Annotated in this window: 202 protein-coding genes, 2 tRNA genes and 1 pseudogene (1 of these 205 cut by a window edge); 91 read left to right on the top strand and 114 right to left on the bottom strand. The window is 69.0% G+C overall.

Annotated features, from left to right (window positions below):
• Together NNI01S_RS09955 and NNI01S_RS09950 are read left to right on the top strand one after the other, a co-directional pair.
• On the top strand, nt 1-378 hold the 3' portion of the coding sequence (locus tag NNI01S_RS09955) for a pyridoxamine 5'-phosphate oxidase family protein (protein ID WP_063019738.1). The gene continues 123 nt to the left of window position 1, outside the view; only the last 378 of its 501 coding nucleotides appear in the window; the start codon falls outside the window, past its left edge; it ends in the stop codon at nt 376-378.
• A 148-nt stretch (nt 379-526) separates the two neighbouring features.
• Complete coding sequence (locus tag NNI01S_RS09950) at nt 527-706, top strand: DUF5302 domain-containing protein (RefSeq protein WP_063019737.1); 180 nt, start codon at nt 527-529, stop codon at nt 704-706.
• 534 nt (nt 707-1,240) lie between these two features.
• On the opposite strand, the gene NNI01S_RS09945 is transcribed toward NNI01S_RS09950, so the two are convergent.
• The 4 genes from NNI01S_RS09945 to NNI01S_RS09930 all read right to left on the bottom strand — a co-directional run bounded on the left by NNI01S_RS09945 (nt 1,241) and on the right by NNI01S_RS09930 (nt 3,923).
• Nucleotides 1,241-1,313: transfer RNA gene (locus tag NNI01S_RS09945), tRNA-Glu, on the bottom strand.
• A gap of 145 nt (nt 1,314-1,458) precedes the next feature.
• A tRNA-Gln gene (locus tag NNI01S_RS09940) sits at nt 1,459-1,530 on the bottom strand.
• A 115-nt stretch (nt 1,531-1,645) separates the two neighbouring features.
• Nucleotides 1,646-3,136 carry a glutamate--tRNA ligase gene (gene gltX, locus NNI01S_RS09935; protein ID WP_063019736.1) on the bottom strand — a complete coding sequence of 497 codons (1,491 nt, stop codon included), beginning with the start codon at nt 3,134-3,136 and terminating at the stop codon, nt 1,646-1,648.
• 13 nt (nt 3,137-3,149) lie between these two features.
• Complete coding sequence (locus NNI01S_RS09930) at nt 3,150-3,923, bottom strand: fumarylacetoacetate hydrolase family protein (RefSeq protein WP_063019735.1); 774 nt, start codon at nt 3,921-3,923, stop codon at nt 3,150-3,152.
• Nucleotides 3,924-4,126: 203 nt separating this feature from the next.
• Between NNI01S_RS09930 and NNI01S_RS09925 the strand changes: the two genes are divergently transcribed.
• Complete coding sequence (locus tag NNI01S_RS09925; RefSeq protein ID WP_063019734.1) at nt 4,127-5,308, top strand: MFS transporter; 1,182 nt, start codon at nt 4,127-4,129, stop codon at nt 5,306-5,308.
• A 349-nt stretch (nt 5,309-5,657) separates the two neighbouring features.
• On the opposite strand, the gene NNI01S_RS09920 is transcribed toward NNI01S_RS09925, so the two are convergent.
• Together NNI01S_RS09920 and serA are read right to left on the bottom strand one after the other, a co-directional pair.
• Nucleotides 5,658-6,665 (bottom strand): 3-isopropylmalate dehydrogenase, encoded by a 1,008-nt coding sequence (locus tag NNI01S_RS09920; protein ID WP_063019733.1) that lies wholly within the window; start codon nt 6,663-6,665, stop codon nt 5,658-5,660.
• 275 nt (nt 6,666-6,940) lie between these two features.
• Nucleotides 6,941-8,539: a phosphoglycerate dehydrogenase gene (gene serA, locus NNI01S_RS09915; protein ID WP_063019732.1), complete on the bottom strand. Its 1,599-nt coding sequence runs from the start codon at nt 8,537-8,539 to the stop codon at nt 6,941-6,943.
• Between the two features lie 142 nt (nt 8,540-8,681).
• On the opposite strand from serA, the gene NNI01S_RS09910 reads away from it, so the two are divergent.
• On the top strand, nt 8,682-9,236 hold the full coding sequence (locus tag NNI01S_RS09910) for a TetR/AcrR family transcriptional regulator (protein WP_063019731.1): 555 nt from the start codon (nt 8,682-8,684) through the stop codon (nt 9,234-9,236).
• A 67-nt stretch (nt 9,237-9,303) separates the two neighbouring features.
• A complete protein-coding gene (locus NNI01S_RS09905; protein WP_063019730.1) occupies nt 9,304-11,013 on the top strand; it encodes an alpha/beta fold hydrolase in 1,710 nt (569 codons plus the stop codon).
• Nucleotides 11,014-11,730: 717 nt separating this feature from the next.
• Here the strand turns inward: NNI01S_RS09905 and NNI01S_RS09900 are convergent.
• Complete coding sequence (locus NNI01S_RS09900; protein WP_245676056.1) at nt 11,731-12,672, bottom strand: LysR family transcriptional regulator; 942 nt, start codon at nt 12,670-12,672, stop codon at nt 11,731-11,733.
• A 77-nt stretch (nt 12,673-12,749) separates the two neighbouring features.
• Between NNI01S_RS09900 and NNI01S_RS09895 the strand changes: the two genes are divergently transcribed.
• Together NNI01S_RS09895 and NNI01S_RS09890 are read left to right on the top strand one after the other, a co-directional pair.
• On the top strand, nt 12,750-13,940 hold the full coding sequence (locus NNI01S_RS09895; RefSeq protein ID WP_063019728.1) for an MFS transporter: 1,191 nt from the start codon (nt 12,750-12,752) through the stop codon (nt 13,938-13,940).
• A gap of 52 nt (nt 13,941-13,992) precedes the next feature.
• On the top strand, nt 13,993-14,799 hold the full coding sequence (locus NNI01S_RS09890; protein ID WP_063019727.1) for a nucleotidyltransferase domain-containing protein: 807 nt from the start codon (nt 13,993-13,995) through the stop codon (nt 14,797-14,799).
• 3 nt (nt 14,800-14,802) lie between these two features.
• Here the strand turns inward: NNI01S_RS09890 and NNI01S_RS09885 are convergent, their stop codons facing one another.
• Nucleotides 14,803-15,330: a winged helix-turn-helix transcriptional regulator gene (locus NNI01S_RS09885; RefSeq protein WP_063019726.1), complete on the bottom strand. Its 528-nt coding sequence runs from the start codon at nt 15,328-15,330 to the stop codon at nt 14,803-14,805.
• A 97-nt stretch (nt 15,331-15,427) separates the two neighbouring features.
• On the opposite strand from NNI01S_RS09885, the gene NNI01S_RS09880 reads away from it, so the two are divergent.
• Nucleotides 15,428-16,078: a dihydrofolate reductase family protein gene (locus NNI01S_RS09880; protein ID WP_218019174.1), complete on the top strand. Its 651-nt coding sequence runs from the start codon at nt 15,428-15,430 to the stop codon at nt 16,076-16,078.
• A gap of 66 nt (nt 16,079-16,144) precedes the next feature.
• Here the strand turns inward: NNI01S_RS09880 and NNI01S_RS09875 are convergent, their stop codons facing one another.
• From NNI01S_RS09875 to NNI01S_RS09835, 9 genes are all read right to left on the bottom strand, one after another.
• The gene (locus NNI01S_RS09875; RefSeq protein ID WP_014987157.1) at nt 16,145-16,348 is read right to left on the bottom strand and encodes a cold-shock protein; all 204 of its coding nucleotides are present in this window, start codon (nt 16,346-16,348) and stop codon (nt 16,145-16,147) included.
• Between the two features lie 478 nt (nt 16,349-16,826).
• Complete coding sequence (gene iolD, locus NNI01S_RS09870) at nt 16,827-18,668, bottom strand: 3D-(3,5/4)-trihydroxycyclohexane-1,2-dione acylhydrolase (decyclizing) (protein ID WP_174554384.1); 1,842 nt, start codon at nt 18,666-18,668, stop codon at nt 16,827-16,829.
• A complete protein-coding gene (gene iolB / locus NNI01S_RS09865) occupies nt 18,665-19,555 on the bottom strand; it encodes a 5-deoxy-glucuronate isomerase (RefSeq protein ID WP_063019725.1) in 891 nt (296 codons plus the stop codon). Before iolB ends, iolD begins: the two co-directional genes overlap by 4 nt.
• Before the next feature lie 118 nt (nt 19,556-19,673).
• A complete protein-coding gene (locus NNI01S_RS09860) occupies nt 19,674-20,567 on the bottom strand; it encodes a Cgl0159 family (beta/alpha)8-fold protein (RefSeq protein WP_063019724.1) in 894 nt (297 codons plus the stop codon).
• Between the two features lie 490 nt (nt 20,568-21,057).
• Nucleotides 21,058-22,002, bottom strand: a complete 945-nt coding sequence (gene iolC / locus NNI01S_RS09855; protein WP_218019173.1) for a 5-dehydro-2-deoxygluconokinase — start codon at nt 22,000-22,002, stop codon at nt 21,058-21,060.
• The gene (locus NNI01S_RS09850; RefSeq protein ID WP_063019723.1) at nt 21,999-22,781 is read right to left on the bottom strand and encodes an ATP-binding cassette domain-containing protein; all 783 of its coding nucleotides are present in this window, start codon (nt 22,779-22,781) and stop codon (nt 21,999-22,001) included. Before NNI01S_RS09850 ends, iolC begins: the two co-directional genes overlap by 4 nt.
• Entirely contained in the window at nt 22,778-23,812 is a 1,035-nt protein-coding gene (locus NNI01S_RS09845) for an ABC transporter permease (RefSeq protein ID WP_063019722.1), read from the bottom strand. Before NNI01S_RS09845 ends, NNI01S_RS09850 begins: the two co-directional genes overlap by 4 nt.
• A gap of 29 nt (nt 23,813-23,841) precedes the next feature.
• Nucleotides 23,842-24,843 (bottom strand): sugar ABC transporter substrate-binding protein, encoded by a 1,002-nt coding sequence (locus NNI01S_RS09840; protein WP_063019875.1) that lies wholly within the window; start codon nt 24,841-24,843, stop codon nt 23,842-23,844.
• A 6-nt stretch (nt 24,844-24,849) separates the two neighbouring features.
• Nucleotides 24,850-25,749: a TIM barrel protein gene (locus NNI01S_RS09835; RefSeq protein WP_063019721.1), complete on the bottom strand. Its 900-nt coding sequence runs from the start codon at nt 25,747-25,749 to the stop codon at nt 24,850-24,852.
• A gap of 248 nt (nt 25,750-25,997) precedes the next feature.
• Here NNI01S_RS09835 and NNI01S_RS09830 point away from each other — a divergent pair, with 248 nt between their 5' ends.
• Together NNI01S_RS09830 and NNI01S_RS09825 are read left to right on the top strand one after the other, a co-directional pair.
• Nucleotides 25,998-26,999 (top strand): LacI family DNA-binding transcriptional regulator, encoded by a 1,002-nt coding sequence (locus NNI01S_RS09830; protein WP_063019720.1) that lies wholly within the window; start codon nt 25,998-26,000, stop codon nt 26,997-26,999.
• A gap of 50 nt (nt 27,000-27,049) precedes the next feature.
• Nucleotides 27,050-28,069 carry a Gfo/Idh/MocA family protein gene (locus NNI01S_RS09825; RefSeq protein ID WP_063019719.1) on the top strand — a complete coding sequence of 340 codons (1,020 nt, stop codon included), beginning with the start codon at nt 27,050-27,052 and terminating at the stop codon, nt 28,067-28,069.
• A 45-nt stretch (nt 28,070-28,114) separates the two neighbouring features.
• On the opposite strand, the gene NNI01S_RS33350 is transcribed toward NNI01S_RS09825, so the two are convergent.
• From NNI01S_RS33350 to NNI01S_RS09815, 3 genes are all read right to left on the bottom strand, one after another.
• Nucleotides 28,115-28,912: an HNH endonuclease gene (locus tag NNI01S_RS33350; RefSeq protein ID WP_084488672.1), complete on the bottom strand. Its 798-nt coding sequence runs from the start codon at nt 28,910-28,912 to the stop codon at nt 28,115-28,117.
• Nucleotides 28,913-29,280: 368 nt separating this feature from the next.
• Nucleotides 29,281-30,072, bottom strand: a complete 792-nt coding sequence (locus NNI01S_RS09820; RefSeq protein ID WP_063019718.1) for a hypothetical protein — start codon at nt 30,070-30,072, stop codon at nt 29,281-29,283.
• A 365-nt stretch (nt 30,073-30,437) separates the two neighbouring features.
• Complete coding sequence (locus NNI01S_RS09815) at nt 30,438-31,745, bottom strand: DNA cytosine methyltransferase (RefSeq protein ID WP_063019717.1); 1,308 nt, start codon at nt 31,743-31,745, stop codon at nt 30,438-30,440.
• A gap of 95 nt (nt 31,746-31,840) precedes the next feature.
• Here NNI01S_RS09815 and NNI01S_RS33345 point away from each other — a divergent pair, with 95 nt between their 5' ends.
• Nucleotides 31,841-32,338 carry a very short patch repair endonuclease gene (locus NNI01S_RS33345; protein WP_084488693.1) on the top strand — a complete coding sequence of 166 codons (498 nt, stop codon included), beginning with the start codon at nt 31,841-31,843 and terminating at the stop codon, nt 32,336-32,338.
• A gap of 194 nt (nt 32,339-32,532) precedes the next feature.
• On the opposite strand, the gene NNI01S_RS09810 is transcribed toward NNI01S_RS33345, so the two are convergent.
• Complete coding sequence (locus NNI01S_RS09810; RefSeq protein ID WP_063019716.1) at nt 32,533-32,835, bottom strand: hypothetical protein; 303 nt, start codon at nt 32,833-32,835, stop codon at nt 32,533-32,535.
• A gap of 991 nt (nt 32,836-33,826) precedes the next feature.
• Here NNI01S_RS09810 and NNI01S_RS34415 point away from each other — a divergent pair.
• The 4 genes from NNI01S_RS34415 (at nt 33,827) to NNI01S_RS09790 (ending at nt 36,766) form a co-directional block, all read left to right on the top strand.
• On the top strand, nt 33,827-35,161 hold the full coding sequence (locus tag NNI01S_RS34415; RefSeq protein ID WP_169812950.1) for an NsdA family TPR-like regulatory protein: 1,335 nt from the start codon (nt 33,827-33,829) through the stop codon (nt 35,159-35,161).
• Complete coding sequence (locus NNI01S_RS09800; RefSeq protein WP_063019714.1) at nt 35,158-35,751, top strand: GNAT family N-acetyltransferase; 594 nt, start codon at nt 35,158-35,160, stop codon at nt 35,749-35,751. Before NNI01S_RS34415 ends, NNI01S_RS09800 begins: the two co-directional genes overlap by 4 nt.
• A gap of 33 nt (nt 35,752-35,784) precedes the next feature.
• Nucleotides 35,785-36,072: a hypothetical protein gene (locus tag NNI01S_RS09795; RefSeq protein ID WP_063019713.1), complete on the top strand. Its 288-nt coding sequence runs from the start codon at nt 35,785-35,787 to the stop codon at nt 36,070-36,072.
• A gap of 145 nt (nt 36,073-36,217) precedes the next feature.
• A complete protein-coding gene (locus tag NNI01S_RS09790; RefSeq protein ID WP_063019712.1) occupies nt 36,218-36,766 on the top strand; it encodes a hypothetical protein in 549 nt (182 codons plus the stop codon).
• 100 nt (nt 36,767-36,866) lie between these two features.
• Here the strand turns inward: NNI01S_RS09790 and NNI01S_RS09785 are convergent, their stop codons facing one another.
• The gene (locus NNI01S_RS09785) at nt 36,867-37,217 is read right to left on the bottom strand and encodes a DUF6463 family protein (protein ID WP_063019711.1); all 351 of its coding nucleotides are present in this window, start codon (nt 37,215-37,217) and stop codon (nt 36,867-36,869) included.
• Between the two features lie 30 nt (nt 37,218-37,247).
• Between NNI01S_RS09785 and NNI01S_RS09780 the strand changes: the two genes are divergently transcribed.
• Complete coding sequence (locus tag NNI01S_RS09780) at nt 37,248-37,871, top strand: TetR/AcrR family transcriptional regulator (protein ID WP_063019710.1); 624 nt, start codon at nt 37,248-37,250, stop codon at nt 37,869-37,871.
• Nucleotides 37,872-38,034: 163 nt separating this feature from the next.
• Here NNI01S_RS09780 and NNI01S_RS09775 read toward each other — a convergent pair whose 3' ends face one another.
• The 3 genes from NNI01S_RS09775 to NNI01S_RS09765 form a co-directional block, all read right to left on the bottom strand.
• Nucleotides 38,035-39,459, bottom strand: a complete 1,425-nt coding sequence (locus NNI01S_RS09775; protein WP_063019709.1) for a vWA domain-containing protein — start codon at nt 39,457-39,459, stop codon at nt 38,035-38,037.
• A 374-nt stretch (nt 39,460-39,833) separates the two neighbouring features.
• Nucleotides 39,834-40,718 carry an AAA family ATPase gene (locus NNI01S_RS09770; protein ID WP_063019708.1) on the bottom strand — a complete coding sequence of 295 codons (885 nt, stop codon included), beginning with the start codon at nt 40,716-40,718 and terminating at the stop codon, nt 39,834-39,836.
• Between the two features lie 31 nt (nt 40,719-40,749).
• Complete coding sequence (locus NNI01S_RS09765; RefSeq protein ID WP_063917386.1) at nt 40,750-41,793, bottom strand: acyl-CoA thioesterase; 1,044 nt, start codon at nt 41,791-41,793, stop codon at nt 40,750-40,752.
• A 422-nt stretch (nt 41,794-42,215) separates the two neighbouring features.
• On the opposite strand from NNI01S_RS09765, the gene NNI01S_RS34410 reads away from it, so the two are divergent.
• A complete protein-coding gene (locus NNI01S_RS34410) occupies nt 42,216-42,482 on the top strand; it encodes a hypothetical protein (RefSeq protein WP_157114677.1) in 267 nt (88 codons plus the stop codon).
• Nucleotides 42,483-42,551: 69 nt separating this feature from the next.
• On the opposite strand, the gene ilvC is transcribed toward NNI01S_RS34410, so the two are convergent.
• From ilvC to NNI01S_RS09750, 3 genes are all read right to left on the bottom strand, one after another.
• Complete coding sequence (ilvC, locus tag NNI01S_RS09760) at nt 42,552-43,553, bottom strand: ketol-acid reductoisomerase (RefSeq protein WP_174554388.1); 1,002 nt, start codon at nt 43,551-43,553, stop codon at nt 42,552-42,554.
• A 228-nt stretch (nt 43,554-43,781) separates the two neighbouring features.
• Nucleotides 43,782-44,285: an acetolactate synthase small subunit gene (gene ilvN, locus NNI01S_RS09755; protein WP_039799659.1), complete on the bottom strand. Its 504-nt coding sequence runs from the start codon at nt 44,283-44,285 to the stop codon at nt 43,782-43,784.
• Nucleotides 44,282-46,216, bottom strand: a complete 1,935-nt coding sequence (locus NNI01S_RS09750; RefSeq protein ID WP_063019707.1) for an acetolactate synthase large subunit — start codon at nt 46,214-46,216, stop codon at nt 44,282-44,284. The genes ilvN and NNI01S_RS09750 overlap by 4 nt, the downstream gene beginning before the upstream one ends.
• Nucleotides 46,217-46,642: 426 nt before the next feature.
• Here NNI01S_RS09750 and NNI01S_RS09745 point away from each other — a divergent pair, with 426 nt between their 5' ends.
• Nucleotides 46,643-47,137: a PH domain-containing protein gene (locus NNI01S_RS09745; RefSeq protein ID WP_245676055.1), complete on the top strand. Its 495-nt coding sequence runs from the start codon at nt 46,643-46,645 to the stop codon at nt 47,135-47,137.
• A 455-nt stretch (nt 47,138-47,592) separates the two neighbouring features.
• On the top strand, nt 47,593-49,434 hold the full coding sequence (gene ilvD / locus NNI01S_RS09735; RefSeq protein ID WP_063019704.1) for a dihydroxy-acid dehydratase: 1,842 nt from the start codon (nt 47,593-47,595) through the stop codon (nt 49,432-49,434).
• Between the two features lie 138 nt (nt 49,435-49,572).
• Here the strand turns inward: ilvD and NNI01S_RS09730 are convergent, their stop codons facing one another.
• The gene (locus NNI01S_RS09730) at nt 49,573-50,451 is read right to left on the bottom strand and encodes a DoxX family protein (protein ID WP_063019873.1); all 879 of its coding nucleotides are present in this window, start codon (nt 50,449-50,451) and stop codon (nt 49,573-49,575) included.
• A gap of 117 nt (nt 50,452-50,568) precedes the next feature.
• On the opposite strand from NNI01S_RS09730, the gene NNI01S_RS09725 reads away from it, so the two are divergent.
• Nucleotides 50,569-51,675 (top strand): PQQ-dependent sugar dehydrogenase, encoded by a 1,107-nt coding sequence (locus tag NNI01S_RS09725; RefSeq protein ID WP_063019703.1) that lies wholly within the window; start codon nt 50,569-50,571, stop codon nt 51,673-51,675.
• Nucleotides 51,676-51,866: 191 nt separating this feature from the next.
• Here the strand turns inward: NNI01S_RS09725 and NNI01S_RS09720 are convergent, their stop codons facing one another.
• Nucleotides 51,867-52,754 (bottom strand): LysR family transcriptional regulator, encoded by an 888-nt coding sequence (locus tag NNI01S_RS09720; protein ID WP_063019702.1) that lies wholly within the window; start codon nt 52,752-52,754, stop codon nt 51,867-51,869.
• Nucleotides 52,755-52,833: 79 nt separating this feature from the next.
• Here NNI01S_RS09720 and NNI01S_RS09715 point away from each other — a divergent pair, with 79 nt between their 5' ends.
• From NNI01S_RS09715 to NNI01S_RS09705, 3 genes are all read left to right on the top strand, one after another.
• On the top strand, nt 52,834-53,775 hold the full coding sequence (locus NNI01S_RS09715) for an EamA family transporter (RefSeq protein WP_245676054.1): 942 nt from the start codon (nt 52,834-52,836) through the stop codon (nt 53,773-53,775).
• Complete coding sequence (locus tag NNI01S_RS09710; protein ID WP_063019701.1) at nt 53,772-54,404, top strand: NAD(P)-dependent oxidoreductase; 633 nt, start codon at nt 53,772-53,774, stop codon at nt 54,402-54,404. The genes NNI01S_RS09715 and NNI01S_RS09710 overlap by 4 nt, the downstream gene beginning before the upstream one ends.
• Nucleotides 54,405-54,494: 90 nt before the next feature.
• Nucleotides 54,495-55,511, top strand: a complete 1,017-nt coding sequence (locus NNI01S_RS09705) for an SMP-30/gluconolactonase/LRE family protein (RefSeq protein ID WP_063917384.1) — start codon at nt 54,495-54,497, stop codon at nt 55,509-55,511.
• On the opposite strand, the gene gatB is transcribed toward NNI01S_RS09705, so the two are convergent.
• From gatB to NNI01S_RS09685, 4 genes are all read right to left on the bottom strand, one after another.
• The gene (gatB, locus tag NNI01S_RS09700; protein WP_084488691.1) at nt 55,441-56,946 is read right to left on the bottom strand and encodes an Asp-tRNA(Asn)/Glu-tRNA(Gln) amidotransferase subunit GatB; all 1,506 of its coding nucleotides are present in this window, start codon (nt 56,944-56,946) and stop codon (nt 55,441-55,443) included. The genes NNI01S_RS09705 and gatB overlap by 71 nt on opposite strands.
• Before the next feature lie 63 nt (nt 56,947-57,009).
• The gene (locus NNI01S_RS09695; RefSeq protein ID WP_063019699.1) at nt 57,010-58,386 is read right to left on the bottom strand and encodes an alpha/beta hydrolase family protein; all 1,377 of its coding nucleotides are present in this window, start codon (nt 58,384-58,386) and stop codon (nt 57,010-57,012) included.
• An 82-nt stretch (nt 58,387-58,468) separates the two neighbouring features.
• Nucleotides 58,469-59,503 carry an ATP-dependent 6-phosphofructokinase gene (locus NNI01S_RS09690; RefSeq protein ID WP_063019871.1) on the bottom strand — a complete coding sequence of 345 codons (1,035 nt, stop codon included), beginning with the start codon at nt 59,501-59,503 and terminating at the stop codon, nt 58,469-58,471.
• Between the two features lie 82 nt (nt 59,504-59,585).
• Nucleotides 59,586-60,410, bottom strand: a complete 825-nt coding sequence (locus tag NNI01S_RS09685; protein WP_245676053.1) for a serine hydrolase — start codon at nt 60,408-60,410, stop codon at nt 59,586-59,588.
• 901 nt (nt 60,411-61,311) lie between these two features.
• Here NNI01S_RS09685 and NNI01S_RS35580 point away from each other — a divergent pair.
• The 4 genes from NNI01S_RS35580 to NNI01S_RS09670 all read left to right on the top strand — a co-directional run bounded on the left by NNI01S_RS35580 (nt 61,312) and on the right by NNI01S_RS09670 (nt 64,294).
• On the top strand, nt 61,312-61,887 hold the full coding sequence (locus NNI01S_RS35580; protein WP_174554383.1) for a hypothetical protein: 576 nt from the start codon (nt 61,312-61,314) through the stop codon (nt 61,885-61,887).
• Between the two features lie 65 nt (nt 61,888-61,952).
• Nucleotides 61,953-63,224 carry a cytochrome P450 gene (locus NNI01S_RS09680; protein ID WP_245676052.1) on the top strand — a complete coding sequence of 424 codons (1,272 nt, stop codon included), beginning with the start codon at nt 61,953-61,955 and terminating at the stop codon, nt 63,222-63,224.
• A gap of 126 nt (nt 63,225-63,350) precedes the next feature.
• Nucleotides 63,351-63,899 (top strand): cysteine dioxygenase, encoded by a 549-nt coding sequence (locus NNI01S_RS09675; RefSeq protein ID WP_063019698.1) that lies wholly within the window; start codon nt 63,351-63,353, stop codon nt 63,897-63,899.
• Nucleotides 63,896-64,294: a rhodanese-like domain-containing protein gene (locus tag NNI01S_RS09670; protein WP_063019697.1), complete on the top strand. Its 399-nt coding sequence runs from the start codon at nt 63,896-63,898 to the stop codon at nt 64,292-64,294. Before NNI01S_RS09675 ends, NNI01S_RS09670 begins: the two co-directional genes overlap by 4 nt.
• Before the next feature lie 37 nt (nt 64,295-64,331).
• Here the strand turns inward: NNI01S_RS09670 and NNI01S_RS36665 are convergent, their stop codons facing one another.
• The 3 genes from NNI01S_RS36665 to NNI01S_RS09655 all read right to left on the bottom strand — a co-directional run bounded on the left by NNI01S_RS36665 (nt 64,332) and on the right by NNI01S_RS09655 (nt 68,574).
• On the bottom strand, nt 64,332-66,497 hold the full coding sequence (locus NNI01S_RS36665) for a serine/threonine-protein kinase (protein ID WP_439956121.1): 2,166 nt from the start codon (nt 66,495-66,497) through the stop codon (nt 64,332-64,334).
• Between the two features lie 70 nt (nt 66,498-66,567).
• Nucleotides 66,568-67,221 (bottom strand): response regulator, encoded by a 654-nt coding sequence (locus tag NNI01S_RS09660; RefSeq protein ID WP_063019868.1) that lies wholly within the window; start codon nt 67,219-67,221, stop codon nt 66,568-66,570.
• A 42-nt stretch (nt 67,222-67,263) separates the two neighbouring features.
• Nucleotides 67,264-68,574 carry a sensor histidine kinase gene (locus NNI01S_RS09655; RefSeq protein ID WP_063019695.1) on the bottom strand — a complete coding sequence of 437 codons (1,311 nt, stop codon included), beginning with the start codon at nt 68,572-68,574 and terminating at the stop codon, nt 67,264-67,266.
• 158 nt (nt 68,575-68,732) lie between these two features.
• On the opposite strand from NNI01S_RS09655, the gene NNI01S_RS09650 reads away from it, so the two are divergent.
• From NNI01S_RS09650 to NNI01S_RS09640, 3 genes are all read left to right on the top strand, one after another.
• The gene (locus NNI01S_RS09650; protein ID WP_063019694.1) at nt 68,733-69,041 is read left to right on the top strand and encodes a hypothetical protein; all 309 of its coding nucleotides are present in this window, start codon (nt 68,733-68,735) and stop codon (nt 69,039-69,041) included.
• 53 nt (nt 69,042-69,094) lie between these two features.
• Nucleotides 69,095-69,802 (top strand): ABC transporter ATP-binding protein, encoded by a 708-nt coding sequence (locus NNI01S_RS09645; protein WP_063019693.1) that lies wholly within the window; start codon nt 69,095-69,097, stop codon nt 69,800-69,802.
• Nucleotides 69,803-69,981: 179 nt separating this feature from the next.
• On the top strand, nt 69,982-72,495 hold the full coding sequence (locus NNI01S_RS09640; RefSeq protein ID WP_245676051.1) for an FtsX-like permease family protein: 2,514 nt from the start codon (nt 69,982-69,984) through the stop codon (nt 72,493-72,495).
• A 4-nt stretch (nt 72,496-72,499) separates the two neighbouring features.
• On the opposite strand, the gene NNI01S_RS09635 is transcribed toward NNI01S_RS09640, so the two are convergent.
• Nucleotides 72,500-74,287, bottom strand: a complete 1,788-nt coding sequence (locus NNI01S_RS09635) for a serine/threonine-protein kinase (RefSeq protein WP_084488689.1) — start codon at nt 74,285-74,287, stop codon at nt 72,500-72,502.
• Nucleotides 74,288-74,549: 262 nt separating this feature from the next.
• Between NNI01S_RS09635 and NNI01S_RS09630 the strand changes: the two genes are divergently transcribed.
• Nucleotides 74,550-75,455 (top strand): serine hydrolase, encoded by a 906-nt coding sequence (locus NNI01S_RS09630; protein WP_084488669.1) that lies wholly within the window; start codon nt 74,550-74,552, stop codon nt 75,453-75,455.
• A gap of 7 nt (nt 75,456-75,462) precedes the next feature.
• Here the strand turns inward: NNI01S_RS09630 and NNI01S_RS09625 are convergent, their stop codons facing one another.
• Both NNI01S_RS09625 and NNI01S_RS09620 read right to left on the bottom strand, forming a co-directional pair.
• Entirely contained in the window at nt 75,463-76,128 is a 666-nt protein-coding gene (locus NNI01S_RS09625) for a response regulator (protein ID WP_063019690.1), read from the bottom strand.
• A gap of 320 nt (nt 76,129-76,448) precedes the next feature.
• Nucleotides 76,449-77,672 (bottom strand): sensor histidine kinase, encoded by a 1,224-nt coding sequence (locus NNI01S_RS09620; RefSeq protein ID WP_063019689.1) that lies wholly within the window; start codon nt 77,670-77,672, stop codon nt 76,449-76,451.
• A 168-nt stretch (nt 77,673-77,840) separates the two neighbouring features.
• On the opposite strand from NNI01S_RS09620, the gene NNI01S_RS09615 reads away from it, so the two are divergent.
• Genes NNI01S_RS09615 through NNI01S_RS09605 form a run of 3 tightly spaced genes read left to right on the top strand, consistent with a single transcriptional unit; the run spans nt 77,841 to nt 80,521 of the window.
• Nucleotides 77,841-78,632 carry a hypothetical protein gene (locus NNI01S_RS09615; protein WP_084488668.1) on the top strand — a complete coding sequence of 264 codons (792 nt, stop codon included), beginning with the start codon at nt 77,841-77,843 and terminating at the stop codon, nt 78,630-78,632.
• Nucleotides 78,629-80,020, top strand: coding sequence for an alpha/beta-hydrolase family protein (locus tag NNI01S_RS09610; RefSeq protein WP_084488667.1), 1,392 nt, complete (start codon nt 78,629-78,631; stop codon nt 80,018-80,020). Before NNI01S_RS09615 ends, NNI01S_RS09610 begins: the two co-directional genes overlap by 4 nt.
• 54 nt (nt 80,021-80,074) lie before the next feature.
• On the top strand, nt 80,075-80,521 hold the full coding sequence (locus NNI01S_RS09605) for an SRPBCC domain-containing protein (protein ID WP_063019688.1): 447 nt from the start codon (nt 80,075-80,077) through the stop codon (nt 80,519-80,521).
• Nucleotides 80,522-80,560: 39 nt separating this feature from the next.
• Here NNI01S_RS09605 and NNI01S_RS09600 read toward each other — a convergent pair whose 3' ends face one another.
• Nucleotides 80,561-81,148: a TetR/AcrR family transcriptional regulator gene (locus tag NNI01S_RS09600; RefSeq protein WP_063019687.1), complete on the bottom strand. Its 588-nt coding sequence runs from the start codon at nt 81,146-81,148 to the stop codon at nt 80,561-80,563.
• A 108-nt stretch (nt 81,149-81,256) separates the two neighbouring features.
• Here NNI01S_RS09600 and NNI01S_RS09595 point away from each other — a divergent pair, with 108 nt between their 5' ends.
• On the top strand, nt 81,257-82,180 hold the full coding sequence (locus NNI01S_RS09595) for an SDR family NAD(P)-dependent oxidoreductase (RefSeq protein ID WP_063019686.1): 924 nt from the start codon (nt 81,257-81,259) through the stop codon (nt 82,178-82,180).
• Between the two features lie 62 nt (nt 82,181-82,242).
• Here NNI01S_RS09595 and gatA read toward each other — a convergent pair whose 3' ends face one another.
• Together gatA and gatC are read right to left on the bottom strand one after the other, a co-directional pair.
• The gene (gene gatA / locus NNI01S_RS09590) at nt 82,243-83,769 is read right to left on the bottom strand and encodes an Asp-tRNA(Asn)/Glu-tRNA(Gln) amidotransferase subunit GatA (RefSeq protein WP_063019685.1); all 1,527 of its coding nucleotides are present in this window, start codon (nt 83,767-83,769) and stop codon (nt 82,243-82,245) included.
• Nucleotides 83,766-84,065 (bottom strand): Asp-tRNA(Asn)/Glu-tRNA(Gln) amidotransferase subunit GatC, encoded by a 300-nt coding sequence (gene gatC, locus NNI01S_RS09585; protein ID WP_063019684.1) that lies wholly within the window; start codon nt 84,063-84,065, stop codon nt 83,766-83,768. Before gatC ends, gatA begins: the two co-directional genes overlap by 4 nt.
• Before the next feature lie 316 nt (nt 84,066-84,381).
• On the opposite strand from gatC, the gene NNI01S_RS09580 reads away from it, so the two are divergent.
• Nucleotides 84,382-85,032, top strand: coding sequence for an ACT domain-containing protein (locus tag NNI01S_RS09580; RefSeq protein ID WP_063019683.1), 651 nt, complete (start codon nt 84,382-84,384; stop codon nt 85,030-85,032).
• Between the two features lie 211 nt (nt 85,033-85,243).
• Here NNI01S_RS09580 and NNI01S_RS09575 read toward each other — a convergent pair whose 3' ends face one another.
• The 3 genes from NNI01S_RS09575 to NNI01S_RS09565 all read right to left on the bottom strand — a co-directional run bounded on the left by NNI01S_RS09575 (nt 85,244) and on the right by NNI01S_RS09565 (nt 87,490).
• On the bottom strand, nt 85,244-85,774 hold the full coding sequence (locus NNI01S_RS09575; protein ID WP_084488688.1) for a GNAT family N-acetyltransferase: 531 nt from the start codon (nt 85,772-85,774) through the stop codon (nt 85,244-85,246).
• A 127-nt stretch (nt 85,775-85,901) separates the two neighbouring features.
• A complete protein-coding gene (locus tag NNI01S_RS09570) occupies nt 85,902-86,225 on the bottom strand; it encodes a hypothetical protein (protein WP_063019682.1) in 324 nt (107 codons plus the stop codon).
• A 20-nt stretch (nt 86,226-86,245) separates the two neighbouring features.
• Complete coding sequence (locus tag NNI01S_RS09565) at nt 86,246-87,490, bottom strand: AAA family ATPase (RefSeq protein ID WP_063019681.1); 1,245 nt, start codon at nt 87,488-87,490, stop codon at nt 86,246-86,248.
• Nucleotides 87,491-87,793: 303 nt separating this feature from the next.
• On the opposite strand from NNI01S_RS09565, the gene NNI01S_RS09560 reads away from it, so the two are divergent.
• A complete protein-coding gene (locus tag NNI01S_RS09560; RefSeq protein ID WP_157114676.1) occupies nt 87,794-88,126 on the top strand; it encodes a hypothetical protein in 333 nt (110 codons plus the stop codon).
• Here NNI01S_RS09560 and NNI01S_RS09555 read toward each other — a convergent pair.
• From NNI01S_RS09555 to NNI01S_RS09530, 6 genes are all read right to left on the bottom strand, one after another.
• On the bottom strand, nt 88,119-89,159 hold the full coding sequence (locus NNI01S_RS09555) for an S-adenosylmethionine:tRNA ribosyltransferase-isomerase (RefSeq protein WP_063019677.1): 1,041 nt from the start codon (nt 89,157-89,159) through the stop codon (nt 88,119-88,121). The two genes, NNI01S_RS09560 and NNI01S_RS09555, sit on opposite strands and share 8 nt — an antisense overlap.
• Entirely contained in the window at nt 89,156-89,851 is a 696-nt protein-coding gene (locus NNI01S_RS09550) for an SDR family NAD(P)-dependent oxidoreductase (protein ID WP_063019675.1), read from the bottom strand. The genes NNI01S_RS09555 and NNI01S_RS09550 overlap by 4 nt, the downstream gene beginning before the upstream one ends.
• 40 nt (nt 89,852-89,891) lie before the next feature.
• Nucleotides 89,892-92,027 (bottom strand): NAD-dependent DNA ligase LigA, encoded by a 2,136-nt coding sequence (gene ligA, locus NNI01S_RS09545; RefSeq protein WP_063019863.1) that lies wholly within the window; start codon nt 92,025-92,027, stop codon nt 89,892-89,894.
• 542 nt (nt 92,028-92,569) lie between these two features.
• Nucleotides 92,570-93,604: a methionine synthase gene (locus tag NNI01S_RS09540; RefSeq protein ID WP_063019862.1), complete on the bottom strand. Its 1,035-nt coding sequence runs from the start codon at nt 93,602-93,604 to the stop codon at nt 92,570-92,572.
• A gap of 189 nt (nt 93,605-93,793) precedes the next feature.
• Nucleotides 93,794-94,909 (bottom strand): tRNA 2-thiouridine(34) synthase MnmA, encoded by a 1,116-nt coding sequence (gene mnmA / locus NNI01S_RS09535; protein WP_063019673.1) that lies wholly within the window; start codon nt 94,907-94,909, stop codon nt 93,794-93,796.
• On the bottom strand, nt 94,909-96,138 hold the full coding sequence (locus NNI01S_RS09530) for a cysteine desulfurase family protein (RefSeq protein ID WP_063019671.1): 1,230 nt from the start codon (nt 96,136-96,138) through the stop codon (nt 94,909-94,911). Before NNI01S_RS09530 ends, mnmA begins: the two co-directional genes overlap by 1 nt.
• 261 nt (nt 96,139-96,399) lie before the next feature.
• Between NNI01S_RS09530 and NNI01S_RS09525 the strand changes: the two genes are divergently transcribed.
• Complete coding sequence (locus NNI01S_RS09525) at nt 96,400-96,735, top strand: hypothetical protein (protein ID WP_063019669.1); 336 nt, start codon at nt 96,400-96,402, stop codon at nt 96,733-96,735.
• Nucleotides 96,736-97,100: 365 nt separating this feature from the next.
• Nucleotides 97,101-97,451: a hypothetical protein gene (locus tag NNI01S_RS09520; protein WP_157114674.1), complete on the top strand. Its 351-nt coding sequence runs from the start codon at nt 97,101-97,103 to the stop codon at nt 97,449-97,451.
• Nucleotides 97,452-97,642: 191 nt separating this feature from the next.
• Here the strand turns inward: NNI01S_RS09520 and NNI01S_RS34395 are convergent, their stop codons facing one another.
• From NNI01S_RS34395 to NNI01S_RS09505, 4 genes are all read right to left on the bottom strand, one after another.
• Nucleotides 97,643-97,786, bottom strand: coding sequence for a hypothetical protein (locus tag NNI01S_RS34395; protein ID WP_157114673.1), 144 nt, complete (start codon nt 97,784-97,786; stop codon nt 97,643-97,645).
• Between the two features lie 8 nt (nt 97,787-97,794).
• Nucleotides 97,795-98,865: a lysophospholipid acyltransferase family protein gene (locus NNI01S_RS09515; RefSeq protein WP_245676050.1), complete on the bottom strand. Its 1,071-nt coding sequence runs from the start codon at nt 98,863-98,865 to the stop codon at nt 97,795-97,797.
• Nucleotides 98,862-99,695 (bottom strand): GNAT family N-acetyltransferase, encoded by an 834-nt coding sequence (locus NNI01S_RS09510; RefSeq protein ID WP_063019665.1) that lies wholly within the window; start codon nt 99,693-99,695, stop codon nt 98,862-98,864. Before NNI01S_RS09510 ends, NNI01S_RS09515 begins: the two co-directional genes overlap by 4 nt.
• Nucleotides 99,696-99,968: 273 nt before the next feature.
• Nucleotides 99,969-101,261 (bottom strand): NAD(P)/FAD-dependent oxidoreductase, encoded by a 1,293-nt coding sequence (locus NNI01S_RS09505; protein WP_063019664.1) that lies wholly within the window; start codon nt 101,259-101,261, stop codon nt 99,969-99,971.
• A gap of 112 nt (nt 101,262-101,373) precedes the next feature.
• Here NNI01S_RS09505 and NNI01S_RS09500 point away from each other — a divergent pair, with 112 nt between their 5' ends.
• Complete coding sequence (locus NNI01S_RS09500) at nt 101,374-102,231, top strand: LysR family transcriptional regulator (protein WP_063019662.1); 858 nt, start codon at nt 101,374-101,376, stop codon at nt 102,229-102,231.
• 183 nt (nt 102,232-102,414) lie between these two features.
• Here the strand turns inward: NNI01S_RS09500 and NNI01S_RS09495 are convergent, their stop codons facing one another.
• The 7 genes and pseudogenes from NNI01S_RS09495 to NNI01S_RS09470 all read right to left on the bottom strand — a co-directional run bounded on the left by NNI01S_RS09495 (nt 102,415) and on the right by NNI01S_RS09470 (nt 108,047).
• A complete protein-coding gene (locus NNI01S_RS09495; RefSeq protein ID WP_063019660.1) occupies nt 102,415-103,470 on the bottom strand; it encodes a uroporphyrinogen decarboxylase/cobalamine-independent methonine synthase family protein in 1,056 nt (351 codons plus the stop codon).
• Nucleotides 103,471-103,729: 259 nt separating this feature from the next.
• Complete coding sequence (locus tag NNI01S_RS09490) at nt 103,730-103,951, bottom strand: hypothetical protein (protein ID WP_063019658.1); 222 nt, start codon at nt 103,949-103,951, stop codon at nt 103,730-103,732.
• 317 nt (nt 103,952-104,268) lie between these two features.
• Nucleotides 104,269-104,388 (bottom strand): annotated as a pseudogene (locus tag NNI01S_RS34390) (electron transfer flavoprotein subunit alpha/FixB family protein); the annotation flags it as partial.
• Nucleotides 104,389-104,417: 29 nt separating this feature from the next.
• The gene (locus NNI01S_RS09485; RefSeq protein ID WP_218019171.1) at nt 104,418-105,575 is read right to left on the bottom strand and encodes a hypothetical protein; all 1,158 of its coding nucleotides are present in this window, start codon (nt 105,573-105,575) and stop codon (nt 104,418-104,420) included.
• Nucleotides 105,569-106,129: a DUF4365 domain-containing protein gene (locus tag NNI01S_RS09480; RefSeq protein WP_063019657.1), complete on the bottom strand. Its 561-nt coding sequence runs from the start codon at nt 106,127-106,129 to the stop codon at nt 105,569-105,571. Before NNI01S_RS09480 ends, NNI01S_RS09485 begins: the two co-directional genes overlap by 7 nt.
• A gap of 138 nt (nt 106,130-106,267) precedes the next feature.
• Nucleotides 106,268-107,224 carry an electron transfer flavoprotein subunit alpha/FixB family protein gene (locus tag NNI01S_RS09475; RefSeq protein ID WP_063019655.1) on the bottom strand — a complete coding sequence of 319 codons (957 nt, stop codon included), beginning with the start codon at nt 107,222-107,224 and terminating at the stop codon, nt 106,268-106,270.
• A gap of 37 nt (nt 107,225-107,261) precedes the next feature.
• Nucleotides 107,262-108,047 carry an electron transfer flavoprotein subunit beta/FixA family protein gene (locus tag NNI01S_RS09470; protein WP_063019653.1) on the bottom strand — a complete coding sequence of 262 codons (786 nt, stop codon included), beginning with the start codon at nt 108,045-108,047 and terminating at the stop codon, nt 107,262-107,264.
• A 262-nt stretch (nt 108,048-108,309) separates the two neighbouring features.
• Here NNI01S_RS09470 and NNI01S_RS09465 point away from each other — a divergent pair, with 262 nt between their 5' ends.
• The 3 genes from NNI01S_RS09465 to NNI01S_RS09455 are packed head-to-tail and all read left to right on the top strand — an operon-like array spanning nt 108,310 to nt 112,033.
• The gene (locus NNI01S_RS09465) at nt 108,310-109,119 is read left to right on the top strand and encodes a class I SAM-dependent methyltransferase (protein WP_063019652.1); all 810 of its coding nucleotides are present in this window, start codon (nt 108,310-108,312) and stop codon (nt 109,117-109,119) included.
• On the top strand, nt 109,116-110,783 hold the full coding sequence (locus tag NNI01S_RS09460; protein ID WP_245676049.1) for a 1,4-alpha-glucan branching protein domain-containing protein: 1,668 nt from the start codon (nt 109,116-109,118) through the stop codon (nt 110,781-110,783). Before NNI01S_RS09465 ends, NNI01S_RS09460 begins: the two co-directional genes overlap by 4 nt.
• Nucleotides 110,780-112,033 (top strand): glycosyltransferase family 4 protein, encoded by a 1,254-nt coding sequence (locus NNI01S_RS09455; protein WP_063019647.1) that lies wholly within the window; start codon nt 110,780-110,782, stop codon nt 112,031-112,033. Before NNI01S_RS09460 ends, NNI01S_RS09455 begins: the two co-directional genes overlap by 4 nt.
• Before the next feature lie 13 nt (nt 112,034-112,046).
• Here NNI01S_RS09455 and NNI01S_RS09450 read toward each other — a convergent pair whose 3' ends face one another.
• Both NNI01S_RS09450 and NNI01S_RS09445 read right to left on the bottom strand, forming a co-directional pair.
• Nucleotides 112,047-112,592 carry a DUF1697 domain-containing protein gene (locus NNI01S_RS09450; protein WP_063019645.1) on the bottom strand — a complete coding sequence of 182 codons (546 nt, stop codon included), beginning with the start codon at nt 112,590-112,592 and terminating at the stop codon, nt 112,047-112,049.
• 207 nt (nt 112,593-112,799) lie between these two features.
• Nucleotides 112,800-113,549 carry an acyltransferase gene (locus tag NNI01S_RS09445; protein ID WP_063019643.1) on the bottom strand — a complete coding sequence of 250 codons (750 nt, stop codon included), beginning with the start codon at nt 113,547-113,549 and terminating at the stop codon, nt 112,800-112,802.
• 232 nt (nt 113,550-113,781) lie between these two features.
• Here NNI01S_RS09445 and NNI01S_RS09440 point away from each other — a divergent pair, with 232 nt between their 5' ends.
• Entirely contained in the window at nt 113,782-115,080 is a 1,299-nt protein-coding gene (locus tag NNI01S_RS09440; RefSeq protein ID WP_063019641.1) for an outer membrane protein assembly factor BamB family protein, read from the top strand.
• Between the two features lie 48 nt (nt 115,081-115,128).
• On the opposite strand, the gene NNI01S_RS09435 is transcribed toward NNI01S_RS09440, so the two are convergent.
• The 11 genes from NNI01S_RS09435 to ctaD all read right to left on the bottom strand — a co-directional run bounded on the left by NNI01S_RS09435 (nt 115,129) and on the right by ctaD (nt 125,827).
• Nucleotides 115,129-116,328 (bottom strand): THUMP-like domain-containing protein, encoded by a 1,200-nt coding sequence (locus tag NNI01S_RS09435; RefSeq protein ID WP_063019639.1) that lies wholly within the window; start codon nt 116,326-116,328, stop codon nt 115,129-115,131.
• 220 nt (nt 116,329-116,548) lie between these two features.
• Entirely contained in the window at nt 116,549-117,526 is a 978-nt protein-coding gene (locus NNI01S_RS09425; protein ID WP_063019859.1) for a class I SAM-dependent methyltransferase, read from the bottom strand.
• Nucleotides 117,527-117,563: 37 nt separating this feature from the next.
• Nucleotides 117,564-118,340: an enoyl-CoA hydratase-related protein gene (locus NNI01S_RS09420; protein WP_063019635.1), complete on the bottom strand. Its 777-nt coding sequence runs from the start codon at nt 118,338-118,340 to the stop codon at nt 117,564-117,566.
• Nucleotides 118,303-118,689 carry a hypothetical protein gene (locus tag NNI01S_RS35940; protein ID WP_245676048.1) on the bottom strand — a complete coding sequence of 129 codons (387 nt, stop codon included), beginning with the start codon at nt 118,687-118,689 and terminating at the stop codon, nt 118,303-118,305. The genes NNI01S_RS09420 and NNI01S_RS35940 overlap by 38 nt, the downstream gene beginning before the upstream one ends.
• A 153-nt stretch (nt 118,690-118,842) precedes the next feature.
• Nucleotides 118,843-119,421: a dihydrofolate reductase family protein gene (locus NNI01S_RS09410; protein ID WP_063019633.1), complete on the bottom strand. Its 579-nt coding sequence runs from the start codon at nt 119,419-119,421 to the stop codon at nt 118,843-118,845.
• Nucleotides 119,422-119,532: 111 nt separating this feature from the next.
• Complete coding sequence (locus tag NNI01S_RS09405; RefSeq protein ID WP_169812948.1) at nt 119,533-120,303, bottom strand: NUDIX hydrolase; 771 nt, start codon at nt 120,301-120,303, stop codon at nt 119,533-119,535.
• A gap of 116 nt (nt 120,304-120,419) precedes the next feature.
• On the bottom strand, nt 120,420-121,253 hold the full coding sequence (locus tag NNI01S_RS09400; protein ID WP_063019629.1) for an ABC transporter ATP-binding protein: 834 nt from the start codon (nt 121,251-121,253) through the stop codon (nt 120,420-120,422).
• Nucleotides 121,254-121,379: 126 nt separating this feature from the next.
• Nucleotides 121,380-122,183, bottom strand: a complete 804-nt coding sequence (locus tag NNI01S_RS09395) for an aminoacyl-tRNA hydrolase (protein WP_084488666.1) — start codon at nt 122,181-122,183, stop codon at nt 121,380-121,382.
• The gene (locus NNI01S_RS09390) at nt 122,180-122,602 is read right to left on the bottom strand and encodes a protease inhibitor I42 family protein (protein ID WP_169812947.1); all 423 of its coding nucleotides are present in this window, start codon (nt 122,600-122,602) and stop codon (nt 122,180-122,182) included. The genes NNI01S_RS09395 and NNI01S_RS09390 overlap by 4 nt, the downstream gene beginning before the upstream one ends.
• Before the next feature lie 69 nt (nt 122,603-122,671).
• The gene (gene serB / locus NNI01S_RS09385) at nt 122,672-123,889 is read right to left on the bottom strand and encodes a phosphoserine phosphatase SerB (protein ID WP_063019626.1); all 1,218 of its coding nucleotides are present in this window, start codon (nt 123,887-123,889) and stop codon (nt 122,672-122,674) included.
• 195 nt (nt 123,890-124,084) lie between these two features.
• Nucleotides 124,085-125,827 (bottom strand): aa3-type cytochrome oxidase subunit I, encoded by a 1,743-nt coding sequence (gene ctaD / locus NNI01S_RS09380; RefSeq protein WP_084488664.1) that lies wholly within the window; start codon nt 125,825-125,827, stop codon nt 124,085-124,087.
• Between the two features lie 422 nt (nt 125,828-126,249).
• Between ctaD and NNI01S_RS09375 the strand changes: the two genes are divergently transcribed.
• Nucleotides 126,250-127,056: a VOC family protein gene (locus NNI01S_RS09375; RefSeq protein ID WP_063019623.1), complete on the top strand. Its 807-nt coding sequence runs from the start codon at nt 126,250-126,252 to the stop codon at nt 127,054-127,056.
• 78 nt (nt 127,057-127,134) lie between these two features.
• Here NNI01S_RS09375 and NNI01S_RS09370 read toward each other — a convergent pair whose 3' ends face one another.
• A complete protein-coding gene (locus NNI01S_RS09370; RefSeq protein ID WP_157114672.1) occupies nt 127,135-127,647 on the bottom strand; it encodes a hypothetical protein in 513 nt (170 codons plus the stop codon).
• A 124-nt stretch (nt 127,648-127,771) separates the two neighbouring features.
• Nucleotides 127,772-128,254: a hypothetical protein gene (locus NNI01S_RS09365; RefSeq protein WP_157114671.1), complete on the bottom strand. Its 483-nt coding sequence runs from the start codon at nt 128,252-128,254 to the stop codon at nt 127,772-127,774.
• Nucleotides 128,255-128,440: 186 nt separating this feature from the next.
• Here NNI01S_RS09365 and NNI01S_RS09360 point away from each other — a divergent pair, with 186 nt between their 5' ends.
• The 9 genes from NNI01S_RS09360 (at nt 128,441) to NNI01S_RS09320 (ending at nt 149,838) form a co-directional block, all read left to right on the top strand.
• Nucleotides 128,441-129,532, top strand: coding sequence for an ABC transporter substrate-binding protein (locus NNI01S_RS09360; RefSeq protein WP_084488663.1), 1,092 nt, complete (start codon nt 128,441-128,443; stop codon nt 129,530-129,532).
• 139 nt (nt 129,533-129,671) lie between these two features.
• Nucleotides 129,672-130,133 carry an AMP-binding protein gene (locus NNI01S_RS09355; RefSeq protein ID WP_063019619.1) on the top strand — a complete coding sequence of 154 codons (462 nt, stop codon included), beginning with the start codon at nt 129,672-129,674 and terminating at the stop codon, nt 130,131-130,133.
• A 198-nt stretch (nt 130,134-130,331) separates the two neighbouring features.
• Nucleotides 130,332-143,633, top strand: a complete 13,302-nt coding sequence (locus NNI01S_RS09350; RefSeq protein ID WP_063019617.1) for a non-ribosomal peptide synthetase — start codon at nt 130,332-130,334, stop codon at nt 143,631-143,633.
• A complete protein-coding gene (locus tag NNI01S_RS09345) occupies nt 143,630-144,616 on the top strand; it encodes a daunorubicin/doxorubicin resistance ABC transporter ATP-binding protein DrrA (protein WP_063019615.1) in 987 nt (328 codons plus the stop codon). The genes NNI01S_RS09350 and NNI01S_RS09345 overlap by 4 nt, the downstream gene beginning before the upstream one ends.
• A complete protein-coding gene (locus NNI01S_RS09340; RefSeq protein ID WP_063019613.1) occupies nt 144,613-145,431 on the top strand; it encodes an ABC-2 transporter permease in 819 nt (272 codons plus the stop codon). The genes NNI01S_RS09345 and NNI01S_RS09340 overlap by 4 nt, the downstream gene beginning before the upstream one ends.
• A complete protein-coding gene (locus NNI01S_RS09335) occupies nt 145,431-146,249 on the top strand; it encodes an ABC transporter permease (protein ID WP_063019611.1) in 819 nt (272 codons plus the stop codon). Before NNI01S_RS09340 ends, NNI01S_RS09335 begins: the two co-directional genes overlap by 1 nt.
• Before the next feature lie 158 nt (nt 146,250-146,407).
• The gene (locus NNI01S_RS09330) at nt 146,408-147,280 is read left to right on the top strand and encodes a dioxygenase family protein (RefSeq protein ID WP_063019856.1); all 873 of its coding nucleotides are present in this window, start codon (nt 146,408-146,410) and stop codon (nt 147,278-147,280) included.
• Between the two features lie 505 nt (nt 147,281-147,785).
• Nucleotides 147,786-148,748, top strand: a complete 963-nt coding sequence (gene nrdF / locus NNI01S_RS09325; RefSeq protein ID WP_063019609.1) for a class 1b ribonucleoside-diphosphate reductase subunit beta — start codon at nt 147,786-147,788, stop codon at nt 148,746-148,748.
• A 130-nt stretch (nt 148,749-148,878) separates the two neighbouring features.
• The gene (locus NNI01S_RS09320) at nt 148,879-149,838 is read left to right on the top strand and encodes a hypothetical protein (RefSeq protein WP_063019607.1); all 960 of its coding nucleotides are present in this window, start codon (nt 148,879-148,881) and stop codon (nt 149,836-149,838) included.
• A gap of 54 nt (nt 149,839-149,892) precedes the next feature.
• Here NNI01S_RS09320 and mgtE read toward each other — a convergent pair whose 3' ends face one another.
• Nucleotides 149,893-151,257, bottom strand: coding sequence for a magnesium transporter (gene mgtE, locus NNI01S_RS09315; protein ID WP_063019605.1), 1,365 nt, complete (start codon nt 151,255-151,257; stop codon nt 149,893-149,895).
• Nucleotides 151,258-152,017: 760 nt separating this feature from the next.
• Between mgtE and NNI01S_RS09310 the strand changes: the two genes are divergently transcribed.
• From NNI01S_RS09310 to NNI01S_RS09295, 4 genes are all read left to right on the top strand, one after another.
• Nucleotides 152,018-153,100 (top strand): ABC transporter substrate-binding protein, encoded by a 1,083-nt coding sequence (locus tag NNI01S_RS09310; RefSeq protein WP_063019603.1) that lies wholly within the window; start codon nt 152,018-152,020, stop codon nt 153,098-153,100.
• A complete protein-coding gene (locus NNI01S_RS09305) occupies nt 153,097-153,954 on the top strand; it encodes an ABC transporter ATP-binding protein (RefSeq protein ID WP_063019601.1) in 858 nt (285 codons plus the stop codon). The genes NNI01S_RS09310 and NNI01S_RS09305 overlap by 4 nt, the downstream gene beginning before the upstream one ends.
• The gene (locus NNI01S_RS09300) at nt 153,947-154,837 is read left to right on the top strand and encodes an ABC transporter permease (RefSeq protein ID WP_063019599.1); all 891 of its coding nucleotides are present in this window, start codon (nt 153,947-153,949) and stop codon (nt 154,835-154,837) included. Before NNI01S_RS09305 ends, NNI01S_RS09300 begins: the two co-directional genes overlap by 8 nt.
• A 159-nt stretch (nt 154,838-154,996) precedes the next feature.
• Nucleotides 154,997-155,944: a TauD/TfdA dioxygenase family protein gene (locus tag NNI01S_RS09295; RefSeq protein WP_063019597.1), complete on the top strand. Its 948-nt coding sequence runs from the start codon at nt 154,997-154,999 to the stop codon at nt 155,942-155,944.
• Between the two features lie 290 nt (nt 155,945-156,234).
• Here NNI01S_RS09295 and NNI01S_RS09290 read toward each other — a convergent pair whose 3' ends face one another.
• Nucleotides 156,235-156,699 (bottom strand): hypothetical protein, encoded by a 465-nt coding sequence (locus NNI01S_RS09290; protein WP_084488662.1) that lies wholly within the window; start codon nt 156,697-156,699, stop codon nt 156,235-156,237.
• A gap of 145 nt (nt 156,700-156,844) precedes the next feature.
• Entirely contained in the window at nt 156,845-157,321 is a 477-nt protein-coding gene (locus tag NNI01S_RS35935; protein WP_245676047.1) for a winged helix-turn-helix transcriptional regulator, read from the bottom strand.
• Between the two features lie 15 nt (nt 157,322-157,336).
• Between NNI01S_RS35935 and NNI01S_RS09280 the strand changes: the two genes are divergently transcribed.
• The gene (locus NNI01S_RS09280; RefSeq protein WP_063019855.1) at nt 157,337-158,329 is read left to right on the top strand and encodes an LLM class F420-dependent oxidoreductase; all 993 of its coding nucleotides are present in this window, start codon (nt 157,337-157,339) and stop codon (nt 158,327-158,329) included.
• A gap of 257 nt (nt 158,330-158,586) precedes the next feature.
• Here NNI01S_RS09280 and NNI01S_RS09275 read toward each other — a convergent pair whose 3' ends face one another.
• The 5 genes from NNI01S_RS09275 to NNI01S_RS09255 form a co-directional block, all read right to left on the bottom strand.
• Complete coding sequence (locus tag NNI01S_RS09275; protein WP_063019591.1) at nt 158,587-159,408, bottom strand: SAM-dependent methyltransferase; 822 nt, start codon at nt 159,406-159,408, stop codon at nt 158,587-158,589.
• A gap of 154 nt (nt 159,409-159,562) precedes the next feature.
• Complete coding sequence (gene nrdE / locus NNI01S_RS09270) at nt 159,563-161,644, bottom strand: class 1b ribonucleoside-diphosphate reductase subunit alpha (RefSeq protein ID WP_245676060.1); 2,082 nt, start codon at nt 161,642-161,644, stop codon at nt 159,563-159,565.
• A 62-nt stretch (nt 161,645-161,706) separates the two neighbouring features.
• Nucleotides 161,707-162,168, bottom strand: a complete 462-nt coding sequence (gene nrdI, locus NNI01S_RS09265; RefSeq protein ID WP_063019587.1) for a class Ib ribonucleoside-diphosphate reductase assembly flavoprotein NrdI — start codon at nt 162,166-162,168, stop codon at nt 161,707-161,709.
• A gap of 79 nt (nt 162,169-162,247) precedes the next feature.
• Complete coding sequence (gene nrdH / locus NNI01S_RS09260; protein WP_043729459.1) at nt 162,248-162,481, bottom strand: glutaredoxin-like protein NrdH; 234 nt, start codon at nt 162,479-162,481, stop codon at nt 162,248-162,250.
• A gap of 427 nt (nt 162,482-162,908) precedes the next feature.
• A complete protein-coding gene (locus NNI01S_RS09255; RefSeq protein WP_063019585.1) occupies nt 162,909-163,478 on the bottom strand; it encodes an NAD(P)H-dependent oxidoreductase in 570 nt (189 codons plus the stop codon).
• 143 nt (nt 163,479-163,621) lie between these two features.
• On the opposite strand from NNI01S_RS09255, the gene NNI01S_RS09250 reads away from it, so the two are divergent.
• Together NNI01S_RS09250 and nadE are read left to right on the top strand one after the other, a co-directional pair.
• A complete protein-coding gene (locus tag NNI01S_RS09250) occupies nt 163,622-164,227 on the top strand; it encodes a TetR/AcrR family transcriptional regulator (RefSeq protein ID WP_063019854.1) in 606 nt (201 codons plus the stop codon).
• Nucleotides 164,228-164,249: 22 nt separating this feature from the next.
• On the top strand, nt 164,250-165,074 hold the full coding sequence (nadE, locus tag NNI01S_RS09245) for an NAD(+) synthase (protein WP_063019583.1): 825 nt from the start codon (nt 164,250-164,252) through the stop codon (nt 165,072-165,074).
• A 31-nt stretch (nt 165,075-165,105) separates the two neighbouring features.
• Here nadE and NNI01S_RS09240 read toward each other — a convergent pair whose 3' ends face one another.
• Entirely contained in the window at nt 165,106-165,348 is a 243-nt protein-coding gene (locus NNI01S_RS09240; RefSeq protein ID WP_063019581.1) for a MoaD/ThiS family protein, read from the bottom strand.
• On the bottom strand, nt 165,341-166,399 hold the full coding sequence (moaA, locus tag NNI01S_RS09235; protein WP_063019579.1) for a GTP 3',8-cyclase MoaA: 1,059 nt from the start codon (nt 166,397-166,399) through the stop codon (nt 165,341-165,343). Before moaA ends, NNI01S_RS09240 begins: the two co-directional genes overlap by 8 nt.
• Nucleotides 166,400-166,574: 175 nt before the next feature.
• On the opposite strand from moaA, the gene NNI01S_RS09230 reads away from it, so the two are divergent.
• The 4 genes from NNI01S_RS09230 (at nt 166,575) to NNI01S_RS09215 (ending at nt 170,469) form a co-directional block, all read left to right on the top strand.
• Entirely contained in the window at nt 166,575-167,816 is a 1,242-nt protein-coding gene (locus NNI01S_RS09230) for a molybdopterin molybdotransferase MoeA (RefSeq protein WP_063019577.1), read from the top strand.
• Entirely contained in the window at nt 167,813-168,874 is a 1,062-nt protein-coding gene (gene moaCB, locus NNI01S_RS09225; RefSeq protein WP_063019575.1) for a bifunctional molybdenum cofactor biosynthesis protein MoaC/MoaB, read from the top strand. Before NNI01S_RS09230 ends, moaCB begins: the two co-directional genes overlap by 4 nt.
• Complete coding sequence (locus tag NNI01S_RS09220; protein WP_063019566.1) at nt 168,861-169,295, top strand: molybdenum cofactor biosynthesis protein MoaE; 435 nt, start codon at nt 168,861-168,863, stop codon at nt 169,293-169,295. The genes moaCB and NNI01S_RS09220 overlap by 14 nt, the downstream gene beginning before the upstream one ends.
• Before the next feature lie 160 nt (nt 169,296-169,455).
• On the top strand, nt 169,456-170,469 hold the full coding sequence (locus NNI01S_RS09215; protein WP_063019564.1) for an AraC family transcriptional regulator ligand-binding domain-containing protein: 1,014 nt from the start codon (nt 169,456-169,458) through the stop codon (nt 170,467-170,469).
• On the opposite strand, the gene NNI01S_RS09210 is transcribed toward NNI01S_RS09215, so the two are convergent.
• The 3 genes from NNI01S_RS09210 to NNI01S_RS09200 all read right to left on the bottom strand — a co-directional run bounded on the left by NNI01S_RS09210 (nt 170,459) and on the right by NNI01S_RS09200 (nt 173,322).
• Nucleotides 170,459-170,650, bottom strand: coding sequence for a hypothetical protein (locus NNI01S_RS09210; RefSeq protein ID WP_063019562.1), 192 nt, complete (start codon nt 170,648-170,650; stop codon nt 170,459-170,461). The two genes, NNI01S_RS09215 and NNI01S_RS09210, sit on opposite strands and share 11 nt — an antisense overlap.
• Before the next feature lie 186 nt (nt 170,651-170,836).
• Nucleotides 170,837-171,871 (bottom strand): CobW family GTP-binding protein, encoded by a 1,035-nt coding sequence (locus NNI01S_RS09205; protein WP_063019560.1) that lies wholly within the window; start codon nt 171,869-171,871, stop codon nt 170,837-170,839.
• A 92-nt stretch (nt 171,872-171,963) separates the two neighbouring features.
• Entirely contained in the window at nt 171,964-173,322 is a 1,359-nt protein-coding gene (locus NNI01S_RS09200; protein WP_063019559.1) for an N-acetylmuramoyl-L-alanine amidase, read from the bottom strand.
• 547 nt (nt 173,323-173,869) lie between these two features.
• Between NNI01S_RS09200 and NNI01S_RS09190 the strand changes: the two genes are divergently transcribed.
• Together NNI01S_RS09190 and NNI01S_RS09185 are read left to right on the top strand one after the other, a co-directional pair.
• Nucleotides 173,870-174,241, top strand: coding sequence for an Rv1352/Rv1906c domain-containing protein (locus NNI01S_RS09190; protein ID WP_063019555.1), 372 nt, complete (start codon nt 173,870-173,872; stop codon nt 174,239-174,241).
• A gap of 62 nt (nt 174,242-174,303) precedes the next feature.
• Nucleotides 174,304-175,053: an SDR family oxidoreductase gene (locus tag NNI01S_RS09185; RefSeq protein WP_063019553.1), complete on the top strand. Its 750-nt coding sequence runs from the start codon at nt 174,304-174,306 to the stop codon at nt 175,051-175,053.
• 12 nt (nt 175,054-175,065) lie between these two features.
• On the opposite strand, the gene NNI01S_RS09180 is transcribed toward NNI01S_RS09185, so the two are convergent.
• Nucleotides 175,066-175,923, bottom strand: a complete 858-nt coding sequence (locus NNI01S_RS09180; RefSeq protein WP_063019551.1) for a cyclopropane mycolic acid synthase family methyltransferase — start codon at nt 175,921-175,923, stop codon at nt 175,066-175,068.
• Nucleotides 175,924-176,088: 165 nt separating this feature from the next.
• Here NNI01S_RS09180 and NNI01S_RS09175 point away from each other — a divergent pair, with 165 nt between their 5' ends.
• On the top strand, nt 176,089-176,490 hold the full coding sequence (locus tag NNI01S_RS09175) for a PaaI family thioesterase (RefSeq protein ID WP_063019549.1): 402 nt from the start codon (nt 176,089-176,091) through the stop codon (nt 176,488-176,490).
• A 22-nt stretch (nt 176,491-176,512) separates the two neighbouring features.
• On the opposite strand, the gene NNI01S_RS09170 is transcribed toward NNI01S_RS09175, so the two are convergent.
• Complete coding sequence (locus NNI01S_RS09170; RefSeq protein WP_157114670.1) at nt 176,513-177,607, bottom strand: MAB_1171c family putative transporter; 1,095 nt, start codon at nt 177,605-177,607, stop codon at nt 176,513-176,515.
• A 676-nt stretch (nt 177,608-178,283) separates the two neighbouring features.
• Between NNI01S_RS09170 and NNI01S_RS09165 the strand changes: the two genes are divergently transcribed.
• Nucleotides 178,284-179,012, top strand: coding sequence for a TetR/AcrR family transcriptional regulator (locus tag NNI01S_RS09165; protein WP_169812946.1), 729 nt, complete (start codon nt 178,284-178,286; stop codon nt 179,010-179,012).
• A gap of 13 nt (nt 179,013-179,025) precedes the next feature.
• Here NNI01S_RS09165 and NNI01S_RS09160 read toward each other — a convergent pair whose 3' ends face one another.
• Nucleotides 179,026-179,580, bottom strand: coding sequence for an ester cyclase (locus NNI01S_RS09160; protein ID WP_063019542.1), 555 nt, complete (start codon nt 179,578-179,580; stop codon nt 179,026-179,028).
• Nucleotides 179,581-180,033: 453 nt separating this feature from the next.
• On the opposite strand from NNI01S_RS09160, the gene NNI01S_RS09155 reads away from it, so the two are divergent.
• Genes NNI01S_RS09155 through NNI01S_RS09125 form a run of 7 tightly spaced genes read left to right on the top strand, consistent with a single transcriptional unit; the run spans nt 180,034 to nt 193,314 of the window.
• Nucleotides 180,034-186,360 (top strand): type I polyketide synthase, encoded by a 6,327-nt coding sequence (locus tag NNI01S_RS09155; RefSeq protein ID WP_063019853.1) that lies wholly within the window; start codon nt 180,034-180,036, stop codon nt 186,358-186,360.
• Nucleotides 186,357-187,778: an aminotransferase class I/II-fold pyridoxal phosphate-dependent enzyme gene (locus NNI01S_RS09150; RefSeq protein WP_063019540.1), complete on the top strand. Its 1,422-nt coding sequence runs from the start codon at nt 186,357-186,359 to the stop codon at nt 187,776-187,778. The genes NNI01S_RS09155 and NNI01S_RS09150 overlap by 4 nt, the downstream gene beginning before the upstream one ends.
• Nucleotides 187,775-189,787 carry a CRTAC1 family protein gene (locus NNI01S_RS09145; RefSeq protein ID WP_218019170.1) on the top strand — a complete coding sequence of 671 codons (2,013 nt, stop codon included), beginning with the start codon at nt 187,775-187,777 and terminating at the stop codon, nt 189,785-189,787. The genes NNI01S_RS09150 and NNI01S_RS09145 overlap by 4 nt, the downstream gene beginning before the upstream one ends.
• Complete coding sequence (locus tag NNI01S_RS09140; protein WP_174554382.1) at nt 189,784-191,007, top strand: RnfABCDGE type electron transport complex subunit D; 1,224 nt, start codon at nt 189,784-189,786, stop codon at nt 191,005-191,007. Before NNI01S_RS09145 ends, NNI01S_RS09140 begins: the two co-directional genes overlap by 4 nt.
• Complete coding sequence (locus NNI01S_RS09135; protein ID WP_063019536.1) at nt 191,004-191,498, top strand: flavin reductase family protein; 495 nt, start codon at nt 191,004-191,006, stop codon at nt 191,496-191,498. Before NNI01S_RS09140 ends, NNI01S_RS09135 begins: the two co-directional genes overlap by 4 nt.
• A 40-nt stretch (nt 191,499-191,538) precedes the next feature.
• Nucleotides 191,539-192,501 carry a DUF1702 family protein gene (locus tag NNI01S_RS09130; RefSeq protein ID WP_063019535.1) on the top strand — a complete coding sequence of 321 codons (963 nt, stop codon included), beginning with the start codon at nt 191,539-191,541 and terminating at the stop codon, nt 192,499-192,501.
• A 9-nt stretch (nt 192,502-192,510) separates the two neighbouring features.
• Nucleotides 192,511-193,314 carry an SDR family oxidoreductase gene (locus NNI01S_RS09125; RefSeq protein WP_063019534.1) on the top strand — a complete coding sequence of 268 codons (804 nt, stop codon included), beginning with the start codon at nt 192,511-192,513 and terminating at the stop codon, nt 193,312-193,314.
• A gap of 62 nt (nt 193,315-193,376) precedes the next feature.
• On the opposite strand, the gene NNI01S_RS09120 is transcribed toward NNI01S_RS09125, so the two are convergent.
• Entirely contained in the window at nt 193,377-193,814 is a 438-nt protein-coding gene (locus NNI01S_RS09120) for a DoxX-related protein (RefSeq protein WP_063019533.1), read from the bottom strand.
• 96 nt (nt 193,815-193,910) lie between these two features.
• On the opposite strand from NNI01S_RS09120, the gene NNI01S_RS09115 reads away from it, so the two are divergent.
• The 3 genes from NNI01S_RS09115 (at nt 193,911) to NNI01S_RS09105 (ending at nt 195,782) form a co-directional block, all read left to right on the top strand.
• On the top strand, nt 193,911-194,480 hold the full coding sequence (locus NNI01S_RS09115) for a TetR/AcrR family transcriptional regulator (RefSeq protein WP_063019532.1): 570 nt from the start codon (nt 193,911-193,913) through the stop codon (nt 194,478-194,480).
• 86 nt (nt 194,481-194,566) lie between these two features.
• Nucleotides 194,567-194,935, top strand: coding sequence for an SUKH-4 family immunity protein (locus NNI01S_RS09110; RefSeq protein WP_063019530.1), 369 nt, complete (start codon nt 194,567-194,569; stop codon nt 194,933-194,935).
• Nucleotides 194,936-195,239: 304 nt separating this feature from the next.
• Nucleotides 195,240-195,782 (top strand): hypothetical protein, encoded by a 543-nt coding sequence (locus NNI01S_RS09105; RefSeq protein WP_157114669.1) that lies wholly within the window; start codon nt 195,240-195,242, stop codon nt 195,780-195,782.
• A gap of 59 nt (nt 195,783-195,841) precedes the next feature.
• On the opposite strand, the gene NNI01S_RS09100 is transcribed toward NNI01S_RS09105, so the two are convergent.
• Complete coding sequence (locus NNI01S_RS09100) at nt 195,842-197,134, bottom strand: MFS transporter (protein ID WP_063019852.1); 1,293 nt, start codon at nt 197,132-197,134, stop codon at nt 195,842-195,844.
• Nucleotides 197,135-197,420: 286 nt separating this feature from the next.
• A complete protein-coding gene (locus NNI01S_RS09095; RefSeq protein ID WP_281180613.1) occupies nt 197,421-197,693 on the bottom strand; it encodes a TetR-like C-terminal domain-containing protein in 273 nt (90 codons plus the stop codon).
• A gap of 14 nt (nt 197,694-197,707) precedes the next feature.
• On the opposite strand from NNI01S_RS09095, the gene NNI01S_RS09090 reads away from it, so the two are divergent.
• Complete coding sequence (locus tag NNI01S_RS09090) at nt 197,708-198,427, top strand: SDR family oxidoreductase (protein WP_063019526.1); 720 nt, start codon at nt 197,708-197,710, stop codon at nt 198,425-198,427.
• A gap of 9 nt (nt 198,428-198,436) precedes the next feature.
• Here NNI01S_RS09090 and NNI01S_RS09085 read toward each other — a convergent pair whose 3' ends face one another.
• From NNI01S_RS09085 to NNI01S_RS09060, 6 genes are all read right to left on the bottom strand, one after another.
• The gene (locus NNI01S_RS09085) at nt 198,437-199,231 is read right to left on the bottom strand and encodes a 3-oxoacyl-ACP reductase (RefSeq protein WP_435825022.1); all 795 of its coding nucleotides are present in this window, start codon (nt 199,229-199,231) and stop codon (nt 198,437-198,439) included.
• Nucleotides 199,228-200,586, bottom strand: coding sequence for an aldehyde dehydrogenase family protein (locus NNI01S_RS09080; RefSeq protein WP_063019522.1), 1,359 nt, complete (start codon nt 200,584-200,586; stop codon nt 199,228-199,230). Before NNI01S_RS09080 ends, NNI01S_RS09085 begins: the two co-directional genes overlap by 4 nt.
• On the bottom strand, nt 200,583-201,329 hold the full coding sequence (locus NNI01S_RS09075; protein WP_063019521.1) for a gamma-glutamyl-gamma-aminobutyrate hydrolase family protein: 747 nt from the start codon (nt 201,327-201,329) through the stop codon (nt 200,583-200,585). The genes NNI01S_RS09080 and NNI01S_RS09075 overlap by 4 nt, the downstream gene beginning before the upstream one ends.
• The gene (locus NNI01S_RS09070) at nt 201,310-202,674 is read right to left on the bottom strand and encodes a glutamine synthetase family protein (RefSeq protein WP_084488659.1); all 1,365 of its coding nucleotides are present in this window, start codon (nt 202,672-202,674) and stop codon (nt 201,310-201,312) included. Before NNI01S_RS09070 ends, NNI01S_RS09075 begins: the two co-directional genes overlap by 20 nt.
• A gap of 111 nt (nt 202,675-202,785) precedes the next feature.
• Complete coding sequence (locus NNI01S_RS09065) at nt 202,786-204,207, bottom strand: lipase family protein (protein WP_084488658.1); 1,422 nt, start codon at nt 204,205-204,207, stop codon at nt 202,786-202,788.
• A 161-nt stretch (nt 204,208-204,368) separates the two neighbouring features.
• Nucleotides 204,369-205,502 (bottom strand): esterase/lipase family protein, encoded by a 1,134-nt coding sequence (locus NNI01S_RS09060; protein ID WP_063019851.1) that lies wholly within the window; start codon nt 205,500-205,502, stop codon nt 204,369-204,371.
• Between the two features lie 272 nt (nt 205,503-205,774).
• Between NNI01S_RS09060 and NNI01S_RS09055 the strand changes: the two genes are divergently transcribed.
• From NNI01S_RS09055 to NNI01S_RS09045, 3 genes are all read left to right on the top strand, one after another.
• Nucleotides 205,775-207,022, top strand: coding sequence for a PucR family transcriptional regulator (locus NNI01S_RS09055; RefSeq protein WP_063019517.1), 1,248 nt, complete (start codon nt 205,775-205,777; stop codon nt 207,020-207,022).
• Nucleotides 207,023-207,071: 49 nt separating this feature from the next.
• Nucleotides 207,072-207,770 carry a hypothetical protein gene (locus NNI01S_RS09050; protein ID WP_063019515.1) on the top strand — a complete coding sequence of 233 codons (699 nt, stop codon included), beginning with the start codon at nt 207,072-207,074 and terminating at the stop codon, nt 207,768-207,770.
• Between the two features lie 284 nt (nt 207,771-208,054).
• Complete coding sequence (locus NNI01S_RS09045) at nt 208,055-209,224, top strand: thiolase family protein (protein ID WP_063019514.1); 1,170 nt, start codon at nt 208,055-208,057, stop codon at nt 209,222-209,224.
• A 360-nt stretch (nt 209,225-209,584) separates the two neighbouring features.
• On the opposite strand, the gene NNI01S_RS09040 is transcribed toward NNI01S_RS09045, so the two are convergent.
• The 3 genes from NNI01S_RS09040 to NNI01S_RS09030 all read right to left on the bottom strand — a co-directional run bounded on the left by NNI01S_RS09040 (nt 209,585) and on the right by NNI01S_RS09030 (nt 212,271).
• Nucleotides 209,585-209,914 (bottom strand): transglycosylase family protein, encoded by a 330-nt coding sequence (locus NNI01S_RS09040; RefSeq protein ID WP_063019512.1) that lies wholly within the window; start codon nt 209,912-209,914, stop codon nt 209,585-209,587.
• Between the two features lie 601 nt (nt 209,915-210,515).
• Nucleotides 210,516-210,980 (bottom strand): PaaI family thioesterase, encoded by a 465-nt coding sequence (locus NNI01S_RS09035; RefSeq protein ID WP_063019510.1) that lies wholly within the window; start codon nt 210,978-210,980, stop codon nt 210,516-210,518.
• A 145-nt stretch (nt 210,981-211,125) separates the two neighbouring features.
• Nucleotides 211,126-212,271, bottom strand: a complete 1,146-nt coding sequence (locus NNI01S_RS09030) for an acyl-CoA dehydrogenase family protein (protein WP_063019508.1) — start codon at nt 212,269-212,271, stop codon at nt 211,126-211,128.
• Between the two features lie 113 nt (nt 212,272-212,384).
• Between NNI01S_RS09030 and NNI01S_RS09025 the strand changes: the two genes are divergently transcribed.
• A complete protein-coding gene (locus NNI01S_RS09025) occupies nt 212,385-213,056 on the top strand; it encodes a TetR/AcrR family transcriptional regulator (protein WP_063019850.1) in 672 nt (223 codons plus the stop codon).
• Between the two features lie 27 nt (nt 213,057-213,083).
• Here NNI01S_RS09025 and NNI01S_RS09020 read toward each other — a convergent pair whose 3' ends face one another.
• Nucleotides 213,084-213,650 (bottom strand): type 1 glutamine amidotransferase domain-containing protein, encoded by a 567-nt coding sequence (locus NNI01S_RS09020; protein ID WP_063019506.1) that lies wholly within the window; start codon nt 213,648-213,650, stop codon nt 213,084-213,086.
• Nucleotides 213,651-213,709: 59 nt separating this feature from the next.
• Nucleotides 213,710-214,369 carry a MerR family transcriptional regulator gene (locus NNI01S_RS09015; RefSeq protein ID WP_063019504.1) on the bottom strand — a complete coding sequence of 220 codons (660 nt, stop codon included), beginning with the start codon at nt 214,367-214,369 and terminating at the stop codon, nt 213,710-213,712.
• Nucleotides 214,370-214,479: 110 nt separating this feature from the next.
• Between NNI01S_RS09015 and NNI01S_RS09010 the strand changes: the two genes are divergently transcribed.
• The 4 genes from NNI01S_RS09010 (at nt 214,480) to NNI01S_RS08995 (ending at nt 217,465) form a co-directional block, all read left to right on the top strand.
• Nucleotides 214,480-215,442 carry a hypothetical protein gene (locus NNI01S_RS09010; protein WP_245676046.1) on the top strand — a complete coding sequence of 321 codons (963 nt, stop codon included), beginning with the start codon at nt 214,480-214,482 and terminating at the stop codon, nt 215,440-215,442.
• A complete protein-coding gene (locus NNI01S_RS09005) occupies nt 215,439-215,885 on the top strand; it encodes an ABA4-like family protein (RefSeq protein WP_063019502.1) in 447 nt (148 codons plus the stop codon). Before NNI01S_RS09010 ends, NNI01S_RS09005 begins: the two co-directional genes overlap by 4 nt.
• The gene (locus NNI01S_RS09000; RefSeq protein ID WP_063019500.1) at nt 215,882-216,412 is read left to right on the top strand and encodes a DoxX family protein; all 531 of its coding nucleotides are present in this window, start codon (nt 215,882-215,884) and stop codon (nt 216,410-216,412) included. Before NNI01S_RS09005 ends, NNI01S_RS09000 begins: the two co-directional genes overlap by 4 nt.
• A gap of 102 nt (nt 216,413-216,514) precedes the next feature.
• Nucleotides 216,515-217,465: an alpha/beta hydrolase gene (locus tag NNI01S_RS08995; RefSeq protein ID WP_245676045.1), complete on the top strand. Its 951-nt coding sequence runs from the start codon at nt 216,515-216,517 to the stop codon at nt 217,463-217,465.
• Nucleotides 217,466-217,800: 335 nt separating this feature from the next.
• Here NNI01S_RS08995 and NNI01S_RS08990 read toward each other — a convergent pair whose 3' ends face one another.
• On the bottom strand, nt 217,801-218,877 hold the full coding sequence (locus NNI01S_RS08990) for an ADP-ribosylglycohydrolase family protein (protein WP_245676044.1): 1,077 nt from the start codon (nt 218,875-218,877) through the stop codon (nt 217,801-217,803).
• A gap of 250 nt (nt 218,878-219,127) precedes the next feature.
• Entirely contained in the window at nt 219,128-220,270 is a 1,143-nt protein-coding gene (locus NNI01S_RS08985; RefSeq protein ID WP_063019494.1) for an esterase/lipase family protein, read from the bottom strand.
• Between the two features lie 401 nt (nt 220,271-220,671).
• On the opposite strand from NNI01S_RS08985, the gene NNI01S_RS08980 reads away from it, so the two are divergent.
• Entirely contained in the window at nt 220,672-221,322 is a 651-nt protein-coding gene (locus NNI01S_RS08980; protein WP_063019492.1) for a TetR/AcrR family transcriptional regulator, read from the top strand.
• Between the two features lie 11 nt (nt 221,323-221,333).
• On the opposite strand, the gene NNI01S_RS08975 is transcribed toward NNI01S_RS08980, so the two are convergent.
• From NNI01S_RS08975 to NNI01S_RS08960, 4 genes are all read right to left on the bottom strand, one after another.
• Nucleotides 221,334-222,209, bottom strand: a complete 876-nt coding sequence (locus NNI01S_RS08975; protein ID WP_063019848.1) for a metal ABC transporter permease — start codon at nt 222,207-222,209, stop codon at nt 221,334-221,336.
• Between the two features lie 25 nt (nt 222,210-222,234).
• A complete protein-coding gene (locus NNI01S_RS08970) occupies nt 222,235-222,969 on the bottom strand; it encodes a metal ABC transporter ATP-binding protein (RefSeq protein WP_063019490.1) in 735 nt (244 codons plus the stop codon).
• Nucleotides 222,966-223,910 (bottom strand): metal ABC transporter substrate-binding protein, encoded by a 945-nt coding sequence (locus NNI01S_RS08965; protein ID WP_084488657.1) that lies wholly within the window; start codon nt 223,908-223,910, stop codon nt 222,966-222,968. Before NNI01S_RS08965 ends, NNI01S_RS08970 begins: the two co-directional genes overlap by 4 nt.
• A 90-nt stretch (nt 223,911-224,000) precedes the next feature.
• Nucleotides 224,001-225,248 carry a cytochrome P450 gene (locus NNI01S_RS08960; RefSeq protein ID WP_063019488.1) on the bottom strand — a complete coding sequence of 416 codons (1,248 nt, stop codon included), beginning with the start codon at nt 225,246-225,248 and terminating at the stop codon, nt 224,001-224,003.
• Between the two features lie 234 nt (nt 225,249-225,482).
• On the opposite strand from NNI01S_RS08960, the gene NNI01S_RS08955 reads away from it, so the two are divergent.
• Both NNI01S_RS08955 and NNI01S_RS08950 read left to right on the top strand, forming a co-directional pair.
• Nucleotides 225,483-226,847: a flavin monoamine oxidase family protein gene (locus NNI01S_RS08955; RefSeq protein WP_063019486.1), complete on the top strand. Its 1,365-nt coding sequence runs from the start codon at nt 225,483-225,485 to the stop codon at nt 226,845-226,847.
• 15 nt (nt 226,848-226,862) lie between these two features.
• The gene (locus NNI01S_RS08950; RefSeq protein WP_063019484.1) at nt 226,863-227,753 is read left to right on the top strand and encodes a class I SAM-dependent methyltransferase; all 891 of its coding nucleotides are present in this window, start codon (nt 226,863-226,865) and stop codon (nt 227,751-227,753) included.
• Nucleotides 227,754-227,755: the final 2 nt, after the last annotated feature.

Raw genomic sequence — 227,755 nt, 5'->3', positions numbered from 1 at the left:
ATGTGGTACGCGCTCATCGACGGCGAGATCTGGTTCGAGACCAAGGCCAAATCGCAGAAGGCGGTCAACCTGCGCCGTGACCCCCGGGTCACCTGCATGGTCGAGGCGGGCGACACCTACGACCAGCTCAGGGGCGTCTCGATCGAGGGCCGCGCCGAGATCGTCGAGGACCCCGAGAAACTCTTCGCCGTCGGCGTGAGCGTCTGGGAACGCTATACCGGCCCCTACAGCGAGGAGGTGCGGCCGATGGTGGAGGCCATGCTGCACAAGCGGGTCGCCGTGCGCGTCGTTCCCGAGCGCACGCGCAGCTGGGATCATCGCAAGCTCGGCCTTCCGGAGATGCCCCTCGGCGGCAGCACCGCACCGGCCCTGGACTGACCCCGGCGCGATCGGGCCGCGCGACGCGCCCGAAATCCAACTGACACAACCGCCCCGCACGGGCTAGCGTCGGGGTGTTCGACAGAAATCGGCCGGGCAGCGGCGCCCGCGAGGACGCGCCGCGCGGCCGCGACGACGAGGAGCAGCGATGGCGGATTCGGGTAAGTCCACTGGCGCCGACGAGGTGAAGCGCAAATTCCGGGAAGCACTGGAGCGCAAGAACCAGCAGAACGCCCGCGCGGCCGACCACCTCGACGGACGGTCGAAGGCGTCCGGGGCGCATGCCGCGGTCGGCAACAAGCGGGAATTCCGGCGCAAGAGCGGCTAGTCCGAGCAGTCGGCGAAGGTCCTCCAGCAAGATCGCTGGAGGACCTTCTTTTTGCGCCGGTACGCGCCGGACGCGCTGAAGGGGCACCCGGACTCGCCGTGTCCGGCGGGTCCGGTCTTGTGGCAGGTCGATATCCGCGACCGGCGTCTCGTGCCGGCGGCGCAGCCGCACCGGCCCCTACTCGGGTGGCTCGGTAGAACCAGGCGCCCGCAATCCGGTGACGCCGCAACCGTCGCCTCGGGCGATGTCACAGGACGCCCTGACGGCCGTCCGGATCGCCGCCTCGGTGCGCCTCACGTTTTGCACCGGCCGCTCCCCGAGGTCGGTCGCGGTGCCCATCCCGCTCTCGCCAGGCGCGGCGCCGCAAGCTGCGCGGCCACCGCTGATGCGCGAGTCACCGGAGGAGCCCCCCACAGAACCACCACGTTCCAGGCGGGGCGAAGCCCTCCGGGCGGGGTGTCGGGGTCGCACCCCCACAAGACATAGCGAAACGAGAAAGGCCCATGCTCCATGAGCATGGGCCTTTCACTCGTGTAGCCCCGACGGGATTCGAACCCGCGCTACCGCCTTGAGAGGGCGGCGTCCTAGGCCGCTAGACGACGGGGCCAGGACTGCTTCTCGCTGTCGCGAGGAGCGCCGTGGTGATCTTTCGATCAGGAGGCTCGGCTAGCTTAACTGGCCGAGGCCCGGCGACCAAATCGCCAGGTGCTGAGGGATTCCGGCCGCGAACCGAAGTCTTCCAACACTCTCCGCTGGGGTACCAGGACTCGAACCTAGAATGGCTGAACCAGAATCAGCTGTGTTGCCAATTACACCATACCCCAATGACCAGGTCGTTCAGCCTCGCGTCTGGGTGACTCGAGACCGTGTTCCGGGCCGAGAAGAAGAGTACCAAACGGCTACGGGTTAACTACAAATCGCCTGGTCAAAGCCCTATTTTCAGCCTTTTGACGCGCCCTGGCCCGCCTCCTCCCAGTCCAGCGCGGAGCGCAGCCGGTCCAGGGTGACGCTGCGGCCGAGCAGTTCCAGCGATTCGTACAGCGGCGGGCTGATATGCGATCCGGTGACCGCGACCCGCACCGGAGCGAAGGCTTTGCGCGGTTTCAGCCCGAGATCATCGATCAGCGCCTTTTTCAGCGCTTCCTCGATCGCCTCGGTGGTCCACTCGGTCAACGGCTCGACCGCGGCAATAGCGGCCTGCAATACCTCGGTCGCGTCGGAACCGAGATTCTTGGCTCCCGCCGCGGGGTCGATCGCGAACTCCTCCGCCGGCGCGAACAAGAAACGCAACAGCTCCCAGGCGTCGGACAACACGACAATCCTGGTCTGTACGAGTTCCGCCGCCGCGGCGAAGACCTTCTCATCGATTTCGGCGCCGATACGGCCGTGCTCGGTGAGATACTCCCGCAGTCGGTGGGCGAAATCACCCGGCGCCAGCAATCTAATGTGCTCGGCGTTCAGGGCGTCCGCCTTCTTCTGGTCGAAACGGGCCGGATTCGAATTCACTTTCGAAATGTCGAAGGCTTCGACCATCTCCGCCATGGAGAACACGTCGCGGTCCTCGGACAGTCCCCAGCCGAGCAGCGCGAGATAATTCAGCAAACCCTCAGGAATGAAGCCGCGGTCGCGGTGGGCGAACAGATTCGACTCCGGATCACGCTTGGACAACTTCTTGTTGCCCTGGCCCATGACGAACGGCAGGTGACCGAACTCCGGCGTGAAATCGGTGACCCCGATCCGGCGCAATGCGGCGTACAGCGCGAGCTGCCGCGGCGTCGAGGAGAGCAGGTCCTCCCCGCGCAGCACGTGCGTGATCCGCATCAGCGCGTCGTCGACCGGGTTGACCAGCGTGTACAGCGGCTCACCGTTGCCACGGGTGAGCGCGAAGTCCGGCACGCTGCCCACCTTGAAGGCGGTCTCGCCGCGCACCAGATCGTTCCAGGACAGGTCTTCGTCGGGCATTCGCAGCCGGATCACGGCGGGACGGCCCTCGGCCCGGTACGCCTCGATCTGCTCGGCCGTCAGGCCGCGGTCGTAGTTGTCGTAGCCGAGCTTCGGATCGCGTCCCGCGGCGCGATGGCGGGCCTCTACTTCCTCCGGCGTGGAGAACGATTCATACGCTTCACCGGCTTCCAGCAAACGCCGAACCACGTCCCGGTGCAGATCTTTTCGCTGCGACTGACGATATGGTTCGTAAGGGCCGCCGACCTCCGGCCCCTCGTCCCAGGTGAGCCCGAGCCAGCGCAGCGCATCGATAATCGCCCGGTAGGATTCCTCGGAATCCCGTGCGGCATCGGTGTCTTCGATACGAAAGACGAATGTGCCACCGTGGTGGCGGGCGTAGGCCCAGTTGAACAGCGCCGTGCGGATCAGGCCGACGTGCGGCGTTCCGGTCGGTGACGGGCAGAATCGGACCCGTACTTCAGTCATGGCTCTCTTTCGATCAGCGTTTGGCGGCAACGGGATTGGTGAGGGTGCCGATGCCCTCGACGGTCACCGAGACCTGCTGGCCCTCGCGCATCGGGCCGACGCCCTCGGGGGTGCCGGTGAGGATGACGTCACCGGGCAGCAGCGTCATCACGGTGGTGATCCACTCGATGAGCTTCGGGATGTCGTGCAGGAGAAGCGAAGTGCGGCTGCGCTGGCGGACTTCACCGTCGAGCTCGGTGACGATCTCCAGATCCGAAGGGTCCAAGGAGGTTTCGATCCACGGACCCAGCGGGCAGAAGGTGTCATAACCCTTCCCCCTGGTCCACTGGCCGTCGTGGCGCTGCTGGTCGCGAGCGGTCACGTCGTTGGCGGCGGTGTAACCCAGCACCACGTCCAGCGCGCGGGCGGCGGGCACGTCCTTACAGGGGCGGCCGATGACGATCGCCAGCTCCCCTTCGTATTCGACCTGAGATGAACTGGGCGGCAAGATGATCGGGGCGTTCGGCCCCACGATCGCGGTATTCGGCTTGAGGAAGATCACCGGGTCGGCGGGGGCGGGCCCACCCATCTCGGCGGCGTGGGCGGCGTAGTTCTTGCCGATGCAGACCACCTTGCTGGCCAGGATCGGCGCGAGCAGCCGCACGTCGGCCAGCGGCCAGCTCCGGCCGGTGAACGTCGGTGTGCCGAACGGATGTTCCGCGATCTCCTTGGCCACGCTGTCGCTTCCGTCGCCTTCGATGCTGACGAAGGCGACTCCATCGGGACTGGCAACTCGACCTAGACGCATGCCCGGAGTCTATCGACCCGCCGTCACCTGCTCGAACGCGCCCGACCGAGTGGTCGGAACCGGCGCGCCGGAGCTGCGGCCGCGCTGTGAGGAGTTCGACAGCCGGAGCCGTCGAACAGCGGGGCCGCACGGGTGTACCGTAAGCAGGCTAGTTCACAAAGTGGGAACAGAATCCCAAATAATGAGACTTAGAGGTGAGGCCGATGGCGACCGTGACGCAGATCGACGAGGTTCGGCGCTGGTCCATGCTCGGTCTCGGGGTGTTCGCCCAGGCCTCCAGCGCGGTCTTCATTCACGGCGTCCCGTTCCTGCTACCCGCGCTGACCGATCACGGCATGTCGCTGGCGACGGCCGGTCTGCTGGTGGCCATGCCCACCGTCGGACTGGTGTGCACCCTGATCGCGTGGGGTTATCTGGTCGACCGGATCGGCGAACGCAAGGTGCTGGTCGGCGGTCCACTGCTGATGTCGGCGGCGGGCTGCGCCGCGGCGGCCACGACGAACGACATCGCCCTGGGCGCGCTGCTGTTCCTCGGCGGCGTCGGGGCGGCCAGCACCAACGGCGCGAGCGGCCGGGTGATCGTCGGCTGGTTCCCGCCGCACCGGCGCGGGCTGGCGATGGGCATCCGGCAGACAGCGCAGCCGCTTGGAGTTGGCGTCGGCGCGCTGGCGATTCCGGCCGTCGCCGCCGCGCACGGCGTGCCGGCGGCGATTCTCGTTCCCGCGCTCATGGCGGGCGCGGCGGCCGTGGGCTGCCTGGCCGGCATCGTCGACCCGCCGCGCCCGGCCCGCTCCGACGCCGATCCGGCGTTGCGCGCCAATCCCTATCGTGACGACGCCACGCTGTGGCGCATCCATCTGGTCTCGGTGCTGCTGGTCGTCCCGCAGGGCACGGTGTGGACCTTCGCGCTGCTGTGGCTGCACCGCGACATCGGCTGGTCGCTGGCGGCGGCGGGCGCGCTGGTGACCGTCACGCAGATCCTCGGCGCGCTGGGCCGCATCGGCGCGGGCGCGTGGTCGGATCGGGTCGGCAGCCGGATGGGACCGCTGCGCACGGTCGCTGTCGCCGCCGTGCTCTCGATGGCCGGGCTGGCGCTGACCGCGTGGACCCACTGGTGGTGGGCCGCCATCCCCCTGCTGATCGCCGCGTCCGTGATCACCGTCTCCGACAACGGTTTGGCCTTCACCGCGGTCGCCGAGATCGCCGGTCCGTACTGGAGCGGCCGGGGCCTCGGCGTTCAGAACACCGGCCAGAACCTGGCCATGGCCGCCGTCCCGCCGGTGTTCGGCGCGCTGATCACCGCGAGCGGCTTCCCCGCCGCCTTCTTCCTGGCCGCCGTCACGGCCGTCGCGGCGGTCCCCCTCGTCCCCCGCGACGCCGACTAGGCCCGCGCCCCGAACGTCGCCCGGGCCGAAGTCCGCCCCGAGGGCCCAAGACGGTCTTGTCTCTGGGCACCACCGAAACTCGACGGCACAGCCTCGGACGGACCGCAAAGGCAGCCGCCCCGGACGTCCGAGTAGTCCGGTCGTGTTCGAGTCTGCGTCGCGCGACCGAAATCGGGCCGCAGACGAGGCCGAGCCGCGCCGGAGTGGCGTAGCAGGCGGACACGCGCGGGGTATCGGCCCGCCGGGGACTGCTTCGCGCGGCCGATGGTTCTGTACAGACGACGCCGATGTGCGAGACAGCGGTCGAGGCGCGGGATCCGTACAGAGGCCGAAGGCAGGAAGGGAACGGTCAGAGAGTGGCGGCGATGCGGTCGCCGATCTCCACGGTCGACGCGGCGCCGGAGCGCGACTCGAGGTCCTTCGCGACCGCCGACTCGATGCGCGCGGCCGCCTCGGTGTTGCCCAGGTGATTGAGCAGCAGGGAGACCGAGAGGATCGCCGCGGTGGGGTCGGCCTTGGACTGGCCGGCGATGTCGGGGGCGCTGCCGTGCACGGGCTCGAACATGCTGGGGTTCGTCCCGGACGCGTCGATGTTGCCGCTGGCGGCCAGGCCGATGCCGCCGCTCACGGCGGCGGCGAGGTCGGTGATGATGTCGCCGAAGAGGTTGTCGGTGACGATCACGTCGAACCGGCCCGGGTCGTTGACCATGTGGATGGTCGCGGCGTCGATGTGCTGGTAAGCCGTGGTGACCTCGGAGAACTCGGCCGCGACCTCGTCCACCGTGCGCTGCCAGAGCGAACCGGCGAAGGTGAGCACGTTGTTCTTGTGCACCAGGGTCAGGTGCTTGCGCCTGGCCTGGGCCTTGGCGAAGGCGTAGCGCACCACGCGCTCGATGCCGAAGCGGGTGTTGGTGCTGACCTCGGTGGCCACCTCGTGCGGGGTGCCGACGCGGATCGCGCCGCCGGTGCCGGTGTACGGGCCCTCGGTGCCCTCGCGCACGACGACGAAGTCGATGTCGGGGTCGCCCGCCAGCGGGCTGGTCACCCCGGGGAACAGCTTGGACGGCCGCAGGTTCACGTGGTGGTCCAGCGCGAACCGGGTACGCAGCAGCAGGCCGCGTTCGAGCACGCCACTGGGCACCGACGGGTCGCCGATCGCGCCGAGCAGGATCGCGTCGTGCTGTCTCAGTTCGGGCAGCACCGAGTCCGGCAGGATCTCACCGGTCGCGTGGTAGCGGCGCGCACCGAGGTCGTACTCGGTCTTCTCGACGCCGGGCACGACCACGTCGAGCACCTTGAGCGCCTCGGCGATGACCTCGGGCCCGATCCCGTCGCCCGGGATGACAGCAAGCTTCATGAGAAATGCTCCGTTCGATTGTGCCGGTCGCGGCCGCCACGACGTGCGGCTCACACGCGACCGCCGGGTGCACGACGTTCCGGCCGGGTGACCGCAGCATCGTCACGGTACTCGGCGCGGCCGGATCGCCGAGCACCGGGCGCGCGGCCGCCGGGTATCGCGTACGCGCGCCGATCCGCACGCCGGTGGCGCGCCGACCGAGAGGCCGGCGCCGCGCACGATGTTCGTGCGCGGCGCCGATTCAGCGTTCGCCGGGGCAGAGCGCCCCGAGCGGATCAGGTCAGGTCGACCTGGACGACCTTGGCCGCACCGACGGACTCGGCGATCGCGGCCTGCACGCCTGCGGGCACCTCGCGGGCCACGCGCAGCACGACGGTGGCGCCTTCCTTGTCCACGTCCTGGGTCAGCTGCGCGGCCAGGATGTCGACCTCGGCCTCGCCGAGCTTGGTGCCGATCTTGCCCAGCGCGCCCGGCCGGTCCTCGTAGTTGAGGATGGCCAGGTTCAGGCCCTCGGCGCGCATGTCGTAGTTGCGGCCGTTGATGTTGACGATCTTCTCCACCAGCTGCGGCTCGGTCAGCGTGCCCGCGACGTTCAGGGTGCTGCCGTCGCCGAACACGGCGCGCAGGTCGACGACGCTGCGGTGGCTCGGGCTCTCCGAGGCGGTGGTGACCTCGGCGGTGATGCCGCGGTCCTTGGCCAGTGCGGGGGCGTTGACGAACGTGACCTGGTCCTCGACCAGCGCGGAGAAGATGCCGCGCAGCGCGGACAGCTCCAGCACGCCGACCTCCTGCGCGGCCAGCTCGCCGCGCACCTGGACCTCGACGCTGACCGGCAGCTCGTTGGACAGCGCGCCGAGCAGAGCGCCCTGCTTGCGGACGATGTCCAGCCAGGGGGCGACCTCTTCACCGACGGCACCACCGGTGACGTTCACGGCGCCGGGCACGAATTCACCGGCCAGGGCCAGCAGCACCGACTTGGCGACGTCGGTGCCCGCGCGGTCCTGCGCCTCGGAGGTGGACGCGCCCAGGTGCGGGGTGACCACGACCTGCGGCAGGTCGAACAGCGGGCTGTCGGTGCACGGCTCGGTCTCGAACACGTCCAGGCCCGCGGCGCGCACGTGACCGGACTTGATCGCGTCGGCCAGGGCGGCCTCGTCGACCAGGCCACCGCGGGCGGCGTTGACGATGATCACGCCCGGCTTGGTCTTGGCGATGGCCTCCTTGCCGATGAGGCCCTTGGTCTCCGGAGTCTTCGGCAGGTGGATCGAGATCAGGTCGGCGCGCTCGAGCAGTTCGTCGAGGGTCAGCAGCTCGATGCCGAGCTGCGCGGCGCGCGCGGGCGACACGTAGGGGTCGTAGGCGACGATCTTGGTCTCGAAGGCGGCCAGGCGGGCGGCGAACAGCTGGCCGATGCGACCGAGGCCGATGACGCCGACAGTCTTGTCGAAGATCTCGACACCGTTGAACTTGCTGCGCTGCCAGGTGTGCTCACGCAGCGTGGCGTCGGCGGCGGGGACCTGGCGGGCGGCGGCCAGCAGCAGGGTGACCGCGTGCTCGGCGGCGGTGTGGATGTTGGAGGTCGGCGCGTTCACGACCATGACGCCGCGCTCGGTGGCGGCGGGCACGTCGACGTTGTCCAGGCCGACACCGGCGCGGGCGACGATCTTCAGGTTCTTCCCGGCTTCCAGGACCTCGGCGTCGACCGTGGTCGCCGACCGCACGAGCAGCGCGTCGGCCTCGGGGACCGCGGCCAGCAGGGCCGGGCGGTCCGGTCCGTCGACCCACCGGACCTCGACACCGTCACCGAGCGCGTCGACGGTCGACTGGGCGAGCTTGTCGGCGATCAGAACTACAGGACGGCCTGCTTGGCTCACGTGGAGTACTCCTGGGGATGGGGTCGGCAATTACCGCCGACAAGCTTAGTGCGCGCGATTTCCGGCCCGGCTACCACCTGGTAGGCGGCCGTCATCAGTCGCACCATTGGCAAAAATATGAAGACCGGTCTACAGTCGGTGCATGGGCGTCAAAGGCACCGAGACTCGCGGCAAACTCGTCGACGCCGCGCGCACCCTGGTGGAGCGGCACGGCTACTACGGCGCGGGGCTCAATCAGATCCTGGCGGCCAGCGGGGCGCCGCGCGGGTCTTTGTACTTCCACTTTCCCGGCGGCAAGGACGAGTTGGTCGCCGCGGCGATCGCCCAGGCGGGCAAGGAGATCGCGGCGCTGATCGACGCGATCGAGCCCGGCGACGCCGCCGGAGCCGCGAGCAGACTGCTGCGCGCGTTCGGCGATCGGCTGGAAGCGTCGGGCTGGCAGCAGGGCTGCCCGGTCGCCACGGTGGCCCTGGACGTCGCGGCCGCGAACGATCCGATCCAGGCCGAGTGCGCCGCCGCGTACGCCGCCTGGGAACAGGCGCTGCGACTGCGACTGCGCGCCGACGGCCGTAAGGACGCCGACGATTTGGCCGCCGCGATGCTGGCGATGGTCGAAGGCGCGCTGTTGCTGGCCCGGGCACAACGCAGTCGCGAACCCCTGGAACGCGTCGAGCGGGCGCTGCACTCCCTGCTCTGAGCGCGGGTACCGCGTCGGCGCTCTCGTATGGCAACAAAATATGTAGACCGGTCTAAAAGGAGAAGTCATGTCCGACAGCATCGTTCTCGGAGCCGCCGGGTTCCTCGGCCGCAACGCGGTCGCCCGCTTGCTCGAGCAGGGACATTCCGTGGCCGCCGGGTTGCGGCCGGGCAGCGAAGAGCGGCTCATCAGTTGGCTGCGGCGGCGTGGGGTGGACTCGAGCGGGCTGGAGATCGTCACGTGTGACGTCACCGCCCGCGATCTCGGCCTGCCCGCGGGGTTCGACGCGTCCGGCATCCGCGACGTGTACAACTGCGCGGCCCGCTTCGCCTTCGGGCTCGCGGCCGAGGACGCGTACGCGGTCAACGTCACCGGTGCGCTGCGCGTGCTCGACTGGTCCGCCGCACTCCCCCAACTGCGACGGCTCGTGCACATCACGGGCTATCGGATCACGGTGGAGGAATCGGAGGAACAGCATTACGCGAACGGCGCGTACGGCGCTTCGAAGTTCGAATCCGACCCGCTGCTGCGCAGCCGGGCGGCGGAACTCGGCATCGCGCTGACCATCGCGAACCCGAGCAGCGTGATCGGCCCCGGCCAATACATCGGGCTGGCCACCGTCGTCGAGGACCTGTGGAACGGGCGGCTACCGGCCATCCCCGGCGGACCCGACACCTTCGTGCCGATCGTCGATGTGGACTACTTCACCGACTTTCTGATCAGCCTGCCCGCACTGCCCGACACCAACGGCCGGTCCTACACGGTTCTCGACGATCGAACCCCCGTGTTGCCGAAACTGATCCGGCTGCTGGCCGGCCACCTCGGCGTGCCCGCGCCGCGGTTCTCCATTCCGGTGGGCGTCATCGCCAAGCTCCCTCGCGCACTGACCGGCGCCGATCCGGAGACGATGACGTTCATCGCCGACGACCGCTACGACACCTCGGCGGCCCAGGAGGTGGCCCGCCGCGCCGGGCTCACCATGCCGCCGACCGAGGCGACCCTGCTCTCGTGGGCCGACCATCTCGTGGCCAGCCGGTTCGGCGCGGTGGCCGACGATCCGACGGCCGGTTTCGCCGACGGCCTCTGGGTGAGCGGTGAACGCGCGCGTCCGGACTACGTTCTGCTGCACGGCCTTCCACTCGACGGCGAGTCGTGGAACGAGGTGCGCGCCGAGCTGGACGGGCCGAGCCTGGTCGCGGACCTGCCCGGCTTGGGACGCTCGGCGCCCGGCGATCCCGACGCGGTGCTGCCGGAACTGCTCGCCTCCGTCCGCACCCGCCCGGTGCTGGTCGGCCACTCGCTGGGTTGCGGTCCGGTGCTGCGCTACGCGGCGCAGCACCCGGAGCGGATCTCCGGGGTGGTGCTGGTGGCTCCCGCGTTCCTCCAGCCACGGTCGGGCTTGCTGCTGCGTTCACCGCTGGCCGCGGCGGCGCTGCGCCGCATGTCGGCCGGCGACCTGGCGCGTCGGCTCGGCGTGCCGGACAGCGCCGCGATCGCGAGCGCCGCGGCCAATCTGCGCAGGCCGCGCGTCGCCGCCCGCACCATCGCCGCGCTGCGCCGGGCGAGCGCCCCCGCGCGGCGGGCGGAGTTGCGAACCCTGCTCGAACGGATCGAGGTGCCCGTGCGGATCGTCACCGGTACCGCCGATCCGCTCACCGTCACGACGACTCACGGCTCGGCCACGATCGAGGGCGCAGGCCACTACCCGCAGTTGACCCATCCCGCACGACTCGCGGCCGAACTCACCCGGGTCTCCGCCGTGGGGACGCGCAACTGAGCCGACCCATACGGGAAACCGCGCCGACCGTTCCGAGACGAAGGTCGAACACCGTGGCGCGGCCCGGCGGAAGGGGCTTACACAGCGGCGGGCCCCCACACCATCCGGTGCGGGGGCCCGCTCGATCACGCCACGGGTCGGCGTGGGACCCGGTCGATCGCCTCGACCGTCACGTCGGTCAGCGGCCGCCGAAGGAACCCGTCCACAGGGTGTCGACAAGACCGTGCACAGCGGCGCCGAGCGTATCGAAAAGACCGTTCAGAGCAGCGCTGCCGGTGTCGATGATAACGGGGATCATGAAAATACCTCTTCCTCGAATGCATCCAGTCGAACTGGCTGACAGAGAGGACATCGACGACCCGTCGGCGACGGTTACGAAATTCGCATACATAGAGATGCAGACCACATTCCGCTCGAATGGTGAGTCGAATCACTCAAGATGAGCGTATTGAGCTGGACAAATAGTCAAACGTCCAGGTCGAAGCGTGAATCCGCCGCAATAGTTTCCTTCACTAATAGACATGGAGAATCGCCGGGAGAAATGCCGGAAAGACCTCCCGAAAGGGGCCGATGCACACTCTCGCCGATGACACTCACAGGCTCCGCGATAGAGAACGCAAATAATTATCCCGCCGCTCGTACAACGACTCCGGGAATTCGCAACGCCATGTCGGCGCCGCTATTCGGACGCCGGAGCGATCCTGACAGCGGAGTAGATCAGGATGCCTCCGCGGTGACCGACCGCACGTCCCCTGCCTCCTTCGTGGCGGCTACCGCGCGAGACAACGCGCGCACCCGCGCGGTCGCACGGTGGCGGGGCCACACCAGCCCCAGCCGGGACTCGGCGATGCCGGTCACCGGGACGAAGGCCACCGGGCGCCTGCGGTGTGATTCCGCGGTCGGATGACACAGCAGCATCGCGCCGCGGCCGGCCGCCACCGCGGCCAAGCCCTCCTCCAACGTGCCGACCTCCGGGCCGGGGCATACCGCCCGGCCCTCCGGCGTCACATCCAGCTTCTGCGCCCGCCGCCAGTACTCCGGCGCGGGGGCGCGCACTCCGATCAACGGGAACTCGGCGACATCCTCCACCGACAGCGCGGCGCGTCCGGCGACCGGATGGGAGCTCGCCACCGCGAGCGTCTGCCGCTGCCCGGCGAATACCGCTCCGAGTACCAGGTCGGGCTCACCCATCGGCAGCAGCACTACCGCGGCGTCGACCTCGTCGCGCCGCACCGGGCCGAACGGATCGGCGAGCGGAATCTCGACAAGCTCGGCCGAGCAGTCCGGGTGCCACCGCTGGAACAGCTCGACGGCGGCCATCAGGTGATCGTTGCCCGCGCCCTGGAACCCGAGGCGCAAACGCCCGTCCAAGCCTCTGGCCGCGGCGCGGGCGCCGTCGACCGTCGCGCGCAAGGCGGCGTAGGCCGGTCGCAGCTCGGCGAGGAAGTCCACGCCCAGCGGAGTCAAGCGGACGCTGCGGCTGGTTCGTTCGACCAGCCGCCCGCCGATGCGCCGCTCCAGCGCGCGCAGCAGCTGACTCACCCGGCTCTGCGACACATACAACCGCTCACCGGCCCGCCCGAAATGCAGTTCCTCGGCGAGCGCGAGGAACGCCTCCAATTCACGGACCTCCAGCCCACCCATCAGCTTCCCTTCCACGGTCGATGAGTCCAGCTCATAGAACGATGAGACCTTCGCCGTTGTTTCCCCCCGCCGCGGGCGTTTGCCTGGAGTACATGACACAGGTTCGGGAAGTCGTTGCGACGCGTCCGATTTCGGCGCTTCGCGGCCGGCTCGGCGTCGGCGCGCTGACAGCGGCCACGTTCACGGTGGTGACCTCGGAGATGCTGCCGGTTGGCCTGCTCACTCCGATCGGCGCGGCGCTGCGGGTGAGTGAAGGCCGCGCCGGTCTCGCGTTGACGGTGACTGGCCTGGTGGCCGCACTGTCGGCGCCGTTGGTCACTGCGGCGCTGCGCCGGGTGGAGCGCAAGGTCGTGCTGTGCGGGTTGATGGCGGTGCTCGCGCTCGGCAACCTCGGGACGGCCTGCGCGCCCGGTTTCGGCGTGCTGATCGGAGCCCGGGTACTGGTCGGCGTCGGTATGGGCGGGGTGTGGGCGATCGCAGCGAGTCTCGCTGCGCGACTGGTGCCCGCGCGCTCGGTGGCCACCGCGACGTCGCTGATCTTCTCCGGTGTCGCGGTCGCTTCGGTGCTCGGGATCCCCGCGGGCACCGTCCTGGGCGCGCTCGCCGGATGGCGGATGGCGTTCGTGGCCGCGGCCTGCCTCGCGCTGGCGGTGCTCTGGGCCATGGCGGCCTTGCTGCCGCGGCTGCCCGCGACGGAAGCACTGCCGTTGCGGGGCGTGTTGCGGCTGACCCGGCAACGGGGCTTACGCGTCGCGCTGCTCGTGGTGGCGTTCCTGGTCACCGGCCACTTCGCCGCCTACACCTACGTGCGGCCGGTGCTCGAGGAAGTGACCGGCGTCGCCGCGGCGGCGGTCGGGACACTGCTGCTGGTCTACGGAATCGCCGGGGTGGCGGGAAATTTCGCGGCAGGAGCGGCGGCGGCGCGGACACCACGGAAGACTCTGGTCGTGATCGGCTCGATCCTGGCCGCGGCCGCGATCGCCCTGCCCGTGCTCGGCGGTTCGTTTCCCCAGGCGATCGTGCTGATGATCGTGTGGGGCGTGGCCTACGGCGGCGTCTCGGTGACCACGCAGACCTGGGTCTTCGCCGCCGCGCCGCAGGCGAAGGAAGGCGCCTCCGCGCTGTTCGCCGGAGTGTTCAATGCCGCCATCGCACTGGGATCGCTGACCGGCGGCGTGGCCGCGGACGTGATCGGCGTCGCCGCCGCCATGCGGCTTGGCGGGACACTCGCGGTCGTAGCCGTAATCGTCGCCGCGCTCGGGAACGGTATGCGGCGGCCCTGAACGGCGAAAAAGCAGCTGCGACATCCTGTTTCCGGCACCTATCATCGCGTCCGTGACTCTGCGCGCGATACCGGCTTCGATGGACCCGGCGGTGGTCGGGTCCATCGATGGTGAGCTGGACCGGGTGGAGCGGGAGCACCGGGTCTCGATCCGGCTGGCGATCGAAAGCGGCAGCCGCGCTTGGGGATTCCCCTCTCCCGATTCGGACTACGACTGCCGGTTCGTCTACGTCGCGGCGCTGGAGACCTACCTTTCTCCGTGGCGCGCCCGCGATGTGGTCGAGACGCCGCTCACGGACCTGCTCGATGTGAACGGCTGGGATCTGGCCAAGGCGCTGCGGCTGCTGGTGCAGGGCAACGCGGTGCTCGTCGAGTGGCTGATGTCGCCGATCGTGTATCGCGGCGATACGCGATTCCGCGATCGGTTGCGCGCGGTGGCCGACGAGGTCGCCGACCGCGACCGGATCGCCCGGCACTATCTGCATCTCGGCGCCAAGCAGTGGGCGCTGTACGAGCGCACCGGATCGCTGAAGAAGGTGTTCTACGCGCTGCGTCCGGCGATGGCGCTGCGCTGGCTGCGCGAGCATCCCGCGGATGCGGTCGCGCCGATGCATCTGCCTACGCTGATGCGGCAGTGCGAGCTGCCCACCGAACTGTCGGCGGCGGTGGACGAGCTGACCGACCTGAAGTCGCGGACCCGCGAGATGGGCAGCGGATCGGCGCCAGTGCCGATCACCGAGTTCATTGCCGCCGAATTCACCTGCGCGGCAGAGGTGTTCCGCCGGTCCGGTGATCGCGACCGCACGCGTGCCCGCGCGATCACCGCGGAATTCTTCCGTTCCGAGGCGCTGGCGGGCTGACGCCTACGCCCCGGAAGCCACCGGCTCCTCCGTGTCGGGGGACTCGGCGACCGCGTCGGCATGGGCCCGCGCGAGCTGTTGCGTCGCGGACGGCCGGTCCGGGTTCGGGCGAGGTATGCCGAGGTGGCTCTCGCGGAGTTCGTCCATGAACTCGGCCCACAATCGCGGACCGCCCGCCTCGAGCAATTCGGCCCGCACCCGAAGACGCCGGGTGGTCGTGCGGTGGCGCAATCCCCACGCGCCGAGCTGCGCCATGACCGGCACCAATTGAATCGCCGGTTCGGTGAGCCGGTACTCGGCCTTCTGACCGGGCCGGGTATCCGCGCGGCTGAGCAGTCCGGCCGCCACCAGGCGCTTGAGCCGATCGGAGAGGATGTTGGAGGCGATGCCCTCCTCCGATCCGGCCAGCAGCTCACGGAAGTGGCGCCGGTTGCCGAACATCACGTCGCGCAGGACGAGCAGCGTCCACCGGTCGCCGATGACCTCGATCGTCGCGTTGATCGGGCACCCCGAACGTCCGTCCTCGCGCATACGGCGCTCCTCTCGCTCGACACCTACTGCTTGCAATATACAACCAGTTCCCCGTACGCTGCGTAGGACCGATTGCAAAATGCAATCACTTAGCGGAATGAGCGAACCGGTGCCGAAGCTGCGCGTACACAACCTGGCGATCTCCCTCGACGGCTACGTCGCCGGTCCGAACCAAGGGCCGGACCATCCCCTGGGCGAAGGGGGGATGCGCCTGCACGAGTGGGTGTTCGCGACTCCCTACGCCAATCCGGAGGCGACGAACGAACCGGGCATCGACGACGACTTCCTGGCCGCGGGCGATCGCGGCGTCGGAGCGACGATCATCGGTCGCAATATGTTCGGCCCGATCCGCGGCGAATGGCCGGACCACGAATGGAAGGGATGGTGGGGCGACAATCCGCCGTACCACCACGACGTCTTCGTCCTGACACACCACCCGCGCCCGTCGTTGTCGATGGAGGGCGGCACGACGTTCCACTTCGTGGACGACACCCCCGAAGCGGTGCTGCGCCGGGCATTCGATGCGGCGAACGGCCGAGACGTGCGCCTGGGCGGCGGTGCTGCCACCGTGCGCGCCTACCTGCGGGCGGGCCTGATCGACGAGTTGCACCTGGCTGTCGTCCCGCTGCTGCTCGGATCGGGGGAGCGCCTCTACGACGGGCTCGGCTCGCTGCCGGGCTACGAGGCCGCAACCGTGTCGCACTCCCCCGCCGTCACCCACGTGACCTTCACCCGCTCCGCAGCGTAAACCCCCTGAACAGGGGAAAGGCCCCACACCATCCCGGTGCGGAGCCTTTCGGAAGCTAAGTCGCGATCAGAGAACGCGGACGTCCTGGGCCTGCGGACCCTTCTGTCCCTGGCCGATCTCGAACTCCACGCGCTGCCCCTCATCGAGGGACCGGAAACCCGAGCCGCTCACAGCCGAGTAATGCACGAAGACGTCGGGCCCCCCGCCGTCTTGCGCGATGAAGCCGAAGCCCTTCTCGCTGTTGAACCACTTCACAATGCCTTGAGCCATTTCATACTTTCTGTAGACGAGCCAGGTAGGTGTTATCGATATGCCCTGGTCTCGTAGATCAACGATGCCATGATCCGACGAATTACTCACGTTCCGCACCACCAACTGTGAGCTAACGCTCACGACGGCGCTCGGCTCCGTCGTCCGCGAGTGCACTCGCGACGCTCGCTCAGCGGCGGCTTGTCCTTCACCTCCAACGCTCGGTCGGGTCCCGATCGCGCAACATCGCCGGGGCCCGCTCGTCGGATACCCGCACTTTTCACCGAATAACACTCGCCGCCCTCCCCGGCGAGCACGCCCCCGCCGATCTGGGCTACCGCACCGGACAGCAGGAGACTTCTACCTCGGCACAACTCGACAGCGATGCACTTTTGCTACCAATTATGTTGTGCCGCAATGTATCTCAGCGTACCACGCGCAGACTCCACCTCCAGCCTAGGTCGGCGGATCACCGGGTGCACTGTTCGTTAAGTTCTGTTCACGAGCCGAGATAGCGCACCTGCCGCGGTTTGGCCTCGTCGTAGGCGGCACGGCCCGTCAGATGCTCGGGCACACCCACCTCCCACCAGGCGCCCGCGTCGGTCCACGCCGACGGCCGCGTCCGCACGACGAGCACGGCCGGACGGCGCTCGACGCGCGCAGCCGCGCGCGCCCGCTCGTACGCGTCCCGCAATTCGTCCAGATCGGCAGCGGTGAAGACGCAACAGCCCAGGGCGGCGGCATGGGCGGCGAAATCGACCCGGGGCGGCTGCTCGAGCGTGCTGCGGCAATCGGCGTAGAAGTTGTTGAACGGCTCGCCGCCCTGCCCCTCCTGCAGCCGCGAGATCACGGCGTAGCCGTCGTTGTCGCAGACCACCGCGACGAACGGATGCCCCGCGAACGCCGCCGAGAACAGCTCCGAGTTCAGCATCAGATACGAGCCGTCTCCGAGCAGGGTGGTCACCACCCCGCCGGTGCGGGCCATGGCCGCGCCCCACGCACCCGCGAGCTCGTAACCCATGCAGGAGAAGCCGTACTCCACGTCCATGGCCGGCGCGCCGCCGGTCGCCCGCCAGCCGCCGATCAGTTCACCGGGCAGGCCGCCGGAGGCTGTCATCACGTAATCGCCCGGACCGCTCAGGTCGTTCACGACGCCCACCACCTGGGCATAGCTCGGCATGCCCGGAGTCGGCGCGCGCAGTTGGTCGATATGCGCGTCCCACGTGCGGCGGAGCGCGGCCGCGCGAGCGGTCCACTCCGGATCGACCAGCCAGTCCCCCATCTGCCCGTCCAGTTCACGCACGGTGGCGTCGGCGTCGCCGAGCACCGCGCGAGCGCCGTGTTTCACGGCGTCGAACCGTGTCACGTTGATCGTGACCAGACGGACATCCGGTGCGAAGACCGTCCAGGACGCGGTCGTGAAGTCCTGCAACCGGGTCCCGATCGCGAGGACCAGATCGGCGTCGGCCGCCATCGCGTTCGCCGACGCCGAGCCGGTGATACCGAGCGGTCCCGCGAACAGTGGATGTTCGTGCGGCACGAGGGAGCGGCCCGCGGTTGTCTCCACGACCGGAATGCCATGGCGTTCGGCGAATCGCAGCACGGTCGGCCCCGCTCCCGAGTAGCGGACGCCGCCTCCGAGCACCAGCAGCGGACGGCGGGCGGCGCGCAGTACGGCGACGGCATCGGCAAGCGCTCGCTGATCGGGCCGGGGCCGGGAGAGACGGTGCGTCACCGGCTCGAAAAGCGCGGCGGGAAAGTCATAGACCTCGGCTTGGACGTCCTGCGGAAGCGCCAGGACGACCGGACCGGCCGCAGCCGGATCCGTCAGCACGCCAGCCGCTTGGGGCAGGGTCGCGAGCAGCTGTTCCGGGCGGGTGACGCGGTCGAAATACCGGCTCACCGCACGGAACGCGTCGTTCACCGTGACGGTCGGGTCGCCGAAGTGCTCGACCTGCTGCAAGACCGGATCCGGCGCCCGTCCGGTGAAGGTGTCGCCCGGGAGCAGGAGCAGCGGAAGGCGATTCGCGTGCGCGACGCCCGCCGCCGTCACCATGTTGAGCGCGCCGGGACCGATCGAAGAGGTCGCGACACCGACCTGACGCCGGTGCGTGGCCTTCGCATAGCCGACGGCCGCGAGCGCCATGCCCTCTTCGGTGTGCCCTCGCCAGACCGGGAGTTCGGCGCGCCGCTCGTGCAGGGCGGTCCCGAGGCCGAGCACATTGCCATGACCGAAGATCGCGAAGACGGCGGGGAACAGCGGCACGTCGCGGCCGTCGAGCGTTTCGGAACGCTGGGCGATCAGCCAGGCCACCAGCGCCTGCGCCGCGGTCAGTCTCATCCGATCCGTCCTTCGCGGGAGGTGACCGGACAGCGCGGGTCGAGCGGCTCGGCGTCCCAGCGCGCCCGCACCCAGCTGTGGGCCGGGTCGTCGCAGAACGCCATAGATCGCTCGGGCGCGGGGCCGGCCAGCACGTTGAGGTAGTACATGGGGTAGCCGGGCGCGGCGATACACGGGCCGTGGTAGCCGTGCGGGATCAGGAAGACGTCACCGTCTCGGACCGCGACGTTCTCGTTCACCGCCCCGTCGGCCGTGTAGGTGCGGTGCATGCCGAATCCGTCGCGCGACGGCGTGACGCCGTCGCGTCCGGCGATGCGGAAGTAGTAGATCTCCTCGTTGACGACTTCGCAGTCGCTCGCCTCGTCGTGCTTGTGCGGCGGGTAGGACGACCAGTTGCCGTCCGGGGTGATCAGCTCACAGGCATTGAGTTTGTCCGCGTGCTCCCACACGCCGGGAATCCCGAAATTGGTGACCTGACGGGTCGCGCTCCCCGCGCCCCTGATTTCGACCGGGACGTCCTCGGCAGGGCCGTATCTGGGATCCAGCCGTTTCCCGCAGCGGGCCATCGGCAACGCCACCTCCAGGTCACCGTCCTCGGCCACCAGTTCCACCTCGGCGTCGCGCGGGACGTAGGCGAAATCCGTCACCCGGGTGAAGACCGACTCCCGGCCGGTCAGCGCGAAGTTCTCGCCGTCGACGCGCACCGCGCACGCTCCGGCCAGGGGCAGCACGAACGCTTCGAACTCGCCCGTCCGCACGATCCGCGACCGGCCCGCACCGATCCGCAGCACCCGCAGCCCGGCGAAAGCCCATCCTGCGGTTTCGGGCGTCAGCAGGATCGGATCGCCGTCGTGGCACAGCGTTCCCTCGGGACGATGCAGTGTCATCACACCTCCTCTCTACGCTTTTCGGGGTACCGGCGAGCGGCTCGCTCCGCCAGCGGAAAGACTCGATCACCGCGCACAAGGCTGGAGCCGACACAGAGACGCTCGGCCGACCACCGTTTCATCGAGCTTCCTTCAACAGCTGGGCGGCAGTCGCGACCGCCCTGGCGACGTCGCCGTCCGGCGGGTACAGCAGGGTGCGTCCCACGACGAGACCGCGGACCACGTCGTGGCCGAGCGCCCCGCCCCACAACGCGCGATCCACCGCTTGGTCGCCGGACGGCGCACCGCCGAGCACGAGCACCGGCAGGGTGGTCGCGTCCAGTACCGAGGTATCTTGCGGGGCAGGTATTTTTAGCCAGGTGTAGGCCGAGGTGACGCCGAGCCCGGAGGCCACCGTGATCGCCCGCGACAGCGACAGCGCATCCTTGCTCATCACCAGCGCCCCGGAATCGTCCCGGTGGTACGGCAGCGGTTCGACCATCGCCATCAGCTCGTGCGCCGCCAGCTCCGAGACCGCCCGCGCGCAGGCTTGCAGCGTCGGCACGGTACCGGCGTCGGAATCGACCAGACGCAGCAGCATCTTGCCGCCGTCGAGCCGGAATCGCGCGAGGGAATCCGCGTCGTATCCGGTGAAGCGGTCGTCGATCTCCCACTCCGCGCCCGCCAGGCCGCCGCGGTTCATCGATCCGATCACGACCTTGTCGTCCAGCGCGTCCAGCAGCAGGAGTTCCTCGACCACGTCCGGCGAGCCGAGCACGCCGTCGACGTCCGGGTCGGCCAGCGCGATGAGCAACCGTTCCAGCAGCGTGCGCCGATCCGCCATGGCCGTGCGGTCCGCGCCGACGCCGAGCGCGCCGCGAGCCGGATGGTCGGCGGCGACGAGAAACAAGGTCTGCTTACCCGCCAGCAGGTCCGCGCGGCGCACCCGCTTCGCGTAGGCACGTTCGATCGCGGCCGGGTTCGTCGCACGCACGTGCAGCAACTCGCGCCAGCATTCGTCGGTCACCCGCATGACAGCTCCTCCTTTCCGCGCTTCCATGCGTGGGCCACACAGCAGCCCAGGGTCCGCAGCTCACCCACCGCAGCTCCATCCGGTCCCCGGGCCTCCGGTTCGCGCGCAGCTCACCGGACCGCGGCGCGTCAGATCCGCGTGGTTCACCCGGGATCCGGCTACTCCGGTCCGCGCCCGGGTCCCCCGCACGGGTAGCTCCACTGTCCCGCCTCGAGTCAGCCGCGCCACTGTGCCCTGACCTCGGCCGCGCCCCAGTAGCACGGCAACTCCGGCTCGACCCCCAGCCCTACGGCAACTTCGACTCGACCCCGCCCCAGCCCTACGGCAACTCCGGCCCGGCGCCGTCTCTGCGGCACGGCAACTCCTTCGGCCCCGCGTGGGCCCATCCCAACAGCAACCTGCCGAGCTCTGCCCCAGCTCGCAGACATCGCAGCTCCTCGACTCCAGCGCCGACTCGGCGGCGCAGCAGCTCGTCGACCCCCGCGCCGGTTCACCCGCACACCAGTTCCTCGATCTCCGCGCTGGTCGGCATCGCGTCCGCGCAGGCCAGACGCGCGGCGACCAGTGCGCCCGCCGCATTGGCGTAGGTGGCGATGCGCCGCGGATCCCAGTCGGAGAGCAGGCCGTGAATCAGCGCGCCGCCGAAACCGTCGCCCGCGCCGAGTCCGCACACCACGTCCACGCGGCACGGCGGCACCGTCCAGCGTTCCTCGGCGGTGGCCACCAGCACGCCGTCGCCGCCCTGTTTGATCACCGCGAGGCGCACCCCCCTGGCGAGCAGCCGATCGGCCGCGGCGTCCGGATCGGCGGTGCCCACCGCCACCTCGGCCTCGGCACGGTTGCCGACCACTACGTTCACGTGGTCGACCATCCACCCGATCTCGGCCCGCGCGGTGTCCACGTCGGGCCAGAACATCGGCCGGTAATCCAGGTCGAGCACCGTGTGCCCACGTCGTGCGCGCCGCAGCAAGATCTCCCGCTGGGTACCGCGGCCCGGTTCGGCGCTCACCCCGGTGCCCGTGACCCACAGCAGCGGCACGGCGTCCACGACTTCCCAGGGCACCTCGTCCGGGGTGATGGTCAGATCCGGCGCGATCGGCGCACGGTAGAACAGCAGCGGCGGATCGGACGGCGGCGTCAGCTCGCAGAAGACGACGGGCGTCTGCAGGTCCGGCGCGGTCGTCACGTAACGGGACGAGACGCCGAAGTCCTCCAGCGCGGTGCGCACGAAGTCGCCGAAGCCGTCGGGGCCCACTTTGGTCAGCACGGCCGAACGACGGCCGAGCCGCGCGGCGGCCACAGCGACGTTGGTGGCGGTACCGCCCAGGAACTTCGCGAAACTGCGTACCTGCGCCAGGGCGACGCCGCCCTGTTCGGGATATAGGTCCACCCCGACGCGGCCGATGGTCAGGGCCTCCAGCTCGCCCGCGTTCACGGCGTCACCACCTGCCGCAATTCGTGCTGCAGCGCCTCCAGTTCCGCCCCGCCCGCCATCTGGCGGGTCAGTTCGGGCAGCTCGATCTCGGACTTCTCGTAGGAACCGAGCACCGCGCCACGCTTCAGCAACAGGAACCGGTCGCCGACCGGATAGGCGTGGTGCGGGTTGTGCGTGATCAGCACGACCCCGAGCCCCCGGTCGCGCGCCCGCACGACGTACTTCAGCACCACCCCTGCCTGTTTCACGCCGAGCGCCGCGGTCGGCTCGTCGAGGATCAGCACCTTCGCGCCGTAGTGCACGGCACGCGCGATCGCGACGCACTGCCGCTGCCCGCCGGACAGCGTGCCGACCGGCTGTTCCATATCCCGGATCTCGATGCCCATGTCCGCCAGCGCGGTGCGTGCGATCTCGCAGCCTTTCTTGCGGTCCAGCAGCCGGAAGGGGCCGTAGCCGTAGGTGGGCTCGGACCCGAGTACGAAGTTGCGCCACACGCTCATCAGCGGCACCACCGCGAGATCTTGATAAACGGTGGCGATGCCGCGATCCAAAGCCGCACGGGGCGATGCGAACCGCACCGATTCGCCTCCCACGCGCAGGTCGCCGCGGTCGTGCCGGTGCACTCCGGCGAGGATCTTGATCAGTGTCGATTTGCCCGCGCCGTTGTCACCGAGCACGCAGGTCACCTCGCCCGCGTTCACCACCGTGGACACCTCGCGCAGGGCGACGACGCCACCGTAGCTCTTGCCGAGATCGACGGCCTCGATGAGGGAAGTCATCGGCGCACCCTTTCGGCTCGTTTCTGGAATCTGTTGTTGACCAGCACCGCCGCCAGCAGCAGCACACCGAGGAACAGCATGAACCAGTCGCTGTCCCAGCGGGCGAACACGATGCCCTGGCGCGCCATGCCGAAGATGAGCGCTCCGATCGCGGCGCCGACCGCCGAGCCGAAGCCACCGGTGAGCAGGCATCCGCCCACCACGGCGGCGATGATGTAGTGCAGTTCGAGCCCGACGCCCTGATTGGCCTGCACGCTGGCGAACCGCAGGATATTGCAGGAACCCACCACCCAGGCCGCGAACGCGGTGCCCATGAACAGCAGGATCTTGGTGCGGTCGGCGGGCACGCCGACCGCGCGGGCGCTCGGCAGCGCACCGCCGACGGCGAAGATCCAGTTGCCGAACCGGGTGCGCATCAGGATCGTCGCGGCGATCGCGGTCAGCACGATCCACCAGACCACCGAGGCCTGCAGGTGGGCGTCGCCGAGGTCCAGGGTCGAAGCGAACACCCAGCCCGCCGAATGGTAGCCGTCCGCGCTCCGCACGCCCGACACCTGCACCGTGCCGGTGACCAGGCGGGTGACGCCGAGGTTCAGGCCTTGCAGCGCGAGGAAGGTGCCCAGCGTGACGATGAAGCTCGGCAGGCCGGTGCGCATCACCACCCAGCCGTTGAACGCGCCGACGGCCAGCGCGAACACGAGCGAGGCGAGCAGCGCGAACCACACGTTCCAGCCGGCGTGCACCGCGAGCAAGGCGGTGACCAACGCTGTGGAGGCCGTCATCACGCCCGCCGACAGGTCGAACTCGCCGCCGATCATCAGCAGCGCCACGGCCACCGCCATGATGCCGAGCGTGGAGGCGTCGTCCAGCCAGGTGGCGACGCCGAGTGGGCTCAGGAACCGGTCGGTGACGAGCGAGAAGAACACGAACACCAGCAGTGCGCCCAGCGCCGCCCCGATCTCCGGCCGCACGGCCAGGCGTTGCAGCGGGGACAGCCCCTTCGACTCGGATGTCTCTGTGGCAATGGTCATCTCATCGGTCATCTCATCCGCTCCCGGCCTCAGCGCGTGCCCTGCGCCACCAGCGCGGCGACGGCGTCGACGTTGTTCTTGTCGACGAAGCCGGGCCCGGTCTGCACCGGCGCGCCTCCTCCGACGGTGTTCAGGTTCGTCCGGTACAGCCGCAACAGCACGATCGGCAGATAACCCTGCTCGTACTGTTGCTGATCGACCGCGAACAACAGCCGCCCGGCGCGGATCGCCTCCACCACTTCGGCATTCAGGTCGAAGGTGGCGACGGTCGCGGGCGATCCGGCCTCTCGGACGGCGTCGACAGCCCGCGCGGCGACCTGGGAGTTCAACGTCAGCACCGCGTCGATGGACCGGTCGGCTTCCAGCGCCCCCTTGATCCTCGATTGCGCGTCGGTCGGATTGTTGATGTCCACCTGCAGCGTGGTCCCGGCGCCGAACGCCTTCGTCGCGCCCGCGCAGCGTTCGTTCGCGCCGATATTGCCCGCCTCGTGGATGACGCACAGCATCTTCCGGCGCCCGGCCTCGGCGAGCCGTCTGCCCGCGGCCTGCCCGGCCAGCGATTCACTCTGACCCACATGGACGAACGCGCCGAACTTCGCGCTCTCCGACTCGCCCGAATTGATCGTCACCACCGGAATGCCAGCGGCCACAGCCTTTTCCACCGAAGGTCGCAGCGCCTCGGGATTCGCCATCGAGACGACGAGTCCGTCGACGCCCTGCGCCACCGCGTTGTCGATCAGCTTCGCCTGCTGGCCCGGATCGCCGGAAGCGTTGTACTCCACCCGGATCCCCAGATCCTTGCCCGCGGCCTCCGCGCCGTTCTTGACAACGTTCCAGAACGCGTCGCCGGGGCTGCCGTGGGTCACCACCGCCACCGAGTTCACCGTCCCCGCGGCAATCGGCGTCTGCGAAGGAGCGGGCGCGTCGGCGCCGGGGCCGCTGCACGCGGCCAAGAGAGTGGCCGTGGCGACGCACGTCAGCAGACGGGCCGAGCACCGTGCGGTCGCACCGCGTCGTAGCCGTAGCGACATCGTCACCTACTGGATTCCGGCCGGGGCGAGTGCGATGCCGGTGAGGAACCGCAGGCTGCGCCCGGTGTCGCCGCTCGGCTTCCCCGCCGAGTCGGACGCGCGCAGCGCGGCGTCCTGCTCCAAGACGTACCAGCCCCGATAGCCCGCGTGCCGCACGGTGCGCACGAGTGCCGCGATGTCGACGTCACCCTCGCCCAGCGGCACGTACAGCCCGCGCCGCACCGCTTCGCTGTAGTCGAGTTTTCCGCCGCGCACCTGGTCGGCCAGCGCGCCGCGGACGTCCTTGAGGTGGATGTGCCCGATCCGCTCCGGGTGCCGCCGCGCGAGCCGGACCGGGTCGGCGCCGCCGACCAGCAGATGTCCGGTGTCCAGGCAGAGGTCGAGATCGCAATCGGCGAGGAACCGCTCCACCTCCGCCTCACTCTCCACATGGGTGCCGACATGCGGATGCAGCACCGTCCGCAGCCCGTACGCGGCAGCGGCATCGCGGATCCCGATGGCGGTGTCGATCAGCGTGCGCCATTGCGCGTCGTCGAGTTGCGGGCGCTCGTCGTATCCCCCGAGCCCGGTCGCGGCGGCGAGCACGAGGACGTCCGCGCCCGTGGCGGCCAGCAGCGCGGCCGTGCGCTCCGCTCGCGCCATGGCGTCGGCCCGGTCGCGGTGCAGCACGACGGCGAGGAAGCCGCCGACAGCGGTGATCCCGAAGTCACCGAGCAGTCGGCGCAACTCGCCCGGGTCGCTCGCCAGATAGCCGGGTGGCCCGAGTTCGGTGGCGGACAGGCCGAGCGCGGCCATCTCCGACAGAACGGTGCGCGCGTCGAGGATGTGACCCCAGCCGGGGACCTCGCAGACTCCCCAGGAGATCGGCGCGGCCGCGAGACGCAGCGGGTGGAGGGATTCGGTCATCGGCACTTCTCCGACCTTCGATATCGAGTTGACGCCGCAGTAGTTGGAGCGCTCCAACTATGTAACGCAGGTCATAGCGTGTCAAGAGTGTGCGGCGTACCGGTCAAAACGTCTCTACCAGCTGTTATTACACATTTTCCGATGGACTCGCAGACAGCGGATTCCGATTGGAGCGCTCTATTGATCGGCTGGGACGCACCGCGTATCGTCCGTCCCGGCAGGGAGCGCGAACGGGGAACGGAGGCGCCATGGCACGGCCGACCATGGAAGACGTCGCCGCGCGAGCGGGCGTCTCCCGCGCCCTCGTCTCGCTCGTCATGCGCAACTCGCCGAAGGTCAGCGAGCACCGCCGCCGCGCCGTGCTGGCCGCCGCCAAAGACCTCGGCTACCAACCGCACATCCTGGCTCGTGCCCTGGCCAGCCGCACTTCCAGCATCGTCGGCGTGCTGGTCTCCGACCTGCGCAACGCCTTCTTCGCCGACGTCGTCGAAGGCATGGACACCGCCGCGCAGGAGTGCGGCCTCGAACTGATCCTCAACACCGGCCGGCGCAGCGCCGCCCGCGAACGCACCGCGCTGGAAAGCCTGCTCTCCTTCCGGCCCGGAGGCGTCATTTTGCTCTCGCCCATCCTGCCCGCCGCCGCCATTCGCGAAGCGGCGCAGCAGGCTCCGCTGGTGCTGGTGTCGCGCACCTCCACCGGCACCGGCATCGACACCGTCAACGACGACGGCGAGGCGGGCGCCACCCTCGCCGTCGACCACCTGGTCTCCCTCGGACACCGGCGCATCGTCCACCTCGACGGCGGCGGCGCTTTCACCGCCGCGCCACGCCGCAAGGGCTACCGCACCGCCATGCGGCGCCACGGCCTGGAACCGATGGTCGTGCCGAGCGAGCACACCGACGATGCGGGCATGGCCGCGGTGCGCAAACTGCTGAATCTCTTCTCCCGCGACGCCTTTCCCACCGCGCTGGTGTGCGGCAACGACTTCAACGCCGTCGGGGCGATGTCCGCGCTGGAGGAAGCGGGGCTTCGGGTGCCGGAGGACGTCTCGGTGGTCGGCTACGACAACACCTCGCTGGCTGCCCTGCGACACGTCGCGCTGACCACCATCGACCAGCCCCGCATCCGGATGGGCCGCCTCGCGATCGAGGCGCTCGCCGAACGACTCCGCGACGGCCGCACCGCCCCGGCCCGCCGCCGGGTGGAACCTTCGCTCGTCGTCCGCTCCACCACGACCGCTCCACGCTGAACCCCGGAGCCCTGCCCACGCACGTCGCGATTCCACACGAAGGAGAGCCGATGTCCTCCCACCGAGCCGTCACGCTGGGCCTCGCCGGAACCGGCCGCATCGGGACCTCGCACGCCGAGACCCTGCGGAAACTGCCGAACGTCGCCACCGTCCTGGTCGCCGACGCCGACGCCGCCCGCGCCCGCGCCACCGCCACCGACCTCGGCGTCGACTTCGCCCCCGACCTCGACACCCTCTTCGCCGCCGACCTCGACGGCCTGATCATCGCCACCGCCACCGACTCGCACCCCGAACTGATCATCCGCGCCGTCGACGCGGGCATCCCCGTCTTCTGCGAAAAACCCGTGGCCGCCGACATCACCGGCACCCTCGCAGTCCTCGAACACATCCGCGACTCCCCCGTCCCCGTCCAAATCGGCTTCCAACGCCGCTTCGACGCCGGCTACCGAGCGGCCCGCGAAGCCATCCGCTCCGGACGGCTCGGCTGGCTACACACGTTGCGCGCGACGACCCTCGACCCAGCTCCCCCGCCCGCCGAATACATCGCCCGCTCCGGCGGCATCTTCCGCGATTGCGGAATCCACGATTTCGACATCATCCGCTGGGTGACCGGGCGCGAGATCACCTCCGTCTACGCACTCGGATCCAACCGGGGCGCGTCATTCTTCGCCGAGACCGACGACGTCGACACAGCGGCGATACTGCTGCGCTTGGACGACGGAGCCCTCGCCACCGTGTCACTGACCCGCTACAACGGGGCGGGGTACGACGTGCGGCTGGAAGCGTTGGGCTCCAAAGGAAATGCGATAGTCGGTCTGGACGACCGAGCACCGCTGACTTCCGTCGAGCCCGACCACAACCCCTCCCCCTATCCTCCTTATGGGGGGTTCATGGAGCGGTTCCGCCCGGCGTATGCCGATGAACTGGCGGCGTTCATCGAGGTCGCGACCGGGCAACTCGACAATCCCTGCCCTCCGGTCGACGCGCTGGAGGCGTTCTATGTCGCTGAGGCGTGCGAGATTTCGCGGCGCGAGGGTCGAGCGGTGAACATCGCCGAAGTCCGCAGTTGACGCCGTCGGCAGTCTCGACTCGCGCACAAAGCCCTGGACGTTGCCTTAGGGGCCAGGATTCGGTTGCAATCGCTCAGTAGCCACCTTTAGGCGTTTGATCAGGTTTGTCCGTTCATCAGGACTCAGCCGCCGCGCACGGTCATAGAGAACATCAAGCTCCGACCGCAATCTCCTCCCGCTTGAGAGCCACAGCAACAGCCGCGCCTTGTCTGACCTTTTAAGGCCCTTGACCTGGGCATATACCTCGTCGAGCGTTTCCGGAAGTCCAGCTTCTTCGCGCACGGGCTCGTTGCAGCGCTTACATTCGGCTTGCAGATTGTCGATGTCATCGCTGCCACCGAGTTCTTGCGGGATACGGTGCCCGATGGACATCACCGCATTGCCTAGAGGCGGATCGGGATACGGTTCCCCGTTGGCCACACCGCAGATGACGCACCTGTGGCCGTCGCGCTCGAGCACACGCCGCCGAAGCGCAGGGCTGATTTTGCCAGATGTTTTTGGCCGGGGACCAGCACCCGGGTGCCATCCCTTCTTCCCGACTCTGTACTCATCAGTGCGCAACTGGCCATCCTCGTGAGAAGAGGGCAACCGCCAGCCGAGCTTGCGTAGTTCGCGCATCCGGCGATTGAAATGCTCTTGGTCATTCGGGATGTTGTCGGTGCCGACAGCTTCGCGAAGTTCACGAAGGGTGAAGCGGTCACCGATTTCCTTGTTGAAGTTTAGCCAGGCGGCGATCTTGCGCTCTGCGCCGAACTTCTGTTTCGAGTTGGGAGCGAACTCAAGAGTCCACCAAAGCTGGCCGTTGGGGGCATACGCGTCGGGCGGGTATTCCTGGCTGCTCATGCGACAACCGGCCCGACGCACTGCTTGCCCCGATGGCCGAGGTGCGGATCGGGATTCGCCGACGGGGAGGCGAGAAACATTCGAGAAAGGTACCTCTCAACTGTGGACTGAAGGGCAGGACTACACTATCCGGCGACTGTCACACGCGTTGGCGGGGTTGAACTTAGGGCGGTTCGCCAGTGGGTGGCCGCTCCAGTAGCAGCCGCGTACCAACCTCTCGCGGTGCGGGTTTCGCCTTCCAGTCTCCGCGAGTAAACCGAAGCAAAGACCACAGCAAGAGTGTAGTTCTAAGACCCGCGTAGTCGTAGCCTTTAGCGAAAGGCCAGTTGCGCACGTCCTTCACTGCGGCAACTGGCCCTATGCGGACCTCAACGGCGCATCGCGCGGCGTACCAGCGCGGCGCACTGGTTGATCTGCTCCGTCGGCGGCACGTGAACCTTCCCATACGTGCGCTGCAATCGCATCTCGAACCTTACAACCTCGAACTGGGGCTGATCCGAAAAGTACTCTTCAGTACTACTCTTGCGGCCCATGTCGCCAGACTTGAACATGCGATTGCCAATGTATAACTCGAGCAGTACGTTCTCACACCATGCGTCGGCTCGGAACAACGCATCGGCAAGGGGATGGAACCGCATCGGCAACCCTCGTTCACGCAACGCTGCGATCACGTACAGCTCACGCAGGAACGAGTAGTAGAAGTTGCCGATCCGCCAGCGCATCGCATCGCGAGCTTGTTTGTACCCGAACCCCTCCACCTTCGCCGATGCGACCATCTCTCGCGCCGGCTCCCACAACCAACGCCGCACCACGTCACCCTGGCACCATTCGTAGAACTCGTCCCAGCTGAAGAGTCGCTGCACCTCTTCCAGCATGAGATGGAAGAGGTGGGTGAACGCGAAATCTGGGAACCAGTCCCGGATTGAACCGACCTCTTCAGCCTCTGCCCTCTTCACATTGCCGAGCGCATGCGATGTCTGCAACTGCACGATGTCCTTCGACGCAATTGCGTACGGAGTTGACGTGACATGGGCGAGAACGGTCTCTGCCACATGCCTGCAACCCTCACGGTTCGTCCACCACTCCAGCTCGCTTTTCGCGATCCGCCCTCCCGACGTAAAGTGCTGTACGACCTCGCCGCTGCCGGTTGTTGTGCCCATATACTCACCACGCCTCAAGCCCTAGAGCCTGCTCGAACCTACTGCCGTCGAGAACGATACGATGAGCCTCCGACAAGCGGCGAGATCCTGCTGTGACCACGCAGATAAGCAGGCGACACGCTCGGCATCATCGCTTCTGCACCCGCCGAACACTGTGCAAGCCGACGCGCCATGCCAGCCCCCCGGGAGCCACGGGATCACGAGGCAGCGAGACCCGAACTCGGCCGCCGGACCAACGCACCGAGGAGCGCCGAGTCCAGCCGCAGCCGACCATTGAAAAAGGCGTGACCCCGAGTCGTTATAACCCAAGCGTTACGAAGCCCCCGTGGGTGCAGCGCTTCTCGCCACACCCACAGCCGCTTAACTTAGCTGATTCTGGAGCGGTTTTTCTCGAAACTCTCGTGCCGCGAATGATCACGCTGTCCCATGAAGGCGCGGAAGCCTCCGAGCCGATATAAGACCAGGCCGTCGCGCTCTTTCTCTTCTATCTCAAAGTCCCGGCTGAGCATCTCAATGCGGCGAGCTATTTCGAGCTCGTTCAAATATGCCTCTGACTTATTGGCTATATCAGCCATGGTCATATATTCGCCACTGTCACGCAGCACTCGGTAGATCGGATCCACTGCGGATTTAATTGCTGAAACATCGAAGGCGGCAGCGCGGTCCTCTTCGTCTTCAGCATTGAGAGCAGCAGCGATTGCCAGCCCAAGAGCTTTGGCCACCGGCGGCGGAAATGCGTTTCCGATTTGTCGATATTTCGCAGTCTTACGGCCTTCGAACTTCCAACGAAATTCACCGTCGTTCCACCCTTGGAGACGCGCGACCATCTCCGGAGTAAGTTTGGGCCCCAGAGCAGTTATAGACCGATCGTTTCGAGAGTATGGCTTGTCGTCGTCGTGCAGGCCATAGCCATCGACGCCCATTTCCTTCCAAGCGAGCTTTGCACGCGTGGGACCGAGGTCCGCCCCTCCATGCTTCTTCGATCCGCCAACAATCGTCGGGGCGGGTCCGTTAGCACGTTTCACCCATGCATCCAGAGCATCGGCATCATCGAATACCTTTTTGCATTCCATGAGATCGCGTAGCGCCTCGCCCACCGTCGGGGCTTTTCCAGGCTTTTCCGGCCAGCGGAAAGACCGGAAGTAGCGATGCCGCATTGCGATCAGCACGAAGCGTGGCCGCAGCTGAGGAACGCCAAATTGGCGAGCTTCGATTAGCTGCCATTCTGCCGAGTATCCAAATTCATGAAGCCTGTCGAGAACATGCTGCCGATAACCGGCGAATCGCGGCATGCTGAGCCCTCGAACATTCTCCAGCAAGAGCGCGCGAGGCTGGATTATCGCCACCTGCTCGACCGCCCAGGCAAACAAGTCACGCTCATCATTTGCCCCCAACTGCTTCCCAGCGACCGAGAACGGAGGGCACGGCACTCCACCAGCCAGCAAGTCGATGGGAGGCTTTTCTGACGTCGGGCTGTAGTCCGCCGGGTTCCAAATACTCTCGTCAGCAACATCGCCCTGCCGAATATCCCATTTCGGACGGTTCTTCTTGAGCGTCTTTACTGCAGTGTCATCGAGCTCTATCGCCAGCTCGTGCTCGAAGCCAGCGCGCTCGAGGCCGAGAGCCTGACCGCCTGCGCCAGCGCAGATCTCGATGACCCGAAGTCCTGTCACAACGATGCCTTTCGGTGTCGTGGCCGGCGGCGTCCGGGCCAATCGTGAGGAGTATCTTTCCGTAGGGCGTCTTTCCTCGTACAGCCGGAGTGGACATGACTGAGAGCAAGGCGGAGATGGCCCGGCGGACGGCGCATGAGCGAGGCCTGTATCCGGCTCCGCTTGATGCTGGCCGCTCTCGCAACATGCAGGCGAACCGGCGAGCCGACACCAAGCCCGAGGTGACGCTTCGCCGCGCCTTGCATCGACGTGGGTACCGCTACCGCAAGGACCTTCGCCTGGAAGTTGGCTCCGTGAAGATCCGCCCAGACATCGTTTTCACCGCCCGCAAAGTCGCCGTGTTCGTGGACGGGTGCTTCTGGCATGTCTGTCCTGTACACGGTCGGCAGCCGACTACCAACGAGTGGTACTGGGCGCCGAAGCTTCGCCGCAATGTCGAACGGGATCGCGCAGCAGACGCGGCCTTGACCGGTGCAGGGTGGAAAGTTGTTCGTCTCTGGGAGCACGAGGAGCTCGAGGCTGCTGTGCAGGCCGTGCTTTGCGCTCTGGGAGACGGGCTCGAACATGCGAGCGATCTTAGAGCGAGGGTCTGACAATCGAACCGACCACCCGCCGCGTCCGTAAATGTAGTTTGTGATGTCGGTCAGAATCAGTCTCGGAGTCCTCGTCGGACGAGGCCAGTCGCGCCGTAGGAGAGGACCACTTCGAAGCTGATCATCGAGTCTGTGCACGCTGCGACCTCGCAAGTCCCTGGGTCTGAGGCCCGGATCGCCCGCTACACCGAGCCCTAGGAAAGATCGTCGCGATCCAGGAGTGCTGGTATCAACACATCCAACAGCGATACCTCATCGGCGACCGCGAGACCTTCAATAATTGGGTCAAGGATCGACGCGGCATACAACCGCCCGGTGTCGGGGCCTGCGACATTGCGCGCACTGACGATTAACTCATACAGCACAACGGCGGACAGGCGAATACGCTCGGTATCACTCAGTCCGCCGCGAGCAGTCGCCGCTGTCGCAGCGTCAAGCGCGGCCAGCACGTCCATGAGTACGTCGATCTCAGCCTCCGCGCGAGCGTCGTAACTCACGACTGGGACCGGCTGTCGGCCCGAGTAGACGAATCGAGAGGATGGAACTCCGTGCTTTCGCCGTGAAATGTAGTGTGGTCGTCCACCACGCGAATGCCGGTCCATGGGCACCGACTGCGGGTCGAACCTGTCGTGACGACATGTGGCGCGATCCGCCCTGCGACAAGCGGCACAACGAGATCGACGCAGGCGTTCGACGGACAGCGCACCGCCAGGAGTTCACCTCTCGCGTGATCGAACTTCGTCACGCCGCAATGCGTCGCGGTAATCCATGGTTCGCATTCCGGGCCGCACCCGTGCGGGTCATCGGGCATGGTGCACCGGTCCCCTCCGCGTGCTCGCACGCTGGACAGCAACACTCTCCCGAATCGCATCCACCACGGCGCGTGCGGACGGCCGGAACGAGTCGCGCGGGGGCTGGACCCATGCACGGAACAGACCCGGTCGCTGGCCTGGACCAGGTAGAGCGATGATCCCTCCGCCACGGATGATGGAAACCTGCAAGCGCGACATCTCCGCGAACAGCGCTATCCCGTCCGGAAGGTCCGCACCCGCCAGGTATGTCCACCGTTGCGAACGCGGATGAGTCAGAATTGGGCCCGTCTCCGGACCGTGGCACTCCAACCGCGCCTTCACCTCAGAACCTATGAATGCCGGCATCATCAGTCCGCAGACGATCCCGGTGCGGATCACAATGCGGCCCGTGTGCGGCGGATATACCTCAGCGGGCAGGCCACACACATTTCGGTAGAAGTGGCACACCGACAACGGCGTGTCCTTGATGTCGTTGGGCGAACTCATTCGGGTGTCCCCTCCGCCAGGTTCAACGTGGTCAGCACCCGCCGCCGGGGAGTCGGTGGAGGTCCGATCTCAACCCGGCGGCGGGGCTGCTTTCAGCTTCACCAGCTCAGACCCGCGATCCCAGACACAGCACTCACACAGAAGTAATACGCTTGCGCCAGCATGCATTGCAGGGGAAACAGGGGTGAGCATGATCGTCAGCAAGTGGACAAAGGTGGAGGTCAAGGCGCTTCGTTTGGCGGCCCTACGGCTGACGCAGGAGCAGTTCGCCGAGAGGGTGGGCTTCACAACCGCGACGATTCGTAAGTGGGAGCGCGCAACCTACGCGAAGCCGGTTCGGAATGAGTCAGCTGAAGCGTTGGACACCGAGCTTGCTCGACTCACCGACGAACAGCGTGCTCGTTTCCGCGCCGAGATCAACTCCGTACACGAGGCTACGGTGCCGCTTGTTCACCCGCGCTTCGCCGGCATACCAAGCGCTAGCCTGGTCATAGATCGTCACGATAGTGCGCCGGAAGTCGAGGACATTGTGAAGCGACGTGAATTCGGAATGCTACTCAGTGCCGCGTTCTTCGCGGCAGGTGGTGATCGACCTCCGGCTCGGCTCGGGATCGCCGACGCGCAAAGGCTCGACGCGCTTGCGGCCGAGTTCGGACGCCGCGAGCAAGTCGTCGGTGGCGCTGCTCTTGTGAGCGACGCCGTTCAAGGACTCGAAGCAGCGAAACACCTCTTGGATACCTGCGCTTTCTCCGAACCGGCGGGCCGCGCATTCACCAGTGCCGCAGGAGAACTCGCGACTATTGCGGGTTGGCTGGCCTATGACGCTGATATGTACCCTCTCGCCCGTAGTTGCTACGCCGATGCGTTCGCGCTGGCCAGTCAAGCCGGTGATGACGAACTGACTGTGCATGTCTGCCTCAACGCCGCACAGATGGCGCTGTCACGGCAACGCACGGGCGAAGCGAATCCGCATCGCGCCCTAGCCCTCGCCGGCCGCGCTCGGGCGCTCACACGCGGCCACGCACCGGGTCGAGTTCATGCCCTTATCGCAACACGTGAGGCACAAGCGTACGGAATCCTCGGCGAGCGCATGGCCTTCGGAAAGTCCATGGCCACCGCCTGGCGGGAGCTCGATTTCGCGCTCGACCATGAGTCGCGCGAGGACTGCCCACCGTGGTTGCGGTTCGTTAATGCCACCGAAATCAGAAGCCATGAAGCCCGCGGTTTCAGCCACTTGGGCGATCGTGCGAGGTCGGCGGACCTGTGCTCCGGGTTGGCGGTGAGTAAGACCAGTGCCCGTAACTCTGCCAACTACCGCGCAGGATCTGCGGCGGCACTCGCCGACCTGGGTGACATCGGCACTGCAGTAGAGGAGGGCATGTCGGTTCTCGCCGACCTGGAGAACTCCGTGTCCTCCACTCGCACACTGCGCCTGCTCGAACCAGTGCGAGTAGTCGCGGAAGGCCGTTCCGAAGAGTTCTCGACACGATTTGATGAGCTGGCGGGAAGGACGAACACCGCATGACCTCCGAGCAGTCCGCGTTGTCCGACCTCAATTTCCAGCACTACACAGCCGCGCAGGCCCGTGAACTTCGCGGCGACGTCGAACGCATCTTCCTCGACTCCTACGTCGATGCGATCGAGTCCGGTGAGGAGTTCGAATCCTTCGAGGCGTTCATGCACCGATTCGACGCCTACACCGACCCCGCTCGTGCCGGTGCGTTCGAGTTGGTGATTGCCCGTTCCCATGGCGAGTCCTGCGGGCAGGCGTGGGGATGGCCGCTCACCGCCAAGACTGCGTGGTGGGATGGACTGCGGCTGGACGAAGGTGACCAGGCCGCGTTCACCGTCGAGGATGGTTCCCGCACATTCGCTTTCAGCGAGATCATGGTGCGCAAGCAGTTCACCGGTCGAGGTATCGCGCGTGCCCTGCACGACAATCTGCTCGCGGGTCGGCCGGAGCAGCGGGCGACACTGCTGGTTCGGCCGGAGAATCATCGGGCGTATGACAACTATCGCCGGTGGGGGTGGTACCGCGTCGGCACTCTGCGGCCGAGTTGGCCCGATGCCCCTCGGTTCGACGTCCTCATGCGTGACCTGCAGCAGGCCGGGTAATCGCATCGTCTACGGACACGCACAAGCGCAGGAGTGGATATCGAGGACGCACGCCGCTACGCCGCCGCGATATGGCGGCAGGAGAATATGACGAGGTCCGAACGCCTGGCGGCGGTGAAGGCGGACGCCCACGCTCGTGGCAAGGAACCCTTCGATCTCGGCCGGCTCGAATCGCTGTGCGACACCAGCGACGAGGGGCGGATGGATCCGACACAGTGGCGGAAACGCAAGTTCGAGCTGATGTATTACAGCCATCCCGAGATGATGACGATCGAAGATCTCGCCGAACACGTCATGACGATGCGGGGATGGATAGGGTGATCAGCGAATGACCCGGGGGCTGAGCAGGAAAAAACATTCCGGCAATTGGCATTTCACCAACTGCGGATTGATCGTGTGCGCGCCGGGGCGTTGCTAGCATCGGGCGGTTCGGTGGCAGGGGTTCGAAGATGCAGGGAGGGAATGGATGAGCGACGTCTCGGGCTGCGATCGTCGGCAGAAGCGGGTCATGGCGTCGCGCCGTGTCTCGTGCACCTTGCCCGCCCTGGTAGCCATGGCGCTGGTGTCGAGTGGGTGCGGGGCCGGCGGCACCGCCGCTCCCCGCCCGATCGTCACCACGGTCTACACCACCACCTCGAAGCCACCGGCTCGCACGACTCCGCCGGTGACCAGCACTCCGCCACCGACGACCACTTCTCGGATCACCTCGGCCACGCCGACCACCGACACCGCGCAACCGATCCACGTCGGGATCTGTGTCGACCAGACGACGAACACCCGGGTGATCGATGACCTGTGCGACACCACCGACAACCGCTACGCCACCTTCTGGTACCGGCACGCCGATGCCCTGGTGTACCCGGCGGTCGGGGCCGCGGTGATCCTGGCCGCCGGGACCTTCCTGCGCCCGAGCGGAACCGCGGTCCACGACCGAGGCGTTCCGGCCAGTGGTGGCACGATCCAGCGTGGCGTACTCGGCCAGGGCCGCCCCGACATCGGCGGCGTCGGCTCGTAGGCAACCTGATCCCCGGTCGCGACGGGGATCTCGGCCGGGCTCGCGACGGCGGGAAGCACAGTCGGCTCGCCTCGCCATGAGATGTGACCGGGCTGGGGGCTTACCCTGCCGGAACCGCGGCGATGCGGCGATGACGTAGCCATCCGCGGACGCCGATGGCCAGCGGCACCAGAACGGTGAGAAACCCGGACACGGGCTCGAACGCGAGGCCGAACGCGGTGAGCACGGCGATCGCGGTGAGGATCGGCGCTGGTACGTAGCCGCGCGTTCGCTCCGTCTCGATCACGGCGATGCCGAAGCCCACGGCGGCGACTCCGAACGCGGTGAACCAGAAGGCGAGTTCGGTCTGCTCTCGACCGGTCGCCCAGATGACGACGCCGAGCGCGGTATGGGCCGATCCGATGAATGCGAGCAAACCGCCCGTCAGCGGGAACACAGTTTTTGAATCCATATTCCTAAACCTTGCCTTAGGCTGTCTCCCATGGCAAGACCCCGGCGCTTCACCGACGACCAGATCCTCGACGCCGCGCGCGATTTGCTTGCCGATCCGGCGATCACCAGGCCCACCATCGCCGCGATCAGTGCTGCCTCCGGCGTCCATACCGGATCGATATACGTGCGCTTCGCCTCCCGCGAAGAGTTGCTCGCCCGGCTGTGGCTGCGCTCGATCCAGCGCTTCCAGACCGGACTGGTCGCGGCGCTGTCGGGAGCCGACCCGCTGCTCGCCGCCGCGATGCACCTGCCGCGGTACTGCCGTGAGCATCCCACCGAAGCTCGTGCGATGAAGATGTTCCGGCGTGCGGAACTGCTCGACGTGGGCTCCGCCGAGTTGCGCGCCGACATCGCCGCGGTCAACGACCGAATGAACGACGCGCTGCGTGCCGCCGTCGCGGCGGAGTTCGGCGACGCCGACGAACATCGCATGGCGATCGCGGTGGCCGCCGTCAAGGCGATTCCCTATGGGCTCGTCCGCGAGTACATCGCGAACGCGGCGCCCATTCCGGACTGGGTCGACGACGTGACGGCCACCGCGACGGCCGCGGTTGTGCACAAGTTACGTCCCACGCTGGGCGGTGGGTCGGGTGGGCGGCAGCGGCTCAGGTAGCGGCCGAGCCCGGCCCGGTGATGTCTTCGCCGGGTCGCCCGAACGCGGATGCGGTGAGCGGGAGGGAATCCTCCCGATCTGCCCTGCGGATTCACCGGCAGCCGCACCGTACCGGAGCGGAAATCGGGTCGCATTCGGGTATGACGCCTTGCGGCGGACCGAGTCACGCCGGCAGCAAACGGGCGATGACCTCGGTCAATTGCTTGACGTTCCGGCACTCGTGCATCGTCACGCAGTCCGCGTAGACATGGGCGGCGGAATCCCCCGTCGACCACGATCGCGAGGGCTCCGGATTCAGCCAGTAGGTGTGCTTCGCCCGGTCGGCGATCGTCCGCACCGCAGTGAGATTCGGATCCGTGCGGTTGGTCCGCGCGTCGCCGAGGATGAGAACCGAGGTGCGCGGGCCGAGGGCGTCGGCGTAGTTGTCGAGGAACCCTTGGAACGCTTCGCCGTAATTGGAGCTGCCGAAGCGAGCGACCTCGGTGGAGCGAATGATTCGGGCGGCGGTGCCGGGTGCCGGAGGTTCTCCCGGGGTGAAGAAGGAGGTGATCTCGTCGCAGGTGTCGACGAAGCCGAAGCTGCGGACCTTGCTGAATTGGTCTTGCAGCGCCTGGATCAGGTGGAGGGTGAATTCGGCGAAACCGGTGACCGAGCCGGAGATGTCGGCGAGGACGACGAGATCGGGACGGCCGTGTTTGCGGGCGCGCAGCACCGGGTCGATGGGGACGCCGCCGGTGGACATGGAGCGGCGCAGGGTGCGGCGCAGGTCGATCTGGCCGCGGACGGCTTTGCGGCGGCGGACGGCGAGACGGGTGGCGAGTTTGCGGGCCAAAGGGTGCACCAGGCGGCGCATTTCGGCGAGATCCTGTTCGCGGGCGCCCAGGAAATCGATCTGGTCGGTGCTGGATTCGACGCCGCGGCGGGCGATGTATTCGGTGCCGCGCAACTGCGCCGAGCGCAGGCGGGCCTCGGTTTGGACGGCGGTGCGGAACGCGGCGAGGCGGCGGTTGGCTTCGATGGTGTGGACAGTGGTGTCGAACGGGGAAGAGCCGTTCATGCCCGCCACGATGCGATCGATGAGTTCTTCCGCGCCTAGGGCTTTCATGGTCAGGTAAGAAGACCAGCCTGCGCCGGATGCGGTGGTGACCGGCGCGGTGGACTGCCCGGCGCCCGCGCCGCCGTAGCCGCCGAGTTCGGTCAGCGCTTGGCCGACCAGTTCGGCGACCGACTCCGAATCGTCCTGGGCCAGTGCGGCGACGAGCCGATCGCGCAGTGCTTCGATGGATTCGGGTGTCGACGGCTCGACGGGCTGCGGCTGCTGAGCGGTCAGGAAGTAGAGGTCGAAGAGTTGATCGAACACGGCGCGTTGACCATTGCGGCGCAGCAGGCAGGCGGCCATGCCGGAGCGCAGACGATCGCGATCCTCGATTCCGAGGGCGACCATCGCCTCAGCCGCATCGATGGTTTCACTCGGCCCCGCGTTGATGCCGTGATCGCGCAGCAGCCCGACGAACTCGACGAGGCGATCAGTGATCGAGTCCGAGCATCGGCGGCCCGTCCCACCGGCGTGGCCTTCAGCGATGCTCATGCCCGACTCCGGCAACCATGCATCGCACTGCCATCAGTGCGCCGGAGCGAAAACGCGAACGGGCGCGTCGACTGAGCTGCGAAGTGGATGCCTTGCAGCGCCGCAACGCTTCGTGGCTGCTGGCAGCCGCCTGGACGCCGGGAAGTGCGACCTTCCGGACCGACGTCACAGGGCCCACCTCCTCCCCCACCGGAGCGATGCGCAGGCTCGGATAAGTGCGTTCCTCGCAGGCGCGACCGAGTACGGGCCCAGTGCGTGCGTCCGGCCGGGATGGTGAACAAGCCTGCCGGGTCGCGGGAGCGGCCGGGCCGGGTCCTGGCGGCGGGTTGGGTTGCGAACGGCAGGAGTGGGGCGAGCCGAGCGGGCGCGTCATCTCACCGTCCTCCTTGCTCGGCATCCAGATCGAGCCCGAGCCGCTCGATCGCCAGGCGGTGGTCCGACTGGTACTTCAAGAGCACCCCGAGCGTCGAGCGGACGACGCTTCCACTCAAATTACGCACGCCGAGGGCGACCAATGTCTTGGCCCAGTCGACGGATTCGGCGATCGATGGAGCCTTGCGCAACGAGAGTTGGCGCAGGGCCCCGACCACTTGGACCAACGGCTCCCCCAGCGTCTCGTCCAATTCCGGGACCTTCATCCGCACGATCGCCCGCTCCAGTTCCGCCGTCGGGTAGTCGATGTGCAGATACAGACAGCGCCGCTTCAGCGCCTCGGACAGCTCACGGTTGGCGTTGGAGGTCACGATGACGAACGGCTTGCGGACCGCGGTGACGGTGCCGAGTTCGGGGATACTCACCTGGTAGTCGCCGAGCACCTCGAGCAGCAGTCCTTCCAGCTCCACGTCGGCCTTGTCGAGTTCATCGATGAGCAGCACCGTCGAGCGGGAGTTGCGGATGGCGGCCAGCAGCGGGCGCGCGAGAAGGAACTCCTCGGTGAAGACGTGGTCGCGGGTGCTGTCCCAGCCTTCGTCGTCGGTGGCGGTGATGCGCAGCAGCTGCTTGGCGTGGTTCCACTCGTACAGGGCGCGGGCCTCGTCGATGCCCTCGTAGCACTGCAGGCGCACCAGGTCGGAGGTGGTCGCGGCGGCTACGGCCTTGGCCAGCTCGGTCTTGCCGACGCCCGCGGGGCCCTCGATCAGCAGGGGCTTGCCGAGGTGGCCCGCGAGGAACACGGCTGTGGCGATATCGAGGGACGGGAGGTACCCGGCCTCGCTGAGGCGCCCGGTCACCTCGTCCACCGACGCGAAGAACTTACTCATCGGTAACTAGTCTAGACCGGGCGGCTCGGGCTCAGCTCGGCGCAGGCACGCGGAAATGACTCGGCTCGGCATCCGACGGCACCGCGCTCGCCAGGGTGAACGGCTCGACCACCGACCGCAGTTCGATCAGGTGCCGGGCGTGCGCGTCCAGCGCCAGATCCTCCTCGGACACCGGCTGCCATTGCCGCACGTCGCGCGCCTTTCCCTCGTCGTCCACCGCGACGACCACGGCCAGGCCGTGCGCCGCCAGCGCCGGTTCGTCGGAGTGCGCGTCGGTGGACGTCACGTGGACGCTCACATGCATGCTGCGCGGTCCGGTGTGGATCAGCCGCGCGGTGACCTCCACGACGTGGCCGATCACGATCGGGCGGTAGAAACGGATCCCGCCGAAGTAGGAGGTGATGACCCGCTGTCCGGCCCAGTCCGCGCCGCACACGTACGCCGCCTCGTCGATCCACCGCATCGTCCGGCCGCCGTGCACCTTGCCACCCCAGTTGATGTCCGAAGGCGCTGCCAGGAACCGCAGGGTGGCGCTCGGCGCGGTGCCCGCGGAGGTGTACCGCTGGGCGGCCATCGCCTCCTCGATGTGCTTGCGCACCGAGATCCGGGCGCGGGCCTGCCGGTGCCGCTGCAATTCCAGCAGCGTCGTCGGATTCCATTGCGGCACTTCGACGGTGCGCCGGGCGTCGTCCACCGCGACGAAGATCGTCAGGCACTGCGCCGACTGCACCGGCTTCACCCGGGTGGGGTCGGTGGAATAGACCGTCACCAGGATGTGCATGCTGGTGCGCCCGGTGTGCACCAGGTCGGCGTGCAATTCGACCAGCTCGCCGACCGCGATCGGCCGATCGAGATGGATGTTCCCGACGTAGGCGGTGACGCAGTAGCGGCCGCTCCACTGGGCAGCCGCCGCGTAGGCGACTTTGTCGATCCATTCGAGGAGTTTGCCGCCGTCGACCGAGCCCACGATGCCCGCGTCGGCGGGCTGGACGAGAAAGCGGTGGATCGCCTCGGAGCGCCGACCGGCCGTGGCGGGTTCGTACGCGGTCGGTTCGGTCTCGGTCGAGTTGGTCAAGGTCCACCATCCGTTTCAGCAGAGAATGTTCGGCTACTCGACCCCGTTGTCCGGGAGAACCTTAAATCGCAGGCGTCGGTACGAGCGAGTAACGACGCGCAACCACACCGGACGGCGCGATCGGCGAGTTTCCGCGATCGGTGAGCAACGCCGATGGGGGGTGCCCCTAATGCCGCGGTTCGATTTGGTCCGCAGGGGAGAAAACACCCGTGACGTTTCGCGGCAATTGCGCAAGAGTGAAGTCGTGCAGTCGCTGCCCCGTCGGTAAGCGCGACCGCGAAGCAGTGACCGTAGATCCAGATCTGTCTGCGGGGGTAGGCCGTGGGCGGACCCAACAGGGGATGGCGGGCGGAGACGCTCGCCGCAGAGTGAAAGGATTTACGTTGTTCTCCACAACCAGCGCACGCCGTACCGTGGCCCGCGTGGCCGTCGCCGGTGCCATCGCCGCAATCCCGTTGACGGCGCTGGCGATGCCCGCATCAGCCACCCCGAGCACGCCCGGGGTCACCCAGGCTCGGTACGACCCGTATTACAACGACCGGTGCGACTTCGGCCCATTCCAGAACTGGAGTTGCAACAACAACCCGTTGTTCGGTTGGGGTTACGGCGGACCACCCTATGGCCGCGGCCCTGGCGGTCCTGGCTACGGACAGCAGGGCTTCGGCCCGGGCATGTTCGGCAGTAGTTAGGAATCCGTGCAGACGCCGGTGGCCCGCTCCGGATTCCGGAGCGGGCCACCGCGCGAATCGACCTCTGTATCAGGCGGTCTCGGTGATCGGGCGATCGACCCAGCTCATCAGCCCGCGCAGCTTGGCGCCGGTGACCTCGATCGGGTGCTCGGCGTTCTGCTTGCGCAGCGCCTCGAGCTCCTTGTTGCCGCCCTCGACGTTGGCGACGAGCCGCTTGACGAAGCTGCCGTCCTGGATGTCCTTGAGGATCTCCTGCATGCGCTTCTTGGTGTCGGCGTCGATGACCCGCGGGCCCGACAGGTAGCCACCGAACTCGGCGGTGTCGGACACCGAGTAGTTCATCCGCGCGATGCCGCCCTCGTACATCAGGTCGACGATCAGCTTCAGCTCGTGCAGCACCTCGAAGTAGGCCATCTCCGGCGCGTAACCCGCCTCGACCATGACCTCGAAACCGGTCTTGACCAGCTCTTCGGTGCCACCGCACAGCACGGCCTGCTCACCGAACAGGTCGGTCTCGGTCTCTTCCTTGAAGGTGGTCTTGATGACGCCCGCGCGGGTGCCGCCGATGCCCTTGGCGTAGGACAGCGCCAGCGCCTGCCCCTCGCCCTTCGGGTCCTGGTCGATCGCGATCAGCGCCGGAACGCCCTTGCCGTCGACGAACTGACGACGCACCAGGTGGCCGGGGCCCTTCGGGGCGACCATGCCGATGGTGACGTTGGCCGGGGGCTTGATCAGGCCGAAGTGGATGTTGAGGCCGTGGCCGAAGAACAGCGCGTCGCCGTCCTTCAGGTTCGGCTCGATGTCGTTGGTGAAGATCGACGCCTGCGCGGTGTCGGGCGCGAGCACCATGATGACGTCGGCCCACTCCGAGACCTCCGCCGGCGTGCCGACGGTCAGGCCCGCCTCCTCGGCCTTCGGACGCGACTTCGACCCCTCGGCCAGACCGACGCGGACCTCGACGCCCGAGTCGCGCAGGCTCAGCGAGTGCGCGTGACCCTGGCTGCCGTAGCCGATGACAGCGACCTTGCGGCCCTGGATGATCGACAGGTCGGCATCGTCGTCGTAGAACATCTCGACTGCCACTGTGGTTCCTTCCGGGATCATCCCCGCGCGAGGCGGGGCACACCGTGCTTGCGCCGGTGTTGATTTTCGTTGTTCTGGATCGGATCACCCCCGCAGCAGCGGATGGAGATCATTCCCGCGTCAGCGGGGAGGGCGGCACGCCAACCGTCGATCGCAGAAAGACTAGCGTGTGGCCGCCGCTGGACGGTCGGCCCCATCGGTGTGCCGCCCGCTACCTCATCGAGTGGCGGTGATGGACTTCGGTCCACGCCCGACCGCGACGACGCCGGACTGCACGATCTCCCGGATGCCATACGGTTCGAGCATCCGCAGCAGCGCGTCGAGCTTGGACCGGGTCCCGGTCGCCTCGACGGTGAGCGCGTCCGGCGACACGTCGATCACCTTCGCGCGGAACAGTCCCACGGCCTCGATCACCTGGGTCCGCACACTGGCGTCGGCGCGCACCTTCACCAGGATGAGTTCGCGGGCCACCGAGCTGTCGGAGTCCTGCTCCACGATCTTGATGACGTTCACCAGCTTGTTGAGCTGCTTGGTGACCTGCTCCAGCGGCAGATCCTCGACGGTGACGACGATGGTCATGCGCGAGATCTCGGGGAGCTCGGTGCCACCGACCGCCAGCGACTCGATGTTGAAGCCGCGGCGGGAGAACAGCGCCGCGACCCTTGCCAGCACGCCCGGTTTGTCCTCGACGAGAACGCTGAGGGTATGCGTGGTACTCATCCGTTGTTCACCCTGTTCTGTTCCTGCGACATCGCCGCGTGGATGACCGCCGGCTCGGCCGCCTGCTCGTCCTCGTCGAACAGCGGGCGGATGCCGCGAGCGGCCATGATCTCGTCGTTGCTGGTGCCCGCGGCGACCATCGGCCACACCTGGGCGTCCTTGCCGACGATGAAGTCGATCACCACGGGACGGTCGTTGATGGATTGCGCCTCGCGGATCGCGGCCTCCACGTCCTCCTCGCGCTCCACCCGGATGCCGTGGCAGCCGAGGGCTTCGGCGAGCTTCACGAAGTCGGGGATGCGCAGGGAGTGCGTGCCCAGGTCGGTGTTGGAGTAACGCTCCTGGTAGAACAGCGTCTGCCACTGGCGCACCATGCCGAGGTTGCCGTTGTTGATCAGCGCGACCTTGATCGGGACGCCCTCGACGGCACAGGTGGCCAGTTCCTGGTTGGTCATCTGGAAGCAGCCGTCACCGTCGACCGCCCACACCTCTTTGTCCGGCGCGCCCATCTTGGCGCCCATGGCCGCCGGGACGGCGTAGCCCATGGTGCCCAGACCACCGGAGTTCAGCCAGGTGCGCGGCTTCTCGTATTTGATGAACTGGGCGGCCCACATCTGGTGCTGGCCGACGCCCGCGCAGTAGATCGCGTCGGGTCCGGCCAGGCGGCCGAGCGCCTCGATGACGAACTCCGGCGACAGCGAACCGTCGGCGGGCGGGGTCCAGCCCAGCGGGTAGGCGTCGCGCACGCCGTCGAGGTAGGTCCACCAGTCGGTCAGCGGCAGCGGCAACGAATTGCCCGCGGCCGGATCGGCCTTCAGCGTCTCGATGAGCTCGACGATCACCTCGCGGCAGTCGCCCACGATCGGGACGTCGGCGTGCCGGTTCTTGCCGATCTCGGCCGGGTCGATGTCGGCGTGGATGACCTTGGCGCCGGGCGCGAAGGAGTCCAGCTGACCGGTGACGCGGTCGTCGAACCGCGCGCCGAGGGTGATCAGCAGGTCCGAGCGCTGCAGCGCGGCCACGGCGCCCACGGTGCCGTGCATGCCGGGCATGCCCATGTTGAGGCGGTGGCTGTCGGGGAACGCCCCGCGCGCCATCAGCGTGGTGACCACGGGGATGCCGGTCAGCTCGGCCAGTTGCAGCAGCTCGGCCGAGGCGTCGGCCTTGATCACGCCGCCGCCGACGTAGAGCACGGGGGCCTTGGCCTCCATGATCATCCGCGCGGCCTCGCGCACCTGCTTGCCGTGCGGCTTGGTGACCGGGCGGTAGCCGGGCAGCCGCATCTCCGGCGGCCAGCTGAAGGTGGTCTGCGCCTGCAGCACGTCCTTGGGGATGTCGACGAGCACCGCGCCGGGGCGACCGGACGCGGCGAGATAGAACGCCTCCGCGATGATGCGCGGGATGTCGATGCCCTCGGTGATCAGGAAGTTGTGCTTGGTGATCGGCATGGTGATGCCGGAGATGTCGGCTTCCTGGAACGCGTCGGTGCCGATCAGGCTGCGGCCGACCTGGCCGGTGATGGCCACGATCGGGACCGAGTCCATCTGCGCGTCGGCGATCGGGGTGACCAGGTTGGTCGCGCCGGGGCCGGATGTGGCCATACACACACCGACCTTGCCGGTCGCCTGCGCGTACCCGGTGGCCGCGTGACCCGCGCCCTGCTCGTGCCGGACGAGGACGTGGCGCACCTTGGTGGAATCGAAGAGCGGGTCGTAGACGGGAAGGATCGCGCCGCCCGGAATGCCGAATACGGTGTCGACGCCGAGCTCCTCGAGCGACCGGATGACCGACTGCGCGCCGGTGACCCGCTCGGGCGGGACCGGACGGCGGTTGGCCGCGGAAGTCGCGTTGGCAGCGGGCGTTGCCTGCTGGTTCGCCGAAGGCGCTGGCCTTCGGGCCGAAGGCCCGGGCCGTGCGGTAGGTGCGCTCACCGTCTTCGTTCCTTACTGGTTGTGGTTCTGACCCCGGATGTTGTGCCAGCGGTGTCTTGCGCTTCGCCATGTCGGACAGTAGTCCGAACATAAAAAAGCCCCCGACAGCGCAGGGCTGATCGAGGGTGGCGCGTCGCAACGCGAGCTGACGTATTCGACTCAGTGTGTCAGGCTCAACGCTGGACGCGCCGGCCGATTACGAGCAACTCGTTTCGATTCACGCGCACGACGTTAAGCGGGTGTGAACCGAAGAGTCAAACAGATGACCCCGTGTGTCCCATTATGTGGGACAGTGCGGTTGCTTGTGTCCGTTCATCAGGATGCGAGGATGGTGGTGTGTCATCACCGCATCAGTCCGTGCCACCGTCTGAATCGTCCCACACGCCCGCGACGACAACGGATACGGGTAGCGCCTCCGAGGCCCGTGTGATCCGCGTCCCACGGCTGGCTTTCCTGGGTGTGTTCATCCTGCTGATGTGCGTGTTCTTCCCGTTCGTCGGCTGGCCCGCCGGACTGTGGTGGCTGCTGCTCGTCCCGGTCGTGGTGCTGGCCTGGGTGCTGCGGACGCAGACCGGCGTCACGGACACGGGACTGGACCTGCGGACGCTGTTCGGTTCGCGCCACCTCGACTGGACGCAGGTGAAGGGCGTGCGGATCCCCAAGCGCGGATACGTGCGCGCCGACCTGACCGACGGCACCGAGGTGAAGTTGCCCGCGGTGAGCTACGACCGCCTGCGCGACCTGGCGGCGTTCTCCGGCGGACGGATCCCGGACCCGTTCGCGGAACCCGGGGAGCCCGCGACCGAACAGTCCCCCGCGGAGACGGGCGGGGGCGACACGAGCCCGAGCGGCGACGGGGGTCCGCCGACCAACGGGGTCGCGAAGTCCGGCGAGGACGCCACCGGCGAGGACAGTCGCTAGTCGGCGGGCGCGTACGGACCCGAAGCTCGGCCGTCCTGGCCCCCGGTCCGGGCCGCCGCCGTGCGGGCCGCTACCGCGCCGACGAACCGGTCGCGGAAACCGCCGTTCGCTCGGCTCCGTCGACGCCTCGGTGCGAGATCGAGCGCGGCGGTCCGGCACGCGCCGAGGCGGAACATTCGCCACGGTTAGGTTGTTGCGGCCGAGTGGTGGGATGATTTCTCCGGAGCAGCGATCCTCCTTCTCGTCCCCACCCTCGACGGTCCGGCACCTCCGGCGACCCGTCGTCGCCCGCGACACCACGCATCGGCGACACATCGAACCCGGCTGACCGCCGAGGCCGCCGCGCCCGGCCACACCGCCGCCCGGTGGGCGCGCCCACCGGGAGTAACGTGGTGGACCGCCGAGCAGGCTCTGCGCCGTCGCACGTCAGCCCCCGCGACCCGAGGACCATCGAAATGCCACCGCTTCGTTCACGAACCACGACCATCGGCCGCAATGCCGCAGGCGCACGCGCACTCTGGCGCGCCACCGGTATGACCGACACCGACTTCGGCAAGCCGATCGTCGCCATCGCGAACTCCTACACCCAGTTCGTCCCCGGCCACGTGCATTTGAAGAACGTCGGCGACATCGTGGCCGACGCGGTGCGCGCCGCCGGTGGCGTGCCGCGCGAATTCCACACCATCGCCGTCGACGACGGCATCGCCATGGGACACGGCGGCATGCTCTACTCCCTGCCCTCGCGCGAGATCATCGCCGACTCGGTCGAGTACATGGTGAACGCGCACACCGCCGACGCGCTGGTCTGCATCTCCAACTGCGACAAGATCACCCCGGGCATGCTGAATGCCGCCATGCGGCTGAACATTCCGGCGGTCTTCGTCTCGGGCGGGCCGATGGAGGCGGGCAAGGCCGTCGTCGTCGGCGGCGTCGCGCAGGCGCCGACCGACCTCATCACCGCGATCTCCGCGAGCGCGAATCAGGCGGTGTCGGAGGAGGGGTTGTCCGAGGTCGAACGGTCGGCGTGCCCGACGTGTGGTTCCTGCTCGGGCATGTTCACCGCGAACTCGATGAACTGCCTCACCGAGGCGCTCGGACTCGCGTTGCCCGGCAACGGCTCCACCCTCGCCACGCACGCCGCGCGCCGGGCGCTGTTCGAGCGCGCGGGCACCGTCGTGGTGGACATCGCCAACCGCTGGTACCGCGAGGACGACGCGTCCGTGCTGCCGCGCAACGTCGCCGATGCCAAGGCCTTCCGCAACGCGATGGCGCTGGACGTCGCGATGGGCGGCTCGACCAACACCGTGCTGCACACACTGGCCGCCGCGCAGGAGGGCGAGATCGACTTCGATCTGCACACCATCGAGGAGATCAGCCGCCGGGTGCCCACCTTGTCGAAGGTGTCGCCGAACTCCGACTACCACATGGAGGACGTGCACCGCGCCGGCGGCATCCCCGCCATCCTGGGCGAGCTGCGCCGCGCCGGGCTGCTGGAGACCGACGTCACCACCGTGCACACCGCGTCCTTCGACGAGTGGCTCGACACCTGGGACATCCGTTCCGGCAAGGCTTCGCAGGAAGCGATCGAACTCTTCCACGCCGCCCCGGGCGGGGTGCGCACCACCGAGCCGTTCTCCACCGACAACCGCTGGTCGTCGCTGGACACCGACGCCGCGGGCGGCTGCATCCGCGACCTCGAGCACGCCTACACCAGGGAAGGCGGCCTGGTCGTGCTGCGCGGCAACATCGCGCCGGACGGCGCGGTGCTCAAGACCGCGGGCATCGACGAGGCGCTGTTCTCCTTCCAGGGCCCCGCGGTGGTGGTGGAGTCGCAAGAGGAGGCCGTGTCGGTCATCCTCGGCAAGAAGATCAAGCCCGGCGACGTGATCGTGGTCCGCTACGAAGGTCCCGCTGGCGGCCCTGGCATGCAGGAGATGCTGCACCCGACCGCCTTCCTGAAGGGCTCGGGTCTCGGCAAAGAGTGCGCGCTGATCACCGACGGCCGGTTCTCCGGCGGCACCTCCGGTCTGTCGATCGGGCACATCTCGCCCGAGGCGGCCAGCGGCGGTGTCATCGGGTTGGTCGAGAACGGCGACCAGATCCGCATCGACGTGGCCACCCGCACGCTAGAGGTCCTGGTCGACGACGCCGTCCTCGCCGAGCGCCGCGCGAAGATGGAGGCCTCGGAGCGACCCTGGCAGCCGGTCAACCGCGACCGTCCGGTGACGACCGCGCTGCGCGCCTACGCCGCCATGGCCACCTCGGCCGACAAGGGCGCCGTCCGCCACGTGCCGTAGCTCGGGGCTCCGGGTCTCGAGGCCGCGCGAGTGCGGTGCCGAGGGATCTGGTCTCAGTCCTGAATGACGCTCGAGTCCTGAACGGCCAAGGCCCCTTCATCCTGTTGCGGGATGAAGGGGCCTTCGGCTCGTCCGCATTCAGTCGAAGGGGCCGATGCCGGTGAGCGGGTTGCCGCCGTGCAGGTACCAGTAGGCGCCCACCGCGGCCGCCACCGCGAGGAGAAGGACCACGAACGAGCCCGCGGCCGGACGGGTGGCCCACCCGCGATTGCGGTCGAAGGACAAGCGACCCGGACCGGTCAGGATGATGGCGGCGGCCACGCCAACGAGGACGCTCTCGAATTCCACCGCTCCCGGCCCTGCCTTGTACTGGAACCCGGGGGCCATGCCCTGCTTCCACGCCCAAGCGTCCAGGATCACCGCGAGCACCGCGCCCGCCGCCAGCGGGGTGGCCAGGCCCAGGATCAGCAGCGCGCCGCCGCCGACCTCGCCCGCGGTGACCAGCATGGCCGACACGGACGGGTGATCCCAGCCGCCGCGCTCCATCATGTCGCGGGTGCCGTCGAGCCCGGGACCGTGGAACCAGCCGGTGAGCTTCTGCAGGCCGTGGTAGAGGAAGGTGGCGCCGACCACCAGGCGCAGCAGCAGCAACCCGAGATCGAGGGTGCCGCGGCGGTAGTCGCCGTTGCGGCGGCGCAGGCGCGCGGTGTCGCCCGGCGGGACCGGCGCGGGCGGGATGCTGGCGTAGTCGTAGGTGGGCGCGGCCTTGTCCCCGGCGGCTTTGCCGTGGGCGGCGGTCGGAACATCCGGATCGAGCCCGAGTTCGTCGTCGGTGCGCGGAACGTCCTTGGACAGCTGCGGCCCCTGGGCCGGATCCACCCGCTGGAATTGCTCGGTCGGCGAGTCGTACGGGCTGGTCACGCCCCGACCGGTGGTCGACACCGCCGACTGCTCGGCCGTGGACGGAGCGGGGTTCCCGGCCTTGGGTTCGGGCGTGTCTTTCGGCTTGTCGGTCACGGCCACCACCCTATGCCGCGCCCGGCCACGGCGGGCAAGTCCTGCGCGGCGTGTTCGGAGCGCGCAACACCCACCCGGAGGGGGCGCGGGCGACGTTATTTCCGTAACGTCTGGACTATGAGTTTGGTTGTCGTGGGCCGCGTCGCGGCGAGCTTGGCGCTCGGCTCCGTCCTGCTGGCCGGGTGCGCCCGGTTCGACGATTCGGCGTCCAGCCCGTTCACCCCGGAACCGACCCTGCGCGGAGCCAACATCGACCCCAAGAAACCGAGTCAGTCACCCACCTCGACCACCCGGCCGAGCGGCCCGTGCATCGATCCCGATCCGGCGGTCGTGGCCACCTGCCTGGACACCACTGGCGGCCTGGTCACGCTCGCCGACGGCGCGCTCGTCGCAGAGCGCAGGACCGGGCGCATCCTGAAGGTCGCCCCGGATCAGCCGCCCGCCGAGATCGCCCGGCTGGACGTAGACGGATCCGGCGACGGCGGACTCAGCGACATCGCGCTGTCGCCGACCTACCGCGAAGACGGACTGATGTACGCCTACATCACCACCGGCAGCGACAACCGGGTGGTCCGCATCGCCGAAGGCGGCTCCCCCAAGGACGTCCTCACCGGGATCCCCAAGGGCGCGACCGGGAATCACGGCGCGATCGACTTCGCCTCACCCGACCAGATGCTGGTGCTGACCGGTGACGCGGGCAACCCCGGCGCCGCGGCCTCGGCGGGCTCGCTCGCGGGCAAACTGCTGCGGGTGAATTCGCCGGTGCCCGGCCGCACGCCCACGCCGGAAATCGCGGTCTCCGGCATCGGCACCGCTGGGGACGTGTGCCGGGACGGCAAGGACAGCATCTGGATCACCGACCGCACCCCCGCCGAGGACCGGTTGCAGCGGCTCGGCGGCGACGGCGTGGTCACCACCACGTGGACATGGCCGGACCGGCCCGGCGTCGCCGGGTGCGCCGCCGCGGCCGACGGCGTCGCGATCTCGCTGACCCGCGCGAAGGCCGTCGCCATCGCCGCCGCCGACCCGACCACCCACGCGGTCACCGCGGCCCCGTCCCTGGTGGCGCAGGACAGGTACGGACAGCTCGGCGGCGCGGCGGTCGGCCCGGACGGCACCATCTGGGTGACCACGGTGAACAAGACCGACGGTCAGCCGGGGCCGTTCGACGACCGCGTCGTCCGCATCCCGCCCCCGCAGGCAGGCGGCGGCGGCCCGGACTGAGTTCTCGGCCCGAGTGTTCGGCCGCGCGGACGCAGCGTCTTGGCGGCCCTTCATGGTTCGCGTCCGCGCGGGCAGTGACAGCACGATCCAAGTCGCCAGGTAGCCGATGTCGCGTGGTGACGCCGCTGCGGAGCCGGTAGCCGCTGAGGCTGCGTATCGAGCTTTGCTCGGCCGAGATGTGCACGGGCTGGTCAGGAGTCGTCCCCATCTCGGACCGGGATGCCGAGAACGGCGAGGAAGGCGGTGGCCGCGGGTGGGCGGCTGCGGCTCCAGATCACGTATTCGACGCGCGCCGGGGCGTCGGCGACCTCGATGGTGACGACGCCCTCGAGTTGCGGCGTGTAGGCGGAGGGCAGCATGGCCACGGCGAGGCCGGGACGGACGAGCCGGGCGATGTAGTCCGCGCTGGTCACTTCGAAGGCGACATCGCGGTCGAGGCCGGCGGCCGCGAAGGCATGGTCGGATTGGAGGCGTCCGGCGGTTCCGGCCGGAAGATCCACGAAGATCTCCGAGGACAGCCTGCGCAGGTCGACCGTCGGCGCACCGGCGAGCGGGTGGTCGCGCGCGACCACGGCGACGAGCCGGTCGCGGGCGAGTTCGTGAGCGGCGACGCCGCGTGGTCGCGCGGTGACCGGCAGGCCGAGAAAGGCCACATCGATGGCTCCTTGCACGACTCGCTCGACGAGTTCCTCGCTCGCGCCGACCCGCAGACTGATGCGTACGTGCGGATGACGCCCGCGGAAATCCCGTAGCGCCTCCGGAATGTCCACCGCGGCGACGGTGGGGATCAGGCCGACGGCGAGCCGTCCGCGTACCTCTCCCACTGCCGCGGCGACCTCGGCGGCCGCTCGCTCGGCGGCGTCCAGGCATTGGCGGGCAGCCGGGAGGAACGCCGCGCCGGCCGGTGTCAGCCGCACCCGGCGGCTGGTGCGCTCGAACAGTCTCGCGCCCAGTTCCCGTTCCAGGCGCGCGATCTGGTGGCTGAGGGCTGATTGCACGACCAGGCATCGTTCGGCGGCCCGGGTGAAACTGTTCGTCTCGGCGACCGCGACGACGTAGCGCATCTGCTGGAGCTCCATGGATCAATCGTGTATCGAGATCGATGAAGTGACAAACATGTGTTGGACTCATAGATACTCGCCGGGTGAGACTGCGAAGGTGAAAAGTTCAGCAGCACAGACAATTTCCGGCAGCGATGCGCCGCTCGGAAATCTGTCTCGCACCGTCCTGACGGCGCTCGCTCCGGCGTCGTGGGGCACGACGTATGTCGTCACCACCGAGCTTCTCCCACCGGGACACCCGCTGTTCGCAGGACTTCTGCGCGCGTTACCCGCGGGGGTGATCGCGTTGGCCGTCACGCGAACGCTGCCGCGCGGAGCATGGTGGGGAAAAGCCGCGGTGCTGGGCGTGCTCAACATCGGGTTGCTCTTCCCGCTGTTGTTCCTGGCCGCCGAACGTCTGCCGGGCGGAGTGGCCGCGACCTTGGCGGCTGCCCAGCCGCTCCTCGTGGCCGTGCTGGCCGTGGCGATCCTGCAGGAGAGTCCTTCCGCTTGGCGTCTGGTGTGGGGCGCTATAGGTGTGCTGGGTGTCGGGTTGGTGGTGATCGGGCCGGAGGCATCCCTCGATATCGCCGGAGTGGTGGCGGGCATCGCCGCCGCTGCTTCCATGGCGCTGGGCCTGACGTTGACGAAGAAGTGGGGACGACCGGCCGAGGTCGGCCCCACCGCTTTCGCCGGGTGGCAACTCACCGCGGGCGGCCTGTTCCTGCTACCCCTCACGGCCCTCATCGAAGGCCCGCCTCCGGCGATCGACGCGCCCGCGGCCCTCGGCTACCTGTGGCTGGGGCTGGTCGGCGGTCTGCTCGCGTATGTCGTCTGGTTCCGCGGCATCGGCACCTTGCCCGTCGCCTCGGTCGCGGTGCTCGTGCTGCTCTCGCCACTGGTCGCCGCTGTTCTCGGCGCCGTCCTGCTGGGCCAGACGCTCGGCCCGATACAGCTCGTCGGCTTCGCGCTCGCCCTCGCCGCCATCGTCGCGGGACAGCTTCCGGCCCCCACCCGCTCCTCCACCGTCGTTTCCACACCCGAAGGGATACTGAAATGAAGATCGCCGTCGTCGGAGCCAACGGCATGGTCGGCTCATGCGTCGTCGACGAAGCCGCGACCCGAGGCCATGAGATCGTCGCCGTGTTCCGGAGACGGCCGCCGACCTTCGTGCCGCCCGGGATCCGCGCCGTCGAGGGTGACGCGAACGACGCCGACCGGATGAGCGGACTGTTCGACGGCGTCGACGCGGTCGTGGCGGCAACCCGTCCGGCCCCTGGGCGGGAAGACACGGTCACGGCGACAACGACAGCCCTGCTGGACGCGGCCCGCACCACTCGGACACGCATCCTCGTCGTCGGCGGCGCCGCCCCTCTCCGGGTGCCGGGCCACGCCGATCGGCTGGTCCTCGACAGTCCGGAATACGTACCGGAAGCGATTCGCCCCGTCGCCGCCGCCAGCGTCGCGCAGTGGGAGACCTGCCGAGCGCATCCGGCCGACTGGGTCTATCTCAGCCCGCCCGCCCTGCTCGAACCCGGGCAGCGCACCGGAAAGTATCGGCGCGGCACCACCACACTGATCACCGATGCCGACGGCTCGTCCCGGATCTCGGCCGAGGATCTCGCCGTAGCGGTCCTCGACGAGCTCGAAAGCCCGGGCGGGAACAAGCATTTCACCGTCGGTTACTGATCCCGGGCCGATCGGCACCGCCGCGCGTCATTCGACCGCGTCGACCGGGATCAGACGCTCCGCCACCAACCGGACCAAGGAAACGATGAAATGCGGCGAATCCTCGTGCTGCCGGTCGCGCTCGCCTTTCTCGGCGCCACAGCGCTGATATCCGCGGACCGGACGGCAGCCCACCGTCCGGCCCGCACCGCAACCATCGACCTGCCCGCCGGGTTCCAGCCGGAAGGCATCGCGATCGGAACTCGACCGGTGGCCTACTTCGGCTCGCGGGCCGACGGCTCCGTCTACCGTGCCGACCTGGTGACCGGACGAGGCGAAATCCTGAGCCCAGGGCCGGGTACGCCGGCGCTCGGCCTGCAAGTCGACCACCGCGGCCGGCTGTTCGTCGCCGGCGGCACCGGAGGCGACGCCCGGGTCGTGGACGCCGACACGGGCGCGGTACTGGCGAGCTACCGGCTCGGTACGCCCCCGGACACGTTCGTCAACGACGTGGTGCTCACCCCAGCGGGTGCGTGGTTCACCGATTCGCGGGCGCCGGTGCTGTACCAACTGCCCATCGGCGGCGACGACGCTCTGCCGCCCCCTGCGGCGGTGGTGCGACGCCCGCTGACCGGTGATATCCGGTACGAACCCGGAGCGATCAACGCCAATGGAATCGTGCGCACGCCCGATGGCACCGGGTTGCTCGTCATACAGTCGGTGACCGGCCAGCTGTTCCGCGTCGATCCGGCGACAGGCGCGACGCGACAGGTCGACCTGGGCGCGGAGACACTGCCCGGCGGCGACGGGCTGCTCTTGCGCGGGAGCACACTGTTCGTCGTCCAGAACCGGTCCAACGCGATCGCCGTGGTCGCGCTCGATCCCGGCGGCACGACGGGCACCGTCGAACGGCGCGTCACCGACCCGCGCTTCGACGTGCCGACAACCGTAGCGGCGTTCGGGGAGCGCCTGTACCTGCCGAACGCCCGCTACACCACGCCGCCGACCGCGGCCACGCCCTACAGCGCGGTCGCGGTCGACCGCCCCCGGCGACGACTCAGCCGCAAGCGGCGAGGACGAGTTCCCGGACGCGGGCCGCGTCGGCTTGGCCGCGGGTCGCCTTCATGACGTCACCGACGATCTTGCCCGCCGCCTGGACCTTGCCGGAGCGGATCTTGTCGGCGATGTCGGGGTTGGCGGCCAGCGCTTTCTCCACCTCCGCCTGCAACGCGCTGTCGTCGCTGACCATGCCGAGGCCCTTGGCCTCGACGATCTGCGCCGGGTCGCCCTCGCCGTCCAGCACGTGGTCGACGACCTGCTTGGCCACCTTGTTGTTGATCGTCTTCGCGTCGACCAGCTTGATCACCTCGGCGACCTGAGCCGGGGTGATCGGCAGCTCGTCCAGCGCGACTTCGCGCTCCTTGGCCTTCTCGGTGAGGTAGGCGACCCACCAGGAGCGCGCCTCGTTGGCCGGCGCGCCCGCGTCGACGGTGGCGATGATCAGGTCCAGCGCACCCGCGTTCACCAGGTCGCGCATCACCTCGTCGGACAGGCCCCAGTCGGACTGGATGCGCGCGCGGCGCAGCCAGGGGTACTCGGGGATGGTGTCGCGCAACTGCTCCACCCAGTCCGCGTCGGGCGCGACGGGCTCGAGGTCCGGCTCGGGGAAGTAGCGGTAGTCCTCGGCGGTCTCCTTGCGGCGGCCGGGCGAGGTGGTGCCATCGGTCTCGTGGAAGTGCCTGGTCTCCTGCACGATCGTGCCGCCGCCCGCGAGTACCGCGGCCTGCCTGCGCATCTCGAAGCGCACCGCGACCTCGACGCTGCGCAGCGAGTTGACGTTCTTCGTCTCCGTGCGGGTGCCGAATTCCGTTGCCCCGATGGGCATCAGCGAGACGTTCGCGTCGCAGCGCAGCGAACCCTGCTCCATCTTCACGTCCGAGACCCCGAGCGACTTCAGCAGATCCCGCAGCGCCGTCACGTAGGCCCGCGCCACCTCCGGCGCCCGCTCCCCCGCGCCGGTGATCGGCTTGGTGACGATCTCGATCAGCGGCACACCCGCCCGGTTGTAGTCCAGCAGCGAGTGGCTGGCGCCGTGGATGCGGCCGGTGGCGCCGCCGACGTGCACCGACTTGCCGGTGTCCTCCTCCATGTGCGCGCGCTCGATGTCGACGCGGAAGGTGCTGCCGTCGTCGAGCACCACGTCCAGGTGCCCGTTCGTGGCGATCGGCTCGTCGTACTGGCTGATCTGGTAGTTCTTCGGCTGATCGGGGTAGAAGTAGTTCTTGCGCGCGAACCGGCCCCACGGGGTGATCGAGCAGTTCAGCGCCAGACCGATCCGGATCGCGGACTCGACGGCCTTCTGGTTGACCACCGGCAGCGAACCGGGCAGACCGAGGCACACCGGGCAGACCTGGGTGTTCGGCTCGGCGCCGAACTCGGTCGGGCAACCGCAGAACATCTTGGTCGCGGTGTTCAGCTCGACGTGGACCTCCATGCCGAGCACCGGCTCGAACCGAGCGATGACATCCGAGTAATCCATCAGGTCGACCGTGGGTGCGCTCATGGCCATCAGTTTAGGTAAACGCTCCCGTCGCAGCGCAGCGGCTCTCGTGTCGCGCGGCGCGGGCTACTTCGCCGGGACCCGCTGCCGCAGCCACCCGGTGACGTAGCCGAGGACCTCGGGCGCGATGGTCGTCTCGATGGTGCTGTACTCGCTGGGACGGCCCGTCGCGGTGGGTTGCATCAGGTGGTTGAGGCCCGGGAAGACGTGGACGGTCGCGTCGGGGTCGGCGGCGAGGTGGTCGCGCATCGGCTGCTCGCTCTGCGCCGGGGGCACCTGGAGATCCTTGCCGCCGAAGAAGGCGAGCACCGGGACGCGCAGGGCCGAGAGCGCGGGCGCCGGATCGTAGGCGACCAGGGCCGCCAGATACGGCGTGATCTGCGCGGCCGCCTGATCGTCCGGCACACGCTGGTCGGCGGGCCGGGACTGGTTCTGCCGGACGGCCACCTCCTTCGCCCCTTGCAGGTCGCCTGCCTGCAACAGGGCGGCCAATTCGGTGGTGTCGCGTACCTGAGCCTCGATCTGGTCGGGGGGTGTGCCGTTGGCGGCGGCCAGCAGGCGGGTCTGCTCGATGAGCACGTCCGAGCCGGGCACGCCGGGTCCGGCCATCAGGACGGCGAACGCGACGCCGCTGTCCGGGCGCGCGGCGACCAGCGGGGCGAGGTAGCCGCCCTCGCTGTGACCGAAGAGCCCGACCCGGGCCGGGTCGATGCCGGCGCGGGCGCGCAGGAAGCGGACGCCTGCGGCGGCGTCCTCGGTCAGGTCGGTGTAGTTCGCGTCGTCCAATTTGCCGCCGGTGCCGCCCACGCCGCGATCATCGGTGCGCAGCACGGCGTACCCCGCGCGGGTGAAGGTGTCGGCGAGCAGCAGGAACGGCTTGTGGCCCATGAGTTCCTCGTTACGGTCCTGCGGGCCGCTTCCGGTGATCATGAGGATGGCGGGGAACGGGCCCGCGCCCTGTGGCTCGGACAGTGTGCCCGCGATGGTGACGTCGCCGTTGCGATAGGTGACGTCCTCGGTCTTGTACGGGAACGGCGGCTTCGGTTCCTGCGGACGCGCGGGCGGTTCGACCTTGCCTCGGCTCAGCGTCAACCGAAAGCTCTGGCCCGCCTGAGTGAAATCGCCGGTGATCCGGTCGTTTCCGGACTCGTATTCGCCGCGGAACACCGGGTCGCCCGGGATATCGGGGATCGCGAACGACACGCCGTTGCGGTCGGAGCGGACGTCCTTCAGCTGCGTGCCGGTCACCCCTTGGGACGGGATGTCGATGGTGGCCGTGCCGTCGTCCCGGAACGTCACGCCCACTTGCACGGGCTGATCGGGGACCTCGATGGCGCCGTGCCAATCACCGATGGTCGGATCCGGCGGATTCGACTCCGAACATCCGGCAACCAACGCCGCGATCACGAACAGAGCCAACGCGATCAGTCGCCCACTGCGCATGCGACTCAGGGTACCGACCGCGCGAACAGGCCCCCCGCAATTCGCCGCGCGCGTACCGCACCGCAGCGGCGATTTCCGCCGTCTACCCGAAGAACGCCTCGACCTCGCGGTAGCGTTCCGTGGGCACCCGCTTGAGCTGTTTGGTGGCCTCCGACAGCGGGACCAGATCGATGGCGGTGCCGTGCAGGGCGACCATCTGGCCGAACTTGCCCGCGTGCACCGCCTCGGCGGCGTGCAGGCCGAAACGGGTGGCCAGCACCCGGTCATAGGGGGTGGGGCTGCCGCCGCGCTGCACGTGACCGAGCACGGTGGTGCGGACCTCCTTGCCGATGCGCCGCTCGATCTCCACGCCGAGCTGTTGGGCGACGCCGGTGAAGCGCTCGTGGCCGAACTCGTCGATCCCGCCCTCGCGCAAGGTGAACCCCGAGTCCGGCGACGGGTGCGAGCCCTCGGCGACCACGCAGATGAAGTGCTTGTCACCGCGCTGGAATCGCCGCTTGATCATGGCGCAGACCTCGTCCACCTCGAACGGGACCTCCGGCACCAGGGTCAGGTGCGCGCCCGCCGCCATACCCGCGCTGATCGCGATCCAGCCCGCGTGGCGGCCCATCACCTCGATGAGCATGACGCGCTGGTGCGACTCGGCGGTGGTGTGCAGCCGGTCGATCGCCTCCGTGGCGATGCTCAGCGCCGTGTCGTGGCCGAAAGTGACGTCGGTGCAATCGATGTCGTTGTCGATGGTCTTCGGGACGCCGACCACCGGCACGCCCTCGTCGGACAGCCAGCTCGCGGCGGTGAGAGTGCCCTCGCCGCCGATCGGGATCAGCGCTTCGATGCCGTTGTCGTCCAGGGTCTGCTTGATCCGGCCCAAGCCCGCGCGCAGCACGTCGGGATTGGTGCGAGCGGTGCCGAGGATGGTGCCGCCCTTGGTGAGGATCCGGTCGGTGCGGTCGTCGTTGCGGATCTGGATCTTCCGGTCCTCCAATAGGCCGCGCCAGCCGTCCTCGAAGCCGACGATCGCGTCTCCGTAACGACCGTTCGCGGTACGAACGATGGCGCGGATGACCGCGTTCAGTCCTGGGCAGTCTCCGCCTCCGGTCAGAACTCCGATGCGCATGGCCGCTATCTTGCCCTTCATGTCCGATCTCGGCAGCCCCGCCCCCGTGAACGGCGTGTAACACTGACCTGGACAGATGACCTCATGCGGCGGGGCAGCGTCCCCCGGACAGTTCGTCGAGATGCTGGGAGACGACCGTGGCGAGTTTGTCGAGGACGCTCATGCCGTCGCTGAACGATCCCGACTCCGGCTGCACGGCGATCGCGATGGCGATCTGCCCCGTGGGAACGTTGATCACCCCGAACTGCCGCACCAGGTAGTTGCCCGAGACGTCCGGGCCCCAGCCGCCCTTGAATTCGGCGCCGCCGAACTCGCCGAGCCCCCAGCGCTGGCTGGCGATGACCTGTTCCATCAGCGAGGTCACCCGCTCGGTCTGCGGCAGGCAGGGCAACCGTGAGGCGAACCGCACCTGATCGGTCAGCGACCACTCCGCCTGCCCGAAGGCCGAGTGCTCGGAACGGGCGCGGGTGGCGGGCACGACGGTCCTGGTGTCCCCGCCTTCGCGCAGGACGGCCTGGACGGCCTGCGCCGCCTCCTGCGGCGTGCCCAGCGACTGCCAGAGCACGTCGGCGGCGGCGTTGTCGGACTGCGTGATCGCCGCGGACGCGGCGTAGTTCGAGCCGCCCGGACTGCGCCGCAGCGCGGCGATGGTGAGCGGCACCTTCATCGTCGACCAGGCCGGACCGCTGGTCCATTCACCGAAGGTGATCGCCTGCTCCCCGCCGACCGGCATGATGGCCATGCCGAGTTTGCCCCGCACGCCGGTCGCGAGCTCGGCATAGCTCGCGGCCAGGGTGCCCGGCACGATGATCGACAGGCCCTTCTGATCGGTGCGCGCCGCGGCCTCGGTGATGGTGGGTTCGCTCGATGCCGGGCCCTCGGTGCGGTCGGTCGCGCACCCGGCCACCAGCGATACGGCTAGCGCCGCACAGCCCAGGACGTTTCGAAATCTGCCGAATCGCCGACCGCCTGCCGCGGCGACTGGGGCGCGGCCTCGGGTCGGCTGACTCTTGTCTCCCCGCCAAGTGACGACGGCGCGGTCAACAAGCATGGACACCTCCACCTACCCGCCCGATGTCGCCGAGCGGCCGGGATCGGAACCGGCGCTGCTGGCCGGGCCTCACCCGAGATCTTCTCGTTATCCCGGAGAACGTACTAGATGTTTTGATTACGCCCCAGTTCGCCGAAAACACCTGACCGCCACAGCCGGTGCCGAACAGAGCGCCGGACACCGGTAACGCTCAATAGCATTGAAGTATCACCGCAGGATTTGTCGGGTTTGCCGAACGTGGTCGCCACCGTCCGGCTTCCGGTGAACACGTCTGGCGGGCTTCACGACGCAGTCCGCCTCGTGGACCGCGAGCGCTCCGGGACGACGCGAGCCGGGACCCGAGGACAGAGACGGCCGGCGCTACTGGTGATCGAGAGCTCCGGCCGATCGAGTCCGCCGCAGTGCCCCACCCACCGGGTCGGACACCAGTTCGAGACTCCACCAGCCCCGCGTACAGCGTTTTCGAACCGGGTTCGGTCGACGACGGGACGCCGCCCCCCTGCCCGATCGCCTGCGTTCGCAACTCCCCGGCAATCGCAGCGGACACTCAGGCGCACGCGAATCGGAAGCAGGTTTTTTTACTCATCGGTACGTTACCGGCTTGTCCCCTCGGGCGTCCGAAGCCTAGTTCACTACCAAGCGGTACAGAACGAGGAGTCTTCATGACCGCTCGCACCACCCCACTCGGCGCAGTTCGATTCGGCCCGAACTCGCCTGGAGCACCGATCCCGGCAAGGGCACCGGCCTGCTGACCATCATGGCCGGGCACGTGCTCGCGACGCCCGAGCACCTGGCAGGCGAGCTCACCGAAGTATCCGCCGTCTTCGCCACGCCGCACCACGAGTCGACCGTCCGCGGGACCGCCACCGCCATCGCCGAGGGCAGGACGGCCCACCCCGACTTCACCGTCGGCCTGCGCCGGCGACGCCTGCTCGACGCTGTCGCCGTGGCTCGACTTCGGCCGCGGTTGCTTGCCGCCTGGCACGTCCACCTGGAACTCTTCTTCGCCGCCACGCAGGGCGACATCCGTTGCCCCTGGCCCGCCGATCGCGTGGACGCGCTGGCCGGACGGTACACGGGGACCTCGGCGAATGAGTTCGGCGATCCGAGCTGTCCGGTAACAGGAGGTCGAGCTGCGGTCGGCGGGCTGTTCGGCCTTCGACGACAGGGAAATGGTCTTCCTCCGCAATGCCCGCTCGGCGGTCTCCGTCGGGACAGGACGACGGATCGCCCTATTCGGGTGAATCACTCTGCGCCCCTGGGGCTCAAACGACCCCACCGCCGGGTTCGAACTGTTTACGATCCCGTGGCACATCGCGAAACATGCACCTGACCGGCGCGTAGCCGACCCGCGCACCCGCACGCGCCGGCGCAAGCCTTCCTCTGGAGTCACGCCCTTTGTCCACGCAAGACATCTCGCAACCCAGCTCCGACAACACCAAAGGCTGCCCGGTGCAGCACGGTTCGCCGCTCGACACCGACGGACCCCGAGTCCCCCTGTACACCGAGGCCTTCGCCGCCGACCCGCATCGCGCCTACCGGGAGATGCGCCGCCGGTACGGTTCACTCGTCCCGATCGAACTGGCGCCGAATGTGCCCGCCACGTTGGTGATCGGCTATTACACGGCGTTGCGCATCCTCAACGATCCGGTGCACTTCCCCTCGGACCCACGGACCTGGCAGCAGGGCATCCCCGGTGACTGCCCGATCCTTCCGATGATGGAGTGGCGGCCGAACGCGCTGCGCAGCACCGGCTTCGAGCACGAGCGCTACCGCCAGGTGAATGTCGCGAGCATCGGCGAGGTCGACCTGCACGCGTTGCACGCGACGACCGAACAGGTCGCGGGCCCGTTGATCAACGCCTTCTGCCAGGACGGCGCCGCCGACCTGATCAGCCAGTACGCGTTCCCGCTCACGTTCGCGGTGCTCAACTCGATACTCGGCTGCCCGCCGGAGATCGGGCAGCAAGTCGCGATCGGCATGGCCGCCATCTTCGAGGGCGTCAACGCGGACAAGGGCAACGCGATGCTCGCCGACGCGCTGTTCGACCTGGTGCAGCGAAAGCGGCGGCATCCGGGCGACGACATCACCTCACGACTGTTGCGGCACCCGGCCGCCCTCGACGACCAGGAGATGATCCACCAGCTGGTCACCCTGTACGGAGCTGGTATCGAACCGCAGCAGAACTTGATCGCCAACACCTTGCGGTTGATGCTCACCGACCGCAGATTCGCGGGCGGCATCTTCGGCGGCAGCCTGTCCACCCGCGACGCGCTCGACGAAGTGCTGTTCGACGACCCGCCGGGAGCCAACTACTGCTTCAGCTATCCCAAACAGCCCATCCTGATCGACGACGTGTGGCTGCCCGCCCACCAGCCGGTCGTGATCAGCATGGCGGGGTGCAACCACGACCCGGCGATCCACACCGGCGAGCACACCGACAACCGCGCGCACCTCGCGTGGGGCGCCGGACCGCACGCCTGCCCCGCCAGATCGATGGCGTACCTGATCGCGCAGGATGCCATCGACCAGCTGCTGGACGCGCTACCCGAGATCCAGCTCGCGGTGCCCGCGGAGGAGCTGATGTGGCGACCGGGTCCGTTCCACCGCGCTCTGGTGTCGTTACCCGTCGTCTTCCCGGAGACCCCGCCGCTGCCCGCGTTCGCGTAGCGGAGTCCGCCTGCGCGCGAATTTTGTTCGCGCTGATCGTGATCCGTGCGGAACCGGTTGCGATGGAGGAAGATCCACGCGGCGCAGCCGCGAGCGCTCATCCGACCGACCCAGTCAGGAGCACATGTGACCACTTCCCTTCCGGTGAACCTCAAGCACGCGCGCGATATCCATCCCGACATCGACGTGCCGCTGGTTCGAGACGCCATCCACCCGGAGCGGGCACTGTGGTCGGCTTCGGAACTACACCGGCTGACCAGCCTGGTGGCCGCGGAGCTGGCGACGCCGCTGCTGGACATCGTGCGTTTCGACGCCGAGCAGCGCTGGTGGACGCGCTTGGCGCTGACCATGGGCGTCGAGTTGTGGCTGCTGTCCTGGGCTCCGGGACAGGGCACCGAGCCACACGACCACGGCGGCGCGTCCGGCGCGTTCACGATGACCGTCGGCGAACTCAGCGAGGAATATCTGCACGCCGGCGGGACGGTCCGGAAGGCGGAACGACGGGCAGGCGACACGGTCGGCTTCGGCCCCGATCGCGCGCACCAGCTGCGCAACGACAAGCCGTGGCCCGCCGCGTCGGTGCACGCGTACTCTCCCCCGCTGCGGCCGGTGCGCGAATACCGTACGCTGACGGACTTCGCAGGGACGTCGGCGAGCGGAGTGAGTGCACGATGAGTACAGGCGCCGAGGACATGGTCGCGCAGGCCAGGGCGCAGCTGGAGCGGGTGACGCCGGAACAGGCGGCCGCGGTGCAGTCCGCGGGAGGACTGATCGTGGACATCCGGCCCCACGCGAACCGGAGCGCCGAGGGCGAGATTCCGGGTGCGGTGGTGGTCGAACGGATCGTGCTGGAGTGGCGACTGGACCCGAACGGCGAACATCGGCTGCCGGGCATCACCTCCGATACTCCGGTGGTGATCGTGTGCAACGAGGGTTACGCCTCCAGTCTCGCCGCCGCCGACGGGCTGCGTCTCGGACTGCGCCGGGTGACCGATCTCGTCGGCGGGTTCCGGGCGTGGAAAGCGGCGGGCTTGCCGGTGGTGCCTGGCGGAACCCCGGCCGTGCCGTAGCCGGAGTCCCTGCGGCGGAGTCACGCCGCCGACCCCGTCAGTAGACGTACACCACCGCGTTCTCACCACCGCTGCAGGTGACGAGCGGGCCGTCGGCCTGGCAGTTCATGGTGTAGGTCCGGCCGGTGACCGGGCTGGTCGCGACGAGCGCGCGCGGTGCGTCGCGGGTGGCGTTCTGCGCCGAGCCGAGTGCGGCGTAGGCCTGGCGAACCTCTTCGGCGAACGCGCAGCTCGTCACGGCGGTGCCGGTGGCCGACTGGGTGAACGTCCCGGAGGATGCCTGCCCTTGGCCGCACGGCTTCGCGCCCGGGGGCAGCGCGACCGGAGTCTGCTTCGCGGAGGTCGACGTGGTCGGCGAAGCGGTGCGGCTCGGCGCTCGAGTGCTCGGCTGCGCGGTGGCAGCGGGCGCGTCGGAATGGTCGGCGGAGGCGGAGGTCGTCTCGACATCGCCGGAGCCGAACGACTGCCACGCGATCGCGCCACCGACGGTCAGCGCGACGATCGCGAAGACAGCCACCATGATGGGCAGCGCTATCGAACGACCCGGACGCGACGCGTCGTACGCGGCCTCGTCGTAATCGCCGTAATCGCCATAGCCGTGTTCCGGCTCGTCGCGGCCCAGTGGACGGCCGGTGCGCGCCGGGTAATCACCGTGCGGCGGATAGTCGCTGCGCGCGGCGTGACCGTCCTGCCCCGCTGGCGCCAGGAACTGCGTCGGAGCCGAGTCCGGCGCTGGAAGGTAATCGGACGTGCCCTGCGGGGGGACCGAGCCGGAGGGTCGTCCAGCCGGATAGTGCAACGCCCCCGAGTAGTTCTCGACTCCCGGATGCTGCGGCTCGGCATGGTCCGGCGCTTGCGAATAGGCCTGCGGCAGGTCGGCGTACGCCTGAACCGTGGTCGGTTCCGCGTACTTCCGCGTGACCGCGGGATCCGCCTGCCCGATGATGCCCGGCTGCCGGGCGTGCCACTGCGCGGAATCGAAGTGGTCGCCATCCGCGGAATCGGCGTGATCCCGCGGATACACCTGCGTCGGCGGGGCCGGATACTCCGGCGCCTGCGGGTAACCCGCGGTCTCCAGGTATGCCTGGGTTTCCGGGTACAAGTGCGCGTCCGGGAACGGGCGCATCGGAGGCAATTCCACCTCCGGCGTATGCGGCGTCCGTGGCCCCGCGGGCGGTGGCGCGTCCGCCGACGGGAGCGGCGTGAACTGGAACTCCGTCGGCCGGACCACCGTCGGCGCGCTCGGGTGGATCACCGCGGGCAGCGACAGCTCGCCCGTCGACTCCGGCGCGAGGGCCGCACCGGCGGGCTCTCCGGAGCGCGGGGACCGGTCCGGCGCGCGCACCACCAGCGTCGGCCCGGCCGCCTGCGCCGCGGCGAGGGCGGCGCGAGCGGCTCTGGCCAGCGCGGTCGCGGTCGGGAAGCGGTCGGCCGGATCCTTGGCCATACCGCGGTTCACCACCTCGTCCAACGCGGCCGGGATACCGGCTGCCTGCGTGCTCGGCCGCGGCGGCGGATCGGACATGTGCGACTTGATCAGCACGTTCATGCTGGCCGATGGGAACGGCGTGGCTCCCGTCAGGCATTCGTGCAGCACACAGGCCAGCGAGTAGACGTCGGCGCGGCCGGTCACCGGCCCGACGTCGAAACGCTCGGGAGCCATGTAGATGTAGGAACCGACGGCCATGCCGACCAAGGTCACCGCGCTGTCGCCTTCGGTGTGCGCGATGCCGAAATCGGCGAGACACGCGAAATCCGCGTCGGTGACCAGGATGTTCGCCGGCTTCACGTCGCGGTGCACCAGATTGCTCGCGTGCGCGGCGTCCAGGGCCGAGGCGATCTGCTCGATGATGCCGACCGCGCGGGCAGGACTCAGCGGCCCCTGGCCGCGCAACAGGGTGCGCAGATCGACGCCTCGCACCAGCCGCATGTCGATGAACAGCACCCCATCGATCACGCCCCAGTCGTGGATCGGGATGACGTGCGGTTCGGCCAGCCGCGCCGCGGCCTGCGATTCGCGCCGGAAACGCAGCTGGTACGTCGGGTCTTTGGCGAGTTCTTCGGAGAGCAGCTTGACCGCGACCACCCGGTCCTTGACCGTGTCGTAGGCCTCGTAGACCTCCCCCATTCCCCCTTTGCCCAGCAACGATCGCAGTTCGTACGGCCCGAACCGCGTGCCGGTTCTCGGCCCAGGTTCCTGCACCCGTCATCCTCCGCATCCCGGGCAGGGATCACACACCGAGATCACGCGGTGCGCGACCGGAGGCTGCCCGTCACAGACTGGATTCTCCGGGTGTCACCACCCCGTGGTCAAACGCGAACACGATCGCCGCGGCCCGATCCCGCAGCTCGAGCTTCCCGAAGATATGTCCCACATGACTTTTCACGGTCACCTCCGAGATGCCCAGTTCGCGAGCGATCTCCGCGTTCACCCGCCCGCGCCCGATCAGTTCGAGCACTTCGTATTCGCGCGCGGTCAGATCGGACAGGCGTGCGTCGGTGGTGGTGCGCACCGGGCGCACCGTGCGATAGGCCGAGAGCACGCGGCCGGTCACCGCGGGGTCGAGCCAGGCTCCACCGCCCGCGACCATCCGTACCGCGCGGATGAGGTCCTCGGCGGGCGAGTCCTTGAGGATGAATCCCGCCGCGCCCGCGCGCAGCGCACCGGACAGCAATTGGTCGTCGTCGAAGGTGGTGAGCACGAGGACCGGCGGAGCCCCCTCGCGCGCCCGCAGCGTCCTGGTCGCATCGATGCCGCCTATCCGTTTCATCCGCAGGTCCATCAGCACCACGTCGGGGCGCGCCTGTGCGACGGCGGCGGGAACTTCGTCGCCGTCGGCGCACTCGGCGACCACGAATCCGTCTCGTCGGCGCAGGATGCGCCGCAGACCGCCGCGCACGAGTTCTTGGTCGTCCACCACCAGCACGGACACGGCGTCTTCACCGCTCGCGGGCGAGGTCACGCTCACTCAGGAATCCTCCCGTCCGGTGGTGGCGCCGGGCAGCACCGAGCAAGAGAAACCGCCGCGACCGGGTGCCAGCGGAATGCCCGCCCGCACCGACCAGCCGCGGCCGGACGGTCCCGCGGTCATCCGTCCGCCGAGCAGTTCGGCGCGCTGGCGCATGCCGGACAGTCCCATGCCATTGCCGCGCTGGATCGGCAGCCCGGCGGGCACGGTGTTGTCCACCGTGAGGGTGACCACCGCCGCGTCCACCGCGAGCCGGATCGTGGCCGACGCACCGTGCGCGTGCTTGACGACGTTCGCCAGCGACTCCTGGCCGATCCGGTACAGCGCGAGCCCGACCGCCGGTGACACCGCGCCGAGATCGCCCTCGCGGTCGTAGCGCACGTCCAGACCGGCTCGCACGAAATCGCCGACCAGATCCTCGATGTCCTCCACGCCTGGTTCCGGAACCTGCTTCCAGGGTCGCGCGTCGAGCAGGCCCACCGTGCGGCGGATGTCGGCCATCGCCTGCCTGCCCAGCCGCTCGGCATCGGTCAGCGCTTCCACTGCCTCGTCCACGTCGCGGTCGGTCTCGAGCGCGTGGCGGGCGGCGGTCAGATGCAGCAGGGTGACGCTCAGCGAGTGCGCGATCACGTCGTGCACCTCCCTGGCGATCCGGTGGCGCTCCTCGTCGGCGGCCTGCGCCGCACGAATGTCCTGGTATCCGCGTTCCTGGTAGAGGAAGCGGCGCTGATACTGCAGCATCAGCCCGGCCATCCAGCCGAACGCGATGCCGACCAGGTAGGTGGGCAGGCCCTCCGGGACATGGCCGATCGCGTCGAAGGCGACCAGCTGCAGCATCATCGCGACCGTCACCGGAATGCTCACCCGTTTCGGTGCGATCGCCGCGATCTCACCCGCGGCGGCCACCAGCACGAACGGCGCGAAATCGGCGGCGACCGGCTGGGCGAGGAACAGCGCCTCGGCCGCCATGGCCAGCACGCCGAGCAGCAGCGGGCGCGGCAGCACGCCGAGCAACGCGTGCAGCGGCCCGAAGGCACAGGTCAGCAGGACCGCGATGACCGGAAGCAGGGTCGGGAAGTAGCTGTGCCGCTGCACCGCGGCCGCGACCGCCACGGCGAAGACCGCGACATCGACGCTGACGATGACCGACGGCGGATAGTCGTAGGGCAGTTCCTCGACGCTGCGCCGGAAGGCCGCGACCGGGTCGCGCGCGAACTCGGCGCACCGCTCGCCGATGCGCCGCACCGAGGCCCGCACGCGGCCGTCGCGCGGCGCTCCGGGCGGCGCTTCGGATACGCCGGTCGAACCCATTCTGTAAGGCTAGCCGCCGCATCCGGGCCGGTACATCGTCCCGCGAGCGGGACGCCGCTCCTACCGTGGGCGGAGACGCAATCGAGTCCCTGGCACGACGACAACAAGACGGTCGCGTCCGTAGCGTTGGCGGTAGCTCACAGAGGAAGGCGAGGGCCATGTCCTGGACGGATCAGCACGCTCGAACCGACATCGTGCGCGCCGTGCTCACCCGCGCGGCGCTCGACCCGGCCGATCCCGGCCTGTTCGAGGGATTCCCCGAGCTGGATCGGCTGTTCGGCGGCGCGGACGGGCTGCTGCTCACGCTGCGCTACCGGTGGAACCTGCACTTCGCCGCGAAACTCGACCTGGGGCTGACGGCGATGGAGGCCTACCTCGAGCTGGCGGCCGAGCAGCCGGTGCTGCGCGCGGTGCTCGACGCGCAGTATCGTCGCCGCAAACTCGCGTCGGAGGCCATGGCGCGGTAACGCGCGACGAGGAACGAAGAACTTTGACCGACCGTACGGAGCGGGGGACGACGATGCCGGAACCGGCGATGCTGGAACTATCGGGCGTGACGAAGGAGTACCGGGTCGGCGGACAGGCGGTCCGCGCCCTCGACGACGTCGGATTGCGCATCGAGACAGGGGAATTCACCTCGATCATCGGACCGTCCGGATCCGGCAAGAGCACCCTGCTGCACTTGCTCGGCGCGCTCGACAGTCCCGATGCGGGCTCGATCCGCTTCCGGGGCGAGGAGATCGGTGCGCTGGACGAGGAACAGCAGTCGGAGTTCCGGCGCCACCAGGTCGGTTTCGTATTCCAGTTCTTCAACCTGCTGCCCACACTCTCGGCGTGGGAGAACGTGGCGATACCGAAATTGCTGGACGGCACGGGTTTGCGTAAGGCAAGGCCGCGCGCCCTGGAATTGCTCGATCGGGTGGGCCTGGCCGAGCGGGCCGAACATCGTCCCGCCGAATTGTCCGGCGGGCAGATGCAGCGGGTGGCGGTGGCGCGGGCGTTGATCATGGACCCGCCGCTGATCCTGGCCGACGAGCCCACCGGCAATCTCGATTCCAAGACCGGCGCGGCGATCCTCGAGCTGCTCGGCGAGATCGCCGGAGCGGGCAGTTCGGTGGTGATGGTGACCCACGACATGGGCGCGGTGACCTACTGCGACCGCGTGATCACGCTGCGCGACGGGCGGATCGGGTCCAACGACAAAGTCGAGCGGACGGTCAACGTGTGAGCGGTCAGGCCTGGAGGCGGCAGCGAAGCGTAACCACGGAAGGCCCCGCTCACGCGACAGAAGGACACAGCGTGAGCGGTCAGGCCTGGAGGCGGCAGCGAAGCGTAACCACGGAAGGCCCCGCTCACGCGACAGAAGGACACAGCGTGAGCGGTCAGGCCTGGAGGCGGCAGCGAAGCGTGAGCGGTCAGGCCTGGAGGCGGATCGGCGCCGCGTGGGATCGCTTGCGGCTGTTCAACATCGGCGAGTTGCTCGCCCATCGCGGACGCACCGCGATGTCGCTGGTCGTCATGGGCGTCTCGGCGTCGCTGCTGGTCGCGGTGCTGAGCATCTCGGGCTCGGTCACCGGCTCGGTGGACAAGCTGACCCGCGGGCTGGGCGGCAAGGCGCAGCTGGAGGTCAGCGGGATCACCGACGCCGGTTTCGACCAGCAATTGCTGCGGCGGATCGCGGCCACGCCCGGTGTCGGGGTGGCGGTGCCGATGCTGCGGGTGCAGGTCGGCGCCGGTGCCGACCGTGCGCTGCTGATCGGGGCCGATTCGAACATCGGCGCGCTGGGCAGTGAATTGACCACGCCGATGAGCGCGTTCACCGGCAAGCTGCTCTCGGTGCCCAACGGTGTACTGGTCGGCACGGGGCTCGGCCGCGCCGAGGGCGAACAGTTCCGGGTGGGCGGCACGACGGTGACGGTCGCGGGGGTCCTCGATGAGGAGACTTCCCGCAAGCTCAACGGCGGTCACCTCATCGCCGCTCCGCTCGGGCTCGCGCAGAAGATCACCGATCGCGCGGGACGGCTGGACTCGGTGCAGATCATTCCCGCCGAGGGCGCCGACCTCGCGCAGGTCCGCGCCGCGCTCACCGACGCGGTCGACGGCCGCGCGGTGGTGGCCGAGCCGAGTCTGCGCACCGCGCAGGCGGGCGGGGCGATCCAGATCGTGCGCTACTCCACCACCATGGCGTCGGCCGCGGCGCTGATCGTCTCGGCGTTCCTCATCTACAACGCGATGAGCATGGCGATCGCCCAGCGCAGGCCGATGCTCTCGCTGTTGCGCGCGATCGGCGGCAGACGCGGCCCGATGGTGCGCGACCTGCTGGCCGAAGCCGCGCTGCTCGGCGTATTGGGCGGCGCGGTCGGCGCGGCCCTGGGCGTGTTCATGGGCAGTGTCGCGATCGGCACGCTGCCCACCGCGATCGTGCAGTCGGTGGAGGCGCGCACCGAATACTCGGTGCCCTGGTACGTGATTCCGTTCGCGGTCGTGGCGTGCGTGTGCACCAGTGTGCTCGCGGCGGCGCTGGCCGCGCGTCAGGTGTACAAGGTGCAGCCCATCGAGGCGCTCGCCCCGGTCGGGGCCGCCCGGACCGATACGGCGAGCCCGCTGCTGCGCCGCCTCGCCGTCGCGGCGGGCGCCGGGCTGGCCGTGACCGCGGTGTTCATCGCGAGCAGCGATCTCGGCCGCTATTCGCTCACCGCCATCTCGATGTCGTTCATCGCTGCGATCCTGCTCTGTTTCGCCGCCACCGGCCCGATCGTGCGGGCCGCGGCGGGTGTCGCGCGCTGGTTCGGCGCGCCCGGCGCGCTGGGCGCGACCACCTTGGAACGCTCGCCGCGGCGAGTGTGGGCGACGGCGATGACGGTGATGATCGGCGTCGGCGCCACCGTGGGCATGAGCGGCGCCTCGAGCAACATGATCGACTCGGCCACGGTCACTTTCACCGACCTGGCCCGCAACGACGTCTACGTCAGCCCCGCGTCGATGGCGCAGTTCCCCACCGGGCCGCTGCTGCCCGCGGATCTGGCCGGCAAGCTCGCGGCGGTGCCCGGCGTCACGGATCTCAGTCCGGCACAGATGGCTTTCGCGACGCTGGGCGGCAGCCGCGTGATGCTGCAAGGGTTTCCGCCGGATGCCAGGGAGACGCGGATGCGCATGCTCACCGACGAATCGGTCGCCCGGTTGTCGGCCGGGGAAGGCGTGGCCATCTCCCGCGACGTGGCGCGCTCACTGGGAGTCGGCGCGGGCGCGGAACTGACCCTGCCCACGCCGACCGGCCCGCGCACCGTGCGGGTGCTGCAGGTGATCCCGTATTTCTCCGCCATCGCCGGCGTGGTGATGATGGACCTGGACCTGATGCGCGCCTGGTACGAGCGGCCCGGAGAGACGGTCATCGCCGTCGACATCGCACCGGGCGCCGATCGCGCGGCGGTCTTCGCGGCCATCCGGCAGGTGGTGCCGCCGGAACTGAACGTGGACACCGGCGCGGACACGGTGACGGCCGCGTCGTCGAGCATCCGGCAGGGCATGGCGATGAGCAACGCCATTCTGTGGATCGTGGTGCTGGTCGCCACGGTCGCGTTGCTCAACACGTTGATGCTCTCGGTTCTGGAGCGCCGCAGGGAACTCGGCGTGCTGCGTGCCATGGGCACCGGACGCAAATTCTTGATGCGGTCGGTGCTGGCCGAGGCCGCCGGGATCGGTATCGTCGGCGCGCTGCTGGGTCTGGCGCTCGGCGCGGCGGTGCAGTTCCTGGGCACGGTCGCCATCGGGCACGCCCTGACCATCGACGTCGACTACCGGCCGAGCCCGATGCTGCTGGTCTATGGCGTGGTCGCGCTGGCGCTGGCGCTGCTCGGGTCGATTCCGCCCGCGTTGCGCGCGGCCCGGCTGCCGATCGTGGAGGCGCTCGCGGTCGACTGAGCGTTCACAGCGGCAGCTGGGCGAACCACGTCTTGAATTTCGCCGAGGTGATGCCGAATCCGGAACTCGGATTGCTGTCGGTGAGGGTCACCGTGGCGAACAGCAGGTAGCTCGACCGGGCCGGGTCGTCGGCGAAGTCAACCACGAGGAAGCCGTCCGGCAATCCGCTGTCCTTCTCCTGCCAGCGGTAGGTCGAATACGTCTTGGCACCGTTGCGTTCGATCGCCGCCGTATTCGAGGGGAGGTCCCGCACCGCGGCCTGGGCGTCCTGCGGCGACTTGAAGCCGATGAGGACGTAGTCGGGCTCGGCGATCGGCGTACCCCAGCAATTCCAGGCCTTCGACCAGTTCGGGAAGTCGGGTACACCGTTGGTGCTGGACACCTTGCCGCCCGGCTTGGCGGTGCCGAGGAAGCAGGTCTTCCCGCTGTAACCGGGGCCGGAACCGATGTCGTACTTGGTGTCGACACCTTGCGGCAGCAGTTCCGGAAACGCCTTCGCGAGCTTGTCCGCCTCGGACGGGCCTGCGGGCGTCTTGGTGCCGAGGTCCAACGGCGACGCGGAATCCGAGAATCCGATCTTCGCGACGACGATGCCGACCCCGACCAGCAGCGCCACGATCACCAGCACGATCGTCACGACGAGACCGGTGTTGGAGCGGGATTGCGCCGGATAACCGGGCGGCTGGTGGGGCGGATAACCGATCGGCTGCGGCGTCGGGGCGGAAAGCGGCGACGCTGCTGGATAACTCGGCTGGGACGGCACCGCGGCATAGCCGTGGGACGCCGGGAACTGCTGCGCGCCCGCGGGATTCGGATTGTACTGCGGCGTGGGGTAGCCAGGGGTGGACGACGTGGGAACGTAGGTCGGCGTATTCGCCTCCGGCCCGGGATACGCCGGTTGCGCGAGGACGGTGGGCGCGGGCTGCGGCTGGTACTGCGCGGCCACCACCGTTGGAGCGGGCTCGGTCAGGGCTCGCCGGGCGGCCGAGGCGAATTCCACGCAGGAGGCGAATCGGTCGTCGGGCCGCTTCGCCATGGCTTTCGCGATCACCGCGTCGAGCGCGGGCGACAGGCCCGCGCGCCGGGCCGCGACCGAAGGCGGCGGCAACTGGAGGTGCCCCCGGATGATGTCGGCGGGGGCGGGGGCGTCGAACGGCGCGATGCCGGTCAGCAGCCAGTACAGCGCGCAGGCCAAGGAGTACTGATCGGAGCGGTGGTCCAGGTGCGCACCGGTCATCTGCTCCGGCGAGGCGTAGGCGAGCGTCGCGGTGAACATGCCGGTCTGGGTCAGGTGCGTGGAATCCTCGCGCAGCCGGGCGATGCCGAAATCGGTGAGGAACACCCGCTCCCCGTGGCCGCCCACCGTACGCGCCAGCATGATGTTCGCGGGCTTGACGTCCCGGTGCAGCACGCCCATGCCGTGCGCGTAATCGAGAGCGGACGCGACGCCCTCGATGATCTGCACAGCTCGTTCCGGTGGCAGGGATTGCGGGTTCACCGTCGCCGCGTCGACGCCGTCGACGTACTGCATGGAGATCCACAGCTGCTCGTCCTCGGTGCCGCGGTCGTACACCGCGACGATGTTCGGATGGTCCAGCTGCGCCGCGAGGTCGGCCTCCCGCTCGAACCGGGCTCTGACCTCCGCGTCGGCGAACAACTCCCGGTTGAGCAGTTTGAGCGCGGTCTGCCGCGGCAATCTGGGGTGGCGGGCGAGATACACCGATCCCATGCCGCCCTGGCCGAGCAGCTTCTCGATGGTGAACCCGGCGAACACCGCACCGCTGTCGAGCAACACGCCCCCTTCAGGTGACCGCGGCGACCGGACGTGACCTCCGAGCGCCATACCGATCCTGGAGCCTACCGGGTGACGCCGTGGCCACGGGGTTTCGAATTCTCCGGGAAGATCGGCAAAACTATGTTCGAGACATCGTGCCGTCGACGCCGCCGCGCGCCGCGGCGATGTCTCTCGTCCGGTCACCGACCGGACGGGCCCGATGAGCTATTTTGCACCGCCGAAGAGTTGTGACCGCGTCACCGGTGGTGGGGAGGACTCGGTGGTGAGGTCGACGGGATCCGCTTCGACGTGCCGTTCGGCGCTACGCGCCGGGGCGATGGTGGTGCTGCTCACACTGACCTCGTGCACGCTGTTTCCCGCTGATCCGCGCGCCGCCGACACCCCGGCCGTTGTCGTCGACACCGCGGGCGCCTGGCGGCCCAACCTCGCGGTGTCCATGCCGGACTCGCTGGCCGCCGACTTCACCCAGTTGCAGCCACAGCTGGCCGGGCAGGTCGGCATGGCGATCATGCCTGTCGGCGGCGGCCGGATGACCGTCTTCGGCGACTGGGTCAGCGGCATCGCCTGGTCGACCATCAAGGTGCCGCTGGCGATCGCGGCGCTGCGGCACGACTCCCAGGAAGAGATCCTGCACGAGGTGGAGGCGGCCATCACGTGGTCGGACAACGACGCCGCCGAGGCGTTGTGGCAGTCGCTCGGCGACGGCCTGCAAGCGGCCAAGGCGGTCCAGGATGTGATCGACGAGGCGGGCGATGCCACGACCGGTGTGGCGGGCCCGCGCACCACCCTGGACTACACCTCCTTCGGCGGCACCGAGTGGACGCTGGCCAATCAGGCGCGCTTCGCCTCCCGGCTCCCCTGCCTGCCCGAGTCGTTCCACGTCACCGAGCTGATGACGGAGATCACGCCCGACCAGGCATGGGGTCTCGGCGTCCTGGAGGGTACGGCGTACAAGGGCGGGTGGGGACCCGACGACGAGACCGGCGTGTACACCGTCCGCCAGTTCGGTCTGGTGCCGGTGCGGTCCGGCATGATCGCCGTGGCCATGGCGGCGACGGCCGATTCCGGCAGCTTCGAGGACTCCACCACCATCCTGAGCCGGATCGCGCAAATGCTGGGCCGTCATCTCGGCGAATTGCGCGGCGGCTCCTGCCCGCCGCTGTGAGTCCGGCTCACCCCGGAGTGACCAAGCCGGTCTCGTAGGCCAGCACCACCGCCTGCGCTCGATCGCGCAGGTTCAGCTTCGAGAAGACCTTGGAGACATGGGTCTTCACGGTCTGCTCGGCCACGTACAGGGTTTCGGCGATCTCGGTGTTCGACATGCCTTTCGCGATCAGTTCGAGCACTTCCCGCTCGCGGGGAGTCAGCGCGGTCAGCTGCGGCGCGGGCTTGGCGCGGGCCGCGCTGCGCCGGCGGGTGACGTCGGCGATGAGCCTGCGGGTGACCGTCGGCGCGAGCAGCGCCTGGCCGTCGGCGACCACGCGCACCGCGCGCACCAGTTCCTCGGCGGGCGCGTCCTTGAGCAGGAACCCACTGGCGCCCAGGCTCAGCGCCTCGTAGACGTAGTCGTCGATGTCGAAGGTGGTGAGCATCAGCACGCGCACCGGCGGGTCGAACCCGGCCGCCAGAATGGCGCGGGCCGCGTCCAGCCCGTTCATCTCCGGCATGCGCACATCCATCAGCACGACATCCGGGCGCAGCCGCTTCGCTTCGGCGACCGCGGCCTTCCCGTCCGCCGCGTCGCCCACCACGCTGATATCCGGCTGCGCCGCGAGCAGCGCCCCGAATCCCTGACGGACCATCGCCTGGTCGTCGGCGATCAACACCGTAATTGCCACCCGCTCACCCTAATTGCCCCGTACCACTGCGCGCCCGGCCCGTTCACCCGCTGTGCCGCACGAGCGTGCCGTGCGTTGTGCCGGACCCCCGTTCGAACTCGCACGTTCCCGAGGTAGCACTCGGCAGGTTCGTGCTCCCGGACGCTCGGCGGCTCATGCCTCGTCCGCGGTACCCGGCATGCCTCACGCGACCGCGGCGTATGACTTCTGCCGATGTCTCAGGACTTTTGAGCGGGCCACCCGCAGCCACGGAGCAGCTCAGAGGAGACCCGATTCCAGCCCGAGGGCGCAATCCCTCCGCCAGGCGACGGGCCGGATACTCAGCGACCGGGCTCGGCGGGTACGGCTCCGACGACGACGGCGGCGGCGTCCTGCGCGACGAGCGGGAAGCGCGCGTGGAGCCGGAACCCGCCGTCCGCGCGCGGTCCCGCCGTCACTTCGCCGCCGACTGCCAGCGCTCGCGCCTGCATGCCCGCGATGCCGTGACCGCCGTTGCCGACCGGGCGGGCGGGCGTCGCGCCCGGCCCGTTCTCGACGTCGAGCAGCAGCTCCGCGCCGCACGCGATGCGCACCTCGACCGGGGCGCCCGGGGCGTGCCGGGAAGCGTTGGACAGCGATTCCTGGGCGACGCGGTAGAGGGCGAGGCCGGTGGTCTCCGGAATCGTGTCCAGGGCGCCGTCCACGGTCCACTCGATGTGGACACCCGCGCGCCGCGCGCCCTCGAACAGGGCGATCACGTCCGCGGCCTTCGGCTGGGGCGCGTGCTCGGGCAGCTGGCCGTCGCTGCGCAGCACACCGAGCATGCCGCGGATCTCGTTGAGCGCTTCGCGCGCCGTGGCGCCGATGGACTCGAACTCGGCGCGAGCGGCCGCGGTGACGCCCTCGACCCGGTAGGGCGCGGTCTGCGCCTGCACCACCACCAGTGACATGTGGTGGGCGACGACATCGTGCAGGTCGCGGGCGATGCGCGCCTTCTCCTCCAGGATCGCGCGGCGAGCCCGCTCGAGTTCGTTCTCCTCCTCCTGACGCACCAGCTGCCGCCGCGACAGCGCCAGCCAGCGGATCAGCAGGCCGAACAGCACCAGCGCGGCCAGCGCGATCGGCCAGCCCCACGCCGCGTTGGCGAACGCATCCCCTTCGCCGGGCATGGTGGTCGCCAACAGCAGCGCCGTCGCCGCCCAGGCCACCGCCACGATCTGCCCGGGGGCGCGCACCGCCACCGCGAACAGCAGCGCCAGCAGGCACAGCAGGTGGACGACTTGGAACGGCAGCTCGTTGTTCGGTTGATGCGGGATCGCCAGCGCGATCACCAGCGCGGAGCCCGCCGAGATGGCCCAGCCCAATGCCGGGTTCAGCCGCACCAGCAGCACCGGGAACGCGGCCAGCGCCGCGATGAACGGCTGCGCAGCGGCGGGCACCGCGTGGGTCAGGTGCAGGGTCGGCCAGGCCACCGTGTACCAGATCAGCGCGACCAGCACCGTGCCCAGGTCGAACCAGGTCCGCGCGTCCAGCCGTCGCGTCCAGGCGCGACTTTCTCGGTTCATGCCTATGACACTAGGAACTCCCGGTTCACCGCGGCCTCATACCCACGGGTGATTTCCGGCCCGATACCCCGGTGCGAGACGGGTGCGGCGGCTCCCCCGGCGGCACGGGACGGGAAACGTCCCCGGGCGTGAGGCGGCCGCCGGAAGCGAGTCCCTAACGTCGTCGCCATGAGCACACCGACCAGCGCCGGGCGCGAGACCCGGTCCGCCTCGGCCGCAGGAGCCCGAAACCATTCCGCCGCAACCTCTTCCGCCATCGCGCCGACGCGGCGCTACGCGGCGCTCACCGCGGCGGCGTTGACCACCATGGCGGCGACGGCGTTCCTCGCCCCCGCCCAGCAGGCCGCCGCGGCGGCGGCGCCGATCGAGAGCGTGCAGGCGAGTGCCGCGATCGCCGAACTGTCCGCGGGCGCGCCCGGCGCGCTCACCGCGATCCCGGCGGACTTCGTCGCCTCCTTCGGCTACCGGCCGAGCACGGTGGACGGGGTACTGGTCAATCCGCGCGGGGACTGCTCGTCCCCGGTGACGCTGCCCGCCGAGTTCGATACCGCGTGCAAAGCCCATGACCTCGGCTATGACCTGCTGCGCTACGCCGATCAGCGGGGCGAGCCGCTGGGCCCGTGGGCGCGGCAGGCCCTCGACGCGACGCTGGACCGGCAGATGCATCAAGCCTGCGCCGCCCGGGTGGACTCCTTCTCCCGCGCGCGCTGCGATGCGATGGCCTCGATCGCGAACACCGCCGTCGACCTGAACTCGCGGCGGCAGGACTACGGCGCGCCCGTGGTGGAGCCCTTGCTCGACGCGGCGGATACCGGACCGGCCGCGAGCGGACAGCTGGTGGGCGTGCTCGGCGCCGGAATCGCCGGGCTGATCGCGGTGCTCGTCGTGCGCAACCGTCGGCGTGACCCCGCACCGGCGGCGGGCCCGACCTGTTCCGACGCGGCGGCGGTACGGCGATGACGTCGTTCGTCCCGGAATTCCTGGACCGGCGCAGGTGGGTCGCCGTCGCGATACGCCGGGTCGCGCCGCCGCGGATCGGCACGACGCTCGGCATCGGGACCGGTGTGCTGGCCTCCCTGGCGCCCGGGCTGCTTCCTCGCACGCCGAGCGCGCAAGCCGTGCTGACGGGGCTGCTCGCCGCGCTCACCCTCGGCGCGGCCGGGGTGCTGCGAATCGTCCTGCGGCGCTGCGGTTTCGACGTCGACCAGCGGCAGGGGTGGTTGCGGCTGCCGTTGCTGATCGCGACGTCGGTCCTGGTGGTGGGCGCGGCGGCGAACGCGGGACACTGGCAGAACCGGCTGCGCGCGGCGATGGGTACCCCGCACATCGGCGCCGGCTACTGGTTGCGGTGCGCGCTCGGCGCCGCGTTGATCATCGGACTGCTCGTGGCCGCTACCCGCTCGATCCGGTGGGCATCGCGGAAACTGGGCTGGGCGCGCGGTGTCTCGCTGGCCGCGGTCGTGGCGGTCCTGCTGTATCTCGTGGGCGTGCCCGCGGTGGTCGGATGGCGGGAATCGGTGTACGCGAGGGCGAACGCCGAGCTGGATCCGGCGGTGGTGCAACCTGTTTCGCACGACGAAGCGAGCAGCGCCGAGTCGGCGGTGAGCTGGGCGTCGCTCGGCTCCGAGGGACGCAAGTTCGTCGGCGGCGCACCGGGACGAGCGGTGCGGGTCTACGTCGGAGTGGCCTCGGCGCCCGACCTGGACAGCCGCGTCGCGCTGGCGATCCGGGAGCTGGAACGGGAGGGCGGCTTCGCGCGCTCCCACCTGGTCGTCGCGGTGCCCACCGGTTCCGGCTGGATCGACGCGAATGCCGTGGCGGGTTTCGACCGGCGCTTCGACGGTGACGTGGCACTGGTCGGGTTGCAGTACTCCTATCTCCCGAGCTGGGCGACCTTCGTGTTCGGCCGGGACGCGGCGGTGACGGCCGCCCGCGAGCTGTTCGCCGCCGTGGAACGCCACGTCGAGGGGCTCGCGCACAAGCCGAAGCTCTACCTCTACGGGCAGAGCCTGGGCGCGCTGGGCGGCAACGCCGTCTTCGCGGACGACACCGAGCAGGACAGCCGGACCTGCGCGGCCCTCTGGGCCGGACCTCCGGCCAATCAGGTGCACCGCGGCGGTGCGACGGTGCTGGCCAACAGTTCCGACCCGGTGGTGCACTGGTCGCCGTCCCAGTTGTGGCGCGCACCAGACCTGACCGGCGCCCGCGTCGACGCTCCGGTTCCGCAGTGGCTTCCGGTGATCAGCTTCGCGCAGACCACCGCCGACCTGCTCGCCGCCTTGCACGCCCCGCCGGGCCACGGCCACCGCTACGGCGCCGATCAGGGCACGGCCATGGGTGCCTGCTGAGCCGTTCGGCGCGGCGCACACGCCCCACCGCCTAGAACATGTTCTAATTCCTGCATGGCTTTCGTCATCGACCTCGCCGCCGACATCGACGCACCCGCCGCTCTGGTGTGGCAGGTGATCACCGACTTCCCGCGCTATGGCGAGTGGAATCCCTTCGTCACGGAGTGCCACAGCTCGCTGGTGCCCGGCGAGCCGATCGACATGCTCGTCCGCGTCTCCGGGGCGAGCCCGCGCAAGCAGCGGGAATGGATTCGTTCGCACACCCCCGGCCGCGAGCTCGGCTACTCGATGAAACCGGTGCCTCCGGGCGCACTGCACAGCTTGCGCTCGCACACCGTGACACCGCTGGCCGACGACCGCACTCGCTACGATTCGCACTTCGAACTCGGCGGATGGTTGCATCCCGTGGTCGTCGCGCTGCTCGGCAAGAACTTACGGCGCGGCTTCGAGGGCATGACCGATGGCATCAAGGAGCAAGCCGAAAAGCTGCGCGCTTCCTGAGGCCGCCGAGTCGGAACCGGCCCCGCGAACGACGCGTCCTCACGCGCGCAAATAGGCCAGCACGGCATCGAGCGCGGCATCGGCGTACGCCTCCGTGAGCCCGCCGAGCCCCAGCGACCACCGCATCTGCGTCGGGCCGAGTAGCAGATCGGTGGCGAGTTCGAGGTCGAGTCCGGCACGCAGTTCCCCGGCGGCGACGGCGGTGGTCAGGCGGTCGGCGATGGCGGCACGCTGCGGCAGCAGCAGACGCTCGCGATACGCCGCGGCCAGCTCCGCGTCCTGCTGGATCTCGATGTACATCGCCCGCAGGAAGGACTCGAAGCCGGGATCGGTGAGCGCCCCGATCGAACCGCGCAGCAACTGGCGCAGGTCGGCCGCGACGTCGCCGGTGTCGGGCAAGGCCGGACCCGCCGGGCCCGAATCGGATTCGAGCATGGCGTCGAAGACGACCGCGCCCTTCGACGGCCACCAGCGGTAGATCGTCTGCTTGCCGACGCCGGCACGGGCCGCGATGGCCTCGACGCTCAGCTTCGCGTAGGACACTTCACGGATCAGCTCGCTCGTCGCGGCGAGGATCGCAGCACGGGCACGCTCGCTGCGGCGCGCGGCGGTCGGGGTATCGGCCATGCCCGCACCCTACATCAAATGAGACGAAACGTCTCGTCTTGACAAGTCGGGATCCACTTGGCATGGTTTTCGAACGAGACGGACCGTCTCGTTACGAAAGGATCTCTCTTGACCAGAACGTGGTTCATCACCGGCGCAGGCCGCGGACTCGGCCGGGCATTCACGACGGCCGCGCTCGCTCAGGGTGACCGTGTCGTCGCGACCGCCCGTGACCCCGAGTCCCTGACAGACCTCACCGACGACCGTCTCACCGTGCTGCCCTTGGACGTCCGCGACCGCGAGAGCGTGATCGCCACTGTGGAAAAGGCGTTCGCCACGGCGGGCGCCATCGATGTGATCGTGAACAACGCCGGCTACGGCCTGGTCGGCGCCATCGAGGAGCTGACCGAAGCGCAGATCCGCGACCAGATGGACACCAACTTCTACGGCGCGCTGTGGGTTTCGCAGGCGGCCGCGCCGCATCTGCGCGCCCAGGGCTCCGGGCACATCGTGCAGATCTCCACGGTCGGAGCCGTGGGGAGCCTTCCTCTGTTCGGCCTCTACAACGCGAGCAAATGGGCCCTGGAGGGATTCAGCGCCGCGCTGGCCGACGAGTTGCGCCCCTTCGGCATCCGGGTCACGCTCGCGCAACTGGGCGGCTTCGACACCGACTGGGCCAAATCGAGCATGCGGTTCGCCACCGGCATTCCCGCCTATGCCCAGTTGCGTGGCGGCATCCTCGGCATGCCGGACTACCCGGCAACGGAGGGTGACGCCGCGAACGCCTCCACCGGCTCGACCGACGCCCGGCCTGAAGGCGAAGCCACCACGCCCTCAGCCGAATCCGCGCCGGACGCTACGACCGGCACGGAGCCCGAATGGACCGAAGCGCCGCCGGAAGTCGGCGCCGCGGGCCTGATCGCCTTGGTGAACATGCCGAACCCCCCGCTGCGCAAGATCATCGGGCCCGGCGCGCACCAGATGGTGGCACTCGCCTTGGATCAGCGCCGTCGCGACTACACCGACGACCCGGAATTCACCTGGCCCGCATGACGATCGCGGAGCCGCCCGCTTCCGCGCAACCGGTGCGCGATCGAGCGGCTCCGCGTCGAAGGTCAGGCGATGGGGCCGCGCGCGGCTTCGTAGGCCGCGCCCACCCGGTAGAGGCGGTCGTCGGCGAGGGCGGGAGCCATGATCTGGAGGCCGACGGGCATGCCGTCGTCCTTGCTCAGACCCGAGGGCACCGACATGGCCGGGTGCCCCGCCAGGTTGGTCGGCAGGGTGCACAGGTCCGAGAGGTACATGGCCAGCGGATCGTCGACCTTCTCGCCCAGCTTCCACGGCGTGAACGGGCTGGTCGGCGAGACGAGCACGTCGACCTGCTCGTAGGCCTGGTCGAAGTCGCGGGCGATGAGCGTGCGCACCTTCAGCGCCTGGCCGTAGTAGGCGTCGTAGTAACCGGCCGACAGCGCGTATGTGCCGATCATGATGCGCCGCTTGACCTCTGGGCCGAAGCCGGCCGCACGCGTAGCCGCCATGACCTGCTCGGCGCTGTGCTGCCCGTCATCGGCGACGCGCAGGCCGTAACGCATGGCGTCGAACCGCGCGAGATTGGACGACACCTCCGACGGCATCACCAAGTAGTAGGACGACAGCCCGTATTCGAAGTGCGGACAGGACACTTCGACCACCTCGGCGCCGAGATCCTTCAGCACCGCCACGGCGGCGTCGAAGGAGGCGAGCACGCCGGGCTGGTAGCTGTCGGAGTGCAGTTCCTTCACCACGCCGATCTTGACGCCGCGCAGATCGCCCTGCGCCCCCGCGCGCGCGGCGGCCACCACCGGCGGCACCGGTACGTCGCGCGAGGTGGAGTCACGCGGGTCGTATCCCGCGATCACCTCGTGCAGCAGCGCGGTGTCCAGCACCGTCCGTCCGCACGGACCGCCCTGGTCCAGCGACGACGCGCAGGCGACCAGACCGAAGCGCGACACCGTGCCGTAGGTCGGCTTGGTGCCGACGGTCGCGGTCACGGCCGCGGGCTGGCGGATGGAACCGCCGGTGTCGGTGCCGATGGCCAGCGGCGCCTGGTTCGAAGCCAGCGCCGCCGCGGAGCCGCCGCCCGAGCCGCCCGGGATGCGGGTGGTGTCCCACGGGTTGCGGGTGGGGCCGTAGGCGGAGTTCTCGGTGGAGGAGCCCATCGCGAACTCGTCCATGTTGGTCTTGCCGAGGATCGGGATGCCCGCCTCGCGCAACCGCCTGGTGACCGTCGCGTCGTAGGGCGAGACCCAGCCCTCGAGGATCTTCGACGCACAGGTGGTCGGCATGTCCGTGGTGGTGAACACGTCCTTGAGCGCCAAGGGAACTCCGGCCAGCGGCGAGGCGGGCGCGGCGCCCGAGCCGAGCGCGGCGTCCACCGCGGCAGCGGCCGCCAGAGCCTGCTCACCCGCGACGTGCAGGAAGGCGTGATACTCGCCGTCGACCTCGGCGATCCGGTCCAGGTGCGCCTGGGTGACCTCCACCGACGACAGCTCGCGACCGTGGATCTTCTCGGCCAGCTCGGCCGCGGACAGCCCGGTCAGGTCGCGCCCACCCGTCGCCCGGCCACCGCCCCCGGTCGAATCGCGATGCGATGCTGCGTTCATTCGCCCTCTCCCAGGATCTGCGGCACCATGAACCGCTGTTCTTCCACCGCGGGCGCGCCGGACAGCGCCTCACGCGGGGTGAGGCCCGGCACCACTTCGTCGGGCCGGGTCACGTTGGTCGCCGGATTCGGCGATGCCGTGGCCGGGACGTCGGCGGCGGCGACCTCGGAGATGGTCCGCACGTGGCTCAGGATCGAATCCAGCTGTCCGGCGAACTGATCCAGTTCGGCATCGGACAGCGCGAGCCGGGACAGCCGGGCGAGGTGTGCGACCTCGTCGCGGGAGATGGCGGGCACCGCGGGACCCCTTTCGGCTTCGTTATGAACACTGCTCAACCCACACAGCCTAGCCACCGGTGACCTGGTCGCCGTGCGCCACCCGCGCTTCGTCGGCGCGGCGGCGCGAGCGTCGCCCAGCAGGCCTCCGGCAATCTTCGCGGGGCGGCGACACAGCCGCGCGCGCTAGCCCGACACGCCGCCCGCGCGCGAATTCGCCGAGTGGCGTGCGTCACTGGACGGTCTTCGACTCGATAACCGGCCGTAAGGGGTGTAAGTATTGCGTCACCCGGGTATTCGTTCTCCAGCCTCGGCCGCCCTAAGAAAGGAAACGCACGTGTCGTATCTGCTCCGCGTGCAACTTCCGGATCGACCGGGAAGCCTCGGCGCTCTCGCCCTCGCGCTCGGCTCCGTCGGCGCCGACATCCTCTCCCTGGATGTGGTCGAGCGCGGCGCGGGCTACGCCGTCGACGATCTGGTCGTCGAGGTGCCCTCCGGCGCACTCCCCGACACCCTCATCACCGCCGCCGAGTCGATCGGCGACGTGCACGTGGACTCGATCCGTCCGTACTCCGGCGTGCTGGACACCCATCGCGAGCTCGAACTCATCGACCATGTGGCCAGCGCGCGCGACGACCGGATGCAAGTCCTGGTGGACGGTGTGCCGCGGGTGCTGCGGGTCGGCTGGAGCACGATCATCGACATCGGTCCGCAAGGGGCCTACCGCGTGGTCGGCAGCCCCAGCGCGCCGCAGACGCAGGCGGGTTCGGCGCCGTGGATGCCGCTGGAGAAGCCCAGCGTGCTCGATCCCGAAGCGGACTGGGTGCCGGAGATCTGGCGGGACATGGACACCAAGCTGGCCGCCGCTCCGCTCGGCAACACCGGCAAGGTCCTGCTGCTCGGCAGGCCGGGCGGACCCGACTTCCGACCCTCCGAGGTGGCCCGGCTGGGTTACCTCGCGGGGATCGTCGCCACCGTCCTCGGCTGATTCGCTTCGCGGCGCTGAAACTTTCGCGCCGTCGGTGCCTTCGTCTGCGCGAATTTCGGTGCGTATCCCCCCACCAGGGTCCCGGCACGGTGAGGCCACCCCGATCGAGGCCGGGAGGAATTCCAGCCCGTAAGTCGCGCGCTCGACTCGCGCGCTCCGCGCTCGGCGCGCCCGAGCGGTTCCCGGTAGACGGCGCGTCTGCGAAGGAGATCTAGGGCGACGCGGCAGGGTCGAGTGGTAGGCGGAGCACGTGCAGCAACTCCCCGGCGCTGGTCCGCCAGTTGCGACTCGGCACAGGACGGAAGCCGAAGCGGTCGTAGATCCGGCGGGCGTCGACCATCGCGGGCATGGTGGTGAGCGCGACCGCGGCGCACCCCTCCGCACGGGCACGCTCTATCACGGTGCGCACCAACGCCGTTCCCGCGCCGAGTCCGCGCGCGGTCTTCGCGACGGCGAGCATGCGGAACTCGAGTTCACCCGGCAGCGCGATCTCCGCGTACGGATTCCCGGCCGGTGCGACCGTGAGCGAGCCGACGATCCGGTCCGCGTGCGTGGCGACCAGGACCCCGGCCGCGGCGGCACGGCGGGCGGTGTCGGCCAGCTCGCCCGCGTACCAGCTGCCCGCCTCCACGTAGCCCTCGCCGACGTAGACCTCCACGGTCAGCTCACCGACCGCGGCGTACTCCTCCGGCCGCGCCGCCCGAACGACGACGCCCGCGTCCCGCACATCCATACCCGGCATGATGCCATCGGCCATAACGTGGGCTACGGCACGTCCGCGCTCCTGCGGAGTCGCATACCGCAGGCCGTGTGCGCGGCCTGCTCACCCTCCGCGACGAGGAGCCCTCCCGCGAGCAGCGGGCGGTCGATCAACCTGGACGAGCGATCTGCCAGCGGTCGGGTTTGCCCGCCGGATAGACGACGGGGAGCAGATCGCCGGTGTGCGGCCAGGATCTGGTGTCCCAGACGAAGCGGCCGTATACGACCTTGCCGGAGACCGAGGGGCCGCTCAGATTTCCGGTGATGGTCACGTACTGCTCCCCGGGAGCGTCGGGGCGCGGGCTCACACCGGTGACGTACAGCGTCCCCTCCTCCGGCTGCGCCGGCGCATAGCCCCGCCTGCCGCGGATGGCGAACACGATCAGCGACACCAGCACCGCAGTCAGGGTCACCAGCGCGACGAACTCCAGCATGTCCCCATGCTAGGTGCGCGTCACACCGCCGCCAGCTCGCTGGTGCCGTGAACGGTGCGCCGGATGTGCCAGACCGACGTGCGGGTGCGCTGCGAACGCCCGTTGCCCCGATCGATCAGCAGCCGGTTGCCGGTCGTGAAGATCAATTGGGCGCCCCGGACATTGGTCTCCGGATTCTGGAACAGCTGAATCAGTCGATCGGTCTCCTCGGCGGGCAGGCAGGAGCCGATGTCGTCGACGGCGAGCACCCGGCCCGCGTCCAGCGCGTCGAGCATGGCGGGCAGCACGCGCAGCAACGACAGCGTGGCGGAGGACTCGTCTCCGATCTCGAACGGAGCGTCGATGCTGTCGTGCACCAGGCGCAGGCCGACCCCGCGCCGGGCCACCATCCGCGCGTACAGGGCGTCGCGCGCCGCCTTCAGGTTGGTCAGCTCGCGCTCGAGCAGCACGGGGGTCAGGCCGCTGTCGCGCAGCAACTGGTCGGCATGGCCGGGCGAGGTGGCGCACAGGTCGATCCGCTTGCCGAGGCCCGCGATGTCGGCGTCCAGTTCCCGCAGGTAGTCGGCGTACATCGGGTCGTGCTCGGCGACGAGCAGGTCGGTGATGCCCAACTCGGCCGTGCGCAGCAACATCAGCAGCCGCGCCGCGTTGTCCGCCGACCGGGAGACGTGGCTGCCCAGCCGGTGGGCGATGGCGTCGGGTTCGGCGGGGCCGCGCTGCACCTCGAGCATGGACTCGAACCAGCGGTAGGCGGGCACGAGCGCGTCGGAGTACATCTGCCCGGCGAGGCTGAGCAGCAGGGCGTTCGGGCGGACCAGCGGAGCCAGCGCGGTGATCCCGTAGCGGGCCGCCTCGAACATCGGGCCGATCTTGATCTGTTCCCCGCTGCGCTCGAACACGATTCGCTTACGCGAGCGCGGGTGGGTGTGCAACCACTCCGCCGTCACATCGGCGTTGTCCAACCGGAAGCCGTAGGTGTAGGGCACGCCCTCGGCGACGAACGCCGCCACGAATTCCGAAGGCCGGTCGGGGAATCCGAGATGCGGCGAACGCACCGGACCCGCGTACGGATCCCAGCCGGTCACCGAATGCAGCACCGCGTCGCGCATCTGCCCGAGCGCATCGATCAGGTTCGTCTTGCCCGCCGCCGCCCCGCCGTGCACGGCGGTCACCGGCACGGCCACCGGTCCGCTCCCCTTGGTGAGCCGCAACTCCTGCTCATCGGCCAGCGATCTGTGATTGGTCACCTGAAAACTGCGCAGCATGCCGCCATACTTCCGTCCGCGCCACGGCGAGGCGACATCAGCCCGGTGGCCTCCGCGATCCGCACCATCTCACACCTCCGTTCCCCTCGCAGTCGAACCGTCCCGGCGACAGCATCCCCGTCCGCTATGCGGATACCCACTTGGCCGTCGATGACCTGCTGTTCTCTCCGTAGCCCGGCAACCGTCACCGGGACAGCAGGTGCGATAGCGGGTTAGCATGCCTGCACGCTGCGGTTTCGCCGTGGCGTACTGCCGAAGTTGTTCGATGGGATGAGGGTAACGATGGGATCGACGGTTCGTCGTGTGGTGGTTCGAAGCTCCGTCGTCGCCGCGCTCGCGCTGGGCTCGCTGGTCGTGGCGCCGGAGGCGGTGGCGGACGCGCCGTGCCCGGAAGGCTCCGCACGTGTGTTCCTGGCCAACAGCACGAACACCTGCCAAGGCGGCGGGACGGTCAGCTACGACCCGCCCGGCGTGGTGTCGAAGGTGTGCTCGACGTCGTCCGCCGACGTGACCGCCGAGGCGACGTTCAAGAATCGCCGCGGCAAGATCATCACCCAGAAGCTCGACCTGAGCGACGGCCGCTGCGGACGCTTCGACATCGCGGGCCAGCTGGGCGCCACGGTCACGGTCAGCTGAGCCCGCTGCCGCCGAACAGCAGAGCGCTGTCGCCGAACTCGTGCCACAGATAGCCGGTGTCCACGGCCGCGGCATAGGCGGCGGCGACGGTGGACTCCCCCGCCACCGCGACCAGAAGATCCAGGTGTGACGCGCCGGGGGCGTGCCACCCTGTGATCAGACCGTCCACCACGCGGGCCGGCCGTTCCGGCCCGAGCACCAGGTCGGTCCACCCGTGCGTGGCGTGGACCAGCCCCGATGGTTCGGCGGCGGTCTCCAGCGCCCGCGTCACCGTCGTGCCGACCGCGACGACGCGTCCGCCCGCGGCTTTCGTGGCGTTCACCAGCCGCGCCGTCGAGGCCGGGACGGCGAATCGCTCCGGGCTCGGCGGCTCGCCCGCCTCGGGCGAGGAGACGCCGGTGTGCAGCGTGATCGGCGCGAGAGCGACACCCCCGGCGATCAGATCCAGCACCAGACGCTCGGTGAAGGGGCGTGCGGCGCTGGGCATTTCCGCGCTACCCGGCACCCGACCGAAGACAGTCGTGTAATACGAGGCCGACCATCGCTGCGGCACATAGGAATACGTGATCGGACGGCCGTGCGCGGCCAGTAATCGAGGCACGTCGGCAGAGACGTCGGCGCTCCACAGGCGCCGTCCGCCGGGGAGCCAGGGCGCACCCAGAGTCGCCGTGGCATCCGGCAGTCGCAGCACGGTCCCGGACGAGAGCCGCTCGGCCGGATAGGGAGTGCGCTGCGTCGTCCGGACCTCCACCACCCAGCGGCCGTCGTCCAGCCACGTCGAGAAGTGCAGTACGACCGGCTCGCCGTGCAGCGTGGCGTCGACCGCCGACGACATGGTCGCCGAGTTGTTCACCACCACGAGATCGCCGGGGCGCAGCCGGTCCGGTAGCTCACGGAACAGTGAATGGGTCAGTTCCGGATCGGCGACGAGCAGGCGCACGTCGTCGCGCGCCAGCCCCCGGGCCTCGGGCGGGGCGGCGGCATCGCGTTCCGGGGACAGGTCGAAGAACGGCAGGGTGGTGCGCACCGTCACGACGCCCGCCCGGCGACGAAATCCGCTGCGGCGTAACGCCCGCTCCTGGGTTTCTCCGCGAGCAGCCGCAGCAGCGCGGGCACCACCGTCTCCGGCTCGGGCCGATCGGAGATGTCGACGCCGGGAAATGCCGCCTGATGCATCTCGGTGCGCATGTCACCGGGATCGAAGGCGTAGACCGACAGGTCCGGATGCTCGGCCGCGAGAATCGCCGTGAGCTGGTCGAGCGCCGCTTTCGACGACCCGTATCCGCCCCATTCGGGATACGGCTCCGACGCCGCGTCGGAGCTGATGTTCACCACGGCGCCGCCTGGGCGCAGCAGTGGCAGCGTGAACTGCAGAACCGCCAGCGGCGCTATGACATTGGTGCGCAGCACGCGCTCCAATTCGTCGAGCGGGTAGTCCGCGAGGCGAGGCAGCGGACTCGGCCCGAGGCGGCTGGCGTTGTTCACCACGAGAGTGAGTTCGCCCGCCTCGCGTACCGCGTCGGCGAGGCGCGCACGATCCGCCGGGTCGGTGACGTCACCGGGAACCGGGACGAACGCGGAGCCCGATGCGGCGGCCACTCGCGTCAACCGGTCGGCACGACGCGCGGTCCCCAGGACCCGCCACCACTGTTCGATCAGCGCCCGCGCGAGCGCCGCGCCGAATCCGGCCGACGCGCCGGTGATCAATGCGGTAGGACGAGACATGATGACCTCCTGTAGTCGCCTACCGGTCGATCCTCATACCTCAACGTATCTTCAGGTCAAGGCCCTCCTCGGCGTCGGCGTCCTCTGCCGCCGTCTCCGGCGCGACCGCTTCGGGCCCACCCGTCAGCAGTCGCTGGAAACCCTCCTCGTCGAGAACCGGCACGCCGAGTTCCTCCGCCTTGGCGGCCTTGGAGCCGGGCGCGTCTCCGACCACCACGAACGCGGTCTTCTTCGATACCGAACTCGCGGCCTTCCCGCCGCGCATCAGGATGGCCTCCTTGGCGCCGTCGCGGGTGAAGCCTTGCAGCGAACCGGTCACCACGATGGACAGGCCCTCCAGGTTGCGCTCGATGGACTCGTCGCGTTCGTCCTCCATCCGCACGCCCGCGGCCCGCCACTTCGCCACCACAGCGCGATGCCAGTCCACGGTGAACCACTCCGCGACGGCGGCCGCGATGGTCGGGCCGACGCCGTCGGCGGCGGCCAATTCCTCCCCCGACGCCGCCTCGATACGCTCCAAGCTGCCGAATTCGGCGGCCAGCGCGCGCGCTGCGGTGGGGCCGACGTGCCGGATGGACAGGCCGACCAGCACTCGCCACAGCGGCCGGTCCTTGGCGACGGCCAGGTTCTCCAGCAGCCGCTTGCCGTTGGCGGAGAGGCTGCCGTTCTTGTTGGCGTAGAGCGAGGTGGTGAGCAGCGTCGCCTCGTCCAGATCGAACAGGTCGCCCTCATCGGTGATGGCGCCGGACTTCAGCAGATCGATCGCGCCTTCGTAACCGAGGGCCTCGATGTCGAAAGCGCCGCGACCGGCCACGTGGTAGACCCGCTCACGCAACTGCGCCGGGCAGAACTGCTGGTTGGGGCAGCGGATGTCGGCGTCGCCCTCCTTCTCCGGGCGCAGTTCGGTGCCGCACTCGGGGCAGTGCGTCGGCATGACGAATTCGCGCGCGTCTTCGGGACGCGCGTCCACCACCGGCCCCAGCACCTCGGGAATCACGTCGCCCGCCTTGCGGATGGTGACCGTGTCGCCGATCAGCACACCCTTGCGCTTGACCTCGGCGGCGTTGTGCAGGGTGGCCATCGCGACCGTCGACCCCGCGATGGATACCGGCTCCATCACCGCGAACGGCGTCACGCGGCCGGTGCGGCCCACGTTCACCTGGATGTTCAGCAGCTTGGTCGTCGCTTCCTCGGGCGGGTACTTGTAGGCGATCGCCCAGCGCGGTGCGCGCGAGGTCGAGCCGAGGCGGCGTTGCAGCGCGGTCTCGTCGATCTTGATGACCTGGCCGTCGATCTCGTGCTCGATGTCGTGCCGGTGCTCGCCCCAGTAGGCGACCCGCTCGATCACCGCGTCGATGCCCCGCACCCGTCTGGTGTGCTCGGACACCGGCAGGCCCCACGCGGCGAGCGCGCGGTAGGCCTCGTACTGCGAGGTCGGCGTGTAGCCCTGGATGCGGCCGAAACCGTGGCAGATCATGCGCAGCCTGCGCCGCGCGGTGACCGACGGGTCCTTCTGACGTAGTGAACCGGCCGCCGTATTGCGTGGGTTGGCGTAAGGCGGCTTGCCCTCGGCCACGATGGCGGCGTTGAGCGTCTCGAAGTCCTCCAGCCGGAAGTACACCTCGCCGCGTACTTCCAGCAGCTGCGGGATCGGGAACTCGTCGCTGGGGGTCAGCTCGCCGGGGATGTCGTCGATGGTGCGCGCGTTGAGCGTCACGTCCTCGCCGGTGCGTCCGTCGCCCCGGGTGGCGCCACGCACCAGCCGCCCGTTCTGGTAGACGAGATTCAGCGCGACGCCGTCGATCTTGACTTCGCACAGGTAGTGCAGGTCCGGCCCGGTCTCCGCCTCCACCCGGGCGGCCCAGGCGCGCAGCTCGTCGATGTCGAACACGTTGTCCAGCGACAACATACGCTCGAGGTGGTCGACGGCGGTGAAATCGGTGGCGAAGCCGCCGCCGACGAGCTGGGTCGGCGAATCCGGCGTGCGCAGATCCGGGTGCTCGTCCTCCATGGCCTGCAACCGCCGCAACAGCGCGTCGAACTCGCCGTCGGAGATGATCGGCGCGTCCCGGACGTAGTAGCGGAACTGGTGCTCGCGCACCTCGTCCGCGAGTTGCTGCCACTCCACCCGCTGCTCTGCCGTCGCCGGGGCCGCCGCGCTGTCGCTGTCACTCACCCATCGCACATTAGCGGAGGCCACCGACAGGGAGCCGCCGTGTTCGCGCACGTCGCCGCCCTGGCGGCCACGAATTCCGGCCGGTCCGTTTCTCGGCGCGAGCACCCGCGTTCCGGCGGCCTTGCCCCGGCTCGCCGTTGCGGCACCCACAACACGGCAGACCGAGTTCGCGAGGTGTCATCCCGGCGAACAGACCTGCCCCGCGGGTCCGGGCACCAGGATGACGATCCGAACCCGCACATGGTGGCGAGAATTCCGAAGCCGCTCGAGAAGAATCGAACCCGGCTCATCCGACGGCGACGAGCCGAGAGAGCGGCGAGCAGAACGAACCCGGCGACCAGCATGATGCCCGCGCCGGTGATGTGGAAGCCTTGTGCCGCTCTGAACGCCCCTTCGTATGCGGCGCTGTCGCAGTAATCCATCAGCCCGTCGGTGAAGAGGAGATATCCACCCAGGTAGATGGCCGGGCCGAGCAGGACCGAGCTGGTTCTGGCGCGAAGGCGGTCGGTCCGGGCGGAGACCCGCGTTCTCGCACGGCGACGTCAGGAGAACGAGAGCTCCTCCGGCTCTTCGGCGTACGCGCGCGCGACGTCCGCGGCCAGACGCAACGCCCGTCTGCTCCACTCCAGCGGCGCGCCCGCCAAGCCGCAGGCGGGGCTGACCGCGACCTGGTGCGCCAGCGTGCGGCGGCCGAAGCCGAGCCGGTCGATCAGCCGCACCCCCGGCTCGGCGCAGGTGCGCCAAGTGACCGCCGTGGCAGGCGCCTCGGTGGGGACGACGCCGAGCACCAGGTGTTTGCCCGCCTCCAGCGCCTCTCCGACCTCGTCGAGCTGCCCGGTGCCGATGGCGCCCAGATCGAATCCGATCCCCGCGGCGGCGCTGCGGCGCATCGGGCCGAGCGCGGGCGGCTCGGCGCAGCTGTGCAGCAGCACCGGCGCGGATTGGGCGGTGATCACCGTGTCCAGGACGGCCAGCGCTTCGGGCTCGGGGAGGGCGCGCACGGTGTTCAGCACGCTCACCCCGCGAAGCGAGCCGCCCAGCACCGCGGACAGCGACGGCTCGTCGAGCTGCACGACAACCTGCGCCCCGAGCCGCTTGCGCACCTCCGCCACGTGCTGGGCCAACCCTTCGGCCAGGGATTCCGCGAGGTCACGCACCGCGCCGGGATCGGTGAGCACGCGATGACCGCCGGGCAGCTCTACCTGCGCGGCCAACGTCAGCGGCCCCGCCGACTGCACCTTCACCGGACGGCCGCGGCCGGCCAGACCGGCGTTCTCCCACGCTTCCTCCAGTGCGTCCAGATCGGTCCGCAGCAGGTCGTGCGCCCGCCGCGAGACGGCCCCCGGGCGCGGCGCGAGCCGGTAGCCCCTGGGCGTGGTGTCGAAGCGCAGGTCGACCAGCAGCGCGGAAGCCCGGCCGATCAGGTCGGCGCCCGCACCGCGCGCGGGCAACTCCACCAGGTGCGGCAGGTCGCCGAGTTCACCGACGATGGTCGCCGCGGCCTCGCGCGGGTCGGCGCCCGGCCAGGAGCCGACGCCGGTGGCGATTCCGCCCTGCACGCGCACCGGCTCGGTCACCACGTCCGTCCCAGCGTCTTGCGCCGCGTCCTCCGCGCCGGTCTCGTCCACCGCTGACCTACCTCCGTCCGTTCGATTCCGCGATTACGGGATCCCGCCGTCCTCGACGGCTACCCATGGTCTTTCGATCTCCACGCCGCAACGGGCTGTGTGGGAGAAGGACGGCATCGCAGGCCCCGCCGCGCCGGATCACCGCGCCGACTCGGCACCCGCTTCACTCGCGACGGGCTCGCGCACGGTCCCGGAGATGGTCCCGCTGCCGATCACCTCGTCGCCTTCGGGATCGGGCCGGTAGAGCACCACGGCCTGGCCGCGCGCCACGCCGGTCAGCGGCTCACGCAGCCGCACGATCAGTCCGTCACCCGCCGCCTCGGCCACCGCGGGCGCGGTGCCGCCGTGCGCGCGCACCTGCGCCACGCATTCGATCGGCCCGCGCGGCGCGGAACCCGACGTCCAGATCGCACGCTCCGCCTCGACCGTCCAGACCCGCAGATCCTCGGCCGAACCGACGTGCACCGTACCGGAATCGGGGTCGATGCCGGTGACGTAGCGCGGCTTGCCGTCGGCGGCGGGACCCGGCAACCCGAGCCCCTTGCGCTGGCCGATCGTGAAGCCGTGCACACCCTCGTGCCGCGCGAGCACCTGACCATCGGCATCGACGACCGCACCGGGGCGGATGCCGATCTTCGCGCCGAGGAAGGCCCGGGTATCGCCCGAGGGGATGAAGCAGATGTCGTGGCTGTCCGGCTTGTTCGCCACCGCGAGGCCGCGCTCGGCGGCCTCGGCGCGGATCTGCGGCTTGGGTGTGTCGCCCACCGGGAACATCGCGCGTGCCAGCTGCTGCGCGGTCAGCACCGCCAGCACATAGGACTGGTCCTTGTCGGCGTCGACGGCGCGGCGCAACACGCCGTCCTCGAGCCGCGCGTAGTGCCCGGTGACCACGGCGTCGAAGCCGAGCGCCACCGCGCGGTCGGCCAGCGCGGAGAACTTGATCTTCTCGTTGCAGCGCAGGCACGGATTCGGCGTCTCGCCCGCCGCGTAGGCCGCGACGAAATCGTCGATCACGTCTTCCTTGAAGCGGTCGGCGAAGTCCCAGACGTAGAACGGGATGCCCAGCACGTCGGCGGCCCGTCGGGCGTCACCGGCGTCCTCCTTCGAGCAGCAGCCGCGCGATCCGGTGCGCAGCGTGCCCGGTGTCGCCGACAGCGCCAGATGCACGCCGATCACCTCGTGACCGGCGTCGACGGCACGCGCCGCCGCCACGGCCGAATCCACACCACCGCTCATCGCGGCGAGTACCCGCATCAGACACCTCCTTTCGCACCGGCCAGGCCCGCAGCCTTGGCCCGCTCCACCACCTGGGGCAATACTTCCAGCACCGCGTCCACGTCGGCCCGCGTCGAGGTGTGCCCCAACGAGAAGCGCAGTGATCCACGCGCCTGCCACGGCTCGACGCCCATGGCGATCAGCACGTGACTGGGCGTGGCGACGCCCGCGGTGCACGCCGAACCGGTCGAGCATTCGATTCCGGCCGCGTCCAGCAGCATCAGCAGCGAATCCCCTTCACACCCAGGGAAGGTGACGTGCACGTTGCCGGGCAGACGCCGCTCGCCGTCCGGGCCGTTGAGCACCGCGTCGGGCGTCGTCGCGCGGATCCCGTCGATCAACGCGTCGCGCAACGCGACCAGTTCGGCGGTCCGGACGGGCAGCTCGGTCGCGGTCTGGCGCAGCGCCGCGGCCAATCCGAGCGCGGCCGCCGTGTCGGAGGTACCGGACCGCAGGTCGCGCTCGTGGCCGCCGCCGTGCAGCAGTGGCACACACGGCACCTGCCTGCCCAGCAGCAGCACGCCGACACCGTGCGGCCCGCCGACCTTGTGCCCGGCGAAACTCGCCGCGGACAGGCCGCTCGCGCCGAAGTCGATGGGCAGCTGCGCCGCCGCCTGCACCGCGTCGCTGTGCATCGGAACGCCGAATTCGGCGGCCACGGCGGCCAATTCGGGAATCGGCTGAATGGCGCCGACCTCGTTGTTCGCCCACATCACGGTGACCAGCGCGACATCGTCGGGCTGCGCGGCCAGCGCGGCGCGCAGCACGCCGGCGGAGACCACGCCCTCGGCGTCCACCGGCAGCCAGGTGACCTCCGCGCCCTCGTGCCGCTCCAGCCACTCCACCGCGTCGATGACCGCGTGATGCTCGATCGAACTGGCGATGATCCGATTGCGGCGTGGATCGGCATCGCGGCGCGCCCAGAAGATGCCCTTGACCGCCAGGTTGTCGCTCTCGGTGCCGCCGGAGGTGAAGACGACCTCCGAGGGCCGGGCGCCCAGGTCGGCGGCGATCGACTCGCGCGCTTCCTCCAGCCGCCGCCGGGCGGCGCGCCCCGATCCGTGCAGGGATGACGCGTTGCCCGTGGTGCGCAGGGCAGCCGTCATCGCCTCGATGGCCGCGGGCAGCATCGGTGTGGTGGCCGCGTGATCGAGGTAGACCGTCTGGGGCGCAGCACCGTTGACCGGACCCGAAAAAGCCGACTTCATGACCAGTTAAGGATAGCCGTCACCGTCTGCCGCTTATTCCCCCCTGCTCACACGCCCGCGGGGGTGCGTTTCCACCCCGGCTTCCGGGCCGAATGGCCCAGTCGACCACCAAATCTCAGGGTAATCACCTATTGAATGTGCCGCTAAACAGCGGTACGTTGTTCAGTGTATTGATCGCTATCCGCTCGCTCCCGGAGCGGGTTGCGGGCCCCAGCGCCGAGCGATCGACTACCGGACGAATCGATGAGTGAGGAAGTTCCGATGGACCAACGCACCCAGGGACGTATGCGACGTGTGCTGGCACGCGCCGCCGCGGCGTCCGTACTCGCCCTGATGCCGGTCGCCGCCGTCGCGGTGCCCGCGCTCGCCGACCCGATCGTGCTCGAGCCCGCCGACCAGGTCGACGCGGCCCACGGCCGCCACGGGCACGGCCACGGCGGTCACCGTCACGACGGCTGGAACAACGGCCGGCACAACGATTGGGACCGGGGCCGGCACGACGACTGGTTCCGCGGCCGTGACCGCCACGACGACTGGGACCACGGCAGGCCCGGTTGGCACCACGGTTTCCGGCCGCCCACGGGCAGCGGTTTCTGAGTTTCCCATTCCCGGGGCGGGCCGCACCGGCCCGCCCCGGAGTCGTGCGCAGCCCACTCCGCTCGATGCGGGCGCTCACGATCATGGTCTGATACGGGCCGAGCCCTCGGAACATACCTCCGCTGGCGCCGCGATCAGCGACGACGCGTTGCTCTCGCTCACGGCCCACGCGAGCGGTGCGATCGTTCCTCTTCCCGTCGGAACTCCCTGTCGGGGGCAGATTTCAGGGTTTTCACCCATGAGATGAACCGCTGAATAGCGGTACGTTATCGACGAGTTGATCGCTGCTCGTCCGTTCCCGAGCGGGCCGAGGCCGGTACGCCGAGCGGTCGGCCACCGGACGAACCCAGGAGAGGAAGTGCCTGATGGACCCACGTCGGCCGGGACCTACGCGACGTGTGCTGGCACGCGCCGCGGCCGCGTCCGTACTCGCTGTGATGCCGTTCGCCGCCGTCGCGGCGCCCGCGCTCGCCGACCCGATCGTGCTCGAGCCCACCGATCTCCACGATCACGCTCGTTTCCACGATCACGCCTGTTTGCACGATCACGCCCGTTTCCACGATCACGCCCGTTTGCACGATCACACCCATCACCACACCTGGGATCCCGACTGCGACGACGACTGGTTTCGCGGTCGTGACCGCCACGACGACTGGGACCAGGGCAGGCCCGGTTCGCACAACGGGTTCCGCCCGCCCACCGGCAGCGGCTTCTGAGCCCCGGCCACCTCTTTCGGGAGCGAGCCGTCGACGTTCGCCCCGGATCCACGTGGATGAACTCCGCGCCTCGGCCGGCGATGCGCGGGTGACCGCGCGGCGGCGGAGAAAGGGTATCCCGGCCGAGGCGCTCGGCTCCGGGTCCAGCGGCCGAGCAACGGATCTCGTCGAGGCCCCCGGTGACCTGCGGCTCAACGGCGGCGATCTCGCCGCGCCCCCGCGAGCGTGACCCCATGGGTCACCGCCTCCGGCATGCCGATCCGCACATCACTCGCCGACGAGCTGCCGTCGTCGGCGTCCCCGACCGACGCGCCACCGAGCGACAGGCGTCGCACCCGGTTTCCTATCGAGCGGCCGCCGTACCCCGGCGGCCGCGCGAGGCCGGACGGCTCCGTGGCCTGCGTACCACTTCCACGGCATCCACCGATACCGACGGGTCCCGAACCCGGGTGTGCCCCGCTTCGATCCACTTCGTCGTCTCCGGCGCGTCCTGGCGCGGCGAAGCGACGCCGCGCACGGCGGCCTCGCAGCGTCGGGCCAGCTCGCGCCGATCCGTGCCCGGTCGCTGCACGGGTTCCAGCACCACTTCGGCCACCATCCCGCGCGACCGCAGCACCCGGCGCGCGGAGGAGACGAAGGTGTCGACGCCGACGAAACCGGGCACCGTGCACGGCACGCCGTGCCGGTCCAGGTACCGCAACCGCACCGGCTGCACCGGAGTGCCGGTGTCCACCGCGGCTTGGAACAAGGCGGGACGCATGATGCCGTAAGCGCGGCCACACCAGGTGGTGCCCTCGGGGAAGACGCCGATCCGCTCGCCCGCGGCCAGCCGCGCTGCGACCGCGGCCACGACGCCGGGCAACTGCCGCAGGCTTTCGCGCTCGATCGGGATCACCCGCATCAGCTCGGCGAGCTTGCCGAGCAGCGGCCAGTCCACCATGTCCGCACGCGCCACGAACCCGAGCGGCTGTACCGAGGCCAGCGCGACGATATCGGTCCAGCCGATGTGCCCGGTGACGACCAGCACGCCGCCGCCGGTCCCGAAACCCGCGGGTACGAGCGCGGCGTCGCCCTCATCGACGACACCGCCCTCATCGACGACACCGCCCTCATCGACGACACCGCGCTCGTCCACGGCCCCCCGGTTGTCGACGATGCGCAACCGCATGCCCAGACAGCCGAGCAGCAAGTGCGCGTAGCCGCGCTGCAACGAGGCCCGCCTGCCACGCGGAATCACCGCGTTCGCGACCGGGAAACTGAGCAGCAGTCCGGCGACCCCGGCCAAGCGGGCGATCACCCGCGCCGACCCGACCTCATCGATCGAATCCAGGCAGCCGGGGCCGCAAGGGCTCGACGGCATCCATGCGTGCGCGGTGGACGTGGCGGGTGGCGCGTCGAAGACCACGGTCCTCACCGTCCCCCGTCGAACGACGCGGCGGCGTCTCGTAGTCGGTCGAGGTAGCGGGTGTTGATCGTGTTCAGCCCGAGCAACACGACGAAGTCGGCGACCGCGAAAGCGGGATCGTGAGCGGGCTCGCCGCAGATCTCCGCGCCCAGCCGCAGGTAACCACGCACCAGCGGGGGCAGCTTCGGCCGCGACGGCGGCGTCAGTTCGTCCAGGGACTTGCCGTCGACGATCACCGGGTGGTAGGGGCGCACCCGGCGCTCCGGGTCGGAGGCGTGCCTGCCGAGCAGCATGTCGCGCACACCGCGCACGTTCACCCCGGGCGGTGCGGCCGGAGTGTCCTGCATCGGCACCGACACGCAGCCCATGACCCACTCGTAACCGGTGAGCTGGATGTAGTGCAGGATGCCCGCCCACATGAGGGTGAGCACCGAGCCGTTGCGGTGATCGGGGACCACGCAGGCGCGGCCCATCTCCACGATCCGCATGCCCTCCGGATCCAGCTGAGCCAGATCGAATTCCGTCGCCGTGTAGTACCCGCCCGCCGCGGCGACCTTGTCCGGCGGCAGCATTCGATAGCAGCCGACGAACTCGCCGGTGGCGTCGTCGCGCACCAGCATGTGGTCGCAGTGCTCGTCGAAACGGTCGGCGTCCAAACCCGTTCCGTCGTCCGGGATCCGGAAGCCCGGCTCGTTGGCGAACACAGTGTATCGCAGGCGCTGCGCGGCGACGCGGTGGTCGAGATCGGAGGAAACCACCAGCGAGTAGCGCGACCGTCCCTCCCCTTCCCGGGAGTCCGTCGGTCGAGCCGGGGCTGTCAGCACGGACGAAGTAGTCATATCCATGATGAAGCCAGCTCGACAATGCGCCGCAGCAACCCCGAAGTGTCGCGACGATGCCGGTTGGGTGAACGAGACGACTGTCACACCGAGCGTTCACCGAACGGTTCCGCCGTGTTCGCCCCTCGGCATCGCGACCGCTTCCGACATGCGGTTTGTGGCGCGAGCCGCCCTTTTCGGTCGCCCGAGCCGCAGGCGCTGACCCGCGCCGTACCCAGCAAATCGCGCCGCTCCAGTCTCGGAGCAGCGCGATTCCTCAGGCGCGGGAAGCGGTCACGCCGCTCGGCTTTCCGCGGCGCGTAGCTTCTTCGGGGTCGTGTCCTGTTCGGCGAAGCCGGGACGGCCCGTGCCGATGAACGCGACCAGCCAGGACGCGACCGCGGCGAAGCGGTTGCGGAAGCCGACCAGGTAGAACAGGTGCACCGCGAGCCACATGACCCAGGCGACGACGCCGCGGAAGGCGATGCGCTCGTTGAGCTTCGTCACGGCGCTGAACCGGCTGATCACCGCCATGCTGCCCTTGTCCCAGTAGGTGAACGGGGTGCCGGGCTGCTTCTTGCGGCGGATGATGTCGGCGGCGTGCCTGCCCTCCTGCATGGCCACCGGCGACTGGCCGGGGTAGCCGTTGAGCGAGGTCATGTCGCCGATGGCGTAGATGTCGGCGTAGCCGCCGACGGTGAGGTCCGGGTTGATCAGCAGGCGGCCGGCCCGGTCGGTCGCCACGCCCGTGGCCTCCGCCAGGATCTTCGCGAACCCGCCCGCCTGCACGCCGGCCGACCAGACCACCGTCTCCGCCGCGATGCCGTGCTCGACGCCGTCGGCGCCCTTGACGGTGACCTTGCCGTGCTCGATGTCCGTGACGAAAGTGCCGAGCAGCACATCCACGCCGCTGCGGGTCAGCGACTTCTTCGCGTATTCCGACAACCCGCCGCCGAACGGCGGGAGCACCTCGCCCGCGCCCTCCACGAGCGTGACCGAGACCTCTTGGTGGTAATACCGCTTCGCCAGTTCTTTCAACTGACCGGCCACCTCGACGCCGGTCGCGCCCGCGCCGACCACGACGAAGCTGAGGAGCCTGCGCCTGGTCTGCTCGTCGGCCTGCGCGGCTTCGGCGAAGACGCGCGCGATCTGCGCGCGCAGCCGCCGCGCGTCATCGATGGTCTTGAGCGAGAAGGTCTTCTCGGCGAAATCATCCCGCCCGAAATAGGACTGGCTGGCGCCGGTAGCCGCGATCAGCGAACCGTAACGGATGCGGTGGCGCACGCCTTCGTGCTCGTAGGTGACGACGGCCCGGTCGGGATCGATCTCGACCACGGTGCCGAGGCGCACGTCGGCCGAACGATGACGGCGCAGGATTCCCGCGATCGGCGGCGCGATCTCCTCCGATGTGAGCACACCCGTCGCTACCTGGTACAACAGCGGTTGGAACAGATGCTCGGGCGTGCTGGAGATCAGCACATAGTCCACCCCCGACTTGGCCAGCTGCTTGGCGGCGGCGAGCCCGCCGAACCCCGATCCGACAATGACGACACCAGCGGTTTCGATTCCCGCTTCCACGTACTGCATGACAGCCTCCTTCTCTCATTACGAACCGCGATCCGGAGGGCGGATATTTCAGGTGTGTGGGCGCATAATTCAGATGACTCTTATCTCGATTCGTAATTAATAGGAGGTCGCTGTGGAACTTCGGCAGCTCACCTACTTCGTCGCGGTGTGCGAGGAGCTCAGCTTCAGCGGCGCCGCGGCGCGCTGCTTCATCTCGCAGTCGGCGATCAGCCACCAGATCTCCCGGCTCGAGCGCGACCTCGGTGTGCAACTGTTCGAGCGCTCGACCCGCTCGGTCGTGCCCACCGACGCCACCGCACGGCTACTTCCCCTTGCGAAACAAATGCTGAGTCTGGAATCGGCGATCCGCGCCGCCGTGCGGACGGTGGGACCGCGCATCCGGCTGGCCGCGAACATGTCCTTCGCCACCCGCTCGCTGTCGGCGATCGCGGGAGCGCGCGCCGCGCATCCGGAGGCGGAGATCGAGTTCGTGATCAAACCCTTCCGCCAGCGCATCACCGCGGTGACCGACGGCGACTGTGATCTGGCCCTCATCCGCGGCCGCGTCGACCAACCCGGTCTCGTGGTGGAACAACTGTGGGTGGAGGACCTGGTGATCGCCACCTCCAGCGCGCATCCGCTGGCGACCAGGGACACGGTGACCCTGGCCGACCTGAGTCCGTACCCGCTGCTGCTGCCGCCGGAACAGGAACAGGTCCTTTTGCATACCGTCATTCGCAATGCCTTCGCCGAGCTGCCCACCGGCCCCACCTTCGGACCACCCATCCCCCCGGATCACACCGCGACGATGGAGCTGATCAATCGACCCGAGGCGTGGACCGTGCTCTACGCGGAAAGCACGACCGAGGGCCTGGTGGTGCTGCGGCCGGCCGAATCCAAGCTGCGCATCCCGGTTTCGGCGGTCCTGCGCGCGGACGCCCGGCGCTCACCGATCCTGGAGACCCTGCTCACGGCCCTGCATCGTTGCTGATTCGGGCGCCGAGGGCGTGGTGGATGTCGCGCATTGGGCCGCTACCGCGCATCGGCGACTTTCACCCGAGCCCGCCCGACGACAGAGCCCTGGTTCACCGCCACCGGTGGCAGTTTCCCTCAGCGATCCGGCGCTCTCGGCGGCCGAACCAGCGGGCCGTTCGACCGAAGAGGGTTGCGCGAATCAGAGGCGCAGCTCAGTCGCGGCCAGCGCCGTTCCCTCGATGCGCGCCCGCACCTTCGCGAACGCGGTCTCTCGCGAGGTCGAGGTGTCGTCTGCGAACGGCGCGAAACCGCAGTCGTCGCAGGTCCCCAATCGCTCCACGGGGAGATAGCGGGCGGCGAGCAGCACGCGGTCGCGCACCTGCTGCGGGGTTTCCACCACCGGATCTATCGGGTCGGTGACGCCGATGAACACCCGTGCTTCGGCAGGCAGGTGCTCGGCGACCACGGCCAGAACCTTCTCGGGGTCCGGCTCGCTGGCGAACTGGAGGTAGAACGCGCCCACCCGCAGTTGCAGCAGCTTCGGCAGCAATTGGACGTAGTCCACGTCCAGGCTGTGTGTGGAGTCCTGGTCGCCGCCCGGACAGGTGTGCACACCGATCCTGGCCCGCTCGGCGTCCGAGAACCGTTCGAGCACTGTGTTGTTCAGCTCGATGAACTGGTCGAGCACGCCGCCGCTGGGATCCAGCTTGAGCGACAGCCGCCCCTCGGTGAAGTCGAGCTGCACCAGGTGCGCACCTGCCTCCAGGCAGCCCCGGATGTCGGCCTCGGCCGCGTCCGCGAGATCGGCGAGGAACTGCTCTCGGGGGTAACCGTCGATCCCGTCGGCCGGATACAGCAGGCTCAGCGCCGACGGCGCGATGACGGCCTGCTTCACCGGAACGGTGGCGTGCTGCTGCGCGTCGCGCAGATAGTCCGCCGCGTGGGCGGCATAGCGGAACGGGCCCGAGGTCAGCCGGGGCAGCTGTCTCTGGTGCCCGTCGGCGAACGGGATGATCGCCCCGTCCGGAGCCAGATTGTCCAGCCCGGCGATCGGATAGGTGGCGAAGCTCGGCTTGGACTGCTCGCCGTCGGTGACCACGGGAGAGCCGAGTTCTTCCAGCTTGCGGATGGTTTCGGCGACCGCGCGCCGCTGGAGTTCGGCGAGCGCGGTGGCGTCGCCGGAACCGTCGGCCATGGCGGCCAACAGGTCGTGAGGTCGAGGGATGCTACCGATCGGTTCCGTTGGGATGCTCACCGGCCGAGTGTAAATCCGCTACCTGCATCTCCGACGCCAAATCACCTGCACCGTAATTTCTTTCGCATCGGTCACGATTCTCGCCTCGAGTTCCGGCGGCCGGACCAGGCCGAATGGCAATCGGAGGCAGATGTTTCGGCGGTGGGTCGAAACGGAACAGGACCACCGCGCAGCAATCGACGCGGTGGTCCTGAGGTGGTGCGGCAGATCGTGCGGCGAGGGCGGTGCGGACCGGGTCAGCCCGCGCTCACCACTTCGATCAGCGGAAGATGCCCATTCGCCAGCCGTTTCCTTCGGCCTTGCAGCTGTAATGGGGGACGTTGATGTCGCCCGCGGAAACGCGCCGCGCCTCCTCCTGCTTCGCGGCGGCCAAGCATTGCTTCTCGTTCGGATACACCGTTGCCTGCGCCGCAGGCGCCGAGGCGATCAAGGCGCCCGTGGCCAGCGTGCCCATCAGCAGTCCGGTAACCGTCTTCTTCACTTCTGATCCCCTAGTGTCGATGACTCCCCCCCTTCGGGGGACTTGACACCGATGAAACTAGCAAGCAAGGCACGAGATCGGCGGATGGGGTCGTCACCGTGCCGACCGCTCGCAGTCTCGGGCCATCTGGCGGGTATGTCACTGCACCCCAGCCGATCACACGGCACGTGGGTGCGCAGTGGAAGTGCTGCCGCCGCAGCGGCGGTGGTCTCATGGGGGGCGTGTTCGGGATCAAGCACCAGAACCGCAGACCGAACAACAGCGAAAGGCGGCCCCGGCCTGAAGGTCGGGGCCGCCTTTCGACCAGTCGAAGAGCGTCAGCCCTTGTGCGACTTGACCGCTTCGGTCAGCTGCGGCGCGACGTTGAACAGGTCGCCCACGATGCCGTAGTCGGCGATCTCGAAGATCGGCGCCTCTTCGTCCTTGTTGACCGCGAGGTTCCAGCGAAGTCGCTCGCACCTCGACGTCAGCTCTCCCGGTGCAGATAACTCGGATCCAGGCTGATCATCCCCGTCAAGCGCCAAGCACCGCGTTCGAACACCAGATCGCCGGACACGACAATCGGCTGCTTGCTCTGGTGTGCGCGTATCGCCCACTGATAACCGTCACCGCCGAGCGGTACGTGCACTTTTCGCAGACGTCCGTCCACGTGTGTCGACAGCACGATGCTCGTCGCTTCCTGATCTTCGTCACCACTGTCATCCCGGTTCAGGGTGCGCACCATTCCGATCAGGGTCAGACGACGCGGCGGCTCCTCACGGCGAACCAACCGCTCTCGGACACGAGGCAATCCCGCCATCGCGTTGCGGTCGATCACGATCCGGGACGTCGCGACGTCTGGTGGCCGCTCGCTGACTGCCCAGTCGAAGGACAGATCGAGTGCGCGTAGGGCTTCCGGTTGCGTGAGGTCCAGCACCGACTCGACCAAACTGCCGCTCAGACCCAACTCCCCAGCATGGTCGAGAGCGCGCTCGTCCCAGTCCAGCGCGAGTTGCCACGCCGACCGCAGACCTGTCGCCAGCGTTGTCATCACCTTGCGCGGGAATGGTACCGCTGGCGTCCCGGCGACCTGCGGTGACGGAATATTGCCGAGACGGGTGACCACCGTGAACACGAAACTGCCGCGCTTGGTGTGCCCGAGCCGGATGTCGTCTTCGAGAAAGTTTGTAACCACGGCCGATCTGCGACCTCGGTGCGAGTGAGTCGGGTCGTCGGCGGTGGTCGCGGCGGCCTTCATCATCGTGAACAGGGCTTCCAATGTTGTTTCGGCCTGCCGGAATGGGATAGTGCCGTCACTCATTTCCTGGTCGAGTCGCACGAAGAACAGGTCCGCCCGGGCAGCCGCTATTCGTTCGACCAGTTGCGCCGGGTCCCAATCATAGATGGTGGCAAGAGCTTGCAGCGTGTCGCGAAAACGCCGGGAGAAGTCGACGTAATCGGTCGCCAAGGGGAGCATGATCCGGCCAAGAAGGCCGTCCTCGCCCGGGAGTCGCCAAATCTCCCTGACGTCTTGCTCGCGAACCTCGAGCTGCCAGTCATGAGTCGCGAGGTACTGGGACACGGCTGGGGGCGACAGCGCGGACGCGACCTCCCGGAGGCTGTCGAGCGGAATACTTTTCACCACTGACCTCCTTCGCCGATCGACTGCATGATGCCCCGCAGCCCACCCACGCCGAAGAGGTTACTTCTCGGTAGGTAGACCGTCTTGCTGGCCTTATCGTCCTCGATCCCGCCGAGGTTCGCCGCATGTTCCCAATACATGCGGCTGAATGTTCTGAGCCCGTCTTCAGAAAGGTCGAGCAGTTCGTCCGGCTCGTCCGGTATAAGCAACACGCCGAGCAATGCCGGGACGAATCGCTTCGGATTCACCAGCTTGAGAAACCGGTCTCGCTTCAGCGACCACGCCATGTCCTGCGGCCTCAGCAAGTGCTGCTGCGTCGTGCACTTCCGCTGCATTTCGAATTCAGGACAGTAGTATCTCGCGTAATCCGCAGACGCCACGATCGTGATGTCGACCCCGTCGTAGTCGGTCTCGTGACTTTTGATCGAACAACCCGCAGGGGCGGCGACCATGCGCACGAAAGCGAGGCTGAACTGTTCCTGCCGCGCGGTGATCGGCAGACCGCCGTCCACGCCGGTCGCCGACTGAAGACTGCCGCTGTCCACGACATCGCTCATCGCCCCCCTTGCCCCCATCCTGCAGCAACGCACGCCAACAGTAGCTCAAAACCGTTGTGAGATCTTGTGTTAGGAGGTAAACGAAAAAAGTGGCCCCGACCGTCCGGTCGAGGCCACTTTTCGATCGCTCCGAGCGTGTCAGCCCTTGTGCGACTTGACCGCTTCGGTCAGCTGCGGCGCGACGTTGAACAGGTCGCCCACGATGCCGTAGTCGGCGATCTCGAAGATCGGCGCCTCTTCGTCCTTGTTGACCGCGACGATGGTCTTCGAGGTCTGCATGCCGGCGCGGTGCTGGATGGCGCCGGAGATGCCGAGGGCGATGTACAGCTGCGGGGAGACCGTCTTACCGGTCTGGCCGACCTGGAACTGGCCCGGGTAGTAGCCCGAGTCGACCGCGGCGCGCGACGCGCCGACGGCCGCGCCGAGCGAGTCGGCCAGCGCCTCGACCACCGAGAAGTTGTCGGCGGAACCGACACCACGGCCACCGGAGACCACGATGTTCGCTTCGGTGAGCTCCGGCCGGTCACCGGCCACGACGGGCTCGCGCGAGGTCACCTTGACCACGCCGTCTTCCTGCGCGGGCACCTCGACGGTCACCTTCTCGCCCGCGCCGGCCTGCGCGGAGGCCTCGACGGCGCCCGGGCGGACCGAGATCACCGGCACATCACCGGTGACCTTGGCGTCGACGGTGAACGCGCCACCGAAGATGGAGTGCACGGCGGTGCCGTCGGACTTCACCTCGATGACGTCGACCAGCAGGCCGGAACCGATGCGGGCGGCGAGGCGACCCGACACCTCCTTGCCTTCGGCGCTGGCGGCGACGATGACCGCGGCGGGCGAGACCGACTCGGTCAGCGCGGCGAGCACGTCGACCTTCGGGGTCACCAGGTAGTTCTCCACATCGTCGGACTCGGCGATGTAGATCTTCTCGGCACCCGCGGCGGCCAGCGCGTCGGCCAGCTTCTCGCCGGTGCCCGACGTGCCGAGCACGACGGCGGCGGGCTCGCCCAGGGCGCGGGCCGCGGTGAGCAGTTCGGTGCTGACCTTCTTGATCGCACCCTCGGCGTGCTCGACGAGCACGAGTACTTCAGCCATTTGTTCTCTCCTAGGAAGTCTGCGAGCGCTACCGAGATCAGATGATCTTCTGGCCGATCAGGTACTGGGCGATCTTGCTGCCGCCGTCGCCTTCGTCCGCGATCTTCTCGCCCGCGGTGCGCGGAGGCTTCGGCGTGGCCGCGGTGACGGTGGAGCCCGCGTTCGCGACGCCCACGGTCGAGGGGTCGACGCCCAGGTCGGCCAGCGTGAAGGTCTGCACTTCCTTCTTCTTCGCGGCCATGATGCCCTTGAAGGACGGGAAGCGCGGCTCGTTGATCTTCTCGGTGACGCTGACGATGGCGGGCAGGCTGGCCTCCAGCTTGAACACGCCTTCGTCGGTCTCGCGCTCACCGGTGACCTTGTCACCGTCGACGGTCAGCTTCCGCAGGTGCGTCAGCTGCGGCAGGCCCAGGTATTCGGCGATGATCGCGGGCACCGCGCCCGCGCGACCGTCGGTGGCCTCGTTGCCCGCGATGACCAGCTCGACACCCTCGACCTGGCCGAGCGCGCTCGCCAGCACCCACGCCGTCTGCACGGCGTCGGAGCCGTGGATGGCCGGGTCGTTGATGTGGATGGCCTTGTCGGCGCCCATGGACAGCGCCTTGCGGATGGCCTCGGTGGCGCGGTCCGGACCGGCGGCCAGCACGGTGACCTCGCCGCCCTGGGCCTCCTTGATCAACAGCGCCTCTTCGACGGCGCGCTCGTTGATCTCGTCGAGGACGGCGTCGGCGGCCTCGCGATCGAGGGTGAAGTCTCCGTCGGTGAGCTTGCGCTCCGACCAGGTGTCGGGAACCTGCTTGATGAGTACGACGATGTTCGGCATCGGTCTTCGTCGACCTCCTGTTCTGGTTACACGTATGTGGTGGTCGCACGAGCTGCGCCGTACGTCCGGGGGGTGGCTCGGCCGTGACATTACCCTACGTTAAGTTACTCGTGGGTAACTTAGTGGCTTCTCTCTCACAATTGGTTACCACGCGTTACAGTGCGCCCGTTCGGCGACCCCGTTTCCAGCCGGTCGAAGCCGCACTTCCGGGCCGACCGGGTGGGGTGTCTCGCGCGGATCCGGTGGCAGTAACGTCGGAGTGATGAGCGAGGCTGTGATCCCTGCCGCAGTGGACGACCTGTCCGGCGACTCCGCGGAAACCGAGACGAGCGTCGAACCGCTGCCGCTGACCGGCGAGCGGACCGTGCCCGGCATCGCCGAGGAGAACTACTGGTTCCGCAGGCACGAGATCGCCTACGCCCGCCTGCTGGACCGCTGCGCCGGAAAGACCGTGCTGGAGGCCGGTTCGGGCGAGGGTTACGGCGCGGACATGATCGCCGACGTGGCCACCAAGGTGATCGGCGTGGACTACGACACCGGCGCGGTCGAGCACGTGCGCGTGCGCTACCCGCGCGTCGAGATGATCCAGGGCAACCTGGCGGATCTGCCGCTGGAGGACGCCTCGGTCGACGTGGTGGTGAATTTCCAAGTGATCGAGCACCTGTGGGACCAGTCCCAGTTCCTGCGTGAATGCCTGCGCGTGCTGCGTCCCGGCGGTGAGCTGCTGATCAGCACGCCCAACCGGATCACCTTCTCGCCCGGGCGCGATACTCCGCTCAACCCGTTCCACACCAGGGAGCTGAACGCGGCCGAGCTCACCGAACTGCTCGTCGACGCCGGTTTCGAGGTCGCGCGGATGATCGGCGTGCATCACGGGCCAGCCCTGAAAGCGCTGGACGCCAAGCACGGCGGGTCGTTCATCGACGCGCAGATCGAACGCGCGCTGGCCGGCGAACCCTGGCCCGCGGAACTGACCGCGGACGTCGCGAGCGTCACGGCCGACGATTTCGTGCTGGAAGCGGCGGACATCGACGCGAGTCTGGATCTGGTCGCCATCGCGGTGAAGCCTTGACCGATCGCAGTACCGTGCCCGGCGGGCACGCCGCAAGCCCCGTGCCGGGCCAGTTCACCCTGGTCCTGCACTCCCATCTGCCCTGGCTGGCCCATCACGGCCGCTGGCCGGTCGGCGAGGAATGGCTCTACCAGTCCTGGGCCGCGTCCTACCTGCCGGTGGTCGAGGTCTTGCGCACCCTCGCCGCCGAGGGCCGTTCGCATCTACTCAGCCTCGGCATCACGCCGGTGCTCGCGGCTCAACTGGACGACCCGCACTGCCTGGCGGGAATGCACCATTGGCTGGGCAATTGGCAGCTGCGCGCCGACGAGGCCGCCATGGCGGGCAACGTCGCGCTCGGCAGGCACGAACACCGCCTGGCCGCCGCCGCCCTGGCCGAATTCGAGCGGCACTGGCGGCACGGCGCGGCCCCGGTCTGGCGTTCGCTCATCGACGCGGAGACCATCGAACTACTCGGCGGCCCGCTGGCCCATCCGTTCCAGCCGCTGCTCGATCCCCGATTGCGTCAGTTCCAGCTGGTCGAGGGCTTGGCCGATGCGCGGCACCGCTGGGGTCACACGCCAACGGGCATCTGGGCGCCCGAGTGCGGATACACCCCCGGCATGGAGGTCGGCTACGCCGCCGCAGGTGTGACGCATTTCATGGTCGATGGGCCCGCTCTGCGCGGCGACACGACACTCGGTCGCCCGGTGCGGGATTCCGATGTGGTGGCGTTCGGACGCGATCTGCAGGTGAGCTACCGAGTCTGGTCGCCCAAATCCGGCTACCCGGGACACGGCGCCTATCGTGACTTTCATCACTATGATCACGCGACGGGTCTCAAACCCGCGCGGGTCACCGGCAAAACCGTCGCGGGCCCGGACAAGGCTCCCTACGATCCGGAACTGGCCGCCGCGGCCGTTGCCCGGGACGTGGAGGATTTCGTGCGGACGGTGCGCGAGCGGTTGATCTCCGAGTCCGCGCGGATCGGACGGCCCGCCCTGGTCGTGGCGGCGTTCGACACCGAACTGTTCGGCCACTGGTGGCACGAGGGCCCGCAGTGGCTGGCGCAGGTGCTGCGCGCGCTGCCGGAGGCAGGCGTCACCGTGGGCACCCTCGCCGACGCGCGAACCCACGGCTACCTGGGCGAACCGGTGCCGCTGGCCGACTCGTCCTGGGGTTCGGGCAAGGACTGGCGAGTGTGGGCGGGCGAGCAGGTCCGCGACCTGGTGGAGCTCAACGACGACATCGTGCGGCTGACGCTGGACACCGTCGACAAGATGCGCGCCGCGCAGGGCGGCGCACCCGGGCTGCGCGACCACGTCGCCGATCAACTGCTGCGCGAAGCGATCCTGACCGTTTCCAGTGACTGGGCGTTCATGGTCAGCAAGGACTCCGCCGCGGGTTACGCCCGCGACCGCGCGCACCGCCACGCCCACGCGGTCCGCGAAATCGCCACGGCCGTCGGGGCGGGCCAACTCGCGAAAGCACGGCAGTTGGCGGCAGGATGGGGGGCAGCTGACGGACTCTTCCCCGGCGTGGATGCGCGACGACTCACCTCCGCGGGGTCCGTACCCAGCGCCACCGGGGCAGTATCCGCCGCCGCGCCGGGACCGGACTCCGCCACTGCGGACCACGGACCGGGCCCGGCGGACCCGGGCTCGGCCGCAGAAGGACTTGCATGAAGATTTTGATGGTGTCGTGGGAGTACCCGCCGGTAGTGGTCGGCGGGCTCGGCAGGCACGTGCATCACCTCGCCGTCGAACTGGCCACGGCAGGCCACGAGGTGGTCGTGCTGTCCCGGCGCCCCTCCGGCACCGACGCCTCGACCCATCCCACCCACTCCTACATCGCCGACGGCGTGCTGGTGGTGGCGGTCGCGGAGGACCCGCCGGTGTTCGACTTCGGCGAGGACATGCTCGCCTGGACGCTGGCCATGGGGCACGCCATGGTGCGCGCCGGCGTCGCGCTCGGCAAACCGGGCATCGGTGACGGCTGGACGCCCGACGTGGTGCACGCGCACGACTGGCTGGTCGCCCACCCCGGCATCGCGCTCGCCGAGTACTACGACGTGCCCCTGGTCTCGACCATCCACGCCACCGAGGCAGGCAGGCACAGCGGCTGGGTCGCGGGCAAGGTCAACAAGCAGGTCCACTCGGTGGAGTGGTGGCTGGCCAACGAATCCGACGCCCTGATCACCTGCTCGGCATCCATGCAGGACGAAGTCGAGCGGCTCTACGGGCCCGAGCGGATCCCGATGACGGTGATCCGCAACGGCATCGACGTGGGGGCGTGGACCTTTCGTCCGCGCGCGCCGCGCAACGGGCCGCCACGGCTGCTGTACGTCGGCAGGCTCGAGTACGAGAAGGGCGTGCAGGACGCGATCGCCGCGCTGCCCCGCATCCGCCGCGCCCATCCCGGCACCACCCTGACCATCGCGGGCGTCGGCACCCAGTTCGAATGGTTGCGCGAACGCGCCCGGGTGCACCGGGTCGCCCGCGCGGTGAATTTCGCCGGTCAGCTCGACCACGCGGAGCTGCTCGGCTGGCTGCACGGCGCCGACGCGATCGTGCTGCCGAGCCGGTACGAGCCCTTCGGCATCGTCGCGCTGGAGGCGGCCGCGGCGGGCACCCCGTTGATCACCTCGACGGCGGGCGGCCTGGGCGAGGCCGTGATCGACGGCGTCACCGGCGCCTCGTTCGCGCCCGCGGACGTCGACGGCTTGGTCGAAGCGGTCCGCGCCACCCTCGACGACCCCGCCGCCACGCAGCAACGCGCCTACGCCGCGCGCGAACGGCTCACGGCCGATTTCGCGTGGGACGTGGTGGCGGCGGAAACCGCCCAGGTGTATCAGTCGGCCAAGCGTCGGGTGCGCAACCCGCTGGGCCGCCCGTCCATCGTGGAACGTCCCCTGCCGGAACGCGATCCGAAGTAGCCACCCGCCTCGGCTAGCCGCCCAGCTTCTTGACGATGCGCTCGACGGTGAGCCAGGTGCGGGTGGTGATGTCCTTGCCGTATGTCTTCTCCAGCCAGGCCATGAAATCGGGCGTCTTGCCCGGCTCGCTGTTGTCGATGACCGCGAGGAACGCCCGCGCGTCCGCGTCGTAGCCGACGATCCGGGTGAGCGGATCAGGCTGCTCGGGCAGGTCGGCCGGCGGTTGGGCGGTGTCCTTGAGGAACGTCGCGATCAGGTATGTGCCGCGCCCGTGGGTCAAGCCGTGGAACGGGTCGGTGTCGAGCAGCGCACGCAGTTCGTCATGGCTGCGGATGATTGTGCCGCCGCCGATGCCCAGCTCCCGGATCAGCGCCTGCTGGATGCGATCCTCGAGCTCGGGCACGTCGGAGTCCGCGCTGTGGAATACGATATTGCCGCTGGCCAGTACCGAACCGACGCCTTCGAAACCGAGCGATTCGAACACCCCGCGTAACTTGGCGTTGCTCATGTTCGGATTGCTCGGCATGATCCCGCGCAACAGCGCGGCGTAGGCAGTCATAGCGCCGAACCTACTCGCCCGCACCGACGAATCCAGGCCCCACCGGGCAGCCTCAGGTCAGCAGGCGACGCTCGTCCGGCTACAGCCGCGCCACAGCTCGGTGCGACCACACTTCCCGGATGAACGCCCCGCCACACCCGGACGCGACTGCGCAGACCTTCGACGACCCGGAAGTGATCCGCAGTGCGACTCGTCCGGCTGTACGCGTCAGGCGGTCTGCGTCGCCCCGTTCTTCTTGCGCGCGATGTCCTCCAGCGCGGCCAGGTATTCGGCCCGCTTCTCGGCGCCTGCCTCCCAGGTGGCCTTGCGGTTCTTGACCACCTTGGCGGGAGCGCCCACGGCGATGCTGTAGTCCGGGATCTCACCCTTCACCACGGCGTGCGCGCCGAGCACGCAGCCACGGCCGACGCGGGTCTCGCGCAGCACGGTGACCTTGGCCGCGATCCAGGTGTCGGGTCCGATGCGCACCGGACTCTTCACGATGCCCTGGTCCTTGATCGGCACGGTGATGTCGTCCATCTTGTGGTCGAAGTCGCAGATGTAGCACCAGTCGGCGACCAGGGTCGATTCCCCGATCTCGATGTCGAGGTAGGTGTTGACGACGTTGTCCTTGCCGAACACCACCTTGTCGCCGATGCGCAGCGAACCCTCGTGGCAGCGGATCGCGTTTCCGTCGCCGATGTGGACCCAGCGGCCGATCTCCATGCGGCTCAGCTCCGGCGTGGCGTGGATCTCCACGCGGCGGCCGAGGAAGACCATCCCGCGCAGCACGATGTGCGGGTTGGCCAGGCGGAACTTGAACAGCCGGTAGTAACGCACCAGGTACCAGGGCGTGTACGCCCGGTTCGCGAGCACCCAGCGCAGCGACGCCAGCGTCAGAAAACGCGCCTGCTGCGGATCCCGGCGGCGCGATCCCCGCCAGCGCGAGCGCAACGGTGCGCCCCACATGCTCGTCACGAACGGTTCTCCTGTCGTGGTCCTACCGGCCGTCGCCCGCCTCGGCGGCGACGGATAGAGCCTATCGCTCGCGGCGGGCACCGCGACGACCACCCGCGACGACAACGCCGGGACTCGTTCACCCGCGCAAAGTCCTCCCGTACAGTGACTCCTGCGCCGGAGAGGGCGCGGGTGCGAGCCAACGACGACAGGAGTACGGCAGGTGCGAAGCGGCGGCGTACTGGCTACTTCCATGTGGCGACCGTCCCGGAAACGCGCCGCGGCCGTGCTGGCCGCGGTCGGCGCGCTGACGCTGGCCGGTTGCGGCACCGACTACGACGACATCACCGTCGGCACCGGCAAGGGCTGGACCGCCGCTTACCACGACGGCCGCAACAGCGGCACCGCCCCGGTCACCGGGTCGCGGAAGATCGGGTTGAGCTGGCAGCGGCCGGTCGGCGGGCCGATCGCCCAGCCGGTCACGCTGGGGCCCGACAGCCAGCTGTTCGTCACCACGCGCCTGCCGAACTGCTCGATCTTCACCTTCCAGATGGCCACCGGCCGCAAACGGTTCTGCAATGCCCTGGGTCCGAGCGCGATCTCCGCGCCGTCGGCGGTGGACGGGATGACCAACGTCTACGTCGGCGACGACAGCAGGGTGATCTCGTTCAACTATCTGGGGCAACCGCGGTGGGCCACGCCGGTCGCCGGAACACCGGTCTCGGTGCAGTTCACCGGCGACGGAAAACTGCTGACGATCAGCCAATCCGGTCAGGTCGACGTGTTGTCGCGGCAGACGGGCGAGCGGGCGGCGCCGACGCTGCAACTGCTCGGCGAACCCAACTTCCTGGTCAACGCCGGACTCGGCTGGCCCGACTCGGGCCAGGGACTCGACGACTGTGCCGTCGGAGGGCCGCAGTGCCCCGTCGCGAACATCTCCCCCATCGACGCGGCCAGCGGCAGCTTCTACGTGACGCTGTGGCAGCCGGGACGGCCCGCGGCGGCCGTGGTCGCGTTGCGCTACACCGGTGACAAGATCGTGCGGGAGTGGAGCGCCGAACTGCTGTTGGGCGGCAGCGCGACCAGCCCGGCCCTGTCCGCCGACGGCGGCACCCTCTACGTCGGCGACAACAACAACCGCCTCATCGCCCTGGACACCGCCGACGGGCGGACCAAGTGGGTGCACCGGCTGGAATGGACGCCCAGGGGCGGCATCTCGGTGTCCGACGACGGCCTGATCATCCCGTCCGGTGAGGACGGCTACCTGCTGGCGCTCCGCGACAAGGGCGACACGGCCGAAACGGCTTGGGAGCGTAAGGATCTGGCGCAGCGCGGCTCCGCGGCGCAGACGGCGGGAGACACCGGTTACGTCACCGCGGCCATCGGTGAGGGGCTCAACCTCGTCACCTTCGACACGCGAACCGGAACCACCATCGACTCCGACGTTCTTCCGGGCGCCAAGGGAACCACCACCGGCACGTCGATCGGCGCGAAGGGTGAGGTCGTGGTCGCGACCCGCATCGGCGAGATCTTCGCCTTCGAACCGGAGTAGCGCTCGCCCGCATTCCCGGCGTACGCCGGCCGTGAGGCACCCGCGTGCTCACGGTGTGGCACAGAGGAAGACGGTCGCGGCGCGGCCGATGCGAGTGATCACCAGCGTGTGCGGCCGGGTGCCCCGGGGTTTCAGGCGGGCACGGAGCGCATCCGGGTCGATGTCCACGCCACGCGCGAGGATCTCGAGGGGGCCGCAGTCGCGGCGATGCAGTTCGGCGCGGAGGGCTTTCTCGCGGAATTCCATGCGGTCGAGGATGCGGAAGCCACGTACCCCCTCGGGCACGGCGTCACCGGTGAGATAGGCGATGCGGGGATCCAATTGCCACAAGCCGTGTCTCGCGGCGTAGTGACGAACGAGACCCGCGCGGACGACCGCGCCGTCCGGGTCGATGATCCATTGCCCTGGCGCCCGCTCATCGATGATGTCCGGTTCGGCATCGGTGATGGTCCAAGCGGAGCCGTCGGACCCGAGCACCGTGGCGCGACGGGTGACACCGGGTTCGGCCAGTCCAGGGGACCACAGGCAGGCCTCGCGCACAGCGCCGTCAAGTGAGACGACCTCGATCTCACCCGACCAGTCCAGGCGGTCGAAATCCAGTCCGGGAGCGCATTTCACGGCCAGATCGCAGCCCTGATAGGCCGTGCGCAGGTCCGGCAGCGGCGGCTGCAACTTCGCCGGGTCGTGGATACGCCGACCGTCGGCACGCCGCGCCGGGTCGGCGATGATCACGGTGTCGCGGCTGCTCGGGCGCAGGGCGTCCGCTTTGGCCAGCACCACATTCCGCGCCGGCGACGCACCCGATGCCCCTACCGGAAACCAGCGCACCCCCAGATTGTGCGCGGCGATCGCGAGCCGCACGTCATCGAGATCGCTGCCAACCACAGCAGGGCACACCACGGCCAGCTCAACGAGTTCGGCACCGATCGAGCAGGTCACGTCATGCACCGCCCGCCCGGCCAAGCGCGCGGCCCGATGCCGGCCGACGGCGGTCGGGGTCGCCTGCTGCAAGGCGTCGTCGGTGAACAGCCACTCCCCCGCGCCGGCGAGTTTGGGCGTAGCGCGGCGGCGCAGCCGGACCGTCTCGACCAGAGCCGCGGCCCGGTCACCGTGGGCGCGGCGCACCTGCTCGAGGTCCTTCAGCAGGGACGTTGAAGTCAGCGCCAGACGATCCACCTCTGCCAGCGCGGCCCGGCCGGTCGCGCTACCCAGGTACCCGACGTCATCGCGGGTGAAGCGATAACCCACTACGGATGTCCCGAAGGCTCGTGCACCGAGTCGGCCCGGCCCATTCCGGCAATCGCGATCATGCCGGTGGCGATCCGGCAAGCCTTCGCCCGGTCACCGTTTCCGCCGCGTTCCATCTCCGGATTCCGGAACGGCGATATGGGCTCGTACCCACCCACGGCGGCGGCACCGACCGTGCCGCCGCGGTGGGCGATGCGGTCGCGAGAGGGATCGCGAACCACTACTTTCCGGCGGAGCTGGGCTTCACGCCGGTGATCATGGCGTTGTAGAAGAACTGGCGCGGTACCACGCGGCGCATGACGTTCTCGTCCACCCAGCTCAGCCCCAGCCAAGCGCGGTACATGGCCATCCGGTAACGCCAGGTGAGTTTCTCGGCGGGCACCGCGGCCTCGAACGTGCGCACGGGCCAGCCCCACAGCGCTGCGGCGAACTCCTCGGTCTTGGCCGCCACCTCGACGGCGCCCGCCGAGCGGGCCATCGCCTCCAGGGCGCGCGGATCGAAGGTGTGCAGGTCGACGACCGCTTCCAGGGCGGCCGCGCGCGAGGACTCGTCCAGCTCCTCCTGCGGGCGCCGCCAGTCGCTGAGCATCGGCAGCTTGGTCACCGTGGTGGTGGCCTTCCAGGTGATCCGGCCCAGCCAGCGCGCGTAGAAGTTGCCGACCGTGGTGGGCTCACCGGCGAACACGAAGCGGCCGCCCGGCTTGAGCACGCGCAGGCATTCCTTGAGCGCCAGCTCGACGTCGGGGATGTGGTGCAGCACCGCGTGGCCGACCACCAGATCGAACGTGTCGTCCTCGTAGGGGATGGTCTCCGCGTCGGCGACCCGGCCGTCCACGTCCAGACCAAGATTCTGCGCGTTGCGCAGCGCGACCTTCACCATGCCCGGCGACAGGTCGGTGACCGAACCCGACTTCGCCACGCCCGCCTGCATCAGGTTCAGCAAGAAGAAGCCGGTACCGCAGCCCAGTTCCAGCGCCTTGCCGTAGGGCAGGGGCGCGGGACCGACGGCCAGATCGAAACGGCCGCGCGCGTACTCGATACAGCGCTCGTCATAGGAGATGGACCATTTGTCGTCGTAGGTCTCGGCTTCCCAGTCGTGGTAGAGCACCTGGGCCAGCTTCGTATCCTTGAGCGCTGCTTCGACCTCTGCCTCGGTGGCGTGCGGGTTCGGCGCGGGGTCGTCGGGACGTACCGTCATGGTCGGCAAGCCTACCCAAATCCGCAGTTGACGCCTGCTATCGGCCCACGAATTCCGCCGACCCCGGACCGTCGGCCTGATAGGAACCTGTTCCTATCAGGCGATCTTCGGTTTCGAACAGGGCCGACCACTCGCCGCGCGCCCGATCGAGGCCGTGCGGACCTGCTTCGAAGACCGCTTTGGCGGCGGCCAGCGCGCGGGCGGGGCCGCCGGCGAACTGGGCCGCCCAGCGCATCGCGGCGGTGTACACGTCGTCCGGCGCGACGACCTCGTCGACGAGACCTAGCGCCTTCGCCTCGTCCGGCCCGACGAATCGGCCGGTGTAGACGAGGTCCTTGGCCGGGCCGGGCCCGATCAGCAGCGCGAGCCGCCGGATGCCCGCCAGCGGGATCAGGCCGGTCTTGATCTGCGGCAGGCCCAGCTTGACGTTGTCACCGATGACGCGGCGGTCCGCGCCCAGCGCCAGCTCCAGCCCGGCACCCAGGCAGTATCCGCTGATCGCCGCGACGGTGGGCTGCCGAATACGGGCCAGGCAGCCCAGGTCGCGCTGTAGATCGGCCGCCATGGCGGCGGCCTGCTCGCTGCCGAGACCGAACAGTTCGGCCACGTCGTCTCCCGCCGAGAACACCCGTTCGTCGCCGTACACGACCACCGCGGCGACCCTCGGATCCGCGGCGACGGCGTCGGCCGCCTCCGCCAGTTCGCGCACCAGCTGCACATTCAGCAGGTTCATCGGCGGGCGGGCGAACCGCAGGACGGCCACGCCCCGCGCGACATCACCCTCCGGCAGCTCCAGGGTCACGAATTCGGCCATGAGACGCCACGCTACCGGGTGCGAAGCGCCGCAAACCATGCCAGGTGCAGCCGCGAGCCCCGGCTTCGGCGCGGGACCGAAGACGACTCCCGACGTCGGCTCGCGAAACCGGGGGTGCCGCCTTGCGTCGCCCCTCGCCGCCGAAGCGGCCGTCGGTCAGTAGCGACAGCGAGTGCGCTTCCCACGCCGTCAGCCAGGCCGGGTGTAGCGGAGAGGCGTACACCCAGGCGCCCACGCGCAGGTCGGTCCAGGCCGCGGCGGTGGCCAGCATCGGGCCGGGCGCCGGTTGCGTCAGCGGGAAGTCGGGCACCAGCAGCGTCGAGTAGCCGCTGTCGGCGATGCGGCGCACGCGATCGCGCCACGTCGGCAGGTCGGTCCTGAGCGGGGCAACGATTCCGAATCGACGGTCTCGTCATGTCTGATTCCTCCTCAGCGGGCGACTGATGGATGGCCCGGTCCGCCAGGAAGGCCCGTGCCGGCTGCGGGTGCGGCTGCGGCGTGCTCAGACATGCAGGGTGGGCCGGTAGGTGAGTTCTTGGATGTTGCCGTCGAGCGTCCGGCTCTCGATCAGCTCGAGGTCGAAGTCGGCCGCACCACGGAAGATCGGGGCGTCACCGGTCCGGCCGGTGATCACCGGGAAGATCGTCACCTGGACGCGGTCGACCAGACCGGCAGCCATCAGCGCCCGGTTCATCGACAGGCTGCCGTGCGAGCGCAACGGCACCTCGGACTCCGCTTTGAGCCGGGCGACGACGTCGACGGCGTCACCGCTCACGACGGTCGCGTCCGGCCAGTCGAGCGGTCCGTTCAGGGTGGTCGACACCACCGTCGCCGGCAGGTTCCGCATCCGGGTGACCCAGGGATCACGCACCGACTCCTCGGCGCCCTCGGCCAGTATCTGCGCGAACGCCCGATAAGTGTTGGCACCGAAGACCATCCGCTGCCCGGTCTCGTACAAGGCGAAGCGGTGATCGAGCAGTTCGGGACCTTGCTTGCCCCAGTAGCCGCCCCAATCGCCGCCGCTCACCCCGCCGTAGCCGTCGAGGCTGGAAAAGACGTCGAAGGTGTAAGTGGCGGCCATGATGTTCTCCTCGGGGCAGTTGATCGGGTGTGTGGGTATAGACGATCAACCACCGCGAAACTCATCGCGGTTCGTCTGCCGGAGCTCTGTCGCTCAGTGCGCCGCCCGCGCTCACGGGCGCACGGACCCCCTGAGTCGCCCGGCGTCGGGCAGGTCGGCGAAGTAACGGCGGTTGTCGGGGAAGGACAGCATCTGTCGGCCATCCAGGTCGGCCAGGACCGGCAGGATGGGGTCGATCGCGCGCTGGGTGGCCAGGATGTCGGCGGTGGAGCGGAATTCGCCGAGCGCGACCAGCTGCGACCAGGTCGGCGGGAGCAGTACGTCGACGCCCGAGCGCCAGCGCGCCAGCGCCTCCGCCGGGGTGCTCCAGCGCACCTCCGCCGCCTCGGACGTCGCGCCGTCGGCGCGCTGCCCCTCCGGCAGCACCGCGACGAAGAACCGCGTGTCGTAACGGCGGGGCTCGATCACCGGGGTGATCCAGTTCGCCCACGGCCGCAGCAGGTCGGCGCGGAGCACCAGCTTCTCCCCGGAGAGGAACGACGCCAACGTCAGTTCCCGGTGTTCCAGCCTGCCGCGCGCGTCCCGGTAGCCGGTGGTGTCGGAGACGACGCTGTCGGCGGTCGGACCGGCCAGCAGCACACCGCATTCCTCGAACGTCTCGCGCACGGCCGCGCAGACCAGCGCCTTGGCCCTGGTCTCGGTGGTCGCGAACCGCTGCGCCCACCAGGCGGGCTCGGGACCGGCCCAGGCGATGTCGGCGGTGCCGTCGGACGGATCGACGCCGCCGCCGGGGAACACCGTCATGCCCGCGGCGAACGCCATGGCCCCCACCCGGCGTTGCAGGAAGATCTCCGGCCCGTCGGCGCCGTCGCGCACCAGCATCACCGTCGACGCGTCCTTCAGGGGCGGCGCCGGTTGCCGAGAGTCTGCCTGCACATCTGTCTCACTCACTCCTGCACCCTAACGCGCGCTTGGTGAGCGAGGGCACGCCGCGTGGATCAGCGGGTGCGGTGCCTGCCCGCGCGCCGCGATCGCCGCGCGAAGTAGCGGCCGTCGACTCGATCCAGCGCGATGGATTGGCGGAAGGCGTCGCTGAGGTTCTCCGACGTGAGCACGTCGGAGAGCAGTCCCTGCGCCACCACTTCCCCCTCGTTGAGCAGCAGACCGTGGGTGAATCCGGGCGGAATCTCCTCGACGTGATGGGTGACCAGCACGATCGCGGGCGCGTCCGGGTCGGCGGCGAGATCGCCGAGCCGCTCGACCAGTTCCTCGCGGCCGCCCAGGTCCAAGCCCGCGGCCGGCTCGTCGAGCAGCAGCAGCTCGGGGTCGGTCATCAGCGCGCGGGCGATGAGCACCCGCTTGCGCTCGCCCTCCGACAGGGTGCCGTAGGTGCGGTCCGAGAGATGCTCGGCACCCAGGCTTTCCAGCATGTCGATGGCGCGGTCGGTGTCGACGTCGTCGTAGCGCTCCCGCCAGCGGCCGAGCACCGCGTAACCCGCGGAGATCACCAGATCGCTGACCTTCTCGTCGATCGGCACCCGGCTGGCCACCGCGGCCGACGACAGGCCGATGCGCGGACGCAACTCGCTGATGTCCACCTTGCCGACCCGCTCCCCCAGCAGATGGGCGATGCCCGCGGTCGGGTGCAACTCGGCGGCGGCCATCCGCAGCAGCGAGGTCTTGCCCGCGCCGTTGGGCCCGAGGACCACCCAGCGTTCGTCGAGCTCGACCTGCCAGGTGACCGGGCCGACCAGGGTATGGCCGGAGCGGCGGACGGTGACGTCGGTGAAATCGATGAGCAGATCGGGATCCGGTTGCGGCACGCGCTCCATCTTGGCCCACCTGTGGGGGCACTTGCCAACGCGGGGAGGGAAAACCGAGCCGGTCGGTCGGATCTATGCCGGAACACCGCCCTCACGGCCGTCCCGGGCGCCCCTCCGACACGCCCGCGCGACGGTTCACCAGGCTCGCGCGGGCACCGCTATCACCGTCATCGAGCCCGGGGCCACCTCGGTGAATCCCGCGTCGCGCACGGCGACGGCTCCGCCCCCGGCCACCTGCTCGGCCAGCGCCGCCCACCGCAGCGGATCGGCCTCGCGCACCGCGCAGTGGAAGCCGAGTTCCGCCCAGCGCAGCGCGTGCTCCCACGGCAGCGCACCGGCCAGCAGCATGCTCGCGTGGCCTACCTGCGCGGCGGTCTTGCCCAGCGTCATGCCGAGCGTGGCGTTCACCCAGAGCACCGGCAGGTGCGGATCGGGCGGACCGGGATCGTCGTGCTCGAGATCGGTGCCGCCGATCTGCAGCCGCCTGATCCGCGGATCGACCTCGCCCACCGGCCCTGGGACCAGCGCCCGCGCCTGCGCGCCGTCGATCTCGACGGTGACGCCCGGCACACCGCACGTCGCACGCCATTGAGCGCCGCGAGCCCGGCGGGCCACCTTGCGGATTCGTGAACGCTTCCACCCGAGATAGCGTTCCTCCCACTCGCCGCCCGGCCCGACTCGCTCGTCCAGGCACAGCGCCACCGCGGCCGACGCGGCGGCGGCCAGCAGCGCACTGCGCGGCGGCGGATCGGTCTTGGGCAGATGCAGGACCATCTGCATCGCCTGCACCATGGCCGGATCGTCCGGATCGCCCGCACCGTAGCCACCGGACAGCTCCGCGTGCCGGGACCGGAATCCTTCGACGTCCGAAATCGTTGCCGCCGGAAGATTCTCGCCGTCATCCCGGACTTCGGCGCCGCATTCCGGAATGCTCGTCATCGCTCCACCTCGATCGTCAACGAAAACGTCCTGGCCGGTTCGAGGCCCTGTTCCCACGGACGCCGGTACTCCATCGTCAGCGGCGTCCGGCCCGCGGCCGCGCCGACGAAACTCCACACCGCCGTACCTCCCGCGCCCGGCGCGACAGGGACGGCCGGATCGGGTTCGAAATCCGCCTCGCGGTCCTGCTTCGCCACAGTCGCGTCCACCATCGCGATGCTCCAGGAGTAGCCCGTGGACGGATTCGACGGCAGCGCGACCACCAGCCGCTGCCCGACCCGCAGTCGCCGCTGCTGCCCGTCGCCCGTTTCGCTCACGCGCACAACGGGATCCGCGGACTCGGTCGTCGTGCCGTCCGGCGAGCTGCCGCACCCCGCCACCACCGATCCGGCCAGCAGCACAAGCAGGGCCTTCCGCACCCGTCCTCCGATCGCCGAAAGATCAACAGCAGCGAGCCTACCGAGGCCGAACGAAACCGGGCCGGACGATCAGCCCAGCGGGACGCGGCGCAGCAGGCCGTCCCGGGCGTCGGCGGCCTCCACCTCGTGCCGGGTGACCCCGAGGATGAACAGGACGGCGTCCAGATAGGGGTGCGAGAGCGCCGCATCGGCGACCTCGCGCAGCGCAGGCTTGGCGTTGAAGGCGACGCCGAGCCCGGCGGCGTTGAGCATGTCGATGTCGTTGGCGCCGTCACCCACCGCGACGGTCTGTTCCATCGGCACCCCGGCTTCGGCCGCGAACTTGCGCAGCGCGGTCGCCTTGGCCGCCCGGTCGACGATCTCGCCGACGACCCGGCCGGTCAGCTTGCCGTCCACCACCTCGAGCGTGTTCGCCTGCACGAAGTCCAGTTCCAGCTCGTGCGCCAGCGGTTCGATCACCTGCCGGAAGCCGCCCGACACCACCCCGCAGCGGAAACCGATGCGGCGCAGCGTGCGGATGGTGGTGCGCGCGCCCGGGGTCAGCTCGATCCGGTCGGCCACTTCCTCGATCACCGACTCGTCCAGTCCGGCCAGCGTCGCGACCCGCTGCCGCAGCGACTCCGCGAAGTCGATCTCCCCGCGCATCGCGGCCTCGGTCACCTTGCGGACCTCGTCCTCCACGCCCGCGTGCGCCGCGAGCATCTCGATGACCTCGCCCTGGATCAGCGTCGAGTCGACGTCGAAGACGATCAGCCGCTTGCCGCGCCGGGCCAGCCCCGCGCGCTCCACCGCCACATCGACCTGCTCGGCCACCGCGACCTCGGCCAGCGCCGTGCGCAGCCGCGAATCGGTGTCCGGGCCGGAGTCGGTCGCGGTGACCAGCAACTCCATGCCGGTCACCGGATAGTCGGCGATACCGCGGATGGTGTCGATGTTCGCGCCGAGGGCGGCCAGTTGCCGTGACACCGCGCTGAACGCGCGCGCGGTGACCGGGCTGCCGAGGATGACCACCGCGTGCGTGGACATCGGCTGCCTGCCGATCGCCGCGTCCACCTCGACGTCGACGTGCATGCCGACGGTGTTCATGGCCTCTTCCAGCTCGTCCTGCAACGCCTCGGCGTCGGTCGGGCAGGCGACCAGGACGCCCAGGGTCAGCCTGCCCCTGATCACGACCTGCTCCACGTCCAGCAGGCTCACCTGGTGCCGGGACATGGCCGCGAGCAGCACGGACGTCACACCGGGACGGTCGGGCCCGGTGACGGTGACGAGGACGGTGGTGTCGGCCAACTGATGCGCTCCATGTTCGATGTTCGCCGTCGCTGTGCTGGACGTCGTTGTCGCAACGCACGGTGCGTACTGATCTCTGCAAACGATCTCCACAAACGAGTGTGCACCCGCTGGTGACCAGCGGGTGCACACTCGTCGCGATGAATCCTACGGCGCGGCCGGACGTCATACGCCCGGCCCCGGTGCGAAGGCGCCCTACTTCGCCAGGGCGTTCGGCTCGTGCAGCTCCGTGGCGTGCTTACCCGAGCCCCAGCCCACATGCGCCTCGGCGCGCATGCGCTCGACCATGTGCGGGTAGTGCAGCTCGAACGCGGGACGCTCGGAGCGGATGCGCGGCAGCTCGTAGAAGTTGTGCCGCGGCGGCGGGCAGGTGGTGGCCCACTCCAGCGAGTTGCCGTAGCCCCACGGGTCGTCCACGGTGACCACCTCGCCGTAGCGGTAGCTCTTGAAGACGTTCCACAGGAACGGCAGCATCGACGCGCCGAGCACGAAGGCGCCGATCGTGGAGATGGTGTTCAGCGTGGTGAAGCCGTCGCTGGGCAGGTAGTCGGCGTAGCGGCGCGGCATGCCCTCGGCGCCCAGCCAGTGCTGCACCAGGAAGGTGGTGTGGAAGCCGATGAAGGTCGTCCAGAAGTGCCACTTCGCCAGGCGCTCGTCCAGCATCCGTCCGGTCATCTTCGGGAACCAGAAGTAGATGCCCGCGTAGGTGGCGAACACGATGGTGCCGAAGAGCACGTAGTGGAAGTGCGCCACGACGAAGTACGAGTCGGTGACGTGGAAGTCCAGCGGCGGGCTGGCCAGGATGACGCCGGACAGACCACCGAAGAGGAAGGTGACGATGAAGCCGATGGAGAACAGCATCGGCGACTCGAAGGTCAGCTGACCACGCCACATGGTGCCGATCCAGTTGAAGAACTTCACACCGGTCGGGACCGCGATGAGGAAGGTCATGAACGAGAAGTACGGCAGCAGCACCGCGCCGGTGGCGTACATGTGGTGCGCCCACACCGCGATGGACAGCGCGGCGATACCCAGGGTGGCGTAGACCAGCGTGGTGTAACCGAAGATCGGCTTACGCGAGAAGACCGGGAAGATCTCCGAGACGATGCCGAAGAACGGCAGCGCGATGATGTACACCTCGGGGTGGCCGAAGAACCAGAACAGGTGCTGGTAGAGCAGGATGCCGCCGGTCGCCGGGTCGTAGATGTGGCCACCCAGGTGGCGGTCGTAGGCCAGGCCGAACAGCGCGGCGGTCAGCAGCGGGAAGGCGAGCAGCACCAGGACGCTGGTGACGGCGATGTTCCAGGTGAAGATCGGCATCCGGAACATGGTCATACCCGGAGCGCGCAGGCAGACCACGGTGGTCAGCATGTTCACGCCACCGAGGATGGTGCCCAGACCGGACACCGCCAGGCCCAGGATCCACAGGTCGGTGCCGACACCGGGCGAGTGCAGGATGTCGGTGAGCGGCACGTACGCCGTCCAGCCGAAGTCCGCGGCGCCGCCCGGGGTGATGAAGCCCGCGGTCGCCATGCTGGCGCCGAACGCGTACAGCCAGTAGCTGAAGGCGTTCAGGCGCGGGAAGGCGACGTCGGGAGCGCCGATCTGCAGCGGAAGGATGATGTTGGCGAAGCCGAACACGATCGCGGTCGCGTAGAACAGCAGCATGATCGTGCCGTGCATGGTGAACAGCTGGTTGAACTGCTCGGTCGAGAGGAACTGCAGGCCGGGTCGCGCCAGCTCGCCGCGCATCAGCAGGGCCATCAGGCCACCGATGAGGAAGAAGCCCATCGACGTGGTCAGGTACATGACACCCAGGACCTTGGGGTCCGTGGTGGTGACCATCTTGTAGATGAACGAGCCCTTCGGCCCGGTCCGAGCCGGATAAGGCCGAGTCGCTTCCAACTGAGGGACTGGCTGGGGCTCTACGGCAGTCACTGATCCTCCTGAAAGGTGCCTTTAGGTCGCTCCGCAGGCTCCGCTGATCGCATCCGTCCCGATGTCGGGATAGACGACAGTTCGCTTGCGCTCTTCGAATCGTAAACCCGTGGCGATGCGGCGAGCCGAACGGGTCCTACTCTCTGTCGTATTTGTTCGGCCGCGCCTGCGGCGCGGCGTGTTCGCGGCCCCTGTATGGCTCGCGGGCCGCGAACGGCACATGCTCGGTCTCGCTTCGCTCGAAAGACGTGGTCGGGGTGAGGTGGCGCGTAGTCGCCAACCGGTGGCTCGGATGATTGCGATGCTGGTAGGCCTGAGGTCATCCGTCGCTCGAACTTGTCGCGCCGGGGCCGATGAGTTCCGCGGGCGGCTGACGTCTGTAGAGGTGACACGAGTTCACCCCAGGCCAGGAGACCAGCGAGATGACCGAAACGAACCGCATGAAGCCCGGCGATCCCTGCTGGGTCGATCTGTACAGCTCCGATCTCGATCGGAGTATCGCGTTCTACCGCGAGCTGTTCGACTGGAGCGCCGAGAGCGCGGGCGAGGAGTTCGGCGGATACGTCACCTTCCGCAAGGGCGGGCGCGCGGTGGCGGGCGCCATGGCCAGGATGCCCGGCGACACCGACAGCCCGGAACAGTGGACGGTGTATCTGTCCAGTCCCGACGCGCAGGCCACCGCCGACGCGGCGACCGCGGCGGGGGCGTCGCTGGTCGTGCCCCCGATGGCGGTCGGCGAACTGGGCACGATGGCCGTGCTGGGCGACGTGGGCGGTGCGGGCGTCGGCCTCTGGCAAGCCGGAACGTTTCCCGGATTCGAGACCATGGGCCTGGTCTCCGGCGGCCAGTGGGGCGAGCACGCGGGCGCGCCGTCCTGGTTCGAGCTGCACACCCGCGCCTACGACGCCTCGCTGACGTTCTACCGGGAGGTGTTCGGCTGGTCGGACGTCTTCACCATCTCCGATGCCCCCGGATTCCGCTACTCCACGATCCACGCCGAGAGCCCGATGCTGGGCGGCGTCATGGACGCCTCGGCCTTCCTGCCCGAAGGCGCACCCGGGGGCTGGATCGTCTATTTCGGCGCCGACGACGTGGACAAGACGGTCGGGCGGCTCGTCGAACTCGGCGGGAAGGTGCTCTCCCCACCCGAGAACACCCCCTACGGCCGCATGTCCGCGGTCACCGACTCCACCGGCGCCCGTTTCAGCATCGGCGGCAACCGCGCGTGAGGCGGACGGGCCCGTGCGAAGACTCCCCGCCACTCCGACTCTTCGTGCGGGGCCACGTGTCACGCGTGCACGGCTTTCTCACACCGGATTCGTGCGCACGAACTCCGCCATAACGTCCTCGATGCTCGCGACGATCGACGAATTCTCACCGGTGGATTCTTCGAATCGAGTCGTCAGTTCGTCACACAAGGCGACGAACGGTTCGTCCTCGAGGTCGCTGAACAATCTCATTTCCGCGATGTTCCGTGCCCCGAGATACGGCTCCCGATACCCGCCGCTGACAGCATATGCCTCGTTCAGGCAGATCAGGAAAATTCCCTCCAGCGGACGCGCCGACACTTTTCTCTGCCGGAAGAACTGCGTCACCCCATCGGCTATTCGATCCGCGTTCACCAAGTCGATGGAGTCGGCGTGCAAACCGTTCATGTCTCCGGCGATGCTGTCGAGCGCCGCCAAGCGCAAGCGATCGAATACGGTGAATCCATCCATCCAGCCGACAATCGCGATGGCACTTCGTGCGCGGAGGGCATGCACCGCCAGAGCATGACTGGAAGATTCGCCGCAGAAGACCCGACCGCAGAAACGGACCATCTCCGTCAGATCGAGCCGCAGCCGTGACAGCGGTTCCTCGATGGCGTCCTCACCCCGCCTGGCAGCAGCGACCAGCTCGCGTCGACGTGTCCCCATCTGCTTTCAGCGCCCCCGTTCGAATGAATTACGTGGTCGCGCAGGCGAACCACTCGTTGTCCCGCGGCTCAGTATAGACAGTGAGGATGTCGTTGCCGCGGTTCGTGTCGTAGGCGAGTTTCGCCCGGCTGCTCGTGCCGTTGTACTGGAGTATGTGCTGTTTGTGCCCCGGCTTGTTGCCATCCCTGGGAAAGCCGAAGCTCACCAACCGGTCCATACAGTCCAAAAATGCCTTCGGATTGACGAACGGATCATGCCCGCCATCAATCATATGGCGCAATGCGTAGCACCGAAACTGCATCTTCGAGCCGTTCGGATGAACGGCTCCGTACAGAATCTGATTCTCGTTCATCGAGCTGCCGTCCGCATCGCACGCCGCCATATCGGCCGCGAACTTCTCGTAGTCGAATTTCGATCCGGGCGGAGGCGTCGCAGACGCCCCGCCGCCTCCGGCAACAGTACAGACAACCATGAACAAGAACAAAGCAAGCCGAATAGAACGCAATCTCATGATTCCCCCTTGCCGTTGTCGCACAACTCCCCGTTCGCGACCGCATCGAAACGGTAACATGGGCAGACCTCGTTCGAAAGGCGCGGCGGACCCGCGCCAGATGGAACGCGTCGAAAACCACGCCCGACACCAACCGCTCCCACCTCACCCACGGAACGACCGGCGCCGACATGTACCCTCACACGCATGCCGGTGAGCGATGTGATGCATGGAGGCACCCGAATTCGCGCGATCCGCCATCGCAACAGCGCGGCCGGTCATCGGTTCCGGGCGGTCGTGGCCGCGTGTGCCGCGCTCCTCGTCGCGGGATGCGGCGGCACCACCGACGACTCGGCCTCCATCGTGCGCACCACCACCAATATCGCGGGCGCGGGTGTGGTGGGGCTCGAGCGCGACACCACCCGGGCGTGCGCGCTGCCGAGCGCGCCGGATCCGGGTGAGGCCACCCGCAGCGTCACCCACGCGTCCGGCGTCTCCGAGGTCCCCGCCGATCCGCAGCGCATCGTCGTGCTCACCACCTCCGCGCTGGACGCCGTCTGCGCGCTCGGCCTGTGGGAGCGGGTCGTGGGCACGGTGACCATGGACGGGCCGAGTCCGCAGCCGGCCTATCTGGGCACCGGCGTGCTGAAGATCCCGGGCGTCGGCACCGCCGAGCAGCCCGACCCGGCCCGGATCGCGAGCCTGCATCCCGACCTGATCCTGGGTGAGATTCCCACCGGCGCAGCGAGTTTCACCGCGCTGCAGGCCATCGCCCCCACCGTGCTGGTCGGCTCGGGCAACAGCTGGCAGGCCGAGTTCGCGGCATTCGCGGCGGGTCTGGGGCGGCGCGGTGCGGCCGAGACCGCGCTGCAGAACTACCGCACCGAGGCACGTGACACCGGCGCCACGCTGGCGGCGGGCCAGACCCAGGCGTCGGTCGTCCGGTTCACCGCCGACACCGAGCGGGTGCAGGGCGGCGACAGCTTCTCCGGCCAGGTGCTGGGCGACGCGGGCGTGCAGCGTCCCGCGGCCCAGCGCGGCGCCTCGTTCGACGTGCGCGAGGACGAGTTCGCCACGAAGGTGGAAGGCGACGTCGTCTACGTGATCCTCGCGGGCCCGGAGGGCAAGAAGCACGGGGAGACGGTGCTGCGCACCGACGAGTGGAAGGAACTCGGCGCCGCCACCGACCGCCGGGTGTTCGCCGTGGAGGACAGCGTCTGGCACGGCGAAGGCCTCACCGCCGCCCGCGCCCTGCTCACCGACCTGCGCAACACGCTCAACGGCTACGTGACCGACTGACCGGCCCACCCCCTTGGGTGAGGTTTCCCCCACCCTGGGAGTGCGCGGACCAGCGCTGGGGTTGCTGTCGAAAAGCCCTTTCGAGGACGAGATTCAGAGGTACGCCGAGAACCTCTCCATCGACACTCGAGGACACGACATGCACACGCTGACCGATTCGCTCGCCGACAACCTGTACGTCCTGCCGCAAGCGCAGTCCGTCGCCGATGTCGATCCGCAAGCGGTCGTGGTGTCCACCGCCGATTGCGACCTCACCTACGCCGAACTCGATCGCTGGTCCAACCGCCTCGCCCGGCTGCTGCTCGCCATCGGCGCCGGACCGGGCACGCGGGTCGCGGTGGCGATCGACCAGACCATCGAGTCCGTGGTGGCCGAGCGGGCCGTCACCAAGATCGGCGCCATCGCCGTCCCGGTCACCGAGGACCGCTCCTACGCGCTCGGCACCCCGGTCGGCGTCACCACCAAGGAGCAGCGACCCGAGCCCACGGACGAGATCACCTGGCTGGTGCTGGACGAGCGCTCCACCCTGCAGCGCTACCTGGCCAGTTCCGCCGCGCCGCTGCGCACGGCCGACCTGGATCTTCTCCCGAAAACCGCCTGACCGGGCACTGCCCGTCCCCCGCGACCCGAACAGCGATGTTCGGGTCGCGCAGTGTGCGCAATACCCCCGCAGCGCCGGCCGCGCCGGTTCAGAATTGAGTTGCCGCGTGCTGTGCGGCGGCAGGTACTACCGCTACTGCGGTGGCTACGGGCGGTCATTGCCGGATAGCCCGACCGCGGTCAGAACGTAGGACACGTCATGCAACAGCCTTCCCTTTCGGCGAAAAATCCGGACACAGTTCTCCCCGACGGAGCCTTCGCCCTGTCGGCGGCGCAACGCGGCATCTGGTTCGCCCAGCATGTCGCGGGCGCCACGCCGATCTCCATCGCCCAGTACGTCGAACTGGCCGGGCCGATCGACCTCGAGCTGCTCGCGCGTTCGGCGCGGCAGGCCGGGCGCGAGTTCGGCACCGGCTATCTCCGCCTGATCGAGGTGGAGGGTCATCCGTTCCAGTTCGTCGACCCCACCCTCGACGACAGTCTGGAGACGCTCGACTTCCGCGCCGAACCCGATCCGGAGGCGGCCGCGCACGCGTGGATGCGCGCGGAGTACGAGGCGCCGCTGGAATTGACCCGCGACCGGCTGGTGCGCATCGCCATGCTGCGCGTCGGCGCGGACCGCTGGTTCTGGTACTCGCGCATCCACCACATCGTGCTCGACGGCATGGGCGCGCTGACCATGGTGCAGCGCACCGGCGAGCTGTACAACGCCGCCGTCGAGGGCCGCGAGGCGCCGCCGGCGAAGGCGGAGGACCTGCGCAAGATCGTCGAGGCGGATCTGGCCTACCGCAGTTCGGAGCGGTTCAGCGCGGACCGGGAGCACTGGCTCGCGCACCTGGACGGCATGGCCGATCCGGTGAGCCTGGCCGGGCGCACCGCGGGCGTGGACGGGCATCCGAGCCGAGTCACGGGCGCGCTGCCCGCCGAGACCGCGAGACTGCTGGACGCCGTGGCCGAGCAGGTGTCCTCCGGTGTCGCGCCGACCGTGGTCGCCGCGTTCGGCGCGTACCTGTCGGCGATGACCGGCGCCCCGGAGGTCGTGCTGAGCCTCCCGGTGTCCGCGCGCACCACCGCGACGCTGCGGCGTTCCGGCGGCATGATCGCCAACGTGGTACCGCTGCGGCTGCGGCTGACGCCGGCCACGACGGTCGGCGACGTGATCGGGGCGGCCCAGGGCGAGCTGACCGGGGCGCTGCGGCGCCAGCGCTACCGGCAGGAGGACATCTTCCGCGATCTGGGCTGGCCGATGGACGAGGCCGGGTCGTTCGGACCCTCGGTGAACCTGATGATGGTCGACACCAGGATCCAGCTCGGTCCGGTCACGGGGCGTTTGCACGTGCTGACCTCAGGGCTGATCGATGACCTGTTCGTCAACCTGTATCCCGGTGTCGGCGGTGAGAGCACGCATATCGATTTCCAGGCCAACGGCAACCTCTACTCCGACGCCGAACTGGCCGGTCAGCACCGCCGCTTCCTGTCGTTCCTGCACCGCTTCCTGGCCGCAGGCCCGGACGCGCCGCTGGCGAGCGTGCCGGTGCTGTCGGAGGCCGAGCGCGCCGATTTCGCACCCGCCCGGGGGCCCGCGGGCGTGGCGACGGACACGCTGCCCGGCATCCTCGCCGCGGGCGCGGCCCGTGACCCGCTGGCGACGGCCCTCGTGGCGGGCGAGACCGCGCTGACCTACCGCGAGGTGGACGACTACACCAACCGGCTGGCCCGGGTGCTGATCGCCGCGGGCGCCGGACCCGAACGCACTGTGGCCATCTCCATCCCGCGGTCGGTCCGCTCCGTGCTGGCGACGATCGCGGTGGCCAAGACCGGCGCGGCGTTCGTGCCGATCGATCCGACCTATCCGGCCGACCGGATCGAGCACATGGTCGGCGACAGCGGGGTGGTCGCGGGCATCACGATCGCCTCCGCGCGGAAGTCGTTGCCCGACCGAGTGTCCTGGCTGATCCTCGACGACGAGGGCGCCGAGCGGGCGATCGCCGAGCGGGACGCCGCGCCGCTGACCGACGCCGAGCGGACCGCCGCGGTGCGACCCGACCAAGTCGCGTACATCATCTACACCTCCGGCTCCACCGGCCTCCCCAAAGGCGTGCTCGTCTCGCACCGCGGGCTGGCCAACCTGGTGGCGAGTTCCGGCGCCGGGTTCGGCATCGACGCGAAGTCCGTTGTGGCTCACGCGGTATCACCGAGTTTCGACATCTCGGTCGAGGAGATCCTGGTGACGCTCGCGGCGGGCGCGACGCTGGCCGTGGTGCCGCCGTCGGCGTACGCGGGTGAGGAACTGGCCCAGGTGCTGCGAGCCCACCGTGTCACGCACCTCAACGTCACTCCGGCCGTCGTGGGCTCGCTGGACCCGGCGACCCTGCCCGAACTGCGCACCGTGATCGTCGGCGGCGACGCCTGCCCGCCCGAACTCGTCGCGAAGTGGTCGGGCCGGCGGCTGTTGAACGGCTACGGCCCCACCGAGACCACCGTCACCGTGACCCTCAGCGACCCGCTGACGCCGGGCGGTCCGGTCACCATCGGTCGTCTGGCCCGTGACGTGTCGGCCGTGGTGCTCGACCCGTGGCTGCGGCCGCTGCCGCCGGGGACCACGGGTGAGCTCTACCTCGCCGGCCCCGGTGTGGCGCGCGGCTATCACCGGCGCAACGGGTTGACCGCCGACCGATTCGTCGCGAATCCGTACGCGTTCGGCGAACGCATGTACCGCACCGGCGACCTCGTGCGCTGGGTGATCCGCGACGGGCGCGTCGAACTGGAATACCAGGGACGCAGCGACTTCCAGGTCAAGGTGCGCGGCTTCCGCATCGAGCTCGGCGAGATCGACGCCGCCCTGCAACTCCACCACGACGTCGACTTCGCGCTCACCATCGGTGTCGAAACCGGTTCGGGCGCTACGGCTCTCGTATCGTACGTGCTGCCGAAGCCGGGAGCGCAGCCGCATCCAGAAGCACTGAAAGCCGCTGCGGGCGAGTCGCTTCCGTCATACATGGTGCCCAGCGTGATCATGGTGCTGGACAGTCTTCCGCTGACGCCGCTGGGCAAGGTGGACCGCAAGGCGCTGCCCGCACCGGAGTTCGGCGCGCGCGCCGGCACGAGCAGGGCGCCGTCCACACCGCGCGAGGAGACGCTCGCCGCGCTGTTCGCGGAGGTGCTCGGCCTGGAATCGGTGGGCGTCGACGAGAGCTTCTTCGCGCTCGGCGGCGACAGCATCGTCTCGATCCAGCTGGTGTCCCGGGCGAAGGCGGCCGGACTCGGATTCGGCGCGCGGGATGTCTTCGAGCGCAAGACCGTCGCGGCGCTGGCGGCGGTGGCCACCGACGTGCCGACCGGCGTGGTGCACGAGCTGCCCGGCGGCGGCGTCGGCGAGGTGGAGCTCACGCCGATCGTGCACGCGATGCTCGAGACCGGTGACTCCTGGCGGCGGTTCGCCCAGGCGGTGCTGGTCGAGCTGCCCGCCGACAGCGAGCGCGAGAGTCTGGTCGCCGCGCTCCAGGCCCTGTTCGACCGGCACGATCTGCTGCGTTCGACGTTGCGCCACACCGGCGACGGCTGGAGCTGGACGGTGGCCGAACCCGGCGCGGTGAACGCGGGCGCCCTGCTGGAGGCCGTGACCACGGACGAGGATCTCGAGACGACCTGTGAGCGTGCGCTGCAGCGCGCCGCCGACCGGCTCGACCCGGAGGCGGGCGTGATGGCGCGGTTCGTGTGGATCGAGCGCTCCGGCGCCGCGCCGCTGCTGTGGCTGGTGCTGCACCATCTGGTCACCGACGGCGTTTCCTGGCGCATCCTGCTGCCGGACCTGGCCACCGCCGCGCTGGGCGCCGAGCTCGCGCCGGTCGGTACGTCCTTCCGGCGCTGGGCGCATGGACAGCGTGAGCACGCGGCCAGCCGCACCGGCGAGCTGCCGCTGTGGCAGCGCGTTCTGGCCACGCCCGATCCCGCACTCGGCGCCGCGCCGATGGACCCGGCCCTGGACGTGGTCGGCTCCATGGCGCAACTGACGACCGTCGTGCCCGCGGACATCGCGCACACCGTGCTCACCACCGCGCCGGACCGTTTCCACTGCGGCGCCGACGACGTGCTGCTGGCCGGGCTCGCGCTGGCGGTGGCCCGGTGGCGGGAACGCACATCGACGTTGTTCACGCTGGAGGGCCACGGCCGCGCGGAGAGCGTCCTGCCCGGCGCGGATGTCGCGCGCACGGTGGGCTGGTTCACCAGCGTCTACCCCGTCGCGGTCGACCTGACCGGCATCGATGTGGCGGACGCGTTCGCGGGCGGGGCCGCGGCGGGCGCCGCGATCAAGGCGACCAAGGAACAGCTGCGCACTCTGCCGGACAAGGGCATCGGGTTCGGGATGCTGCGCTACCTGGTCCCGGAGACCGCGGCGGCGCTCGCGGACGCGCCGACACCGCAGATCAGCTTCAACTACCTCGGCCGCGCGTCCACCGGCGGGGACGCCGAGCCGTGGCTGCCGCGCCGGTTCGCCGCCACCCAGGACGACCACGCGCCCCTGGCCGCCGCGGTGGACATCAACGCCGTGCTCACCGACGCCGGTCTCGAGGTGACCTGGGCCTACGCCGGACGGCTGTTCGACGAGGCGGATCTCGCCGAACTGGCCGCGCTGTGGGAGCAGGCGCTCGGCGCGCTGGCCGGGCACGCCGCGTCCGCCCGCGCGGGCGGACGCAGCCCGTCGGACTTCGACCTGGTCGCCGTCACGCAGGCGCAGATCGACGCCTGGGAGCGCGACTATCCGAACATCGCGGACGTGTGGCCGCTCTCGCCGCTGCAATACGGCTTGCTCTTCCACGCGCTGTACGACTCCGACACCGCCGACGGCTACACGGTGCAGTCGCTGCTCACCCTGGCGGGCACCGTCGACGCGGCCCGGTTGCGTCGCGCCGCACAGGCTCTGGTGACCCGGCACGAGAACTTGCGCGTCGCCTTCGCCGAGACCGAGGACGGTCCTCGTCAGCTCGTCCTGGCCGACGCCGAGATCGAATGGCGGGAAGCGGATCTCACCGCGATCGCCGACGCGCAGGAGCGTGACCGGGAGGCCGACCGGGTGATCGCGCTGGACGCGCGCACCCGGTTCGAACTCACCCGTCCCCCGCTGCTGCGCTGCACGCTCATCCGGATCGCCCCCGACACCTACCGTTTCGTGTTGACCAACCATCACCTGGTGCTGGACGGCTGGTCGACGCCGCTGCTGGTGCGCGAACTGCTCACCCTCTACGTCACCGACGGTGACACCGCGGCCCTGCCGCCCGCGCATTCCTACCGTGAGTTCCTCACCTGGTTGAAGACCAGAAACGACGCCGAATCCCTCGCGGCGTGGACCGAGTCGCTGGCCGGCATCGACACACCGACCCGCGCGGTGCCCACCCTCGCCGGCATCGAATCGACCGAGACCGGCATGCTCTCCGCCGACCTGTCCCGCGACACCGTGGCCCGGCTGGAGACCGCGGGCCGGGAAGCGGGCGCGACGGTGAACACCTTGGTGCAGGCCGCCTGGGCGATGCTGCTGGCCATGCTCACCGGCCGCACCGACGTGGTGTTCGGCGGCACCGTGTCGGGACGGCCGCCGGAATTGGGCGGGGTCGAGGAGATGGTCGGCCTGTTCATCAACACGCTGCCGGTCCGGGTGCGCCTGGATCCGGCGGAGAAGGTGGCCGACCTGCTCGCGCGGGTGCAGTCCGAACAGGCGCGGCTGATGGATCATCAGCATGTCGGGCTGGCCGCGATCCACCAGGCGGTCGGGCTGGCCGAATTGTTCGACACGCTCACCGTGTTCGAGTCCTATCCGATCGATCGCGAAGCGCTGTCGCAGGCGCTGGACATCGCGGGCATGCGGGTGCTCGACGTGGAAGGCACCGACGCGACGCCGTATCCGCTGAATCTCATGGTGATCCCGCTGCGCGGCGACGACGGCCGGGACACGCTGCGGATCACGTTGAAGTACATGGCCGACCAGCTTCCCGCGGAGGCGGCACGCCCCCTGCTGGATCGCTTCGTCCGGCTGCTGACCCAGCTCGCGGACAACCCGCACGCACTGGTGTCGCAGTTGCAGTACTGCGACGACGCCGAGCGCACCGCATTGGTGCCGGTGCGGGGCCCGGAGTCGGTGCCGCAGACGACGCTGCCCGAACTGCTCACCGCGGGCGCGCGGATCGATCCGGACGCGATCGCGATCACCGCGGGCGCGCTCACCATGTCCTACCGAGAACTCGACGCCTGGTCCAACCGCTACGCCCGGGTGCTGCTGCGCCGCGGCGTGGGCCGCGAGGTGTTCGTCGTGCTGGCGCTCACCCGTTCGCTCGAATCGGTGGTCGCGGTGTGGGCGCTGGCCAAGACCGGTGCGGCGTTCGCTCCGCTGGACCCGAACTACCCGGTGGAACGTATAGAGCACATGCTCAGCGATTCGAAGGCCCCGATCGGCGTGACGGTCACCGCGACCGGCGAGACGCTGCCCGGCACGATCGACTGGCTGCTGCTCGACGACCTCAACACCATCCGGCGGGTGATGACGGTCTCCGAGGCGCCGATCACCGATGAGGAGCGCGGCGGGCCGATCGATCTGGACCAGACGGCGTACCTGATCTACACCTCCGGCTCCACCGGCAAGCCGAAGGCCGTGCTGCTCAGCCACCGGGGCATCGCGAATCTCGTGGCGGCGCAACGGGAGACGCTCGCGCTCGACCACACCGCCAGCGCGCTCCAGGTCGCCTCGCCGAGCTTCGACGCCTCGGTGTTCGAGCTGCTCACCGCGCACGGCGCGGGCGGCAGGCTGGTGGTTTCGCCGCCGGACGTCTACGGCGGGACGGAACTGGAAACGCTGCTGCGCACCCAGCGCGTCACCCACGCGGTGATCACGCCGTCGGCGCTGGCCACCATGGAACCCGCCGGGCTGGAGCAGCTGCGGGTGCTCGCGGTCGCGGGCGAGGCGGCGACGCCGGAACTGATCGAGCGGTGGGCGCCCGGCAGGCGCATGGTGAACCTGTACGGCCCCACCGAGTTCAGCATCTGGGCCACGGGGCCCGGCGAACTCGTCGCGGGCGAGCCGATCACGGTCGGCGGACCGATCCGCGGCGCGGCCACCGTGGTGCTGGACGCCTGGCTGCGTCCGGTGCCGGTGGGGGTGCCCGGTGAGCTGTACCTGGCGGGTCCCGCGCTCGCGCGTGGCTACTTCAACCGGTACGAGATGACCGCGAGCCGGTTCGTCGCCGACCCCTTCGGCGAACCCGGTGAGCGGATGTACCGCACCGGCGACATGGTGCGCTGGGTCGACAACGGCGGCGGCTACGAGCTGGAGTATCTGGGCCGCAGCGACTTCCAGGTCAAGATCCGCGGCCTGCGCATCGAGCTGGGCGAGATCGACGCGGTGCTCTCCCGCGACGACGAGGTCGAGTACGCGGTGACCATCGGGCGCACCGGCCCGGCCGGGACCACCGTGCTGGTCTCCTACGTGCTGCCCGCCGACGGCGTGCGGCTGGACGTCGAGCGGCTGCGCGCACAGGTGGCCGCCGAGCTGCCCGGGTACATGGTGCCCGGCTATCTCGTCGTGCTGGACACCATTCCGCTCACGCCGGTCGGCAAGCTGGATCGCAAAGCCCTTCCGGTGCCGGACTTCACGGAAGACCACCGGCCTTACCTCGCGCCGAGCACGCCGGTCGAGGAGGCGGTGGCCGCCGTGTTCGGCGAGGTCCTCGAGCGCGAGCGCGTCGGCGTGGACCAGTCGTTCTTCGAGCTCGGCGGCAATTCGCTGAGCGCGACGAAGGTGGTGGCGCGGGTGAACGCGGCGCTGGGGTCGCGGATCGCGCTGCGCGATCTGTTCGACGCGCCGACCGTGGCCCAGCTGTCCGCGCGGGTGGTGCCCGCCACCGGCGCGGAGCCGGGCCGGTTCGCTCTCGCGCCACGGATCCGGCCAGATCGCGTTCCGCTCTCGCCCGCGCAGCAGCGCATGTGGGTGCTCAACCGGATGGATCCGGCCTCGCCCGCCTACAACATCGCGGTGGCGCTGCGGCTCACCGGCGATCTGGACGTGGAGGCGCTGCGCGCGGCGCTCGTCGACGTGGTCGACCGGCACGAGAGCCTGCGCACCCTCTATCCCGTGGACGCGGAGGGCCCGCGTCAGGTGGTGGTGGGCGCGGACGTGGCGGTGCCCGCGATGCCGGTGGTCGACACCGAGGACGGCGGCCCCCTGCGCGAGCGGATCACCGAGCTGGCGGGAACCGGATTCGACCTCGCCGCGCAGCCGCCGCTGCGGGTGGGCCTGTTCCGCCTGCACGGCGGCGCCGAGGCGGCACCGAGTGCGGCGCCGGTGTCGTCGGCTCCGTCCATCGGCGCCGCGCCGGTCTCGTCCGGGCCCGTCGCCGGGACCGCGCCGGTCGCGTCGAGCTACGCCGCGGGCCCCGAGACGATCGTGGCCGCCACGCCGCCCGTGCACGTCGTCGTACTGGTGGTGCACCACATCAGCGCGGACGGCGCGTCGATGGCGCCGCTGGCCGCCGACCTGGTCACCGCCTACTCGGAGCGGGCTCTCGGCGGGCATGCCACCCGCGTCCCGCTGCCGGTGCAGTACGCCGACTTCGCGCTCTGGCATCGCGAAGTGCTGGGCGACGAGACGGACCCGGAATCGCTGGCGGCGCGCCAGATCCGGTTCTGGCGCGAGACCCTGGCGGGCGCGCCGGATGTGCTGGAATTGCCCGCCGACCGGCCGCGCCCGGCAGTGCAGACCATGCACAGTGCCGACTTCGGCTTCACGGTCGACGCCGAGACCCACCGAGCGCTGGTGGACTTCGCCGCCGCGCACGGCGTCAGCCCGTTCATGGTCGTGCACGCCGCGCTCGCGGTGCTGCTCGCACGCCTGGCCACCACCGACGACGTGCTGATCGGCACCCCGGTCGCCGGACGCGGCGAGGAAGCGCTCGACCAGCTGGTCGGCATGTTCGTGAACACGATGGCGCTGCGCACGCCGGTCGATCCGGGCGCGGGCTTCGCGGCGTTCCTGGACACCGTCCGGTCCGCGGACCTGGACGCGTTCGCCCACGCGGACGTGCCGTTCGAGCGACTGGTGCAGGTGCTGGATCCGGCTCGCTCGACCGCGCACCACCCGCTGTTCCAGGTGTCGCTGTCGCTGCAGAACTTCGTCGAACCGGTGCTGGAACTGCCCGGCCTGCGGTTCGAGGTGGAGGACTTCGAGCGCGACGCCTCCCAGTTCGACCTGACCTTGGATCTGCGCGAGCGCTTCGCCGACGGAGATCCGGCGGGCATCGAGGCCGTGCTGACCTACGCCACGGACCTGTTCGACGAGGCGACGATGGCCGCCTTCGCCACCCGCTGGCGGCGCGTGCTCACGACGGCGCTGGCTAGGCCCGAGATCCGCATCGCCGACATCGATCTCCTCGACGACGCCGAACGGGCGACGCTGGTGCCGGTACGCGGTCCCGCGCCCGCCGCGGCCACGACGCTGCCACAACTGCTGGCCGAGACCGTGCGGCGGTATCCGGATCGCGTCGCCCTCGTGGTCGGCGGGCACATCACCACCTACGCCGAGATCGACGCGCACGCCAATCGCCTGGCCCGAGTCCTGCTCGAGTCGGGCGGTGGACCGGAAACCGTTGTCGCGCTGGGCCTGCCGCGCTCGGCGGAACTGCTCACCGGGATGTGGGCCGCGGCGAAGGCGGGCGCGGCGTTCCTGCCGGTGGATCCGAAGCACCCGATCGAGCGCATCGACCACATGCTCACCGACTCCGGCGCGACGCTCGGCCTGACCCTCGCCGCGTTCCGGCCCTTGCTGCCCGACAGCACGAACTGGCTGGTGCTCGACGACCTCGCCCTCGTCGAGCGGTGGAGCGCCGCCGGTAGCCACCCCGTGCAGGAGCGCGAACTGCCCGGCCCCATCCGGGCGGACAACGCGGCCTGGATGATCTACACCTCCGGCTCCACCGGCACACCGAAGGGTGTCTCGGTATCCCATCGCGGCATCGCTGATCTCGTCGCGGCGCAACAGGATTCGCTCGGCCTGGACGAGCACTCCCGGGTGCTGCAGGTGGCGTCGCCGAGTTTCGACGCGTCGGTGTTCGAGGCGATCATGGCGTTCGGTTCCGGCGGCGCGTCGGTGGTCGCACCGCCGGAGGTGTTCGGCGGCAGCGTGCTGGCCGAGTTGATCGACAGCGAGCGGGTCACCCACATGGTGATCACGCCGTCCGCGCTGGCGACCCTCGATCCCGCCGAAGTGACCAGCGTGCGGGTGCTCGCCGTGGCGGGCGAGGCGGTCGGCGCCGAGTTGGTCGAGCGCTGGGCCACCGGGCGCACCATGGTCAACCTGTACGGCCCCACCGAATCGACCATCTGGGCGACGGGTTCCGCGCCGCTGGAGGTGGGCGCCCCGGTGTCCATCGGCGCACCGGTGCAGGGCGCGCAAGTGCTCGTCCTCGACGACCGGCTGCGCCCGGTCCCGTTCGGCGTGGCCGGCGAGCTGTATCTCGCCGGACCGGCGCTGGCGCGTGGTTACCACGCGCGGTCGGGCCTCACCGCCGCCCGCTTCGTCGCCGGGCCCTTCGGCGCGCCGGGCGAGCGGATGTACCGCACCGGAGATCTGGTGCGCTGGATCCGCGGCCAGGCGGGGCCGGAACTGGAGTACCTCGGCCGCACCGACTTCCAGGTCAAGGTGCGCGGACAGCGCATCGAGCTGGGCGAGATCGACGCGGTGCTCGGCCGCGCCGACGGCGTGGACTTCGCGGTGACGCTCGGCGTGCCCGGCCCCACCGGTGCGACCGCGCTGGCCGCCTACCTGGTGCGCACCCCCGGGTTCGAGCTCGACGTGGCGAAGGTACGCGCCTTCGCCGCCGACATCCTGCCCGGCTACATGGTGCCCTCGGCGTTCGTCGTGCTGGACGAGATCCCGCTCAACGCGGTCGGCAAGCTGGACCGCAAGGCACTGCCCGCACCGGAGTTCGTCGCCGACCGCACCGAGTACCGCGCCCCGGAAACGCCGACCGAACAGCAGCTCGCGACCATCTTCGGCGAGTTGCTGGGCGTGGCGCGGGTGGGCGCCGACGATTCCTTCTTCGCGCTCGGCGGCGACAGCATCCTGGCGATCCAGCTGGTGTCGCGGGCCAAACAGCAAGGGATCACCTGCACCCCGCTGCAAGTGTTCGAGCATCGCACGGTGGCGGCGCTGGCCGCGGCCGCCGACGCGGCCGGGACGGTGGCGACGCTGGACGAGTTGCCCGGCGGCGGTGTCGGTGAGCTGCCGCTCACGCCGATCGTGCACTACATGCTGGAACGCGGCGGGAACTACGACCGCTTCGCCCAGACCGCGGTACTGGAGCTGCCGGTCGGCATCGAGCGAGCGCAGATCGTCGCGGTGCTCTCCGCCGTGGTGGACCAGCACGACATGCTGCGCGCCCGGCTGGTGACCGACGGCGACGGCCCGCGCCTGCTGGTCGGCCCGCCCGGCTCGGTCGACGTGGACGCGCTGGTGCACCGCATCGAGTTCACCGCGGTCGACCCGATCGAGCTGCACGAGTTCGCCATGACCGAGCTGGACGCCGCCGCCGACCGGCTCGATCCGGCCGAAGGCACGGTGCTGCAATTCATCTGGCTGGAGCCGGTGGGCGACGCGGGCGCACGCACCCGATCGGGCCGGCTGATCGTGCTGGCGCACCATCTGGTGATCGACGGGGTGTCCTGGCGCATCCTGGTGCCGGACCTGGTGGCCGCATGGGCGCAGGTGTCGGCGGGCGCCACGCCGGTGCTCGCGGAGACCGGGACCTCGATGCGGCGGTGGGCCCACGCCTTGGCCGAGGAGGCGCGCTCGGAACGGCGGGCCGCCGAACTGGCGTACTGGCAGGACGTGCTCGCCGCCCCCGATCCGGTGATCGGCGGCCGGGAACTCGATCCCGCCCTCGATCGGTCCGGCGCGCTGCGGATGGTCGAGCGGGAAGTGTCCGCGGAGGTCACCGCCGCGCTGCTGACCACGCTGCCCGGCTTGTTCCAAGGCAGCGTCAACGACGCGCTGCTGGCCACCTTGGCGCTGGCGCTGGTGTGCTGGCGCGGCAGCGACCCGTCGGCGCTGGTGCGGCTGGAAGGTCACGGCCGCCAGGAGGAAGTGGTGCCCGGCGCCGATCTCTCGCGCACCATCGGCTGGTTCACCAGCCTCTACCCGGTGCGCCTGGACCTGGCCGGAATCGACGTCGACGACGCGCTCGCCGGCGGGCCCGCGCTCGGCAAGGCGATCCGCGCCGTCAAGCATCAACTGCTCGCGGTGCCGGACAAGGGCATCGGCTTCGGCCTGCTGCGCTATCTCGACGCCGAGACCGCGCGGCAGTTGCCGAAACGCCTGCCGGGTCGAATCGGCTTCAACTACCTCGGCCGCTACTCCACCGGCGACATCCCGGCCGGGCTCGAGGGCCTGGGCTGGCTGCCGACCGACGACCTGGGCGACGTGCACGTCGCCGAAGACCCCGGCGTGCCGCTCCAATCGGCGATCGACGTGAACGCCGTCGTGATCGGCGACCGGCTGCGGGCGAGCTTCGGCTTCCCGTCCACCCTGCTCGACGAACACGAGGTCACCGAGCTGGCCGAGCTGTGGATCGAGGCCCTGAACGCGGCGGCCCGGTTCGCGGAGACCCCGGCGGCGCGCACCGCCGCCGAGGAGGAAGCGGCGGCCACGGCGGCGCCTGCCGTGCCGGCCGCGGGCGGGCTCGGACTGGACGTGGTGCTGCCGATCCGGCTCGGCGGCGAGGAACCGGCGCTGTTCTGCATCCACCCGTCGTCCGGAATGTCGTGGACCTACCTGGGATTGGCCGACGCGCTCGCGCCCGGCCGCCCGATCTACGGACTGCAAGCGCCCGACCTCGGCGGTCACGAACCGCCCGCGCGCTCGATCGAGGAGTTCGCCGAGCGCTATGTGCGGGAGATCCGCGGCCTGCAACCCGAGGGTCCCTACCACCTGCTCGGCTGGTCGTTCGGCGGCCTGATCGCCCACGCGGCGGCCGCGCGGCTGAAAGCCGATGGCGCGGAGGTGGGCGTGGTGGCGTTGCTGGACGCCGACACCGCCGACATCGACGGCGACAGCATCGAGCGGCTCACCGCGGGCTCGTTCGTGAACTCCTTCGGCGCGGTGTTCGGCATCCACGACGTCCCCGCCGACGCGACCGCGCAGCAGGCGGCGGATCTGATCCGCGAACGGCTCGGCGGGGTCTCGCTGATCGACGCGGCCACGCTGGAGCGGATGGCCGGGTCCTACAACGCCGCCGCGCGTACCAGAACCGGTTACCGCCGTCCGGTGTTCGACGGCGACATCGTGTACTTCAGCGCGATCATCGACACCTCCGACATCTTCGGTCCCGATGGCTGGGGGCCGTACGTGACCGGCGAGATCATCAACCACGACATCGAGGCAACCCACGACGAACTGACAGCGCCGCACGTGCTGCCGGTCATCGCGCGCGTGCTCGATGCACATCTGGGAGGCCGAGGATGAATTCCGACCAGGGAGTCGTCGTCGAAGGGATCGAGAAATCCTTCGGCGCGGTGAAAGCATTGCGCGGAGTCGATTTCGCGGCGGAGCCGGGCGAGGTGCTCGGCATCCTCGGACCGAACGGCGCGGGCAAGACCACGACGGTGAACGTCCTGTCGACGCTGATCCGGCCGGACCGCGGCCGTGCCGTCGTCGCCGGGCACGACGTGGTGGCCGAGCCCGCGGCGGTGCGCCGCAGCATCATGCTGACCGGCCAGTACGCGGCACTGGACGACATGCTCAGCGGGTACGAGAACCTCGTGATGTTCGGCAGGCTGATGGGCCTGCGCAAGCGGGCCGCACGCGCCCGAGCCGACGAACTGCTCGCCGAGTTCGATCTCGAGCGCGCGGCGGCCCGCAAGGTGGGCACCTATTCCGGCGGTATGCGCAGGCGGATCGACATCGCCTGCGGTCTGGTGGTCCGGCCCGACGTGGTGTTCCTGGACGAGCCGACCACCGGGCTGGATCCGCGCAGCAGGCAGGGAGTGTGGGATCTGGTCTCCGGCTTCAAGAAGGCGGGCATCACCACTCTGCTCACCACCCAGTACCTGGAGGAGGCCGACGCGCTCAGCGACCGGATCATCGTCATCGATCACGGCAAGGTGATCGCCGAGGGCACCGCCGACGAACTGAAGGCGCGCACCGGCGGCAGCTACTGCGAGGTGGTGCCGCTGAACCTGAAGGACCTGCCCGCCATCGCCGCCGCCCTGGGCGCGCTACTGCCGCAGGAGAACCGGGACGCGCTCGGCCCGGACTCCGACCGGATTGCCATACCCGCCCCGGACGGCTCGAAGACACTGCTGGAGGCGCTGCGCCGGTTGGACAGCGCGGGCGTCGACCTGGTGGACGTCGCGCTGCGCCGCCCCTCGCTCGATGACGTGTTCCTCCAGCTCACCGGGCATCTGGCCACCACGGAGGACTTCTCGCGGCCGGAGGCCGTGTCGTGACGGCGGCGACCTGGCTGAGCCAGACCCGCGCGGCGCCGCTGCGGCCACAGCAGTGGTGGGTGCTGACCACCCGGTTGATCGTTCCGTCGGTGCAGAGCGGCGAGGTGCTCACCTCGGTGCTGGCGCCCGCGACGTTCACCGCCAGTTTCTACATCCCGCTGAAGACGATCATGACCGTCATCGGCACCGGATTCAGCAGTTACGCGCAGTACATGATGCCGCTGGTGGTGCTGCAAGCCGCCGCGTTCACCGCCGTCTCGGCGGCCTTCCGCGCCGCCACCGACTCCGTCGCCGGGCTCAACCGGCGCTTCGGCTCCATGCCGATCGGCCCGCTGGTGCCGGTGACGGCGCGCCTGTCCGGCAGCGTCTTCCGACTCGTGATCGGGTTGATCACCGCGTTGATCTGCGGCCACGTCATCGGATTCCGCTTCTACCTCGGCACCGCGCAGACCATCGGCTTCGTGTTGTTCTCGCTGCTCATCGGTCTCGCACTGATCTGGGGCGGGGATGTGATCGGCACCGTGTCGCGCAATCCCGAGGCCACCGCGCAAGCGCTGGTGCTGCCGCCGTTGATCTTCGGCATGCTCTCCACCGGGATCGCGCCGGCCGACCAGTTCCCGGCTTGGGTGCAGCCGTTCGTGCGCAATCAGCCGGTGTCCCAGTGGGCCATCGCCTTGCGCGCGTTCGCCGGGGACAGCGGGCCGAACGCGGGGCAGTTGAGTTTGTCCCTGCTGGGGCCGCCGGTGGCGTGGGCACTCGGCATCCTGGTCGTCTGCGTCCCGCTGTCGATCCGGCTGAGTTCGAGGAGGGCATGATGGCACTGCTGGCGGATCGCGGGCACGAATCCTGGACCGGCTCGGAAGTGTCGGTGTCGGCGCTGGTGGCGCACACGCTGATCCAGACCCAGCGCCTGCTGCTGCGCTGGGCGCGCAACCCGGTCACCCTGCTGGAGACGCTGATCATCCCGTGCCTGCTGCTGATCATGCTGAACACCGTGATCGGCGGGCAGATCCGGAAGTTCACCGGTGAGAGCGCGCTGTACGGCTCGGTGCCCATGGTCGCCCTGGTGGGCGCGCTGTCCGGCGCGGTGGCGGGAGGCGTGCTGCTGGGCCGCGAACGCGACGCGGGTCTGCTCGCCCGCTTCTGGGTGCTGCCCGTGCACCGCGCCTCCGGTCTGGCCTCGCGGGTGCTCGCCGAGGGCTGCCGCATTTTCGTCTGCACCCTCGCTGTCGTCTCGGTGGGCTTCGTGCTCGGTTTCCGCTTCCACCAAGGCGTCGCGGCGGCGATCACCTTCCTGTTCCTTCCGGTCCTGTTCGGCCTCGCCTTCGCCACCATCGTCACCTCCGTCGCCGTGTTCACCGCGAAAGCGACGCTGGTGGAGGGGATCACGATCCTCACCTCGCTGATGATGTTCTTCAGCACCGGATTCGTCCCGCTGGTGGCCTTCCCCAAGTGGATCCAACCGGTGGTCCGCAACCAGCCCATGTCGGTAGGGGTCGACGCCATGCGCGCGCTCGCCTTCGACGGACCGCTCGCGCGACCGCTCACCCTCACCGTCGTCTGGTCGCTCGGCGCGATCGTGCTCTTCGCGGTGCCTGCGACCATCGGCTATCGCCGGGCCAGCAGACGCTGAGCCGGAGAACCGGTCACAGCGAACTCCCAGGGCGGACCCAGCCGGTCCCTAGCGCTCGTCCCTACCGTCGCTGAGGACGATCTCGACGAACGAAAGGGCGGACAGTGGGCGCACGACATGAGGAGGGGCACGAGCACGATCTCGGCCTCGCACACGATATGAAGGTGCTGATGTCCCGTCGTCGCGCCCTGTTCTTCCTCGGGGCGACCGCGGGCGCGGCGGCGGTCACGGCAGGCTGCGCCTCGGGATCGAGCGACACCACGGCCACGACCACGAGCGCCGCCACGCCGACCGCGCAATCCGGCGGCCCCACCGCCGCCCCGCAGGAGACCGCGGGACCGTATCCGGGCGACGGGTCCAACGGACCCAACGTCCTCGTCGAATCCGGGGTGGTGCGCAGCGACATCACCAGTTCGTTCGGCTCGTACTCCGGGGTCGCGCAGGGCGTTCCGATGACGCTCGAACTCACTCTGCGCGACCTTGCCGCGAGTGGAGCCGCGGGGAAGGGCATGGCGGTGTACGTGTGGCACTGCGATCGGGACGGCGACTACTCGCTCTACAGCGACGGTGTCACCGAGCAGAACTATCTGCGCGGCGTGCAGGTGGCCGACGCCGACGGCAAGGTGACCTTCACGTCCATCTTCCCGGCCTGCTACTCGGGCCGCTGGCCGCACATCCATTTCGAGGTCTACGACTCGCTGGAGACCGCGGTCGCGGGCCAGAACGCCCGGCTGACCTCACAGATCGCGCTTCCGCATGACACCTGCGAGTCGGTGTTCGCCTACGACTCCGGTTACGCGCGCAGCGTCACCAATCTCGGGCAGGTCACCCTCGCCTCGGACAACGTCTTCGGCGACGGCTGGGACGCGGAACTGGCCACCGTGGCGGGCGCGCCGTCCTCCGGGCTGCGGGTGGCACTCACCGTGGGCGTCGCCGAGAAATCCCAGAACACCGGGGCCGGCAATGGTTCCGGACCGCAGCCCGGTGGCCGGCCGCCCGGCGGCGCGCCCGGTGGCCGCCCTCCACGGTGACGCCGGTACCCCGGTCGGGCTCGCGCGGCGGCGTCATCCCACCACGCCCGGCCTGCGCCCGGGCCACCAGGACGTCCACCGCTCGAGACGAACAGGAAGTGGTCCACGATGCCGAGCGCCGCCGGTGACTTGCGGCACTGCCCGCGATCCGGCGCGCCGGGGAAATGACGGATCGGCGCACCCGGCAACGCTTTCGCGGCCGAGCGGCAGGGAGCGTCCGCGCCTGTGTGCCGCATTGCCGGTAGCTCGGTCCGGTCCCGCCGGACACCATATGGCAAACATTCAGCGAGCAATACGGACCGCCGGTGCCGATGCGGTCTCCCAAGGGAGCGTGCCGCACAATAGGGGGCCGCGCGCGGCGCGTCCCGGCGTACTCTCACCCGGCGGACGCGCGTCGCGGCGACACAAGGTGTTGTGCTAACCGGACATGTCAGCCACTAGGAGTAGTGTCCCCAGGGTAGACATTCCGTGACGGCAGCGTGCTCGGGAAAGGCGTGGAGGCAGGATGAAACTGATCGATCGGGTGTCGGCCATCAACTGGAATCGGGTGCCCGACGAAAAGGACGCCGAGGTTTGGGACCGGCTGACCGGCAACTTCTGGCTGCCGGAGAAGGTACCGGTCTCCAACGACATCCCGTCGTGGAACACCCTGACCGCCGACGAGAAGCAGCTGACCATGCGGGTCTTCACCGGCCTGACCCTGCTGGACACCATCCAGGGCACGGTCGGCGCGGTGAGCCTGATCCCGGACGCGCTCACCCCGCACGAAGAGGCGGTGCTGACCAACATCGCGTTCATGGAGTCGGTGCACGCCAAGAGCTACAGCTCGATCTTCTCCACGCTGTGCTCCACCCGCGAGATCGACGAGGCGTTCCGCTGGTCGGAGGAGAACCGCAACCTCCAGCGCAAGGCCGAGATCGTGCTGGAGTACTACCGGGGCGACGATCCGCTCAAGCGCAAGGTCGCCTCCACGCTGCTGGAGAGCTTCCTGTTCTACTCCGGCTTCTACCTGCCGATGCACTGGTCCTCGCGGGCCAAGCTCACCAACACCGCCGACATGATCCGGTTGATCATCCGCGACGAGGCGGTCCACGGCTACTACATCGGCTACAAGTACCAGAGGGGCTTGGAGCTGGTCACGCAGGCCGAGCGCGACGAACTGAAGAACTACACCTTCGAGCTGCTGTTCGAGCTCTACGACAACGAGGTCGACTACACCCAGGACCTCTACGACGAGGTCGGCCTCACCGAGGACGTGAAGAAGTTCCTGCGGTACAACGCCAACAAGGCGTTGATGAACCTCGGCTACGAGGGCCTGTTCCCCAAGGACGAAACCGAGGTGAACCCCGCGATCCTCTCGGCGCTGTCCCCCAACGCCGACGAGAACCACGACTTCTTCTCCGGTTCGGGCTCGAGTTACGTCATCGGCAAGGCCGTGAACACCGAGGACGAAGACTGGGAGTTCTGAACCATCGGATATGGTGAAGCGCACTGGGGCCCGGCAGTCATGCCGGGCCCCGGCCTTGTCTCCGATCGCCGACCCGGCGCCGAAGGCCTTGCGCTGTAATACCATTCCGATCCGACGTGGGGGTTTCTCGATGTACCGACGGCTGGCTCTGATCGCAGCGGTGCTGTTGACCGCTGCCGCATGCCAGGACGACAGTCCGGCGGCGGTTCCGCAGACCGGTGACGGATCGTTCTGGTCGACCGTGCCGCAGACCGACGACCAGCGTCTGGAAGTGCTGCGCCGGATGCGTGCGATGGACACCTGCGCGCTGCTGCCGCGAGCCGAATTGACCGAGGTCGGCCAAGTGCTCACCGTCGGCACCGACGGGCTGAATTCGTGCAAGGCCGAACTCGACAGCTCGGAACGCTACAAGGGCAAGACCGTCCGCTGGACCATGGCCGGACCTGCGCCGGAAGTGCAGAACCAGCGGGGTACGACCGAACGACTCGGCGACGTGAGCGTCCACCTGCTGGCGGACAAGGACACGCTGAGCGCCGAGCAGGCCGGGCAACTCGTCCAGCGCTCCTGTTCGGCCATGGCACGGTTTCCTTCGTCCGCCGCGATCGGCCTGTCGGTGGACACCCCGCTGGGGGTCGAGCCATGTCCGATCGCCGAGTCACTGATCAGCACGGCGGTATCCGAATGGAAGAAGGAACCGCGGCAGGGCAGCGCGGCGGAAACGATCACCACGGCGCTGACCGGCGCCGACCCCTGCGCCATCCTGCCGAAGCTCGGCGTCGGTGCCGACCCCGCGCAGCAACGGGTCTCCAGTTGCACCTTCGTCCATCGTGGGGACGAGATCCGTCTCGCGTACGAATACAGCGCGCAGTCGCTGGTCACCGCAGGCGCTCCGGCGTTCACCGTGGGAAATCGCACGGTCTACCGAGATGCCCAGGACGACCTGCGGTTCTACAACGTCGCGGTGGGTCAGCCGCTCGAGACCGGCGACCGTAATCTGCTCGGGCCGCGCCTACCGGCCATCTCCCTCACCGGAAAAGATGACGCGGCCCTTGAAGAGGTTGTGCGTCAGGTACTGACGCTGTTCCCGTAAGCGGCCTGCGCACGCACTCCGCTCGATCGACCGGCCGCGAGCACCGAGACGCCCTCAGATGCCGAGCACCAGTTTCGCCGTCGTGAAGTAGATGATCAGCCCGGTGGCGTCGACCAGGGTGGTGACCATCGGGGCGGAGACGACGGCGGGGTCGATGCGCAGCTTCTTGGCCAGCAAGGGCATGGTGCCGCCGATGGTGGCGGCCCAGCCGCAGATCAGCACCAAGGTGATGCCGACGACCAGAGCGATGCGCGGGCCGACGAACAGGGCGCCGATGGCCAAACCTACGGACGCCAGCAGCGAGCCCAGCACGAGGCCCACCCGGCATTCCCGCCAGATCACCCGCAACAGGTCCGACGCCCGCACCTCGCCGACCGCCACCGCGCGCACGCAGGCGGTGGCGGCCTGCGCGCCCGCGTTGCCGCCCGCGCCGATCAGCAGCGGGATGAACAACGCCAGGTGCGCGGCCTGCTGCAGGGTGCCCTCGAAGAAGTCGGTGACGCTCACCGTCAGCGTCGCCGCGAACAGCAACAGCAGCAGCCACAGCGCGCGGTAGCGAGCCAGCTGGAATACCCCGGCGGCCATGTAGTGGCCCTCCCAGGGCGCCGATCCCGCCTGGAGCGCGACGTCCTCGCTGTCGGCGGCCTCGATCACCTCGACCGCGTCGTCGATGGTGAGCAGCCCGACCAGCCGGTCCTCGCTGTCCACCACCGGCAGGTTGATGTCGTTGGTCTCGCGCATCAGGCGGGCGGCCTTCTCCGCGGAATCGGTCGCGCGCGCGAAAGCGGGCTCGGTGACGACCAGCTCCGACACCATCGTCTCGGGCTTGCTGAGCACCAGCTCACGCAGTTCGACGATGCCGGTCAACCGCCTGCCCGCGTCGACCACCGGCAGCGTGTACACCGTCTCGGCGTTGCCGCCTTTGGCCCGCACCATGCCGAGCGCTTCGGCCACAGTCAGCTCACGCGGCAGCGCCACGACCTCCGGCGTCATGAACTGACCCGCGGAACCCTCCGGGTAACCGAGCAGGCTCGCAGTCATCCGCCGCTCCCGCGGACTCAGGCCCGCCAGCGCCTTCTTGGCGACCTTGGCGGGCGCCTCACGCAACATGCGGGCGCGGTCGTCGGGCGCCATGCCCTCGACCAGATCGCGGAAGCTCTGGTCGCGCAGTCCTTGCAGGATCTGCTGCTGGTCCACCGGCTCGAGTTCCTCGAAGACGGCCAGGGCCAGATCTTTGTCGAGCAGGCGGAACGCCATCCCGGCCCGCACCGCGTCCATGCGGGCGAGCTGGTCGGCGATGACGTGCGGCGGGTGGTTGCCGAGCCAGTCCAGCGCGGCGTCCACGCGACGGGTTTCGACGATGTCCTGAAGGGATTCGGACAGCGTCGGACGTACTTCGATGATGTCGGTCTGCGACATGAGAGGACCTCAGCACATGCGTGAGTGAACAGAGAGCTCGAAATTCACACCGCGGGCGCCGGCCCCTGCCGTCGCGACCTGACTAGGAATGCGAAGGGGCGGCGCCGCGCGGCCTTCGACTGGGAGGTTCGCTGCGCATCGCTACCCCACCTCCCTCTCGTCGTCACCACGGATCTCGGATACCCGCACCGTTCGGATCAATGTCTCACCAGACACGAAAACGTCCTCGCGCAGCTTACACCGCTTCGGCGAGAATGATCACCTCACGGCGGCCGGCTGTGACGGAAGCCGCTGAATATCGACGGGAGCGCCGCCACACGGCACGGTGTCGTCGCGGGATGCGCGAACCATCGTGCGGCGTCCCCGGCGGAGCCGATCGTCCCGCGCTACCAGGCCCGGGAACCCTCGGCCACCGGAAGACAGGGTTACACGCAGTCGGCGTAGAACTGTTGCTCCCATGCTTGGGAACCGGGACAGTGTTTGCCAGGCAGGTGCCGGAAATCGGAAGTCACCAGCGCTCGCCCACGCACCAGCACAGCTCACGGAAGATTCGAAGTGTCGACAGCAACAGCATTGATCCGCCGCCGCGCGGTCGACTTCATGCGCGTTCCGCACGGAATCTGTTGCGGCTGAAGCAGCGCGGCCGTGGTCTGACGACCGCATCCCGCGCGGTCGTCCATCGCCGCATCGCTCCGCTGTGGTGTCGCCGATGCCGAGCATCGAAATGCACGGCGTCTTTCTCGTCTTCGAAAGAACAACAATGCCTTTCCCCCATCCCTCCCGGCGTGTCACTCGCGCTCTCACTGCCGCCGTAGCCGTGCTCACCGGCCTGTCCGTGCTCACCGGATGCGGCGAGTCCGCTCCCGCCAAGACCGCCGACGGCAGGACCGTGCTGCGCTATCAAGGCGCCACCGGGCAGGTGAGCGCTGTCGAATTGGCCGATGATCTGGGCTATTTCACGAAGATCAGCCTGCACTGGGAAGGCGACACCACCAGCGGCCCCGCCAACATCCAAGCGGCGGCGACCAACCAGGTCGAGTTCGGCAGCGCGTTCAACGGCGCGGTGGTCAAGCTGATCGCGGGCGGGGCGAAGGTCACCTCGGTGCTCAGTTCCTATGGCGCCGACGAGGAGTCGTTCACCGGCTACTACGTCCGGGACGACTCCGGCATCACCTCGGCGCGCGATCTGATCGGCAAGAAGGTCGCGGTCAACACCCTCGGCGCGCACCACGAATTCATCACCAGGGAGTGGCTGCATCAGCAGGGCCTGACCGACGACGAGATCAAGCAGGTGCAACTGATCGTCGTGCCGCCCGCCAACACCGAGGACGCACTGCGCAAGGGACAGGTGGACGTCGGCGCCCTGGGCAGCGTCTTCCGGGACACCGCCCTCCAGCGCGGCGGCATCCACCCGCTCTACACCGACAAGGCCATCTTCGGCACGTTCGACTACGGCACCTACGTCTTCCGCAACGACTACATCGCCAAGAATCCCGAAGCCGTGGAGGACTTCGTGCAGGGCACCGCGCGGGCGATCCGCTGGCTTCAGCTGACGCCTCGCGACCAGGTGCGCGAGCGGTTCACGCAAATCATCGGCAAGCGTGGCCGCAACGAGAACACCGGCTTGGTGCCGTACTGGCTCAGCTCCGGGATCCCGGTGCCGGGCGGCGTTGTCGCCGAAAAGGAACTGCGGATCTGGATCGACTGGCTGGTGCGCAACGGCGAACTGCCGAACGGCAAGTTGCAGGCCGCCGATCTGTTCACCAACAAGTTCAACCCCTACGCCAACGGCAAATACAAGCCGGAGGCGGGACCGACCGGAGAGGTGGTGGCCGCGAAATGACCACGGCGACGAAACTATCGCTGACCGGGGTGCGCAAGCAGTTCTCGGTGCGCGGCTCGCAGGAGCGATTCACCGCGCTCGAGGACATCTCGCTGGACCTGCGTGAGGGCGAGTTCCTGGTGCTGGTCGGCCCAAGCGGTTCGGGCAAGTCCACGCTGCTGGACCTGCTGGGCGGACTGAGCAAGCCCACCGCCGGCGAGATCCTGCTGGACGGCAAGCCGATCACCGGACCCGGTCTGGATCGCGGCATCGTCTTCCAGCAGTACGCGCTGCTGCCCTGGCGAACGGCTCGGGCCAACATCGAGTTCGGTCTGGAGGCCAAGGGCTTGCGCCGAAGGACACGCCGGGAACTCGCCGAGCACTACCTGGAACTGGTCGGGCTCTCCGGTTTCGGCGACCGCTACCCCCACGAGCTTTCCGGCGGCATGAAGCAACGCGTCGCCATCGCGCGCAGCCTCGCGTTCGATCCCGAGGTACTGCTGATGGACGAGCCGTTCGCCGCGCTCGACGCCCAGACCAGGGAGTCGCTGCAGGACGAACTGCTGCGCATCTGGCGGGCCACCGGCAAGACCGTGCTGTTCATCACCCACGGCATCGATGAGGCGGTGTATCTCGGCCAGCGGGTGGCCGTGCTCACCTCCCGGCCGGGCCGGATCAAGGCCATCGTCGACGTCCAGATCGACCGCGACACCGACGACGACATCCGCTCCTCCCAGCGCTTCCGCGACTACCGCCACGAGATCTGGACGCTGCTGCACAGCGAGGTCCAGCGGGCAGCGAGCCTGGAATTGGAGTCGTTGTCCGACCACGCGGCCGATGTCGAATCCACCACCGAGAGGACCGCCCATGTCTAGCGCGATACAGCTCAGCGAGCGGCCGGTACGGGAAACCGCGGCCGCGCCCGCACGACCGGCTCCGCTGCGGCGGGCCGAGGCGGCGCCCTCCGCCGTGCCGCACGCCCTGCGGGCGGTGAGCCGGTTCGCCTGGCGGGTGTTCAAACCGACGGTCGTGATCGCCCTCGTCCTGCTGCTGTGGCAGCTCGCGCCGACGTTCGGGCTGGTGGACGAGGTGTTCCTGCCGCGGTTCTCGGTGGTCGCCCAGGCGTTCGCCGACCTGGTGGCGAGCGGGGAGATGTGGACCCACATCTCGGCGAGCCTGAACCGTTCGCTGGCCGGGTACTCGCTGGCGCTGGTCGCCGGTATCCCGGTGGGCATCGCGATCGCCTGGTACAAGCCGGTGGCGGACTTCCTGAACCCGATCCTCGAGCTGTTCCGCAACACCGCGGCGCTGGCGCTGCTCCCGGTCTTCTTGCTGATCCTGGGCATCGGCGAGACCTCGAAGGTCGCCATCGTCGTCTACGCGAGCTTCTTCCCGATTCTGCTGAACACCATCACCGGCGTGCGCACTGTCGATCCGCTGTTGGTCAAATCGGCCGCGTCCTTGGGTTTCTCCCCGTTGCGCCTGTTCCAGAAGGTCATCCTGCCCGCGGCGCTGCCGTCCGTCTTCACCGGTCTGCGGATGGCCGCCGCCAGTTCGATCCTCGTGCTGCTCGCCGCCGAGATGTTCGGGGCCAGGGCCGGGCTCGGCTATCTGATCACCGCGGCGCAGCAGAACTTCGCGATCCCGAACATGTACGCGGGCATCCTCGCCATCTCGCTGCTCGGTCTCGCTTTCAACGGCTTGCTGGTCACCCTCGAACGCCGCCTGTCGCGGTGGCGCGCCCCGGCGAACGCCTGAGCCATGACCGCCCGGCTCGCGTCCGGAAGCAAGGCGTTGACCAAACGGCGCGTCGTCGACTTCATGCGGGTGTGCGGCAGCGCTTGTCGTCTTGCCGCTCACCTCGCACCACCCGGTTTGGCGCCGGCCCGATCCTCTAGTCCGAAATGAGTTCTTCCGATGACCGCAGTACACGAAACCCCCGTCTCGACCGCTACCGATGACGCGCTGCACGTCGCTCCCGTCGCCGGTCACATCGGCGCCGAGATCTCCGGCGTCGATCTCCGCGAACCGCTGACCGACCAGCAGGTCACGGCCATCACCGACGCGCTGCACGCCTACAAGGTGCTGTTCTTCCGCGATCAGCACATCGATCACGCCCAGCAGATCGCCTTCTCCCGCCGCTTCGGCGCGGTGACGCCGTCGCACCCGTACGACGACGACGCGCCGACGGAGCACCCGGAGATCCTCGCGGTCGACAGCCGGCTCTACGAGAAGCGGTTCGGGGTGCGCAAGCACAGCTACACCAACCAATGGCACACCGATGTCTCCGCGCTGATCAACCCGCCCGCGGCCTCGATCCTGCGCGCCGAGATCGCCCCGGAGCGCGGCGGCGACACCGGCTGGACGAACCTCGTCGCGGCCTACGAGAACCTGCCGGAGTCGCTCAAGCGATTCGTCGAAGGGCTGCGCGCCGAGCACCGTTTCGGCGGGAGCAGGCCGGCCTGGGACTCCGGCAGCGACTACGCGAAGAAGGTCGCGACCGCGCCGCTGATCACCGAGCATCCGGTCGTCCGGGTGCACCCGGTGACCGGCGAGCGGGCGCTGTTCGTGAACCCCGGCTTCACCACCCGGATTGTCGGGCTCGCCCCGAACCAGAGCGATGCGGTGCTGAAGCTGCTATTCGACGAGGTGACCAACCCGGCCTACACGGTCCGGTTCCGCTGGGCGAAGGGCAGTCTCGCGTTCTGGGACAACCGCGCCACCGCGCACCTCGCGCCGAGCGACCTCGACCACCTCGACGTCACCCGCGTGCTGTACCGCACCACCCTCGAGGGTGACATCCCGGTCGGCGTCGACGGTGAGCCGTCGAAGTCCATTGCCGGAGAGAAGTTCACGGGCGCGTAGCGAAGTGGAAACCCAGACCGGCCGAGTGCCTCGAGCGCCCGGCCGGTCTGGCGCCGCCGCCGGTACGTCCGCATCCGATCGGTGGTCGCCTCCATCACCAGGACCGTTCGCGACGGGACATGGCGAACCCATCGGAAAACCGTATCGGACTGCAACACCGAGTGAGGTCTGCGCTGCAGCAGATGGCGTAGCGCTCGTGTGGTCCGCGGTTCCGAGCGGCGCACCGGCTGTTGCTCGTGCGAGACAACGGCTCGCGGACTCCCGACGGGCGGTGCGGCCACATAACGCCCCTACGGGTGCGCCGGGGGCGTCGGATCCAAGGTCTCCAGTACGGCGCGTTCGGCATCGGCCCAGCTCGGGACGTGGCGCACCCAGTCGGGAACCGGCTGCGGCTGCGCGCCGAACAGGAACCGGTGCCCCACCAGATCACGCAGGACGCGGTGCACGTCGAGGCGGTCGTCGATCATGTGGGTGATGCCGAGCTCGGCGCAGTGCACCGCCTTGTCCGCTCGCGCGCGGCAGAAGCGCACATTGTCGCGTGCGATGCCGGTCCGCTCGTAGAAGTCGTGGTGGTCGAGCCACTGGCGGGTGCGCTCCTCGATCCGGGGACCGCACTTCGAGATGATCCACGCGCGGCCCTCGAAGCGCCGGACCAGGCGCGGCAATACGTCGAACGCGCCCTCGGCGGCCGGCGTGCGCAGCGCCTCCTCGAGCCCGCCGGAGAGGAACACCGTGTCCTCGTCGCCGGGCTCCATGGCCGCCCCTTGAACGACTCGGCCGAAATCGACGCCGAGCCGAGGCTGCCTTCGCCGATACGGGTGTCTTCTTACTTCGTTCATACCATTTACAGCGTGCGGCATTCACCTGCTCTGTCGCCAGGGGATTTTCTCGTGCGCGTGCTCAGCGTGGCCGCTTGTCGTGCGCCTCCCGATGGGCGTCGATCTCGGGATTGTGCTCGATCGCCCGTTCGGCCAGGGCTATCGCGTGGGGAATCAAGGTGGTGGCGAGCTCACTGAGTTCGTATTCCACGCGCGGCGGAACCTCGGCATGGACGGTGCGGATGACGAGGCCGTCCCGTTCGAGTTTGCGCAGGGTAAGCGAGAGCATGCGCTGCGAGATGCCCTGGATGCGCTGCTGCAACTCGCTGAATCGCAATCGCTGGGTATACAGCATCGCCATGATCGTCAAAGCCCATTTGTCGGCGATGCGTGCGAGTAGCGTGCGAATAGCTCGGCCTTGGTCGCCTTTTTCTGGCGCAGATCGCCGCAAGGGGGGCGTAATTCGGTGCGCCGAGCGCCGAACGGTTGCCAGCGCGCGCAGGAGTGATAACAGTGAGGTACGGAAGCCGTGGCGCTCGCCGCGGTGGTTCGGGTACACGCGAAGGAGATATTCGTGCGCTTCGGCATCTTCATTCCGCAGGGTTGGCGGCTCGATCTGGTGGGCGTCGACCCGGTGGACCAGTGGGGGGTGATGCGAGACCTCGCCCAGCGCGCCGACGCGAACCCGGCATGGGAATCGCTGTGGGTGTACGACCACTTCCACACCGTCCCGGTGCCCACCGAGGAGGCGACGCACGAAGCGTGGACGCTGATGTCGGCGTTCGCCGCGACCACCTCGCGCATCCGCCTCGGTCAGATGTGTACCGCGATCAGTTACCGCAACCCGGCCTACCTCGCCAAGGTGGCCGCGACGGTCGACCTCATCTCCGGCGGGCGCGTCGAGATGGGCATCGGCGGTGGCTGGTACGAGCACGAGTGGCGCGCCTACGGCTACGGCTTCCCGTCCGCGGGCGAACGGCTGGGCCGCCTCGACGAGGGTGTGCAGATCTTCCGGCAGGCCTGGACCACGGGTTCGGCCACCCTCGACGGCAAGTACTACCAGGTGGACGGCGCCATCGTTCGTCCACTTCCGTTGCAGGAGGACGGCATTCCGCTGTGGATCGCGGGCGGCGGCGAGAAGAAGACGCTGCGCATCGCCGCGAAGTACGCCCAGTACACCAACTTCAGCGGCAATCCCGACGAGTTCACCCACAAGTCCGAGGTGCTGCGCGCGCACTGCGCCGACGTCGGCACCGACTTCGACGCGATCGTCCGCAGCTCGAACTTCAACGTCGTCATCGGCTCGACCCAGGCCGAAGTCGACGAGCGTCTCGCGGCGCTGAAGGATCGCCTGACACCCGTGATCGGCGCCGACGCGGCGAAGGCCTACTTCGAGCAGTTGTACAACAGCGGCGCCGCCACCGGCACTCCCGAGCAAATCATCGAGAACCTACGCCGAGTCGCCGACCTCGGCCTCGGCTACGCCATCTGCAACTTCCCCGAATCCGCCTATGACACCTCCGGCCTCGAACTCTTCGAACGCGAAGTGCTCCCGGCCCTGAGCTGATCACGCCGGGCAGGATTCACAAGCAGCCGAACCTTCGTGACTCCTGCCCCGAGCGGGTCCTCCAACGCCCGAGCCGTCGCGCGGCCTGCCCGGAGAAGGCCCACCATCGGCCGAGCCCCGCAACCGGCCCACCCTCGAACAGCTTGATTCACACTTACGCCCCCACAACGGAGCGAGTCCTACGAGCGACCGTCGCGGCCGTCTCGCGCCCGAACAACCGAAGCGCATGCGCCGCAGGCGCGGCCGAACAACCCATCTCACCCCTTCCGGCCGACCGCGCTCCAGCAGTTCACTTGCGAGTCGAGCCAGGACGGGGACTCGCCCTGCGGGCGCCACTGGTTGCTGACGACAATTCCCGGGTCCAGTAGTTCCAGCCCGGTGAAGAACCGGGCGAATTCGTCCCGCGTGCGTGTCCGGGCATAGACCCCGCTCTGCCGATACACGGTGAGCGCGGCGGTCATCATCTCGGGTTCGAGGTCGGCGGTGATGTGCGTGACCATAAGGAACGAACCCGGCGCGAGGGCGCCCATCAACGTCTCGACGATTCCGTAAGGGTCTTGTTCGTCGTCCAGAAAATGCAGCACGGCGACCAGACTCAGCGCCACCGGACGCTTCAGGTCCAGGGTGTCGAGGAGTTCGGGCGCGGACAGGATCGCCTCGGGATCCTTCAAGTCGGCGTCGACGTAGGCGGTGCGCCCCTCCGGCGTACCGGTGAGCAAGGCGCGCGCGTGGGACAACACGATCGGATCGTTGTCCACGTAGACCACCCGCGCTTCGGGCGTCGGCGCCTGCGCCACCTGGTGCAGGTTCGGCTCGGTGGGGATGCCGGTGCCGATGTCGAGGAATTGTGTCACGCCCATCGCGGTGAGCGCGTTCACCGCACGATGCATGAAGAGCCGGTTCTGGCGAGCCGCGACACGGGTGGTCGGAAACGCCGCGATGACTTTCTCGGCCGCGTCCCGATCCACCTGATAGTGGTCTTTCCCGCCCAGGACGTAGTCGTATATCCGCGCACTGCTCGGCACGCTGGCGTCATGGATGGGCCGGAGCGGCTGCCCGTCGCCGCCGAGATCGGTCATCGTCGTTCCTATCACTACCGGATCGATTCTGCGCCAGCATATTCCAGAGACGAACCGCTCATCGCCCGTTGTGGGGAGCTGCGAGCCGAGCGCTGTCGAGGCGGCCGGTAATGCGAACAGGGCCCCCACTGCGGAGGCCCTGTTCGCTACGGAACTACAGCATGCAGGAGACGCAACCTTCGACTTCGGTTCCCTCCAGCGCCATCTGGCGCAGCCGGATGTAGTAGAGGGTCTTGATGCCCTTGCGCCAGGCGTAGATCTGGGCCCGGTTGAGATCGCGAGTGGTGGCGGAGTCCTTGAAGAACAACGTCAGCGACAGGCCCTGGTCCACGTGCTGAGTAGCCGCGGCGTAGGTGTCGACGATCTTCTCGTACCCGATCTCGTAGGCGTCCTCGTAGTACTCGAGATTGTCGTTGGTCATGTAGGGCGCCGGATAGTAGACGCGCCCGATCTTGCCTTCCTTGCGGATCTCGATCTTCGACGCCACCGGGTGGATGGAGCTGGTGGAGTGGTTGATGTAGGAGATCGACCCGGTCGGCGGGACCGCCTGCAGGTTCTGGTTGTAGATGCCGTGCTCCATGACCGAGGCCTTCAGCTCACGCCAGTCGTCCTGGGTCGGGATGTGCACGTTCGCGTCGGCGAACAGCTGCCGGACGCGATCGGTCTTCGGCTCCCACACCTGATCGGTGTACTTGTCGAAGTACTCGCCGCTGGCGTACTTCGATTCCGGGAAGCCGCCGAAGTAGGTGCCGCGCTCGATCGCGATCCGGTTCGACGCCCGGATCGCGTGGTAGACCACGGTGTAGAAGTAGATGTTCGTGAAGTCGATGCCCTCTTCGGACCCGTAGTGGATCCGTTCGCGCGCCAGATACCCGTGCAGGTTCATCTGCCCTAGGCCGATGGCGTGCGAGGAGTTGTTGCCCTGCTCGATGGACGGCACCGAGTAGATGTGGGTCTGGTCCGACACCGCGGTCAGCGCCCGGATGGCCACTTCGATGGTCTGCGCGAAATCGGGCGAGTCCATCGTCTTGGCGATGTTCAGCGATCCGAGGTTGCAGGAGATGTCCTTGCCCACCTTGGCGTAGGACAGGTCGTCGTTGAACTCCGACGGCGTGGAGACCTGCAGGATCTCCGAGCACAGGTTGGAGTGGGTGATCTTGCCCGCGATCGGGTTGGCCCGGTTCACCGTGTCCTCGAACATGATGTACGGATAACCGGACTCGAACTGCAGCTCGGCGATGGTCTGGAAGAACTCGCGCGCCTTGATCTTCGACTTGCGGATGCGCTTGTCGTCGACCATCTCGTAGTACTTCTCGGTGACGTCGATGTCGGCGAACGGCTTGCCGTAGATGCGCTCCACGTCGTAGGGCGAGAACAGATACATGTCCTCGTTCTTCTTGGCCAGCTCGAAGGTGATGTCCGGGATGACCACGCCCAGCGAGAGCGTCTTGATGCGGATCTTCTCGTCCGCGTTCTCCCGCTTGGTGTCCAGGAACCGGTAGATGTCCGGATGGTGCGCGTGCAGATAGACCGCACCCGCGCCCTGCCGCGCGCCGAGCTGGTTGGCGTAGGAGAACGAGTCCTCGAGCAGCTTCATGATCGGGATGACGCCCGAACTCTGGTTCTCGATCTTCTTGATCGGCGCGCCGTGCTCGCGAATGTTGCTCAGCAGCAACGCGACCCCGCCGCCGCGCTTGGACAGCTGCAGCGCGGAGTTGATCGAGCGGCCGATGGACTCCATATTGTCCTCGATGCGCAGCAGGAAGCACGACACCGGCTCGCCACGCTGCTTCTTGCCCGAGTTCAGGAAGGTGGGAGTGGCCGGCTGGAAGCGGCCGTCGATGATCTCCTCGACCAGCTCGCCCGCGAGCGCCTCGTCGCCCGCGGCGAGCGTGAGCGCGACCATGCACACCCGGTCCTCGAAGCGCTCGAGGTAACGCTTGCCGTCGAAGGTCTTCAGGGTGTACGAGGTGTAGTACTTGAAGGCGCCGAGGAAGGTGGGGAACCGGAACTTCTTGGCGTAGGCCTGCTGGAACAGCTTCTTGATGAACTCGCGGCTGTACTGCTCCAGAACTTCCGCCTCGTAGTAGTTCTCGTCGATCAGGTAGTCCAGCTTCTCGTCCAGGTTGTGGAAGAAGACGGTGTTCTGATTGACGTGCTGCAGGAAGTACTGGTGGGCGGCCTCACGGTCCTTGTCGAACTGGATCTCCCCGTTCGGACCGTACAGGTTCAGCATCGCGTTGAGGGCGTGGTAGTCGAGGACCTCGCCCGCTTCGGCGCCGCGAACCGGGGGCTGCTCTAAGCGAGCTGTCTTTCCGGCCGGTGCTGTCGTTGCTGTTGCCAAAACAATCCCAATCCCTCTCGGACGCGTTCGACGTCCTCAGCGGTTCCCATGAGTTCGAAGCGATACAGGTACGGCACCCCGCACTTGCGTGCGATGAGTTCCCCCGCGTAGCAGAAGGTGTCGCCGAAGTTCGTATTGCCCGCCGCGATGACGCCGCGCAGCAGCGCGCGGTTGTGCGGATCGTTGAGGAACTTGGCGACCTGCCGCGGCACGAAATCCTTGTCGGAACGAGCGCCCCCCAGCACGTGCCGACCGCCCCCATAGGTGGGGACGATCAGCACGTACGGTTCGTCGACGCGCAGCGAGTCGGCGGTGTGCAGTGGTATGCGAGTCGCCGGGAGGCCCAGCTTCTCGACGAAGCGATGCGTGTTCTCCGAAGCGCTGGAGAAGTAGACCAGCGCCGCCGTCTCCGACATGGTCGCCTTCCTCTTCTCGGGAGCGCCGCGGCGAATCGCGCGGCGCTCGCACCTCGGATGAACCGGAAGCGGTGGAGCGTCAGGCCGCCACGGTCGCGAGCGACTTGATGCGGTCGGGCCGGAAGCCCGACCAGTGATCGTCCCCGGCCACCACGACCGGCGCCTGCAGGTATCCGAGTGCCATGACGAAGTCACGCGCCTCGTCGTTCTCCGAGATGTCGATGACCTCGTAGTCCACCCCGGCCTTGTCGAGAGCCTTGTAGGTGGCGTTGCACTGGACGCAAGCGGGCTTGGTGTACACGGTGACGGTCATTGACATCCCTCTCTCCTTGTGCCTGATCCACAGCCGGTGATCCCTATGCCGATCGTTCGAGCGACCTGCGAGCGGCCGCGTGCGACGCACGTTCCGACGCATGCTGCGCAAACTCCTGGAGCCGGACTCGAATCCCCTGATCAGCCACGCGTGGCCGACTCCTGTCGAGTGAGGTCTCTCGCCGTCTTCCAGTAGCGAAGACACTACACCTAGTGGCCGACAGATTCCTACAACACGACATGTAGCGAGTCACATTGATGAAATTCCATCGAGAGAAGTACCAGTACGCTCGATTCACCCCAGGAAGAAACAGTGGCGCAGATCACCATCCGGCGCTTCAGCACACTTTCAGCAAACTCCCAGGCGAACGAAGAGGGCCACCGCTACAGCCGTAGCGATGGCCCTCGTCCGAGACCGGGGATGGAGCTTACACCGACACCAATTCGCCACGCGTCGCCTCGACCAGATCGCGCACGGTGGCGGCCAGCTGGGTCAGCGCCTCGGCGTCGTCGCGCGGATGCGTGGCGCCGAACCGCTCGCCGATGACGCCGAAGTGCAGGTGCGCGGACTCCACCACCTGCGCGCCCGCGACACCGAGCGCCTTGACCGCGTCGCCGTGCGCCCACCGGGCCGCGTTCGGGCTGATCGACGCGCTCACCACGGCCGTGGGCTTGGCCTTGATGGCCCCGGCGCCGTACGGACGGGAAGCCCAGTCGATCGCGTTCTTCAGCACCGCCGACAGCGTGCCGTTGTACTCCGGCGTCACCATCAGCAGGCCCTCCGCCTCGGCGACCGCGTCGCGCAGCGCTTGGGCGGCCGCGGGTACGGACCCGGGCACGTCGATGTCCTGGTTGTAGAACGGAATGTCGGCAAGCCCCTCATAGAGGGTGACCTCGACACCCTCCGGCGCGGTGTCCGCCGCGGCCTCGGCCAGCCGCCGGTTGACAGAGGCGGCGCGCAGGCTACCGACGAGTGCGAGAATGCGGGTCTGGCTCATGACGACTCCTGGTGTACTGATGAGGTGGTGTCCGTACGTCTACCACACACTAACCGGACCATGGTCCGATTACTTCCCGCGGAGTCGGCGTGAGCGCTGTGAACTACCCCACACCCGATGCGTCCGCCGATGGCTCACGCCGGCTGCTCGACGTCGGCGCCCCGCCCCCCGGCACGTCCGAGCCCACGGAGCGCGCCGACGCGGCGCGCAACCGGCGGCTGCTGCTGGACGCGGCGCAGCAGCTGGTGCGCGAGCAGGGCGTGGACAGTCTCACCATGGACGCGCTGGCCAAACGCGCCGGGGTCGGCAAGGGCACGGTGTTCCGCCGGTTCGGCAGCAGGTCCGGCCTCATGCTCGCGCTGCTGGACCATTCGGAGCGGAAGTACCAGGAGTCCTTCATCTTCGGGCCGCCGCCGCTGGGACCGGGCGCGCCGCCGGTGGAACGACTGGTCGCCTTCGGGCGCACCAGGCTGCTGGACATCGAGGTGGAAGGCGAGCTGCACCGCGCCGCCGAACTCGGCGAGGCGGGTGACCGCTACTCCGGACGGCCGTACGGATTACTGCGCGCGCACGTGGTGATGCTGCTGCGGCAGGCGAACGCACCCGGGGATCCCCGGCTCATCGCCGACTCGCTCCTGGCGATGCTGGGCGCGGCGCTGGTCATGCACCAGATGCAGGTGCTGGGCTATACCCGCGAGCAGATCGGCGACAACTGGGAGCGCGTCGTTCGGCGCGTTGTCGCGTCCTGATTCGCCAGTAGACTCGGGCGCCATGGGGAACCTGCGCGAACAGATCATCAGTGAATTGGGTGTCCAGCCCACGATCGAACCGAAGAAGGAAATCCGCCGACGGGTCGATTTCCTGAAGGACTATCTGAACGCCACTCCCGCAAGAGGTTACGTCCTCGGCATCAGCGGTGGACAGGACAGCGCGCTGGCCGGACGGCTGTGCCAGCTCGCGGTCGAGGAACTGCGCGCCGAGGGCGCGGACGCTACCTTCCTCGCCGTCCGGCTGCCCTACGGCGTGCAGGCCGACGAGGCCGACGCGCGCACCGCGCTGGCGTTCGTCCAGCCCGATCGGCAGGTCGTGGTGAACGTCCGGCCCAGCGCGAACGCCGCGGCCGCGGAAGCGGCCTCGGCGTTGCAGGTGAATCAGCTGCGAGATTTCGTGCGCGGCAACATCAAAGCGCGCGAACGCATGGTGCTCCAATACGCGCTGGCCGGGCAGGAGAACCTGCTCGTGGTCGGCACCGACCACGCGGCCGAGGCGGTCACCGGATTCTTCACGAAATACGGCGACGGCGGCGTCGACCTCACTCCGCTCACCGGTCTCACCAAGCGTCAAGGGGCCGCCCTGCTCCAGGAACTCGGCGCGCCGGCCAGCATCTGGTCGAAGGTGCCCACCGCCGATCTGGAGGACGACCGCCCCGCCCTGCCCGACGAAGAGGCGCTCGGTCTGCGCTACAGCGAGATCGACGACTACCTGGAGGGCAAGGAGGTCACCCTGGAGGTCGCCGAGCGACTGGAGGGCATCTTCCGCAACACCCGGCACAAGCGAACCGTTCCGGCGACCCCGCTCGACACCTGGTGGCGCTGAGCACCGCGGCCCGGCGCTCGGCGGGTCGCGGTCACCCGCCCGCGAAGGGTGGCAGCACGTCGACGCGCGGGCTCAACGCGGCCGCGGGGTCGCGGGTGAGTTCGTCACCGATCAGGTAGGCGCACACCGACAGCATCTTGTCCAGGTCCGGGCCGTAGGCCGCCGACAGGGCCGCGCGCAGGTCGGCCACCGTCGCCCCGGACGGGAAGTCGAGGGTTTCGCTGTCCTTGCCCACGGCGTCGGCGATCGCGGCGAAATAGCGGATCTCAACCACCGATGGCTCCCATCGTCCGCTCCGGGGGGACGAAGCCCTCGGCGTCGATGCCGTGACCTGCCCATTTGTTCCACATCGCGCCCCGCCAGAGGGTCGCGACCTCCTCGTCGCCCGCGCCGGAGCGCAGCGCTTGGCGCAGATCGAACTCCTGGTCGCTGAACAGGCAGGAGCGCAGCATCCCGTCCGCGGTGAGCCGGGTGCGGTCGCAGGTGTCGCAGAACTTGCGGGTCACCGTGGCGATGATGCCCACGCTGCCGGGCCCGCCGTCGACCAGCCACTTCTCCGCGGGGGCCGACGGATCGGCGCGCCCGGCCTCGCTGAGCTCGAATCGGGTACCGAGCACGTCGAGCAGCTCGGCGGCGGTGACCATGTTGGCGCGGGCCCATTCGTGGTCGGCGTCGAGCGGCATCTCCTCGATGAAACGCAGCTCACAGCCCTCGTCCAGGCACCAGCGCAGCAGATCCGGTGCGCCGGAGAGGGTTCCGCGCATCAAGACGGCGTTGACCTTGATCGGGGCCAGCCCGGCGGCGCGGGCGGCGCGGATCCCGGCGAACACCGATTCGAGGCGGTCGCGGCGCGTCAGCCGCGCGAAACCGGCCCGGTCCACGGTGTCCAGCGAGACGTTCACCCGATGCAGACCGGCGGCGGCCAGGCCGAAGGCGCGGTGCTCTAGCCCGATGCCGTTGGTCGTCATGGCCAGCGGGATGTGCGGCACGGCGGCGTGACACCCGGCGATGATCTGTTCCAGGTCCCGGCGCATCAGCGGCTCGCCCCCGGTGAAGCGGACCTCCCGCACGCCCAGATCCCGCACCGCGAGGCGCACCAGACGCACGATCTCGTCCACCGTGAGCAGTTCGTGCCGGGGAATCTCCGGCAGCCCCTCCTCCGGCATGCAGTAGGTGCAGCGCAGCGAACACTTCTCGGTGATGGATACGCGCAGGTCGCGGGCGACGCGTCCGAAACGATCCAGCAGGTAGGGGGTGTCGGGACGCCCGGCGAGCGAGGGACGCCCGGAACGCACCGCGGGAATCCCGATCTCGACCAGAGTCACACGTCCATTATGACCGCCTGTCCCGATTCGTCTGCGGGCGGAATGCTCACCGAGGTGGCGGATCGACGGTGAGGCCGCCACTCCGGTACCAGCGCGGCCCCGATGACCTGCGCACCGACCGGCACACCGCGACGGAGACGGAAAACCGCCCGGATCGGGCGTTAGGCTGACTCGCATGAACCCTCGGCCCGCCGACGTCTCGGCCAGGCCCGTCGACGACTACCGCGACAGCATCGAACAGCTGCTGCGGCCCTTGGCCGCGCGCACCGTCGAGACCGTCGCGGTGCCGTCGGCGCTGGGCAGGCAATCGGCCGAGGACGTCCGTTCGCCGATCGAACTGCCGGTATTCCGCAACTCCGCGATGGACGGTTACGCGGTGCGCGCCGAATCGGTGCTGGTCGCGCCGGTCACCCTGCCCCTGGCCGGCGTGGTCGCGGCAGGCGCGGCGGGCCGTGCGCCGCTGCCGCGGGGCGCGGCGATGAAGGTGATGACCGGAGCGCCGATCCCGCCCGGCGCCGATTGCGTCATACCGGTGGAGGACACCCGTGCGGGCGCCGACGGCACCGTGACCGTCGAACGCGGCCGCAGCGCAGGAGAATTCGTGCGGGAACCGGGCACCGATGTCCGGACCGGCGACCTGCTCGTGCGTGCGGGCACCAGGCTCGCCCCCCGGCATGTGGCCGCCCTCGCCGCGGTCGGCCTCTCGGCGGTGGCGGTGTTCCGCGCGGTGCGCGGCGCGGTGATCACCACCGGTGACGAGCTGGTTGCGGCCGGAAAGACTTTGCGCCCGGGGCAGATCTACAACTCCAACGGCGTCGCCCTCGCCGCGGCGCTGGCGGCCAACGGCGTCGAGGTCGTCTCGGTGGCGCACAGCACCGACGATCCGGCGCGCTTCCGCGCGCTGCTGTCGGCCGCGACCGAGAACGCCGACGTGGTGTTCACCTCGGGTGGTGTGTCCAAGGGTGACTTCGAGGTGGTCAAGGACGTGCTCGAGCCGATGGGCGGGCGGTTCGGCTCGGTCGCGATGCAACCGGGAGGACCGCAGGGGTTGACTGTCGTCGACGGGGTGCCGGTGCTCAGCTTCCCCGGCAACCCGGTGAGCACAATGGTGTCGTTCGAGGTGTTCGCCCGGCCGATCCTGCGGCACCTCGCCGGTCTCCCCACGGTGGACACCTATGAGCTTCCCCTCGTCAACGCGGTGCCGCGCTCGCCGGAGGGCAAGCGTCAGTTCCTGCGGGGCCGACTGGTCCGAGGGCAGCCGGGTGCGTCGACCGGGCAGCCGCGGGCGGTCGAGGTGGTGTCCGGTCCCGGTTCGCATCTCGTGGCTGCCATGGCGAAGGCCGACGTGCTGATCGAGGTGCCCGCCGAGGTCACCGCGCTGCCCGCCGGAGAACTTGTGCGAGTGTGGTTGTTATGAGCGAGTTGTCCCATGTCGACCACGAAGGCCGCGCCCGCATGGTGGACGTGAGCGAGAAGAGCGAGACCACCCGGATCGCCGTCGCGGAGGGCGAGTTGCGCACCACGGCCGAGGTGGTCGCGCTGGTGCGGGCCGAGGACATGCCGAAGGCGGATGTGCTGTCCACCGCCCGCATCGCGGGCATCGCGGGGGCGAAGAAGACGTCCGAACTGATCCCGCTGTGCCATCAACTGGCGCTGTCGTCGGTGCGGGTGGAGTTCGGTTTCACCGACACCGCCATCACGATCGAGGCCACCGCCAAGACCAAGGGCCCGACGGGCGTCGAGATGGAAGCGCTCACCGCGGTGGCGGTCGCCGGGCTCACCCTGCACGACATGGTGAAGGCGGTCGACCCGGCCGCGACGCTCACCGGCGTGCGGCTGCTCACCAAAGAAGGCGGCAAGCGCGGGCATTGGGAGCGCCCTTCCGAGGAAGCGCCCGCCGAAATCGGAGCAGCCCCCGGCGAGGAGCTCTCCGCCGACGAGGCGGATGCCGGGCCGGACAGTTCCGAGTACACGGAGGCGGAATTCGACGAGGAAGAGCGCTCGGCAGTGGTGCTGGTCGCCTCGACCGGCGTCGCGGCGGGCACCCGCGACGACACCACCGGTCCGGTGCTGGTCGACTGGCTGACCGATCTCGGTTTCTCGGTACGGGGCCCGCTGGTCTACGCCGACGCCGAGATCGAGTTCGGCTTGGCCGACGCGCTGCGCTTCGAGCCGGCCCTCGTCATCAGCACCGGTGGGACCGGCGCCTCCCCCACCGACGCGACCCCCGAGGCCACCCTCGCCTTGCTCGACCGCGAACTGCCCGGTGTGGCGGAGGCGATCCGGCAGCGCGGCACCGCGAAGTTCCCCTTGGCGGCGCTCAGCCGCGGCGTGGCGGGGCTGGCGGGGCGCTCGGTGATCGTGAATCTGCCCGGATCGCCGGGCGGCGTCCGAGACGGCATCGCGGTGCTGGAACCGCTGCTGGATCATCTGCTCGCACAAGTCGCCGGAGGTGGAAGTCATGACAACGGCTGAGGCCACGGTCCGGCTCGCCCGGATCAGCGACCAGCCGCTCGACCCTGCGCAGGTCGAGGAGGCGGTCACCGGACCGCACTACGGCGCGGTCGTGGTATTCACCGGGAAGGTTCGCGATCACGATGGCGGACAGGCCGTTTCGGCCCTGGAGTACTCCGCGCACCCGCAGGCGGAGCGTTTCCTGCACACCGTCTGCGCGGAACTCGCCGCGGCGCACGGTTTGCCGGTCGCGGCCGTGCACCGCGTCGGCTCGCTCGGCATCGGCGACCGCGCGATCGTCGTCGCAGTGGCGGCGGCGCATCGCGGTGCGGCGTTCGCGGCGTGCGCGGAACTGGTGGATCGGATCAAGCACGAAGTCCCGATCTGGAAGCGGCAATTGTTCGCCGACGGGCTGTCCGAATGGGTGAACGCCTGCGGGTGATCTGTCCGTGACATGAATCTCATGACGAATCAACACCGCCGGTATAGCGTGTGCGCGTCGCGATGTCGTCCACGCAACGGCCGCGACGCCGGAGACGGAACACGCTCGGTCTCGCTTCGCGGGTGAGCCGATCGGTCGCGGTGGGAGAAGGGAGCACGCGATGGGCACCGACCAGGTCTTGCTCCACCGATTCGTCATCTCGCAGCTCACCGCGGCCGGCCTCGACCGCGACCTGCTGCTGCGGGAATCCGGGTTGCCGGAGTGGACCATGGCGGGCGACGACCTGCACCTGCCCAGCCAGACGTTCTCGCGGCTGTGGGAGATCGGTGAACACGAACTCGGCGACCCGGACATCGCCCTGAATGTGGCCAGCCGCTACGAACTCACCTGCCTGGGTCTGTACGACTACCTGTTCTCCTCGGCGCCGACCCTGGGCGCCGGATTGGCGACCTGCGGGCCGTACGTCACCGCGGTGACCACCAACCATCGCTTCGATCTGGTCGCGGAGAACGATGACGAGGTCACCCTGTACCTCGACATGATCGAGGGCGAAGGCCGCGGCCGCGAGCTCACCCAGCTGTGGGGCCTGAGCGCGGTGCTCAGCCGGGCGCGGCGGGTGGTGCGCGAACCGCTGGCCCCCTTGCGGGTCTCGTTGCGCCAGCAGGCTCCCGCGAAGACCGCTACGTTCATCGAGATGTTCGGCACCGCCGCGATCGAGTTCGACGCGCCGGTGGACGCCATGACCTTCCGCGCCGCGGACATGGACCGTCCGTTGACGACCAGTGATCCGGTTCTGGCCGGCATTCTGCAACCTCTGGCCGCCGCTCTCCCACCACCGCCGCCGCTGGTCACCGCCTGGCCGGAGCGCGTCGCGGCCGCACTGGCGGACTGTCTGGACGAGGGCGACGCGTCTTTGGAGCGGGTGGCGCGCAGGCTGGCCACCAGCCCGCGCACGCTGCAGCGGCGGTTGCGCGAAGCGGGTACCACGTGGCGCGCGGAACTGGACCGGGCACGCGGCGCGCGGTGGGCCGCCGCGACCGCTACCGGACCGCTGAGCCCGGCGCGCCAGGCCGAGATCCTCGGCTATTCCGACCCGGGATCGATGCGGCGAGCGGCTCGCCGGTGGTCGCCCGCCACGTCTGTGCCGCGGGCCGAGCGGACGTTCACTGCCTGATGAACCGCGCGGCGATCGACCAGAACGTCGCGTCCTCGATCGCCCGGAAATCCCAGCTGTTGGCGATGGCGTGGGTCTCGGCGACGATCGCGGGAACGTCGAAGTCGTCGCGGGTGGCGGTGCCCTTCGCCTCCAGCGCCTCGATGACGTATGCGGTGGCGCTCTCCATGGAATCTGACACGGGAAACTCCCATCGGTCGCAAACGATTCGGTCGGTACGGATCGGCTGCCGAGCGGCGCCGCGCGCGGCAGTACGCTCCCCGCGCCCGCGACCCGGCGGACACGCATTCAGTCTCATGAAAAGACCGCTCTGTTACCAGCACCGAACGCGACAGGTCGCGACCGAACGCGCCAAAATCCGATCCGCTCAGTGCGGCGTGTAGCGCCACACGCCGAGCATGCTCTGCGCGTCGAGCGGTTCAGCGGCGTCGTGCACGGTGTCACGCAGCCGGGCCAGGGCCGTATCGGTGTGCAGGCCCGCCCCGATGAGCACCAGCTGCGCGCCTCGTGACTCGCCACGCGACCAGGTGCCCGGCTCGAAGACGATGTGCCTGCCCACCATATGCAGCACGAACTTCCTGCGTTCGTCAGCCACGCCGAAGGCAGCGAACCCTTTGGCCCGGAACAGTCCAGGGGGCGGCTCCTCGAGGAACCCGATCAGCTTGCGCGGGTCGAGCGCTCGTTCGCTGGCGAACGAGACGCTGGTGTACTCGTCGTGCAGATGACGGTGCCCGGCGTGGTCCTCGTGATCGTGCTCGACGAGCAGTTCGTCGAAACTCAGTTGCTCGGCCACCGTCGGGCGTGCGCGCAGTGGTTCGTCGAACAGCAGCCCCGGATCGATCCGGCCGTAGGTCGTCGCGTACACCGGCACCGAAGCGACCAGCGCCGCGATGTCCGCGCGCAGCCGGGCCAGGCGCTCGGGCGCGACCCGATCGGCTTTGTTCACCACCACCAGATCCGCCAGCCGCAGATGGGTGCGCAGCTCCGGGTGACGGGCACTGCTGCGCGGGAACTGTTCGGCGTCGACCACTTCGACCAGGCCGCCGTAGCGCAAGCGCGGATTGTCGCTGCCGAGCACCATCCGGATGAGGTTGCGCGGCTCGGCCAGGCCGCTGGCTTCCACCACGATCACGTCTATTCCGGCACGCGGCTGCGTGAGCCGGGTGAACAGCTCGTCCAGCTCGGTGACGTCGACCGCGCAGCACACGCAGCCGTTGCCGAGCGAGACCATGGCGTCGACCTGCCCTGCGACCAGCATCGAATCGATGTTGATCGCTCCGAAATCGTTGACCACCACCCCGATCCGGGTCCCCCGGTTGTCCCGGAGCAAGTGGTTGAGCAGCGTGGTCTTCCCGGAACCGAGAAACCCCGCGACGAGCACAACAGGAATCCGGTCAGCCATTCCGCTCACCCTACTGCGCCGCGCGACCCGGGTGAAAAGCCGGACGCCACCCTCCCAACGGCGAGGATGGCGTCCGGCGTTCGGTGTGCGGACTATTTCGAGGGGCCCAGCAGCATGCCCGCCAGGCTGTAGCCGAGGTTGATCAGCTCCGTGGTGATGGCGTTGTTGTCCAGGCCGAGCATCTTCGCCAGCGGCATCAGCAGCTCCATGATCGAGGCGTTGCCCCCGGCGGTCCCGGGCGACTGCTGTGCGTTCGGCGTGCCCGGCGACTGGGTTCCGGACGTACCCGGCGAGTTCGGCGAAGCCGAGGTGCCCGGTGACTGCGGCGCCGCCGTACCGGGCGCAGGCTTCGGCGTCGACGTACCCGGAACGGACTGTGCCTGCGGGACCGCGGGGGCCGCCGGGCTCTGCGGCGCGCCGGGCGTCGTCGAACTGTGCGGCGCCGCCGGTGCCGAACCCTGTGGCATGCCCGGCGTCGTCGAGTTCTGCGGCACCGCGGGAATCGTCTGGGCTTGCGGCACCACCGGGTTCGTCTGCGCCTGCGGAGCACTCGGCTCCGCCTGTCCCGGCGAGGCTTCCGGGACCGCCGCAGGCCGGTCGAGCGACGAGCCCTGCGGAGCGGTCCGACCGGCCTGCTGATCCGGAGCGGCAGCGGGCCGTGGCGCGCCGAGCAGGTGCCCGACCAAGCCGGTGGTCAGCGCGATGGCGTGCTTGAGCTGGCCCTCCGGGGTTTCCAGCAGCGCCGCGTCCTCGGGGTTGGCGCCGTTGCCCATCTCCAGGAAGACGACCGGGACCGTGGTCAGCGCGGGCCCGGCGATGTCCTTGCGGGTCTGCAGGCCGTCCACCACGCCGCCGTAGTTCGCGGGCGGGAACCCCGCCTCGCGGTAGGCGTCGCGCACCGACTTGGACGCGGCGAGACCCGCTCCCGACTGGGCCTGATCGACGATCAGATTCGGGATGGGCAATTCCGGGATGATCAAGTGGAACCCGCGATACTGCGCGGGCGCGCTGTCGGCATGGATGCTCACGGCGACGTCCGCGCCGGACTGACTGGCCGCGCGGGCCCGGTCGTCGACGCAGCCGCCCCAGTTCAGGTCGTCCTGGCGGCTCAGCACGACATGCGCGCCGAGCGTCTCCAGCGACGTTTTGACGACCTGGGCGACGTTCCAGGTGATGGTGTGCTCGGGAACGCCGTTCATCGTGGTCATTCCGGTGGTCTGGCAGTCCTTCGTGCCGCCGCGACCATCGCTGACCTGTCGTGCCAAGTCTTGGGAGTGGTTCGCCCCCTGGTGACCGGGATCGAGGAATACGGTCTTGCCTGCGAGCTTCTTGGACATATCCAGTGGCGACGGCTCCGCCTGGGCGGTGGCCGGGAGCAACCCGGACAGCGTCACCGTAACCGCCGCGGTGACGGCGGTACAGATACCGGCTTTGACGATGCTTGGCTTCATAGTGCGGTCGGCGCTCCGGACGGAGCGCCCCTCCCTTCCCACTTGTAACACCAAACCCAGTGGTTCACTCTGGCAACGCGTGTATCAGGAAAGCAAGCTGCGTGATCGAAGTGTTACAGCATGCGCGACACCCGGCGGACAGGCTCGGCCGGACAGTTTGCGCGGAGATAGCAGAGCGTACTGCATCTACGCTTTCGGCACGCCGAGCGGCGCGCCGAAATCGTCAGCGACTCCTGATGGTCGGCGATGGCCCCCGCGATCGCGGGGTCCGCCGCGTACCGTGCATCGAGTACCCCCGGCGGTAGCTGGATCAAGAACCCTGCGACCACACCGTCGGCGAAGTCATCCGCGTAACGGGACTCGACGAGGTCGCCGTCCCAGCCTGGTGGCACGGCCGATCCCGGCGACGGATTCCCGGAATCAACGCACACCACCCGGTCGGTTCTGGTATCTCTTGCCGCGGAGACGGGGGATCTCCCGGGTCGGCCGCGACGGCGGGAAGCGACGACCGTGGACGCGGCAGTTGTACAAGGCAAGGAGAATCGGTATGCGTGCGCGCGCACTCCTGTTCGCGGGAGCCATGACCTCGGCGGTGACGCTGCTCGCCACGGGAACGGCGGCGGCCGAACCCGCGAACACTATTTCGCACGACGGCGTCTACCTGGTCGGCGTCGACATCGCGCCCGGGATCTGGGAGGCTCCCGGCACCCCGGATCCCGCCTACGCCTGCGATTGGCGCAGGCTGTGGAAGGTCGAGGGCGACAACACGAACATGCAGTACATCATCGCGAACAACTACACCCGCCTCGGCCCCGTCCGGGTGGAGATCAAGCCGACCGACGTCGGGTTCAAGACAGAGAACTGCGGACCGTGGCGGTTGCTGCCCGCGGCGCCATCGACCGGCTCGTTCGGCGGCTGAACAGCGGGCGCCGCCGATCGGCGGCATATCGACTCGCGTTCCACAGAGCTAGGGTCAGCCGCATGACGCGGAAAAGGATTCTGATCACCGGGGCGAGCGCGGGCCTCGGAGCCGCCATGGCGCGTGACTTCGCGGCCGAGGGCCGTGATCTCGCGCTGTGCGCACGCAGGCTGGACGCGCTCACGGCGCTGCGCGAAGAACTGGAAGCGGCCCACCCCGGAATCACCGTTGCGGTTCGCGCCCTCGACGTGGACGACCACGCGGCGGTGCCGGTCGTGTTCGAGGAACTGCGCGACGAACTCGGTGGCCTGGACCGGGTCATCGTCAACGCCGGTATCGGCAAGGGTGCACGGATCGGCAGCGGACGGGCGGACGCGAACCTCGCGACGGCCACGACGAACTTCGTCAGTGCGCTGGCGCAGGCGGAAGCGGCGCTGGAGATCTTCCGCGCCCAGTGGGCCGGACACCTGGTGCTCGTCGCCTCGATGAGCGCGGTTCGCGGCCTTCCCGGCAAGAAGGCCGCCTATTCGGCGAGCAAGGCGGGGCTCGCGGCGCTCGGCGAGGCTCTGGCCACCGAGCTGGCCCGGTCGCCGATCACGGTGACCACCCTGTTGCCGGGTTTCATCGCCACGGACATGGCGGCCCAAGCGGGCGACGCGCGGATGGTGGCGCCCCTGGACAAAGGCGTCGCGGCGATGGTGGCCGCCATCGAGAAGGAGCGGCGGCGGGCCTGCGTGCCCGGCTGGCCCTGGCGGCTGATCGATCTCGCGCTCCCCCACCTGCCCGACGCCCTGGTGGCGCGGCTGAGCTGAACCGGTCGCCGGTCACTTGACCAGCGTGAACTGGACGACGTCGATGCGGCCTGCGCGGAATTGCGCCGCGCACCCGGTCAGGTACTTGATGTACCTCTGATAGACCTCTTCGGACGCCAGGGCGATCGCCTCCTCGCGGTGCGCCCGCAGCGCCTCCGCCCAGCAGTCCAGCGTGCGCGCGTAGTGCGGCCGCAACTCCTGCATCTTCTCCGTGCCCAGTCCTGCCCGTCCGGCCAGCCGCGTGACCTCGGCGGGGTGCGGCAGTTGCCCGCCGGGGAAGATCTCGCGCTTGATGAAGATGTGGAACAGTGCGTCTTCACGAGTGACGGGGATGTCCATCCGCCGCAGGTCTTTCAGCGTGTAGCCGACGATGGTGTGCAGCAGCATCCGGCCGTCCGGTGGCAGCATCCGATGACATCGCTCGAAGAAGGCCTCGTAGCGAGCACGCCGGAAATGCTCGAACGCGCCGATGCTGACGATCCGATCGGCCGCACCGTCGTATTCCTCCCAGCCCTGCAACCGGACCTCTACACCCGCGATGCGCTCGCGCTCGATCTTGTCCGTGACGTAGTCGTACTGATTGCGGCTGAGCGTAAGCCCCACCACCTCGACGCCGTAGGCCGTCGCGGCGCGCAGCATCGTCGAGCCCCACCCGCATCCGACATCGAGCAGGGTCATCCCCGGCTGCAGGCCGAGCTTGCCCAGGGCCAGATCGATCTTCGCGCGCTGCGCCTGCTCGAGCGTCAGGTCCGGTCGCTGGAAATAGGCACAGCTGTAGGTCATCGTCGGATCGAGGAAGAGCGCGTAGAACTCGTCGGAGAGGTCGTAGTGCGCCTGCACCTGCCGGTAGAACGGCTGGAGGTCGGTCATCGCGGTCTCCTGTTCTTCGGGTTCATCAGCTGATACCCGCGCACTCCCGCCGCGTTTCACCGCCCGTCGACCGATACCGAACCGATGCTCAGGTCTCCGTCGGGCAACGGGCGATTACGTTCGAGGGAATCGACTTCGCGACCGGCAGCGGGCAGGATCGCGGCCATGATCGACGAGACGGGCACCGAGCTGTTCCACCAGACCATGCCGTTCACCGAGCGCCTCGGCGTCGAAGTGCTCGCCCACGGACCCGAGCTGGTCCGCAGCCGCCTGGCCTGGGACGAATCACTGTGCACGCTCGGCGGCGTGCTGCACGGCGGGGTGCTGATGTCGCTGGCCGACGCCACCGGCGCGGTCTGCGCGTTCCTGAACCTGCCCGAAGGCGGTCAGGGCACCACCACGGTCGAGTCGAAGACGAATTTCCTGCGCGCGGTCCGGGCCGGGCATGCCGTCGCGTCGGCCACCCCGCTGCATGCCGGGCGCTCGTTCATCGTGGTCGAGACGATCATCAGAGACGACGCGGACAAGCTGGTCGCGAAGGTCACCCAGACTCAAGCGGTGCTCTAGCCGCAGGCCGGTCGCGCGCCGCTCATCCGGCTGCCGCCCGGGCTGTCGGCCACACGCGGGCCAGGTCGAGCAGTTGCCGCAGTCCGGCGTCGAAATCCGCCGCGGGGACCGGCAGCCGGACCGCGGTCTGGCCGCCCGGCGCCGACCCCGACCGGCGCGCGACCGCCGCATACGCCACTCGATGCGCGTAATCGGTCAGCGGGCATCCCGATTCGACCGGGTCCGCGCTCACCGGGGCATAGCGTCCGAGCTGCAGCAGCGCGTCCTGGATCTCCACCGTCATCCGCAGCAGCCGGACCTTCGCGTCGTCCCGCTCGTCGGCGGAGGGCCGCAGCACGATCTCGGGAACGGCGGCGGTGAGGTCCCGCCACAGCGGACGCAGCCTGCGACAGGATCGCCCCGACCGGTCGAGTTCCACCGTGGCCAGCAGCGCCTGGACCAGCGGAATCGCAACCAGCGCCGCGTCGAGCGTCAGACAGATGGTGACCGTCGCCTCGATTCTGAGCACCTGTGTGCCCAAGCCCTGCCAGCCGGAGAGCACTTGCAGGGTCGACAGCACCAGATTGGCCCCGAAAAGCGTCGCCGCCCAGATGATCCCGCCGGATACCAGCTTCGCCGCCAGGCCGACGCCGCGGGACCGAAGCTCACGCAGGCACATCCGGGCCAGCAACGACACATTCACCAGTAGCGGAAGACAGAACGCGGTCCACACCACGAGACCCTCGACGTCCGGGGTCAGGTCGACCAGCCTTCCTTCCTGCCGAGCCGACGTGCCCGCCAGCAGTATCGCGGCGGTGCAGCCGGCGGCGAGCGCGCAACAGACCTGGTGCCTACGCTGGACCTCCACCGGGTCCGCGTCGAAAGCCCACACGCGGACGATCCCCTGCAGGCACATCGAGGACATGACAGTGCAGCCCAGCGCCAGCTGGTGCGTCAGGCTCGCGATGCCGGGCGTCATGGTGCACCGATACAGCAGCAGGCTCAGCACGCCCCACACGAAAAGGCGATTCACCAGTTGGTCGACCACCGTGTCGCGCAGGAGCGCCAGGCGCCCGGCGGCGACGACCGCGACGAAGCCCAGCGCAGGCCAGGCGATCATGCCCGGAACGGACGACATCGGCCGACCTCCCACCCATGAAACTGCCGCCGGTGAACGATACCGTCGCCGGATGTTCGTGACCGCGCAGTTCGATACCCGATTCACACTTTCAGGCACCGAGCATATGTCTTATTTGTCTCGTTTTCGACATCACGTGCCGATCACTCGGGAATGCGGCGCAACGATTGTCACCTGACCCAGAATCCCCTGCGTATCGGTTATGCGCAGGCACAACGCCGCGCTCCGGGACGAGTCGGGAAAGGGCGCAAAAGATTTGGCGGAATGCCTGTGGATGTTACGGTGTATCACATAGAGTTTCAGTGACGACACTCACCTCCGACACGCACCTCCCGGCGGGTGCGCCCGCTCTTCGTAGCCCGCGAACGCGGCTCCACCTCATGCTCTGCCCGCTCGTTCGTGCGGCAAGAACGGAGATATCTGTGCGCGATGAACCACGATCAGCTTCCCGGTCCGAGCGAGTCGCTGGTGCATCGATCGGAACACAAGTCGTTCCCCCGGCGTGGGCGGGCCGCGTCCCCACACTCCGGCCGCGCCCGCCAGCCCCAAGACCGGCGGCGCGCGCGATGACCACGACCGGGGCGCACTCGGTCGGGCAGCGGTACCGCCTTCCCGAAGACAGCGCACCAGCGGATCTATGCCGCACGGCGTGACCGTACTCGGGGAAACGGAAGCGATGAGCAAGCAGACTGCCGGAACAACTGAACTAGCCGTGCGCGCGGCCGCCGGGACGGATTCGATGAACAGCGCGCTGCGTGATCGCCTGATCGACGCGACCGTCGAGGTGGTGTCGACCGAGGGTTTGCACGCACTCACCGTCCGCCGCGTGTCGCGGATGTGCGGAGTCTCCACGATGGCGGTGTATTCCAATTTCGGCGGAATGCCCGGCCTGATCCGAGCCGCGGGATCCGCAGGCTTCGCACAACTGGCCGAGCGTATGACCGCGGCCGGCGTCACCGACGAGCCGATCACCGATCTGCTCGTGCTCGGTCTCGTGTTCCGCGACGAGGCCCAGCGCAGGCCGGAACTCTTCCAGCTGATGTTCGGCACCGGGACCCGCATCGAGATGAAGATCAACCGCGGCAATGTGCTGGTGGCCGGGCACGATTCGGAGTTCGAGCACTACTCGGAGACCTTCGACCATGTGGTCGGCGCGGTGCAGCGCGCGCAGGACGCCGGGCTGATCGACACCCCGGACGTCCGTTCCGCCGCGGCACAGCTGTGGATGGGGCTGTTCGGCTTCGTCCAATTGGAGATGGCCGGCCATCTGGGTGACGACGGGCTGCTGGAAGTGCTGGTGCCCGCGATCGTGAATCTTCTCGTCGGCATGGGCGCGGAACTGGAGAGCGTCGGTGCGTCGGTCCTGCTCGCGGTGGAGCGCTTCGCGACGCTGTTCGGCGACTGACCGCGAGTCCCGGTCAGAACGGCAGGCGGGACCTGAACCGCTGGGCGCGTGCCATCGCGCGCTCGGCGGCGCTTCCGCGCGGCGGCATCAACCCCAATTGCAGCAGCATCTCCGTGAGGTCCCAGGTGGCCTGGCTGCGCCAGATCAGCCCGGAGCGGAACTGCCACGCGTCGATGACCAGCAGGTCGATGCGCTTTCCGGTCGGGCCGAAACCGGGCGGGTCGATCGGGCCGAGGTGGGTGCCGGTCATGCGCCACGGCACCAAGGCGAGCCGATCGTCCGCGGCGAGCACCGGCGTGAACGGGTTGGCGTAGGCGACATCCGGGAACGAGCGCACCGTGTCGGTGACGAACTTCTCCACGCCCGCCCGCCCGTGCGCGGGCGCGTCCAGCGAGGGGTCGTGCCAGATCGTGTCCTCGGTGACGCATTTCGCGACCGCCGCGCCGTCTCCGCTGTTCCACCCGGCGATGTATTGCTCGGTGAACTCCACCAGCCACGCGGTGCTTTCGATGGGTTCGGCCTCCGGCTCGATACGGAACTGCCCGGTGTTGTACGGATCCACGCCCATCGCCTTTCACCCCAGTGCGTATTCGACGAGCCATGGTAGCCACGAATGGAGCGCGGACTCAACAGGTCTCGGCGAACGATTGCCGAATGACGCGGAATAACATCGGAATAACGGTGTAATTCCGCCGAGCCGAGGCGGCCATAACCGTGTAATAACACCAGAATAATATCGTCATACCCACTCCGAACTGCGGTGATGACGAAGTTGTCATTACTTACCACGCAATATATTTCGGTCGCCGCCGGTACGATTCCGTATTGACCTTCGCGAATCGGGCCTCCTACCATGGGTGGACACTGACCTCCTACCGCGGAACCACTTCACCTCCGGACGACGCTTCCGGCCCGAACAGGTTTATCGGCGTCGCGATTCCGGTTGTCTCCACGCTGTTTCGACGACGTCGGCGAGGAAAAGGCCGACGTCATCGAATACCTGAGCATCAGGGGATTTTGCATGCCCAATGTAGCAATTGTCGGTATCGGCTGCCGTTTTCCAGGCGGCATCGACGGGCCGGACTCGTTCTGGGACCTCGTCGTGCACAAGGGCGACGGGATCGTGGAAGTACCGGCGGACCGATGGAACCTGGCGAAGTTCTACGACCCGGACCCCGACGCGCCGGGCCGGATGTACACCAGGCACGGCGGATTCCTCACCCAGCCGCTGTGGGATTTCGACGCCGAGTTCTTCGGCATCTCCCAGCGCGAGGCGTCGATCATGGATCCGCAGCAGCGGCTGCTGCTGGAGGTCGCCTGGGAGGCGCTCGACGACGCGGGCATGGCGGGGCGGGTCAGCGGCCGTGAGGTCGGCGTGTTCGTCGGCGGCTTCATGAACGACAACGCGTTGGTGCGCAGCGGCTCGGTGTCGCGGGCCTCGATCAACAGCCACAGCCCGACCAGCTCGTCGCACACGCTGCTGTCGGCCCGCATCGCGTTCCTGCTGGATCTGCTCGGGCCCACCATGACCATCGACACCGCCTGCTCGTCCTCCCTGGTCGCGCTGCACCAAGCGGTGCTCGCGCTGGAGTCGGGCGAGTGTGAGACGGCGATCGTCGGCGGCGCCAACGCGATGCTGCGGCCCGAGGCGTTCATCTCCATGTGCAAAGGCCGGTTCCTCGCGGTCGACGGCCGGTGCAAGTCCTTCGACGCGGCCGCGGACGGTTACGGCCGCGGCGAGGGCGCGGGCGCCGTGGTGCTCAAGCAGCTGGACGCGGCGGTGCGCGATCGCGACCGGATCTACGCGGTGGTTCGGGGCAGCGGCGTCAACCAGGACGGCCGCACACTGGCCATCCCGGTGCCCAACCCCGTCGCGCAGGAGGCCCTGGCCCGGCGGGTGCGCCGGCTCGCGGGCATCGACGCGCACGACATCCGCTATGTCGAGGCGCACGGCACCGGCACGCCGGTGGGCGATCCGCTCGAATTGGCCGCGCTCGGCGCGGTGTACGGCGCGGTCGAGGGCCGCGACGAGCCGTTGCCGGTCGGGTCGGTGAAGAACAACATCGGGCACACCGAGGCCGCCGCGGGCGTCGCGGGCGTCATCAAGGCCGCGCTGACACTGCACCACGGCGTCATCGCGCCACAGCTGCGACTGGACAATCCGAACCCCGAGATACGGTTCGACGAACTGCGGGTTCGCATTCCGCTGGAGACCGAACCGCTGCCGAACGACGACGGCCGCGCCGCGGTGGCGGTCAACAGTTTCGGCTACGGCGGCACCAACGCCCATGCGATCCTCACCCGCGCGCCGGAAGCGCCCGCGCCCGCCGAGGCCGCGCGCGGCCCGATCACCGTGCTGCCGCTGTCGGCCCGCAACGAGACCGCGTTGCGCACGATGGCCGCCCAGCTGCACGACCTCACCGAGACCACCCCGGTAGCGGCGGTGACCGAGGCGGCGTGGGTGCAGCGCGCACACCATCCGCTGCGCGCCGCGTTCGCCTACCGCGACGCCGGTGATCTGCGCGCCCAGCTCGCCGATTTCGCGGCGGGCGCGGGGAAGTCGCCCGCCAGGGCGCTCACCGACGGTTCCACCCAGCCGGTGTTCGTGTTCAGCGGCATGGGCCCGCAATGGTGGGGCATGGCCCGTGGCCTGCTCGAGGCGGGCGGGCATTTCGCCGCCGCCGCGCGGGAGATCGACGAGGTCTTCCGCGAGATCGCGGGCTGGTCGATCATCGAGGAACTCCTGCGCCCCGAAGCGGAATCGCGGATCACCAGCACCGCGTACGCGCAGCCGGCGAACTTCCTGGTGCAGGCCGCGCTGGTGGCCGAACTCGCCGAACTCGGCATCCGCCCCGCCGCGGTCGTCGGCCACAGCGTCGGCGAAGTCGCCTCGGCGTATGTCTCGGGCGCGCTGTCGCTGCGCGACGCGCTGCTGGTGAGCCTTCACCGCGCCCGGTTACAGGCCACCACCGCGGGCACCGGCGGCATGCTCGCTGTCGGGCTGCCGGAGGAGCAGTTGCGCGAGCGCCTGGCCGGCGTGCCCGGCGTCTGCGTCGCGGCGATCAACAGCCACTCCGCGGCGACGCTGTCCGGCGACCTGGCCGAGTTGGACCGCATCAGGGAAGAACTCACCGAGGAAGGCGTGTTCGCCAAGGCGCTGCGCGTCGAGGTGCCCTACCACAGCCACCTCATGGACCCCATTCTCGGCGATCTCACCGCGGCGCTGGCCGAACTCGCTCCGCGACCCGCGCGGGTGCCGATCTGGTCCACCGTCACCGGCGCCGAACTGTCCGGACCCGGCTGGGACGCCGAGTACTGGTGCCGCAACGTGCGCGAGCCGGTGGCGTTCGGCGCGGCCGTGGACAGCCTGCTCGACGCCGGGCACCGGGTCTTCCTGGAGGTCGGTCCGCATCCGGTGCTCAGCGGAAACATCAAAGAGGCGTTCGTGCGCCGCGGCCTCGACGGCGCGGCGATCAGCACCCTGGCCCGCAACGCCGACGACCGGGAGAACCTCCTGCGCGCGGTGGGCGAGCTGTACCAGGTGGGCGGGCTGAACACTACGCAGGCGCCCGGCGCGCCGGAAACACCCGCCGCGCATCTGGATCTGCCCCGCTACCCGTGGCAGCGCCGCAGGCTCTGGATCGAGGACCCCGCGATCGAGGCGGATCGCGTCGGAGCCGTCGACGGCTACGTCATGCTCGGGCAGCGCACCGCGGCGTCCGCGCCGGAGTGGGAGGTCGAGCTGTCCGTGGCCGCGTTGCCGTGGCTGCCCGATCACGTTGTGGACGGATCGGTCGTGCTGCCCGGCGCGGCTTATCTGGACGCCGCGCTCAGCGCCGTCGCGGTGCGGACCGGCCGCGCCACTTTCGGGCTGGAGTCGGTCCAGTTCGTCGCGCCACTGGTGATCGCACGCCATGACGTGCCGGTCCTGCGCCTCACGGTCGAGGAGACCACCCACCGGTTCACCCTGCGCTCGCGCGCCGCCACCGCGACCACCTGGACGGTCAACGCCTACGGCAGGCTGATCGAGGCGGACGTCGACGCGCGCACCATCGACCTGACCCCGACGGCGGACGCGGTGGACGTGACCGCGGCGACCCTCTACGACGGCCTGGCCGCGCACGGCCTGGCCTACGGTCCGAGCTTCCGGCTGATCACCGGCGCCCGCGTCGGCGCCGACTCCGTGCTGGCCCGGCTCGATCTCACGCCGCTGGCAGGCAGCGCGCCGAGCCTGCCGCATCTGGCCCATCCCGCGGCGGTCGACGCCGCGCTGCAGTGCTTCGCCGCCTTGTACGCCCAGACCGCGCGCGGCGCGAGCGTCGTGGTGCCGTCCTCGGTCACCGGGGTGCGCTGGACCGGGCCGCTGCCCGAGCGGGCGGTCGTGCTGGTCCGCCGGGTGGGCGGCGACCCGCTGTGCGCCGACATCACCGTCGCTTCACCGGAAGGCGCTGTCGCGCTCACCCTTTCGGGCGTCCGATTTGCCAGGCTGGCCGCCGAGCCGGATCTGCACGATCAGCTCGACGGCCTGTTCTACGAACCGGTGTGGTCCATCGTCGACGACACCGCGACCGCCGACGAACCTGTGGCGGGCGAGGAGTTCTTGCTCGTGGTCAGCCTCGGCAGCACCGTCTCCCAGCGCGCGAAGGAGATCGCCAGCGCCCGTGCCTCGTCGGAGATCCTCACCCTGGACCCGGACGAGACCGGCGCCTCGGATCATGTCCTCGCCGCTCTGCGCGCCGCCCAGCAGCGGCCCGGGGTGACGCGCGGCCGGCTCGTGGTGGTGTCCGGCGCCGAGTTGGATGCGGTGCCCAATGCCTACGGCCTCGCCCTGGTGGCCAAGGCGGTCGGCGAGCTGGTGGTCGGCGAGGAGGACGACGACGCCCCGGCGGCCGAGGTGCGCGCGGTGGTGGTCACCGAGCAGGCGTTCTGCCTGCCGGTCGACGCCTTCGCGCATCCCGCGCAGGCCGCGCTCACCGGCGCCCGGCGCACACTGCGCAACGAGCAGCCCGCCGTGCAGTGGCGGCTGGTCGACACCGAACCGGCCACGCGCGCCGCCGACATCGTCGAGCAGGTGTTCGGCGACGGACGAGCCGACGAGGTCGCGTTGCGGGCGGGCGCGTGCTGGGCGCTGCACCTGCGCAAGTCCCTGCGGGAGCATCTGGCGGTCTGGGACGAGGCCGCGCCGCTGACCGACCCGGAAAGTTCCTTCCGCTTGGAGATCCCGCGGTCCCGGCTGCTGTCGGATCTGGCGTGGCGCGCGGTCGATCGCGTGCCGCCGGGCCCCGGCGAGGTCGAGATCCGGATGGACGCGGTCGGCCTCAACTACAAGGACGCGCTCAAGGTACTCGGGGTGCTCACCGAAAAAGAGCTGGCCGGAACGTATTTCGGCACGGAACTGGGCATGGACGGTTTCGGCGTGGTGGAGCGCGTCGGTCCCGGCGTGACCGAGGTCGCCGTCGGCGACGAGATGTCGGTGTGCGCCAGAGATCTGGTTCGCCGGTACGTCACCCTCCGGCCGGACGAGGGCGCCACGATGCCCCTCGACTACCCGGACGTCGTGCTCGACCCGTGCCACTCCACCTCGGTGCTGCCCTTCCTCACCGCCGAATTCGCCTTCGGTGAGCTCGCCCACCTGCAATCGGGTGAGACGGTGCTGGTGCACGGCGCGGCGGGCGGCATGGGCATGGCCGCGGTTCAGGTGGCGGTGCGCCTCGGCGCGCGGGTGATCGCGACCGCGGGCTCGGACGAGCGCCGCGCGGTCGCCGCGGCGGCGGGCGCGCACGAGGTGGTCAACTCGCGCTCGATCAGTTTCGTCGACGAAGTGCTCGCGCTGACCGGCGGACGCGGCGTCGATGTGGTCTACAACTCTTCCCCCGGCGAGATCCTCCAGCAGAACCTGCGAGCGGCCGCCGAATTCGGCCGGATCATCGAGATCGGCAAGGCCGATATCTACGGCGGCGGCGCGATCGATCTGCGCCCGTTCGACCGGAACCTGTCGTTCTTCGCCGTGGACATGGACCGCGCCTTGGCCGTGCGCCCCGAACTGGTCCGCCGCGCGGCGCGCCGGGCGATGGACGCGCTGAACGACGGCACCTACGACTACCTGCCCTACACCGCCTTCCCGATGTCCTCGGCCGCCGAGGCGTTCGAGACCGTGGTGCGGTCCAAGCAGATCGGCCGGGTCGTGCTCGACTTGCGCGAACCGAGACCGACCGTGCTGGCCGAGCGGCCGGGCCTGCCGATCGATCCCGAGGCCAGTTACCTGGTCACCGGCGGCTTCGGCGCGTTCGGCCTGGCCATCGCGCGCTGGCTGGCGCGGATCGGCGCGCGGCGCCTGGTGCTGGCCGGGCGCAGCGGCGCCACTGGGGACGCGGCCCGCGCGGCGGTCGCCGAAATCGCCGCCTCCGGTGTGGAAGTGGTCGAAGAACGCCTGGACATGGCCGATTACGACGCCGTCGCCGCGCTGGTCGAGCGCGTCCGAGCGAGCGGGCACCCGCTGCGCGGGGTGTTCCACGCGGCCGGTGTGGTGAACAACCTCGAGGTACCGCAGATCACCGCCGAATCGCTGGCGGAGATCTTCGGGCCCAAGGTCGCCGGAGCGGTCAACCTGGACACCGCCGTCACCGCCGCCGACATCGAACTCGACATGTTCGTACTGTTCTCCTCGGCGAGCAGCATCGTCGGTATATCCCCCCAATTCGGCTACGCGGCAGCCAATTCCGTGCTGGACATGATCGCCGCCGCCCGCCGGGCCCGCGGCGCCGCCGCACTGGCGGTGAACTGGGGTTTCATGAGCGGTGGCGGCGGCATGGCCGACTACGAGGCGGTCAGCCGGTATGCGGAGATGACCGGCTACCGCTCGGTGGACATGGACCTGGCCACCGACCTGCTCGGCGAGTGCCTGCGGCTGGACCTGCCGCAGATCGTGCTGTTCGACGTGGACTGGAGCCAGTGGGCGCTGGCGCATCGCCCGTCCACCCGCACCCCGCGTTTCGCCGAGCAGGTGTCGGCCGCGGGCGGCGGCGCGTCGGGCGCGGGCGCGCTGCGGGCGGAGATCCTCCAGCTCGGTGTCGAACAGCGCGGCGAGGTGGTGGCCTACCTGCTCGCCGAGCAACTCGCGGCGGTGCTGGGGGTGGACGCCGAGACGATCGACCTGAACACCCCGCTGCCCGAACTCGGCATGGACTCGCTGATGGGCATGGAGTTCGGCGCCCGCGTGGTGCAGGTGCTCGGCACCCAGCTGTCGGTGCTCGCGGTGATCGGACTGACGTTGCGCGGGCTCGGCGCGCGAATTGCCGAGCAGATTGCCCAGGAAGAAGAACGCGCGGCGAGGAGCGAGGACGAATGACCGGCAACAACAGGGAACTGGCCCGCGCACTGCTGGCCAGGCACGCGAGCGGCGAGCACGGCGCCGCTCCGGCGGCGGCCGACGGGGCGCGGGACACGAACGGTTCCGCCACCGCGGCCACCGTGCACGGCGCCGGCGCGCCACGCGGGGTCGCCCACACGTCCTTCCGTGATCATCCCGGCGTACTCGAAGCAGGGCAGCGGTTCGGGCGGTTCGACAAGTGGGTCAACCAGGTCGGTCTGGTCAACCCCTACTACCTGCCGCACGAGGGCGTCAGCGGCGCGGTGACCCGGATGGCCGACCGGGATGTGGTGAATTTCAGCAGCTTCGGCTATCTGGACCTGGCCGCCGACCCGCGGGTGCGACAGGCGGCCAAGGACGCGATCGACCGGTACGGCACCTCCGCCGCCGCGGTCCGCATCGTGGCGGGTGAACTGCCGCTCTATCGCGAGCTGGAAGCCGAGATCGCCCGGCTCTACGACACCGAGGCGGCACTGGTGACCGCGAGCGGCTACCTCACCAACGCCGCCGCGGTCGGATTCCTGCTCGGCAAGCGCGATCTCGCGGTCTGCGACGCGCTCATCCATCACAGCGTGGTCTCCGGCACGGAGTGGTCGCGCTGCAAACGGGTTTCCTTCCGGCACAACGATCCCGAGTCGCTCGAAGCGATCCTCAAGATGTCGCGGCGCAGCTTCGACCGCGCCATGGTGATCATCGAGGGCCTCTACAGCATGGACGGCGACGTGGTCCGGTTGCCCGAGATCATCGAGGTGGCCCGGCGCTACGACTGCTCGATCATGATCGACGAAGCGCATTCGTTCGGCACGCTCGGCGCCACCGGGCACGGGGTGCGCGAGCTGTTCGACCTGCCCGGCGACGCCGTGGACGTATGGATGGGCACGCTGTCCAAAGCGCTCGGCAGCGTCGGCGGCTATCTCGCGGGCAACCGGGAGCTGGTCGACGGATTCAAGTACGTCGCAGGTGGTCTCAGCATGTACACCGCCGCGCCGGCCCCGTCGGCCATCGGCGCCGCGCTGGCCGCGCTCGAGGTCCTGCGCGACGAGCCGGATCGCGTGACCAGGCTGCGGCACAACAGCGAGTACTTCCACCGCCGCGCCGAGGAATACGGCTTCGACATCGGCGCCTCGGAGGATTCGCCGATCATCCCGGTGATGACCGGCGCCGACGAACCGGCCGTCCTGGCGGCGCTGGCCATGCTGCAGCGCGGGTTCAGCGTGAACGCCATCACGCACCCGGTTGTCCCGGCCGGGGAGGCCAGGTTGCGGTTCTTCATCAACTGCAGGCACACCGAGCAGCACATGGACCAGGCGCTGGCCACGCTGCGCGAGGTGCTCGACGGACTCGCGGACACCGCGGGACAGCAATTCACACTCGCCCATGAGGAGCAGCACTCGTGAAAATTCCCATCAACCGATCCCTCCTCCGAAAAGCGGTGGTGCCCGGGGTGGCCCTGCTGCTGATGGGCTCGCTCTTCATTCCCGCGCGGTCGGCGCTGCTGCCCACCTACGACGAAGCAGGTGGGCCGATCGCGAGCAAGTTCGACTTCACCGCGATGCCGATCGCGCTGCCCAAGGGACTGCCGACCGATCGCAAGATCCGCGAGCTGCGCGAGCCCTACAAGCACCTGTCGGCCTGGATCTCGTCGGTCGGCGCGGCCATCGCGATGAACGATTTCGACGGCAACCGGCTGGCCGACGACCTGTGCGTGGTCGACCCCCGCTCGGACACGGCGTTCATCACGCCGACGCCGGACAGCAACACCGGCCGGTACGAGCCGTTCGTGCTCGACCCGAAGCCGCTGCCCGCCGACTCGTCCACCGTGCCGTCGGGCTGCATTCCCGGCGACTTCAACGGTGACGGCAGGCTGGACGCCCTGGTGTCGTACTACGGCCGCACGCCGATCCTGTACTTGCAGCGCGCCAACGCGACCCGCCTGGACGCCAAGGCGTTCCGCCCGATCGACGTGGTCCCCTCCCCGAACACCCCGGACGGGCACTACGAGGGCGAGCGCTGGATCACCGCGGCGGTCTCGGTCTCCGATTTCGACGGCGACGGCAAGCCGGACATCTACCTGGGTCAGTACTTCAACGACATGGACGTGCTCTCCAAGGAGGGCCAGCTCGCGCTGTGGATGACCGACTCGCTGTCCAACGCGCGCAACGGCGGCAAGGACCGGATCTTCACGCTGGCCTCCGCCAAGTCGGGCGACGAGCCGACCGCCGACTACCGGGAGGTGGCCAACCCGTTCCCGATCGGCATGGACACCGGATGGGCGCTGGCCGCCGCCGCGTCCGACCTGAACGGCGATCAGCTGCCCGAGCTGTACGTGGCCAACGACTTCGGGCGCGACAGGCTGTTCGTCAACAAGTCCACACCTGGTCAGATCCGCTTCGGCTTCGCCGAGGGCGAGCGCGGCATCACCGAGCCGAAGTCGTATGTGCTCGGCCATGATTCGGACAAGGGCATGGCGGCGGATTTCGGCGACCTGAACGGCGACGGCATGCCGGACCTGTTCGTCAGCAACATCGCCGTGCGCTTCGCCCTGATGGAAGGCCACTTCGCGTTCTACAACACCGCCAAGGACACCGCCGACGCGGCACGTCAGCTCGCCGAGGGCGTCGCGCCGTTCAAGAACCGCGCGACCGACGTCGGCCTGGCCTGGGAGACCTGGGGCTGGGACGCCAAGATCGACGACTTCGACAACGACGGTCGCAACGAGGTGGTCCAGGCCACCGGGATGATCAAGGGCGACACCAACCGGTGGCCGCAGATCCAGGAACTCGGCACCATGAACGACAACCTCACCAAGTACCCGTGGTCGTGGCCGATCATCGGCGCGGACGCGGATCTGGCGGGTAGCGATCCGGTCGGCTTCTTCAGCCGCGGTGACGACGGCAAGTTCGCCAACCTCACCCACGCCCTCGGTATGGACACCCCGGTGCCCTCGCGCGGCATCGCGGTCGGCGACACCTCGGGCAACGGCGCGCTCAGCTTCGCCGTCGCCCGCCAATGGGGCGACCCGACCTTCTACCACAACAACAAGGCGAAGGGCGGTCAGTTCCTCGGCCTGAAGCTGTTCCGGCAGGCGTGGGAGGGGACCGCGACCACGAACACCATCGCCGGTCTTCCCACGCAGGGCGTTCCGGCGGTGGACGCGCAGGTCGAGGTCCGCACGCCGGACGGCCGTTTGCTCAGCAGCCACCTCGACGGCGGCAGTGGCCACACCGGGAAGCGCGCCACCGAGGTGCACATCGGTCTCGGCGACGTCGACCCGGCCGCCCCGTTGAATGTCACGATTCGCTGGCGGGAGACCAACGGCACCCCGCACGAACAGTCCCTCCAGCTCGCGCCGGGCTGGCACACCATGAACCTCGCCTCGGATGCGCAGGAGGTCAAGCAGCGATGAGCGACAACGACAAGGCTCCGGCCGAGGCGACAGGCGCCTCGAACGGGCATCACGAAACGTCGGCGATCGAAGGCAACGGCAACGCCGCCCACGGCAGTTCCGAGGGCAACGGCGCGGCCCCGGAGGGCAGAGCCGCCGTGTCATCGGAAAACGGTCACGGGACGAGTAGCACTGCGGCCGAACGCATCTCGGCGGTACAGCGCTCGGGCACCGAGTTCGCCAAGGAATGGGTGGAGAAGCCCGCCGCCACGAAGGACCCGCGCTACCTGGCGCTGCGCAACTTCGCCATCTCTATCACCATCTTCAATCTGATCGGTTTCCCGTTGCTCGGCTTCGAGCAGCCGTTCCTCTGGCCGTTCATCGCATTGGCCACCGCCTATTCCACCGAGATCGGGCTGGAAGTCCTGGCGGCCTGGGCGTACAAACGGCCGCCCGCCTTCCGGGGCCGGGGGCCGCGCGGGCTGTTCGAGTTCCTGCTGCCCGCGCACATCACCGGTCTGGCGTTCAACTTCCTGACCTTTGCGCACGACAAGCTGTGGCCGGTGATCTTCGGCATCGTGGTCGCGGTCGGCACGAAGTGGGTGCTGCGCGCCAAGATCAACGGCAAGATGCGCCACTTCATGAACCCGTCGAACTTCGGCGTGGTGGTGTGCTTCCTGGTGTTTCCGATGATCGCGGTGGCCCCGCCGTACCACTTCACCGAATACATCACGGGACCGGCGGACGCGCTGATCGTGCTCGGCCTGCTGATGACCGGCACGATGCTCAACGCCAAGCTGACGCTGAAGATGCCACTGATCATGGCGTGGGTGGGCGCGTTCGCGCTGCAGGCCATCGTGCGCGGGCTCATCGAGCCGAACATCTCGATCCTCGGCGGTCTGAGCGTGATGACCGGCCTGGCGTTCGTGCTGTTCACCAACTACATGGTCACCGACCCGGGCACCACGCCGTCGGGCAAGAAGCAGCAGATCATGTTCGGCGCCTCGGTGGGCATCATGTACGGCGTGGTCACCGCGCTGCACATCTCCTACGGGTTGTTCATCGCGCTGGTCGTCGTCTGCGGCGCTCGCGGCGTCTACTGGTGGGTCCGCGGCATCGCCGAATGGTGGCAGCAGCGCGGCGCGGCGCCCGCGGCAGCGGAGCAGCCGGTGGTGGCCGACGACCTGGAGGCCGACATAGCGCGCGAACCCGAGCCCGCGAAGGAGGCTGCCCGCTCATGACCGACCGCGCCGAGCTGCGCCGCGTGCTCGGCGCTTTCACCACCGGTGTCACCGTGGTCACCACCGGGTGGCCACGGCCGCACGGCATGACCGCCAACGCGTTCACGTCCGTCTCGCTGGATCCCCCGCTGATCCTGGTGTGCGTCGCCCACACGGCGCGCCTGCACCGGACGATCCACGAGGCGGGCGCGTTCGCCGTTTCGGTGCTGTCGGCCGACCAGGAGCCGGTGGCCCGGTACTTCGCCGACTCCGCGCGCCCCGACGGCAGCGCGCAATTCGACCAGGTCGAGTGGTCACCGGGACCGCATACCGCGGCGCCGATGCTGGCGCACGCGGCCGCGGGCCTGGAGTGCAAGCTCGACAACGTCTTCGACAGCGGTGACCACAGCATCGTCATCGGCGAAGTACTGCACGCCGAACGCGATACCCGACTGGCCGCCACGGGAGCGCTGACGTTCTTCGACGGCGGCTTTCGCCGTTTCATCCTTTGACCACGCCCCCGAAAGACTCCTCCGACGATTGGAGAACCCCATGCCCTCGCCGTTGGGTCCGCTGCGCGCGGCCCTCTTCGTCCCCAGTCCGGCCAGTGTCCGCCAGGTGCTCAGCGGATTCGAGCAACCCGACCAGCACACCGCGCTCGAACTCGAGCAAGTGACCATGCACCTGGTCGGCGGCATCGACTCCGCGGTCCGCAGCTCGGACAACGACGAGCTGATCGCCACGCTGCTGCAAGTCCCGCCGAAATACCGCGGGTTCGCCTATGAAGGCGCGGCGGTCGGCCTCACCGCGGTCGACTCCCTCTCGCCCGGTCGGCGCGCCGCCGATCTGATCGACGGACCTGCCAGTGAGTACGCGTTGACCATGTACGTCGGGGTCGGCCTCGCCATGGCGAAGATCCCGAAGATCCGGTGGAAGAAGCTGTTTCCGCAGCACCCGCTGTTCCGCTGGCTGGCCATCGACGGCTACGGCTTCTACAAGGCGTTCTTCCAGATGCAGCGCTACGTGCGGGACAAGCACGTGGAGAGCCGCTACCCCGGCTGGCTCGGCGACCGCGACAACCTGAAGCGCATCGCGGACCAGGGTATGGGCCGCGCGCTGTGGTTCATCGGCGGCGGCAGCCCGGCCGGCGTCGTGCGGCTGATCGGCGAGTTCGAGCCGCGGCGGCACGCGGATCTGTGGAGCGGCGTCGGCATCGCCGTCACCTTCGCGGGCGGTGTGGAACCGGCTGCGATGGAGGAACTCTGGGACGAGGCCGGTGAGTTCCGGCCGCAGCTGTCGCTGGGGTCGGCCATGGTCGCACGCATCCGCCGGCAGACCAACAGCGTCAACGAGCACAGCGAGGCGGCGGCGCAGGTCTTCTGCGGCACCAGCGTGGCGAAGACCGACGCGCTGATCGAGAGCTCGCTCGACGGCCTGCCCGACGACGGCAGCTCCGGCACCTACCTGCTGTGGCGGGACCGGATCGCCGACATCGTCACCACCAGCCGGGCCTGAGCCGCCGCGATGGCACGGGTCAAGGACTGGGTCGGCAAGCATGTCGTCGTCACCGGCGGGTCGGAAGGGATCGGCGCCGCGGTGGCGGAAGTCTTCGCGCGGCGCGGCGCGCAGGTCTCGATCATCGCGCGCCGGAAACTCCCATTGCGCGACACCGCGAAACGACTGGGCGCGGATTGGGCCACCGCGGACGTGGCGCGTCCGGACCAACTCGCCTCGGCCATCACGCAATTGGAGCAGCGCAACGGTCCGTGCGAGGTCATCGCCTGCTGCGCGGGACTGGCGCTGCCCGGGCGGTTCCTCGAAGTGGACGCCGGTGAGTTCGAGGTGCAGATGTCGGCGAACTATCTCGGCGCGGTGCATGCCGTGCGGCAGGTGCTGCCCGGCATGGTGCAGCGGGGCGGCGGGAAAATCCTGCTGGTCAGTTCGACGTCGGCGTTTCTCGGGATCACCGGTTACACCGCCTACGGCCCGACCAAGGCCGGCATCCGGCAGCTGGCGTTGTGCCTGCGCTATGAAGTCGAGCCGAAGGGCGTGGACGTCACGGTGATCTATCCGGCCGACACCGACACGCCCGGGCTGGCCATGGAGAACCAGCGAAAACCGGTGGAGACCAAGGCGATCACCGGATCGATCGAGCCGATGCCCGCTCTGCGGGTGGCCGAAGCCGCAGTACGGGGCCTGGAACGCGGACGCCACCACATCGCCATCGACCCGCTGACACGGTTCTTCCTGGCCTGGGCGAACCTGCCCGAGGATATGGCGCGGCCGTTCATGCGGCGCACCATCGCGAAGGCGCTGCGCGGCGACTGAACGCCGAACGCGAAGGCCCGCTCGCACATCGGAATTCGATGCGCGAGCGGGCCTTCGCCATGTCAGCCGACGATGATGATCACGCAGGCGGCGATGAAGAGCAGCTGAACCAGCGCCCGCAGCGGCAACGGCATGGTCTTGATGCCCAGTTCGGCGCGGGCGGCGCGAACGTTGGCCGGGAACAGCGTCACCAGCAGCGCGATCAGGCAGGCAGCGGCCAAGTCGGCGGTGGCCGGGATCAGTACGCCCGCCGCACCGGCCAACTCCAGCACGCCGGTCAGCGTCACCAGCGCGGGCGCGTTCGGCAGCCGCGGCGGCACCATGGCGATCAGGGCGTCGCGGCGCGGCTGGAGGAAGTGCGCGCTCGACGTGAGGGCGAGCATCGCGGCCAGCCCGAGCGCTGTCGCGTGCGCCCACGAATCGAGCCAGCCGTTTTCGGTCAGCCAACCGGCGAGCCGGGCGAGGGCGGTGACGGCGACGAGGACAACCAGCGGTGCCATCGGGATCTCCTGTGCATCGAAGTAATCTTGACAGTGGAAAGATTAGGTCCGCGTGCCAAACTTGTCAATGTCTAGATCTTCGGTCACCATCGAGGTATGGCGAAGGACGGCTATCACCACGGAGATCTCCGCGCGGCACTGCTGAACGCGGCCGCCGAGCGGATCGCCGCCGACGGCGTCGACGCGCTGTCGCTGCGCAACCTGGCGCGGCACGCGGGCGTCTCGCATGCCGCGCCCGCTCACCACTTCGGCGACCGCGCGGGGTTGCTCACCGCGCTGGCCACCGAGGGTTTCGAACTGCTGGCCGCGCAGCTCGCCCGAGCCGGCGAGGATTTCCGCGAAGTCGCGGCGGCATACATTCGCTTCGCCCGCGAGCATCCCGGGCACTTCGACGTCATGTTCCGCGACAGCCTCTTGCACGCGGAGGACGCGGCGCTGCGCGCCGCGCGAGAACGTTCCGCGACGGCGCTGCGCTCCGGCGTCTCGGACATCCAACCGGGCCGCAGCCACGACCGGCAGCAGGCGACCCAACTCGCCGCATGGTCGCTGGTGCACGGTTTCGCTTCGCTGTGGCGCGAAGGGGCACTGCATAATTCATCACTGGCCGCCGATTCCGATCCGGAGGTCCTGGCCCGCAAGATGTTGTCCGCCATCCGGTTCGACTGACCGGAAACCGGCTTGCGCCGAGCCGCCACCGTGCTATCCAGAGACCCGGAAGGAGCGGGCGGCCACTCCCCGGCTGCCATCGACACATGGACATCCACGCCTACCCGACCGAGGCGACCACACCGGTGGACCTGACCGAGGCGCACCGGATCGCCGACCACCACCTCGCCAACGGCGACTACACCGATCGCGGAATCACCTACCGCCTCACCGAATTCGACACCTGCTTCGTCGCCGTCGCCACCTTCCCCCACCCCCCGCACGCCGAACCGGACAGCCCGCTGGTGATTGTCGGCGGTTCCGTCTGCGTCATCGACAAACCCACCGGCGCGATCTCCTACTGGCCGACCTACCCCGCCGACATGGTGGCCGACCAGTACACGACCGCCTTGCAAGACGGCCACCTGATCATCGAAGACGGCTGGCCGGAAGACGACGACCCCGCCGCCGGGTAGGTACTCGCCCCCTGCGCTGGCGCGAATCGAAAGCTCTGCGGCCATTGACAACTGAAAGTCGGCACACGAGCATGATCAACGGCATCGTCCATCGGCCAGATCAGGCGGGCGTCGAGCTTTCGAAACCGATGCGGCTACAGGAGGCAGCTCCATGGGGGACAACGAGCCCGGCGCGGATACACGTGAGACAGAGCAACCTCGGCAGCAGGAACACGCCGAGCGGAGGAGCTGGGTTCGGCGGCACTCCGGGACGATCCTCACCACACTGCTGTTCCCGATCGTTTCCGGGTTGATCGTCTTGGGGGTGGAGAAGTTCACCGATGACGACGACTCCGCCGCGCGGACTTCGACGTCGGCTCAGCAGACCACCGGCAGTGACAGTCCGGACGACCGCGCGCCGTCGCGCGCTACCTCTGCCGCACCGACGACATCTCCGGCCGCTTCACCGAACGACGTCCGATGGACCGGCACGATGAACCTGACCTACCTGGATTTGGACTCCGTCCCGCCGCGCGTGCTGTCCAGCAACAGTGGCGCCAGCGCATGGGTCAGCTACGATCGCGAGGCCCACGGGGGGTTCACCGGGGCCACCCTCTACGGCCTCGGCGGCGGGTTCTTCACGACAAAGCCCACTCTCGCCCTGTGGACCACCCAGGCCGCTCCCACCCGGCAACAGTGCGCGGACCTCGTAGCCACCCAGGGCGCCGAAACCCTCCCGGTCACCAAAGACAGCGCCTATTGCGTCAAAACCGCCGCAGGCCGCACCGCTTTCCTCACCGGCATCTCGGTCAATAACGCAATTCACGCCTACACGGCCTCGGTGACCGTCTGGTCGGCGACGCAGTAGCCGACATCTCCAGCCGCACCGGCCCAGAACGGCGGGTGGCGCGGTCGGGGGGCGGCGGCTCAGAACGCCGGTTGGGCGGGTAGATCCGGGTTCGGGGCAGGGTCGTCCGGGGTGGGGTCGCCCGCGTCGGGGACTTCGGTGCCGCGTAGGGAGGTGCCTGCGGTTTCGCGCAAGTAGTTCCAGGCGAACAGGCCGATCAGGGACGCGCCGACCATGTAGACGGCGGGGAACAGCGACCAGCCGGTGGCCTCGATGACGGCCTCGTTGATCAGCGGGGCGGTGCCGCCGAAGATCGCGGTGGAGACGTTGTAGGCCAGCGCGAAGCCCGCGTACCGGACGTGGGTCGGGAAGATCGCGGGGAAGGTGGAGCTGATGGTGGACAGCTGCGGCACGTACAGCAGCCCGAGCACGATGAAGCCGAGGATCGCCCAGGCGGTGCCCTGCCCCATCAGCCAGTACATGGGCACCGCGAGCACGGCCAGACCAATCAGGGAGAACAACCACATCGGGCGGCGGCCGACGCTGTCGGACAGCCCGCCGAAGAAGGGCAGCACCAGCATCATCACCAACTGACCGAGCAGCATCATAGCGGTGGTGGCCGATTCGCCCATGCCGATGGTCTTCTGCAGATAGGTGGGCTGGTAGGTCAGCAGGGTGTAGTTCACCACGTTGAGCGCGACCACCAGTCCGGCCAGCGTGAGAGTCTCACGCCGGTAGGTGGTCAGCACTTCGCGCAGGCCGCCGGGCGGACGCTTGTGCTCGGCCACTTCGGTGAACACGGGGCTCTCGTCCAGCCTGGCCCGCAGGTACCAGCCGGTCAGACCGAGCGGGACGGCGATCAGGAACGGGATGCGCCAGCCCCAGTCGTGCATGGCGTCCGAACCGAGCGCGAGCTGGCAGACCAGCACGGTCGCGGAGCCGCCGACGAAGCCGGCGAGGGTGCCGAATTCCAAAAAGCTGCCGAGGAATCCGCGTTTGCGGTCGCTCGCGCATTCGGCGAGATACGTCGCGGCGCCGCCGTATTCGCCACCGGTCGAGAAGCCCTGCACTACGCGCAGCAGGATGAGCAGGATCGGCGCGAGCACACCGACTGACGCGTGGGTGGGCAGCACTCCGATGGCGCCGGTGGCAGCGGCCATCAGCAGGATCGTGGTGGCGAGCACGGCTTTGCGGCCGATCCGGTCACCGAGCGGACCCCACACCATGCCGCCGAGCGGCCGGAGGACGAACGAGATGGCGAAGCCGAGCATGGTGCCGAGCGTGCCCAGTTCCCCGGGGAAGAAGGCATCGGTCAGGTACGTCGCCGTGGCGGCGTAGACACCGTAGTCGAACCATTCGGTCGCGTTGCCCATGGCGGAGGCTGCCACGGAACGACGCAGCGGGAAACTCTCCGATGTTCGGTCGGTCACGTGCACGTCCTCTCCAGTCCGTACACGGACCTCGGTTCGTTCCACCTCTGGTCCGGACAACCGAAGGTGTGGCACGAAACAGACCGATACCCAGGATTCGCCCCCGGCAAACAGTCACGGGCTCACGAACGCGCCGAAGCGCCCACGCTGACCTGCCGCTACACAGCCAATTGTGATGCCGGTCACACCATCTGCCGACGGCGCCGGAACCCGTTCCCGGCTGCGGGCTTCATCCCCGCCCGAGCATGGCGGCGATGCCGGCCGCGACCTCGCGCGCCAGTCCACCGTCGACCGGCGCGTGCCGACTCAACAGCCGATACCACATCGCCCCGAACGCGAAATCCACCACGAGATCCAGGGGCACCGTCTCGGCGAACTCACCGTTGTCCACGCCGCGCCGCAACAGTGCGCGCAACACGGTACGACGCGGGCCGATCACGGTGTCCTGCAATCGCTTCGAGAGCGCGGGATCGCGCTGCGCATCGGCCATCAGGCCGACCAGCGCTGGAGGGTGTTGTGCGCAACCGAGTCGTCATCGTCGGCGGGACATCGGGCATCGGCCTGGCCACCGCGCGCAGGCTCGCGGCCCACGGGCACGACGTGGTCATCGGCGGTCGCGACGCGCGCCGGCTGGAGGCCGCGCTCGCCGAACTCGGCGAGAACGTCACCGGCCGGACCGTCGACGCGCGGGATGAAGCCGAACTGGCCCGGTTCTTCGCCGCGACGGGACCGATCGATCACGTGGTGGTGACCGTCACCGGGCCGTCGGGCACGACGCCGTTGCGCGAGCTGGCACTCGACCACATGCGCGGGCACGTCGAGGGCAAGCTGCTCGCGCACACGGCCGCGACGCAGGCGGCGCTGCCGCATCTGGCCGTGGGAGGCTCGATCACGTTGGTGTCGGCGGCCTCGGCGGGCGGTTCGATGCCCGCCACCGCCGCGCTGGCCGCGGTGAATTCCGCGGTGGAGGCGATGGTTCCGGTGCTGGCCGTCGAACTGGCGCCCCTGCGGGTGAACGCGGTGTCCCCCGGCGTGATCGACACCGACTGGTGGAGCTTCCTGCCCGACGACGCGCGCGCCGAGGTCTTCGACTCGATCGCCGCGGCCACGCCGGTGGGCCGCGTCGGCACCGCCGACGACGTGGCCCACGCGATCGAATTCCTGGTGGCGAATTCGTTCACGACAGGGATCGTGGTGCGCGTCGACGGCGGCGCCCGGTTGGGAGCGCCGAAATAGCGCGCTGTCCTACAGCGGCGTCACATACGCGCCCGCGATGCCACCGTCCACGAGGAACTGCGACGCGGTGATGAACGAGGAATCGTCGCTGGCGAGGAAGGCGACGGCGGCGGCGATCTCCTCCGGCTCGGCGAACCGGCCGAGCGGAACGTGCACCAGCCGCCGCGCGGCGCGTTCGGGATCCTTGGCGAACAGTTCCCGGAGCAGGGGCGTGTTGACCGGTCCTGGACACAGCGCGTTCACCCGAATGCCGTTGCGGGCGAATTGCACTCCGAGTTCCCGGCTCATCGCCAGCACACCGCCCTTCGATGCGGTGTAGGAGATCTGCGAGGTCGCGGCGCCCATCACCGCGACGAACGAGGCGGTGTTGATCACCGACCCCTTGCCGCGCTCGAGCATGTGCCCGATGGCGTACTTGCTGCACAGGTACACCGACGTCAGATTGACCTCTTGGACGCGCCGCCACGCGTCGATGCCGGTGGTCAGGATGGAATCGTCCTCCGGAGGGGAGATGCCCGCGTTGTTGAACGCGATGTCCAGCCCGCCGTAGGTGTCGACCGCGGTCTGGAAGAGGGCCTCGACCTGGGTTTCGTCGGTCACGTCCACCTGGACGTACCGCCCGCCGACCTCCTCGGCCGCCGCCTGGCCGGTTCCGGCGTCGATGTCCGCGACCACCACCTTCGCCCCCTCCGCCGCGAAGCGACGGACCGTGGCCAGACCGATACCGCTCCCGCCGCCGGTGACGACGGCGACTCGGTCCTGTAAGCGCTGCAACGTATCTCCTGTCGGATGTGCGGGTGTCACGTGGCGAGGAAGACGTTCTTGGTCTCGGTGAAGGCCGACGCGGCGTCCGGCCCGAGCTCGCGGCCCAGCCCGGACTGTTTGAACCCGCCGAACGGCGTCCAATACCGCACGGACGAATGCGAGTTCACCGACAGGTTGCCCGCCTCCACTCCGCGGGCCACGCGCAGCGCCCGGCCGACATCCCGGGTCCAGATCGAACCGGACAGGCCATACTCCGTGTCATTGGCGATGCGCAGGGCGTCGGCCTCGTCGTCGAACGGCAGCACGGCGACCACCGGGCCGAACACCTCCTCGGTGAGCACCCGGTCGGTGGGCGCGCCGGGCAGCACCACGGTCGGGGGATACCAGAACCCGGGCCCCTCGGGCATGCTTCCGGTGAACGCCACCTTGGTCGACGGCTGCACGAACGCGGCCACCCGCTCCCGGTGCGCCGCCGAGATGAGCGGACCCATCTCGGTGGATTCGTCGGACGGGTCACCCACCCGCACCCCGCGCACCGCGGGTTCGAGCAGCTCGAGGAATCGATCGAACACGCTGCGCTGCACCAGGATTCGCGAGCGGGCGCAGCAGTCCTGCCCGGCATTGTCGAAGACGCCGTAGGGCGCGGTGGCCGCCGCCTGCTCCAGGTCGGCGTCGGCGAACACGATGTTCGCGCTCTTGCCGCCCAGCTCCAGCGTCACCCGCTTCACCTGCCGCGCGCAGCCCGCCATGATCTGTGTGCCCACCTCGGTGGAACCGGTGAACACCACCTTGCGGACGGCGGGGTGGGTGACGAAGCGCTGCCCCACCACCGACCCTTTGCCGGGCAGCACCTGGAACACGCCCTCGGGCAGGCCCGCCTCGAGCGCGAGTTCACCGAGCCGCAGAGCGGTCATCGGGGTGAGCTCGGCGGGCTTCAGCACCACCGTGTTGCCCGCGGCGAGCGCGGGCGCGAATCCCCACGCGGCGATCGGCATCGGGAAGTTCCACGGCACGATCACCCCCACGACGCCGAGCGGCTCGTGGAAGGTGATGTCGACCCCGCCCGCGACCGGAATCTGGCTTCCGAGCAGCCGTTCCGGCATCCCGGCCGCGTAGTGCAGGACGTCGCGGACGTTGCCCGCCTCCCAGCGCGCGTTGCCGATGGTGTGCCCGGCGTTGGCGACCTCGAGCAGGGCGAGGTGCTCCAGGTCCGACTCGACGGCCTCGGCGAACCGGCGCAGCAATCGCGCCCGGTCCCCCGGCGCCACCTCGCGCCAAGCGGCCGAGGCATGCTGCGCGCGGGCGATGGCCGCGTCGGTCTCCGCTTCCCCGACTAGTTCGACGGTGGTGACCACCTGTTCGGTCGCCGGGTTGACCACCTGCGCTGTCGTCACCGGTCACGCTCCCTTCGATAGGTGTCCGCCGCCGCGACCAGTGCCCGCATCAACCGGCGATCGGTCACGTCGGCCTCCGGATGCCACTGCACACCGACCAGGAACGACCCGTCGGTGGTCTCCGCGGCCTCGATCGTCCCGTCGGCGGCGTACGCGGTGGCGGCCAAGCCCTCGGCGAGCCGGTCGACGGCCTGGTGATGGTGGCAGTGCACTTTCAGCTCCGGCCCCGCCAGCCGCGCGACGCGGCTGCCCGCGATCGTCAGCACCCGGGTGGCGGTGAATCCGCCCTCGACGCCGGAGTGCTCCTCGTGACCGACGACGTCGGGCAGATGCGGGATCAGGGTGCCGCCCAGCGCCACATTCGCCAGTTGCAGCCCCCGGCACACCGCGAGAATCGGCATCTCCGCCGCCCTGGCCAGCTCGAACAGTCCGAACTCCGATTCGTCCCGGTCCGGCCGGGTGTAGCCGGGTATCCCGGACGACGGGCCACCGTAGCGAGCGGGATCGACGTCCGCGCCGCCGGTCAGCACCAATCCGTCGAGCCGCCGCACCAGCTCGGCACGCGCGACGCCCGCGGGTGGCAGCAACACCGGGATGGCGCCCGCGGTCGCCACCATCTCGACATAGGCGTGCGGGAGGACCGCGCCCGGTAGATCCCAGGCATTGAAGCGGACCTGTTCCACATAGGTGGGCAGGCCGATCACGGGACGAGCTCCCGCGACCTCAGAGTCGTTCGAAACCACGGATACGCTCCCAGTCGGTGACCGCGGCGTCGTAAGCGTCCAGCTCGACCCGCGCCGCGTTGCGGTAATGCTCCACTACATCATCACCGAAGGCCGCGCGGGCCACCGCGCTGTCGCCGAACAGCTGGGCCGCCTCCCGCAGCGTCCCCGGCACCCGGGGGCGCTCGGAGCGGTAGGCGTTGCCGTGGAATTCCGGCTCCAGCGGCAGTCCGCGATCCATGCCGTGCAGTCCCGCCGCGATCAGGGCGGCCACCGCCAGGTACGGGTTCACGTCCCCGCCGGGCACCCGGTTCTCGAACCGGAGCGAATGCTCCTCGCCGACCACGCGGACGGCGCAGGTCCGGTTGTCCCGGCCCCACGCGATGGCGGTCGGCGCGAAGCTTCCGGCGACGAATCGCTTATAGGAGTTGATATTCGGCGCCAGCAGGTAGGTGAACTCGCGCAGGCAGTCCAGCTGGCCCGCGATGAAGTGCCGCATCAGCGTCGACATGCCGTCCGCGCCGTCGCCCGCGAAGACCGGCTCCCCCGAGGCACCGCGCAAGCTCAGGTGGATGTGGCAGGAATTGCCCTCGCGCTCATTGTATTTCGCCATGAACGTGAGGCTGCGGCCGTCCTGGGCCGCGATCTCCTTCGCGCCGGTCTTGTAGATGCTGTGGTTGTCGCAGGTGACCAGCGCTTCGTCGTACCGGAACGCGATCTCGTGCTGGCCGGGGTTGCACTCGCCCTTGGCCGACTCGACGTACATTCCCGCGCCGTCCATCTCCTTGCGGATGCGGCGCAGCAAGGGTTCGATCCGCCCGGTGCCGAGCATCGAGTAGTCGACGTTGTACTGGTTGGCCGGTGTCAGCGCGCGGTACCCGGCGTTCCAGGCCGCCTCGTAGCTGTCGTCGAACACCAGGAATTCCAGTTCGGTCCCGACGAACGCGCGCAGCCCGCGCTCGGCCAACCGGTCCAGCTGCCTGCGCAGCACCTGGCGCGGCGAAGCCGCGACGGGCCGTCCCTCCGGCACCACGTGCTCGACGTCGCACAACACGAGCGCCGTGCCCGGCCACCACGGCGTCGTCCGCAGGGTGCGCAGGTCCGGGCGCAGCACGACGTCCCCGTACCCGGTCTCCCAGGAGGACAGCGCGTACCCGTCGACGGTCGTCATGTCGACGTCCACCGCGAGCAGGTAGCCGCACGCCTCGGTGGCGTGCTCCACCACTTCGTCCAGGAAATATCGTGCCGCGCAGCGTTTCCCTTGCAGCCGTCCCTGCATATCGGTCATGGCGACCAGCACCGTGTCGATCTCACCCGTGTCGACCCGGTCCCGCAATTGCGCCACACTCAACATCCCGCTACGCATCCACGACCCCTCTCGGCACCAACCGTGCTCACGCTAGAGCAAAACGGACACCTTTGTGAGGCGACACCCGAATCTCGTCCGCACCGCGGGACGGGGTGCGATCAGGCCAGCTCAGGCGGCACCTCGGCGGCCCGAGAGCAAGGGTCGGGACAAGGGGTTGCGGAGGGCGGCCGAAAGGATGGACAGGCGGCGCGGGCGGGGCCGCGACATCGCGGGCGGACGCTGCGCGCGGATCGGCCTCCCGAGCCACATGCGGACGAGCAAGGCCGCGAAACCCAGGTGTCCGCGCAACGCCGGACCGGCCAGGGCGAGCGACCACCGCGTCTGCGTACCGGCCGCGGGCAATTCGCGTCCGCTGAAGCGACCGGCGAGCCAGTCGACCATGACCGGCAGCGCCAGGAACTGCAACAGCAAATGGGTGCTGAGCCGATCGCGCAGGTAGCGCACGTGCGCACCCGCTTCCACATAGCGCGCGACGTGGCCGTCCACGTCGGCCACCGCGATCACCTCGTCGTACACGCCTTGCAGCACGAGCATGGGCATGGCGGGCGCGCGGCGGCCGGGGTGGATGTCGTCCAGGATCCGCTGCAATCCGTCCTGGGCGATCATGGCGGCGAGCCCCGCGTCGCTGTGCTTGTCGATGTCACGCCGGGCGAAGCGATACAGCAGCGGGAACGTCGCGGTGGTCTCGGTCTCGGCCAGCCAGCCCAGATACCGCGCGTCCAGATGGGCGCGCAGCATGCGGTCCAGGTCCGGATACCCGCGGCGCAGTCCGGCGGTGAAGACGGCCGCGAACCCCGCGAACAACGTGCCGTTGAGCCGGACGAACGCGGCGGCCGGATCACCCACCGGCGAACCGGCGACCGCGCCGACGACGTTCAGTTCGGGCGCGTACTCGGCGGCCGCCTCCGCTGCCCATGCGGTGGCCAATCCCCCGCCCGAATATCCCCACAGCCCCACCGGCGTGGCCGGTTCCAGTCCCAGCGGGCCGAACGAGAGAGCGGCGCGGATCGCGTCCAGCGCGCGATAACCCGGCTCCCTGGCCACCCCGAACCGGCCCGCGGTCCCGCCGTGATCCGGCACGGACACCGCCCAGCCCCGCGTCAGGGCGCTGGCGATCAACGGCAGCTCGAGCTGTGGGATCGAGCCGGCGGCCCGCGCCCCGCGCCGCAGCGAGTAGGAGGGAGAGCATTTCGACGCGACCGCGTCGATCGCGCATTGGAACGAGACCAGCGGGCGCGGCTCGGCCGGATCCGCACCCCACGGCAGCAGCACCGTGGTCACCGCGACCTCCGGCACACCGTCCAGATCACAGGTGCGATAGAGCAACTGCCACGCCGAGATCCGCTGGGGCACCAGCCCGAAGAATCCGATCTCCACTGTGCGCGTGCGGACGATCGCACCGGGGCGCAATCGCCCGACCGCGGGCGGCGGCACGTAGAACGGATCGTCGTCCGGCAGCACCGGCCGATGCGCGAACGCGTCCGGATCAAGCGGCATCGGACCGCCGTCCCACTCGAGCTCCACACTCATCCGGTTCTTCCTTCCGACGGCACGGCCGTGATCACGGGCAACGCGCCGTGCGGCGGGAGCTGCCCGTATTCCACCCAACCAATGTCGTGGCCGGAAAAGAATTGTCCCCGGCACCAATTAGACGCTCGCGGATTCTCTCGCCGATGCAGTGACAACGCGGATCAGAAGCCGCCGTTGCCGCCGATCATCCACGGATTGAAGCTGCATTCCAGCGCCGGATGCGCGACCGGGTCCAGTGCGTGCAGCACGATAGATGCCGCGCGCGGCGAATACATCATCGTGAGGTGATCGGACATATCCTGTTCGCACCCGTCCTGCAGCGTGACGTTGTCCACCGTCGCGCCCGGACCCGCCTGCAGGAACGTCCATTGATAGGGATTGGTGATCTCGTCGTGCCGGGATCCGATGGACGTATAGGCGACGCCGGGCACCGTGTCGCCCTGCGCGTTCAGGCCGGCGTAGAACGGCGAGCCCGCCGCCTGCTGGATATTGGCGATGCCGACCAGCGGCTCGTAGAAGCCGAGGATATTCACGCCGAGGTTGTTGATGATCCGGCCGAGTGTCGCGATGCCGAGCAGCGACGTGCCGTGATGGGTGGCGCCCAAGCTCACCAGTTCACCCACTTTTCCCTGGCCGCCTTCGAATTTCAGGTAATGGTTGGCGATGGTGCCGCCTTGGGAGTGGCCGACGATGTCCACGGCCTGCGCTCCCGTCGCGGCCAGTACCCGATCCACGAAGTCCCGCAGCTGCGCCGCCGAGTCCTCCATCGGCCCGACGCCGAAGCGCCCCGGCAGGATCGGTCCGAGCCCGCCGCCCTCCAGCAGACCGGATCGCCCGTAGTTGAAGGCGAACACGCAGAATCCGGCGCGCGCCAGGCGCGGCGACAGGGAGGCGAAGGTGTCGTAGGCGTTGAGCCAGGTGCCGTGCAGCAACACCACCGGGCGCGGGTGCTCGGCGCTCGGCGCGCAGTTCCAGCGGTTGGCGCCGGGCGGAGCCGCGTCCGGGTGGGTCAGCCCGTAGGCGAAGGCGGCCAGATACGCCGACATCTCCGGGCCTTCGCCGGAGGCGTCGGAGGCGACGCTGGTCGCCCACCCCGACGAACTGCCGGTATCCACGATCGCGCGCGGCTGCCTGCCGTCCGGCGCGGGCGTCAGGCCCGCGCTGATGTATTCAGCGAGGGCCTGCGGTGTGGGTTCGATCTCCGCCCGCGCCGCCCCGCCGCCGAGTGCGGTCGCCATCGCCATACCCGCGATCACCGCGGCTCCCAGAATCGCCCGCCGGGCGTTGTGCGTCATTGCCAACATCCAGTTCACTTCCATTCGCACCGAACGAACGCGGCAGGCGGTGAATCGTGCACCGCCACGAAATGTCTTCCGCGCCACATTCGGAGACAGATGTGATCAGGGCCATATTCGCGAGCCGCTTTCCGAATGTAGGGCGCTCGCCGCACCGGTGTCACTGCACCTCGAGGAGAATATTTCAGCCGGAATTTTGGCTTCCGAGCCAAAATTCGCGTGACGGCGTCCGCGACCTTGCCGCGGTTTCTGTCGTCGGAAACAATCGGCCCATGTCCGTCGTGTTGTCCCCGGTGGCCGGAGACGCCCCACTCGTCGCCCGGTTGCTCACCCGCTGGCCGCAGATCGCCGAGCGCATGCTGGCCGCGGGTCTCGGCACCACCCTGCCTGCCGCCCACCTGCCGGAAGGGCATTTCACGGCCGAGGTGCTCCCGGCGATCTACGCGTGCGGCCGCGCGGTGCTCCAAGCGATCGCCGAACAGCGCAGCTTCACCAAGGCCGAGGTCGCGACGTTCGTCGCCCCGGTGGCCGAGCGGCATGCCGAGGACCGTTTTCCGCTGCCCGTGTTGATCGAGGCGATGCACGGTTCCGCGCAGTCGGTGCTCCAGGAGGCCGCCGCGCTGGCCTCGCGCGAGGAACTCGACGATCTCGTGCTGGTCGGCAGCCGCCTGCTCGACCTGCTCATGCAGATCAACATCACGGTCGTGGAGACCTACACGGAGGTCGAGCAGTCCATCTACAACGCCGAACGGGAAGCGCGCCGCGCGCTGTGCTCGGCGCTGCTGCACGGGCTGCCCGCCGCGGAGCTCGCCGCACGGGCGGACACCACCCTGGCCGAGCACTACACGGTGCTCGCGATCCACGTCCGGCACGACGACCAGCCGAGTACCGTCGCGACGCTGGTCGGGCGGCGCCGCATCCGCCTCCTGCACCGCGCCCTGGACGCTCTCGCGGGCACCACGGCGCTGGCCACCTTCGACGGCTGGACCGGAATCGCCCTGCTGCCCAGCGGTTGCGACGCCGAGCCGGACGACACGCGCTATACGGGGCTGGCGACGGAACTGACCGAACGCTTCGGCGTTCCGGTGTTCCTCGCCGAGTATCCGTCCGTGCCGAAGGACGCCATCGCGCACACCGCGAAGGAAGCCACCGACCTCGCCGAACTCGCGCGGCTGCTCGGCAGGCCCGCGGGCGTCTACCAGCTCGACGACCTGCTGCTGGAGTACCAGCTCACCAGGCCGGGCACCGCTCGCGCGCGGCTGGCCGAGCGCATCGCCCCGATTCTGGACAGCCCGCACCTGCTCGACGCGCTCGACGCGCACCTGCGCCACGGCTCCGACCGCAAAGCCGCGGCCGCCGGGATCCACGTGCACCCCAACACGTTCAGCTATCGCCTGCGCCGGATCGCCGAACTCACCGGCGCCGATCCCACCGATCCACACGACTCGCGCCTGCTGGCGGCCGCCCTGACGATTCAGCGCCTGTACCCGGGCCGGCCGGCGGGCGACGGAAAGCCCTAAGAAGCGAACCCGCTGGCCCCGCTCGCCGGTCGCGGCTACCGTCCGACGCATGGGAGACGAGCACGACTCGATCGACGCGGGCGGCTACTTGCTGACCGGTCGATCGCTGGACGAGTACCGAGCCATGTTCGCGCTCACCGACGACGATTTGCGCGGCGACATCCTCGATTGCCCCGGCGGCGCGGCCAGTTTCGCGGCGGAGGCGGCCGCGCTCGGCGCACGGGTTGTCGCGGTCGATCCGGTCTATCGCCTGCCCGCCGTGGAACTGACCGCCTTGGCGGCAGCGGAACTCGACCACAGCACGTCCCATACGACCGCCTCCGCCGACGGCTACGTCTGGGATTTCTACGGCGATCTCGACGGCCATCGCCTCATGCGGAGGACCGCCGCGGGCCGGTTCGCCGATGATCTGCTCGTCAACCCGGCGCGCTACCGTTTCGGCGTCCTGCCCGCGCTCGACTTCCCCGATCGCGCCTTCGATCTGGTGCTGAGCTCGCACCTGCTGTTCACTTACGCCGACCGGTTGGACTTCGACTTCCATGTGGCCGCGCTGCGGGAGCTGGTGAGGTTGAGCCGCGGGGAGGTGCGGGTGTTCCCTCTCGTCGACCATGCCGGTGGACGGCTGGACGACCTACTGGTTCGCTCCCGACAAGTATTGCGGGCCAACGGGATACGGTCCGAAGTCACCGAGGTGGGCTTCGAGTTCCAGCGCGGGGCGCGCTCGATGCTGCGCTTGTTCGCGGTCTGACGCCCGCCGAGCATGTTCGGCGGGTGTGTCCGGATCGCGCGATTCGCTCCGCCGAAGCCGCGATCGACCAGGCGCGCACGCCGGGCGCGGTCCGACCCGCGACGGCAGTCGGGGTGTGCTGGACGAGTTCGCCGAGACCTCACCACCGCCGCGTTCTCCGGCTGCGGTAGCCGCCCGCGTTGCCGGCCCGGATCGGCGTGACACCCGCCAGGCATGGCTTACTACGGCGAATCTGTGTTAACTTAATCGAGAATCACAGTTAACTTAACTGATCGGAGAGGGCTATGAGGTCCGCCGTCATCGTCGATGTCGTCCGCACACCGTCCGGTAAGGGCAAGGCAGGCGGCGGCCTGTCGGAGGTGCATCCGGCCACTCTGCTCGCGGGCGTACTCGCCGAACTCGTCGCCCGCAACGACCTCGATCCCGCCGTCGTGGACGACGTGGTCGGCGGATGCGTCACGCAGAGCGGGGAACAGGCGTTCAACATCAGCAGGACCGCCGCGCTGGCCGCCGGGTTCCCCGAGTCGATCCCCGCCACCACGGTGGACCGGCAGTGCGGGTCCAGCCAGCAGGCCGCGCACTTCGCGGCGCAGGGTGTCATCGCGGGCGCCTACGACATCGCCATCGCGTGCGGTGTCGAATCGATGAGCCGGGCGCCGATGTTCTCCAACGGCCAGGGCAAGGACGCCAACCGCGGCCCGCTCGCCCACCGTTACCCGGACGGTCTCATCCAGCAGGGCATCGCGGCCGAGGTGATCGCCGCCCGATGGAAGTTCGACCGCACCGCTCTCGACGAATTCGCGGCCCGCTCGCATCGGCTCGCCGCCGAGACCGCGGCGCAGGGCGGTTTCGACAACGAACTGGTCGCGGCGGGCACACTGACGGCCGACGAGACCATCCGGCCCGCCACCACCGGCGAGAGCCTCGCGAAGCTGCGGCCCGCCTTCGTCGACGATCAGTACACCGCGCGCTTCCCCGAGATCGAGTGGTCGATCACTCCGGGCAACTCCTCCCCACTGACCGACGGAGCCTCGGCCGCGCTGATCATGAGCGAGGAGGCGGCCTCGAAGCTGGGTCTGCGCCCGCGCGCTCGGTTCCACTCCTTCTCCGTCGTGGGCGACGATCCCCTGCTCATGCTCACGGCCGTGATCCCCGCCACTCGCAAGGTGCTCGACCGCGCCGGGCTGAGCATCGAAGACATCGACGCCTACGAGGTGAACGAGGCGTTCGCGCCCGTACCGCTGGTCTGGCAGCAGGAAGTGAACGCCGATCCGGAGAAGCTGAACCCGCGCGGCGGCGCTATCGCCCTCGGCCACCCGCTGGGCGCATCCGGCACCCGCATCCTGGCGACGCTGGTCAACCATCTGGAGCAGACCGGCGGCCGCTACGGCCTGCAGACGATGTGCGAGGCGGGCGGCCTGGCCAACGCGACGATCATCGAACGCCTCGGATGAGCGTCCTCGACCGGTCCACCATGTTGACCACCGGGCGACATCGCCGAGATGTTCCTGGCGATCACGCGGTTGTCCCGTAACGCCGTGGTACCGAACATCGTGTGGCCTCGCGCCGGTGATCAACTGTGTCGGACCTGAGCACCGTTACCTGACAGCGACCGGGCTCGGGTCCGTCCTCCGAAACGGAGGGACGAATCCGGGTTCGGTGAATCGAAATTCGGGACAGGTAATCGAACTCCGGATTGCCGCTGCTAGTGGGCGGATAAATGAATATTCGGAGATATGTATATTCGCCGAAAAATAGCACCGGCGCCTACCGCGATTCGCGATAGGCGCCGGTAGCGCTTAGGATGTGACGCGTCAGAGGTACGCGCCGCACACGGGCCAGGCGCCCGGACCCTGGGTCGCGAGCACGTTCTCGGCGACGCGGATCTGCTCTTCACGGCTGGCGTTGGAGGGGCTGCCGGAGCCACCGTTGGCCTCCCAGGTGCTCTGGGTGAACTGCAGACCGCCGGAGAAGCCGTTACCGGTGTCGGTGCCCCAGTTGCCGCTGCTCTCGCACTGCGCGACGGCGTCCCAGTTGTGGGCCGACGCGGTGGCGGTGGACAGGCCGAACGGCACGGCGACGAAAGCGCCGATGGCCGCGGTGAAGCCGAGAACACGAGTGGTGAATTTACGGTTATGCGACATGAGATTTCCCGCCTGCGCCCACCGGCTCGGCGAATATCGCCGCGCCCCTGTCCCCAGGAAGGTTGTGGACACTCGAACCGCGGGACAGGGTTTCCGGCGTTCTGCGATTCGAGCTCGATCTCGGTGTTGCCCCGAGCCGTCACCGACGTTAGCGGAGATTTCGCGGCAGATCACGTTCGAATAACGTGGTACCAGGTTTAACCCCTGGTCGAGACTCTTCGCCATCCACCCTGGTCGCGTGCGGAAAATTAGTCGATACAGATCCGCTGTTATGGCTCCGTGATGTGGCCGAGATCACTGCGAAATGGTGAAGCGGATCGCATTTCCGCAGGTCCACGACTTGCGGTAGTAGGCATCCGAGCGCCCTCACCCGCCCCCGAGCACGTCGCAGCTACCGGGTCGTTACCTTGACTACGCACCGTAGATATACCGGTTGGCCCCGCCCCGAGACCGCCGCGCTCCCGATCCGCGATCTCGGCACGGTAACGGGGCGATGCGGCCCGGACCGCTTGCCGCGCTCGCCCGGGCCGCTTCGCTCGGTACCGCCGCCCCGGCGTCCGGAGGCGCGCTGCCGACCGTCCACCTCCAGCGCCGAAGCGGGCTACTTCCCGTGCGCCCGCAGCTGGTAGAGACCCTCGGTCTCCGCCACGACCACTCCGTCGGCATCGGTGACCACCGCCCGCAGCGTGAAATCGGCTTTGCCGTTCGCCCCGGCCTCCGCGGCGATGCGCGCGATCTCCTCGTCGGGCAGCGACGCCTCCGCCCGCACGTCGGTCTTGGCCGGCTTGCGGAAGAAGATCCGCAGATCCTTCACCAGCGGATAGAACGCCGAGTTGTCGAAGGTCGCGACCGCGATCGCGCCGCCGAGGATCTCGGCGACGGTGAACAGCACACCGGCGTACATCACGCCGAAGTGGTTGCCGTTGCCCTCGACGGGCACGGAGGTCGCCGCGAAACCGCGCCGCACCTCCACCGCCTGCACACCCATCTGGTGCGCGATCGGGATGGTGAATTCCAGTGCTCCGTTGACGATGTCCTTGAACGGAGGAGTCTCGACGTCGCTCATCGCAACCGTCCCTTCACGCCGGAGGTGGCCGGGCACCTCGTTGTCTCTGCCACGACCACCTCGGTGGACGTCACCGAAGCGTAGAGCCTCGAGTCCGCGCGCCGACAGAGTGTTGGCGCTTTGCCAACACCGTCGGCTCCGCGGGTCAGAGGCTGCGGGCGATGATTTCCTTCATGATCTCGTTGGTGCCGCCGTAGATCTTCTGCACCCGGCTGTCGGTCCACATCCGCGAGATCGGATATTCGGTCATGTAGCCGTAGCCACCGTGCAGCTGGAGACATTCGTCGGCCACCGACATCGCACGGTCGGTGGTCCACCACTTGGCCATGGCGACGGTCGGGATGTCCAGTTCTCCGCGCAGATGCCGCAGGATGCAGTCGTCCAGGAAGACGCGGGCCACCCGGGTCTCGGTGGCCGCCTCCGCCAGGGTGAACTTGGTGTTCTGGAACGCGAACAGGGGCTTGCCGAAGGCGTGGCGCTCCTTCGTGTAACGCAGCGTCACCTCCAGCGCGGCTTCCATTCCGGCCACCGACCCGACGGCGATGATCAGCCGCTCCTGCGGGAGCTGCTGCATCAGCTGGACGAATCCCTGCCCTTCCTGGGTTCCGAGCAGGTTCGAGACCGGGACCCGGACGTCTTCGAAGAACAGTTCGGAAGTGTCCTGCCCTTTCTGGCCCACCTTGTCCAGCACCCGGCCACGCCGGAAGCCCGCCCGATCCGCCTCCACCAGGATCAGCGAGATGCCGCTCGCGCCCTCGCTGGTGTCGGTCTTGGCGACGACGATGACGAGGTCGGCCTGGCTGCCGTTGGTGATGAAGGTCTTCGAGCCGTTCACCACGTACTCGTCGCCCTCGCGGATCGCCCTGGTCTTCACGTTCTGCAGGTCGGATCCCGTGCCGGGCTCGGTCATGGCGATCGCGCCGACGACCTCGCCACTGGCCATCTTGGGCAGCCATTGCCGCTTCTGCTCTTCGGTGCCGTAGTGCAGCAGGTAGTGCGCGACGATCCCGCTGTGCAGCGTGGCGCCCCAGGAGGTGTCGAACGCCTTGGCCTGCTCCTCGATGAGCACGGCCTCGTGCGCGAAGGTACCGCCGCCACCGCCGTACTCCTCCGGGATCGACGCGCACAGCAGGCCGAGCGCGCCCGCCTTGTTCCAGAACTCGCGGTCGACGTGGTGCTGCTCGATGAACTTGTCGATGTTCGGCGTCAACTCCTTCGCGAAGAACGAGCGGGCGAGCTCGCGCAGGGCGTCCAGGTCATCGTCGAGCCAGGCGGACCGGTAGGTCGTCATCGGGGGTGTCCTTGCGAAAGTCTGATACCGACAGTTACGGGTACAGTGTGTACCAGGAGACTGCCGGGTACAAGGTGTACCACCAGATCGGCCCGGCCGATACGCTGAGCGCCGTGGCACGACGACCTTGGGTGGACACCGCCGACGCACGCCGCGCCACCAGCACCAAGCCCGGCCGGGACGAGCGCAGGCGCGCCATAGTGCAAGCCGCGATCGCGGCGATCGAGGAGGACGGCCCGCATGCGCTGACCGGCCGGATCGCCGACCGGGCCGGATTGGCCCGCACGCACGTCTACCGGCACTTCGCCAGCAAGGAAGAACTGGACCTCGCGGTCGCCAGGCACGCGCACCACGATCTGACCGAACGGATCCGCGCGCGACTGGCGGTGGACGGCACGCCACTGGACATCATCCGCGCGCCCTTGGCCCAGCACGTGCGATGGGCCGCCGAACATCCCAATCTCTATCGGTTCCTGGTCGGACGCGACTACCGGCGTGGCCGCAACGAGCCGCGCGTCGGCGGGAGCGCTTTCGCCGCCGAGATCTCCGCGGCGGCGGCGCGCTATCTGCCGGACTTCGGGGCCGATCCGCTGGCCGCCGACCGCGTGGTGGTCGCGCTGCTCGGCTTGGTCGACGCCTCGGTGCGCTGGTGGCTCGAGCACCAGGACACCACCGAGACCGCCCTCGTCGATCGTTTGACCACCGAATGCTGGTTGCTCATCGACAACCGGCTCCGCGATCTGGGCATCGCGATCGACCCGCGAGAACCGCTGCCGGGCAACTGAATCAGCAGGCCCGGCGAAGTCGCCGGGTCACCGCGAGGCAGGCACGACCTCGCGCGTGATGGCGTGGACGAAATCGGGAAGGTCACCGGGGTTCCGCGAGGTGAGCAGCGTCCACCCGTCCTCGGTGGAGCGGACCGCCGCTTCGTCCACCCAGTCGCCGCCGGCGTTGACGATGTCGGTCCGCAGCGAGAAGTACGACGTCAGGGTCTTGCCGGACACCAGCTCGGCGTTCACGAGCAGCCAGGGGCCGTGGCAGATCGCGGCGATCGGCTTGCCCGCGCCCGCGAACTCCTTGGCGAGCTCGATCGCGCGGTCGGTCACCCGCAGCTTGTCCGCGTTCACCGTGCCGCCGGGTACGACGAGGACGTCGAAATCGTCCGCGGAGACCTCGTGCAGCGACGTATCCGGTTGCACGGTGGCGTCCTTCTCGGTGTCGTGCTGGTAGGTCTGCACCTCTTCGCGCTTCGGCGCGGCATGGGTCACTCGCGCGCCGCGATTACGCAGTTCGTCGCGCGGCACCAGCAATTCGTCCCGCTCCACGCCCGTATTCGAGGTGATGATCAGCACCCGCGTCCCGTCCAGCTGATCGGTCATGAGCTGCTCTCCTTTCGGTCGGGATGGTCCTTTTCCCGGCATGCCGCGCGAGAGCCGGGCTAAACCTCGCCGGAGGCGCGAGCGCCCTCGTCATCCGGGGGCAACAGGGTGCTGGAGAGATGCTCCTGGGCCAGTCTGCGCAAGGCGGCGAGCAGAGTGTCGCCCAGAATCGTTCCCACGATGGCGGTTTCGGTCATCCGCTCGACGCCGGGCTCGTTGCGCACGAGGGCGATGTCGGTGGCGGCGATGGTTTCGCTGGCGCCCGCGTAGTCGTCCATCGCGGCGACCACGCCGTCGTAGCCCAGCAGGCGCAGGGTGGCGCAGACGTCGACGAGGGTGGCGCGGGCCGGGCTGTCGTCGTGGATGCGCCAGCCGCGCCGGTCCAGCAGAGCCGCGACGTCCTCGGCGGCGGTCTCCCGCTGCTCGCCGCCGAGCTGGGATCTACGCCCGCCCAGGGCGTATTGCACGTGCCCCAGGGAGTCCCGCGCCGACAGGCTGCCGCTGTCGAGCGCCACGAGCAGTTCCTTCGCCGCGTCGATGGATACGCCGCCGATGTCGACCAGCGCCCGGATCAGCCGCAGCCTGCCGACGTGCGCGTCGCTGTATTCGGCCTGGTTGCGATGGGTGCGCACGCCGGGGGGCAGGAGCCCCTCACGCACGTAGTACTTGATCGTCGCGGGAGGGACGCCGCTGGCGCGGCTGAGTTCGGCGATCCGCATCGGACTCCTCGGGCTCGGTCGGGTTCTTGACAATGGATAGTACAGCTATCCATAATTCATACTGATAGTGAAACTATCGATACCTTCAGTTTCGAAAGGGACTACCTGTCGTGACCGCCCTCTTCCAGCGCTTTCCCGCCCTCTCCTGGCATCGGCCACTGATGCTGCTCGCCGCCGCCATGGCGCTTCTGGTCGTCTGGTCGATCGGGGGCATGATCGTCGACGACCGCACGCTGACCGGCCTGCCGATCTGGGCCAAGTCCGCCAAGTTCGCCCTTTCCGTGCTGATCTACGCGGTGACTTGGGCGTGGTTACTCGCCCAGCTCACGCGATGGCGACGCGTCGCGTGGTGGGCCGGAACGGTGGCGGCGCTGGGCCTCACGGTGGAACTCGTCGTCATCACCACACAGGTAGTGCGCGGCACCACCAGCCACTTCAATTTCACGACCCCGCTGAACGCGGCGCTGTGGGACATCATGGGGTCGTCCATCGTGGTGGTCTGGATCGCCACCCTGGTCGTGTCGGCCGCCATGTTCGCTCACCCGGCGGCCGACCGCGCCCGCGACGCGGCGATCCGTTACGGCGCGGTGCTCTCGCTGGCGGGCGCCGCACTGGGCATGCTGATGGTGGCGCCGACGGCCGACCAGCGGGCGACAGGCAGCTCGATCCGCGGCGCCCACACCGTCGGACTCCCCGACGGCGGGCCCGGGTTGCCCCTGCTCGGCTGGAGCACGGCCGGCGGCGATCTGCGCGTCCCGCACTTCCTGGGAATGCATGCGTTGCAAGTGATTCCACTGGTCCTGCTCGCCGTCGAGTACGCGTCGCGACGGTTCCCGGTCTTGCGCTCGCCGGACACCAGGCGAACGATCGTCGTGATCGCCGCGGCCACCTACGCCGCCGTTCTCGCGGTGCTGACCTGGCAGGCGTTGCGCGGGCAGTCGGTGGTGCGCCCCGACGCGGTCACTCTCGCGGCTTTCGCTGCCGTCGCCCTCGCCGCGGCGGTGGCCACGGCCGTCGCGGTTCGACCGAAAGTTACTGCCGTGCAGCAGTTCCCGATTGGAACGAACCGATGACGGAGCTGCTCTTCGATGTCACCTTCTGGTTCGCGGCGCCGTTCTGGGCATTGATGATCCTGGCGCCGAAGTGGCGGCGGACCGCGGCGCTCGTCGCCTCACCGTTCATCTGCCTGCCGCCCCTGATCATCTACGCCGCGCTGATCGTGCCCGAGTTCGGCACATTCGCCGCGGCGCTCATCGACCCGGAGCTCACCGGCCTGCGTGCGGTGCTCGCGGGGAGCTCCGGCGCCGCGGCGGCCTGGGCGCATTTCGTCGCCTTCGACCTGTTCCTCGGCCGCTGGGTCTTCCTGGACAGCCGCACCCGCGGCGTTTCCCCGCTGCTGATCAGCCCACTTCTGGTGCTCACCATCCTGTTCGCACCGCTCGGCGTCCTGCTCTACCTGCTCATCCGGCTCACCACCACCCCGGCGCCCAGCCGGGCCGTCCTCGCGGAGGCATGATGGAAACCCTCGCCGTTCTGCTGATCACCCTGCTCGCGCTGCGCGCGGCGGGCGCCCTCGGCGTCCACCGGTTCGCCGCCTGGCCCACCTGCGCCGCCTACGCCCTCGGCGTGATGCTGATCATGACCGGTACCACGCATTTCCTCCCGGAGGCGTTCGCGGACTCCCCCGTGCCCACCCACGCCGACCTGCTTCCGATGGTGCCGCCCTTCATCCCGTTCCCCGGCGCGATGGTCTACCTGACCGGCGTCCTGGAACTGCTCGGCGCGGGGGGCCTGTTCCTCGCTCGCGCCCGGCGGACCGCGGGGCTGGCACTCGCCGTCCTGTTCGTCGTGATGCTGCCCGCCAACATCTACGCGGCTGTCTCCGATATCACGTTCAACGACGCACCCGCGACGCCGCTGTGGATCCGCATTCCGGAACAGGTGCTGTATATCGGCGTCGCCCTGTGGGCAGCCGGAGTACTGCGGTCCCGGGGGAACGCGAACCTCCGCAGGACTACCGCGCCGAACCACACGACGGCCTGACGATCGCGTGAAGTCCGCTGCTCCCATGCGTTTTCGGTGTGCCATGGGCAAGTTCTCAACAGCTGCGGGAGTATTGGGTCAGCGGACGGGTACAACGAAATAGTGAGTGCTTCTAGGTATTTGGGCGCGCTCGTCAGCGCGCTCGCGACCGCTGTCGCGGCGTCCGTCCTCTCCGCTCCCCCCGCAGGGGCCGAGCCCGCCCGGGCGCACGTGGTCGGGCAAGTCCCGCTCGGCGGCTCGGTTTCGCAGATAGATGTCTATTCGCCGGCCATGGACCGGGTGGTCACCAATCGGGTGATCCGCGCGGCGGGCGGCGGTCCCGCGCCCACGCTGTACCTGCTCACCGGTATCGGAGGTGGGGTGGACGGGATCTCGTGGTGGGACGACACGGACGTCCGAGAGTTCTTCGCCGACAAGCACGTCAATGTGGTGATGCCGGTCGGTGGCGCCTACAGCATGTACACCGACTGGCTCGCCGACGATCCGGCGGTCGGGCGCAACCGGTGGCAGACCTACCTCACCCGGGAACTGCCCGCCACCCTCGACGCCGAACTCGGCAGCACCGGCCGGAACGCGATCGCCGGCGTGTCGATGAGCGCGGGCTCCGCGGTCGACCTCGCGATCCAGGCGCCCGAGCTGTACTCCGCCGTGGCGGCCTACAGCGGGTGCCCATGGGCCGCGGACGCCGCAGGCGCGGCGATGGTGAGCGCGCAGGTCATCCGCGGCGGAGGCAACCCGGGCAACATGTGGGGCGCACCGGGTGACGTGATCTGGCGGGCGCACGACGCTTTCGCCAACGCGAGCGCGCTGGCCGGGAAGACGATCTACCTGTCCGCCGCTTCGGGCACTCCGGGCGCGATCGATCGCGGCCTGCCCTTCCCACCGCTCGAAGCGATCGCGAGCTCCTGCACCGCGGCCTTCGCCGATCGCCTCGAGGAGCTCGGGCTACCGGCGATCCACGTCAACCGCCCGGAGGGCTCGCACACGTGGGGTCAGTTCGAGACGGACCTGCACGACTCGTGGCCGCACCTGGCCCGCGCACTCGGCGCGTAAAGCCCCTTTTCCGAGCGCTCCTCCCAGCCCACCGTGAAAACGCGGGAGGAGCCTCGGCGAAACGAAGCACCGAAGGTGAATCGGACCGCGACCTCGAGGCGACGGTGCCGGACGCGCTCGCGGTCGGTCCCCGTGTCTGCCGTCGAGCGCTCCGGCACCCGATCACCGACGCGCGCCCGAGGTGACGGTGTCGTTGCTGTGACACGTCCGGTTCCAGGCGGATCCGGCGCACCGCTGGTTGCGCGAGTGTGTGCTCGACGTATGCCGGAGGGCGGAGGCCGGTGCGGGCGGCAGCGGCGATATCACGCCCGCACCTCGCTCCCCGGAGTGAACTGTCACAGCCCCGCGTCGTGGGGGTAGCGCGCGGCCACCCCGGACCGGTCGCCGACTCCGAAGTTCATCACGAGATCGTCGGCGACCTGGACCAGCACGTCGCGCCCTTCGACCGTGGCCGCCCACTCCATCGGCAGCCCGGAGACACCGTGCGCGGCGCCGATCAGATTGCCCGCCACCGCGCCGGTGGAATCGGAGTCGCCGGAGTGGTTCACCGACAGCAGCAGCGCCGCGCGCACGTCGCCGGTCCGGGCCGCGCGCAGGGCGCAATACACCGCGATGGCCAGGCACTCCTCCGCGATCCACCCTTCGCCGACCCGCTCGACCTGTTCGGCCGAGGCCGGTTGCCCGGACACCTCGACGGCGCGTTCCAGTGCCGCCACGGTTTCCGCGCTCGCGGGAAACGAGCCGAGCTGAGCGAGCGTCTCCCGCACCGCGAGTGATAACTCGACCCCGCCCACGACGCGGTCGACCAGTGCCGCGAAGGCGCCCGCGGCGAGGTAGCCCGTGGGATGCCCGTGGGTCAATTGCGCGGCGCGCGCGGCCGTGACGAAAGCCTGCTCAGGACCCATACCGGCCAGTCCGAACGGTGCGGACCGCATCACCGTGCCGCACCCTTTCGAATGCGCGTTCACCGGCCCGGGTTCGTCGAGCGGCCCGGGGGCGAGATATCCCCGGGCCTGCTGACCGAGTCCGGACATACAAGCGTTTCCCGGCGCGCGCACCGCGTACAGAAACGGCAGGCTCGCCAGCCACCCGTCCGTCTCGGCCGCGGGCCCCGCTTCGCGCTGGGTCTGCAGCCAGCGCAGATACGCCCGGCGCAGCGCGGGCACCGGATCGGCGCCCGGCGCGGCCCGTAGCAGCCCCTCCGCGGTGAACAGCGTCATCTGGGTGTCGTCGGTGATCTGCTGCGGCGCGTCCGCCGCGTACTGCGGCAGGAAGCCCGTCACTCCCGCGTCGCCGTAGCGCTGCCGGATCTGCTCCAGCCGCAGGAATTCGATAGGCCACCCCAGCGCGTCCCCCACCGCCCCGCCCAGCAGGCAGCCGCGGACCCGATCGAAGATCGTGTTGTAATCCACCACGCCGCATCATCTTTCCGCATGGCCGACCGCTACGGTGCGCGGCGTATCAGCCCGGCATCGAATCTCACGGTGCTGGCCCGCGCCATTCCCGACTGGCTGATCGGCCACAAGAACGTCACACCGAGATCACCGGCCCGGAAGGGAAATCCGTCACGATCTCCGCGACGGGCATCCGCGACCCTCGCGCGCTGATCCGGGAAGTGCTCACCCGCGATGAAAGCGAGTCCGCGCGGCGGGGAACTCCGGATCAGTGATCCGATCCACCGATCATCCAGGGATTGAAGGCGCAGTCCAGCACCGGGTGCGCCTCCGGATCGAGGGCTTGCAGGGCGATCGAAGCCGCGCGCGGCGAGTACATGATCGTCAGATGGTCGGACAGATCCTGCGCGCAGCCGTCCTGGAGGGTGATGTTGTGCACGACGGCGTCCGGGCCCGGAGTCAGAAAGGTCCATTCGTATGGATTGGAGACCTCGTCATGGCGGGTGCCGACCGAGGTGTACTCCACGCCGGGCACGGTGTCACCCTGTTCGTTGAGCGTCGCATAGAACGCGGAGCCCACCGCCTGCTGGATATTGGCCCGGCCGACGATCGGTTCGTAGAAACCCAGGATATTGACGCCCAGATTGGTGATCAGCCTGCCCAGCGTCGCCATTCCCATCAGCGAGGTGCCATGGTGGGTGGCACCGAAAGTGACGAGCTTGCCGACTTTATCGGCGCCGCCTTCGAACTTCATATATTGGCTCGACACCGGCCCGCCCTGCGAATGCGCGATGATATCGACGCGGTCCGCGCCGGTCGTCGTGCGCACCTGCTCGACGAAATCGCGTAATTGCCTGGCGGATTCCTCCATCGGGCCGACGCCGTAGCGGCCGGGCAGGACGGGGCCGATCCCGCCGCCTTCGAGCAGACCGGAGCGACCGTAGTTGAACGCGTAGACGCAGTATCCGGCGCGTGCGAGCCGCGGTGACAGATAGGAGTAGGTGTCGTAGGCGTTGAGCCAGGTGCCGTGGACCAGGACGACGGGCCGCGGGTGCGCGGCGGAGGGGGTGCAGTCCGGGCGGTTCGCACCCGGCGGAGATGCGTCGGGATGGCTCACGCCGTGCAGGAAAGCTGCCAGGTAGGCGGGCATCTCCGGCCCCTCGCCGACCGCGGCGGACGCGTAACTGCGTGTGGCGGATCCGGAACCGCTGCCGGAGTCCACGATCGCCTGCGGCCGCCTGCCGTCCGGCGCGGGAAGGAGCCCGGCGTTCAGTTCGTCGACGAGTTGCCGCTCCGGAGTCCGCGTTTCGGGCTCCGAGTTCGCCGCCCCGGTTCCGAGAGTCATGGCGAGAACGGTCACTCCGGCGGCAAGCGCGGCGCCGAACGCCCGGCGGCGAATTAGGTGCTTCATTGCAAGCCTTTCGTCAGCGTCCGCAATAGGATTTCCTGCGAACACTTTTCATCCTGAAGTATCCGTGCCGCACTGTCACTGCGTCCGAAACATAAGTACACCGGCAAACTTTGGCTTCGGTTACAAATCGTCCGATCGACGTACGGTGGATATTCCGAATTCAGCGCATGCCGGAATTACCGAAATGCGCGCCGAGAAGACGGCAGCGGAAATTCGGGATCGGCCGTAGTGATCCACTTCCCGGCTCGAGCGGCCGTACGGGTCGTAACGGGCCGCTGACGACTCTCGGCACCCTCCAAAAACTATCAGTGCAAGTTTCGACTCACCGTAAAGCACCTCAACTAGCAGCGCAAGTTTTCTCGCGGCGCCTGCGAGAATGCGGGGACCGGAAGGAGACGCCCATGGCCAGACCACGGCGGCCGCTGCTCACCCGCGACCGCATCATCGAGACCGCGCTCGCCCTCGTCGACGCCGAGGGCCTCGCCGCCGTCTCGACGCGGCGGCTGGCCACCGAACTCGGCGTGCAGGGTCCGTCGCTGTACAACCACGTCCGCACCAAGGACGACCTCATCGATGCCGTGGTGGACGCCGTCCTGGGCGAGGTCGACATCTCGATGTTCGACGGCCTGTCGGCCCGGAACCCGGACTGGCGCTCGTCGCTGCGCGAATGGGCCCGCTCCTACCGCACCGCGATGGCGGCGCACCCGCACATCGTTCCCGCACTGGCGTCCGGTCCCGGTCATCGGCCCAACGCGCTGCGCATGGCCGACGCTGTCTTCGGCGGCCTGGTTGCCGCGGGCTGGCCGCGCCGCGAGGCGACCACCGTCGGCACGACCATGCGCTACTTCCTCACCGGAGCATCGCTGGGGTCGTTCGCCGCGGGCTTCCCCGCCGACGTCACGGTATACGCCGACGTGTATCCCCATCTGAACGAAGCGCACCTGCTGGCCGAACGTCAGCAACGCGTTGATCGGGACGCCTTCGAGGTGGGCCTGGAAGCCCTGCTCGACGGGCTGGCGCACCGATACCGGCTACTCGCCGAAGAGGCGTAACCGGAGCGGCGTCAGCCTCGAACAACCGCGCGCTCCCGTCCGCGCGCCGCGAAGATCCGCCGCCCCAGCACGCCGTGCCTGGGCGCGAACAGGTACACGGCAGTGAAGACCACCCCTTGGACGACCACGACCATGCCGCCGGGAGCAGTGTCCAGGTGATAACTCAGGTACAGGCCGGCCACCGCGCAGGTCACCGAGACCGCGGGCGCGATGACCAGCATCCGGCCGAAGCGGTCGGTGAGCAGATACGCCGTCGCGCCCGGGATGATGAGCATCGCCACCACGAGGACGACGCCGACCGCTTGCAAGGCGACCACGGCGGTGAGCGCCAGCAGGCCGAGCAGTGCCGTGCCGAGCAGCCGGGGGCTGAGTCCGATGGCGTGCGCGTGCGTGGGGTCGAAAGCGTAGAGGGTGAAATCGCGACGCTTGAGCACCAGCGCCGCGAGGGTGATCGCGGCCAGGATGACGACCTGCACCAGCTCGGCCCGGCCGACGCCGAGCAGATTGCCGAACACGATGTGGTTGAGATCGGTCTGGCTGGGTGTCACCGAGACCAGCACCAAGCCGAACGCGAACAGCGTCGTGAAGACGATGCCGATGGCGGCGTCCTCCTTGATCCGGCTGGTGTCGCGCACAACGCCGATCAGCGCCACCGCCAGGAACCCGAACACGATCGCGCCCACCGCGAACGGCAGCCCTGCGATGTAGGCCAGCACCACCCCGGGCAGCACCGCGTGCGACACGGCGTCCCCCATCAGCGACCACCCGATGAGCACCAGCCAGCACGACAGCACCGCGCACACCAGTGCCGCGGTCACGGTGGTGGCCAGCGCACGCACCATGAATTCGTAACGCAACGGGTCGAGGAAGATCTCGGTGAAGCTCATGCGTCCGTCCCACACTCGGCCGGGTTCATACCGGGTTCATCACATCCAGGCCGAACGCCCTGGCCAGGTTCTCCGGCTGGAGCACCGCCTCGGGTTTGCCCTGGGCGAGTACCGTGCGCATCAGCAGCACCGCCTCGTCGGCGAGGCCGGGCAGGGCATGCAGATCGTGCGTCGACACCAGGATCGTGGCGCCGTCACCGGCGAGATCGCGCAGCAGCGCGGTGATCGTGCCCTCCGACCGCTTGTCGACACCCGCAAACGGCTCGTCGAGCAGCAGGACCGTCGCGCCCTGGGCCAGCCCGCGCGCGACGAAGGCGCGTTTCTTCTGCCCGCCGGACAGTCGGCCGATCTGCCGGTCGGCGAGGTCGGTCAGCTCGACGCGTTCCAGCGCGTGCGCGACGGCTTCCCGATCGGCCTTGCGCGGACGCCGGGTGAAACCGAGCCGGCCGTATCGTCCGGTCATCACCACATCACGCACCGACAGCGGGAAGCTCCAATCGACGTCCTCGCTCTGCGGGACATAGCCGAGGACGCCGGCCCGGCGCGCCGCCAGCGGCGCGCCGCCGTTGATCCGCACCACTCCCCGCTCCGGCCGGGCGAGACCCATGATCGTCTTGAACAGCGTCGACTTGCCGGAGCCGTTCATGCCGATGAGACCACACACTCGCCCGGGCTGCACGGTGAGATCCACGTTGTCGAGCGCGGGCACCTCGCCGTAGCGAACGGTGACGCCGCGCACCTCGATCGCCGGCCCGTTCACGGACGGCGCCCTGTCAGAGCGGAACCGATCGTCTGCGCGTCGTGCCGCAGCAGCGTCAGATAGGTCGGTACCGGACCGTCGGCTTCCGACAGCGAATCCACGTACAGCACGCCCCCGAACGCCGCGCCGGTGGCCTCGACCACCCGGCGCATCGGCGCGTCCGACACCGTGGACTCGCAGAACACCGCGGGCACCCGCTTCTCCCGGACGAAGTCGATGGCCGACGCGATCTGCTGCGGCGTGGCCTGTTGTTCGGCATTGACCGCCCAGATGTACTTCTCGGTGAGGCCGGCGTCGCGCGCCAGATAGGAGAAGGCCCCCTCGCATGTCACCAAGGCGCGCTCGTTCGGCGGCAGGGCGTTCAGGGTGTGCGTCAACTCGTCGTGCACCTTGCGCAGCTCGGACTTGTACCGGTCCCCGTTGGCGCGGAAATCGGCCGCGTGATCGGGTGCGAGTTCACTGAAGGCGCGCACCATGTTGTCGACGTAGATCTGGGCGTTCTGCGGCGACATCCACGCGTGCGGGTTCGGCTTGCCCTGGTAGGCGTCCTCGCGGATCGGCAGCGCGGCGACACCCTCGCTCACCACGACGTGCGGCACCCGCACGTCGGAGACGAACTGGGCGAACCACGCCTCGAGGTTCAGGCCGTTGTCCAGGATGAGGTCGGCCTTCGCCGCCTTCTTGATGTCCCCGGGCGTCGGCTCGTATCCGTGGATCTCCGCACCCGCCTTGGTGATCGACTCCACGGTCAGGTGCTCGCCTGCGACGTTCCTGGCGATGTCGGCGAGCACCGTGAACGTGGTGAGCACCGTAGGGCCGCCCTCGCGACCGGCCCCGTCTCCGGCACAGGCGGTGAGGGTGCAGACAAAGGCGGACACGGCTATTGCCGACGCCCATCGATGCGGAGACCGGGCGAGCACGCGGGGGAGCCGAACCTTCATGCAATGAGATGGTAAGTTCGGTTCCCCTAACTTTCAAGTTCGAGTCAGTGAAACAGCTCCGCCCTCGTTGTGCCTCTCCCCGGACCGGCACTACGGAAGCGGCAACGGGGGCGACTCCGGGAAGACGACCGGCAAGGCGGTCAGCGCTCGATGGAACGGACCCGGACGCCAGGTCAGCTCGTCCACCGGGACCGCTAGGCGCAGCTCCGGCAGCGCGTCGAGCAACTGATCAATGGCGTCCTGCGCGATCAGATACGCCAGCGAATTCGCGGGACACGCGTGCGGACCGCCGCCGAACGCGAGATGGGCGCGGTTGCCCGCGTAGCGCTCGGCGCGAATCGCGGGGTCGGTGTTGCAGGCGGCGATACTGATCACGACCGGCTGGTGGGCGGGCAGCCAGATGTCGTCGATCAGGATCGGCTGCTTCGGGAAGCTGAGGCAGAAGTTCGCCATCGGCGGATCGTTGAACAGCACCTCGTCCAGCGCGTCCCGGGTCGACAGACTGCCGCCGAGCACACTGCCGCCGAACCGCTCGTCGGTGAGGATCAGCAGCAGCGTGTTGACGATCAGATTCTGCTGCGGCTCGATCCCCGCGCCGTACAGCGTGCCCAGCTGGTGCACCATCTCGGTATCGCTCAGGGCGGACGAGTGCCGGAGCATCCGCGTCGTGATGTCGTCGCCGGGTTCGGCCCGCTTCAGCACCGTCAGCTCGCCCAGCGAGTCGATGAGCATCTTGTTCCCGCGCTCCGCTTCGACGCCCTCGAAGATCGCGGCCATGCCGGTCGCGGCGCGCTGCGCGATCTCGGCCGGACAACCCAGCATCGCGTTCAGCACCGCGAAGGAGAGCGGAAAGGCGTACTGGCGCACCACGTCCGCGGATCCGTCCGCGCAGAACGAGTTGATCAGCGGCGTCGCCAGCTGCGCGATGGTGTCGTGCAGGCGGTACAGGTCGACCTTCGCCAGACCGGCGACATTGGCCTGCCGATAGCGGGCATGCTCGGCCCCGGCATTCCGCAACGCGTTCGGCCGCCACTGCATCATCGGCAGCACCGGGCAGTCGGCCGGGATGCTCTCCTGCCACGTCCTCGGATCGGCCGGAAAATGATCCGGATCGTTCATGATCCGCACGGCCGTGTGATACCCGAGCACCAAGGTGGCCGGTACGCCCGGCGCCAGTTCGACCGGCGCGAGCGATCCGTACCGCGCCCGCATGTCGCGGTAGGCGCTGTGCGGGTCCGACGCGAATTCGATGGAATACAAGGGAATTCGCGGTCCGTCGGTGTCGATCGGCGAACCATGCGGTGCGCGGCTGTGCGCGGAGGACGGGGACGTCGTCATCGAGAGAGCTCCAGGCGATCGGGCAGCAAGATTCGTGAGCCTAGGCAGCTTGCCGACCATCCGCACCGGAAATGCATCGAAGTGACCGGTCCGCGCAAGTTGCTATAGAATTGCCCGAGATTCGACGCGTAGACCTGATCGAAGGCTAATCGCACCCGCTGTGCCGAGTGCGCCGGTCCAGCGCAGGGAACACGGCGGCCGTGCGCAGAACTGCGACCCGAGGGACGGCACGCCATGACAGACGTCGACTTTTGCGTAATCGGCGGGGGATTCGCGGGATTGACGGCCGCATTGCGGCTGAAACAGATGGGCCGATCGGTGGCGCTGCTGGAAGCCCGCGACCGGCTCGGCGGACGCACCTTCACCCGGGTGCGGGACGACGGGGCATGGATCGACCTCGGCGGAGCCTGGATCGGGCCGGGGCAGGACCGCATCCAGGCGCTGATGACCGAGTTCGGGGTACCGAGTTACAAGCAGTACACCGACGGCGAGGCCATGATGGTGGTCGACGGCAAACAGCACCGCTACACGGGCACGATCCCGTGGACCATGAGCCCGTGGGCGGCGATGAACCTGGGCGCGGTGTTCCTCGAGCTGGGCCACATGTGCAAGGCGGTTCCCTTGGAAGCCCCCTGGGCGGCGAAGAAGGCCGACAAGTGGGACCAGGTCAGCCTGGCGCACTGGTTGGAAACCAATGTCCTGTCCAAGCCCGCGCACGATCTGCTCGAGACCGCCATAGCGGGCTGCTACACGTCGGCGGCCTCGGAGGTGTCGCTGCTTTTCGTGCTGTTCCAGATGGCCTCGGGTGGCGGGCCGAGCTTCGTCCTCGGCGTCAAAGACGCGGCGCAGGACGCGCGGCCGGTCGGCGGCATGGGCGCGATCTACCGGCCGATGGCGGCCGAACTCGGCGACTCGGTCCACCTCTCCCAGCCCGTCCGCTGCATCCACCAGGACGATGAGGGGGTGACGGTCCGCGCGACCGGCCTGACGGTGCGCGCGCGCCGGGCGATCGTGGCAGTTCCCCTCGCGATCGCAGGCCAGATCTCCTACCGCCCGATGTTGCCCGCCGATCGCTCCTTCCTGCATCAGCGCATGCCGAGCGGCTCGATCATCAAAACTTCCGTCGTCTACGACGAACCGTTCTGGCGCGGCGACGGCCTATCGGGACAGTCCGTCGCTCCGGGGTCGCCCGCGACCATCACCATCGACGCGTGCGCGGACACCGGACGACCGGGCGTCCTGTGCGTCATCATCGAGGGACCCATCGCACGACAGGTCGGCCGGCTCGACGAGACCGAGCGCCGACGCGCTGTTCTCGACGCACTCGTCGAGCGATTCGGCCGCAAGGCCGGCGCACCCGCCGACTTCGTCGAGCAGAACTGGAGCGCCGAACGTTACTCCGGCGGCGGAATGCTCAGTCACGCGCCGACCGGCGTGCTCACCGAGTTCGGCCATGCGCTGCGCGAGCCGTGCGGCCGCATCCACTGGGCGGGCACGGAGAGTTCCGCGGTCATGTGCGGCTGGATCGACGGGGCCGTCCGCTCCGGCGAACGCGCGGCCAGCGAAGTGATGGAACACGAGACGGCCGTCGTGGGCTGAAGGGGTGGTGCGGCAATGCGAACCGAGGGAGATGTATGGGACATCGTCAGCAGTGTCGGGCTCACCGCGCTGGGAGTGGCGACGTTCCGGGCACTGGAGGCGGCCGCTCCGGATCCGCTGATCCGGGACGAGTACGCGCCGCTGTTCGTCGCGGCTTCGGGTCATCCACACTTCACCGAGCTGCTGGCGGACCCCTCCCTGCTCGACGGCATACCGCTGGTCCCCGGGTTCATGGGCTTCCGCACGAAATTCTTCGACGACTTCTTCCTGTCGGCCACGGCGGCGGGTGTGCGGCAAGCCGTGATCCTCGCCGCGGGCTTGGACGCCCGAGCACATCGCCTCGACTGGTCCGCCGGAACGACGGTGTTCGAGATCGACCAGCCCAAGGTCCTGGAATTCAAGGAGCGGGTCCTCACCGACAACGGTGCGCGACCGAAGGCCGTTCGGCGAACGGTAGCGGTGGACCTGCGCGAGGATTGGCCCGCTGCTCTGCGTGCCGCGGGATTCGATTCCGGCGCACCCACCGCGTGGTCGGCGGAGGGGCTGCTGCCCTACCTGCCCGGTGCGGCGCAGGACAGGTTGTTCCAGCACATCGATGAGCTGTCCGCACCCGGCAGCCGGCTCGCGGTGGAGAGCTTCGTGGCGGGCACCGACGTCAAACGTTTCGCGAGCATCGAATCGAAGTACTTCGGTCACTACAACCCGTTCGGCGACGTCGAACCGGCCGAGCTGTTCTACGACGACGAACGGGCCGATCCGGCACAGTGGCTGGCCGCTCACGGCTGGTCGGTGCAGACCTTCAGCTCGAGCGAGCTGGCCGCGTCCTACGGGCGATCGGTCCCCGATCTCCCCGACGACCTCGACGACCTGTGGCGGCAGCCCAGACTGCTGACAGCGGAGCGCTAGCT

Source organism: Nocardia niwae NBRC 108934 = DSM 45340 (assembly GCF_001613465.1).
GTDB classification, from domain to species: Bacteria; Actinomycetota; Actinomycetes; order Mycobacteriales; family Mycobacteriaceae; genus Nocardia; species Nocardia niwae.
Note: the sequence above shows the minus strand (reverse complement) of the source record. Positions and strands in the feature narration are given on the sequence as shown.

Excerpts from the sequence above, each read along its gene's own strand:
- NNI01S_RS09120 (WP_063019533.1), bottom strand. The coding sequence starts at position 193,814 with ATGGCACCGCTGGTTGTCCTCGTCGCCGTCACCGCCCTCGCCCGGCTC.
- NNI01S_RS09335 (WP_063019611.1), top strand. The coding sequence starts at position 145,431 with ATGGCACTGCTGGCGGATCGCGGGCACGAATCCTGGACCGGCTCGGAA.
- NNI01S_RS09000 (WP_063019500.1), top strand. The coding sequence starts at position 215,882 with ATGATGGAAACCCTCGCCGTTCTGCTGATCACCCTGCTCGCGCTGCGC.
- ilvC (WP_174554388.1), bottom strand. The coding sequence starts at position 43,553 with ATGTTCTACGACGACGATGCCGACCTGTCGATCATCCAGGGCCGCAAG.
- NNI01S_RS09510 (WP_063019665.1), bottom strand. The coding sequence starts at position 99,695 with ATGACTACTTCGTCCGTGCTGACAGCCCCGGCTCGACCGACGGACTCC.
- NNI01S_RS09885 (WP_063019726.1), bottom strand. The coding sequence starts at position 15,330 with ATGCGCGAGGACGGACGTTCGGGGTGCCCGATCAACGCGACGATCGAG.
- NNI01S_RS09605 (WP_063019688.1), top strand. The coding sequence starts at position 80,075 with ATGGCTTTCGTCATCGACCTCGCCGCCGACATCGACGCACCCGCCGCT.
- NNI01S_RS08950 (WP_063019484.1), top strand. The coding sequence starts at position 226,863 with ATGCGAACCGAGGGAGATGTATGGGACATCGTCAGCAGTGTCGGGCTC.
- NNI01S_RS09180 (WP_063019551.1), bottom strand. The coding sequence starts at position 175,923 with ATGACCGACCTCCAGCCGTTCTACCGGCAGGTGCAGGCGCACTACGAC.
- NNI01S_RS08980 (WP_063019492.1), top strand. The coding sequence starts at position 220,672 with ATGGCCAGACCACGGCGGCCGCTGCTCACCCGCGACCGCATCATCGAG.
- NNI01S_RS09220 (WP_063019566.1), top strand. The coding sequence starts at position 168,861 with ATGACAACGGCTGAGGCCACGGTCCGGCTCGCCCGGATCAGCGACCAG.
- NNI01S_RS09790 (WP_063019712.1), top strand. The coding sequence starts at position 36,218 with ATGAGCGACGTCTCGGGCTGCGATCGTCGGCAGAAGCGGGTCATGGCG.
- NNI01S_RS09895 (WP_063019728.1), top strand. The coding sequence starts at position 12,750 with ATGACACAGGTTCGGGAAGTCGTTGCGACGCGTCCGATTTCGGCGCTT.
- NNI01S_RS09520 (WP_157114674.1), top strand. The coding sequence starts at position 97,101 with ATGGACCCACGTCGGCCGGGACCTACGCGACGTGTGCTGGCACGCGCC.
- NNI01S_RS09450 (WP_063019645.1), bottom strand. The coding sequence starts at position 112,592 with ATGACTGCCTACGCCGCGCTGTTGCGCGGGATCATGCCGAGCAATCCG.
- NNI01S_RS09070 (WP_084488659.1), bottom strand. The coding sequence starts at position 202,674 with ATGCGTAGCGGGATGTTGAGTGTGGCGCAATTGCGGGACCGGGTCGAC.
- NNI01S_RS09295 (WP_063019597.1), top strand. The coding sequence starts at position 154,997 with ATGACCGCAGTACACGAAACCCCCGTCTCGACCGCTACCGATGACGCG.
- NNI01S_RS09155 (WP_063019853.1), top strand. The coding sequence starts at position 180,034 with ATGCCCAATGTAGCAATTGTCGGTATCGGCTGCCGTTTTCCAGGCGGC.
- NNI01S_RS09200 (WP_063019559.1), bottom strand. The coding sequence starts at position 173,322 with ATGAAGCCAAGCATCGTCAAAGCCGGTATCTGTACCGCCGTCACCGCG.
- NNI01S_RS09110 (WP_063019530.1), top strand. The coding sequence starts at position 194,567 with ATGGACATCCACGCCTACCCGACCGAGGCGACCACACCGGTGGACCTG.
- nrdI (WP_063019587.1), bottom strand. The coding sequence starts at position 162,168 with ATGTCGGAGACGGCGGCGCTGGTCTACTTCTCCAGCGCTTCGGAGAAC.
- NNI01S_RS09875 (WP_014987157.1), bottom strand. The coding sequence starts at position 16,348 with ATGGCTCAAGGCATTGTGAAGTGGTTCAACAGCGAGAAGGGCTTCGGC.
- NNI01S_RS09160 (WP_063019542.1), bottom strand. The coding sequence starts at position 179,580 with ATGGGCGTGGATCCGTACAACACCGGGCAGTTCCGTATCGAGCCGGAG.
- NNI01S_RS09440 (WP_063019641.1), top strand. The coding sequence starts at position 113,782 with ATGTGGCGACCGTCCCGGAAACGCGCCGCGGCCGTGCTGGCCGCGGTC.
- NNI01S_RS09910 (WP_063019731.1), top strand. The coding sequence starts at position 8,682 with ATGGGCGTCAAAGGCACCGAGACTCGCGGCAAACTCGTCGACGCCGCG.
- NNI01S_RS09305 (WP_063019601.1), top strand. The coding sequence starts at position 153,097 with ATGACCACGGCGACGAAACTATCGCTGACCGGGGTGCGCAAGCAGTTC.
- NNI01S_RS08985 (WP_063019494.1), bottom strand. The coding sequence starts at position 220,270 with ATGAAGCACCTAATTCGCCGCCGGGCGTTCGGCGCCGCGCTTGCCGCC.
- NNI01S_RS09470 (WP_063019653.1), bottom strand. The coding sequence starts at position 108,047 with ATGCCGAACATCGTCGTACTCATCAAGCAGGTTCCCGACACCTGGTCG.
- NNI01S_RS09950 (WP_063019737.1), top strand. The coding sequence starts at position 527 with ATGGCGGATTCGGGTAAGTCCACTGGCGCCGACGAGGTGAAGCGCAAA.
- NNI01S_RS09550 (WP_063019675.1), bottom strand. The coding sequence starts at position 89,851 with ATGTCTCGTCCTACCGCATTGATCACCGGCGCGTCGGCCGGATTCGGC.
- NNI01S_RS09825 (WP_063019719.1), top strand. The coding sequence starts at position 27,050 with ATGTCCTCCCACCGAGCCGTCACGCTGGGCCTCGCCGGAACCGGCCGC.
- NNI01S_RS09055 (WP_063019517.1), top strand. The coding sequence starts at position 205,775 with ATGTCCGTCGTGTTGTCCCCGGTGGCCGGAGACGCCCCACTCGTCGCC.
- NNI01S_RS09420 (WP_063019635.1), bottom strand. The coding sequence starts at position 118,340 with ATGGCCGAATTCGTGACCCTGGAGCTGCCGGAGGGTGATGTCGCGCGG.
- NNI01S_RS09365 (WP_157114671.1), bottom strand. The coding sequence starts at position 128,254 with ATGAGATTGCGTTCTATTCGGCTTGCTTTGTTCTTGTTCATGGTTGTC.
- NNI01S_RS08965 (WP_084488657.1), bottom strand. The coding sequence starts at position 223,910 with ATGAAGGTTCGGCTCCCCCGCGTGCTCGCCCGGTCTCCGCATCGATGG.
- NNI01S_RS33345 (WP_084488693.1), top strand. The coding sequence starts at position 31,841 with ATGACTGAGAGCAAGGCGGAGATGGCCCGGCGGACGGCGCATGAGCGA.
- NNI01S_RS09465 (WP_063019652.1), top strand. The coding sequence starts at position 108,310 with ATGAGCGAGGCTGTGATCCCTGCCGCAGTGGACGACCTGTCCGGCGAC.
- NNI01S_RS09880 (WP_218019174.1), top strand. The coding sequence starts at position 15,428 with ATGAGCGAACCGGTGCCGAAGCTGCGCGTACACAACCTGGCGATCTCC.
- NNI01S_RS08975 (WP_063019848.1), bottom strand. The coding sequence starts at position 222,209 with ATGAGCTTCACCGAGATCTTCCTCGACCCGTTGCGTTACGAATTCATG.
- NNI01S_RS09350 (WP_063019617.1), top strand. The coding sequence starts at position 130,332 with ATGCAACAGCCTTCCCTTTCGGCGAAAAATCCGGACACAGTTCTCCCC.
- mnmA (WP_063019673.1), bottom strand. The coding sequence starts at position 94,909 with ATGCGGGTACTCGCCGCGATGAGCGGTGGTGTGGATTCGGCCGTGGCG.
- gatB (WP_084488691.1), bottom strand. The coding sequence starts at position 56,946 with ATGAGCGCACCCACGGTCGACCTGATGGATTACTCGGATGTCATCGCT.
- NNI01S_RS09015 (WP_063019504.1), bottom strand. The coding sequence starts at position 214,369 with ATGCGGATCGCCGAACTCAGCCGCGCCAGCGGCGTCCCTCCCGCGACG.
- NNI01S_RS09820 (WP_063019718.1), bottom strand. The coding sequence starts at position 30,072 with ATGGGCACAACAACCGGCAGCGGCGAGGTCGTACAGCACTTTACGTCG.
- NNI01S_RS09455 (WP_063019647.1), top strand. The coding sequence starts at position 110,780 with ATGAAGATTTTGATGGTGTCGTGGGAGTACCCGCCGGTAGTGGTCGGC.
- NNI01S_RS09205 (WP_063019560.1), bottom strand. The coding sequence starts at position 171,871 with ATGGCTGACCGGATTCCTGTTGTGCTCGTCGCGGGGTTTCTCGGTTCC.
- NNI01S_RS09355 (WP_063019619.1), top strand. The coding sequence starts at position 129,672 with ATGCACACGCTGACCGATTCGCTCGCCGACAACCTGTACGTCCTGCCG.
- NNI01S_RS09100 (WP_063019852.1), bottom strand. The coding sequence starts at position 197,134 with ATGGGCAACGCGACCGAATGGTTCGACTACGGTGTCTACGCCGCCACG.
- NNI01S_RS08955 (WP_063019486.1), top strand. The coding sequence starts at position 225,483 with ATGACAGACGTCGACTTTTGCGTAATCGGCGGGGGATTCGCGGGATTG.
- ilvD (WP_063019704.1), top strand. The coding sequence starts at position 47,593 with ATGCCACCGCTTCGTTCACGAACCACGACCATCGGCCGCAATGCCGCA.
- NNI01S_RS09060 (WP_063019851.1), bottom strand. The coding sequence starts at position 205,502 with ATGACGCACAACGCCCGGCGGGCGATTCTGGGAGCCGCGGTGATCGCG.
- NNI01S_RS09530 (WP_063019671.1), bottom strand. The coding sequence starts at position 96,138 with ATGAAGTCGGCTTTTTCGGGTCCGGTCAACGGTGCTGCGCCCCAGACG.
- NNI01S_RS09175 (WP_063019549.1), top strand. The coding sequence starts at position 176,089 with ATGATCGACGAGACGGGCACCGAGCTGTTCCACCAGACCATGCCGTTC.
- NNI01S_RS09375 (WP_063019623.1), top strand. The coding sequence starts at position 126,250 with ATGACCGAAACGAACCGCATGAAGCCCGGCGATCCCTGCTGGGTCGAT.
- NNI01S_RS09705 (WP_063917384.1), top strand. The coding sequence starts at position 54,495 with ATGCGGCGAATCCTCGTGCTGCCGGTCGCGCTCGCCTTTCTCGGCGCC.
- NNI01S_RS09710 (WP_063019701.1), top strand. The coding sequence starts at position 53,772 with ATGAAGATCGCCGTCGTCGGAGCCAACGGCATGGTCGGCTCATGCGTC.
- moaCB (WP_063019575.1), top strand. The coding sequence starts at position 167,813 with ATGAGCGAGTTGTCCCATGTCGACCACGAAGGCCGCGCCCGCATGGTG.
- NNI01S_RS09655 (WP_063019695.1), bottom strand. The coding sequence starts at position 68,574 with ATGGGTTCGACCGGCGTATCCGAAGCGCCGCCCGGAGCGCCGCGCGAC.
- NNI01S_RS09475 (WP_063019655.1), bottom strand. The coding sequence starts at position 107,224 with ATGGCTGAAGTACTCGTGCTCGTCGAGCACGCCGAGGGTGCGATCAAG.
- NNI01S_RS09645 (WP_063019693.1), top strand. The coding sequence starts at position 69,095 with ATGCCGGAACCGGCGATGCTGGAACTATCGGGCGTGACGAAGGAGTAC.
- NNI01S_RS09695 (WP_063019699.1), bottom strand. The coding sequence starts at position 58,386 with ATGCGCAGTGGGCGACTGATCGCGTTGGCTCTGTTCGTGATCGCGGCG.
- NNI01S_RS09830 (WP_063019720.1), top strand. The coding sequence starts at position 25,998 with ATGGCACGGCCGACCATGGAAGACGTCGCCGCGCGAGCGGGCGTCTCC.
- nrdF (WP_063019609.1), top strand. The coding sequence starts at position 147,786 with ATGAAACTGATCGATCGGGTGTCGGCCATCAACTGGAATCGGGTGCCC.
- NNI01S_RS09780 (WP_063019710.1), top strand. The coding sequence starts at position 37,248 with ATGGCAAGACCCCGGCGCTTCACCGACGACCAGATCCTCGACGCCGCG.
- NNI01S_RS09725 (WP_063019703.1), top strand. The coding sequence starts at position 50,569 with ATGAGTTTGGTTGTCGTGGGCCGCGTCGCGGCGAGCTTGGCGCTCGGC.
- NNI01S_RS09800 (WP_063019714.1), top strand. The coding sequence starts at position 35,158 with ATGACCTCCGAGCAGTCCGCGTTGTCCGACCTCAATTTCCAGCACTAC.
- NNI01S_RS09570 (WP_063019682.1), bottom strand. The coding sequence starts at position 86,225 with ATGCTGGAGTTCGTCGCGCTGGTGACCCTGACTGCGGTGCTGGTGTCG.
- NNI01S_RS09030 (WP_063019508.1), bottom strand. The coding sequence starts at position 212,271 with ATGACGACCTACCGGTCCGCCTGGCTCGACGATGACCTGGACGCCCTG.
- NNI01S_RS09040 (WP_063019512.1), bottom strand. The coding sequence starts at position 209,914 with ATGTCGCATAACCGTAAATTCACCACTCGTGTTCTCGGCTTCACCGCG.
- NNI01S_RS09905 (WP_063019730.1), top strand. The coding sequence starts at position 9,304 with ATGTCCGACAGCATCGTTCTCGGAGCCGCCGGGTTCCTCGGCCGCAAC.
- mgtE (WP_063019605.1), bottom strand. The coding sequence starts at position 151,257 with ATGTCGCAGACCGACATCATCGAAGTACGTCCGACGCTGTCCGAATCC.
- NNI01S_RS33350 (WP_084488672.1), bottom strand. The coding sequence starts at position 28,912 with ATGAGCAGCCAGGAATACCCGCCCGACGCGTATGCCCCCAACGGCCAG.
- NNI01S_RS09300 (WP_063019599.1), top strand. The coding sequence starts at position 153,947 with ATGTCTAGCGCGATACAGCTCAGCGAGCGGCCGGTACGGGAAACCGCG.
- NNI01S_RS09770 (WP_063019708.1), bottom strand. The coding sequence starts at position 40,718 with ATGAGTAAGTTCTTCGCGTCGGTGGACGAGGTGACCGGGCGCCTCAGC.
- NNI01S_RS09620 (WP_063019689.1), bottom strand. The coding sequence starts at position 77,672 with ATGAACCGAGAAAGTCGCGCCTGGACGCGACGGCTGGACGCGCGGACC.
- NNI01S_RS09255 (WP_063019585.1), bottom strand. The coding sequence starts at position 163,478 with ATGAGCCAGACCCGCATTCTCGCACTCGTCGGTAGCCTGCGCGCCGCC.
- iolB (WP_063019725.1), bottom strand. The coding sequence starts at position 19,555 with ATGACACTGCATCGTCCCGAGGGAACGCTGTGCCACGACGGCGATCCG.
- NNI01S_RS09275 (WP_063019591.1), bottom strand. The coding sequence starts at position 159,408 with ATGACCGATCTCGGCGGCGACGGGCAGCCGCTCCGGCCCATCCATGAC.
- gltX (WP_063019736.1), bottom strand. The coding sequence starts at position 3,136 with ATGACTGAAGTACGGGTCCGATTCTGCCCGTCACCGACCGGAACGCCG.
- NNI01S_RS09370 (WP_157114672.1), bottom strand. The coding sequence starts at position 127,647 with ATGGTCCGTTTCTGCGGTCGGGTCTTCTGCGGCGAATCTTCCAGTCAT.
- NNI01S_RS09835 (WP_063019721.1), bottom strand. The coding sequence starts at position 25,749 with ATGACCGAATCCCTCCACCCGCTGCGTCTCGCGGCCGCGCCGATCTCC.
- NNI01S_RS09290 (WP_084488662.1), bottom strand. The coding sequence starts at position 156,699 with ATGGAGCCCGGCGACGAGGACACGGTGTTCCTCTCCGGCGGGCTCGAG.
- NNI01S_RS09360 (WP_084488663.1), top strand. The coding sequence starts at position 128,441 with ATGCCGGTGAGCGATGTGATGCATGGAGGCACCCGAATTCGCGCGATC.
- NNI01S_RS34415 (WP_169812950.1), top strand. The coding sequence starts at position 33,827 with ATGATCGTCAGCAAGTGGACAAAGGTGGAGGTCAAGGCGCTTCGTTTG.
- NNI01S_RS09050 (WP_063019515.1), top strand. The coding sequence starts at position 207,072 with ATGGGAGACGAGCACGACTCGATCGACGCGGGCGGCTACTTGCTGACC.
- NNI01S_RS09845 (WP_063019722.1), bottom strand. The coding sequence starts at position 23,812 with ATGACCATTGCCACAGAGACATCCGAGTCGAAGGGGCTGTCCCCGCTG.
- NNI01S_RS09190 (WP_063019555.1), top strand. The coding sequence starts at position 173,870 with ATGCGTGCGCGCGCACTCCTGTTCGCGGGAGCCATGACCTCGGCGGTG.
- NNI01S_RS09850 (WP_063019723.1), bottom strand. The coding sequence starts at position 22,781 with ATGACTTCCCTCATCGAGGCCGTCGATCTCGGCAAGAGCTACGGTGGC.
- nrdH (WP_043729459.1), bottom strand. The coding sequence starts at position 162,481 with ATGACCGTCACCGTGTACACCAAGCCCGCTTGCGTCCAGTGCAACGCC.
- ilvN (WP_039799659.1), bottom strand. The coding sequence starts at position 44,285 with ATGAGTACCACGCATACCCTCAGCGTTCTCGTCGAGGACAAACCGGGC.
- NNI01S_RS09005 (WP_063019502.1), top strand. The coding sequence starts at position 215,439 with ATGACGGAGCTGCTCTTCGATGTCACCTTCTGGTTCGCGGCGCCGTTC.
- NNI01S_RS09045 (WP_063019514.1), top strand. The coding sequence starts at position 208,055 with ATGAGGTCCGCCGTCATCGTCGATGTCGTCCGCACACCGTCCGGTAAG.
- NNI01S_RS09065 (WP_084488658.1), bottom strand. The coding sequence starts at position 204,207 with ATGAGTGTGGAGCTCGAGTGGGACGGCGGTCCGATGCCGCTTGATCCG.
- NNI01S_RS09690 (WP_063019871.1), bottom strand. The coding sequence starts at position 59,503 with ATGCGCATCGGAGTTCTGACCGGAGGCGGAGACTGCCCAGGACTGAAC.
- NNI01S_RS09185 (WP_063019553.1), top strand. The coding sequence starts at position 174,304 with ATGACGCGGAAAAGGATTCTGATCACCGGGGCGAGCGCGGGCCTCGGA.
- NNI01S_RS09320 (WP_063019607.1), top strand. The coding sequence starts at position 148,879 with ATGTACCGACGGCTGGCTCTGATCGCAGCGGTGCTGTTGACCGCTGCC.
- NNI01S_RS09505 (WP_063019664.1), bottom strand. The coding sequence starts at position 101,261 with ATGCAGTACGTGGAAGCGGGAATCGAAACCGCTGGTGTCGTCATTGTC.
- nrdE (WP_245676060.1), bottom strand. The coding sequence starts at position 161,644 with ATGCTGAACCTGTACGGTCCGAACGGGGAGATCCAGTTCGACAAGGAC.
- NNI01S_RS09130 (WP_063019535.1), top strand. The coding sequence starts at position 191,539 with ATGCCCTCGCCGTTGGGTCCGCTGCGCGCGGCCCTCTTCGTCCCCAGT.
- nadE (WP_063019583.1), top strand. The coding sequence starts at position 164,250 with ATGGGGAACCTGCGCGAACAGATCATCAGTGAATTGGGTGTCCAGCCC.
- NNI01S_RS09720 (WP_063019702.1), bottom strand. The coding sequence starts at position 52,754 with ATGGAGCTCCAGCAGATGCGCTACGTCGTCGCGGTCGCCGAGACGAAC.
- NNI01S_RS35580 (WP_174554383.1), top strand. The coding sequence starts at position 61,312 with ATGGCCGGGCACGTGCTCGCGACGCCCGAGCACCTGGCAGGCGAGCTC.
- NNI01S_RS09425 (WP_063019859.1), bottom strand. The coding sequence starts at position 117,526 with ATGACGGTACGTCCCGACGACCCCGCGCCGAACCCGCACGCCACCGAG.
- NNI01S_RS09610 (WP_084488667.1), top strand. The coding sequence starts at position 78,629 with ATGACGTCGTTCGTCCCGGAATTCCTGGACCGGCGCAGGTGGGTCGCC.
- NNI01S_RS09925 (WP_063019734.1), top strand. The coding sequence starts at position 4,127 with ATGGCGACCGTGACGCAGATCGACGAGGTTCGGCGCTGGTCCATGCTC.
- NNI01S_RS09860 (WP_063019724.1), bottom strand. The coding sequence starts at position 20,567 with ATGCGGGTGACCGACGAATGCTGGCGCGAGTTGCTGCACGTGCGTGCG.
- NNI01S_RS09170 (WP_157114670.1), bottom strand. The coding sequence starts at position 177,607 with ATGTCGTCCGTTCCGGGCATGATCGCCTGGCCTGCGCTGGGCTTCGTC.
- NNI01S_RS09575 (WP_084488688.1), bottom strand. The coding sequence starts at position 85,774 with ATGCCGGGTATGGATGTGCGGGACGCGGGCGTCGTCGTTCGGGCGGCG.
- NNI01S_RS09400 (WP_063019629.1), bottom strand. The coding sequence starts at position 121,253 with ATGGAGCGCGTGCCGCAACCGGATCCCGATCTGCTCATCGATTTCACC.
- NNI01S_RS09310 (WP_063019603.1), top strand. The coding sequence starts at position 152,018 with ATGCCTTTCCCCCATCCCTCCCGGCGTGTCACTCGCGCTCTCACTGCC.
- NNI01S_RS09165 (WP_169812946.1), top strand. The coding sequence starts at position 178,284 with ATGAGCAAGCAGACTGCCGGAACAACTGAACTAGCCGTGCGCGCGGCC.
- NNI01S_RS09600 (WP_063019687.1), bottom strand. The coding sequence starts at position 81,148 with ATGGCCGATACCCCGACCGCCGCGCGCCGCAGCGAGCGTGCCCGTGCT.
- NNI01S_RS09405 (WP_169812948.1), bottom strand. The coding sequence starts at position 120,303 with ATGCTGGTGCGCGACGGCGCCGACGGGCCGGAGATCTTCCTGCAACGC.
- NNI01S_RS09125 (WP_063019534.1), top strand. The coding sequence starts at position 192,511 with ATGGCACGGGTCAAGGACTGGGTCGGCAAGCATGTCGTCGTCACCGGC.
- gatA (WP_063019685.1), bottom strand. The coding sequence starts at position 83,769 with ATGAACGCAGCATCGCATCGCGATTCGACCGGGGGCGGTGGCCGGGCG.
- NNI01S_RS09775 (WP_063019709.1), bottom strand. The coding sequence starts at position 39,459 with ATGAGCATCGCTGAAGGCCACGCCGGTGGGACGGGCCGCCGATGCTCG.
- NNI01S_RS09670 (WP_063019697.1), top strand. The coding sequence starts at position 63,896 with ATGAGTACAGGCGCCGAGGACATGGTCGCGCAGGCCAGGGCGCAGCTG.
- NNI01S_RS09215 (WP_063019564.1), top strand. The coding sequence starts at position 169,456 with ATGGGCACCGACCAGGTCTTGCTCCACCGATTCGTCATCTCGCAGCTC.
- NNI01S_RS09480 (WP_063019657.1), bottom strand. The coding sequence starts at position 106,129 with ATGAGCGATGTCGTGGACAGCGGCAGTCTTCAGTCGGCGACCGGCGTG.
- NNI01S_RS08960 (WP_063019488.1), bottom strand. The coding sequence starts at position 225,248 with ATGACGACGTCCCCGTCCTCCGCGCACAGCCGCGCACCGCATGGTTCG.
- NNI01S_RS09615 (WP_084488668.1), top strand. The coding sequence starts at position 77,841 with ATGAGCACACCGACCAGCGCCGGGCGCGAGACCCGGTCCGCCTCGGCC.
- NNI01S_RS09035 (WP_063019510.1), bottom strand. The coding sequence starts at position 210,980 with ATGAGCGACGTCGAGACTCCTCCGTTCAAGGACATCGTCAACGGAGCA.
- NNI01S_RS09230 (WP_063019577.1), top strand. The coding sequence starts at position 166,575 with ATGAACCCTCGGCCCGCCGACGTCTCGGCCAGGCCCGTCGACGACTAC.
- NNI01S_RS09920 (WP_063019733.1), bottom strand. The coding sequence starts at position 6,665 with ATGAAGCTTGCTGTCATCCCGGGCGACGGGATCGGGCCCGAGGTCATC.
- iolD (WP_174554384.1), bottom strand. The coding sequence starts at position 18,668 with ATGAGACTGACCGCGGCGCAGGCGCTGGTGGCCTGGCTGATCGCCCAG.
- NNI01S_RS09345 (WP_063019615.1), top strand. The coding sequence starts at position 143,630 with ATGAATTCCGACCAGGGAGTCGTCGTCGAAGGGATCGAGAAATCCTTC.
- NNI01S_RS09140 (WP_174554382.1), top strand. The coding sequence starts at position 189,784 with ATGAGCGACAACGACAAGGCTCCGGCCGAGGCGACAGGCGCCTCGAAC.
- NNI01S_RS09330 (WP_063019856.1), top strand. The coding sequence starts at position 146,408 with ATGAAGGTGCTGATGTCCCGTCGTCGCGCCCTGTTCTTCCTCGGGGCG.
- NNI01S_RS09565 (WP_063019681.1), bottom strand. The coding sequence starts at position 87,490 with ATGCTGCGCAGTTTTCAGGTGACCAATCACAGATCGCTGGCCGATGAG.
- NNI01S_RS09135 (WP_063019536.1), top strand. The coding sequence starts at position 191,004 with ATGACCGACCGCGCCGAGCTGCGCCGCGTGCTCGGCGCTTTCACCACC.
- NNI01S_RS09410 (WP_063019633.1), bottom strand. The coding sequence starts at position 119,421 with ATGGCCGCCACTTACACCTTCGACGTCTTTTCCAGCCTCGACGGCTAC.
- NNI01S_RS09525 (WP_063019669.1), top strand. The coding sequence starts at position 96,400 with ATGGACCAACGCACCCAGGGACGTATGCGACGTGTGCTGGCACGCGCC.
- NNI01S_RS09115 (WP_063019532.1), top strand. The coding sequence starts at position 193,911 with ATGGCGAAGGACGGCTATCACCACGGAGATCTCCGCGCGGCACTGCTG.
- NNI01S_RS09395 (WP_084488666.1), bottom strand. The coding sequence starts at position 122,183 with ATGACGAGCATTCCGGAATGCGGCGCCGAAGTCCGGGATGACGGCGAG.
- NNI01S_RS09650 (WP_063019694.1), top strand. The coding sequence starts at position 68,733 with ATGTCCTGGACGGATCAGCACGCTCGAACCGACATCGTGCGCGCCGTG.
- NNI01S_RS09150 (WP_063019540.1), top strand. The coding sequence starts at position 186,357 with ATGACCGGCAACAACAGGGAACTGGCCCGCGCACTGCTGGCCAGGCAC.
- NNI01S_RS09840 (WP_063019875.1), bottom strand. The coding sequence starts at position 24,843 with ATGTCGCTACGGCTACGACGCGGTGCGACCGCACGGTGCTCGGCCCGT.
- NNI01S_RS09020 (WP_063019506.1), bottom strand. The coding sequence starts at position 213,650 with ATGACCGATCAGCTGGACGGGACGCGGGTGCTGATCATCACCTCGAAT.
- NNI01S_RS09785 (WP_063019711.1), bottom strand. The coding sequence starts at position 37,217 with ATGGATTCAAAAACTGTGTTCCCGCTGACGGGCGGTTTGCTCGCATTC.
- NNI01S_RS09930 (WP_063019735.1), bottom strand. The coding sequence starts at position 3,923 with ATGCGTCTAGGTCGAGTTGCCAGTCCCGATGGAGTCGCCTTCGTCAGC.